The sequence below is a fragment of the Escherichia sp. E4702 genome (genome assembly GCF_963883545.1).
Classification (GTDB): Bacteria; Pseudomonadota; Gammaproteobacteria; order Enterobacterales; family Enterobacteriaceae; genus Escherichia.
The window spans coordinates 1-230,686 of the sequence record NZ_CAWORF010000014.1 but is presented as its reverse complement, the minus strand read 5'-3'; the positions used below and the strand labels follow the sequence as shown (position 1 = coordinate 230,686).

221 protein-coding genes, 8 tRNA genes, 16 pseudogenes, 1 riboswitch and 1 other annotated feature (1 of these 247 cut by a window edge) are annotated in these 230,686 nt (G+C 49.6%); of the genes and pseudogenes, 107 read left to right on the top strand and 138 right to left on the bottom strand.

Annotation, left to right across the window (positions count from 1 at the left end; genetic code table 11):
- Both mepM and znuA read right to left on the bottom strand, forming a co-directional pair.
- Positions 1-836, bottom strand: the 5' portion of a protein-coding gene (gene mepM, locus AACU94_RS07165) for a murein DD-endopeptidase MepM (protein ID WP_130223543.1). The gene continues 487 nt to the left of window position 1, outside the view; only the first 836 of its 1,323 coding nucleotides appear in the window; its start codon is at positions 834-836; the stop codon falls past the left edge of the window.
- Between the two features lie 15 nt (positions 837-851).
- Positions 852-1,784, bottom strand: a complete 933-nt coding sequence (znuA, locus tag AACU94_RS07160; protein ID WP_135489256.1) for a zinc ABC transporter substrate-binding protein ZnuA — start codon at positions 1,782-1,784, stop codon at positions 852-854.
- A 78-nt stretch (positions 1,785-1,862) separates the two neighbouring features.
- Here znuA and znuC point away from each other — a divergent pair, with 78 nt between their 5' ends.
- Together znuC and znuB are read left to right on the top strand one after the other, a co-directional pair.
- Positions 1,863-2,618: a zinc ABC transporter ATP-binding protein ZnuC gene (znuC, locus tag AACU94_RS07155; RefSeq protein WP_130259907.1), complete on the top strand. Its 756-nt coding sequence runs from the start codon at positions 1,863-1,865 to the stop codon at positions 2,616-2,618.
- Positions 2,615-3,400: a zinc ABC transporter permease subunit ZnuB gene (znuB, locus tag AACU94_RS07150; protein WP_130208494.1), complete on the top strand. Its 786-nt coding sequence runs from the start codon at positions 2,615-2,617 to the stop codon at positions 3,398-3,400. The genes znuC and znuB overlap by 4 nt, the downstream gene beginning before the upstream one ends.
- A 188-nt stretch (positions 3,401-3,588) precedes the next feature.
- Here the strand turns inward: znuB and ruvB are convergent, their stop codons facing one another.
- The 4 genes from ruvB to AACU94_RS07130 form a co-directional block, all read right to left on the bottom strand.
- Positions 3,589-4,599: a Holliday junction branch migration DNA helicase RuvB gene (gene ruvB, locus AACU94_RS07145; RefSeq protein WP_000568522.1), complete on the bottom strand. Its 1,011-nt coding sequence runs from the start codon at positions 4,597-4,599 to the stop codon at positions 3,589-3,591.
- An 8-nt stretch (positions 4,600-4,607) separates the two neighbouring features.
- Positions 4,608-5,219: a Holliday junction branch migration protein RuvA gene (ruvA, locus tag AACU94_RS07140; protein ID WP_000580323.1), complete on the bottom strand. Its 612-nt coding sequence runs from the start codon at positions 5,217-5,219 to the stop codon at positions 4,608-4,610.
- A gap of 133 nt (positions 5,220-5,352) precedes the next feature.
- Positions 5,353-6,033: a hypothetical protein gene (locus AACU94_RS07135; RefSeq protein WP_135489174.1), complete on the bottom strand. Its 681-nt coding sequence runs from the start codon at positions 6,031-6,033 to the stop codon at positions 5,353-5,355.
- A gap of 24 nt (positions 6,034-6,057) precedes the next feature.
- Entirely contained in the window at positions 6,058-7,107 is a 1,050-nt protein-coding gene (locus tag AACU94_RS07130; protein WP_240726445.1) for a hypothetical protein, read from the bottom strand.
- Between AACU94_RS07130 and AACU94_RS07125 the strand changes: the two are divergent.
- Positions 7,015-7,576: pseudogene (locus AACU94_RS07125) on the top strand (YebB family permuted papain-like enzyme). The gene AACU94_RS07130 and the pseudogene AACU94_RS07125 sit on opposite strands and share 93 nt — an antisense overlap.
- A gap of 4 nt (positions 7,577-7,580) precedes the next feature.
- Here AACU94_RS07125 and ruvC read toward each other — a convergent pair.
- From ruvC to aspS, 4 genes are all read right to left on the bottom strand, one after another.
- Positions 7,581-8,102, bottom strand: a complete 522-nt coding sequence (ruvC, locus tag AACU94_RS07120) for a crossover junction endodeoxyribonuclease RuvC (protein WP_010350951.1) — start codon at positions 8,100-8,102, stop codon at positions 7,581-7,583.
- Positions 8,103-8,136: 34 nt separating this feature from the next.
- Positions 8,137-8,877, bottom strand: coding sequence for a YebC/PmpR family DNA-binding transcriptional regulator (locus AACU94_RS07115; RefSeq protein ID WP_000907234.1), 741 nt, complete (start codon positions 8,875-8,877; stop codon positions 8,137-8,139).
- A 28-nt stretch (positions 8,878-8,905) separates the two neighbouring features.
- Complete coding sequence (gene nudB / locus AACU94_RS07110; protein WP_135489255.1) at positions 8,906-9,358, bottom strand: dihydroneopterin triphosphate diphosphatase; 453 nt, start codon at positions 9,356-9,358, stop codon at positions 8,906-8,908.
- Between the two features lie 117 nt (positions 9,359-9,475).
- Positions 9,476-11,248: an aspartate--tRNA ligase gene (gene aspS / locus AACU94_RS07105; RefSeq protein ID WP_130208496.1), complete on the bottom strand. Its 1,773-nt coding sequence runs from the start codon at positions 11,246-11,248 to the stop codon at positions 9,476-9,478.
- A 310-nt stretch (positions 11,249-11,558) separates the two neighbouring features.
- Here aspS and AACU94_RS07100 point away from each other — a divergent pair, with 310 nt between their 5' ends.
- Genes AACU94_RS07100 through cmoB form a run of 5 tightly spaced genes read left to right on the top strand, consistent with a single transcriptional unit; the run spans position 11,559 to position 15,140 of the window.
- Positions 11,559-12,125, top strand: a complete 567-nt coding sequence (locus AACU94_RS07100) for a hydrolase (RefSeq protein ID WP_130218698.1) — start codon at positions 11,559-11,561, stop codon at positions 12,123-12,125.
- On the top strand, positions 12,122-12,940 hold the full coding sequence (locus AACU94_RS07095) for a DUF72 domain-containing protein (protein ID WP_135489172.1): 819 nt from the start codon (positions 12,122-12,124) through the stop codon (positions 12,938-12,940). Before AACU94_RS07100 ends, AACU94_RS07095 begins: the two co-directional genes overlap by 4 nt.
- 52 nt (positions 12,941-12,992) lie before the next feature.
- Positions 12,993-13,388: an MAPEG family protein gene (locus tag AACU94_RS07090; RefSeq protein ID WP_130218694.1), complete on the top strand. Its 396-nt coding sequence runs from the start codon at positions 12,993-12,995 to the stop codon at positions 13,386-13,388.
- Between the two features lie 40 nt (positions 13,389-13,428).
- Entirely contained in the window at positions 13,429-14,172 is a 744-nt protein-coding gene (gene cmoA / locus AACU94_RS07085) for a carboxy-S-adenosyl-L-methionine synthase CmoA (RefSeq protein WP_000019588.1), read from the top strand.
- A complete protein-coding gene (gene cmoB / locus AACU94_RS07080) occupies positions 14,169-15,140 on the top strand; it encodes a tRNA 5-methoxyuridine(34)/uridine 5-oxyacetic acid(34) synthase CmoB (RefSeq protein ID WP_119457715.1) in 972 nt (323 codons plus the stop codon). The genes cmoA and cmoB overlap by 4 nt, the downstream gene beginning before the upstream one ends.
- Positions 15,141-15,304: 164 nt before the next feature.
- On the opposite strand, the gene torZ is transcribed toward cmoB, so the two are convergent.
- The 4 genes and pseudogenes from torZ to AACU94_RS07060 all read right to left on the bottom strand — a co-directional run bounded on the left by torZ (position 15,305) and on the right by AACU94_RS07060 (position 20,572).
- Entirely contained in the window at positions 15,305-17,734 is a 2,430-nt protein-coding gene (gene torZ, locus AACU94_RS07075; RefSeq protein WP_135489171.1) for a trimethylamine N-oxide reductase TorZ, read from the bottom strand.
- A 24-nt stretch (positions 17,735-17,758) separates the two neighbouring features.
- Positions 17,759-18,859, bottom strand: coding sequence for a NapC/NirT family cytochrome c (locus AACU94_RS07070; protein ID WP_135489170.1), 1,101 nt, complete (start codon positions 18,857-18,859; stop codon positions 17,759-17,761).
- 387 nt (positions 18,860-19,246) lie between these two features.
- Positions 19,247-19,992, bottom strand: a pseudogene (gene cutC, locus AACU94_RS07065) (copper homeostasis protein CutC).
- A 13-nt stretch (positions 19,993-20,005) separates the two neighbouring features.
- Positions 20,006-20,572, bottom strand: a complete 567-nt coding sequence (locus AACU94_RS07060) for a VOC family protein (RefSeq protein ID WP_130218686.1) — start codon at positions 20,570-20,572, stop codon at positions 20,006-20,008.
- 215 nt (positions 20,573-20,787) lie between these two features.
- Between AACU94_RS07060 and argS the strand changes: the two genes are divergently transcribed.
- A complete protein-coding gene (gene argS, locus AACU94_RS07055) occupies positions 20,788-22,521 on the top strand; it encodes an arginine--tRNA ligase (protein ID WP_130208507.1) in 1,734 nt (577 codons plus the stop codon).
- Positions 22,522-22,573: 52 nt separating this feature from the next.
- Here the strand turns inward: argS and flhE are convergent, their stop codons facing one another.
- From flhE to flhD, 14 genes and pseudogenes are all read right to left on the bottom strand, one after another.
- The gene (gene flhE, locus AACU94_RS07050) at positions 22,574-22,969 is read right to left on the bottom strand and encodes a flagellar protein FlhE (RefSeq protein WP_135489254.1); all 396 of its coding nucleotides are present in this window, start codon (positions 22,967-22,969) and stop codon (positions 22,574-22,576) included.
- The gene (gene flhA / locus AACU94_RS07045) at positions 22,969-25,047 is read right to left on the bottom strand and encodes a flagellar biosynthesis protein FlhA (RefSeq protein ID WP_135489169.1); all 2,079 of its coding nucleotides are present in this window, start codon (positions 25,045-25,047) and stop codon (positions 22,969-22,971) included. Before flhA ends, flhE begins: the two co-directional genes overlap by 1 nt.
- Positions 25,040-26,188 carry a flagellar biosynthesis protein FlhB gene (flhB, locus tag AACU94_RS07040; RefSeq protein WP_135489168.1) on the bottom strand — a complete coding sequence of 383 codons (1,149 nt, stop codon included), beginning with the start codon at positions 26,186-26,188 and terminating at the stop codon, positions 25,040-25,042. Before flhB ends, flhA begins: the two co-directional genes overlap by 8 nt.
- A gap of 208 nt (positions 26,189-26,396) precedes the next feature.
- Positions 26,397-27,041, bottom strand: coding sequence for a protein phosphatase CheZ (gene cheZ / locus AACU94_RS07035; protein WP_064529292.1), 645 nt, complete (start codon positions 27,039-27,041; stop codon positions 26,397-26,399).
- 10 nt (positions 27,042-27,051) lie between these two features.
- Positions 27,052-27,441 (bottom strand): chemotaxis response regulator CheY, encoded by a 390-nt coding sequence (cheY, locus tag AACU94_RS07030; RefSeq protein WP_000763855.1) that lies wholly within the window; start codon positions 27,439-27,441, stop codon positions 27,052-27,054.
- A 14-nt stretch (positions 27,442-27,455) separates the two neighbouring features.
- Complete coding sequence (gene cheB, locus AACU94_RS07025; RefSeq protein WP_135489167.1) at positions 27,456-28,505, bottom strand: protein-glutamate methylesterase/protein glutamine deamidase; 1,050 nt, start codon at positions 28,503-28,505, stop codon at positions 27,456-27,458.
- 2 nt (positions 28,506-28,507) lie between these two features.
- Positions 28,508-29,368: a protein-glutamate O-methyltransferase CheR gene (gene cheR, locus AACU94_RS07020; protein WP_135489166.1), complete on the bottom strand. Its 861-nt coding sequence runs from the start codon at positions 29,366-29,368 to the stop codon at positions 28,508-28,510.
- Between the two features lie 161 nt (positions 29,369-29,529).
- A complete protein-coding gene (gene tar / locus AACU94_RS07015) occupies positions 29,530-31,191 on the bottom strand; it encodes a methyl-accepting chemotaxis protein II (protein ID WP_130257645.1) in 1,662 nt (553 codons plus the stop codon).
- 145 nt (positions 31,192-31,336) lie between these two features.
- Positions 31,337-31,840, bottom strand: a complete 504-nt coding sequence (gene cheW / locus AACU94_RS07010; RefSeq protein WP_130218676.1) for a chemotaxis protein CheW — start codon at positions 31,838-31,840, stop codon at positions 31,337-31,339.
- Positions 31,841-31,861: 21 nt separating this feature from the next.
- Positions 31,862-33,825: pseudogene (gene cheA / locus AACU94_RS07005) on the bottom strand (chemotaxis protein CheA).
- 4 nt (positions 33,826-33,829) lie between these two features.
- On the bottom strand, positions 33,830-34,756 hold the full coding sequence (gene motB, locus AACU94_RS07000; protein ID WP_130208525.1) for a flagellar motor protein MotB: 927 nt from the start codon (positions 34,754-34,756) through the stop codon (positions 33,830-33,832).
- Positions 34,753-35,640: a flagellar motor stator protein MotA gene (motA, locus tag AACU94_RS06995; protein ID WP_130208527.1), complete on the bottom strand. Its 888-nt coding sequence runs from the start codon at positions 35,638-35,640 to the stop codon at positions 34,753-34,755. Before motA ends, motB begins: the two co-directional genes overlap by 4 nt.
- A 125-nt stretch (positions 35,641-35,765) precedes the next feature.
- A complete protein-coding gene (gene flhC, locus AACU94_RS06990; RefSeq protein WP_064529301.1) occupies positions 35,766-36,344 on the bottom strand; it encodes a flagellar transcriptional regulator FlhC in 579 nt (192 codons plus the stop codon).
- Between the two features lie 2 nt (positions 36,345-36,346).
- A complete protein-coding gene (gene flhD / locus AACU94_RS06985; protein ID WP_130218670.1) occupies positions 36,347-36,697 on the bottom strand; it encodes a flagellar transcriptional regulator FlhD in 351 nt (116 codons plus the stop codon).
- A 779-nt stretch (positions 36,698-37,476) separates the two neighbouring features.
- On the opposite strand from flhD, the gene uspC reads away from it, so the two are divergent.
- Entirely contained in the window at positions 37,477-37,905 is a 429-nt protein-coding gene (gene uspC / locus AACU94_RS06980) for a universal stress protein UspC (RefSeq protein WP_135489165.1), read from the top strand.
- A gap of 6 nt (positions 37,906-37,911) precedes the next feature.
- Here uspC and otsA read toward each other — a convergent pair whose 3' ends face one another.
- The 5 genes from otsA to araF all read right to left on the bottom strand — a co-directional run bounded on the left by otsA (position 37,912) and on the right by araF (position 43,852).
- Entirely contained in the window at positions 37,912-39,336 is a 1,425-nt protein-coding gene (gene otsA / locus AACU94_RS06975; protein ID WP_130218668.1) for an alpha,alpha-trehalose-phosphate synthase, read from the bottom strand.
- Complete coding sequence (gene otsB / locus AACU94_RS06970) at positions 39,311-40,114, bottom strand: trehalose-phosphatase (protein ID WP_135489164.1); 804 nt, start codon at positions 40,112-40,114, stop codon at positions 39,311-39,313. The genes otsA and otsB overlap by 26 nt, the downstream gene beginning before the upstream one ends.
- Before the next feature lie 162 nt (positions 40,115-40,276).
- Positions 40,277-41,263: an arabinose ABC transporter permease AraH gene (araH, locus tag AACU94_RS06965; RefSeq protein WP_130208537.1), complete on the bottom strand. Its 987-nt coding sequence runs from the start codon at positions 41,261-41,263 to the stop codon at positions 40,277-40,279.
- A gap of 14 nt (positions 41,264-41,277) precedes the next feature.
- Positions 41,278-42,792, bottom strand: coding sequence for an arabinose ABC transporter ATP-binding protein AraG (gene araG / locus AACU94_RS06960; protein ID WP_130218664.1), 1,515 nt, complete (start codon positions 42,790-42,792; stop codon positions 41,278-41,280).
- A 70-nt stretch (positions 42,793-42,862) separates the two neighbouring features.
- Complete coding sequence (gene araF, locus AACU94_RS06955; RefSeq protein ID WP_130208541.1) at positions 42,863-43,852, bottom strand: arabinose ABC transporter substrate-binding protein AraF; 990 nt, start codon at positions 43,850-43,852, stop codon at positions 42,863-42,865.
- 791 nt (positions 43,853-44,643) lie between these two features.
- On the opposite strand from araF, the gene AACU94_RS06950 reads away from it, so the two are divergent.
- Positions 44,644-45,147 (top strand): non-heme ferritin-like protein, encoded by a 504-nt coding sequence (locus tag AACU94_RS06950; RefSeq protein ID WP_130208543.1) that lies wholly within the window; start codon positions 44,644-44,646, stop codon positions 45,145-45,147.
- Positions 45,148-45,229: 82 nt separating this feature from the next.
- Here AACU94_RS06950 and yecJ read toward each other — a convergent pair whose 3' ends face one another.
- Both yecJ and azuC read right to left on the bottom strand, forming a co-directional pair.
- A complete protein-coding gene (gene yecJ, locus AACU94_RS06945; protein WP_064529310.1) occupies positions 45,230-45,481 on the bottom strand; it encodes a DUF2766 family protein YecJ in 252 nt (83 codons plus the stop codon).
- Positions 45,482-45,596: 115 nt separating this feature from the next.
- Entirely contained in the window at positions 45,597-45,683 is an 87-nt protein-coding gene (azuC, locus tag AACU94_RS06940) for a stress response protein AzuC (RefSeq protein ID WP_010723106.1), read from the bottom strand.
- A 253-nt stretch (positions 45,684-45,936) separates the two neighbouring features.
- Between azuC and yecR the strand changes: the two genes are divergently transcribed.
- Entirely contained in the window at positions 45,937-46,260 is a 324-nt protein-coding gene (gene yecR, locus AACU94_RS06935) for a YecR family lipoprotein (RefSeq protein WP_135489163.1), read from the top strand.
- A 178-nt stretch (positions 46,261-46,438) separates the two neighbouring features.
- Positions 46,439-46,936 carry a non-heme ferritin gene (ftnA, locus tag AACU94_RS06930; RefSeq protein WP_000917207.1) on the top strand — a complete coding sequence of 166 codons (498 nt, stop codon included), beginning with the start codon at positions 46,439-46,441 and terminating at the stop codon, positions 46,934-46,936.
- Positions 46,937-46,973: 37 nt separating this feature from the next.
- On the opposite strand, the gene AACU94_RS06925 is transcribed toward ftnA, so the two are convergent.
- Positions 46,974-47,213 (bottom strand): YecH family metal-binding protein, encoded by a 240-nt coding sequence (locus AACU94_RS06925; protein WP_130208547.1) that lies wholly within the window; start codon positions 47,211-47,213, stop codon positions 46,974-46,976.
- Positions 47,214-47,402: 189 nt separating this feature from the next.
- On the opposite strand from AACU94_RS06925, the gene tyrP reads away from it, so the two are divergent.
- Positions 47,403-48,614: a tyrosine transporter TyrP gene (gene tyrP / locus AACU94_RS06920; RefSeq protein WP_135489162.1), complete on the top strand. Its 1,212-nt coding sequence runs from the start codon at positions 47,403-47,405 to the stop codon at positions 48,612-48,614.
- Between the two features lie 93 nt (positions 48,615-48,707).
- On the opposite strand, the gene yecA is transcribed toward tyrP, so the two are convergent.
- From yecA to uvrY, 7 genes are all read right to left on the bottom strand, one after another.
- Positions 48,708-49,373 carry a UPF0149 family protein YecA gene (gene yecA, locus AACU94_RS06915; RefSeq protein ID WP_130218660.1) on the bottom strand — a complete coding sequence of 222 codons (666 nt, stop codon included), beginning with the start codon at positions 49,371-49,373 and terminating at the stop codon, positions 48,708-48,710.
- A 193-nt stretch (positions 49,374-49,566) separates the two neighbouring features.
- Positions 49,567-49,653 (bottom strand) — tRNA-Leu (locus AACU94_RS06910).
- An 11-nt stretch (positions 49,654-49,664) separates the two neighbouring features.
- Positions 49,665-49,738: transfer RNA gene (locus AACU94_RS06905), tRNA-Cys, on the bottom strand.
- 54 nt (positions 49,739-49,792) lie between these two features.
- A tRNA-Gly gene (locus AACU94_RS06900) sits at positions 49,793-49,868 on the bottom strand.
- A gap of 151 nt (positions 49,869-50,019) precedes the next feature.
- Complete coding sequence (pgsA, locus tag AACU94_RS06895; RefSeq protein ID WP_001160187.1) at positions 50,020-50,568, bottom strand: CDP-diacylglycerol--glycerol-3-phosphate 3-phosphatidyltransferase; 549 nt, start codon at positions 50,566-50,568, stop codon at positions 50,020-50,022.
- Positions 50,569-50,624: 56 nt separating this feature from the next.
- Positions 50,625-52,457 (bottom strand): excinuclease ABC subunit UvrC, encoded by a 1,833-nt coding sequence (gene uvrC / locus AACU94_RS06890; RefSeq protein WP_130208553.1) that lies wholly within the window; start codon positions 52,455-52,457, stop codon positions 50,625-50,627.
- A complete protein-coding gene (uvrY, locus tag AACU94_RS06885; protein ID WP_064529316.1) occupies positions 52,454-53,110 on the bottom strand; it encodes a UvrY/SirA/GacA family response regulator transcription factor in 657 nt (218 codons plus the stop codon). The genes uvrC and uvrY overlap by 4 nt, the downstream gene beginning before the upstream one ends.
- 338 nt (positions 53,111-53,448) lie before the next feature.
- Between uvrY and AACU94_RS06880 the strand changes: the two genes are divergently transcribed.
- Positions 53,449-53,583, top strand: coding sequence for a hypothetical protein (locus tag AACU94_RS06880; RefSeq protein ID WP_240726444.1), 135 nt, complete (start codon positions 53,449-53,451; stop codon positions 53,581-53,583).
- The gene (gene yecF / locus AACU94_RS06875; protein ID WP_000106474.1) at positions 53,570-53,794 is read left to right on the top strand and encodes a DUF2594 family protein YecF; all 225 of its coding nucleotides are present in this window, start codon (positions 53,570-53,572) and stop codon (positions 53,792-53,794) included. The genes AACU94_RS06880 and yecF overlap by 14 nt, the downstream gene beginning before the upstream one ends.
- 66 nt (positions 53,795-53,860) lie before the next feature.
- Here yecF and sdiA read toward each other — a convergent pair whose 3' ends face one another.
- From sdiA to dcyD, 4 genes are all read right to left on the bottom strand, one after another.
- The gene (gene sdiA, locus AACU94_RS06870) at positions 53,861-54,583 is read right to left on the bottom strand and encodes a transcriptional regulator SdiA (RefSeq protein ID WP_130208555.1); all 723 of its coding nucleotides are present in this window, start codon (positions 54,581-54,583) and stop codon (positions 53,861-53,863) included.
- Between the two features lie 229 nt (positions 54,584-54,812).
- Positions 54,813-55,565: an L-cystine ABC transporter ATP-binding protein TcyN gene (gene tcyN / locus AACU94_RS06865; protein ID WP_135489161.1), complete on the bottom strand. Its 753-nt coding sequence runs from the start codon at positions 55,563-55,565 to the stop codon at positions 54,813-54,815.
- Entirely contained in the window at positions 55,562-56,230 is a 669-nt protein-coding gene (gene tcyL / locus AACU94_RS06860) for a cystine ABC transporter permease (protein WP_130223595.1), read from the bottom strand. The genes tcyN and tcyL overlap by 4 nt, the downstream gene beginning before the upstream one ends.
- Before the next feature lie 14 nt (positions 56,231-56,244).
- Positions 56,245-57,231: a D-cysteine desulfhydrase gene (gene dcyD / locus AACU94_RS06855; RefSeq protein WP_135489160.1), complete on the bottom strand. Its 987-nt coding sequence runs from the start codon at positions 57,229-57,231 to the stop codon at positions 56,245-56,247.
- A 241-nt stretch (positions 57,232-57,472) separates the two neighbouring features.
- On the opposite strand from dcyD, the pseudogene AACU94_RS06850 reads away from it, so the two are divergent.
- Positions 57,473-57,607: pseudogene (locus tag AACU94_RS06850) on the top strand (integrase); the annotation flags it as partial.
- A gap of 439 nt (positions 57,608-58,046) precedes the next feature.
- Positions 58,047-58,844 carry a hypothetical protein gene (locus AACU94_RS06845; RefSeq protein WP_240726442.1) on the top strand — a complete coding sequence of 266 codons (798 nt, stop codon included), beginning with the start codon at positions 58,047-58,049 and terminating at the stop codon, positions 58,842-58,844.
- A gap of 244 nt (positions 58,845-59,088) precedes the next feature.
- Here the strand turns inward: AACU94_RS06845 and AACU94_RS06840 are convergent, their stop codons facing one another.
- Complete coding sequence (locus AACU94_RS06840; protein ID WP_276606034.1) at positions 59,089-59,334, bottom strand: hypothetical protein; 246 nt, start codon at positions 59,332-59,334, stop codon at positions 59,089-59,091.
- A 162-nt stretch (positions 59,335-59,496) separates the two neighbouring features.
- Here AACU94_RS06840 and AACU94_RS06835 point away from each other — a divergent pair, with 162 nt between their 5' ends.
- Both AACU94_RS06835 and AACU94_RS06830 read left to right on the top strand, forming a co-directional pair.
- Positions 59,497-62,007: an autotransporter outer membrane beta-barrel domain-containing protein gene (locus AACU94_RS06835; protein WP_240726441.1), complete on the top strand. Its 2,511-nt coding sequence runs from the start codon at positions 59,497-59,499 to the stop codon at positions 62,005-62,007.
- 11 nt (positions 62,008-62,018) lie between these two features.
- Positions 62,019-62,264: pseudogene (locus tag AACU94_RS06830) on the top strand (integrase core domain-containing protein); the annotation flags it as partial.
- A 21-nt stretch (positions 62,265-62,285) separates the two neighbouring features.
- Here the strand turns inward: AACU94_RS06830 and tcyJ are convergent.
- The 4 genes from tcyJ to AACU94_RS06810 all read right to left on the bottom strand — a co-directional run bounded on the left by tcyJ (position 62,286) and on the right by AACU94_RS06810 (position 66,151).
- Positions 62,286-63,086, bottom strand: coding sequence for a cystine ABC transporter substrate-binding protein (gene tcyJ, locus AACU94_RS06825; RefSeq protein WP_130218652.1), 801 nt, complete (start codon positions 63,084-63,086; stop codon positions 62,286-62,288).
- Positions 63,087-63,173: 87 nt separating this feature from the next.
- Positions 63,174-63,725, bottom strand: coding sequence for a flagella biosynthesis regulatory protein FliZ (gene fliZ / locus AACU94_RS06820; RefSeq protein WP_135489253.1), 552 nt, complete (start codon positions 63,723-63,725; stop codon positions 63,174-63,176).
- Between the two features lie 45 nt (positions 63,726-63,770).
- Entirely contained in the window at positions 63,771-64,490 is a 720-nt protein-coding gene (fliA, locus tag AACU94_RS06815) for an RNA polymerase sigma factor FliA (RefSeq protein ID WP_064529323.1), read from the bottom strand.
- A gap of 317 nt (positions 64,491-64,807) precedes the next feature.
- Positions 64,808-66,151: a FliC/FljB family flagellin gene (locus tag AACU94_RS06810; protein ID WP_135489159.1), complete on the bottom strand. Its 1,344-nt coding sequence runs from the start codon at positions 66,149-66,151 to the stop codon at positions 64,808-64,810.
- 245 nt (positions 66,152-66,396) lie between these two features.
- On the opposite strand from AACU94_RS06810, the gene fliD reads away from it, so the two are divergent.
- The 4 genes from fliD (at position 66,397) to amyA (ending at position 70,194) form a co-directional block, all read left to right on the top strand.
- A complete protein-coding gene (gene fliD, locus AACU94_RS06805; protein ID WP_130218648.1) occupies positions 66,397-67,812 on the top strand; it encodes a flagellar filament capping protein FliD in 1,416 nt (471 codons plus the stop codon).
- Between the two features lie 15 nt (positions 67,813-67,827).
- The gene (fliS, locus tag AACU94_RS06800; protein WP_130208571.1) at positions 67,828-68,238 is read left to right on the top strand and encodes a flagellar export chaperone FliS; all 411 of its coding nucleotides are present in this window, start codon (positions 67,828-67,830) and stop codon (positions 68,236-68,238) included.
- Positions 68,238-68,636: a flagella biosynthesis regulatory protein FliT gene (gene fliT, locus AACU94_RS06795; protein WP_130257635.1), complete on the top strand. Its 399-nt coding sequence runs from the start codon at positions 68,238-68,240 to the stop codon at positions 68,634-68,636. The genes fliS and fliT overlap by 1 nt, the downstream gene beginning before the upstream one ends.
- Before the next feature lie 70 nt (positions 68,637-68,706).
- Complete coding sequence (amyA, locus tag AACU94_RS06790) at positions 68,707-70,194, top strand: alpha-amylase (RefSeq protein WP_135489158.1); 1,488 nt, start codon at positions 68,707-68,709, stop codon at positions 70,192-70,194.
- Positions 70,195-70,314: 120 nt separating this feature from the next.
- Here the strand turns inward: amyA and yedD are convergent, their stop codons facing one another.
- The gene (gene yedD, locus AACU94_RS06785) at positions 70,315-70,728 is read right to left on the bottom strand and encodes a lipoprotein YedD (RefSeq protein WP_064529329.1); all 414 of its coding nucleotides are present in this window, start codon (positions 70,726-70,728) and stop codon (positions 70,315-70,317) included.
- A gap of 185 nt (positions 70,729-70,913) precedes the next feature.
- On the opposite strand from yedD, the gene yedE reads away from it, so the two are divergent.
- From yedE to AACU94_RS06765, 4 genes are all read left to right on the top strand, one after another.
- Positions 70,914-72,119: a selenium metabolism membrane protein YedE/FdhT gene (gene yedE / locus AACU94_RS06780; protein ID WP_135489157.1), complete on the top strand. Its 1,206-nt coding sequence runs from the start codon at positions 70,914-70,916 to the stop codon at positions 72,117-72,119.
- On the top strand, positions 72,116-72,349 hold the full coding sequence (yedF, locus tag AACU94_RS06775) for a sulfurtransferase-like selenium metabolism protein YedF (protein WP_000790504.1): 234 nt from the start codon (positions 72,116-72,118) through the stop codon (positions 72,347-72,349). The genes yedE and yedF overlap by 4 nt, the downstream gene beginning before the upstream one ends.
- Before the next feature lie 189 nt (positions 72,350-72,538).
- Positions 72,539-72,943 carry a DUF1398 family protein gene (locus AACU94_RS06770; RefSeq protein WP_130218640.1) on the top strand — a complete coding sequence of 135 codons (405 nt, stop codon included), beginning with the start codon at positions 72,539-72,541 and terminating at the stop codon, positions 72,941-72,943.
- Between the two features lie 403 nt (positions 72,944-73,346).
- Positions 73,347-73,826, top strand: coding sequence for a GNAT family N-acetyltransferase (locus tag AACU94_RS06765; RefSeq protein ID WP_130223609.1), 480 nt, complete (start codon positions 73,347-73,349; stop codon positions 73,824-73,826).
- 48 nt (positions 73,827-73,874) lie between these two features.
- Here the strand turns inward: AACU94_RS06765 and AACU94_RS06760 are convergent, their stop codons facing one another.
- Complete coding sequence (locus AACU94_RS06760; protein ID WP_135489156.1) at positions 73,875-75,068, bottom strand: IS4 family transposase; 1,194 nt, start codon at positions 75,066-75,068, stop codon at positions 73,875-73,877.
- A 274-nt stretch (positions 75,069-75,342) separates the two neighbouring features.
- Between AACU94_RS06760 and AACU94_RS06755 the strand changes: the two genes are divergently transcribed.
- The 11 genes and pseudogenes from AACU94_RS06755 (at position 75,343) to AACU94_RS06710 (ending at position 80,478) form a co-directional block, all read left to right on the top strand.
- Positions 75,343-75,591, top strand: coding sequence for a hypothetical protein (locus tag AACU94_RS06755; RefSeq protein WP_000597940.1), 249 nt, complete (start codon positions 75,343-75,345; stop codon positions 75,589-75,591).
- 83 nt (positions 75,592-75,674) lie between these two features.
- Positions 75,675-75,746: pseudogene (locus AACU94_RS24690) on the top strand (hypothetical protein); the annotation flags it as partial.
- Positions 75,733-75,885, top strand: coding sequence for a DNA polymerase III subunit theta (locus tag AACU94_RS06750; protein ID WP_135489252.1), 153 nt, complete (start codon positions 75,733-75,735; stop codon positions 75,883-75,885). The pseudogene AACU94_RS24690 and the gene AACU94_RS06750, both read left to right, overlap by 14 nt.
- 272 nt (positions 75,886-76,157) lie before the next feature.
- Positions 76,158-76,859: a hypothetical protein gene (locus AACU94_RS06745; RefSeq protein ID WP_135489155.1), complete on the top strand. Its 702-nt coding sequence runs from the start codon at positions 76,158-76,160 to the stop codon at positions 76,857-76,859.
- Between the two features lie 166 nt (positions 76,860-77,025).
- Positions 77,026-77,175 (top strand): annotated as a pseudogene (locus tag AACU94_RS06740) (S24 family peptidase); the annotation flags it as partial.
- A gap of 32 nt (positions 77,176-77,207) precedes the next feature.
- Entirely contained in the window at positions 77,208-77,546 is a 339-nt protein-coding gene (locus AACU94_RS06735) for a hypothetical protein (protein ID WP_135489154.1), read from the top strand.
- Between the two features lie 28 nt (positions 77,547-77,574).
- Positions 77,575-78,003 (top strand): DUF2513 domain-containing protein, encoded by a 429-nt coding sequence (locus tag AACU94_RS06730; protein WP_135489153.1) that lies wholly within the window; start codon positions 77,575-77,577, stop codon positions 78,001-78,003.
- A gap of 82 nt (positions 78,004-78,085) precedes the next feature.
- A complete protein-coding gene (locus AACU94_RS06725; RefSeq protein WP_122986997.1) occupies positions 78,086-78,385 on the top strand; it encodes a hypothetical protein in 300 nt (99 codons plus the stop codon).
- 77 nt (positions 78,386-78,462) lie between these two features.
- Positions 78,463-78,807: a hypothetical protein gene (locus tag AACU94_RS06720; protein WP_032255648.1), complete on the top strand. Its 345-nt coding sequence runs from the start codon at positions 78,463-78,465 to the stop codon at positions 78,805-78,807.
- A gap of 75 nt (positions 78,808-78,882) precedes the next feature.
- Positions 78,883-79,128 (top strand): excisionase family protein, encoded by a 246-nt coding sequence (locus AACU94_RS06715; RefSeq protein ID WP_000005726.1) that lies wholly within the window; start codon positions 78,883-78,885, stop codon positions 79,126-79,128.
- Positions 79,129-79,173: 45 nt separating this feature from the next.
- Positions 79,174-80,478 carry a tyrosine-type recombinase/integrase gene (locus AACU94_RS06710; RefSeq protein WP_135489152.1) on the top strand — a complete coding sequence of 435 codons (1,305 nt, stop codon included), beginning with the start codon at positions 79,174-79,176 and terminating at the stop codon, positions 80,476-80,478.
- Positions 80,479-80,495: 17 nt separating this feature from the next.
- Here AACU94_RS06710 and fliE read toward each other — a convergent pair whose 3' ends face one another.
- A complete protein-coding gene (fliE, locus tag AACU94_RS06705) occupies positions 80,496-80,810 on the bottom strand; it encodes a flagellar hook-basal body complex protein FliE (RefSeq protein ID WP_130216481.1) in 315 nt (104 codons plus the stop codon).
- Between the two features lie 214 nt (positions 80,811-81,024).
- Between fliE and fliF the strand changes: the two genes are divergently transcribed.
- The 14 genes from fliF to rcsA all read left to right on the top strand — a co-directional run bounded on the left by fliF (position 81,025) and on the right by rcsA (position 92,388).
- Positions 81,025-82,683: a flagellar basal-body MS-ring/collar protein FliF gene (gene fliF / locus AACU94_RS06700; protein WP_135489151.1), complete on the top strand. Its 1,659-nt coding sequence runs from the start codon at positions 81,025-81,027 to the stop codon at positions 82,681-82,683.
- Positions 82,676-83,671 carry a flagellar motor switch protein FliG gene (gene fliG, locus AACU94_RS06695; RefSeq protein WP_032184453.1) on the top strand — a complete coding sequence of 332 codons (996 nt, stop codon included), beginning with the start codon at positions 82,676-82,678 and terminating at the stop codon, positions 83,669-83,671. The genes fliF and fliG overlap by 8 nt, the downstream gene beginning before the upstream one ends.
- Positions 83,664-84,350 (top strand): flagellar assembly protein FliH, encoded by a 687-nt coding sequence (gene fliH, locus AACU94_RS06690; RefSeq protein WP_135489150.1) that lies wholly within the window; start codon positions 83,664-83,666, stop codon positions 84,348-84,350. Before fliG ends, fliH begins: the two co-directional genes overlap by 8 nt.
- Positions 84,350-85,720, top strand: a complete 1,371-nt coding sequence (fliI, locus tag AACU94_RS06685) for a flagellar protein export ATPase FliI (RefSeq protein ID WP_135489149.1) — start codon at positions 84,350-84,352, stop codon at positions 85,718-85,720. The genes fliH and fliI overlap by 1 nt, the downstream gene beginning before the upstream one ends.
- A gap of 21 nt (positions 85,721-85,741) precedes the next feature.
- Positions 85,742-86,185, top strand: coding sequence for a flagellar export protein FliJ (fliJ, locus tag AACU94_RS06680; protein ID WP_130223617.1), 444 nt, complete (start codon positions 85,742-85,744; stop codon positions 86,183-86,185).
- Entirely contained in the window at positions 86,182-87,309 is a 1,128-nt protein-coding gene (locus AACU94_RS06675) for a flagellar hook-length control protein FliK (protein WP_135489148.1), read from the top strand. The genes fliJ and AACU94_RS06675 overlap by 4 nt, the downstream gene beginning before the upstream one ends.
- 104 nt (positions 87,310-87,413) lie before the next feature.
- Positions 87,414-87,878: a flagellar basal body-associated protein FliL gene (gene fliL, locus AACU94_RS06670; protein WP_130223621.1), complete on the top strand. Its 465-nt coding sequence runs from the start codon at positions 87,414-87,416 to the stop codon at positions 87,876-87,878.
- A 4-nt stretch (positions 87,879-87,882) separates the two neighbouring features.
- Positions 87,883-88,887 (top strand): flagellar motor switch protein FliM, encoded by a 1,005-nt coding sequence (gene fliM / locus AACU94_RS06665; protein WP_130223623.1) that lies wholly within the window; start codon positions 87,883-87,885, stop codon positions 88,885-88,887.
- On the top strand, positions 88,884-89,297 hold the full coding sequence (gene fliN, locus AACU94_RS06660; RefSeq protein WP_130223625.1) for a flagellar motor switch protein FliN: 414 nt from the start codon (positions 88,884-88,886) through the stop codon (positions 89,295-89,297). The genes fliM and fliN overlap by 4 nt, the downstream gene beginning before the upstream one ends.
- Positions 89,298-89,299: 2 nt before the next feature.
- Positions 89,300-89,665, top strand: a complete 366-nt coding sequence (gene fliO, locus AACU94_RS06655) for a flagellar biosynthetic protein FliO (protein WP_130223702.1) — start codon at positions 89,300-89,302, stop codon at positions 89,663-89,665.
- Entirely contained in the window at positions 89,665-90,402 is a 738-nt protein-coding gene (fliP, locus tag AACU94_RS06650) for a flagellar type III secretion system pore protein FliP (protein WP_130223627.1), read from the top strand. The genes fliO and fliP overlap by 1 nt, the downstream gene beginning before the upstream one ends.
- A gap of 9 nt (positions 90,403-90,411) precedes the next feature.
- Complete coding sequence (gene fliQ, locus AACU94_RS06645) at positions 90,412-90,681, top strand: flagellar biosynthesis protein FliQ (RefSeq protein ID WP_000187358.1); 270 nt, start codon at positions 90,412-90,414, stop codon at positions 90,679-90,681.
- Positions 90,682-90,689: 8 nt separating this feature from the next.
- Entirely contained in the window at positions 90,690-91,475 is a 786-nt protein-coding gene (gene fliR / locus AACU94_RS06640; protein WP_130216463.1) for a flagellar biosynthetic protein FliR, read from the top strand.
- Positions 91,476-91,764: 289 nt separating this feature from the next.
- Positions 91,765-92,388 carry a transcriptional regulator RcsA gene (rcsA, locus tag AACU94_RS06635; protein WP_130216461.1) on the top strand — a complete coding sequence of 208 codons (624 nt, stop codon included), beginning with the start codon at positions 91,765-91,767 and terminating at the stop codon, positions 92,386-92,388.
- 43 nt (positions 92,389-92,431) lie between these two features.
- Here rcsA and dsrB read toward each other — a convergent pair whose 3' ends face one another.
- Positions 92,432-92,620 carry a protein DsrB gene (dsrB, locus tag AACU94_RS06630; RefSeq protein WP_000867217.1) on the bottom strand — a complete coding sequence of 63 codons (189 nt, stop codon included), beginning with the start codon at positions 92,618-92,620 and terminating at the stop codon, positions 92,432-92,434.
- Between the two features lie 163 nt (positions 92,621-92,783).
- Here dsrB and yodD point away from each other — a divergent pair, with 163 nt between their 5' ends.
- Positions 92,784-93,011, top strand: a complete 228-nt coding sequence (gene yodD, locus AACU94_RS06625; RefSeq protein WP_000844800.1) for a peroxide/acid resistance protein YodD — start codon at positions 92,784-92,786, stop codon at positions 93,009-93,011.
- Positions 93,012-93,307: 296 nt separating this feature from the next.
- The gene (locus tag AACU94_RS06620; RefSeq protein ID WP_135489147.1) at positions 93,308-94,123 is read left to right on the top strand and encodes a mannosyl-3-phosphoglycerate phosphatase-related protein; all 816 of its coding nucleotides are present in this window, start codon (positions 93,308-93,310) and stop codon (positions 94,121-94,123) included.
- Here the strand turns inward: AACU94_RS06620 and dgcQ are convergent.
- From dgcQ to AACU94_RS06605, 3 genes are all read right to left on the bottom strand, one after another.
- Positions 94,120-95,814, bottom strand: coding sequence for a cellulose biosynthesis regulator diguanylate cyclase DgcQ (dgcQ, locus tag AACU94_RS06615; RefSeq protein ID WP_135489146.1), 1,695 nt, complete (start codon positions 95,812-95,814; stop codon positions 94,120-94,122). The genes AACU94_RS06620 and dgcQ overlap by 4 nt on opposite strands.
- Before the next feature lie 315 nt (positions 95,815-96,129).
- Positions 96,130-96,312, bottom strand: a complete 183-nt coding sequence (locus AACU94_RS06610; protein WP_130216455.1) for a YodC family protein — start codon at positions 96,310-96,312, stop codon at positions 96,130-96,132.
- Positions 96,313-96,390: 78 nt separating this feature from the next.
- On the bottom strand, positions 96,391-97,308 hold the full coding sequence (locus AACU94_RS06605; RefSeq protein ID WP_130223633.1) for a DUF808 domain-containing protein: 918 nt from the start codon (positions 97,306-97,308) through the stop codon (positions 96,391-96,393).
- Positions 97,309-97,479: 171 nt separating this feature from the next.
- Here AACU94_RS06605 and yedA point away from each other — a divergent pair, with 171 nt between their 5' ends.
- Positions 97,480-98,400: a drug/metabolite exporter YedA gene (gene yedA, locus AACU94_RS06600; protein ID WP_130259947.1), complete on the top strand. Its 921-nt coding sequence runs from the start codon at positions 97,480-97,482 to the stop codon at positions 98,398-98,400.
- Here yedA and AACU94_RS06595 read toward each other — a convergent pair.
- Genes AACU94_RS06595 through drpB form a run of 4 tightly spaced genes read right to left on the bottom strand, consistent with a single transcriptional unit; the run spans position 98,389 to position 101,341 of the window.
- Complete coding sequence (locus tag AACU94_RS06595) at positions 98,389-98,859, bottom strand: very short patch repair endonuclease (RefSeq protein WP_135489145.1); 471 nt, start codon at positions 98,857-98,859, stop codon at positions 98,389-98,391. The two genes, yedA and AACU94_RS06595, sit on opposite strands and share 12 nt — an antisense overlap.
- Entirely contained in the window at positions 98,840-100,258 is a 1,419-nt protein-coding gene (gene dcm, locus AACU94_RS06590; RefSeq protein ID WP_135489144.1) for a DNA-cytosine methyltransferase, read from the bottom strand. The genes AACU94_RS06595 and dcm overlap by 20 nt, the downstream gene beginning before the upstream one ends.
- 42 nt (positions 100,259-100,300) lie before the next feature.
- Positions 100,301-101,020: a phosphohydrolase gene (locus AACU94_RS06585; RefSeq protein ID WP_135489143.1), complete on the bottom strand. Its 720-nt coding sequence runs from the start codon at positions 101,018-101,020 to the stop codon at positions 100,301-100,303.
- A gap of 39 nt (positions 101,021-101,059) precedes the next feature.
- The gene (gene drpB / locus AACU94_RS06580) at positions 101,060-101,341 is read right to left on the bottom strand and encodes a cell division protein DrpB (RefSeq protein ID WP_254446237.1); all 282 of its coding nucleotides are present in this window, start codon (positions 101,339-101,341) and stop codon (positions 101,060-101,062) included.
- Positions 101,342-101,991: 650 nt separating this feature from the next.
- Between drpB and ompC the strand changes: the two genes are divergently transcribed.
- Complete coding sequence (gene ompC, locus AACU94_RS06575) at positions 101,992-103,179, top strand: porin OmpC (RefSeq protein ID WP_135489142.1); 1,188 nt, start codon at positions 101,992-101,994, stop codon at positions 103,177-103,179.
- Positions 103,180-103,268: 89 nt separating this feature from the next.
- On the opposite strand, the gene AACU94_RS06570 is transcribed toward ompC, so the two are convergent.
- Positions 103,269-103,673, bottom strand: coding sequence for a universal stress protein (locus AACU94_RS06570; RefSeq protein ID WP_130216439.1), 405 nt, complete (start codon positions 103,671-103,673; stop codon positions 103,269-103,271).
- 695 nt (positions 103,674-104,368) lie between these two features.
- On the opposite strand from AACU94_RS06570, the gene hchA reads away from it, so the two are divergent.
- Together hchA and AACU94_RS06560 are read left to right on the top strand one after the other, a co-directional pair.
- A complete protein-coding gene (gene hchA / locus AACU94_RS06565) occupies positions 104,369-105,220 on the top strand; it encodes a glyoxalase III HchA (RefSeq protein ID WP_135489141.1) in 852 nt (283 codons plus the stop codon).
- Between the two features lie 291 nt (positions 105,221-105,511).
- Positions 105,512-106,576 (top strand): glycosyltransferase family 9 protein, encoded by a 1,065-nt coding sequence (locus tag AACU94_RS06560; protein ID WP_135489250.1) that lies wholly within the window; start codon positions 105,512-105,514, stop codon positions 106,574-106,576.
- 83 nt (positions 106,577-106,659) lie between these two features.
- Here the strand turns inward: AACU94_RS06560 and AACU94_RS06555 are convergent.
- Together AACU94_RS06555 and mtfA are read right to left on the bottom strand one after the other, a co-directional pair.
- Positions 106,660-106,735 (bottom strand) — tRNA-Asn (locus AACU94_RS06555).
- 100 nt (positions 106,736-106,835) lie between these two features.
- Complete coding sequence (gene mtfA, locus AACU94_RS06550) at positions 106,836-107,633, bottom strand: DgsA anti-repressor MtfA (protein ID WP_135489140.1); 798 nt, start codon at positions 107,631-107,633, stop codon at positions 106,836-106,838.
- Between the two features lie 93 nt (positions 107,634-107,726).
- Between mtfA and AACU94_RS06545 the strand changes: the two genes are divergently transcribed.
- The 3 genes from AACU94_RS06545 (at position 107,727) to amn (ending at position 110,995) form a co-directional block, all read left to right on the top strand.
- Positions 107,727-107,816, top strand: a tRNA-Ser gene (locus AACU94_RS06545).
- 306 nt (positions 107,817-108,122) lie between these two features.
- Positions 108,123-109,439, top strand: coding sequence for a shikimate transporter (shiA, locus tag AACU94_RS06540; RefSeq protein ID WP_130216433.1), 1,317 nt, complete (start codon positions 108,123-108,125; stop codon positions 109,437-109,439).
- 101 nt (positions 109,440-109,540) lie between these two features.
- Complete coding sequence (gene amn, locus AACU94_RS06535; RefSeq protein ID WP_130208633.1) at positions 109,541-110,995, top strand: AMP nucleosidase; 1,455 nt, start codon at positions 109,541-109,543, stop codon at positions 110,993-110,995.
- Positions 110,996-111,089: 94 nt separating this feature from the next.
- Here the strand turns inward: amn and AACU94_RS06530 are convergent.
- Positions 111,090-111,165: transfer RNA gene (locus AACU94_RS06530), tRNA-Asn, on the bottom strand.
- Positions 111,166-111,295: 130 nt separating this feature from the next.
- The gene (gene yeeO / locus AACU94_RS06525; protein ID WP_339379125.1) at positions 111,296-112,753 is read right to left on the bottom strand and encodes a toxic metabolite efflux MATE transporter YeeO; all 1,458 of its coding nucleotides are present in this window, start codon (positions 112,751-112,753) and stop codon (positions 111,296-111,298) included.
- A gap of 160 nt (positions 112,754-112,913) precedes the next feature.
- Between yeeO and AACU94_RS06520 the strand changes: the two genes are divergently transcribed.
- Positions 112,914-112,989: transfer RNA gene (locus AACU94_RS06520), tRNA-Asn, on the top strand.
- A gap of 36 nt (positions 112,990-113,025) precedes the next feature.
- Here the strand turns inward: AACU94_RS06520 and cbl are convergent.
- Complete coding sequence (gene cbl, locus AACU94_RS06515; protein WP_135489138.1) at positions 113,026-113,976, bottom strand: HTH-type transcriptional regulator Cbl; 951 nt, start codon at positions 113,974-113,976, stop codon at positions 113,026-113,028.
- A 101-nt stretch (positions 113,977-114,077) separates the two neighbouring features.
- Positions 114,078-114,995, bottom strand: a complete 918-nt coding sequence (gene nac, locus AACU94_RS06510; RefSeq protein ID WP_135489137.1) for a nitrogen assimilation transcriptional regulator NAC — start codon at positions 114,993-114,995, stop codon at positions 114,078-114,080.
- A 324-nt stretch (positions 114,996-115,319) separates the two neighbouring features.
- Here nac and AACU94_RS06505 point away from each other — a divergent pair.
- Positions 115,320-115,395 (top strand) — tRNA-Asn (locus tag AACU94_RS06505).
- 55 nt (positions 115,396-115,450) lie between these two features.
- Here the strand turns inward: AACU94_RS06505 and ldtA are convergent.
- From ldtA to pduF, 7 genes are all read right to left on the bottom strand, one after another.
- Complete coding sequence (ldtA, locus tag AACU94_RS06500; protein ID WP_135489136.1) at positions 115,451-116,386, bottom strand: L,D-transpeptidase; 936 nt, start codon at positions 116,384-116,386, stop codon at positions 115,451-115,453.
- A 61-nt stretch (positions 116,387-116,447) separates the two neighbouring features.
- Complete coding sequence (cobT, locus tag AACU94_RS06495; RefSeq protein ID WP_135489135.1) at positions 116,448-117,527, bottom strand: nicotinate-nucleotide--dimethylbenzimidazole phosphoribosyltransferase; 1,080 nt, start codon at positions 117,525-117,527, stop codon at positions 116,448-116,450.
- 24 nt (positions 117,528-117,551) lie between these two features.
- Positions 117,552-118,295, bottom strand: a complete 744-nt coding sequence (gene cobS, locus AACU94_RS06490) for an adenosylcobinamide-GDP ribazoletransferase (protein ID WP_135489134.1) — start codon at positions 118,293-118,295, stop codon at positions 117,552-117,554.
- Positions 118,292-118,837 (bottom strand): bifunctional adenosylcobinamide kinase/adenosylcobinamide-phosphate guanylyltransferase, encoded by a 546-nt coding sequence (gene cobU / locus AACU94_RS06485; RefSeq protein ID WP_135487611.1) that lies wholly within the window; start codon positions 118,835-118,837, stop codon positions 118,292-118,294. The genes cobS and cobU overlap by 4 nt, the downstream gene beginning before the upstream one ends.
- Before the next feature lie 134 nt (positions 118,838-118,971).
- A complete protein-coding gene (locus tag AACU94_RS06480) occupies positions 118,972-119,406 on the bottom strand; it encodes a cobalamin biosynthesis protein (RefSeq protein ID WP_135489133.1) in 435 nt (144 codons plus the stop codon).
- Between the two features lie 218 nt (positions 119,407-119,624).
- Positions 119,625-119,799, bottom strand: a riboswitch (cobalamin riboswitch).
- Between the two features lie 83 nt (positions 119,800-119,882).
- A complete protein-coding gene (pocR, locus tag AACU94_RS06475; RefSeq protein ID WP_130216415.1) occupies positions 119,883-120,797 on the bottom strand; it encodes a transcriptional regulator PocR in 915 nt (304 codons plus the stop codon).
- A gap of 203 nt (positions 120,798-121,000) precedes the next feature.
- Positions 121,001-121,810 (bottom strand): propanediol diffusion facilitator PduF, encoded by an 810-nt coding sequence (gene pduF, locus AACU94_RS06470; RefSeq protein ID WP_130216413.1) that lies wholly within the window; start codon positions 121,808-121,810, stop codon positions 121,001-121,003.
- 513 nt (positions 121,811-122,323) lie between these two features.
- Between pduF and pduA the strand changes: the two are divergent.
- The 19 genes and pseudogenes from pduA to AACU94_RS06375 all read left to right on the top strand — a co-directional run bounded on the left by pduA (position 122,324) and on the right by AACU94_RS06375 (position 136,853).
- A pseudogene (gene pduA / locus AACU94_RS06465) lies at positions 122,324-122,607 on the top strand (propanediol utilization microcompartment protein PduA).
- Positions 122,604-123,416, top strand: coding sequence for a propanediol utilization microcompartment protein PduB (gene pduB / locus AACU94_RS06460; protein WP_064529394.1), 813 nt, complete (start codon positions 122,604-122,606; stop codon positions 123,414-123,416). Before pduA ends, pduB begins: the two are co-directional and overlap by 4 nt.
- Positions 123,417-123,434: 18 nt before the next feature.
- A complete protein-coding gene (gene pduC / locus AACU94_RS06455; RefSeq protein ID WP_135385806.1) occupies positions 123,435-125,099 on the top strand; it encodes a propanediol dehydratase large subunit PduC in 1,665 nt (554 codons plus the stop codon).
- 9 nt (positions 125,100-125,108) lie between these two features.
- Positions 125,109-125,777 carry a propanediol dehydratase medium subunit PduD gene (gene pduD, locus AACU94_RS06450; RefSeq protein WP_135385805.1) on the top strand — a complete coding sequence of 223 codons (669 nt, stop codon included), beginning with the start codon at positions 125,109-125,111 and terminating at the stop codon, positions 125,775-125,777.
- 14 nt (positions 125,778-125,791) lie between these two features.
- Positions 125,792-126,310, top strand: coding sequence for a propanediol dehydratase small subunit PduE (gene pduE / locus AACU94_RS06445; RefSeq protein WP_085458842.1), 519 nt, complete (start codon positions 125,792-125,794; stop codon positions 126,308-126,310).
- A 9-nt stretch (positions 126,311-126,319) separates the two neighbouring features.
- Positions 126,320-128,152, top strand: a complete 1,833-nt coding sequence (locus AACU94_RS06440; protein ID WP_130257609.1) for a diol dehydratase reactivase subunit alpha — start codon at positions 126,320-126,322, stop codon at positions 128,150-128,152.
- On the top strand, positions 128,142-128,492 hold the full coding sequence (locus AACU94_RS06435; RefSeq protein ID WP_000444000.1) for a glycerol dehydratase reactivase beta/small subunit family protein: 351 nt from the start codon (positions 128,142-128,144) through the stop codon (positions 128,490-128,492). The genes AACU94_RS06440 and AACU94_RS06435 overlap by 11 nt, the downstream gene beginning before the upstream one ends.
- Before the next feature lie 19 nt (positions 128,493-128,511).
- A complete protein-coding gene (gene pduJ / locus AACU94_RS06430) occupies positions 128,512-128,787 on the top strand; it encodes a propanediol utilization microcompartment protein PduJ (protein WP_135489132.1) in 276 nt (91 codons plus the stop codon).
- Positions 128,784-129,233 carry a BMC domain-containing protein gene (locus tag AACU94_RS06425; protein WP_135489131.1) on the top strand — a complete coding sequence of 150 codons (450 nt, stop codon included), beginning with the start codon at positions 128,784-128,786 and terminating at the stop codon, positions 129,231-129,233. The genes pduJ and AACU94_RS06425 overlap by 4 nt, the downstream gene beginning before the upstream one ends.
- A gap of 2 nt (positions 129,234-129,235) precedes the next feature.
- Positions 129,236-129,868 (top strand): phosphate propanoyltransferase, encoded by a 633-nt coding sequence (locus AACU94_RS06420; protein ID WP_130216403.1) that lies wholly within the window; start codon positions 129,236-129,238, stop codon positions 129,866-129,868.
- Positions 129,865-130,355, top strand: a pseudogene (pduM, locus tag AACU94_RS06415) (microcompartment protein PduM). The gene AACU94_RS06420 and the pseudogene pduM overlap by 4 nt, the downstream one beginning before the upstream one ends.
- A 3-nt stretch (positions 130,356-130,358) precedes the next feature.
- The gene (locus AACU94_RS06410) at positions 130,359-130,634 is read left to right on the top strand and encodes a EutN/CcmL family microcompartment protein (protein WP_130257605.1); all 276 of its coding nucleotides are present in this window, start codon (positions 130,359-130,361) and stop codon (positions 130,632-130,634) included.
- Positions 130,635-130,645: 11 nt separating this feature from the next.
- Positions 130,646-131,653, top strand: coding sequence for a two-domain cob(I)yrinic acid a,c-diamide adenosyltransferase PduO (pduO, locus tag AACU94_RS06405; RefSeq protein ID WP_130222289.1), 1,008 nt, complete (start codon positions 130,646-130,648; stop codon positions 131,651-131,653).
- Positions 131,650-133,035 (top strand): CoA-acylating propionaldehyde dehydrogenase PduP, encoded by a 1,386-nt coding sequence (gene pduP / locus AACU94_RS06400; RefSeq protein ID WP_130257604.1) that lies wholly within the window; start codon positions 131,650-131,652, stop codon positions 133,033-133,035. The genes pduO and pduP overlap by 4 nt, the downstream gene beginning before the upstream one ends.
- A gap of 10 nt (positions 133,036-133,045) precedes the next feature.
- Positions 133,046-134,158 carry a 1-propanol dehydrogenase PduQ gene (locus tag AACU94_RS06395; RefSeq protein WP_135489130.1) on the top strand — a complete coding sequence of 371 codons (1,113 nt, stop codon included), beginning with the start codon at positions 133,046-133,048 and terminating at the stop codon, positions 134,156-134,158.
- The gene (locus tag AACU94_RS06390; RefSeq protein ID WP_135489129.1) at positions 134,155-135,498 is read left to right on the top strand and encodes a 4Fe-4S dicluster domain-containing protein; all 1,344 of its coding nucleotides are present in this window, start codon (positions 134,155-134,157) and stop codon (positions 135,496-135,498) included. The genes AACU94_RS06395 and AACU94_RS06390 overlap by 4 nt, the downstream gene beginning before the upstream one ends.
- Before the next feature lie 2 nt (positions 135,499-135,500).
- Positions 135,501-136,055 carry a propanediol utilization microcompartment protein PduT gene (gene pduT / locus AACU94_RS06385; protein WP_130257601.1) on the top strand — a complete coding sequence of 185 codons (555 nt, stop codon included), beginning with the start codon at positions 135,501-135,503 and terminating at the stop codon, positions 136,053-136,055.
- Entirely contained in the window at positions 136,055-136,405 is a 351-nt protein-coding gene (gene pduU / locus AACU94_RS06380; protein WP_130216389.1) for a propanediol utilization microcompartment protein PduU, read from the top strand. Before pduT ends, pduU begins: the two co-directional genes overlap by 1 nt.
- 4 nt (positions 136,406-136,409) lie before the next feature.
- Entirely contained in the window at positions 136,410-136,853 is a 444-nt protein-coding gene (locus tag AACU94_RS06375; RefSeq protein WP_130216387.1) for a EutP/PduV family microcompartment system protein, read from the top strand.
- A 109-nt stretch (positions 136,854-136,962) separates the two neighbouring features.
- Here the strand turns inward: AACU94_RS06375 and AACU94_RS06370 are convergent, their stop codons facing one another.
- The 4 genes from AACU94_RS06370 to dacD form a co-directional block, all read right to left on the bottom strand.
- On the bottom strand, positions 136,963-137,292 hold the full coding sequence (locus AACU94_RS06370; protein WP_000450409.1) for a DUF496 family protein: 330 nt from the start codon (positions 137,290-137,292) through the stop codon (positions 136,963-136,965).
- Between the two features lie 171 nt (positions 137,293-137,463).
- Positions 137,464-138,522 carry an FUSC family protein gene (locus tag AACU94_RS06365; RefSeq protein ID WP_135405056.1) on the bottom strand — a complete coding sequence of 353 codons (1,059 nt, stop codon included), beginning with the start codon at positions 138,520-138,522 and terminating at the stop codon, positions 137,464-137,466.
- A gap of 202 nt (positions 138,523-138,724) precedes the next feature.
- On the bottom strand, positions 138,725-139,198 hold the full coding sequence (sbmC, locus tag AACU94_RS06360; protein WP_130216383.1) for a DNA gyrase inhibitor SbmC: 474 nt from the start codon (positions 139,196-139,198) through the stop codon (positions 138,725-138,727).
- Positions 139,199-139,315: 117 nt separating this feature from the next.
- Positions 139,316-140,482, bottom strand: coding sequence for a serine-type D-Ala-D-Ala carboxypeptidase DacD (dacD, locus tag AACU94_RS06355; protein ID WP_135489128.1), 1,167 nt, complete (start codon positions 140,480-140,482; stop codon positions 139,316-139,318).
- A gap of 211 nt (positions 140,483-140,693) precedes the next feature.
- On the opposite strand from dacD, the gene sbcB reads away from it, so the two are divergent.
- On the top strand, positions 140,694-142,118 hold the full coding sequence (sbcB, locus tag AACU94_RS06350; protein ID WP_135489127.1) for an exodeoxyribonuclease I: 1,425 nt from the start codon (positions 140,694-140,696) through the stop codon (positions 142,116-142,118).
- Positions 142,119-142,193: 75 nt separating this feature from the next.
- Here sbcB and plaP read toward each other — a convergent pair whose 3' ends face one another.
- The 4 genes from plaP to AACU94_RS06330 all read right to left on the bottom strand — a co-directional run bounded on the left by plaP (position 142,194) and on the right by AACU94_RS06330 (position 145,618).
- Complete coding sequence (gene plaP, locus AACU94_RS06345; RefSeq protein ID WP_000019197.1) at positions 142,194-143,552, bottom strand: putrescine/proton symporter PlaP; 1,359 nt, start codon at positions 143,550-143,552, stop codon at positions 142,194-142,196.
- Complete coding sequence (yoeI, locus tag AACU94_RS06340) at positions 143,542-143,604, bottom strand: membrane protein YoeI (protein ID WP_010723108.1); 63 nt, start codon at positions 143,602-143,604, stop codon at positions 143,542-143,544. The genes plaP and yoeI overlap by 11 nt, the downstream gene beginning before the upstream one ends.
- A 214-nt stretch (positions 143,605-143,818) precedes the next feature.
- Entirely contained in the window at positions 143,819-144,748 is a 930-nt protein-coding gene (locus AACU94_RS06335; protein WP_130216377.1) for a LysR substrate-binding domain-containing protein, read from the bottom strand.
- A 45-nt stretch (positions 144,749-144,793) separates the two neighbouring features.
- Positions 144,794-145,618 carry an SDR family oxidoreductase gene (locus AACU94_RS06330; RefSeq protein ID WP_130216375.1) on the bottom strand — a complete coding sequence of 275 codons (825 nt, stop codon included), beginning with the start codon at positions 145,616-145,618 and terminating at the stop codon, positions 144,794-144,796.
- Positions 145,619-146,052: 434 nt separating this feature from the next.
- Between AACU94_RS06330 and hisL the strand changes: the two genes are divergently transcribed.
- The 9 genes from hisL to hisIE all read left to right on the top strand — a co-directional run bounded on the left by hisL (position 146,053) and on the right by hisIE (position 153,282).
- Entirely contained in the window at positions 146,053-146,103 is a 51-nt protein-coding gene (gene hisL, locus AACU94_RS06325) for a his operon leader peptide (protein WP_001364200.1), read from the top strand.
- Positions 146,079-146,202 (top strand) — a sequence feature (His leader region). Its footprint overlaps the gene before it by 25 nt.
- A 46-nt stretch (positions 146,203-146,248) precedes the next feature.
- Entirely contained in the window at positions 146,249-147,148 is a 900-nt protein-coding gene (gene hisG / locus AACU94_RS06320; RefSeq protein WP_000131780.1) for an ATP phosphoribosyltransferase, read from the top strand.
- 5 nt (positions 147,149-147,153) lie between these two features.
- The gene (gene hisD, locus AACU94_RS06315; protein ID WP_135489126.1) at positions 147,154-148,458 is read left to right on the top strand and encodes a histidinol dehydrogenase; all 1,305 of its coding nucleotides are present in this window, start codon (positions 147,154-147,156) and stop codon (positions 148,456-148,458) included.
- Complete coding sequence (gene hisC, locus AACU94_RS06310; protein WP_135489125.1) at positions 148,455-149,525, top strand: histidinol-phosphate transaminase; 1,071 nt, start codon at positions 148,455-148,457, stop codon at positions 149,523-149,525. The genes hisD and hisC overlap by 4 nt, the downstream gene beginning before the upstream one ends.
- Positions 149,525-150,592 carry a bifunctional histidinol-phosphatase/imidazoleglycerol-phosphate dehydratase HisB gene (gene hisB / locus AACU94_RS06305; RefSeq protein ID WP_000080093.1) on the top strand — a complete coding sequence of 356 codons (1,068 nt, stop codon included), beginning with the start codon at positions 149,525-149,527 and terminating at the stop codon, positions 150,590-150,592. The genes hisC and hisB overlap by 1 nt, the downstream gene beginning before the upstream one ends.
- Entirely contained in the window at positions 150,592-151,182 is a 591-nt protein-coding gene (gene hisH / locus AACU94_RS06300; RefSeq protein WP_001103560.1) for an imidazole glycerol phosphate synthase subunit HisH, read from the top strand. The genes hisB and hisH overlap by 1 nt, the downstream gene beginning before the upstream one ends.
- Positions 151,182-151,919 (top strand): 1-(5-phosphoribosyl)-5-[(5-phosphoribosylamino)methylideneamino]imidazole-4-carboxamide isomerase, encoded by a 738-nt coding sequence (gene hisA / locus AACU94_RS06295; RefSeq protein WP_130216369.1) that lies wholly within the window; start codon positions 151,182-151,184, stop codon positions 151,917-151,919. The genes hisH and hisA overlap by 1 nt, the downstream gene beginning before the upstream one ends.
- Positions 151,901-152,677, top strand: coding sequence for an imidazole glycerol phosphate synthase subunit HisF (gene hisF, locus AACU94_RS06290; protein WP_135489124.1), 777 nt, complete (start codon positions 151,901-151,903; stop codon positions 152,675-152,677). Before hisA ends, hisF begins: the two co-directional genes overlap by 19 nt.
- Complete coding sequence (gene hisIE, locus AACU94_RS06285) at positions 152,671-153,282, top strand: bifunctional phosphoribosyl-AMP cyclohydrolase/phosphoribosyl-ATP diphosphatase HisIE (protein ID WP_135489123.1); 612 nt, start codon at positions 152,671-152,673, stop codon at positions 153,280-153,282. The genes hisF and hisIE overlap by 7 nt, the downstream gene beginning before the upstream one ends.
- 94 nt (positions 153,283-153,376) lie before the next feature.
- Here the strand turns inward: hisIE and wzzB are convergent, their stop codons facing one another.
- The 34 genes and pseudogenes from wzzB to wza form a co-directional block, all read right to left on the bottom strand.
- A complete protein-coding gene (gene wzzB, locus AACU94_RS06280; RefSeq protein ID WP_135489249.1) occupies positions 153,377-154,357 on the bottom strand; it encodes an LPS O-antigen chain length determinant protein WzzB in 981 nt (326 codons plus the stop codon).
- Between the two features lie 144 nt (positions 154,358-154,501).
- Positions 154,502-155,668 carry a UDP-glucose 6-dehydrogenase gene (gene ugd, locus AACU94_RS06275; protein WP_130257591.1) on the bottom strand — a complete coding sequence of 389 codons (1,167 nt, stop codon included), beginning with the start codon at positions 155,666-155,668 and terminating at the stop codon, positions 154,502-154,504.
- Between the two features lie 244 nt (positions 155,669-155,912).
- Positions 155,913-157,319 carry an NADP-dependent phosphogluconate dehydrogenase gene (gndA, locus tag AACU94_RS06270; protein ID WP_000043455.1) on the bottom strand — a complete coding sequence of 469 codons (1,407 nt, stop codon included), beginning with the start codon at positions 157,317-157,319 and terminating at the stop codon, positions 155,913-155,915.
- A 134-nt stretch (positions 157,320-157,453) separates the two neighbouring features.
- Positions 157,454-159,073 carry an LTA synthase family protein gene (locus AACU94_RS06265; protein WP_240725501.1) on the bottom strand — a complete coding sequence of 540 codons (1,620 nt, stop codon included), beginning with the start codon at positions 159,071-159,073 and terminating at the stop codon, positions 157,454-157,456.
- Between the two features lie 77 nt (positions 159,074-159,150).
- A complete protein-coding gene (locus AACU94_RS06260; RefSeq protein ID WP_135489122.1) occupies positions 159,151-160,269 on the bottom strand; it encodes an ISAs1 family transposase in 1,119 nt (372 codons plus the stop codon).
- Between the two features lie 271 nt (positions 160,270-160,540).
- Positions 160,541-161,691: pseudogene (locus AACU94_RS06255) on the bottom strand (O13/O129/O135 family O-antigen polymerase).
- A 19-nt stretch (positions 161,692-161,710) separates the two neighbouring features.
- Positions 161,711-162,617 (bottom strand): annotated as a pseudogene (gene rfbG / locus AACU94_RS06250) (dTDP-rhamnosyl transferase RfbG).
- Positions 162,610-163,500, bottom strand: a complete 891-nt coding sequence (locus tag AACU94_RS06245; protein ID WP_130219615.1) for a rhamnosyltransferase — start codon at positions 163,498-163,500, stop codon at positions 162,610-162,612. Before AACU94_RS06245 ends, rfbG begins: the two are co-directional and overlap by 8 nt.
- Positions 163,501-163,529: 29 nt before the next feature.
- On the bottom strand, positions 163,530-164,786 hold the full coding sequence (gene wzx / locus AACU94_RS06240) for an O13/O129/O135 family O-antigen flippase (protein ID WP_130219613.1): 1,257 nt from the start codon (positions 164,784-164,786) through the stop codon (positions 163,530-163,532).
- A 15-nt stretch (positions 164,787-164,801) separates the two neighbouring features.
- Positions 164,802-165,347, bottom strand: coding sequence for a dTDP-4-dehydrorhamnose 3,5-epimerase (gene rfbC, locus AACU94_RS06235; protein WP_130219611.1), 546 nt, complete (start codon positions 165,345-165,347; stop codon positions 164,802-164,804).
- Positions 165,348-165,351: 4 nt separating this feature from the next.
- Positions 165,352-166,230, bottom strand: coding sequence for a glucose-1-phosphate thymidylyltransferase RfbA (rfbA, locus tag AACU94_RS06230; protein WP_105280193.1), 879 nt, complete (start codon positions 166,228-166,230; stop codon positions 165,352-165,354).
- 58 nt (positions 166,231-166,288) lie between these two features.
- A complete protein-coding gene (rfbD, locus tag AACU94_RS06225) occupies positions 166,289-167,188 on the bottom strand; it encodes a dTDP-4-dehydrorhamnose reductase (RefSeq protein WP_130221813.1) in 900 nt (299 codons plus the stop codon).
- A pseudogene (gene rfbB / locus AACU94_RS06220) lies at positions 167,188-168,274 on the bottom strand (dTDP-glucose 4,6-dehydratase). Before rfbB ends, rfbD begins: the two are co-directional and overlap by 1 nt.
- A 372-nt stretch (positions 168,275-168,646) precedes the next feature.
- Positions 168,647-169,540 (bottom strand): UTP--glucose-1-phosphate uridylyltransferase GalF, encoded by an 894-nt coding sequence (gene galF, locus AACU94_RS06215; protein ID WP_000183029.1) that lies wholly within the window; start codon positions 169,538-169,540, stop codon positions 168,647-168,649.
- Positions 169,541-169,714: 174 nt separating this feature from the next.
- Positions 169,715-171,109 (bottom strand): colanic acid biosynthesis protein WcaM, encoded by a 1,395-nt coding sequence (gene wcaM, locus AACU94_RS06210; RefSeq protein ID WP_135489121.1) that lies wholly within the window; start codon positions 171,107-171,109, stop codon positions 169,715-169,717.
- Positions 171,110-171,119: 10 nt separating this feature from the next.
- Positions 171,120-172,339 (bottom strand): annotated as a pseudogene (wcaL, locus tag AACU94_RS06205) (colanic acid biosynthesis glycosyltransferase WcaL).
- On the bottom strand, positions 172,336-173,616 hold the full coding sequence (wcaK, locus tag AACU94_RS06200) for a colanic acid biosynthesis pyruvyl transferase WcaK (protein WP_024229333.1): 1,281 nt from the start codon (positions 173,614-173,616) through the stop codon (positions 172,336-172,338). Before wcaK ends, wcaL begins: the two are co-directional and overlap by 4 nt.
- A 177-nt stretch (positions 173,617-173,793) precedes the next feature.
- Positions 173,794-175,272: a colanic acid undecaprenyl disphosphate flippase WzxC gene (gene wzxC, locus AACU94_RS06195; RefSeq protein WP_135489120.1), complete on the bottom strand. Its 1,479-nt coding sequence runs from the start codon at positions 175,270-175,272 to the stop codon at positions 173,794-173,796.
- 1 nt (position 175,273) lies between these two features.
- Complete coding sequence (gene wcaJ / locus AACU94_RS06190) at positions 175,274-176,668, bottom strand: undecaprenyl-phosphate glucose phosphotransferase (RefSeq protein ID WP_000183130.1); 1,395 nt, start codon at positions 176,666-176,668, stop codon at positions 175,274-175,276.
- Between the two features lie 54 nt (positions 176,669-176,722).
- Positions 176,723-178,092: pseudogene (cpsG, locus tag AACU94_RS06185) on the bottom strand (colanic acid biosynthesis phosphomannomutase CpsG).
- 192 nt (positions 178,093-178,284) lie between these two features.
- A complete protein-coding gene (cpsB, locus tag AACU94_RS06180; RefSeq protein WP_000079246.1) occupies positions 178,285-179,721 on the bottom strand; it encodes a mannose-1-phosphate guanyltransferase in 1,437 nt (478 codons plus the stop codon).
- 2 nt (positions 179,722-179,723) lie between these two features.
- Positions 179,724-180,947, bottom strand: a complete 1,224-nt coding sequence (wcaI, locus tag AACU94_RS06175; RefSeq protein ID WP_135489119.1) for a colanic acid biosynthesis fucosyltransferase WcaI — start codon at positions 180,945-180,947, stop codon at positions 179,724-179,726.
- Positions 180,944-181,423, bottom strand: coding sequence for a GDP-mannose mannosyl hydrolase (gmm, locus tag AACU94_RS06170; protein ID WP_000479836.1), 480 nt, complete (start codon positions 181,421-181,423; stop codon positions 180,944-180,946). The genes wcaI and gmm overlap by 4 nt, the downstream gene beginning before the upstream one ends.
- Before the next feature lie 2 nt (positions 181,424-181,425).
- On the bottom strand, positions 181,426-182,391 hold the full coding sequence (gene fcl / locus AACU94_RS06165; protein WP_135489118.1) for a GDP-L-fucose synthase: 966 nt from the start codon (positions 182,389-182,391) through the stop codon (positions 181,426-181,428).
- A 2-nt stretch (positions 182,392-182,393) separates the two neighbouring features.
- Positions 182,394-183,515: a GDP-mannose 4,6-dehydratase gene (gene gmd, locus AACU94_RS06160; protein ID WP_000048207.1), complete on the bottom strand. Its 1,122-nt coding sequence runs from the start codon at positions 183,513-183,515 to the stop codon at positions 182,394-182,396.
- Positions 183,516-183,541: 26 nt separating this feature from the next.
- Positions 183,542-184,090, bottom strand: coding sequence for a colanic acid biosynthesis acetyltransferase WcaF (wcaF, locus tag AACU94_RS06155; protein ID WP_135489117.1), 549 nt, complete (start codon positions 184,088-184,090; stop codon positions 183,542-183,544).
- A 15-nt stretch (positions 184,091-184,105) separates the two neighbouring features.
- Positions 184,106-184,852 (bottom strand): colanic acid biosynthesis glycosyltransferase WcaE, encoded by a 747-nt coding sequence (gene wcaE / locus AACU94_RS06150; protein ID WP_001567718.1) that lies wholly within the window; start codon positions 184,850-184,852, stop codon positions 184,106-184,108.
- A gap of 10 nt (positions 184,853-184,862) precedes the next feature.
- Complete coding sequence (wcaD, locus tag AACU94_RS06145; protein ID WP_088475006.1) at positions 184,863-186,080, bottom strand: colanic acid polymerase WcaD; 1,218 nt, start codon at positions 186,078-186,080, stop codon at positions 184,863-184,865.
- Complete coding sequence (wcaC, locus tag AACU94_RS06140; RefSeq protein WP_135489116.1) at positions 186,055-187,272, bottom strand: colanic acid biosynthesis glycosyltransferase WcaC; 1,218 nt, start codon at positions 187,270-187,272, stop codon at positions 186,055-186,057. The genes wcaD and wcaC overlap by 26 nt, the downstream gene beginning before the upstream one ends.
- Complete coding sequence (wcaB, locus tag AACU94_RS06135) at positions 187,269-187,757, bottom strand: colanic acid biosynthesis acetyltransferase WcaB (protein WP_135489115.1); 489 nt, start codon at positions 187,755-187,757, stop codon at positions 187,269-187,271. The genes wcaC and wcaB overlap by 4 nt, the downstream gene beginning before the upstream one ends.
- 2 nt (positions 187,758-187,759) lie before the next feature.
- Positions 187,760-188,599, bottom strand: a complete 840-nt coding sequence (gene wcaA, locus AACU94_RS06130) for a colanic acid biosynthesis glycosyltransferase WcaA (RefSeq protein ID WP_135489114.1) — start codon at positions 188,597-188,599, stop codon at positions 187,760-187,762.
- A gap of 92 nt (positions 188,600-188,691) precedes the next feature.
- On the bottom strand, positions 188,692-190,854 hold the full coding sequence (gene wzc / locus AACU94_RS06125; RefSeq protein WP_135489113.1) for a tyrosine-protein kinase Wzc: 2,163 nt from the start codon (positions 190,852-190,854) through the stop codon (positions 188,692-188,694).
- Positions 190,855-190,856: 2 nt separating this feature from the next.
- Positions 190,857-191,300 (bottom strand): low molecular weight protein-tyrosine-phosphatase Wzb, encoded by a 444-nt coding sequence (gene wzb, locus AACU94_RS06120; protein WP_000482901.1) that lies wholly within the window; start codon positions 191,298-191,300, stop codon positions 190,857-190,859.
- Between the two features lie 5 nt (positions 191,301-191,305).
- Positions 191,306-192,445: a polysaccharide export protein Wza gene (gene wza / locus AACU94_RS06115; protein ID WP_000978094.1), complete on the bottom strand. Its 1,140-nt coding sequence runs from the start codon at positions 192,443-192,445 to the stop codon at positions 191,306-191,308.
- Positions 192,446-193,103: 658 nt separating this feature from the next.
- Between wza and AACU94_RS06110 the strand changes: the two genes are divergently transcribed.
- The 3 genes from AACU94_RS06110 (at position 193,104) to AACU94_RS06100 (ending at position 195,380) form a co-directional block, all read left to right on the top strand.
- Positions 193,104-194,687: a TerC family protein gene (locus tag AACU94_RS06110; protein ID WP_000454701.1), complete on the top strand. Its 1,584-nt coding sequence runs from the start codon at positions 193,104-193,106 to the stop codon at positions 194,685-194,687.
- A 74-nt stretch (positions 194,688-194,761) separates the two neighbouring features.
- Positions 194,762-195,100 carry a type II toxin-antitoxin system RelE/ParE family toxin gene (locus AACU94_RS06105; RefSeq protein WP_130206942.1) on the top strand — a complete coding sequence of 113 codons (339 nt, stop codon included), beginning with the start codon at positions 194,762-194,764 and terminating at the stop codon, positions 195,098-195,100.
- Entirely contained in the window at positions 195,090-195,380 is a 291-nt protein-coding gene (locus tag AACU94_RS06100) for a helix-turn-helix domain-containing protein (protein ID WP_000687872.1), read from the top strand. The genes AACU94_RS06105 and AACU94_RS06100 overlap by 11 nt, the downstream gene beginning before the upstream one ends.
- A gap of 49 nt (positions 195,381-195,429) precedes the next feature.
- Here AACU94_RS06100 and asmA read toward each other — a convergent pair whose 3' ends face one another.
- The 3 genes from asmA to udk all read right to left on the bottom strand — a co-directional run bounded on the left by asmA (position 195,430) and on the right by udk (position 198,619).
- Positions 195,430-197,283, bottom strand: a complete 1,854-nt coding sequence (gene asmA, locus AACU94_RS06095) for an outer membrane assembly protein AsmA (protein ID WP_135489112.1) — start codon at positions 197,281-197,283, stop codon at positions 195,430-195,432.
- Positions 197,284-197,304: 21 nt separating this feature from the next.
- On the bottom strand, positions 197,305-197,886 hold the full coding sequence (dcd, locus tag AACU94_RS06090; protein ID WP_130219374.1) for a dCTP deaminase: 582 nt from the start codon (positions 197,884-197,886) through the stop codon (positions 197,305-197,307).
- A gap of 91 nt (positions 197,887-197,977) precedes the next feature.
- Complete coding sequence (gene udk, locus AACU94_RS06085; protein ID WP_064529458.1) at positions 197,978-198,619, bottom strand: uridine kinase; 642 nt, start codon at positions 198,617-198,619, stop codon at positions 197,978-197,980.
- A 318-nt stretch (positions 198,620-198,937) separates the two neighbouring features.
- Here udk and AACU94_RS06080 point away from each other — a divergent pair, with 318 nt between their 5' ends.
- The gene (locus AACU94_RS06080; RefSeq protein ID WP_135489111.1) at positions 198,938-202,255 is read left to right on the top strand and encodes a diguanylate cyclase; all 3,318 of its coding nucleotides are present in this window, start codon (positions 198,938-198,940) and stop codon (positions 202,253-202,255) included.
- A 109-nt stretch (positions 202,256-202,364) separates the two neighbouring features.
- On the opposite strand, the gene alkA is transcribed toward AACU94_RS06080, so the two are convergent.
- Positions 202,365-203,213 (bottom strand): DNA-3-methyladenine glycosylase 2, encoded by an 849-nt coding sequence (gene alkA, locus AACU94_RS06075; protein ID WP_135489110.1) that lies wholly within the window; start codon positions 203,211-203,213, stop codon positions 202,365-202,367.
- A gap of 133 nt (positions 203,214-203,346) precedes the next feature.
- Here alkA and yegD point away from each other — a divergent pair, with 133 nt between their 5' ends.
- Positions 203,347-204,699, top strand: a complete 1,353-nt coding sequence (gene yegD / locus AACU94_RS06070; RefSeq protein WP_135489109.1) for a molecular chaperone — start codon at positions 203,347-203,349, stop codon at positions 204,697-204,699.
- A 12-nt stretch (positions 204,700-204,711) separates the two neighbouring features.
- Here yegD and yegI read toward each other — a convergent pair whose 3' ends face one another.
- From yegI to AACU94_RS06035, 7 genes are all read right to left on the bottom strand, one after another.
- On the bottom strand, positions 204,712-206,652 hold the full coding sequence (gene yegI, locus AACU94_RS06065) for a protein kinase YegI (protein ID WP_135489108.1): 1,941 nt from the start codon (positions 206,650-206,652) through the stop codon (positions 204,712-204,714).
- Positions 206,649-207,410 (bottom strand): PP2C family serine/threonine-protein phosphatase, encoded by a 762-nt coding sequence (locus tag AACU94_RS06060; protein ID WP_135489107.1) that lies wholly within the window; start codon positions 207,408-207,410, stop codon positions 206,649-206,651. The genes yegI and AACU94_RS06060 overlap by 4 nt, the downstream gene beginning before the upstream one ends.
- Positions 207,407-208,066 carry a vWA domain-containing protein gene (locus AACU94_RS06055; RefSeq protein ID WP_130257562.1) on the bottom strand — a complete coding sequence of 220 codons (660 nt, stop codon included), beginning with the start codon at positions 208,064-208,066 and terminating at the stop codon, positions 207,407-207,409. Before AACU94_RS06055 ends, AACU94_RS06060 begins: the two co-directional genes overlap by 4 nt.
- A 220-nt stretch (positions 208,067-208,286) precedes the next feature.
- A complete protein-coding gene (gene ibsA / locus AACU94_RS06050; protein ID WP_010723109.1) occupies positions 208,287-208,346 on the bottom strand; it encodes a type I toxin-antitoxin system toxin IbsA in 60 nt (19 codons plus the stop codon).
- A gap of 271 nt (positions 208,347-208,617) precedes the next feature.
- Positions 208,618-208,674, bottom strand: coding sequence for a type I toxin-antitoxin system Ibs family toxin (locus AACU94_RS06045; protein ID WP_012767742.1), 57 nt, complete (start codon positions 208,672-208,674; stop codon positions 208,618-208,620).
- 271 nt (positions 208,675-208,945) lie between these two features.
- Positions 208,946-209,002 (bottom strand): type I toxin-antitoxin system Ibs family toxin, encoded by a 57-nt coding sequence (locus AACU94_RS06040; RefSeq protein WP_100249772.1) that lies wholly within the window; start codon positions 209,000-209,002, stop codon positions 208,946-208,948.
- A gap of 271 nt (positions 209,003-209,273) precedes the next feature.
- A complete protein-coding gene (locus AACU94_RS06035) occupies positions 209,274-209,330 on the bottom strand; it encodes a type I toxin-antitoxin system Ibs family toxin (protein WP_106907789.1) in 57 nt (18 codons plus the stop codon).
- A gap of 279 nt (positions 209,331-209,609) precedes the next feature.
- Here AACU94_RS06035 and mdtA point away from each other — a divergent pair, with 279 nt between their 5' ends.
- The 9 genes and pseudogenes from mdtA (at position 209,610) to yegS (ending at position 224,027) form a co-directional block, all read left to right on the top strand.
- On the top strand, positions 209,610-210,857 hold the full coding sequence (mdtA, locus tag AACU94_RS06030; RefSeq protein ID WP_135489106.1) for a multidrug efflux RND transporter subunit MdtA: 1,248 nt from the start codon (positions 209,610-209,612) through the stop codon (positions 210,855-210,857).
- A pseudogene (gene mdtB, locus AACU94_RS06025) lies at positions 210,857-213,978 on the top strand (multidrug efflux RND transporter permease subunit MdtB). The gene mdtA and the pseudogene mdtB overlap by 1 nt, the downstream one beginning before the upstream one ends.
- A pseudogene (gene mdtC, locus AACU94_RS06020) lies at positions 213,979-217,055 on the top strand (multidrug efflux RND transporter permease subunit MdtC).
- Positions 217,056-218,471 carry an MFS transporter gene (locus AACU94_RS06015; protein ID WP_135489105.1) on the top strand — a complete coding sequence of 472 codons (1,416 nt, stop codon included), beginning with the start codon at positions 217,056-217,058 and terminating at the stop codon, positions 218,469-218,471. It abuts the pseudogene before it with no gap.
- Entirely contained in the window at positions 218,468-219,871 is a 1,404-nt protein-coding gene (gene baeS / locus AACU94_RS06010; protein ID WP_130219356.1) for a two-component system sensor histidine kinase BaeS, read from the top strand. Before AACU94_RS06015 ends, baeS begins: the two co-directional genes overlap by 4 nt.
- Positions 219,868-220,590, top strand: a complete 723-nt coding sequence (gene baeR / locus AACU94_RS06005; RefSeq protein ID WP_130219354.1) for a two-component system response regulator BaeR — start codon at positions 219,868-219,870, stop codon at positions 220,588-220,590. Before baeS ends, baeR begins: the two co-directional genes overlap by 4 nt.
- A 243-nt stretch (positions 220,591-220,833) precedes the next feature.
- Positions 220,834-221,166 (top strand): YegP family protein, encoded by a 333-nt coding sequence (locus AACU94_RS06000; protein WP_064526966.1) that lies wholly within the window; start codon positions 220,834-220,836, stop codon positions 221,164-221,166.
- Between the two features lie 343 nt (positions 221,167-221,509).
- Positions 221,510-222,871: a prephenate-dependent tRNA uridine(34) hydroxylase TrhP gene (gene trhP, locus AACU94_RS05995; protein ID WP_135489104.1), complete on the top strand. Its 1,362-nt coding sequence runs from the start codon at positions 221,510-221,512 to the stop codon at positions 222,869-222,871.
- A gap of 256 nt (positions 222,872-223,127) precedes the next feature.
- Entirely contained in the window at positions 223,128-224,027 is a 900-nt protein-coding gene (gene yegS, locus AACU94_RS05990; protein ID WP_135489103.1) for a lipid kinase YegS, read from the top strand.
- Positions 224,028-224,108: 81 nt separating this feature from the next.
- On the opposite strand, the gene AACU94_RS05985 is transcribed toward yegS, so the two are convergent.
- The 8 genes from AACU94_RS05985 to AACU94_RS05950 form a co-directional block, all read right to left on the bottom strand.
- Positions 224,109-224,882 carry a DeoR/GlpR family DNA-binding transcription regulator gene (locus tag AACU94_RS05985; protein ID WP_205712905.1) on the bottom strand — a complete coding sequence of 258 codons (774 nt, stop codon included), beginning with the start codon at positions 224,880-224,882 and terminating at the stop codon, positions 224,109-224,111.
- 105 nt (positions 224,883-224,987) lie between these two features.
- Positions 224,988-226,028, bottom strand: a complete 1,041-nt coding sequence (gatD, locus tag AACU94_RS05980; protein WP_135489102.1) for a galactitol-1-phosphate 5-dehydrogenase — start codon at positions 226,026-226,028, stop codon at positions 224,988-224,990.
- A 48-nt stretch (positions 226,029-226,076) separates the two neighbouring features.
- On the bottom strand, positions 226,077-227,432 hold the full coding sequence (locus AACU94_RS05975) for a PTS galactitol transporter subunit IIC (RefSeq protein WP_130219344.1): 1,356 nt from the start codon (positions 227,430-227,432) through the stop codon (positions 226,077-226,079).
- 3 nt (positions 227,433-227,435) lie between these two features.
- Complete coding sequence (gatB, locus tag AACU94_RS05970; protein ID WP_023154833.1) at positions 227,436-227,720, bottom strand: PTS galactitol transporter subunit IIB; 285 nt, start codon at positions 227,718-227,720, stop codon at positions 227,436-227,438.
- A 30-nt stretch (positions 227,721-227,750) separates the two neighbouring features.
- Positions 227,751-228,203 carry a PTS galactitol transporter subunit IIA gene (gatA, locus tag AACU94_RS05965; RefSeq protein ID WP_130221844.1) on the bottom strand — a complete coding sequence of 151 codons (453 nt, stop codon included), beginning with the start codon at positions 228,201-228,203 and terminating at the stop codon, positions 227,751-227,753.
- A gap of 9 nt (positions 228,204-228,212) precedes the next feature.
- Entirely contained in the window at positions 228,213-229,475 is a 1,263-nt protein-coding gene (gatZ, locus tag AACU94_RS05960; RefSeq protein WP_135489101.1) for a tagatose-bisphosphate aldolase subunit GatZ, read from the bottom strand.
- Positions 229,476-229,503: 28 nt separating this feature from the next.
- Positions 229,504-230,358, bottom strand: coding sequence for a tagatose-bisphosphate aldolase subunit GatY (gene gatY, locus AACU94_RS05955; RefSeq protein ID WP_135489248.1), 855 nt, complete (start codon positions 230,356-230,358; stop codon positions 229,504-229,506).
- A gap of 54 nt (positions 230,359-230,412) precedes the next feature.
- On the bottom strand, positions 230,413-230,686 hold a 274-nt coding region (locus AACU94_RS05950), incomplete at its 5' end, for a hypothetical protein (protein ID WP_205713092.1).

The window sequence follows — 230,686 nt, the reverse complement described above, 5'->3', positions numbered from 1 at the left end:
CCAGTGCCGTTGCGGTCGTAGAATTTGCCATCTTCAGCGCGAATAGCATAGTAATCTTTGCCTTCTGAACGCAAACGCACGCCCAGCAGTTGGCTTTGTTCACGTTTGCCATCAAGCATCTCACGTGACATTAATACCGCAAATTCGTCACCTTTTTTCACTTTGCGGAAGTCCATCTGCCACTGCATTGCTTTAATCACCGCGCTCACTTCAGCACTGGTTAAACCTGCATTTTTGGCGCTGGCAACAAAACTTGTCCCAACGGTTCCTTTCACCAGATTGTTAACCCACTCCCCTTGCTGCATTTCGCTGGTCATTTTAAAACCATTAGCGGCGGTGCGGTCATAGGTACGGGTTTCGCGGCGAGACACTTCCCAGGTCAGACGCTGTAACTCGCCATCAGCGGTTAATGTCCAGGAAAGTTGTTGACCAATTTTCAGGTTACGCAGATCTTTATCAGCAGCAGCAAGTTGGGTGATATCACCCATCTCAATACCATATTGATTAAGGATGCTACTTAACGTGTCGCCCGTAGAAACGACATATTCATGAACGCCGGCTTCACCAGCGATTTTGTCGTCGAGTTCGTCCTGGGGAATGGCTTCATCTTCTTGCGCGGCTTGATCAATCGGCTCACTGGCCTCAGGTAAGAGAGAACGAATTTCGTTCTGTTCAAGCTCAATGGTTTTGACAATAGGCGAGGCGTCTCGGTGGTAAACATAAGGCCGCCAGACAGCGACGGCCAGAGTAAGAACGGTAAGCGACCCCAACATAACGCGGTGTGGTCGCGGTAAATTATTAAACGCCAGGGCGACAGAGCGGGCTATCTGTTGCACGTAATCACTTCCTCATTAATCTCCTTTCAGGCAGCTCGCGTACTGGTTAGCTAATTGATTCAGGAATTCTGAATAGCTTGTTTTGCCCAGTTTGATATTCGTCCCAAGGGGATCCAACGTTCCCATACGAACGGATGTCCCTCGTGCGACGCTTTCAACGACCGCAGGCCTGAACTGTGGCTCAGCAAAAACGCAGGTTGCTTTTTGCTCAACCAACTGTGTTCTTATTTGATGTAAACGCTGCGCGCCAGGTTGAATCTCAGGGTTTACGGTAAAGTGACCAAGCTGTGTCAGTCCGAATTGTTTTTCGAAGTAGCCGTAAGCATCATGAAAAACGAAATAACCTTTTCCCTTGAGCGGCGCGAGCTCGTTACCAACCTGTTTCCTACTTGAAGCTAATTGTGCCTCAAATTCCATCAGGTTGGCGTCAAGTTTGGCTCGACTTTGCGGCATAAGTTCCACTAATTTTCCATGGATTGCAACCGCTGTAGCCCGCGCTATCTCTGGGGAAAGCCAAACGTGCATGTTGAAATCGCCGTGATGGTGATCTTCGTCACTTTTTTCCGCGTGGTCATGATCATCATCAGCGTCGTGAATGCTTTTCATCAGCAGCGGTTTTACACTCTCAAGCTGCGCAATGGTTACCTGCTTCGCTTCGGGTAATTTACTCACGGGCTTTTGCATAAACGCTTCCATTTCCGGTCCAACCCAGACAACTAAGTCCGCGTTCTGTAAGCGTTTTACATCAGATGGACGCAGTGAATAATCATGTTCAGAGGCCCCATCAGGAAGTAACACCTCCGTCTCTGTTACTCCATCAGCAATAGCGGAAGCAATGAATCCAACAGGTTTAAGCGAAGCGACAACGGCAGCTTCTGCTACCTGAGTTGCACTGCCCCAGAGAGCAGCAGATAATGCTGCGAAAAGAAGCGTTTTTTTATGTAACATAATGCGACCAATCATCGTAATGAATATAAGAAGTGTGATATTATAACATTTCATGACTACTGCAAGACTAAAATTAACATGACAAGTCTGGTTTCCCTGGAAAATGTCTCGGTTTCATTTGGCCAACGCCGCGTCCTCTCTGATGTGTCGCTGGAACTCAAGCCTGGTAGAATTTTGACCTTACTTGGGCCGAACGGCGCAGGTAAGTCGACACTGGTTCGGGTTGTTCTCGGGCTGGTTACACCAGATGAAGGTGTTATCAAGCGCCACGGAAAACTGCGCATTGGTTATGTGCCGCAGAAGCTGTATCTCGACACCACGTTGCCACTGACCGTAAACCGTTTTTTACGCTTACGCCCCAGAACACATAAGGAAGATATTCTGCCTGCACTAAAACGCGTTCAGGCTGGGCATCTTATTGACGCGCCAATGCAAAAGCTCTCTGGCGGTGAAACGCAGCGTGTACTACTCGCGCGCGCATTGTTAAATCAGCCCCAGTTATTAGTTCTGGACGAACCCACCCAGGGCGTGGATGTGAATGGTCAGGTGGCGTTATATGACCTTATTGACCAGTTACGTCGCGAACTGGACTGTGGCGTTTTAATGGTATCTCACGATCTGCATCTGGTGATGGCAAAAACCGATGAAGTACTTTGCCTGAACCATCACATCTGTTGTTCTGGCACACCAGAAGTCGTTTCCCTGCATCCGGAATTTATTTCGATGTTCGGGCCTCGCGGAGCTGAACAGCTGGGTATTTATCGCCATCATCATAATCACCGCCACGATTTACAGGGGCGAATTGTTCTGCGTCGGGGAAGTGATCGCTCATGATTGAATTATTATTTCCCGGTTGGTTAGCCGGGATTATGCTGGCCTGTGCCGCAGGTCCTTTGGGTTCTTTTGTTGTCTGGCGTCGTATGTCTTATTTCGGCGATACGCTGGCCCATGCGTCTTTACTTGGCGTGGCGTTTGGTCTGTTGCTGGACGTGAATCCCTTCTATGCAGTGATTGCCGTTACGCTGCTGCTGGCGGGCGGTCTGGTATGGCTGGAGAAGCGTCCACAGCTGGCGATCGACACGTTATTGGGAATTATGGCGCACAGTGCCTTGTCGCTGGGCCTGGTCGTTGTCAGTCTGATGTCTAACATTCGCGTTGACTTGATGGCATACCTGTTCGGTGATTTGCTGGCAGTGACGCCGGAAGATCTCATCTCCATCGCCATTGGCGTGGTCATTGTGGTGGCAATTCTGTTCTGGCAATGGCGTAATTTACTGTCGATGACCATTAGCCCGGACCTGGCATTTGTCGATGGCGTGAAATTACAGCGAGTGAAATTGCTGTTGATGCTGGTAACAGCATTGACGATTGGTGTGGCAATGAAATTTGTCGGGGCGTTGATTATTACCTCGCTGCTGATCATTCCGGCTGCTACCGCACGTCGTTTTGCCCGTACGCCGGAACAGATGGCAGGTGTCGCCGTTTTAGTGGGGATGATTGCTGTAACTGGCGGTTTAACTTTTTCAGCGTTTTACGATACGCCTGCGGGTCCGTCAGTGGTGCTATGTGCTGCGCTGTTGTTTATTTTGAGTATGATGAAAAAACAGGCCAGCTAATTTGTACCTAAACACAATTGTCGGATAAGACGCGAACGACGTCGCATCAAGCACATTGCCAGTGTCGGATGCGGCGCGAGCGCCTTATGACCTACGGTTCGCTATATCTGGTAGGCCTGATAAGACGCGAACAGCGTCGCATCAGGCACACTGCCAATGTCGGATGCGGCACGAGCGACCGAACCGACCTACGGCATTTCTGGCGGTGTGATGCCGAAATGGTTCCATGCCCGCACTGTCGCCATACGCCCGCGTGGTGTACGCTGCAAAAAGCCTTGCTGAATCAGATAAGGCTCCAGCACATCCTCAATGGTTTCACGTTCTTCGCCAATAGCCGCCGCCAGGTTATCCAGACCTACCGGCCCACCAAAGAACTTATCGATTACCGCCAGCAACAATTTGCGGTCCATATAATCAAAACCTTCAGCATCGACATTCAGCATATCCAGCGCCTGGGCGGCGATATCTGCCGAGATGGTGCCATCGTGCTTCACTTCGGCGAAATCACGCACTCGACGCAGCAGACGGTTGGCAATGCGTGGCGTACCGCGAGCGCGACGAGCAACTTCCAGCGCGCCGTCATCACTCATCTCAAGCCCCATAAAGCGTGCACTACGACTGACAATATATTGCAGATCTGGCACCTGATAAAACTCCAGACGTTGCACAATACCAAAACGGTCGCGCAACGGTGATGTCAGCGAACCTGCGCGCGTGGTTGCGCCAATCAGGGTAAACGGGGGCAAATCAATTTTAATGGAGCGTGCCGCCGGACCTTCACCAATCATGATATCTAACTGGTAGTCTTCCATTGCCGGATACAACACCTCTTCCACCACTGGTGAAAGACGGTGGATCTCATCAATAAACAGCACGTCATGTGGTTCAAGGTTAGTGAGCATTGCTGCCAGATCGCCGGCCTTTTCCAGCACCGGACCGGAAGTCGTGCGTAAATTAACGCCCATTTCATTGGCGACAATATTAGCAAGCGTGGTTTTACCTAAACCCGGAGGGCCAAAAATCAACAGATGATCGAGGGCGTCGCCGCGCAGTTTCGCTGCTTTGATGAAAATCTCCATCTGTGAACGAACCTGCGGCTGACCAACATACTCTTCCAGTAATTTGGGGCGAATGGCGCGATCTGCTACATCTTCCGGCAAAGTCGTACCGGCAGAAATCAGACGGTCTGCTTCAATCATCCTTTACCTCATAACGCGGCGCGTAGGGCTTCGCGAATTAATGTTTCACTGCTGGCGTCAGGGCGGGCGATTTTGCTCACCATGCGGCTGGCTTCTTGTGGTTTATAGCCCAGCGCCACCAGCGCAGCAACCGCTTCCTGTTCAGCATCATCGGTTGCCGGGCTGGCAGGCGACGTGAGCACCAGATCGGCGGCCGGGGTAAACAGATCGCCATGCAAACCTTTAAATCGGTCTTTCATTTCGACAATTAAACGCTCGGCGGTTTTTTTGCCAATACCCGGCAGTTTCACCAGTGCCCCCACTTCTTCACGCTCAACGGCATTAACGAACTGCTGCGCTGACATTCCGGAGAGGATCGCCAGCGCCAGCTTCGGGCCGACGCCGTTGGTTTTGATCAACTCTTTGAACAACGTGCGCTCTTGTTTATTGTTAAAACCGTACAGCAGTTGCGCGTCTTCACGCACCACAAAGTGGGTGAAAACGATCGCTTCCTGACCCGCTTCAGGGAGTTCATAAAAACAGGTCATCGGCATATGCACTTCATAGCCTACGCCGCCCACTTCAATTAACACCAGCGGGGGTTGTTTTTCAATGATGATGCCTCTGAGTCTGCCTATCACATGACGCTCCTGCGTTAATGGCTATGATACAAAGGTGTATCATAAAAAAATGCTGGATAGATATCCAGCGAGGGATGAAACAAAAATTGATGTGCAGAGATTCTTTTTGGGTAACCTGCGCACCAGATGAATACTAATTGCACTGTATTCTGCCAATCGGGTTTCTATATTCCAGCGTCACACCACACAAAAAGTAATGCTCTGACTTGCCTTTCATCCCTTCAAAATTCATAACCGGAATCCCTTTTGATGAGCTATACCAGATATTGACGTATTCTTCAGACTCAAATAACGAAGGTATAATAACCTTGTTGGTATCACACTTGCTGGCGGCATAGTACTGAAAACAGCGTCCGCTTGCACCACAACTGCGTCCATCATCAACAATACACACATTTGCGTTATGAAATTGACTTTCGAGCCAGTACTGCCAGGTAACACCCATTGCGCATAAGATGAAAAGCAGCACTGCTACCGAGAGATAACGTTGGCGATGAGCCGTTCTCCTGAGCCCCATACATGTCATAAACAATGTCACTTGCGCTATCAGTACCCATTCCTTATTGCCATCGACCAGATGCCACTGATTGGTGATGCACGTAAGAAGTATCGATATCGCCATACATCCCAATCGATATCCCCAGCAGAAGGTGTTAAAGGGCAATAACAGATAAAGCAGCGATATTGTTCCGGGCATTATGACAAAAGCGGCGGCGTTAGCTTCGACGAGATCGCTAAATAAGGCGTTATAGCTCGCGATAACGAACTGTGTGAATAAAAAGAAGATAATGCCAGTGCTGCGCTTCTCATCCATTAATCCTTCATTGAGTGAATGCTTTCATTCGCCCAACCCCTGCACATTAAATTTTTCTGGGATCATTCCGCTATCAATTCGCCACTGATAAGATTCCGTATGCGCTAACTCGTCACCATTAAGATCAATCGAAACCTGGTTTGAGTAAATCCGATACTCATCCATTCTGTTAGTCCCAGAGTATTCAGGCAGTGCATAAGTCCCAGCCATTAAATCCCACTTTGACACCCTTTCATAACTTTTTAGCGCATCGCCATATCGCCAGTTAATCAAATCAAAAAGAATGCTTTCGGCATCTTCTCTTGCAAAAATATCATCCCCGACTCTGATGATAAAACTTCCGGCATTAATTTTATAATGATGTTTTCCCGGCAAAAATTCAAAAGCCTGAGTGAGTGAAAATGATTCTTTATAATGCTCACCCGCAGGAATAACTTGCCAGCCATCGACCCCATCATAAATTCCACACATCCCATCAAGGACAATGTTGCTTGTTGTGATGTCAAAGGCTTTATTGCAAGGCATCAAACCACCTTCAAATATATAAGCGGGTTGATTCTTGCTATTGTAGAAATCCAGTAAAGCACTCACCTCCTGCCCCTGCTGTATAACACGAAGTCTCACGGTGACACCACTTTGCGCCATTCTCGCATCGTTAAGGCTCGCACCAATTTCACCCACGCCGTAGATATCATCACTTATATGAATAATTTGAGGAACAATATCCCCTTTCTCATTTAAAGAAATTCTGCCATAACGCCAGGGGTAGCGAATGGCATTATCATGAGCAAATACATTCACACATTGAACGATCGCAACTATCATTATCATATTAATTAATAACCGCATAAAACACTCCTTGTCATTATCACGATACAATGCTAATTCTTTACCTGCTCGAAAAAAAGATGCTATTTCATATATAATTAATGGATTGATATAGTGAAAATAAATTACCCTGCCAAATATGAAACCGGTGATATTGTTTTTACCTGCATCGGTGCTCGCCTGTTTGGGCAAATCTCTGCAGCCTCGAAATGCTGGAGCAACCATGTGGGGATAATCATCGGACATGACGGTGATGATTACCTGGTTGCGGAAAGTCGGGTTCCGCTCTCCACAATCACGACATTATCAAGATTTATTGAGCGGTCGACCGATCAACGCTACGGTGTCCGCCAGCCTTGCTGGCGGTTTAACCGCAGAGCAAAAACTTGCTCTTGTCGAAAAGGTCCCTGGACGGTTGAATAAACTCTACCACACCGGTTTTAAATACGAATCTTCACGCCAGTTCTGTTCAAAATTTGTCTTTGATATTTATAAAGAGGCGCTATGTATTCCGGTGGGCGAAATAGAGACGTTTGGAGAACTGTTAAATAGCAATCCGAATGCAAAACTCACTTTCTGGAAATTCTGGTTCTTAGGCGCAATTCCGTGGGATCGTAAAACGGTTACGCCAGCGAGTTTGTGGCATCATCCGAGTCTAATGTTGATTCATGCGGAGGGAGTAGAAACGCCTCAGCCTGAACTGACTGAAGCGTGATAATTTAGCGCAGTCGCCCTCTCGCCAGGTTCAGCCGCGATTCGCTCATTTGCATCGCATTCTGGCTGACATGGCAGTGGGTGATGGCAATCGCCAGCGCATCGGCGGCATCCGCCTGTGGATTAGCAGGTAATTTCAGCAAGGTACGCACCATATGCTGCACCTGGCTTTTTTCGGCGCTACCAATGCCCACCACTGTTTGCTTCACCTGACGCGCAGCATATTCAAACACCGGCAATTCCTGATTCACCGCTGCCACAATCGCCACGCCTCGTGCCTGCCCCAGTTTCAGGGCAGAGTCAGCGTTCTTTGCCATAAAGACTTGTTCGATTGCGAAATAATCGGGCTGGAACTGGGTGATGATTTCCGTCACGCCCGCATAGATCAGTTTCAGACGAGACGGTAAATCATCCACTTTGGTGCGTATGCATCCGCTACCCAGGTAGGACAGTTGCCTGCCCACCTGACGGATAACACCGTAGCCGGTAACGCGCGAACCCGGGTCAATACCGAGAATAATAGACATCACGCGTCTCCGTTTTGTAGTTTAGCCGGCCTCATCAGAGGGTCGCTGCAACCTCATCAGAGATCTCACCGTTATGGTAAACTTCCTGCACGTCGTCACAGTCTTCCAGCATATCGATCAGACGCATCAGTTTCGGTGCAGTTTCTGCATCCATATCGGCTTTGGTTGACGGGATCATGGAAACTTCTGCGCTGTCTGCTTTCAGACCTGCCGCTTCCAGAGCGTCGCGTACTTTACCCATCTCTTCCCATGCAGTGTAGACGTCGATTGCGCCGTCATCATAGGTCACAACGTCTTCAGCACCTGCTTCCAGTGCTGCTTCCATGATGGTGTCTTCGTCGCCTTTCTCGAAGGAGATCACGCCTTTTTTGCTGAACAGATAGGCTACGGAACCGTCAGTGCCGAGGTTACCGCCACATTTGCTGAATGCGTGACGCACTTCAGCAACGGTACGGTTGCGGTTGTCAGACAGACATTCAATCATGATTGCCGTGCCGCCAGGACCGTAACCTTCGTAGATGATGGTTTCCATGTTTGCATCATCATCACCGCCCACACCACGTGCAATTGCGCGGTTCAGGGTGTCACGGGTCATGTTGTTAGACAGTGCTTTATCAATTGCCGCACGCAGACGCGGGTTAGCGTCCGGATCGCCACCGCCCAGCTTAGCCGCGGTTACCAGCTCACGAATGATTTTAGTGAAGATTTTACCGCGCTTAGCATCCTGTGCAGCTTTACGATGTCTGGTGTTGGCCCATTTACTATGACCTGCCATAAAAATATCTCCAGATAGCCCTGCCTGTTCAGGCAGCGTTAATAACAAACTGTTCAATCGCCTGCCGGTTGCTCCAGGACTTAGTGAGCGCCGCCGCAGCAGGCGCATCAAGCCACTTGTAAGCCAGATGTTCAGTGAAAACAATCTGGCGTTCGTGCGGGAGCGCAAGACAGAACCATGATTCTGTATTACGCGTCACGCCCGGCGTATAGCGATGACGTAAATGTGAAAAAATTTCAAACTCTACCGTGCGCTGACAGTCAATTAAGGTCAGTTGTTCAGCGACAACATCGATGGTGACCTCTTCCTTTACTTCGCGCATGGCAGCTTGCGGCGCGGTTTCACCCTCTTCCACACTGCCGGTTACCGACTGCCAGAAATCGGGATCGTCACGTCGCTGCAACATCAGCACCCGTTTCGTATCTTGTGCATAGATGACCACTAAGATCGAAACGGGACGCTTATACACTTTATCCTTCACGCTGCCTCTTCGTTGACTGCCTTCGCTCATCCCATTCACATAGTTATCTATGCTCATGGGAGTTCACTCAGTTGCCGCCTCGATGCAACGCGAATGATTTCGTGTATTTGAGTCATATCAGTTATTCTCAGCCTTCTTCACAACCTGAATGCTCAGCTCAGCCAGTGCAGTCGGGTTAGCAAAGCTCGGTGCTTCAGTCATCAGACACGCTGCCGCCGTGGTTTTCGGGAAGGCGATAACGTCACGGATGTTGTCGGTGCCGGTCAGCAGCATGGTCAGACGGTCAAGACCGAATGCCAGACCTGCGTGCGGCGGAGTACCGTATTTCAGGGCGTCGAGCAGGAAGCCGAATTTCTCGCGCTGTTCCTCTTCGGTGATCCCCAGAATGCCAAACACCGTCTGCTGCATATCACCATTATGGATACGCACTGAACCACCGCCCACTTCGTAACCATTGATGACCATATCGTAAGCGTTCGCCACCGCATTTTCCGGTGCAGCTTTCAGCTCTGCCGCCGTCATGTCTTTCGGCGCGGTGAACGGATGGTGCATTGCCGTCAGGCCGCCTTCACCGTCGTCTTCAAACATCGGGAAGTCGATAACCCACAGCGGTGCCCATTTGCTTTCGTCGGTCAGGCCAAGGTCTTTACCCACTTTCAAACGCAGTGCGCCCATCGCGTCGGCAACAATTTTCTTGTTGTCGGCACCGAAGAAAATCATATCGCCATCTTGCGCGGCAGTACGATCCAGGATGGCTTCGATGATTTCCGCATTAAGGAACTTCGCTACCGGGCTGTTGATACCTTCCAGACCTTTCGCGCGTTCGTTAACTTTGATGTAAGCCAGACCTTTCGCACCGTAGATTTTAACGAAGTTACCGTATTCGTCGATCTGCTTACGGGTCAGCGATGCGCCACCCGGAACACGCAGAGCGGCAACACGGCCTTTCGGATCGTTCGCCGGACCCGCAAATACCGCGAATTCAACGGATTTCAGCAGATCGGCAACGTCGGTCAGTTCCATCGGGTTACGCAGGTCCGGTTTGTCGGAGCCGTAACGGCGTTCAGCTTCCGCAAAGGTCATTACCGGGAAATCGCCCAGATCAATGCCCTTCACTTCCAGCCACAAATGACGCACCAGCGCTTCCATCACTTCACGCACTTGCGGCGCGGTCATGAAAGAGGTTTCCACATCGATCTGAGTAAATTCAGGCTGACGATCAGCGCGCAGGTCTTCGTCACGGAAGCATTTAACGATCTGATAGTAGCGGTCAAAACCGGACATCATCAGCAGCTGTTTGAACAACTGCGGGGATTGCGGCAGCGCGTAGAATTTACCTTTGTGCACACGAGAAGGCACCAGGTAGTCACGCGCGCCTTCCGGCGTGGCTTTAGTCAGCATCGGAGTTTCGATGTCGAGGAAGCCGTGGTCATCCATAAAACGACGTACCAGGCTGGTGATTTTAGCGCGGGTTTTCAGGCGCTGAGCCATTTCCGGGCGACGCAGGTCGAGGTAGCGGTATTTCAGACGTGCTTCTTCGGTGTTGACGTGGTTAGAGTCAAGCGGCAGAACGTCTGCGCGGTTGATGATGGTCAGCGAGGAAGCCAGCACTTCGATTTCGCCAGTCGCCATATCGCGGTTGATATTTTTTTCGTCACGCGCACGTACGGTGCCCGTGACCTGAATGCAGAACTCATTACGCAGTTCAGAGGCCAGCTTTAACGCGTCCGCACGATCCGGATCGAAAAATACCTGCACGATACCTTCGCGGTCGCGCATATCGATAAAGATCAAGCTACCAAGATCACGACGACGGTTGACCCAACCACACAGAGTCACCTGCTGCCCCACGTGGGACAAACGGAGCTGTCCACAATATTCTGTACGCATGAGATATCCCTTAACTTAGCTGCTGGCGGATGTCCCCTGCTGTGCAGGTGACCTGAGTCGCAGCGTTAGCTGTATGTCACAACTGAATGAAAAAAGGCGGCTATTATACTGGAAATTCTGCCGCACCGTAAGAGCCTGGCCCGCGCTGGAACGCCTCGTTACCACTTTATATCGGGCCTGGATTCAGACTCTACGCCAGTTTGCTATAAAGGTGTTGCCCGAACTCATAAAAATTAACAAAATTTGTCGTTCCGCCATCGGCTAATCGCATTAAGGTGAGAGGCACGATTTTGTTTTATCTGGAGTGATCATGCTTGAACTTAATGCCAAATCCACAGCGCTAGTGGTGATTGATTTACAGGAAGGCATCTTGCCTTTTGCCGGTGGTCCGCATACTGCCGAAGACGTGGTAAATCGCGCCGGGAAGCTGGCGGCGAAATTTCGCGCGAGCGGTCAGCCCGTGTTTCTGGTGCGTGTTGGCTGGTCTGCCGATTATGCTGAAGCATTAAAACAGCCGGTTGATGCCCCTTCTCCCGCTAAAGTGTTGCCCGAAAATTGGTGGCAACATCCTGCTGCATTAGGTGCAACCGACAGCGATATCGAAATCATCAAACGTCAATGGGGTGCGTTTTACGGTACGGATCTGGAGTTGCAATTACGCCGCCGAGGTATCGATACAATAGTGTTATGTGGGATCTCGACCAATATCGGCGTTGAGTCCACCGCCCGCAATGCCTGGGAACTCGGTTTTAATCTGGTGATTGCCGAAGATGCCTGTAGCGCCGCCAGTGCCGAGCAGCACAATAACAGCATCAACCATATCTATCCACGCATCGCCCGTGTGCGCAGTGTGGAAGAGATCCTCAACGCGTTATGATTTACATCGGTCTACCGCAATGGTCGCATCCTAAATGGGTGCGGTTGGGGATAACCAGCCTGGAAGAGTATGCCCGCTACTTTAATTGCGTGGAGGGCAACACCACGCTATACGCCCTGCCGAAACCCGAGGTAGTCCTGCGCTGGCGGGAGCAGACCACAGATGACTTCCGCTTCTGTTTTAAGTTTCCGGCGACCATTTCGCATCAGGCAGCGTTGCGTCATTGCGATGATTTAACCAGTGAATTTTTGACCCGTATGTCACCGCTGACTCCGCGCATTGGGCAATACTGGCTGCAACTGCCTGCCACCTTCGGCCCACAGGATTTGCCTGCGCTTTGGCATTTTCTCGATTCTCTTCCCGGCGAATTTAATTATGGTGTGGAAGTGCGTCATCCGCAGTTTTTCGCCAAAGGGAAAGAAGAACAAACGCTTAATCGCGGTTTACATCAGCGCGGCGTTAATCGGGTAATTTTAGACAGCCGCCCGGTTCATGCAGCACGTCCGCATAATGAAGCCATACGCGACGCTCAACGGAAGAAACCGAAGGTTCCGGTACATGCCGTACTAACGGCGATAAATCCGCTGATCCGTTTTATCGGCAGCGATGATATGGCGCAAAACAGGGAATTATTTCAGGTCTGGTTACAAAAATTAGCGCAGTGGCAGCAGAGCACCACGCCTTATCTTTTTCTGCACACGCCAGATATTGCCCAGGCTCCGGAACTGGTACATACACTGTGGGAAGACCTACGTAAAATGCTTCCAGAGATCGGAGCAGTCCCGGCTATTCCACAGCAATCTTCTCTTTTCTGAATTTGCCACCTATCATAGACAAGTGCCATCGGCCATTTTAAAGGGAGTTTGTATGGTAAGCGCGCTGTATGCCGTTTTAAGTGCGTTGTTATTAATGAAGTTCTCTTTTGATGTTGTTCGCCTGCGAATGCAGTATCGCGTTGCCTATGGCGACGGCGGTTTTAGCGAACTACAAAGTGCTATTCGTATTCATGGCAATGCGGTGGAATATATTCCTATCGCGATTGTATTGATGCTATTTATGGAAATGAATGGTGCTGAAACCTGGATGGTGCATATTTGCGGCCTCGTTTTGCTTGCAGGTCGCCTGATGCATTATTACGGTTTCCATCACCGTCTGTTTCGCTGGCGACGTTCTGGTATGAGCGCCACCTGGTGTGCGCTATTGCTGATGGTGCTGGCGAATCTTTGGTATATGCCCTGGGAGTTGGTTTTCTCCCTGCGTTAGCGCACAATACGCCACTTTCTTTTTCCCGGATTTTTACGTTATGTCTCACCGCGACACGCTATTTTCTGCTCCTATCGCCAGACTGGGCGACTGGACCTTTGATGAACGGGTAGCTGAAGTCTTCCCGGATATGATCCAACGTTCCGTTCCCGGCTACTCCAATATTATTTCAATGATTGGTATGTTAGCTGAACGCTTCGTTCAACCGGGTACGCAGGTTTACGATCTGGGCTGTTCTTTGGGCGCGGCGACGCTCTCAGTGCGTCGCAACATTCATCATGATAATTGTAAAATTATCGCCATCGACAACTCCCCGGCAATGATTGAACGCTGCCGTCGTCATATTGACGCCTATAAAGCGCCTACGCCTGTTGACGTTATTGAAGGTGATATTCGCGATATTGCCATTGAAAACGCGTCGATGGTGGTACTGAATTTTACCCTGCAATTCCTGGAACCTTCCGAGCGCCAGGCGTTACTGGATAAAATTTATCAAGGGCTAAACCCGGGCGGCGCGCTGGTGCTTTCGGAAAAATTCAGTTTCGAAGATGCCAAAGTTGGTGAACTGCTGTTCAACATGCACCACGATTTTAAACGTGCCAACGGTTACAGCGAGCTGGAAATCAGCCAGAAGCGCAGCATGCTGGAAAACGTGATGCTGACCGATTCCGTGGAAACCCACAAGGCACGCCTGCATAAAGCCGGTTTTGAGCATAGCGAGCTGTGGTTCCAGTGCTTTAATTTTGGTTCACTGGTGGCATTAAAAGCAGAGGACGCTGCATGATCGACTTTGGTAACTTTTATTCTCTGATTGCCAAAAATCATCTTTCACACTGGCTGGAAACCCTGCCCGCGCAGATTGCCAGCTGGCAGCGCGAACAGCAGCACGGTCTGTTTAAACAGTGGTCCAATGCGGTGGAATTTCTGCCTGAAATTAAACCGTATCGTCTTGATTTACTGCATAGCGTGACGGCGGAAAGCGAAGAGCCACTGAGCGCCGGGCAGATTAAGCGCATTGAGACTCTGATGCGCAACCTGATGCCGTGGCGCAAAGGGCCGTTCTCACTGTATGGCGTCAACATCGATACCGAGTGGCGTTCCGACTGGAAATGGGATCGTGTTCTGCCCCATCTTTCTGATTTAACCGGGCGCACCATTCTTGATGTCGGCTGCGGCAGCGGCTATCACATGTGGCGCATGATTGGCGCAGGCGCACACCTTGCGGTGGGGATCGACCCTACGCAACTATTCCTCTGCCAGTTTGAAGCAGTGCGTAAACTTTTAGGTAACGACCAACGGGCGCATCTGCTGCCGTTAGGGATTGAACAACTTCCGGCACTGAAAGCCTTTGATACCGTCTTTTCGATGGGCGTGCTTTATCATCGTCGTTCACCGCTGGAGCATCTCTGGCAGTTGAAAGATCAACTGGTGAATGAGGGTGAACTGGTGCTTGAAACGCTGGTTATTGATGGCGACGAAAACACGGTGCTGGTACCAGGCGATCGTTACGCTCAAATGCGTAATGTTTATTTCATCCCGTCGGCCCTGGCGTTGAAAAACTGGCTGAAGAAGTGTGGTTTTGTTGATATTCGCATTGCGGATGTGAGCGTCACCACTACAGAAGAGCAGCGTCGTACCGAGTGGATGGTCACCGAATCGCTGGCCGATTTTCTTGATTCACATGATCCGGGTAAAACGGTAGAAGGTTATCCTGCGCCTAAACGCGCGGTGCTGATTGCGCGTAAGCCGTAAAGGTCTGGTATTACTGCCGGATGCGGCGTGAACGCCTTATCCGGCCTACAAAACCTTGTTAATTCAATATATTGCAGGGACTATGTAGGCCTGATAAGCATAGCGCATCAGGCAGCTTTACGTTTGCATAACCTCAGCGCCCGTTTCCGGGCGCTATTCACTTCTTATACCTGAATAGCTGGCTGATCAAACGCCGTTAACTTCGGCGCATTACCCGTATATTTTTCGATATACACCAGCGCAGAGTTACCGGCACAGGCATTCGCCAGCTGCGAGCTGGGGATATCCGCCGTTAACACGTTCGCACTGCCGTTTTTACACAAACCATTTTCCAGATCCGGCCATGCACCTTCATGCACGCATACCACGCCTTTTTTGATCCCGTCAGTCACCACAGCGCCTGTCAGGATCTGACCACGTTTATTCCAGACACGGACCAGATCGCCATTCTCAATACCAAAGCGAGCAGCATCTTCGGTGTGAATTGTGATCGGCTCACGATCGGCAACCGCATATTTTTTACGCAGCTCCGCATAGTTAAGCTGACTGTGTAGACGATGTGCCGGATGCGCGGTCAGAAGCTGCAACTGCTTCTCGTCGGCGGTACCTTTCCATTCATCAGGAGCCAGCCAGGTCGGGTGTGCCGGGCAATCCTTATAGCCAAATTTTTCCAGCGTTTTTGAATAGATTTCAATTTTGCCGCTTGGCGTACCCAGCGCATTTTTCACCGGATCGGCGCGGAAATCACCATAGCGAACATATTGCTCGTTCTTCTCGCTGCGGCGCATTTCAAGCAGTTTATTTTGCTGCCAGAAGGCATTAAACATTGGCATAGTCACGCGTTGCGCACGCGCACCTTTCTGAGCGGCATCATAGAAAAATTTCAGCCACGCCATTTCATCTTTACCTTCGGTATAGATCTCTTTACCGCCAGGTTTCAGTAATTCCGCAAGATCGGCAAACACGTCAAAATCGTTACGCGCTTCAAATTGCGGAGCGACAGCCTGCTTCATCGGCACAATATGCTGGTTGCTGTAATCACCGGTCATCGTCAGGTCATTGCGCTCAAACGATGTGGTGATCGGTAATACGATATCTGCGTGTTTGGCTGCTGCGGTCCAGTAGCATTCAGAAACGACGATCATCTCCGGTTTCTGCCATGCTTTGATCAGACGATTAGTATCCTGGTGATGGGTAAAGTTACCGCCACCCGCCCACCAGATCATTTTGATATTTGGGTACGTTTGCTCTTTACCGTTGTGCTGATATTTCCCGCCAGGATTTTCCAGCGCATCGACAATACGGGCGACCGGAATCGCGGTCATTCCGCCATCATCAGCTTCCTCACTTGCCTGTCCGGCAATCGCCGCAGACATTTCTGGCAGTACGCCGCCAACTCGCGTCGGGTTGCCACCGTTGGAGTAATGATAAGAGAATCCAAAACCGCCGCCCGGTGTACCAATTTGCCCTAACATCGCCGCCAGCGTCACCAGCATCCAGTGTTTCTGTTCACCGTATTGCTGGCGTTGGATCCCCCAACCAGCCATCAGCATCGTGCGATTCGCCGCCATCAGTTCTGCAAGTTTGACAATCTGCGCTTCCGGTACACCAGTAATTTCTGCCGCCCAGGCCGCGCTCTTCGGCGTATTATCATTCTTGCCGGTCAGATACTCTTCAAACTGCGAATAGCCGGTGGTGTATTTCTCAAGGAAGGCTTTATCGTGCTTACCTTGTGTCATCAGGGTATGCGCGATGCCTAACATCAGCGCCACGTCGGTCCCCATATTCGGTGCGATCCAGGTCGCGTTATCGCCAAAGAACTCGATTGTTTCGGAACGGATAGGGTCGATGGCAATCACTGGTTTGCCCGATTTTTTCAGCTGATGGAAGTATTCCAGCCCTTGTTCATCGGTACTGCTCCAGGCAATTTTTAAGGTATTCAGCGGGTTCATGCCCCACAACACCACCACCTGACTGTTTTCCAGAATCAGCGGCCAGGAAGTCTGCTGTTCATAGACCTCCACAGAACCGACAACGTGCGGCATGATCACCTGCGCAGCCCCGGTAGAGTAATCGCCACTATGCCCGGAATATCCCCCCGCCAGATTCATATAACGTTGCAGTAAGGTTTGCGCTTTATGCAACACGCCAGAAGAGCGCCAGCCGTAAGACCCTGCAAAAATGGCCGATGGTCCGTTAGCTTTACGAATGCGATCGTGTTGCTCATGAATCAGTTTTAATGCCTGTTCCCAGCTCACCTGAACGTAGCTGTCATCCCCGCGACCTTTTGCCGGTTGCAGTGGATTGTCGAGATAACTTTTTCTCACCATCGGATGCTGAATACGCGCCGTAGTGTGTACCTGATCCGCCGCCGTAGACTGTAACGAGTTCGGGATAGTCTTCGCCAGCGCGCCTGTCGAAGAAACAATCTTACCGTCCTTCACTTCTACGTTCATCGCTCCCCAACGACCCGCGGTGAGGATTTTTCCGCCCTTCTCTTCTGCCCATGCGGGTAACGGCGTAGCCGATGTCACCACCAGCGCCCCGGCAGCAATACCGCTATGTTTAATAAACTCACGTCTTGTTAATGTCATAACTTCCTCCCTGATCTACGAGGATCACTGTTTTTCGGTAATATCTTTGGCGTTGTACTGGAAGTACCGCGTCAAAATGTCCAGTTCGTTTTCGCTCATGCTGGTTCGCGCCCCCATTCCTTTGGCGATAGAGGGCCAGGCATTGACGGTGTAATGGTCAGCGGCAATAGGCGCATGGCAGCCAGCACAATAGGTGTCATCGAGTTTTTCAGCGTATTGCCATAACGGTTTACGATCCGCTAATACGGGATCGATTAGCGCCCCTTGTAATGACGCCTGACGCCATTGATTACCGTATTCGTCAGCCTGCCATTCCCCGTTTACCGTTAGCGCCTTGATACCTTCATCACTTAATGTGGCTAGCGCCAGACGTTGACCTGCCGCCAGGTAGAGCGTGTTTTCACTGCCCTGCATTTGATAACCCTGCAAAAGAACGATCGGCTGTTTGCCACTGGCATCAACGACGGTGAGATCGGTACCAGGATTCACAGTGGCCAGTTCGCCTATGCGGGAAGGTTTGAAAGGATAAATATGTGCGCCATTGGTCACAGAAGTGGCAGCCTGACTTTCCAGTTCATGCGCCGCGTTGTCATCCATTTTTATTTCTGGCGGGAAATGGGCAATTCCTTTATGACAATCAATACACGTTTCACCGTCCTTTTGCGCTTTGGTATGCATTTTCTGCGCAGATTCACTTTGCGAGGCAATATCCATCGCATCCAAAGAATGGCAACTACGGCACGTTGCAGAATCCGATGCTTTTAATTCTTTCCATACTGTTTCGGCCATTTCCTGACGATGCGCTTCGAACTTATCGTCACTGTCTATTTTGCCGCTAACAAATTCATGATAAATATCTTTAGATGCTTTTAATTTAGCAAATAAATAATCCATCCCTGACTTTGGAATATGGCAATCGACACATTCCGCACGTATCCCTTTCTGGTTCGAAAAGTGGACAGTTCCCTGATATTCCTCAAAAGGTTTACTCATCGAGTGGCAGGAAAGGCAAAATGCTGTATCCGACGTTTTATGTAAGGCTTTTTGCGCCAGCAATAACCCGCCGCCACCAACCACAACCGCTATCAGCAGAAAAAATAACCCAATGCGTTTTTTCCCTCGCATAGATTCCTCTAATTAAATTCCAGGACACCGAAGTCATTATATAAATAAATATACAACGAATTGACTACTTGCTTAATTCGGCACAACACTGCCTGAAATAATCGATAAAGAATATGATTTATTACAATGTAATCATTAATTGCGAAAGAATAACCCAGTCGTTATTTATAATATATATTTGTCAGTTTTAGTAATTTAAATCGCATAATTAATGTGAATATATAAAACATTTTAAGCACCACGCTATGCGCACTGTCACCCGTTCTACACATCACAGCAATCGTTCGTTTTTTATACTAACAGGGAATAAAAAAAGGCCCCTGTTGAAATTGCAGGGGCCTGGTACGAGCAAGCATCATATTGGGCGACATGATGCAACGGTAAAAATCATTTGGCCTGATGGCGTTCAATGATTCCTTTCATTTCAGCAACCGCCGCCCCGTCTACGACATAACGCGAATACTCGTCCGCGTGTGCATCTGATGACATGGACAATCCTTGATTACGATAACGCATCGGTGAGGCTTGCCACGCTCCCGCGGAGCTATGGACTTCCAGCACTCCGGCATCGAGGAAGTGGTGCAGGTTTTCTGCACGGACTCCTGCTCCGGCCATGATGATTGGAGTATCACCATAGGCAATAAGTTCCATAATTTTTGATAAACCTTGCAGAGCGTCTGATTTTTGCCCGGAAGTCAGTACCCGGGCAATGCCCAATTGCGCAAGATTATTCAGTGTATTTAATGGGTTAGCACACATATCGAAGGCACGATGAAAAGTAACGGCCAACGGACCGGCAGCAGACATTATTTTTTCCATTCGTGGCATATCGACATTACCGTCAACATCGAGAACGCCCGTCACCAGTCCCGGAAAGCCTAATTCGCGGACAGTACGAACATCCTCAAGAATGGCGGCAAACTCGCCGTCGCTGTAGCAAAAATCACCACCGCGCGGGCGGATGATCGGATGCACGGGAATCGTTATCTGCTGACGCACGGATTTAAGCACGCCCAGCGACGGCGTTAAGCCCCTTCTTTCGGAGCCGCACACAATTCAATTCTGTCAGCGCCATTTTGCTGCGCCGTTAGTGCGCATTCCATGCTGTAACAGCAAATTTCCAGTAATGCCATTTTTGCTCCTTAATTACGCCGACTGCTCGCTGGCGACGATCTCTTCAATGGACCACGGATGAAATTTAATCGTCGTTTTGCCATCGGTGACCGCCAGCGTCGGATTCGGTAATCGCTCATGCTCACCTTTTGGCGAACTGGTTTTAACTGAGATCCCTGGCAGGCTGAGTCCTTCATCAGAAAGCAACGCCAGCGCACGGGCATTCAGCGTTTCTGGCTCGCCCGGTAGAACGATTTCAATATGTTCCCAACCTTCGTGCGGGTAACGTTTTTCCCCGGGCCACGGTAGCTCAACAATGGAAAACTGCCAGTGCGCAACCTGTACCGGCTCATGCAATTTAAACAGACAAATCGGCCTGCCATTGATCATATTTTCTGACAGGAGTTCACCGCACTGTTCAAACCCGCGACGCCAGCGTTCAGCAGTGGCGTTTTGATGGCAACGCAAAGAAATGTGATCGGCAGTCAGCGGAGTGATATCCAGCCCCAGACGGCGGGAAAGTTCATCTAATGCGTGGGTAAATCGCGGTAAATCCGATGCAATATCCTGCAACTCGTCGATAGATTGCCAGTTCGCCATAATCACTCTTCGTCTTTCAGTAAAAGCGTTAATTTACCCTGTTGCCCTTCCCCAACCAACCGCTGATTTCACGCCGCTTCTGATGCAATAGTGAAAACGGCAATACGCCGCGCGCACGTTGCTGACGAAAACAGCCATTTGCAGTATACTCCCGCCCTAATTTCTTTAACTGGTGCGGGCAATTTTTGCTCGCTTCATCAATGTAAGGTATTCCGGTGAATATTCAGGCTCTTCTCTCAGAAAAAGTCCGTCAGGCCATGATTGCGGCAGGCGCGCCTGCGGATTGCGAACCGCAGGTTCGTCAGTCAGCAAAAGTTCAGTTCGGCGACTATCAGGCTAACGGCATGATGGCAGTTGCTAAAAAACTGGGTATGGCACCGCGACAATTAGCAGAGCAGGTGCTGACTCATCTGGATCTTAACGGTATCGCCAGCAAAGTTGAGATCGCCGGTCCAGGCTTTATCAACATTTTCCTTGATCCGGCATTCCTGGCTGAACATGTTCAGCAGGCGCTGGCGTCAGATCGTCTCGGTGTTGCTACGCCAGAAAAACAGACCATTGTGGTTGACTACTCCGCACCGAACGTGGCGAAAGAGATGCACGTCGGTCATCTGCGCTCTACCATTATTGGTGACGCGGCAGTGCGTACTCTGGAGTTCCTCGGTCACAAAGTGATTCGCGCGAACCACGTCGGCGACTGGGGTACTCAGTTCGGTATGCTGATTGCGTGGCTGGAAAAACAGCAGCAGGAAAACGCCGGTGAAATGGAACTGGCTGACCTTGAAGGTTTCTACCGCGATGCGAAAAAGCATTACGATGAAGATGAAGAGTTCGCCGAGCGCGCACGTAACTACGTGGTAAAACTGCAAAGCGGTGACGAATACTTCCGCGAGATGTGGCGCAAACTGGTCGACATCACCATGACGCAGAACCAGATCACCTACGATCGTCTGAACGTGACGCTGACCCGTGATGACGTGATGGGCGAAAGCCTCTACAACCCGATGCTGCCGGGTATCGTAGCGGACCTGAAAGCCAAAGGTCTGGCAGTAGAAAGCGAAGGCGCAACCGTCGTATTCCTTGATGAGTTCAAAAACAAGGAAGGCGAACCGATGGGCGTGATCATTCAGAAGAAAGATGGCGGCTATCTTTACACCACTACTGATATCGCCTGTGCGAAATATCGTTATGAAACACTGCATGCCGATCGCGTGCTGTATTACATCGACTCCCGTCAGCATCAACACCTGATGCAGGCATGGGCGATCGTCCGCAAAGCAGGCTACGTGCCGGAATCCGTACCGCTGGAACACCACATGTTCGGCATGATGCTGGGCAAAGACGGCAAACCGTTCAAAACCCGCGCGGGCGGTACGGTGAAACTGGCCGATCTGCTGGATGAAGCCCTGGAGCGTGCACGTCGTCTGGTGGCAGAAAAGAACCCGGATATGCCAGCTGACGAGCTGGAAAAACTGGCCAATGCGGTGGGTATCGGCGCGGTGAAATACGCGGATCTCTCTAAAAACCGCACTACCGACTACATCTTCGACTGGGACAACATGCTGGCGTTTGAGGGTAATACCGCGCCATACATGCAGTATGCTTACACGCGTGTTTTGTCTGTGTTCCGTAAAGCAGAAATTAACGAAGAGCAACTGGCTTCAGCTCCGGTAATCATCCGTGAAGATCGTGAAGCGCAACTGGCTGCTCGTCTGCTGCAGTTTGAAGAAACCCTCACCGTGGTTGCCCGTGAAGGCACGCCGCACGTGATGTGTGCTTACCTGTACGATCTGGCTGGTCTGTTCTCTGGCTTCTACGAGCACTGCCCGATCCTCAGCGCAGAAAACGAAGAAGTGCGTAACAGCCGTCTGAAACTGGCACAACTGACGGCGAAGACGCTGAAGCTGGGTCTGGATACGCTGGGTATTGAGACTGTAGAGCGTATGTAATCGCGTTATGTGTCAAAGGCCGATGTCGCAGTTACGGACATCGGCTTTTTTATCACCGCCGATAATTCACAATCACTTCATTACGTTGTACTTTCAGCGGCGGAATTAACCGCCCACCGCCAGGCACGTCCCAGATAAATCGCAACGGTTCTGCCGCCGGTATACCGGAAAAGGCCACGGTGGTTCCGCTCTGCCCCTCTAATTCGACACAACGAGATTGTGAGCATAAACGTACCCGCAGTCCCGCGGGGGTCGGACCGATAAGCTGATAACGCCACGCCACCAGCATCATCAATCCTGAAACGGGTTGTCGCGAAGAAAGGGGCGCAGAAGACATCGACTCACCGCGATGATTTAGCGTAATTCCGACACTACTTGCCTGCCACATCCCCTCCCCGGCGGCTTGCGCCAGCAGCGGAAACAATAATATTGCTAATAAGGTTCTCATCATTTACCGCCAATTGTCGCCGTCATGCGGATATGTCGGTTATCAGATAGTTCAAGATTCGACAGCACCACTAACTGCGGCAAGCTGCGGCGCAGGAAGCGAGACAATAATGGTCGCAGCGCGTGGTTCACCAACAAAACTGGCGGCGCACCCAACATCTCCTGACGGGATAGCGCTTCCTGAGTTTGCGCCAGTAAACGATCCGCCAGCCCCGGCTCCAGTCCGCCCCCGCCCTGCAACGCCTGTAGTAACAAACGTTCCAGCGGTGTATCGAGGCCAATAACATGGACTTCATCTTTGCCAGGAAACCACTGCTGGGTAATCGCCCGTCCCAACGCCACGCGCACGACGGCGGTTAATTCATGTGGATCGCTTTGGATGGGCGCATGCTCCGCCAGCGTTTCGAGAATGGTGCGCATATCGCGAATCGGCACTTTTTCATCGAGCAGATTTTGCAGCACTTTATGTAGCGTGGTGAGCGTGACGACGCCAGGAACGAGATCTTCCGTCAGCTTTGGCATCTCCTGGGCGACGCGATCCAGCAGTTGTTGCGCCTCCTGGCGACCAAACAACTCTGCGGCATGCTGGCTAATGAGATGGTTAAGATGCGTTGCCACCACTGTGCTGGCCTCAACCACGGTGTACCCCTGAATCTGCGCCTGTTCTTTTAGCGCACTTTCGATCCAGATAGCGTTCAGACCAAAAGCCGGATCGACGGTCGCTTCACCAGGTAACGTCCCGGCAGCGGTACCAGGGTTAATTGCCAGCCAGCGCCCCGGATAAGCATCGCCACTGCCAATCTCTACGCCTTTCATCAAAATACGATAACGTGCCGGTTGCAAATCCATATTGTCGCGAATGTGCACCACCGGCGGCAGGAAGCCCATTTCCTGAGCAAATTTCTTACGAATACTACGAATACGGCCCAGCAACTCGCCATCTTGTTGGAAATCAACCATCGGGATCAGTCGATAGCCCACTTCCATTCCCAAAGAATCTTCCAGTTGCACATCGTTCCACGTCGCTTCGACAACGGTATTATTCTCTGCCATTTTTACCGGTTTGGGTTCGGCAGGCGCTTTTTGTTCGCGTCCGCGAATCCACCAGGCCAGCCCGAGCAATCCGGCAGTGAACAGCAAAAATACCAGGTTCGGCATTCCAGGCACCAGGCCGAGTAAACCGAGCACGGCGGCGCTTAACAACATAACGCTTGGGTTACTGAAAAGCTGACTCACCATCTGCTCGCCAACATCCTGATCGGTGCTGACACGCGTAACGATGACCCCGGCGGCGGTAGAAATCACCAGCGCCGGGATTTGTGCCACCAGACCGTCGCCAATGGTCAATAGCGTATAACTTTCCGCCGCGTGTCCCATGCTCATGCCATGTTGCAGCACACCGACCAGCAATCCGCCGACAACGTTAATGACCATGATGAGGATCCCGGCGATGGCATCGCCGCGAACAAACTTACTTGCCCCGTCCATTGAGCCGTAAAAGTCGGCTTCCTGAGTCACTTCGGAGCGGCGTTTTTTCGCCTCATCTTCACCAATCAATCCGGCGTTCAGGTCAGCGTCAATCGCCATCTGCTTACCCGGCATACCATCGAGAACAAAGCGCGCGCCCACTTCCGCGATACGCCCGGCACCTTTGGTGATAACCATAAAGTTGATGATCACGAGAATGACGAACACCACGATACCGATAGCGAAATTGCCACCAACGAGGAAGTGACCGAACGCTTCGACCACCTTCCCTGCCGCCGCCGCGCCGGTATGGCCTTCCATCAAAATGATACGGGTTGAAGCTACGTTAAGAGCCAGACGCAACAGCGTGGTGAACAGCAGGATTGTCGGAAAGGCGGCAAACTCGAGCGTACGCTGGGTAAACATCGCCACCAGCAAGACCATAATCGACAACGCGATATTAAAGGTAAACAGCAGGTCGAGAATGAATGCAGGCAATGGCAGCACCATCATCGACAAAATCAGCAAGATCAAAATCGGTCCGGCAAGGATCTGCCATTGTGTCGATTTCAGATTTGCAGGCAGGCGCAGCATCGCGGCCAGATTACTCATGGGTCGGTTTCTCGTTAATAAAATCCAGGGCTTCCGGCACCGGAAGATGAGTTGGTTGTACAGGGCGCTGTCCACCAGCCAGACGCCAACGTTTCAGTTGCCAGACCCAGGCCAGCACTTCCGCCACAGCGGCATAGAGTTGACCAGGTATTTGTTGACCGATTTCAGCATGTCGATACAGCGCACGCGCCAGCGGAGGCGCTTCGAGGGTCGGGACGTTATTTTCAGCGGCTATTTCACGAATGCGTAATGCCACCAGCCCCGCGCCCTTGGCAACGACCTTTGGCGCACTCATTTTGTTTTCGTCGTACTGCAAAGCCACTGAGTAGTGAGTTGGGTTATTGACGATAACGTCCGCTTTCGGCACATCGGCCATCATCCGCCGCCGCGCCGCAGCTCGCTGCATCTGACGGATTCGCCCTTTGACATGAGGGTCGCCTTCGCTTTGTTTGAACTCATCACGAATATCCTGCCGTGACATACGCAGCTTTTTCAGGTGGCTGAAGATTTGGAAAAAGACGTCAAATCCCACCATCGGAATAACGCCAAGCACCACCAACAACGCGCACAGCCCTACCAGATCCATCGCATTACCCATAGCGGTAATCGGAGACTCGGCCATTAAGCGCATCATCTGCGGCCAGTGGTGCCAGAGATAAAACCCCGTCACACTGCCGACCAGGATGGATTTCAGTATCGCTTTCAGCAACTCCGCGCCAGTCTGTGCCGAGAACATCCGTTTAATGCCCGGTAGCGGGTTGAGTTTGGAAAACTTCGGCTGCAAGGATTTGCCGCTAAATACCAGCCCACCCAGCATCACCGGAGAAATGAGCGCCACCAGCACCACGCCGCTAATCAGCGGCAGCAGCGCCAGCATGGCTTCTCTGATCAGCAGAATAATCTGCCCGAGGATCAGATTCGGGTCATTGATGATGCTGTGATCAAAATACAATCCTGCGGAGAGCATGCCCGACAATCGACGAGCCAGCGACACACCGCCAAACCAGATAACACACACGCCCACTAACAAAATCAGCAGCGACGTTAATTCACGGGAACGCGGGATTTGCCCCTCTTCCCGCGCTTTTTCAAGTCGGTGAGGTGTGGGGGCTTCTGTTTTGTCGTCGCTCTCGTCAGACACGTCGCCAATCCTGGAAAGAGTAATAAGCGTGAATGATGCCAGAGCGCAAAGCGTTCAATGGTTTGAGTAAGGGGTAAAAAAGGCGGGATTTAGGGCTTTTACCACAGCACATCAGGCATGGTGACATGTTTGTCGGGTACGGCGTAAACGCCTTATCCAACCTTGAAGATCTGATGTGACGCGGCCGCGTCACATCAGGCAATACAAATCAGAATCCAAGGCTATCCAACAAATCGTCGACCTGGTCCTGACTGGCTACCACACCGGCTTTGCTGGTATCAACCTGCGGTCCATTCAGCAAACTCTGGCTTTCACGTTTCGGACGTGCATCCTGCTCTGGGATATTTTCCAGTAGCACCATTAGCAACTGGCGTTCAATCTCCTGAATGACATCCATCATTCGTTTAATGACCTGCCCGGTGAGGTCCTGAAAATCCTGCGCCATCATGATTTCCAGCAACTGCGCATTGGTAAAACCGGTATGCGTCGGCACATCCGCCAGAAATTGCCGTGTATCGGTCACCAGTTCGCGAGCGTCGGCAAGGTCAATGGGATCGGCAAACCAGTCATCCCAGCGTTGGGTTAACGCTTTTGCTGATTTCTCCATGTGATCCTGATGCGGTTGTGAGGCCTCAACACTATTCAGCGCCCGCTCCGCAGCCTGGGCAGTCATCTGCACAACGTAGTACAAACGATCGCGGGCATCGGGGATGGCTTCCGCCGCTTCTGCAATGGCCTGGTCCAGCCCCAGCTCCCGCAGACTGTCGCGCAGCATACGCGTCAGGCTGCCGATGCGCGCAATGATATCGCCAGCAGAATTTTCATCAGCAGGTTTAATTGATGGTTGCATCATAGTCGCATCCTCACATGCCCAGTTTCTCAAAGATTTTGTTGAGTTTTTCCTCCAGCGTCGCGGCGGTAAATGGCTTAACCACGTAGCCACTGGCCCCCGCTTGTGCTGCGGCAATAATGTTTTCTTTCTTCGCTTCTGCAGTCACCATTAACACCGGCAAGGCTGACATCGCGCCATCAGCACGAATCGTTTTCAGCAATTCAAGGCCGTCCATGTTTGGCATATTCCAGTCGGAGATAACAAAACCATATCCTCCCGCCTGCAACTTATTGAGAGCATCGGCGCCATCCTCCGCTTCCTCAACATTATTAAATCCAAGCTCTTTCAGCAGGTTACGCACGATGCGTCGCATGGTGGAAAAGTCATCCACAACCAAAAATTTAAGCTCTTTATCCGCCATCTCACACTCCTGATTTAAATACGTATCGCCTGTCCGGCACTGATTTTTGCCAGCATTTGCTGGCTTACCTGGCTAAGATCGACCACTTCGCAGACGCCCCCCATATTGATGGCCTCGCGCGGCATGCCGAACACCACGCTGCTTGCTTCATTTTGCGCAAGAGTCCATGCCCCCGCCTGACGCATTGCTAACATTCCCGTCGCGCCGTCGTTGCCCATGCCCGTCAGGATCACCCCAACCGCATTACGCCCCGCCTGTTTGGCCACAGAATGGAACAACACATCTACCGATGGCCGATGGCGATTAACCGCCGGACCATCGTGAATTTTGATTTGATAATTCGCGCCGCTACGCGCCAGTTCCATATGCCGATCGCCCGGGGCGATATAGGCATGCCCCGGCAAGACGCGTTCTCCGTCCTCGGCTTCTTTCACGCCGATTTGGCACAGCTTATTAAGTCTGTCGGCAAAAGAGCGGGTAAAACCGGGCGGCATATGCTGGGTAATTAACAGTGCCGGGCTGGAAAGCGGCAGCGGTTGCAATACGTGACGAATCGCCTCAGTTCCCCCCGTTGAGGCGCCAATCGCAATCAGCTTTTCTGAACTCAAGAGCGGTCCGGCCTTCAGCGTTGTCGGTGCCGATAACGGTTTATGCGCAGTAAGGCTCGCCCTTGCTGCCGTACGCACCTTTTCGGCAATCATTTCGCTATACGCCAGCATTCCTTCGCGGATCCCCAGTTGCGGTTTGGTGACAAAATCTATCGCCCCCAACTCCAGAGCACGCAGCGTGACTTCGGAACCTTTGCCAGTCAGAGAAGAAACCATCACTACTGGCATCGGTCGCAAACGCATTAATTTTTCGAGGAAATCCAGTCCGTCCATACGCGGCATTTCGACGTCCAGCGTCAGCACATCAGGGTTGAATTTCTTAATCAAATCACGCGCGACCAGCGGATCGGGAGCCGTCGCTACCATTTCCATGTCACTATGACTATTGATGATTTCTGTCATTATCTGGCGCATCAGTGCCGAGTCATCGACCGACAACACCCTGATTTTGCTCATCGTTAATCCTTACTTAGTGCATACACCGTCTGTCCACGCAATGTGAAGCTGCGCTCAAGGTGGCTAAAGTTTTCAGAGTGACCCGCAAACAATATTCCGTCGGGCTTAAGCAGCGGTACAAAGCGGCGCAAAATCTCCTGCTGGGTCGTTTGATCGAAGTAGATCATGACGTTACGACAGAAGATCGCATCGAACGGCCCCGGCGCAGCGTACTGTTTCGCCAGCAAATTCAGCGGGGAAAAATCGATGTAGTTCGCCAGTGCCTGACGCACACGCACCAGCCCTTGATGCGGCCCCGTGCCGCGCATGAAGTAGCGCTGGAGTTGTTGCGGTGTCAGGTTTTTCAGCTCTTCATGGCGATAAATGCCGCTTCTGGCTTTCTCCAGCACTTCGGTGTCGATATCGCTGGCGAACACTTTCCAGCGTCCGGGCGCGGTGCCCAGCGTGTCCGCCAGCGTCATCGCAATGCTGTACGGTTCTTCACCTGTCGATGCCGCCGCACTCCATACGCGATATTCACCAGAGGCGTGGCGGGCGTGCTCCGCGAGCAATGGGAAATGATGCCCCTCGCGGAAAAATGCCGTCAGGTTTGTGGTCAGCGAATTAATAAACGCCTGCCACTCGCCGCTGTGCTGATTAGATTCCAGTAAATTCAGATAATGGCCGAAGTCTGCAAGCCCCAGCGAGCGCAAACGGCGCACCAGGCGGTTGTAAACCATGTCGCGTTTGTGGTCCGCCAGGACTATCCCCGCACGTTGATAGATCAATTGACTTATCCGCCGAAAATGCGCGTCGGAAAGCGCCAGGCGCTCGGTCATCTGTAACAATAAAGACGTTTGCCCACAGGGCAGAGATGATGTCATAGCGCCTTCTCAGTCACTTCAGGATACCCCTGGCGCAGCCTATAACTGCGCCAATTGTGTTGTATAACGACCTATAAATAACGCCACCAAAAACGATAAGCGCGAGGTTCTGTTGCATCATCAGCCTCATCTGGTGGCGATGGTGCTTGAGTAAAAAACAATCAAAATGTTTCCCAGTTTGGATCTTGTTCAGTAATACGCAATCGCGGCTGTGCGGGTGGTTGTTCAGTACCAGGGCGGGATTGTGATTGTGGTTTATTCGTTTGCGAGCGGGCAGTCAGACGGAACGCGGAAACCGCTTGCGTTAAACGACTGGCCTGTTCTTCCAGCGCAGCTGCGGCGGAAGCTGATTCCTGCACCAGCGATGCGTTCTGTTGCGTGACGCGATCCATTTCCGACACTGCCAACGCCACTTGATCGATACCGCGACTCTGTTCATCCGATGCCGAGGCAATCTCGCCCATAATGTCGGTAACACGGGTGACGGCATTGACAATATTAGTCATGGTTTCCCCGGCACTTTCTACCAGCACCGAACCGGTATCAACGCGGGAGGCGGAATCTTCAATCAGCGCTTTGATCTCTTTTGCCGCCTGGGCGCTGCGACTGGCGAGATTACGCACTTCGCCCGCCACCACGGCAAAACCACGCCCCTGTTCCCCTGCTCGGGCGGCTTCAACAGCCGCGTTCAGTGCCAGGATATTGGTCTGGAAAGCAATGCCATCAATAACGCTAATAATGTCGGCAATTTTCTGCGAACTGTCGGCAATTTCGTGCATGGTTTTCACCACACCGTCCACGACTTTGCCACCATGCTGAGCAGTATCGGAGGCACTTTGCGCCAGTTGCGAGGCTTGACGGGCGTTATCGGCGTTCTGTTTCACTGTTGCTGTGAGCTGTTCCATGCTGGCGGCCGTTTCTTCCAGCGCCGATGCCTGCTGTTCAGTACGGGAGGAAAGATCGGTATTCCCCGCAGCAATCTCACGAGTACCAGCATAGATAGCGTCTGAACCTTCTCGCACATGGTTGACCGTGTCAGTCAGAGAACCTTGCATATGTGAAATGCTCTGTGCCAGGTCGCCCATTTCACTGCGCCCGGCAATGCTGAGGGTATTCGCCAGATTGCCACCAGCAATTTCTCGGATGTGAGAAATGATCTTCGCTAACGGGTTAAGTAGCATGCGGCGGATGCCGTACCACGCCACCAGCAGAATCAATACTACCACCAGCACGATAACCGCCAGTTGCCACTGGGCAAATCGGTAATCATCCGCGTTGTCAGTGACGATATCTTGATACCGTTTTTCACTACTGAGGGCGTACTGGGCAAAGGCTTCGCCCATCGCATTTTGCATTCCCTGGGTTGGCTGAGCGAAATAGGCTCCAGTATTGCCATAATCAAGATAATCAATCAGTTCTGTTAATGCTGTGTGATAGTTTTTATATTTTTCGTCGATATTACGACTGGTAGCGACCATTTCAGGTAACGGTGCCATGCTTTTGAATTTTTTATAATGGATTGCAGCCTGGGCCAATGTTTTCCTGGCGCTATCAAGTAATTCAACTTTGGCGTTACTTTGTTGATTGGATGAATCCATCATCATCCGCACCGCTGAACGACTCAGATTAATGCGCGTTTGCAGCATTAAATCCCAGGTTGAGGTCAACTCGCTCTGTTGTTCCCGTAATTGATTGGAAACCACAAAACTTTTCTGGCTATGGTGAAGAGAAGAAAAAAACAGACTTCCGGAAATAAGCTGTAACAGTGCGAATACCCCCAGCACCATTACCAACAGCGTGACTACGCGGATACGGTTAATCATAAGGCACCTTCCTGAAAACAAGTTGATTCCGTTATCGGCAGGAAGGAGGGAAACTTTATTTCTGATGCCAGTCATGGCGAAATTAAAATGAAAAACCCGATCCGCAGGGTATCGGGCTCATTTCATTTGAGTACAGCGGGATAAATTATGCGACTTCTGATGCCGTGCTATCCAACAGCGCCATCTCTTCGCTATTCAGCAGTTTTTCGATATTAACCAGAATTAGCATGCGATCGCCCAGCGCGCCCAGGCCGGTGAGGTATTCTGTGGAAAGCGTCACAGCAAATTCCGGTGCCGGGCGAATTTGTTCCGTCGTCAACGAAAGAACATCTGAAACGCCATCTACCACAATGCCGACCACCCGCTGCCCAAGATTCAGAACGATAACCACCGTGTTATCGTTGTACTCCACATCTACCTGGCTGAACTTAATACGCAAATCGATAATTGGCACAATCACGCCGCGCAGATTAGTGACGCCTTTGATAAACGCGGGTGTATTGGCAATCCGCGTAACCTGATCGTAGCCACGGATCTCCTGCACTTTCAGAATATCGATGCCGTACTCTTCGTCACCGAGGGTAAATACCAGAAACTCCTGGCCTGACGGTTCGCTGGCCAGCTTTGTTACATTTGTCATACCGGTCATATTTATTCCCTTTTTACTCAATCAGGCGGCGGTATTCGCCATACGTTGTTCGCGGTTTATCGCCTGCAAGGCGGAAACATCAACAATCAGTGCCACGCTGCCGTCGCCAAGAATGGTTGCAGCAGAAATGCCAGGGACTTTGCGATAGTTACTTTCAAGGTTTTTAACAACCACCTGATGTTGACCAATTAACTGATCCACCAGCAAGGCGTAGCGGCGACCGCCACTTTGCAGAATGACAACAATCCCCTCTGTAGCATCGGTTTTCGCGCCTGCGACGTTGAATACTTTCCACAGTTCGACGATGGGCAGATATTCACCACGCACTTCCAGTACTCGCTCGCCGCCTGCCAGTGGATGGAGATCGGCTTCACGAGGTTGTAGTGATTCCATGACGGCGTTCAGCGGCAGAATGAAAACTTCGTCAGCAACGCGTACCGACATGCCATCGAGGATCGCCAGCGTTAGTGGCAGTAAAATGCGGATTGTGGTACCAACGCCCTGCTTCGACTGGATTTCAACGTGGCCACCCATCTCCTGGATATTACGTTTAACAACATCCATGCCGACGCCGCGCCCGGAAACATCGGTGACCTGCTCCGCCGTGGAAAACCAGGGGCGAATATCAACATCGCCACTTCGTCGTCAGTCATGTTGTCGCTAACGCTCAGACCTTGCGAGACAGCTTTTGCCAGAATCCGCTCTCGATTAAGCCCCGCGCCATCGTCGGTCACTTCGATGCAGATGTTGCCCCCCTGGTGTTCAGCAGACAGGGTTAAATTTCCAACGCTATCTTTACCCGCAGCGAGTCGTTTTTCTGGCAGTTCAATACCGTGGTCGAGGCTATTGCGTACCAGGTGGGTCAGAGGATCGATAATGCGTTCTATCAGACTCTTGTCGAGTTCGGTGGAACTGCCCACCAGCGTCAGCTCCACCTGTTTGCCAAGTTTACCCGCCAGGTCGCGCACCAGCCGGGGATAGCGGCTAAAGACATATTCCATCGGCATCATGCGAATCGACATCACTGATTCCTGCAAATCGCGGGCGTTACGTTGTAACTGCCCCATGCTGGTAATCAAATCCCCATGATTCACCGGGTCCAGTTCACTGGAGCGCTGGGCCAGCATCGACTGAGTAATCACCAGTTCGCCAACGAGGTTAATCAGCTGATCAACCTTCTCAACCGCCACGCGGATACTGGTAGATTCGCTACCGCGCGTCGGTTTCTCCCGTTCCACACGTCCTGCTGGCGCTTGTTCGGCTGCCAGTTTAAGTACCGGTGGCGGGGATATTTTGGGCGCGGATTCTACTGTTTCAAAGGCAATCTGATCGGCCTCAATCACAAAACAGAGCACAGCTTTAATATCATCTTCCGCGATGTCGCCCAGTAATATTGCCGAAAGAGAATCAGCGGCTTTCACCACATCAGTCAACGTTGTCAAATGACCCAGCTCTTCTTCCAGTAGATCGACTTCTCCCGCTTTCAGACGCGAAAGTAGAATTCGTCGCGGCGACTCACTGTTACCCTGTTCATCTTGCGGTTCACTTTTGGCAACCACACTTAACCGGGCCATAGCGGGTGTCGATTCGCCTTTCGATTCAATTGCCAGTTGACGCAAGGCCTGGCAGATATAGTCAAAACTGGCGGCATCCGGCTCTTGCGACTGTTTATAAGCGTCGAGCTGTTCCTGCATGATGTCCTTCGTTTCCAAAAACAGATTGATAATGTCGGTGTTAAGCAGCATTTCACCGCGTCTGGCTTCGTCGAGCAGGTTTTCCATCAGATGCGTGGTTTCCTGCAATACGCTAAAGCCAAAGGTTCCCGCCCCTCCTTTGATGGAGTGGGCCGCACGAAAGATGGCATTCAATTGTTCGGCATCTGGCGCTTCTGGCTGTAAATTCAGCAGATGCTGCTCCATATCGGCCAACAGTTCGTCCGCTTCATCAAAAAATGTCTGATAAAAATCGCTTATATCCATGCTCACGCTGTCACCTCGGTTCGGCTGATGGCATTGTGGAAACACTGACCTGCGGTGTTACCCCAGGTTTTTCCAGGACGCTTACTGGCTCATTCTGGCTTTCGGCGTTTTCATGCAAAATGGCCTGTTCGGCTTGTTTATTCAGCACCAACAGACTGATTCGACGATTAACGGCATCATCCGGGCCGCGATCGCTTAAGCGCATGGTCGCCGCCATGCCGACAACACGTAAAATTTTGCCATCAGCCAGACTTCCCACCATTAGCTCACGGCGCGACGCATTAGCGCGTTCAGTGGAAAGCTCCCAGTTGCTGTAACCTTTCTCACCATTGGCGTAAGGGAAATCATCGGTATGGCCTGAAAGGCTGATACGGTTAGGAATACCGTTCAGCACCGGCGCAATGGCGCGCAGAATGTCGCGCATATAGGGCTCGACATCAGCACTGCCGGTTTTAAACATCGGGCGATTCTGGCTATCAATTATCTGGATACGTAAACCTTCCTGGACCAGATCGATTTTGAGATGTGGACGCATCGCCCGTAGTTTCGGGTCTGATTCAATAAGCTGGTCGAGATCGCCACGCAATTTCCGCAGCCGACTTTGCTCCATGCGTTTTTTAAGTTCTTCAATGTTCGGCTGCTTATTCACTTCCCCCTGGCTTTGGGTGAAATCATCACCGCCGCCGGGAATTGGGCTTTCGCTATTAGAAATTCGATCGCCGCCCGTTACCGCTGTCGCCAGCGGCGTACGGAAGTATTCCGCAATCTGAATCAGCTCTTTTGGGCTAGAGATGGAGATAAGCCACATCACCAGAAAAAAAGCCATCATCGCGGTCATAAAGTCAGCATAAGCAATCTTCCACGAACCATGTGCTGCGCCGTGGGATTTCGCTTTGCGTCGTTTGACGACAATAATCGGGTGCGCTTGATTCTTCATGCTTCCTCGGTTGTCGTCTGCTGCTGCGGATTTTTCACCGCGCGCACATGCTCTTCCAGTTCAACAAACGACGGACGTTCACTGGAATAGAGCGTTTTGCGACCAAATTCAACGGCGATAGGCGGCGCGTAACCGTTCAGATTAGAAAGCAGTGTGACTTTGACGCACTGCATCATTTTGCTGGTTTCGGCGCTTTTCTGGCGCAAAACACTCGCCAACGGGGAAATAAATCCGTAAGCCAATAAGATACCGAGGAAAGTCCCCACCATCGCATGTGCGATGAGCGCACCCAACTCGGCGGCAGGACGATCGGCTGATCCTAGTGCGTGCACCACCCCCATTACAGCCGCAACAATACCAAACGCAGGAAGAGAGTCTCCGACCAACGCCAGGCTGTTCGCCGGGACTTCCGCTTCGTTTTCGTGCGTTTCTATCTCTTCGTCCATCAGGGCTTCAATTTCGAAGGTATTCATGTGGCCGCTGATAATCAGGCGCAGATAATCGACGATAAAATCCAGCATAACGGCATCCGCGAGGATGCGCGGATAACTGGCGAAGATCTCGCTCTCTCGTGGATTTTCAATATCGCGTTCCAGTGAGAACATGCCCATTTGCCGCGATTTCGCCATCAGGCGGTAAAGCAGCGCCAGCAAATCCATATACATTGCTTTGGTATATTTAGAGCGACGAAACAATAATGGCAGCGCCTTCAGCGTACCTTTGATTGCTTTGCCATTATTACCGACGATAAACGACCCAATGCCTGCACCGGCAATAATCACCAGTTCAGCGGGTTGATAGAGTGCTCCAAGGCTTCCACCGGTCATCAAATAACCGCCGAAAACTGTACCGAGAACAACCAGGTAACCTAATAAGATAAGCACGACATCATCCTTTCACTGTTGACCATGACAGGATGTTCAGTCGGCAGACGTTACCTTACGGCTGGAGAAAAATAAGCAGCGGCAATTAATTACCGCTGCTGGAGTGTTTCGCCACACCGTATGGGTTAAACAGCCTGTATTCTCTGTTCATCCAGCAGTTGAGGGATAATATCGGCAGGGTTCTGAGAAAGTTTACGTCTTTTTACGGCGCGCGATGGCGGTTGACATAAGCTGCAGGCAAAACTGCCGACAGGTTGATGAGCATGGGTGATAAAATTACCGCCGCAGCAGTTGCAGCTGGAAAGTTGTAGTAAATCACTTTCGACAAATCGCACCAGAGTCCAGGCGCGGGTTAGCGCCAGCAGTGGTCCGTTTTCGGCTTGTGGGCACTGTTCAAGGTATAAACGATAGGCTTTGATTACCGCATCAACGCCATTACATAACCCGGTTTTCAGTAAAAACTGCCATGCATTACAGAACATCGACGCATGGACATTTTGTTCCCAGGTCATAAACCAGTCGGTGGAAAACGGCAACATACCTTTCGGCGGCGGGCTTCCGCGCAGCTCTTTATAGAGTTTGATCAGGCGTCCGCGACTTAATTGTGTTTCGCTTTCCAGCATCTGCAAACGAGCACCGAGGGTTATCAACTCCATGGCGAGTTGAATATCACGGGCTTCCTGAACAATGCTTTTTTCACTCATGATCAGGCCCTTTTCTTACGTTGTACTTCTTCGGGCTGATTAACATCATTCAACAAACGCGTGGAGAGCATAATACCGGTATGAATTTGCTGGAGATCGTCAACACGGGAATCCTGCGTCAGTTGGTTAACAGTCTGGTGGCTGTCAAAGCGGAATTGACAAATCAGTTGATTGGTTTCGGCCAGTTTAACCATTTGTGGAAGAGTCAGCGTCGCCAGCGTTGTTGCCATTTCTTCATTAATACCGAGACGAAACATGGCGGACGCTTTGTCCTGAACGATCAGACGCTGTGCAAGAAGTAAATATGACAAATTGATGTCATAAATATGTTTCAGCAACTCGGAGGTATGCATTATTCCCACCCAGAAGAACTAACTTTATTTTTTATGCGGTATCACCGCACCCCGTGATGTCGCCGGGAAATCCCGGTAAAAAGTAAATAAAAATGGAATAGTAGCGATCAACGAAAAAACACACAGACATCATAAGAGGTGAAACACGTCTTACACAGAGTGATGCTTTTTACACTTATCTAAGATTTTTCCTAATTCGACGCAACTGTACTCGTCACCACTCATACATACAACGGAGCGGAGCTGCGATTTTCGACAATGTGTGACACAGATCACACAAAACACTCAATTACTTAACATTAATGTATAAGTCATACTTTTGTTTTGCGTATATTTCATTCTGTTAAAAAGTTTTTCAGCTTATCTGTCAGCAAAAATGATGAGAAGGGATAAAATTGAGATGTTGCGCACTGTTAATATAAATCACCGTGAATAACCATATCCCGGATATGGGATAAATATCGTTGATCTCTGTAAATCATTAAAAAACAGTCAATTAAATAATACGCTTCCATTTAAGAAAAATTAAGGCTGCCAACAACACCAATGTTAACAAGATGTTTTATTAAAATTAACCATTTGTTTAATGAGAGAAATAAATTTATCCACTTCCTCATCATCCCCCGCATGACTACACAGTAACACTACGCAATTGATTAAATATATTTATTAATGACCATGCTAATATTTGCGTTTTTGACCAAGTTGTTATTGCATCTATAGCTCATTCAGGGTAAAGCTGTGATCTCACCTGAAGTTCATAGAATAAGGAGCAGGTTATGAGTTACGCCAATATTCTTGTTGCCGTTGCTGTCTCACCAGAAAGCCAGCAACTGTTAGCAAAAGCGGTATCTATCGCCCGTCCCGTGAATGGGCGTATCAGTTTAATCACCCTCGCGTCCGATCCAGAAATGTACAATCAATTAGCCGCGCCGATGCTTGAGGATTTACGCAGTGTGATGCATGAAGAAACACAAAACTTTCTGGACAAATTAATTCAGGATGCTGGATATCCCGTTGAAGAAAAGTTTATAGCTTACGGAGAGTTGAGCGAACATATTCTGGCGGTATGCCGTAAACATAAATTCGATTTGGTGATTTGTGGTAATCATAATCACAGTTTCTTTTCGCGAGCATCCTGCTCTGCGAAAAGTATGATTGCTTCAAGTGAGGTTGATGTGCTGTTGGTTCCGCTTAAGGGAGATTAAGCGCAATTACGCCAGCTTTGGAAAGGTCGCAACTTTATCGCGCTGCTGGCTTTCCGCGCTGCGCGGAACTATCAGCTTTAGGTCGCTAATAAAGCACTCCTGCCAGTGGTTAATATCGTTTTTCACGATAATTTCCAACATTTCTGCATGACGGGAAATACGTTCTGCCAGCGACATAGTCAATGCCCGATTCAACGCCGCCGCGACTTCATCACGATCGTATGGGTTAACGATTAACGCTGACGTCAGTTCATTCGCCGCCCCCGCAAATTGTGAAAGTACCAGTACACCGGGATTGGCAGGATCCTGGGCGGCGACATATTCTTTCGCCACCAGATTCATCCCGTCACGCAGCGGCGTCACTAATCCGACATCGGAATAGCGGAAGATTTTCATCAGTAATTTACGGTCGAAATGCTGGTTCAGATAATAAAGCGGTGTCCAGCCTAATTGCCCATATTTTCCGTTAATTCTCCCGGCTTCATTTTCCAGCTGATGACGAATATCCTGATACGCCTGCACATCACCACGCGAGGTTGGCGCTATCTGGGTATAACGTATTTTGCCATGATGCTGCGGATATTTTTCCAGCAAGGCTTCATAGGCAAGAAAACGCTCAGGCAGACCTTTGGAATAATCCAGTCGTTCGACAGAAAAGATATTTTGTACGCTTTTCAGCTCCGCTTTTAATTGCGCCAGTTTGGCCGGCAGCGGTCCGGCAGCCTGTTTGGCTATTTCATCCGGTTCAATACCAATAGGGTAAACTTCGGTGCGAAATGCCTTGCCCCAGGCCGTATGATTGCGCGAACTTCGCGTCGTGACGCGCGTCAGGTTGGAAAGGCAATCCAGAAACGCCAGGCGATCGTTTTCTGTCTGAAACCCCAGCAAATCATAATCACAAAGCTGTTCAAGCAACGTGTTATAAGTCGGCAGCGCGTTGAAAATTTCCGGCGTCGGGAAAGGAATATGCAGGAAGAAACCAATACGATTATTCACGCCACGTTTACGGAGTTCATGCGCAAATGGCAACAGGTGATAATCGTGGATCCAAATAATGTCATCGTCTTCCAGCAACGGCAGTAATTTATCTGCCAGCAATGCATTCACGCGTAAATAACCTTCCCAGGCGGAACGCTGAAATTGCACCAGATCGAGTCGATAATGAAATGCGGGCCAGAGAACAGCATTGGAGAATTGGTTGTAGTATTCGTCGAGATCCTTTTCACTGAGGTTAAAAGAGGCCCAGGTGATATTTCCTTTTTTCACCTTTTTTAGCGGCTGATCCTCATTCCCTGTTTCGCCACTCCAGCCAAACCACAGTCCACCTGCGGCTTTCAGCGCCCCCAGTATACCGACAGCAAGACCACCGGCACTGGCGGCGTGCTCGTCTGGTGGTGCAATCCGGTTAGATACTACGACTAAACGGCTCATAGTCATCACTCCTGTTATTGTCTCTTTTTAGTTGTTGTAATGCGTTGGTTATCATTTCAAGCCAGCGCCAGACATCCGGCACGCCCGCCAGCCGCCATGATGCCTGAGTTGCGCCTGTGCCAATTTTCACTGACATTCCGCCCAGCCTGTTAACGACCGAGAAACCAGACTCATCGGTTAAGTCATCGCCTAAAAAAACAGGCTTGCGGCCAATAAAGGGAACTTCCTGCATAAATGCGGCAATCGCGTCCCCTTTGCTGGTACCTCTCGGTTTTATCTCAACGACACACTTTCCCTGTTGTAACGCCATTTGCGGCCAAATCTGGGTAATGCGTTGCGCTAATGTCAACAAGGCGCCCTCATGCTGCGGTGCCTGACGATAATGCAGCGCAAACGCCATCCCTTTAGCCTCAACCTCTACACCGGGAAGCCTGGCGATAGCCGTATGCAGTTGAACGCTAATATCCCGGGCAATCGCTTCCGGCAAATGAACAATATGCGTTTTACCATTGATGTCACGGCGCTCCGCCCCATGCACACCCGCTAACGGGAAGCGATAAGGTTTCGCCAGTGCGTCAAGCTCTACCATTGAGCGCCCTGATATCAATGCCAATGCACCATCACTTGCGGTTGCCAGCAGCTGGAGTCCTTGCAGAATATTTTCAGGTACGACGACCTGATCGGGATGCGGTTTGATTTCCGCCAGCGTTCCATCGAGATCAAAAAACCAGGCATAATTCGCGGATAGTTCAGGGGGTTCGGTTAACGGTTCTGTCACCCGGTACTCCTCCTTATCTTTTTATTGTTCGCGCAGAACGCGCTTTACAGACATGTAAGTATAGACAGTGTGACGAGGCTCGCCATTGGCAAAAAGAACAGCCAACCGTTGTGGCGGTTGGCTGTGGAGGATTTTTGAACTAAATAATGGTCGGATAAAGCATTAAACAGTGCGTTTCGCTTTTTGCTTATAACGGTCGAAGATCACCGCAGCCAGCAGGATTAAGCCACGGACAACATACTGTGCAAACGGAGAAATATTAAGCAGGTTCATGGCGTTTTCCACGGTGCCTAAAATTAAGATACCCGCCACTACATATGAGATTTTTCCGATGCCGCCTTTCAGAGAAACGCCACCTAAAACGCAGGCAGAGATAACAATCAGCTCATAACCAATAGACGTCATTGGCTGGCCGCTGGTCATACGAGAAGCCAGAATGATCCCGGCAATCGCCGATACCAGACCAGAGAGAACGAAGATAATAATTTTGGTACGGACCACCGGTACACCCGCGAGACGTGCCGCCTCTTCGTTACCGCCAATTGCCAATGTATTACGACCAAAAGTGGTTTTGTTCAGCAGCAAACCAAAGACGACCAGGCAAGCCACAGTGAGCCAGATTGGCGCAGGCAGGCCGAACCAGTTGGCATAACCGAGTGCAAAGAAGCTTTCATCTTCGATGCCCACCGCTTTACCGTCAGAGATAATATACGCCAGACCACGGACAATCTGCATCGTCGCCAGCGTGGTAATCAGGGCGTTGATTTTCAATTTAGCGATAACAAAGCCATTCACCAGGCCGCACAGAACGCCCAGCAGTAAACCTGCCGCCACGCCAATCCACAAACTTTCGGTCAGGTTAATAACCACCGCAGTGGTTACGCCTGCGCAGGCAATCACCGAGGCGACAGAAAGGTCAAAGTCACCTGAAGCCAGGCAAAACAACATACCGCAAGCCACCATCCCCGACATGGAGATTGCCAGTCCCAGCCCTTTCATATTAATAAAGGTGGCAAAGTTCGGCACGAAGATGGCACAGGCGATAAAAAGCACTGCGAACACCACCAGCATACCGTACTGATCCCAGATACGCCCGAGGCTGAATGACGACTTAGGTGCGCCAGAACCCGATGTAGAAACAGAAGACATCTTATTCTCCTTACTCAGGCAACTGCCTGACTGACTTTAGGCATAGCAAGGCTTAGTGCCTGACGCTCATCTGCCTGCTCGTGTAGTAATTCACCGGCGATTTCACCTTCCCGCATAACTACGATGCGGTCGGCGACACCAAGGACTTCGGGCAGGTCACTGGAGGCAAACAGTACCGCCACGCCCTGCGCGGCCAGCGCATAAATCACGTTATAAATTTCATGTTTAGCCCCCACATCGATGCCGCGCGTAGGTTCATCAAGCAAAATGACTTTCATCTCTTCGGATAACCAGCGCCCCAAAATGGCTTTTTGCTGATTACCCCCGGAAAGATTCATGATCAATTGCTCTGCACCTGGCGTTTTGATGTTGAGAGAACGAATGTGGTGATCGGCATTATTGGCTTCCCAGCCGTTGTTGATCACACAACCGCCGTGCACATGTTTGCGACGAGCGCTGATGTTGATATTGTCGCGCACCGAATGCACTGGAATAATGCCCTCCGCTTTGCGATCTTCCGGGCAGAGCATCATGCCCGCGGCAATGGCGTGGCCCGGTTTACGGATATCGATCGGCTGTTGGTCGATATAAACCTGACCAGCGGTAATTTGCGTACCGCCAAACATGCCTTTCATTAATTCGCTGCGCCCTGCCCCCACCAGACCAAACAGACCGACGATTTCGCCACTGCGAACAGCCAGGCTTATTGGCGTACGCACGCCTGGTGCCTTTACCGCATCCAGACGCAACCGCTCCTCGCCGTAGCTGCGCGGTTGCCAGCCGTAGATATCGCCGATGTCGCGACCAACCATTGCCTGTACCAGCGAGTCATGATCTACCTGCTGCATGTCGGTAAAGGTTTTGACGTAACGACCATCTTTAAAGACAGTGATGGCATCGCTGAGCGCAAAAATTTCTTCCATACGGTGAGAAACGTATAAGATCACCCGTCCCTCTTTTCGCAGTTCACGAATGACGCGAAACAGATTGTCTATTTCACGCGCGGATAAGGAGCTGGTTGGTTCATCAAAAGCGATAATTTTGGCGTTACGTGCCAAAGCCTTGGCAATTTCAACCATCTGCCATTGCCCAATGGAGAGATATTTCAGCGGCGTATCCGGGTCAATATCCATACCCAGATGTTTGAGCTGTATCCCAGCTTCATAATTCAGCAGTGAACGATTCACGATGCCGCCTTTATGAGGAAGCTGGCCGAGATAGATGTTTTCCGCGACGGTCATTTCCGGCACGAGATGCAGTTCCTGGTAAATAATCGCGACACCCGCATTCAGTGCTGCGGTTGTATCGGAAAAGGACATTTCCTGCCCATTAATCACTACAGAACCCGTGGTTGGCGCATAGTTTCCACTAAGGATTTTTAAAAGTGTTGATTTTCCGGCGCCATTTTCACCCATCAATGCATGAACCTGACCGGCATAACAGTCAAAACTGATATCCGTAAGCGCCTTGACGCCTGGAAAGGTTTTACCAATGCCGCGAAATGAGAGATACGGGGTAGACTGTTGCATAACGTCTCCGTGAATCACTGGTCGTTTTACACCCCCTCTGCATAACGCAGAGGGGAATTTTTCCGGCAGATTACTTACCGCCTAAACCTTTTTTCTCCAGTTCTTCTTTAAAGTTGTCACGCGTGATCAGCACCACGTCGGTAACTTCAGTGAATTTTGGCGGTTCAACGTCTTTTGCTACCCAGTTGTAAAGCATTTCGCTGGATTTATAGCCATGAACGTCCGGGCTTGGCAGCAGTGAACCATAGAAACCCGTAGCCTGTGCCTTTGACAGTTCACTCACCGCATCCACACCGTTAATACCGATACCGATAATATCTGCGGCTTTAAAGCCCTGACCTTCCGTCGCGCGAACGCCACCCAGCACGGTGCTGTCGTTCATACCGACGATCAACCAGTGTTTAACTTCAGGATGCTGAACCAACATTGAGTTGGCGGCGTCAAACGCCCCCGGAATATCGTTAGATTTGGTAGGAACTTGATAAATTTGTTTTTCCGGGAATCCGGCGGCTTTCAGCGCATCCATAGAACCGGTGGTACGACGACGGGCGGTATCCAGTTCGTTGGCAGTAATCGCCATTACGGCGCTTTCTTTCACATCCCAGCCACGTTTCTGCATCTCTTTATACAGTTCCTGGCCCTGACGTTCGCCAATTTTCGTCGCCGCCATCATCACCAATGGAACGGTATCAACCGGCTTACCTTTGGCATTAACAAACTGATCATCCACGGCAATAACTTTCATATCGTAGCCACGCGCTTTCGCCACGATGGCTGCACCCAATTTCGGGTCCGGAGTACAGATAACAAAACCTTTCGCGCCACTGGCTGCCAGGCTATCAATAGCGTTCAGTGTTTTTTCGCCATCAGGTACGGCTATCTTAATAACTTCAAAGCCTAAATCTTTCCCGGCTTTATCGGCAAACTTCCATTCAGTCTGAAACCACGGTTCTTCTGGTTGCTTCACCAGGAAACCGAGTTTCAAATTTTCCGCCATAGCGGATTGTGACATAACGGCAGCCAGACCGATGGCTGCAAGAGCTTTAGTAAATTTGTGCATGGTTATCTCCAGCTTTAGCATCATTTTGTGTAGGGCAAAACCTAAGAACTTTTGTTAATTCAATCGGAAAACAAAGCATTACCTTTGGCGAAAAGATAAGTGACTGTGTTGGCATAGTTTTAGCGAGAAATTAATTCTCCATAGGAGAGCAATATCACACCGCAGAATTACAGTGAGAACGTGCATGAATTTAGCAATAAAAGACATACGGAAGACGTCAATTGTATGACAAATGAGAAATGACTTAGCAGATTAGTCCATAAGATTAGCCTGGAAATCCTTGTGGCATCATTTGATAGCTCTGGCGTGTCTTCTTTTTAATCTAATTTGCTCGGGCAAGAAGCTGCTCATTACAGCTGAATGGTGAATGATGTAAGAAGAATAAAAACTCCAGACAAAATTCCTTTCGCTGTTAATTATCACCACCTTCATTAATGAAGGATAAATCCATAATGCGAGCATCATCGCAAAACTGAAAAAATAACTGAAAATATAAGAACAGCATCATGAAATTGATAAATTCATTTAATATCAATAACATCCAGAAATTCACAACATTGAGAGTTATTGCAAATCAATAACCCTAATCAATGAAATGTAAAAAAATATAAACTTGGTGATTTAAGGATTTTCTTATAATGCTTCAGACGTTATGCTTATTTCAGATCATCGTCAGAATTGACTCCAGGATCACATTTCGGACCCGCAGAAAGGAATTATTCTGCAAACAGTAATTACGGTGTTTTGATTTATCTTGCACCTCTCGTCTTCTGGATATAAGGATATTAGGTATGGCAACCACTGGAATGCTTCTCAAACTCAACACTCAAATGAACCGCGAGTTTTATGCATCCAATCTCTACCTTCACCTGAGCAACTGGTGTTCTGAACAAAGTCTGAATGGCACCGCGACTTTTCTTCGCTCCCAGGCACAAAGTAACGTGACTCAAATGATGCGCATGTTTAACTTCATGAAAAGTGTCGGAGCGACGCCCATCGTTAAAGCCATTGATGTACCTGGAGAAAAACTGAACTCTCTGGAAGAACTCTTCCAAAAAACGTTGGAAGAATATGAGCAGCGTTCAAGCACGCTGGCGCAATTAGCAAATGAAGCTAAAGAATTGAATGATGATTCTACTGTCGATTTTCTGCGCGATCTGGAAAAAGAACAGCAGCACGATGGCCTCTTACTGCAAACCATTCTTGATGAAGTACGCAGTGCGAAACTGGCCGGTATGTGCCCTGTCCAGACCGACCAGCATGTTCTGAATGTCGTGTCGCATCAGATACATTAATAAAATCGGCGCATAAAAAGATGCGCCGAATACAAAAAAGTGGTGAAAACCGCTGCCTCACATTACTGAGGCAGCGGTTTTTTTAATGGGATTCGTTTTGTGGGGTGAACTTTAGCTCAATCAACGCGATGGCTTTTTGAATAGCGCGCATAGTGACTGGGTCAGCAGCAGCCGGATGGTGAGTAAAATCAATATTCTTCAGCTGGCTGGACATTTTTTCACGTACCTCAACAGGCGCGATCACATCGAGCACGTCGAGAATTTGTTTGATCACCAACTGGCAAGCAACAACATCAGAAACCAGTTCCTGATCGGCATTCAGCGGCTGGGACATCCTAAACTCCTGATAGCATTTTAAAAGCCGTTATAGTAGCGGCTTCCCTTCCTCAACGATAGTCACATCAGCCCGCATCAGGGTACAAAAAAACCTGCCGGAGCAGGTTTTTTTGTTATCTGAACATATTGCCAGGCGGTACGTCTTTGAACGTCTTGCAATAATTATTGAACATGCTTTTCAGGATCTTACGCAGTTTCATCGCGCCACTCCGATTATTTGTTATGCAAATGTTATTGTTCTTGCTACTTATAATATGACATCCATCACAAAAATCAATCTTTATGTGATACAAATCACATAAATACCCCTTTAATGTTACATAAATGATAACCACAAGATGTGTGCGTTCTGAAGAAAGCAAGGAATAGCGCTAATCCGTCGTCTTTTCTGTCCATAACCTGGCTGTGTCCACAAGTACAATACCTGTTTCTTCTCCCTCTTCAGGCTGTGACATGAAACATCTGATAATTGTTTTTTCACTTTTAACAGTAGCGGGCTGTACCGTAACTCGTCAGGCTCACCTGAGCGATGTTGACGCCACGAGTGGCATTGTCCGCCTCGTTTACAATCAGGCTTTTTTACAACACGCCTGCACTGACAACTATCTCGATCAGGGAATCGCGAACCGCGCATGTCAGCAGGTTGGATTTACCCGCGCCTTTGCGTTTGGGCAACCTGTAAGTAACTGTAGTTTGTTTGCAGGATCATTATGTCTGAATACGCAATTTACACTGTCGTATCAGTGCCGATACTTAACACCCTCGGCTTATCAATAAAGATTTTAATCAGCGAGGGAGGCTTCGCTGGTTAATTAACATCACAAATGGCGTTAATGCGTTTTATTCACATTCGCATTTTTAATAATTGAATTTAATATTTTACCTTTTGCAAATAATAAAATAACAAATTATAGTGGCGCCACAGCAACAAATATAACCTTTGTGGAGCACTATCATGCTGAAACCAGAAATGATTGAAAAACTTAATGAGCAGATGAACCTGGAACTCTACTCTTCACTGCTTTATCAGCAAATGAGCGCATGGTGCAGCTATCACACCTTCGAAGGTGCTGCCGCGTTTCTGCGTCGCCACGCCCAGGAAGAGATGACGCATATGCAGCGTCTGTTTGATTACCTGACCGATACCGGAAATTTACCGCGAATTAATACCGTTGAATCACCGTTTGCTGAATATTCTTCACTTGATGAATTATTCCAGGAAACCTATAAACACGAACAATTAATTACGCAAAAAATTAACGAACTCGCTCACGCTGCCATGACTAATCAGGACTACCCAACGTTCAATTTCCTGCAATGGTATGTATCTGAACAACACGAAGAAGAGAAATTGTTCAAATCTATTATTGATAAATTGAGCCTGGCGGGGAAAAGCGGCGAAGGACTTTATTTCATCGATAAAGAACTCTCTACCCTAGACGCACAAAACTAATCTTCTCTGGCGGCAGATTTTCTGCCGCCGTTTCAGATCAGTGACGACAAATCTTACTTTTATCGGTTGAGAACCCCTCTTCGCAGGGAATAAATTTGCCTTTTTCCGCCAAAAAAGCCACCAACTCTCCCGCAGTCATCCCTTCAGCCGAGCAAGTATGAAAACGTGTCTGATCACCAAAACGCGCTTTGATCGCCGCTTCCAGGCTGGCGTGCGTATATTGCTCACCTGATTCAATCATCATATTTAACACTTCATGACCGTGAATCGATTCCATCGTTCCTCCTCAAGAAAAGCATAGCGTAACGATCCCCGCGCCTTATGGCTTTGCGCCAGCTCAGTTCTGAATGCATTTATTGTACATTTTTATTTACACTAGATGTAACGTCGATTTGACGAAGTATAGATAATGCCTTAACCTGCGCCGCAGATATCACTCATAAAGATCGTCAGGACAGAAGAAAGCGTGAAAAACAGAACTCTGGGAAGTGTTTTTATCGTGGCGGGAACCACAATTGGCGCAGGTATGCTGGCAATGCCGCTGGCAGCGGCTGGCGTCGGTTTTACCGTCACTCTGACATTGTTAATTGGCCTGTGGGCCTTGATGTGTTACACCGCGCTGTTACTGCTGGAGGTGTATCAGCATGTCCCTGCAGATACCGGCTTAGGCACGCTGGCAAAACGCTATCTGGGCCGCTACGGTCAGTGGCTGACCGGCTTCAGTATGATGTTTTTAATGTATGCCCTGACCGCAGCATATATCAGCGGTGCCGGCGAATTGCTGGCCTCCAGCATCCGCGACTGGACAGGCATTTCAATGACCACAACCGCTGGTGTGCTGTTGTTTACTTTTGTTGCCGGTGGTGTGGTTTGTGTTGGGACGTCGCTGGTCGATTTGTTTAACCGTTTTTTGTTCAGCGCCAAGATTATTTTCCTGGTGCTAATGTTGGTATTGTTGCTACCACATATTCATAAAATCAATCTGCTAACGCTGCCACTGCAACAGGGTCTGGCATTGTCTGCAATTCCGGTGATTTTTACCTCGTTTGGTTTTCACGGTAGCGTACCGAGCATCGTCAGCTATATGGATGGCAACATTCGTAAATTGCGCTGGGTGTTTATTACCGGTAGCGCGATCCCTCTGGTGGCATATATTTTCTGGCAACTGGCGACACTGGGCAGCATTGATTCAACAACCTTTATGGGACTGCTGGCGAATCATGCTGGATTAAATGGGCTGTTACAGGCATTACGCGAAGTGGTGGCCTCGCCGCATGTCGAGTTGGCAGTGCATTTATTCGCTGATTTAGCCCTCGCCACATCTTTTCTGGGCGTAGCGTTAGGCTTATTTGATTATCTGGCGGATTTGTTTCAGCGTTCCAATACCGTTGGTGGAAGACTGCAAACCGGCGCAATTACCTTTCTGCCGCCACTGGCGTTCGCGCTGTTTTATCCACGTGGTTTTGTAATGGCGCTCGGGTATGCTGGCGTGGCGCTGGCAGTACTGGCGTTGATAATTCCTTCATTGCTGACCTGGCAGAGCAGGAAGCATAATCCACAAGCAAGTTATCGGGTGAAAGGTGGACGTCCCGCACTGGTGTTGGTGTTTATCTGTGGCATTGGCGTGATTGGCGTGCAATTTTTGATTGCGGCAGGATTGTTGCCAGAAGTGGGATGAATGCTTTGCCGTGTATATGGGCATAGTCCAGATTTTTGTCCGCATCCTTAAAACATGGGTGCCAGAGTTAATTCTGACACCCAATATAGCCTCTTAATGCAGGCAGCACTGCTTATATTTCTTGCCACTACCACATGGGCAAGGGTCGTTACGACCAGGTTTTTCTTCAGCTTTAATCGGTTGCTGAACAGCTTTTTCCTGAGGATGCGTCATCCAGTAAGCATGCAAATCAAGCGCCGCCAGTCGAATGGCATCCACGCTTTCTTCAAACGCTTCTGGCGACATCTTCTCTACCCGCTCGAAGTTTTCCTCAGTACCGTGCAGCGCAATCGCTTCAAGCGCCGGTTTTAATGAGTCAGGCAATGCTGACCAGTCAGAAAGCGCAACGCCACGCATATAGCCAAAGCACCACTCTTCGACAATCGTCAGCTCCCTACCGTCAACTTCTCGCAGACCAAATAACGGTTCAAACTGTTCAGGAAACTCGTTGAGGCGCTCTGCAGTATCGGCCATATGTTGAAACGCCAGGTTCATAAAGCGCGTCATCTCTTTCTCTGACGCCCAGCGCGGCACATAATCCGCCCCACCCCACACAGCAACCAGCCACTGTTCGGGTTCAATTTCTTGCGGAGAACTCAACACCGCCGTCAACAAACCGTCCAGCTCTGCCACATCAAGGATGGCGTGGTCTGTGTTGTATTTGGTCAAGATATCATCCAGCCATTCCAACTCACTTTCGTTTAACGGTCCAGTTTTCATACGCTTTTCCTTGTGGATCTCGACTCGCCAGCGCCTATCTTACATGTCGGTCTGGCATAGAGATACTTTTCGAGTGGATTACCCGGAGGTTAAAAATCAGAGAGGGTGTAACGACAAGTTGCACATACAAAAAAACCACCCGAAGGTGGTTTCACGACACTGCTTATTGCTTTGATTATTCTTATCTTTCCCATGGTACCCGGAGCGGGACTTGAACCCGCACAGCGCGAACGCCGAGGGATTTTAAATCCCTTGTGTCTACCGATTCCACCATCCGGGCTCGGGAAAAATTGGAGGCGCGTTCCGGAGTCGAACCGGACTAGACGGATTTGCAATCCGCTACATAACCGCTTTGTTAACGCGCCAAATTCTTTAGGCTTTTCAGCCAGACACCCGCTTAATGCCGATGCCTTTTAAACTGGAGCGGGAAACGAGACTCGAACTCGCGACCCCGACCTTGGCAAGGTCGTGCTCTACCAACTGAGCTATTCCCGCAATCATCAAGCAATCAGCTAATCACTTGATTTTATTATCGTCTGGCAATCAGTGCCGCCGTTCGATGCGTTGCATTCTACTTACCTGACGCGTTGAGTCAACGATATTTTTCACCACTTTTGATCGTTTGCTGAAATTTGCGTCGAAACGATCACTGATCAAGCAAATCTGCGCGAGCAGCGCTCAAATATTGCAACATTGACCAGAGTGTCAGCACCGCAGCCACAAAGAAAAGAGCAATACCGGCGTACTCAACCCAAATATTCGGGCGCCACAGCAACCAGGCCAGCGCGACCATCTGGGCAGTCGTTTTGACTTTACCAATCCAGGATACGGCCACACTGCTACGTTTACCGAGTTCAGCCATCCATTCACGCAGAGCAGAAATGATAATTTCACGGGCAATCATCGTTGCCGCCGGTAAGGTCACCCACCAGCTATGATAATGCTCGGTTACCAGCACCATGGCGATGGCGACAAGCACTTTGTCTGCTACTGGATCAAGGAAGGCACCAAAACGAGTACTCTGGTTCCAGCGACGCGCCAGAAAACCATCGAACCAGTCAGTCACCGCCGCGACGCAGAAAATGAGCGCGGCAGCAAACGGCGACCAGGTAACAGGTAGATAAAAAACCAATACAAAGAATGGGATAAGGATGACACGGAACAGTGTGAGCAACGTAGGGATATTAAATTGCATAATGACGGGTAACTATCTGTTGTCAGTAAGATTACCCCTATGTTGCTACAGAGACATCAATGTTTCAACGACCAGAAGATCTTTTCTGCCAGACCTTGCGAAATACCCGGCACTTTTGCAATTTCTTCGACGCTGGCGTTACGTAAACCTTGCAAACCGCCCATATATTTCAACAACATTTGTCGACGTTTTGGCCCGACGCCTTCAATGGTTTCCAGGGTGCTGGTATTTTTGACCTTCGCCCGTTTTTTGCGATGTCCGCCAATCGCATGATCGTGTGATTCATCGCGAATATGCTGGATGACGTGTAACGCAGGCGAATCTGGCGGTAAGCTAAAGCCCTCTCCTTCAGGCTCGAAGAACAATGTTTCCAGCCCAGCCTTACGGTCGGCCCCTTTGGCAACGCCAAGTAACAACGGATGGTTTTTATCCCAAGGGACGTCCAGCTCGGCGAAGACATTTTTCGCCTGCGCAAGTTGTCCTTTGCCACCATCAATCAGGATCACGTCCGGAATCTTACTGTCATCGATGGCTTTACCATAACGCCGACGCAGCACCTGATTCATCGCCGCATAATCATCGCCCGGCGTAATGCCATTGATGTTATAGCGCCGATACTCCGCACGCAGTGGGCCATTAGCATCAAACACCACGCACGAGGCAACGGTTTGTTCGCCCATCGTATGGCTGATATCGAAACATTCCATCCGTTTCACTTCCGGCAATTTCAACACGCTGGCAAGCGCTGTCAGTCGCTGATGAACGGTTGATTGCTGCGAAAGTTTGGTGGTTAACGCTGTTGCTGCATTCGTCCGCGCCAGTTTCAGGTAACGCGCCCTGTCGCCACGCGGTTTGGTCTGAATGTTAATCTTGCGCCCCGCCAGTTCTGATAATGAATCGGCGAGCAGCGTTTTATCGCTAAGATTAAAATCGAGCAGGATCTCTCCCGGGAGAGTGCGCATCTGGCTGCCCTGTAAATAGAACTGACCAACAAAGGTTTCCACGACTTCGCCCAGTTCCGTACCGCCCGGCACCTTCGGGAAATAGCTACGGCTACCGAGCACTTTGCCCTGACGAATAAACAAAACATGGACACATGCCATGCCAGCATCGAACGCCACGCCAATAACATCAAGGTCGTCGCCCGTATTAGAGACAAATTGTTTTTCGGTGACGCGTCGCACCGCCTGAATTTGGTCGCGAATACGTGCCGCTTCTTCAAACTCCAGATTCTGGCTGGCTGTTTCCATGCGGCTAATCAGTTGCTTAAGCACCTGATCGTCTTTACCCGATAAAAACAGGCGCACATATTCAACCTGCTGGGCATACTCTTCTTCGCTAACCAACCCGGCCACGCACGGCCCAAGACAGCGCCCGATCTGGTATTGCAGACATGGACGCGAGCGATTGCGATAAACGCTATTTTCGCACTGGCGAATGGGAAAAATCTTTTGCAACAACGCCAGAGTTTCACGCACCGCATAACCATTCGGGAACGGGCCGAAATACTCTCCCTTGGCGTGCTTCGCACCGCGATGCATCGCCAGACGTGGATGTGTATCGCCACTGAGGAAAATAAAGGGGTAAGATTTGTCGTCGCGTAACAAAACGTTGTAACGCGGCTGATAGAGTTTGATGTAGTTGTGTTCCAGCAATAATGCTTCGGTTTCAGTATGAGTCACCGTGACATCGATTTGCTGGATCTGGGCGACCAACGCTTCCGTTTTGCGCGAAGCGAGATTGCTACGGAAATAGCTTGAAAGCCGTTTTTTCAGGTCTTTCGCTTTACCGACATAAATAACCGTACCACCAGCATCATACATGCGATATACGCCCGGCTGGCTGGTGACGGTTTTTAAAAACGCTTTTGCGTCAAACTGAACACTCACTGACTTGTTAACGTCTCCGCATTACACAAACCATGGCGAATAGCCAGGTGAGTCAGCTCAACATCGCCATGAATGTTTAATTTACTGAACATACGGTAGCGATAGCTGTTCACCGTTTTCGGGCTGAGATTAAGCTGTTCTGAAATCTCATTGACCTTCTGGCCTTTGGTAATCATCAGCATAATCTGTAATTCGCGTTCAGACAAACTGGCAAATGGGCTTTCTGTTTTTTCTGGTTCGATCTGGCTTAACGCCATTTGTTGCGCAATGTCAGAAGCAATATAACGCTGCCCAGAATAGACAGAACGAATCGCGCTCACCACCTCCTGCGGGGCCGCACCTTTGCTTAGATAGCCCGCAGCGCCAGCCTGCATAACTTTTGCTGGTAAAGGGTTTTCGGTGTGAACCGTAAGCATGATGATTTTGACATCTGCGGTTGAACGGGCGATTTTACGCGTCGCCTCAAGGCCGCCAATGCCAGGCATACTCATGTCCATTAGCACCACGTCGACGGAATTTGCCCGGCACCACTTAACGGCATCTTCACCACAGGAAGCCTCACCAACGACTTTAATACCCTTTATATCTTCCAGAATGCGTCGTATCCCTGCGCGCACCAGTTCGTGGTCATCAACAAGTAGAACGTTGATCAAAGGAATATCTCCAGAAATAGGGATAACGCTACTGATAGTTAGTCATCCGTATATTAGCGGGTTTTATTGCAACTTTGAAACGTTAAAAATGGTGGGTATTCGATTTTTCTCTCATTTTTGATAATTCGATTGTCCGCAGTTATGGTCACGTCCGTCACCAAAAAGCTTCCGCAGCGTTGTAACCTGCCGGTTAGACTGAAATGTGACAAAAATTGACTTCATTCAGCACAAATGAAAAATCATCAGCATGAATATGTAACATTAATTAACTCAATAAATACGCACAAAAAACATTCATGATATAAATATTTATTAACCACTATATTAACTAATTTAATATCAATCATGATTCAGTGACCAAAAAACAACCACTGCTATTTTTAGCAAAGCTTATGGTATACTCCGCCGCCTTAACATTTTTTACTGCAAATTTTCATTGCAACATGACGAGGAAAATAAATGAGTACGCCTGATTTTTCTACTGCCGAGAATAATCAAGAACTGGCAAATGAAGTCTCCTGCCTGAAAGCGATGCTGACGCTGATGCTGCAGGCGATGGGACAAGCTGACGCGGGCCGCGTGATGTTAAAGATGGAAAAACAGCTTGCGCTGATCGAAGACGAAACCCAGGCTGCGGTATTTTCCAAAACGGTTAAGCAAATTAAACAGGCCTACCGTCAGTAATATAAAACCGGCTGAAAGCACACCTTTCAGCCGGTTTTACACCTGGCACGCAGAATGTAATAGAGGTCATATTAAGCCAGTTGCGGCGGCGTAACAGGCAACCTGGGTCTTATTCGGCGCGTTGATTTTTTTCTGCATGTTTTTCTGATGAAAATTAACCGTGTTCTCGGAGATTGACAAGATCATCGCAATCTCTGCCGATGTCTTACCTTCCGCTGTCCATTTCAAAATTTCCTTTTCCCGCTTACTGAAATTCATCTCCGGCGTCATCACTATTTGATCATTTAAACGCATCAGCGCCATCAGACTTTCGCGCACCAGTAGCTGCATTTTTAATTGCAGTTCATCACTAAGAACAGGTATTTCGCGCGTACTGCTACGAGAAAATGACAAAAATCCCAACGCCCGGTTCGGTAGCATTAAATACTGAGTAACTCCCCTGCGTAAACCATGTGCACGCGCAGCCTCCCATAATGGCTGGGCTTCACTGAATAAGTCATCATTCCACAATAAATGGCCCTGACTGAAGTTTTCAGGGTTGAGCACGGGATCAATAGCGAGAAAGTTTTTTGCCTGATAATAACTAACCCACGACTCAGGGTAATTGGTGTAGAAAGCCACTTTGGGTCGCGTGAATGGCACCGGGTGGCGAACACATAACGAATAGTAATCGTACTCGAGCTGCTGAGCCTGAAGCTCTATTTCATGGTAGACCTCTTCTGCGGCCTCCATCCTCTGAAAGCGCGACAGCATTGTGCGACGCCAGCTAAAAAAATCCGTATCCTGCATAGTAAACCGCAATGCCCCTGAGAGTGAGTATCATTTATACTGAAAACTCAAGCTATCACATAAATAAGATTTATATATAATTTATATTATTCAGATAATGAATTACTTTTGCAAGACATCGCATTCTCTTATGTTATTAATGAGTTATGCTGATTTATTGACCGTTTATTGAGTCTTCAGAAGAGTGGTTCGCCCCGGTCACTAACTCACCGGGGCTGATTTTTTCTTATTATTGCAGTAGAAACTTCTCGAGAAACTGGCGGGTACGGGGCTGCTGTGGATTGGCAAATAACGCTTTCGCCGCTCCCTGCTCTACTATCCGCCCCTGGTCCATAAAGATCGCGCGGTCAGCAACATCTCGGGCAAAGCTCATTTCGTGTGTCACAATCACCATTGTGCGCTTTTCCTGTGCCAGCTGGCGGATAGTATTCAGGACTTCGCCCACCAACTCTGGGTCCAGAGCCGAGGTTGGCTCATCAAACAAAATCACCTCGGGGCGCATCGCCAGCGCCCGGGCAATCGCAACTCGCTGCTGTTGACCGCCAGATAAACGACGTGGATAGCTGGTTTCTTTGCCTGCAAGGCCAACTTTCGCCAACAACTCACGTGCGCGCGCCGTGGCTTCCTCTTTAGGTTCACCTTTGACAATCACCGGCCCTTCAATAATGTTTTCCAGCACCGTACGATGCGGAAACAAATTAAAGTTCTGGAAAACAAAACCAACGTGCTGGCGCAACTGACGAATCAGGGATTTTTGCTGACTTAACGAACGCGCGGTATCAATGGTGATATCCCCGACGGTAATCGTCCCCGCTTCTGGTTGTTCCAGCAAATTTATGCTGCGTAGCAACGTGGTTTTCCCGGAGCCGCTTGGACCTATAATCGCCACCACTTCGCCGGTTTTAACCTCCAGATCTATGCCATGCAGCACCGTCTGACCGTGGAATTTTTTCACCAGGTTTTTAACGTCAATGGCACTCATTTTGGATCTCTCTCCTGGCGATTAAGTTGATTCTCAAAATGGTTCTGCAACGTCGATAACACCGTCGCCATAATCCAGTAGATGAGCGAAGCCGCCAGATACATGGTGAAAACTTCCAGTGTGCGCGAAGTAATCAACTGCGCCTGACGGAACAGCTCTGGCACCTGAATCGTCGCAGCCAGAGAAGTATCTTTTACCAGGCTGATAAAACTGTTCGACAGCGGCGGCAGTGCTACCCGCGCGGCCTGTGGCAAAATAGCACGACGCATAGTTTGCCACGGCGTCATGCCGATACTGGCAGCCGCCTCCCACTGGCCTTTATCAATGGACGAAATCGCTGCCCGCAGCGTTTCGGCTGCATAGGCGGCGGTGTTCAATGACAGGCCAATCATCGCTGACGGAATCGGGTCTAATTCAATACCAAACTGCGGTAAACCGTAGTAGATCATAAACAGCTGTGCGATGAGTGGCGTACCACGGAAGATGGAGATATAAAAACGCGCCAGCCAGCGCACAGGCCAGACGGGCGACAAGCGCATCAGCGCGAGAATAAATCCCAGCAGTAAGCCAAAAAACATGCCGCCAATGCTGAGTTGCAGCGTATACCCTGCCCCTTTCAACAGGAACGGCAGCGAATCAATAACCAGTTGTATGCTTTCTTGCATGAGCGTTTCCGGAGCTAAACGTGGGGATGATAGGCGAACAGTGCAGGCGCGCCCCCGGTATGAATAAACAGAATCGGTCCTTCATCTTTGAAGCGTTTCTGACCTATACCATCAATCAGCCCCGCCATCGCTTTTCCGGTATACACGGGATCAAGCAGAATGCCTTCCAGACGCGCCAGCAGTTTCACCGCCTCCATGCCTTCGTCATTCGGCACACCGTAGCCAGGCGCAAAATAGTCATCCCAGAGTAAAATTTCCGCTGATGCAGTTAACTCCAGTTCTTTCGCGATCGCCTGTTGTAGGCTAACCACTTTCGGCAACTGGTCAGCAACAGAACGTGAAACAGTCACGCCAATCAGTTCTGTTTCAGGCATCAGTTGTTCCAGCCCTACTGCAAGCCCGGCGTGAGTTCCGGCACTGCCTGATGCCACCACCACCGACGATATGTTAACCGCCCCTTCACACTGCTGGGCGATTTCCAGCGCACTCTCCACATAGCCCAACGCGCCTAAAGCATTGGAACCGCCAACCGGAATGACGTATGGGCGAAAGCCTTGCGCTTCGACGCGAGTCGCTAACTCTTCCAGTTGGGCATCAGGATTGGTCAGCGCATCGCACATTTCAATCTGAGTATTGAACAGATCCAGCAACAAGCGGTTGCCGTTGGTTAAATAGTTTTCTGCGGTAGTGCCAATGGGATTTTCCAACAGCGCCACGCAATGCAGACCAAGTTTTGCGGCCACTGCGGCTGTCTGGCGCACATGGTTAGACTGAATCGCTCCGGCTGTAATCAGTGTGTCGGCACCTTCGCGCAAGGCGTCTGCTGCGAGAAATTCCAGTTTGCGTAACTTATTTCCGCCCATTGCCAACGGGGTGACGTCATCCCGTTTGATGAAAATGTCCCGCCCGAGATAATCAGAAAAACGTGGCAGATATTCGAGCGGTGTCGGTGCGCCGATAAACTCCAGCCGTGGAAAACGAGTTAAATTATGCAGTGGCATAAAAGCCTCCGATGTGTGTTGTTGTGATCTTGTTATTATGCACGCAGGAAACGTATAAATAAAAAATGCGCCGATTAAAGCGCCCTTTTTTGTCATTTTGCCCCGCCCAGAGTAGCGTTGACACGTTCCTGGCTGTGAGTTCAACCGAGGGATGCAACACACTGGTTGAACCGATCTGCGGATGATTCATAGTTTAGCGTTTTTCTCAGTCTTTCGTTGAGCATATGGCAACTGTAGTACCCATGGATACCGGGCGATAGCAGATAGTGTGTTAATAGAATCAGATTTGTGGTCGCGTGATACTGTTGAATGTCCGATGGGTCATCAGGAACGTAACGGTGTAAAGGCTGCTTATGTCCATAAAGCAGAAAATCTGATGTCCCCTGGTTACGGGGATAACTTCTCCTGGCATCTTAGGTTGATCAAGCATGGTTATCCATACCCGTTCATTAATATGGTAATCATTATCTCTGCATTAATTATTATTTATATCCAGGTCTGTTTTTAGGATAAAAATATTATATTCCATGACGATATTTTCAGGCACTTTTCTTATAAAAAAAGCAGAGAAACAGTCACTATCTAAAATTACGCCAATCAATAAACAAACTAACATCCAGAAAACATTTCAATTTCAAATTACTCGTCAAAAAAAATCAACCTGATTGCTTGAGATGGATTTTTTCTGTTTATTTGCAATAATGCTCGCATCGATCATTTGTATGATGATTAGATAATACATATTATTTCCCAATGACATTTACACAGTCAAAACATTTAATCCACCATTCTTAAACAAAAAAATTGGAGCTTTTGTGAAAATCAAAATTAATAAAAAAGAAAGATTTAATGTATATATAAACAACAGAAAAACATTCGGCGTAACGCAAGAGGGAATGAAGACTACATTACTTTGCAGTCTTATATCTGCCACTCTGACCATTCAGCCTGCTTTGGGAGCCAAAATGGAAGTCACTCTTTCTGAAGGAAACCCTGCAGAAATATCTGAAAATATCATTGGTGCTGATGCCTCGCATCACAGGCCAGATAATAATGATGATGGGGAAGCCGGTGAAGATGCTCTCATTGTTAATGTTGTACCAGGTTCATTACAGGATGAAAATATCCTGACAATTAACAGCGGTAGTCGCATTAGTGGCGGTGAAGGCGGATGTGCTGGTGATGATGATAATACGAAGATGGGATCTGCAGGAGGCCAGGGCGGCACAGCTATTACTGGAAATAATTTTACTCTTGTTAATTCTGGTGATATTTCCGGTGGTAAGGGTGGTTGGGGAGGTGATGGTAATGGCGGGGGCGATGGAGGTGAAGCAGGTACCGCTATTTCCGGAGATGATCTTACCATTACGAACAACGGAAGCATTACAGGTGGCGATGGCGGTATGCCTGGAGCCAGTGGTTATGGCGATGAGAGCAGTGGTTTAACTGGGACTCCTGCTGTTGGTGGGACTGCCATATCTGGCAATAATCTTCAAATAAGCAATAACGGAAATATCACTGCCGGGCAAGGTAGTAGTGGTGCCTGGTGGGCGGTATGGGGGTCTTCTGCCGGCAAGCGGAGGGAATGGAGGCACGGCAATATCCGGAAATAATATGGAGATAACAAATAATAATCACATTACAGGTGGCCAGGGGGGGGATGGTGCTCGCGGTGGTGAAGGTAGTGTCGAATTTACTACCGATCAAAATATTAATGGGAGTACCGGTGGTAGTGGTGGTATTGGAGGGTCTGCTATATATGGTAATAATATTAAGATAAATAATACGGGAGATATAACTGGTGGACTGGGGGGCACTGGTGGTAAAGGAGGTAAAGGTGAAAACACTGACACTGGTTCAGCGCCCCTTGGTGCTGGTGGCACTGGTGGTATTGGTGGCACCGGGGGGATTGCCATATCTGGGAATAATATGGAAATAAATAATTATGGAAATATTATTGGCGGCACTGGTGGTCATGGTGGTGGCGGTGGCCACCCCGGTATATATATTCATGCTGGAAATACTGGTAACGGTGGTAATGGTGGCAACGGAGGTAATGGTGGTACTGCTATATCCGGGAGTGATATTACGATAAATAATCATGGCAGGATATTGCCTGGTAGTGGCGGAAATTCAGGTCAAGGTGAATTTCCCGGGGGGATAAATGGTAACAGAGGGCAAGATTGTGATACCGCAATATCTCTGAATGGTGGAACTAACTCGTTGAATCTCTACGCCGGTTCTACCATTCAAGGTGATATTGTTTTGAATAATGTTGAAAATAATGCTGATGGTAATTCTCTGTCCATTACAAATAAAGACTCCGCCAGCTCTGAAATAAAAGGCAATCTGAGAGCGGGTACAGGTACACATGTTTCCGTTTCGGGAGCTGATGTTTCCTTTAGCGGACGTTCGGTATTTGACACAGATTCATCGCTGAATATGAGCACAGGTTCCAGTCATTTAACTGCCAACAGTATTCAGTTCAATAACGGTGCAGTGCTTAATATTGATACTGCCATGACAATATGGAAGCAAAATGAGTACGGCTTGTTGACGACCTCCGACGGCATAACAGGGCTCTCTGAAAATAATATTTATCAGCATAATAATCTACTGAGTGATGGTGCTGAAGACTATGTTTTAACATCACTTAGTGGTAACGGACAGACAGTAAAAGAGGTGAATTCTTCCCTGAAGTGGAATGACCCCTCAGGAAATGGATATGGCACGTTTGATCTGAGGACAGGCGCGGTGTTAGAGCTGAAGGTGCGACTTGCAGATAACAATGCTGTTCAGTTATCTCATGGCTGGGATGGAAAAACGCTGACCAAAGCCGGCGAAGGAACACTGATTCTGTCTTCCAAAAACACTTACACGGGTGTAACAGACATCCGCGGCGGCAATGTTCGCATGAACAGCAACAGTGCTCTGGGGCAGACCAGCGAGATTCGTCTGGCAGACAACACCATGCTGGACATGAACGGTCACAGCCAGACCGCAGGTAAACTGAACAGCGCAGCAGGTTCCATACTGAACATTAATGGCGGTAATCTGACCCTCACAGGTGGAGGCCTGTCTGCAGGTACCCTCATCGGCTCTGGCTCCCTGAACATCAGCGGTGGCGTGTTCGATATTACTGGTGCCAGCCGCGCCCTGAATGCCACCATTACTATCGCAGATAAGGCAATGGTAAAGGTGCTTAATGCTGACGGACTGGGAGCAGGCTCGGTTAACACTGCCGGCACACTGATTCTGGGCAAGGCTGATGCACCTGTCATGCTTGCTAACAGCCAGGTCACCATCGCTCAGCAGGGGACACTCTCCGGCTCTGGTGGTGTCGCCGGGAACGTAACCAACAGCGGTACTCTTGACCTGAGAGCCGATGCTCCGGGTAATGTACTGACGATCGGGGGTAACTATACCGGTAATAATGGCTTACTGCTCATGAACACCGCTCTGGGGAATGACAACTCCGCAACAGACAAACTGGTTATTAAAGGCAATGCTTCCAGTCAGACCCGTGTGGTTGTTATAAATGCAGGTGGTACCGGAGCACAGACACTGAACGGTATTGAGTTGATTCATGTCGACGGAAATGCTGACAGTGCTGAATTTATTCAGGCCGGGCGTATTGCCGCCGGGGCTTATGACTACACGCTGGGACGTGGTCGGGGAAGCAACCGTGATAACTGGTATCTGACCAGTGGTAAAAACACTCCGTTCCTGCTGCGCGCTCTGAAAGCAATGCAACTCCCTGCCCCTGAACCTGCTCCGGATGGTCATGACAACGACCTGCGCCCGGAAGCGGGCTCCTACACGGCGAACATGGCTGCCGCAAACACTCTGTTCGTGACCCGTCTTCATGAACGCCTGGGGCCAATGCATTACACCGATGTGATTACCGGTGAGCAGGAAAAAACCAGCATGTGGATGCACCATGAAGGGGAACACAACCGCTGGCGTGACGGTACAGGTCAACTGAAAACACAGGGTAACCGTTACGTCCTGCAGTTGGGTGGTGACCTGGCTCAGTGGAGCGGGAACAGCGCTGACCGCTGGCATCTGGGAGTTATGGCTGGTTACGGTAATGACCATAACAATACGGATTCTGTACGTACCGGATACAGTTCAAAAGGCAGTGTGAAAGGATACAACACAGGTCTGTATGCCACCTGGTATGCTAATGATGAGACACATAGCGGGGCTTATCTGGATAGCTGGGCACAGTACAGTTGGTTCGATAACGATGTGAAAGGTGACGGGCTGCCGGGGGAATCCTGGAAATCAAAAGGTCTGACAGCCTCACTGGAAACCGGTTATGCCTGGAAAGCCGGTGAGTTTACCGGCAGCCATGGCAGTCTGAACGAATGGTATGTCCAGCCTCAGGCTCAGGTTATCTGGATGGGCGTAAAAGCTGATGAGCACCGCGAACGCAATGGTACCCGTGTTGAAAGCACCGGTGACGGTAACGTCGGTACCCGTCTGGGCGTGAAAACCTGGATTAAGGAACACAGCAGAATGAATGACGGCAAATCCCATGAGTTCCGTCCGTTCGTTGAGGTGAACTGGCTGCACAACACCCGTGATTTTGGCACTCGCATGAACGGTGTGACGGTACATCAGGACGGCGCCAGCAATATCGGAGAAGTAAAAACCGGTGTTGAGGGGCAGATAAATGACCATCTGAACCTGTGGGGCAATGTGGGTGTACAACTCGGTGACGAGGGATACAGCGACGCCTCTGCCATGCTGGGTATGAAGTATACATTCTGAACCGGGTAGCTCTTTATCAGTCAGTGCATGAGAGAAACGGGATAACCTGCTCAATGACCGTTGGTTATGACTGCGACCAGAATGCGCTGGCTGAACGAATAAACGGGCTCCTGAAAAACTCGCGTCCTGCAGGTCTGGAAAATAGTAAAAAATCCGTGGCTATTTATAACCATGAGCGGCCACACCTGGCACTAAAATACAAAACGCCCGATGAAGTTCATCAGGCGTTTTACAGACAAAAAACTGTCAACTTATAGCAGGGCCCGTCAATACGTTGATTACTTGGTCACATCAGCACCAAACCATTTTTCGGAAAGGGCTTGCAAGGTTCCATCTTTTTGCATTTCTGCAATGGCATCGTTGACTGCTTTCAGCAAGTCTTCGTTACCTTTACGCAGCGCGACACCTGACTCCTGGCGGGAGAAGGCTTCGCCAGTTACTGCCAGCGTATCATTGGTTTTCTTCACCAAATCCAGCGCCGCCAGACGGTCAACCAGGATAGCATCAATACGGCCTACGCGCAGATCCTGGTACTTGGTCGGGTCATCATCATAGGTGCGCACATCAACACCCTGAACATTCTGACGCAGCCACTCTTCATAGTTGGTGCCTAAACCAACACCAACTTTTTTACCTTTCAGGTCGTCTGCGGTTTTTATTGTGCCTTCATTACCTTTTTTCACCAGCGCCTGAATACCGGAAATGGTGTAAGGGGTAGAAAAATCGTATTTTTTCTTGCGTTCATCAGAAATGGTGACCTGGTTAATCACCACATCGATGCGTTTAGAATCCAGTGACGCCAGCATCCCGTCCCATTTGGTCGGTTTTAATGCGGCATCAACGCCCAGATGTTTTGCCAGTTGTTGGGCAAATTCCACTTCAAAACCAGTCAACTTGCCGTCATCGCCCTGAAAGCTGAACGGCGGGTAAGTCCCTTCCAGTCCCACCAGCAACGTGCCACGCTCTTTTACTTTATTGAGCAGGCCTTCGTTGGCAAAACTTTTCACGCTCATACCCGCAACCAGCGCCACGGCCATAACGCCCATCAACGCCTGATGTCCCAGATGTGCTAGTTTCATATTCACCCCGAATGTTGTTTTGTTGGTTTGCAGTGTAGAGCTATTGTTTGTAAACACAAAAACAAGTCTGCTACATCTTATTCTTATTTAATATATATCAGAAGCTGACATGCAGTGGGAATTCTGCGCAAGATCACCGCGGGTTTGCGTCTGGTAACACTGATACTTACGTAATGCGATGCGGTAATTATTGGTGCTTGTGGTGGGTAGCCATGGCGCCAGGTTTTCATCAAGAAAACCATCCTGCAGCAGCTCGGTGGAAATATCTTGCTCGCTTAAATAATTACCCAAACGACGCAGACGTACCACATACTCGCGCACAGTACCGGGGCTCATTTCAGTATGGTCAAAGAGAAACTGCTTGAAGCCGATAATATCAAAAAAATCACTCTGCGTTTTGCAGTGTAAATCGCCGCAAAAACGACACAACGCGGACCATGATTTTTGTTCTTCCTGCCAGCCATTTTCATCAAGCAGTGTATCGAGACGGGAAATCTCGATTTTATTCACTATTTTGCCGTCGCGAACCAGCGTAATGCGATCAAGTAGTTTACGGCAAAATGCGCAATGGGTTTGACTGTGTTTAAAGTCTTTAAGATAGCGACTCAATGGCCGCCTTTTCTGGTGCTGCATCATTATTAAGAACTCCTGGTATTCAAAATTAATGTGCGGCATTTACTTAAGTTATAACTTACCCAGTTTGGTGCGTAACCGTTTAATGGCCTGACTGTGTAACTGACTGACCCGCGATTCACCGACTTCCAGCACCGCGCCAATCTCTTTGAGATTAAGCTCTTCCTGGTAATAGAGCGTTAATACTAACTGTTCACGCTCCGGCAACATTTCGATGGCTTCCATCACCCGTTGACGCAGATTACTTTCCAGTAATTTTTGTAACGGGTTTTCGCGCTGATGATCGTCACTTACCAGTTCAATACTATCGCCGTGCTCTTCACGCCACTCATCGTAGGAAAAGAGTTGGCTGTTATTAGTATCAAGCAACATTTGTCGATAATCGGCGATTTCGATCCCTAAACGTTCTGCCACTTCAGTTTCTGTGGCGTTACGGCCAAGTTCCTGCTCCAGTTGCCCCATTGCCTGTGCCACTTCACGCGCATTGCGTCGCACGCTTCGTGGCACCCAGTCACGGCTGCGAAGTTCATCCAGCATAGCACCACGGATTCGCTGCACTGCGTAAGTTGTAAATGCCGTTCCTTGCAGGGCGTCATAACGTTCAACGGCATTAAGTAATCCAATGCCGCCCGCCTGTAGGAGATCATCAAGTTCTACACTCGCGGGCAGTCGGACCTGCAGGCGCAATGCTTCGTGACGCACCAGCGGGATATAACGCTGCCACAGCGAGTATTTATCCATTACACCTTCAGCGGTATAGAGTGATTTCACGATAAACAACCCTGCGTTATATAAGTAATCGGCATAATTATCCGTTTCTGCAGGTTTTTTAATCGGACGAATAATGGGTGAAATAAGCGGTTATTTAGAGTGATCGGTAAATAATGAGCAGAATAACCCCGCCGGACGCGGGGTTAAGAGATCTGACAACGTGCGCTTTATCTTGCCGGAGGCAGCGTAAATGCCTTATCCGACCAGGGCGAATATGCAAATTTAATTAATTGCCATTCACCTTGTAGGCATGATAAGCGTAGCGCATCAGGCAATTTGGCGTTTGTTGTCATTATCGGTTAGTCAGGTTTTGGCGATTAACCTTGCAGCAGAGACAGAACTTGCTGCGGCACCTGGTTAGCTTTAGACAGCACAGAGTTACCCGCCTGCTGGATGATCTGCGCTTTCGACATGTTGGACACTTCGGTCGCATAGTCGGCGTCCTGAATACGGGACTGCGCTTCAGACAGGTTGGTGGTGGTGTTGTTCAGGTTGGTGACCGCAGAATCCAGACGGTTTTGTACGGCACCGAGGGAGGAGCGGAAAGTATCAACTTGTGAGATAGCTTTGTCTAAAAGTGCCAGTGGATCGTTGGTTGCAGTACCAGAAAATGTTGCTGTTGCCGGTGTTTTTACCGAGCCATCAGCATTGAGTTCATCGGTAAGCTGGATTGTTGTGGCTTCATTTGTTGCAGCGGCACCACCGTTTTCAATTGCATCCTTACCGTCTGCACCAGCAAGGTAATCTTTGCCTTGAATAGTAACATAGCCAACAGCCGCGCCAGCACTATTCGTCGTGACCTTGATAGGCTGACCTGTCTGTGTTGCTGTGGTAACACCGTTCGCAGGATCAGTGAAAGTAACATCGGTGGTATTAAGTGTAACAACGCCACCAGCATTAACGGAAGCCGAATAGAAGTCATTACCAGATTGAACAACATAGGTTCCTGTTGCTTTACCATCCGCGCTTTGTACGTTATGTAGGGACAAGCCTGATGTATCACTTATTCCCAATGTTTTAGCCATTGCGGCAGCAGCGGTATCGTTCGCACCAAATTTAACCGTAACCGGGGCATCGCCAGCAGCAGCGCCAGGAACTGTAGTTATCGCGTCGCTAACTTTTAATGCGTTCCCTGATACCGAGAAACCTTTCAGCCCCAGCGTTGAAGAATCAATTTTCTGCAAATCGATAGAGATGGTCTGCCCATCATTCGCGCCAACCTGAATCTTCATCGAACCGTCTTTCGCCAGCACATTCACGCCGTTGAACTGGGTCTGACCGGAAACACGGTCAATTTCATCCAGACGGGATTTGATTTCGTCCTGAATAGAAGACAAGTCAGAATCAGAGTTAGTCCCGGTCGTCGCCTGAACGGTCAACTCACGCACACGCTGCAAGTTGTTGTTGATTTCAGACAGTGCGCCTTCTGCGGTCTGCGCCAGAGAAATACCGTCATTGGCGTTACGCGCGGCCTGAGTCAGCCCTTTAATGTTAGAGGTGAAACGGTTAGCAATCGCCTGACCAGCGGCGTCGTCTTTCGCACTGTTGATACGCAGACCAGAAGAGAGGCGCTCGATAGAAGTCGACAGCGCAGACTGGTTTTTGTTGATGTTGTTCTGAGTGATCAGCGAGAGGCTGTTGGTGTTAATGACTTGTGCCATAATTTTTATTCCTGTTTTTAGCTCTACGGTTTAAGTATTGGGCTTCCACCCTTCGGCTTCGTCGCCGTCAACCCTGTTATCGTCTGGTCACTCACAACCTTTAGAATTTTTTTCTAGCCGTCGAAATACTCCCCTTCCTCGTTGCTGTTCGTGTCATTAAGCCCAAAAATAAATCGTAAACTTTGCCCCGCTTGCGCCGATAACCCCGGTATTCGTTCTACATGTCGCATGATTAAGGAATATATATGGCTAGTATTTCAACGCTCGGGGTTGGGTCGGGGCTGGATCTCAGCAGCATCCTCGACAGTCTTGAGGCGGCAGAAAAATCTACCCTGACGCCGATATCAAAACAGCAAAGCTCGTACACCGCGAAACTGAGCGCCTACGGGACGCTGAAAAGCGCGCTGGAGAGTTTTCAGACCGCCAACACGGCACTGAATAAAGCCGACTTATTTACTGCTACCTCAACCACCAGCAGTTCCTCGGCTTTTAGCGCCACCACCACGGGCAGCGCGATTGCCGGAAAATACACCATTAGTGTCAGCCAACTGGCACAGGCACAGACGCTCACGACCCAAAACAGCCAAAAAGACAACAAAGCCGCCATCGCCACCAGCGATAGCGTACTGACCATCCAGCAAGGCGGAGGAAAAGATCCCGTCACGATTGATATCAGCGCGGCTAACTCGTCACTCTCTGGCATCCGCGATGCAATTAACAACGCCAAAGCCGGCGTCAGCGCCAGTATCATCAATGTGGGTAACGGCGAGTATCGTTTGTCTATCACCGCCAATGATACCGGTAGCGATAACGCCATGAAACTGAGCGTCAGCGGCGACAGCGCCCTGCAAAGTTTTATGGGTTACAACGGAACGTCGGGTGATAGCAGTAATGGCATGATTGAAAGCGTCACCGCGCAGAACGCCAAACTGACGGTTAATAACGTTGAGATTGAAAACAGCAGCAACACTATCAGTGACGCGCTGGAAGATATCACTCTCAACCTGAATGACGTCACCACCGGTAATCAGACCCTCACCATCAGCAAAGACACCTCCAAAGCTGAAAATGCGGTTAAAGCGTGGGTGGATGCCTATAACACGTTACAGGATACGTTCAGCAGCTTAACAAAATACACCGCAGTCGATGCCGGGGCAGAAAGTCAGGACTCCAGCAACGGCGCGTTACTCGGTGACTCCACGCTGCGCACCATCCAGACCCAGTTAAAAACGCTGCTTGCCAATACGCATAGCAGTTCGGCCTATAAAACATTGGCACAGATCGGTATTACCACCGACGCCAGTAGCGGAAAACTGGAAATAGCGACCGACAAGCTGCAAACAGCCCTGAAGAAAGATGCCGCTGGCGTAGGTGAAATGTTTATTGGTGACGGTAAAAGCACTGGCGTAACCACCAGCATTAGCAGCAACCTGACCAGTTGGCTCTCCTCCACCGGGATAATCCAGGCTGCAAAAGATGGCGTAAGCAAAACACTGAACAATTTGACGGATCAGTACAACGCTGCCAGTGAACGTATCGATACATTAATGGCGCGCTACAAAGCCCAGTTCACCCAACTGGATGTGCTAATGAACTCGCTTAACTCCACCAGTAGCTATCTGACACAGCAATTCGACACCTCAAATAGCAGCTCGAAATAATCTTCAGGAGAGACTATGTACAGCGCAAAAGGCACGCAGGCCTATGCACAAATTGGCGTTGAGAGCGCCGTGATGAGCGCCAGTCCACAGCAACTGGTTACCATGCTATTTGACGGCGTGTTGAGTGCGCTGGTAAGAGCGCGTCTGTTTATGCAGGACAACAACCTGGAAGGTAAAGGCGTGTCTTTATCGAAAGCTATCAACATCATTGAGAATGGGCTGAAGGTGAGCCTCGAAGAAGAAAGCCAGGATGAATTAACCCAGAATTTAATTGCGCTCTATAGCTATATGGTCAGGCGTTTGCTGCAAGCGAATTTGCGTAACGATGTCTCCGCAGTAGAAGAAGTGGAAACGTTGATGCGCAATATTGCCGATGCCTGGAAAGAGACTTTACTCTCCCCTTCTTTGATTCAGGACCCTGTCTGATGAACCATGCACCGCACTTGTATTTTGCCTGGCAGCAACTTGTCGAAAAAAGCCAGCTCATGTTACGCCTGGCGACAGAAGGACGATGGGATGAACTCATCGCCAGCGAAATGGATTATGTGAATGCGGTGCAACAAATCGCGCACCTGACGGAAGAGATGGAACCCTCTGCAATGATGCAGGAACAACTCAAACCGATGCTACGCCTCGTCCTGGACAACGAAAGCAACGTTAAGCAGTTATTACAGGTGCGAATGGATGAGCTGGCGAAGCTGGTTGGTCAGTCATCGATGCAAAAATCCGTATTAAGTGCTTACGGCGACCAGGGCGGCTACGTACTGGCGCCGCAGGAGAATATCGTCAATTTTTCTCCCCATCTGAATTTTGGCAAAGCATAAAAGTTGGATTACTCGCGAATAACCTGATTACGGCTACGCTTCTAATGTTCCCCTCATGTGGAGTCGAAGAATGCGTAATCCCACGCTGTTGCAATGCTTTCACTGGTATTACCCTGAAGGCGGCAAGCTCTGGCCCGAGCTTGCCGAGCGCGCCGACGGTTTAAATGATATTGGTATCAATATGGTCTGGCTGCCGCCTGCCTATAAAGGCGCATCGGGCGGATATTCTGTCGGCTACGATTCCTATGATTTATTTGATTTAGGCGAGTTTGATCAAAAAGGCACTGTCGCGACGAAATATGGTGATAAAGCGCAATTGCTGGCGGCCATCGACGCGCTTAAACGCAACGACATCGCCGTACTGCTGGATGTGGTGGTGAACCACAAAATGGGTGCCGACGAAAAAGAAGCGATTCGCGTTCAGCGAGTTAACGAAGAGTGTCGCACGCAAATTGATGATGAAATCATCGAATGCGAAGGCTGGACCCGTTACACCTTCCCTGCACGAGCCGGAAAATATTCACAATTTATATGGGACTTCAAATGTTTTAGCGGTATCGACCATATCGAAAACCCGCATGAAGATGGCATCTTTAAAATCGTCAACGATTACACTGGTGAAGGCTGGAATGATCAGGTCGATGATGAATTAGGCAATTTCGATTATCTGATGGGCGAAAATATCGATTTTCGTAACCATGCCGTCACCGAAGAGCTCAAATACTGGGCGCGCTGGGTAATGGAACAAACTCAGTGCGATGGTTTTCGTCTCGACGCGGTAAAACATATTCCGGCGTGGTTCTATAAAGAGTGGATCGAGCATGTGCAAGAAGTTGCGCCGAAACCACTCTTTATTGTGGCGGAATACTGGTCGCGCGAGGTCGAGAAACTGCAAACGTATATTGATCAGGTGGAAGGTAAAACCATGCTGTTCGATGCACCACTACAGATGAAATTCCACGAAGCGTCTCGTATGGGGCGTGATTATGATATGACTGAGATTTTTAGCGGCACATTGGTTGAAGTCGATCCTTTCCACGCTGTGACGCTGGTCGCCAACCACGATACCCAGCCGTTACAAGCCCTTGAAGCTCCGGTGGAGCCGTGGTTTAAGCCGCTGGCTTATGCCCTTATTTTGCTACGGGAAAATGGCGTGCCTTCGGTGTTTTATCCTGATCTGTACGGGGCTCATTACGAAGATGTCGGCGGTGACGGTCAAACCTATCCAATCGATATGCCAATAATCGAACAACTTGATGAGCTAATCCTCGCCCGACAGCGTTTTGCCCACGGTGTACAGACGCTATTTTTCGATCATCCGAACTGTATTGCCTTTAGTCGCAGTGGCACCGATGAATATCCTGGCTGCGTTGTGGTTATGTCGAATGGCGACGATGGCGAAAAGACGATTAATCTGGGGGAGAACTATGGCAATAAAACCTGGCGCGATTTCCTCGGTAATCGACAAGAGAGCATAGTTACCGATGAAAATGGCGAAGCGACTTTTTTTTGCAACGGCGGCAGCATCAGCGTTTGGGTTATCGAAGAGGTGATTTAAAACCGATCGCTGACAATACACGCATCGTTATTGCGGCGCCGTTACAGTTCCAGGCCCGATAAGCTTGCGTATCGGGCACTTTTTTTGACATGAAAATCCCCCTGGGCCAGGGGAATTTCATTACGGCAGCGGCGTCGGTAACGGCGCTTTTTCCAGCGCGGCGGCACACTCTGCCGTCGGACGAGCCACGCGTTCCATCGTCATGCCATCATACTCAATAGTGTTACCGTCACGCTCAATCTCGTACAGCTCACGTTTCACAGTAACGTTAGTGAGAGAATCAGACATCAGCGTCAGCTTACCCGGTAACGCAATCACTCGCTGCCATTGACGGCAATCCAGGGTATCACCCTCTTTAGTGACAATCAGGCTACCAATCGCTTCCGGGCTGACCAGCGCACGTTGCGGCCCTTTGGTCTGCCAGTACCCTGCCAGCCAGTCTGGTGCGGGGGTTTTTACAACATTATTATAGTTTTCGACTTCGGCACAGCCCGCCAACAACATGAGTGCGCCTGCAATTGCGAGTTTTTTCATCATTCGTCCTGCATGAGAAGAAAAGTGGATTGTGGCATTAAAGCCCTGACGCTGCCACCCTTTCCAGGCCCAAAGAGAAATTTGATCTAATTATTATTTTTGTGAATTATTGCCGCGCAAATAAATTCTCCTGATGTATGATTCGCGACTCTTGTTTAAACCTTCTGAGTTCAGAGGCTACATACATGTCATGGCAGCAATTCAAACAAGCCTGGTTGATTAAATTCTGGGCGCCAATCCCTGCGGTCATCGCGGCGGGCATTCTCTCCACTTACTATTTTGGCATTACCGGCACTTTTTGGGCAGTTACGGGTGAATTTACCCGCTGGGGCGGTCAGCTCCTGCAACTGTTTGGCGTCCATGCTGAAGAGTGGGGCTATTTTAAAATTATCCATCTGGAAGGATCGCCATTAACCCGCATTGACGGAATGATGATTCTCGGTATGTTCGGCGGCTGTTTTGCCGCGGCATTATGGGCCAACAACGTCAAACTGCGCATGCCGCGTAGCCGTATCCGCATTATGCAGGCCATTATTGGCGGGATTATTGCTGGTTTTGGTGCACGTCTGGCGATGGGCTGTAACCTGGCGGCGTTCTTTACCGGCATTCCTCAGTTCTCGCTGCACGCCTGGTTCTTTGCCATCGCCACCGCCATCGGCTCATGGTTTGGCGCGCGCTTTACCCTGCTGCCTGTTTTTCGCATCCCCGTGAAAATGCAGAAAGTCTCTGCCGCCTCACCGCTGACGCAGAAACCGGATCAGGCGCGGCGCCGTTTTCGTCTCGGGATGCTGGTCTTTTTCGGCATGCTTGGCTGGGCGCTGCTGACGGCGATGAACCAACCAAAGCTGGGGCTGGCGATGCTGTTTGGTGTCAGCTTTGGCTTACTGATAGAACGTGCACAAATCTGCTTTACTTCGGCGTTCCGCGACATGTGGATCACCGGACGAACCCACATGGCGAAAGCGATCATTTTCGGTATGGCGGTAAGTGCCATCGGGATTTTCAGTTATGTACAGTTAGGCGTAGAACCTAAAATCATGTGGGCGGGTCCGAACGCGGTAATTGGTGGATTACTGTTTGGTTTTGGTATTGTGCTGGCGGGCGGCTGCGAAACGGGATGGATGTACCGCGCGGTGGAAGGCCAGGTGCATTACTGGTGGGTCGGTCTGGGCAACGTTATTGGCTCCACGATTCTGGCGTATTACTGGGATGATTTCGCCCCGGCACTGGCAACCGACTGGGACAAAATCAACCTGCTAAAAACCTTTGGTCCAATGGGCGGCCTGCTGGTGACATATTTACTATTGTTCGCTGCGCTGATGCTGATTATCGGCTGGGAAAAACGCTTCTTCCGCCGTGCGGCGCCGCAGACAGCTAAGGAGATCGCATGAAAAATATCGTTCCTGATTACCGTCTTGATATGGTGGGTGAGCCCTGCCCTTACCCGGCGGTTGCAACCCTTGAGGCTATGCCGCAGTTAAAAAAAGGCGAGATCCTCGAAGTGGTCAGCGATTGTCCACAGTCGATTAACAATATTCCGCTGGATGCGCGTAATCACGGCTATACGGTACTGGATATTCAGCAAGACGGGCCGACCATTCGTTATTTAATTCAGAAGTAATCTTTTCTCCCGCTGTTTCAGGCAGCGGGAGCCACTTGCTACGAATACTCCGTTGTCTATTTTCCGTACCACAGTTGAATTATTATTCATTCACACAGACACAGCATTAAGTGATCGGACCAGATTGAAGGAATAACACCGATCATGCAAACTACTCTCCCTCACAACTGACGAGAGATTATTTCCCTGATGGATCAGGTTGCTAATTTTCAAAAGATGTTTGAGCAAGTGAGAACGGAGCTAAATTTTTCCTGGTTTTATGCTGAGTTAAAACGTCATCATATTGCACATTATATTTACTATCTTGCCACAGATAACATCAGGATCGTCACGCACGATGACAATGTTTTGTTAATCAGAGGGAGCAGAAGTCTATTAAAAGTCAGTGCCATCAAGGATCCTGAGCAAGTCAAAAAAGCAGCCCGAACTCACATTTCAAGACGGTCAACATTTCGGGAATATTGTATAACGCTTGCAAAGGCTGGTGTTTTTCGGTGGGTTACTGACGTCGGTGATAATAAGCGGCGTTACTATTCTATCGATAATACACTTTTATATATTGAAGATATCGAGAACAACAAACCACTTATTTAGCTGTTCTCGCCAGCTCAGGTCTGACAGTGGCTGGTTATTAATAAAATTTTCAATGATCGGTTCTGAAATAGCGATTAACTAACGCCTTCATGTTCATGCCTGTGACCATGTATTTTTCGTTGATGACAAAGAAAGCCCTGGAGCGCACCAGATAACAGGCGGAGTGAATCATCAAGCATCATCGTTCACTGTAGATCTCCCGGTGTGTCATACCCTATACACGCCCATCACTCGATGGGCATTCTGAAAGCAAGTTACTGAGAAGCGTTCTTCCAGCGATGGCTCCATACAATGGTGAGCGGTCATTTTTTACAAACAGAACCGTGTCATAAGAAACATCTATTAGACAACGATGTTTTCGCCTGTTGGTATGTTGTAATTAGACAACCAACAAGAAACAATCATGTTCACTGTCAAAACAGATGATCTCTCCCATCCCGCAGTACAAGAATTAGTGAATTACCATATTTCCGGTATGCAGGAACAATCTCCACCAGAAAGCATCCATGCTTTAGACGTACAAAAACTACGTGATCCGGCAGTGACATTCTGGTCAGCATGGGAAGGAGATCGACTCGCCGGAATTGGCGCGCTGAAGTTACTGGATGATGAACATGGCGAGTTGAAATCAATGCGTACTGCGCCAGACTTTTTACGTCGTGGCGTTGCAAATCTGATTCTACGGCATATTTTGCGGGTTGCACATGACAGACGCCTTCATCGCCTGAGTTTAGAAACAGGAACACATGCTGGGTTTACGGCCTGCCATCAACTTTATCTCAAACATGGCTTCACCGCCTGCGAGCCCTTCGCTGATTATAAACCGGATCCAAATAGCCGTTTTATGACCTTGAACTTATGTGAAAATCATCAATTATCATGACTGGTAGCCCCACCAACTGCGGCGCTGAGGGATCCCCATAAATCAGCGCTAATAAACCAACACCATATTCTGGTAGGTTTTGGCGAGATGATTAAGAACCGTGCTCAGCACTGTTCGCCTTAAAATTAGCGGGGAGTGTCGTAAGACATTCTCCGCTAATGTCAGATACGAGATTACCCGCCGTGTTTTAATGCTGTTGGCCTGATATCTCAGATGTAATCCTTTGTTTTCAGCATGATAGCCAATAAGCCACAGTACAATTGTACTCAGCGTCGCCAGTAGGCTCAGTACCAGCATTCTTCCCACGGAACGACTGTAACTGGCACGCAGAGCGAACCCGAAGCGCTCGCTTTTTTCATCCCGGAAGTTCTGCTCGATTTGCATGCGACGGCTGTACAATCTCATGATTTCCCGGGGTTTAAAGTCATTTGTACTGCTAAAGATAAGCCACGGTTCTTTTGCCGAAGAACGGCCATCCTTTATTTGGGATTTACGCTCTATGCGGCAACGTGAACGGCGATTCTTCCGGCCTTTCAGCTCTTTTTTATGCAAATAAAAATGGCCATCACACCGGGCATATTCCGAACGGGCAAATGTACCCGTCCCCAGATATTCTGGTTTGCTTCTGGCCTGTAACTCCTGACGCCTGAACCAGCACTCACCTTTGCTGTCCAGCCGCATCTGGATATTTCCCCTGACGCGACCGATAAAATCCCATCCGAGTGACCTTATATGCCGGAACCATGCACTCTGGAAACCCGCATCGGTAACTATTATGACTCTGGCCACAGGGTTTACAGCCTCGGCAAGAGCATCCAGGAAGTTTTTTTGTATCTGCGAGTTCTGCTGTTTTTCTGACGGGACTATCAAGCTTAACAGGGGAAGCGAGCGTCCATCGCAGAGCAGGCTGGCGCGGAGCACATGATGCTCCTGAGATGGATATCCACTCCAGTCAACGGCGATGACACAAAGAGATAGCTGGTTAGTCAGCATGGCAATAATATTACTGAAAATCAGTGGGATATCGCGGTGAAGAGATTCATTACCGAGCAGTCGGTCAACGCGTTTGATTTTATTTTTGACCTGAGCCGGGCCGGGTAAATAACGCCCGATGCTGGTCAGCGTCAGTGATGCGCCATTGATGAGAGCGATGGTGGCATCCAGCAAAGCATTTTGTCGGTATTTGTGAAACGGTGCTAACGCATCGTGGAAAAAATTCTGGCATACTTGTCGAGCAGGCATAGAAGTGATCTCATTGAATTGGTTGCACAAATCAGTAGATCACAAAACTCTATGCCTGTCTTTTTTTACCCGCCCATTACTGGGGATTCCTCAGCGCTTTAGCGGGTTTCATTTTCACGCAAACAACAGAATAAACACTGCACTGTGTATTCATTCCAACGAGTGCATACACGGAGCAATGTCGCTCGTAACTAAACAGGAGCCGACTTGTTCTGATTATTGGAAATCTTCTTTGCCCTCCAATGTGAGGGCAATTTTTTTGACGGAGTGAACGATGATAAAAACTGATTATCCTGCAGAGCTTAAACAAAAAGTAATAACAGCAATTAAATGCTCTTTTATCTCATGTCGTACAGATGAAGAACGATATGTCGTTGAGTGTGCAATTGTCGAGTTTCTCACAGCGATGGAATTTACCGCAGCAGAATCAATAGACGTATTAAAGCAATCGGACGGAAATGATATTGAAACAGATGATGTTATTGACCGACTAATAAAATCATTCGAAGAAGAAATAGAGTAGCCGCCTGAGCGCGGCTTTACCGCATACCAATAATGCTTCACGAGAGGCATTTTCGTTATGCAATCAAATATAAGGAGTTACCCATGATGCACTTTCAGCTCGCGGGTAGCGGCGTCATGTCCGCTTTCTACCCGCACGAATCTGAATTATCACGCTGACCTGGCCGCCAGCGGCGTTGCCTACAAAGAGCGGATGAATATACCGGTAATTGCAGAACAGGTAGCCCGTGAGCAACCGGAGAACTTGCACACCTATTTCATGGAACGGCTACGATACTGGCCGGCGTTGAATTAATCCACATGATGCGCAAGGGGCAATATCAGCATCCTCAGGGTGATGGATTGTCACCCACGGAACAATTTTATCTGCTGACTTTCCACCGTTAACGCGACACAACCTTAATATGCCACAAAGGTTTTTGTTAACGAGCTGCATCTTTTTCTTTTCTGGGTGATGATTGTTTTATAATAAACAAATAACAACATTTATTCTTGTAAAAGTAATAATATCTCTCTGGCGATCGAATTTATTGATCGCATTTCAATTAAACAAATAAGGAGTTTTTTATGCCAAAAATTACCGGTGTTCTAGTGAGCCACCATGTTTTCGATATAAAAGAAGACATGGCTAATGGTTCATTCCCGAAAACATTATTTCCAGGTGCGACATTTCAGATGGTGGTTGACAATGATGTTGTCAATAATAATACGTTGGACTGGAGTGTTGCCACCAATGCGGGAGACAATTCGCTGACTGTAAATCAGGACGGCGTGGTGTCATTTTCAAAAGATATTGATGAAAGCTGCATTGGTAAAACATTTGTTATTTTTGCGAAGGATAAAGCCACAGGGAAATTTGTGTCATCTTATTTAATTAAACCTCATCGCTTCTTTAAACCTCGTACCGCAACGTCGGACAGATTTGACAATGCATGGTTTTGGATTGAGGATAAAAAAGGGACTGTCCCGGCACGACGCGATATCAATAATGTCCATTTCGATGAACTGACGGGAGAAATGTTTCATGATGTAAAACGTGAAGTGAATTCCGGGCTTTTTCAGGAATGGGGATTTTTACTATTTAGTGGGTGGACTAATCCTGTACATAGTGATATTGGTAGTCTCAAATCAGAAATTTTCACTTTAGAAAATGACAGGATATTTATATCGACAGTCAACTCCCTCCCATACTCCAGAGATCTCCATGATGATATGGACTCCCAGCCTGCACAGGCTGTAGCGTTTTACGGGGAATCTGTTGTTTCCTGATGTTTTAATGAGTTTTTAATAGTCTCCGTCTTTTTAATTTAAAGAGACGGAGATTACCGGCTCTGCAACGCGAAGCTCAGGAACAAAGGTTGTGTCGCGTTAACGGTGGAAAGTCAGCAAAAGTTGTATTGCTGGCTTTTCATACAGCCAGCAGATAAATTGTTCCGCGGGTGACAGCCATTACCGCGAAGGCATATTGCAAGGGGCGTTGCTTGTGGTCGATTCCTCACTCACTCCAGTTGATGGTTCGCTGCTTGTATGTGCTATAGAGGAGGAATATCGCATAAAGAGATACCGGAAGCATCCGCGCCGCCATGATTGTCTTTCTCCTGATGCAGGAAAAGCAGAATGGCTAAATCAGCAGCAGAGCGCAAAGCCGATCAGAGAGCCAAGCAAGCATCATCCGGTATGCGTAAGCTGGAGCTTGTACTTGATGCTCAGGAAATTGAAATGCTGGAGCGTGACTGTGCCACGCGTCGCTTCAGGCGTGCGCCTTACGAGTTTGGTGAGTACATCGCGTTACTGAGCCGCCAGGATGATGCACGTGTGCGCTGGCGTATAAAATCGATCAGCAGAAAACGTTGCGGTAAGTGCGGCGAGAGAGTTCCTGTTAATTCATGCCCGTGTAATGGTGACTCACAATGCTGGGTGACCAAAGGCTGGCACGAAACAACATTAATGATATAAATCTCTGTGACATGTCACGGAGGCGGCAATGAAATTAGACCAGCAATATCTAAAAGATCTACTTATCGCATTCGAAAAAACTCATGGCCCTGACACGATGCTTAGTGAACTAGAGGATAATGGCTTTAATAGATATGACCAAAATTTTATTTTCCATATGCGATTATTATGTGACTACGAATTAATAGTCAGGGTTGATGGAAAACCTGGGTTCGGTCATATAATGTCCAAAGCGTTAGGGGAAGGTGTTGGATATAGTTGGATCGAAGTACCACTAAGGTTGACAGCAAGAGGGCATGATTTTATTGCTGACTTACGTCAAAAGGATGTCTGGCAAGCTATAAAAACAAACTTTAAGGATGAGGGAATTAGTACACTTATGAGTGTTTCAAAATCACTAGCAAAAGGCTTGGCAAGGAAAAAGATAAAAGATATTACAGGAATAGATATTAAATAATTCTTAGCATCAAGCAACTACTGCCTTTGGTGGAAATTATATCTGAACTCGCTACGGCGAGTTTTGTTTTATGGAGATGATTATGGTCTGTTCAACATTCAACCATCTAACGTTACAGAAATACCAGCCGGACCCTGAAGATTTATGCTCACTGTGTGGCGGAAATCATGGTAAAGCCGCCATGATCGAATGTAAGGACAAAATCCACATTTGCCTTAATTGCGTTGATGTCCTCGTTGATATCAAAAATGAGAGAGAAGATAAAAAGCGTAGCGAGGCTGTTCGCGCCTTGGATTCATGGATGCGAGATGGGTATAGTGCCGCGCAAATTTATGACTTAGCAATATCAAAAGGCGAAATACCAGGAGTACGCATCGAATAAGACGTAATCAATATTCGAATTGAAGAACCGAAAGAACACCAAGCCGCCTGATGGCGGTTTTTTATTGGAGACAAGAAATGTCAGATTTGGCTATGAAGATTTTGAAATGGCAATCAACTGGCGATGTCGGCATCAGTAGCGCAACTCTTGCCTCAATCGCATGTGGACTGAAAAAGAATATCTATGGTCATCACTTCGGCGCTCCACATGACGCAGCCGATTTCCGACGATGCGTTGCACTTGTTGAGCAGATTCCAGAAATCAGAGATTCATTCGACAAGGTTGCAAAGCGCGTTCCGGCATTCAAAGGCATCCTCAACGAATGGGATTCCCTCGTTGCTCTGTTGAAGTCTGAAATGAAGATACACGGAAACAAAGCACCAGAGACTTACAGAAGAATCAGCGAGCTACGCAAGGACTAACCATGGAATCACACAGCCTCAAACCCAATGAGGCATGTTAACCCCCCCCCTTTCATTCCAGCACCGGAGAAAACAATGAGCGAAGTTAACTTAATTGTGCCCAACGACTGGGTGACAGAGCAAAAACTGATCGAAATTACAGGTTTACGCCCAGGAACCATTGAGAGAGCACGTAAACAATCCTGGCTTGTCGGTCGTGAATATCTCCATGTTGCACCGGACGGTATTCCAAAAGAAAACAGCGAATGCATGTATAACCGCAAGGCTATCGACCAGTGGGTTGAAAGTATGTCAAAAAAACAGCCTGGTGCGCGTCGATGAAGAACCGTTTATGCTTAATGCGCTCTTGGGCGTCAGGAGGGAACAATGGCTAAGACAGCATACCCAACAGGCGTTGAGAACCATGGCGGATCACTCCGCATATGGTTCATGTATAAAGGCACACGAGTACGGGAAAGTCTCGGTGTGCCGGATACACCAAAAAACAGGAAAATAGCTGGCGAGCTACGAGCGTCTGTTTGTTTTTCCATTAAGACGGGTAATTTCGACTATGCCGCTCAGTTTCCGGACTCTCCCAACCTGAGAAAATTTGGTGCGGAAAGTAAGGAAATTACCGTCGCAGACCTGGCTGAGAAATGGCTGGATCTGAAAAAGCTGGAAATCAGTACCAATGCGATGGGGCGTTACAGCTCCATTGTAAGAAATATGGTTCCCCGAATCGGAGGCAACAGACTTGCATCTGCTGTGACTCAGGAAGAACTGCTGTTCATACGAAAGGATTTGCTGACCGGATATCATGTTCTGAAACGTGGGCAAAAAACACCCATTAAGGGACGTTCCGTGCCAACTGTTAATAACTACATGAACACCATGGCGGGGATGTTTCAATTCGCAGCCGACAGCGGATACATCAAAGAAAATCCGTTCGCAGCCATTTCGCAACTGAAGAGATCACGAACGGAACCTGATCCGTTAACCCGTGATGAGTTTGTCAGGTTGATTAACGCATTTAAGCATCAGCAATTAAAAAATATGTGGTCACTGGCTGTTTATACAGGAGTTCGCCACGGGGAGTTGGTTTCTCTGGCATGGGAAGATATAGACCTGAAGGCAGGGACAATGACGATCAGAAGAAACCACACATTAACGAAAGAGTTCACTCTTCCTAAAACCGAAGCGGGAACAAACCGTGTTATCAACCTAATTCAACCAGCAATAGACGTGCTTAAGAATCAGGCTGAAATGACACGGCTTGGTAAGCAGTATCAGGTTGAAGTGAAACTTCGTGAGTATGGTCGAACTGAAATGCATCCGTGCACTTTTGTTTTCAATCCGCAAATCGTTACGCGTAATGGCCTTGCCGGGTACCATTATGCAGTTGGGTCGATTAATCAGTCATGGGAAACTGCAATGCGACGCGCCGGGATTCGCTACCGCAAAGCATATCAGTCCAGGCACACTTATGCATGTTGGTCTTTGACCGCTGGAGCTAACCCTAACTTCATCGCGAAGCAAATGGGACACTCTGATGCTCAGATGGTTTATCGCTTTTACGGATCGTGGATGGCAGAAAACAATCAGGATCAGGTATCCATTTTAAACCAGAAATTGAGTGAGTTTGCCCCATCCATGCCCCACGCTGTGGGATCGGATGTAATTAAACAAGCATAGTCAACAGGTTACAAAACCTACACCTGCATGGACATCATTTCCTGGTACGCCGCCACCAGCTTATTACGCACCTGAATCCCCATTTGCATCGAAACCGACGCTTTTTGCATATCGGTCATCACATCGTTTAGCGCCACGCCGGGTTCGCCGAGGGTGAATTTTTCTGCCTGGGTGCGGGCGGCGGTTTGCGTATCACTTATGCGATTGAGCGCGGCATGAAGTTGTCCGGCAAAACTGATGCCAGGTTGTGGTAGTGATTCCTGCGCACGGGCACTCATCGCCGTAGCCTGTAACTGGCTGATAACCCCTTCAATCCCCTGTATGGCTGACATATTCATCTCCTGGACCATTTCTGGTAGCAGAGATTAACAGTAAGTCAATAAGATAAAGGCGTTAAATAACGATAAAAAACCGGGTTAATTGGCGCATAGAAAAAAATAAAACCACAAATAATGAGGCCGTCAATTTTTCGAGTTTGCTGACCCGGGAGTGCGTCTTGTTCCACTTTGCCAATAACGCCGTCTTTCATCTGCCGCGAGGTGCGCGATGAATACGACTGCAGCCCAGACAAAATCTCTTGAGTGGCTTAATCGCCTACGCGCGAATCCGAGAATCCCTTTGATTGTTGCTGGTTCCGCTGCTGTGGCAGTGATAGTCGCGTTAGTTCTATGGGCAAAAGCCCCTGATTACCGCACGTTATTCAGCAACCTTTCCGATCAGGATGGTGGCGCGATCGTCAGCCAACTGACGCAGATGAACATCCCCTACCGCTTTAGTGAAGCCAGTGGTGCAATTGAAGTTCCGGCGGATAAGGTTCACGAATTGCGTCTGCGTCTGGCGCAGCAAGGCTTACCTAAAGGCGGGGCGGTCGGCTTTGAGCTGCTCGATCAGGAAAAGTTTGGTATCAGCCAGTTCAGCGAACAGGTGAATTATCAGCGAGCGCTGGAAGGCGAGCTTTCTCGTACCATCGAAACTATCGGCCCGGTAAAAGGGGCGCGCGTGCATCTGGCGATGCCGAAACCGTCTTTATTTGTCCGTGAACAAAAATCCCCTTCCGCATCGGTGACTGTGAATTTATTGCCAGGACGTGCGCTGGATGAAGGGCAAATTAGCGCCGTTGTGCATCTGGTTTCCAGTGCAGTAGCTGGGCTGCCACCGGGTAACGTTACGCTGGTGGATCAAGGTGGGCATCTGTTAACCCAGTCCAACACCAGCGGGCGCGATCTCAATGACGTTCAGTTGAAATATACCAGCGATGTCGAAGGCCGCATTCAGCGTCGTATTGAAGCAATTCTGTCGCCTATTGTCGGCAACGGCAATATTCATGCGCAAGTCACAGCGCAGCTGGATTTCGCCAGTAAAGAGCAAACAGAAGAGCAGTATCGCCCTAATGGCAATGAGTCACAGGCAGCACTTCGTTCCCGTCAACTGAATGAAAGCGAGCAAAGCGGTTCCGGTTATCCGGGCGGCGTGCCGGGGGCATTATCTAATCAACCCGCGCCCGCAAATAACGCGCCGATCAGTACGCCTCCGGCAAATCAAAACAATCGCCAGCAACAGACGAGCACCACCAGCAATAGTGGGCCGCGCAGCACACAGCGTAATGAAACCAGCAACTACGAAGTCGATCGCACCATTCGTCATACCAAAATGAACGTCGGCGACGTGCAACGTCTGTCTGTCGCGGTAGTGGTGAATTACAAAACGCTGCCGGATGGCAAACCGTTGCCACTGAGCGCCGAACAGATGAAACAAATTGATGATCTGACCCGCGAGGCAATGGGCTTTTCGGAAAAACGCGGTGATTCGCTCAATGTCGTCAACTCGCCGTTTACCAGTAGTGATGAAAGTGGTGGTGAGTTGCCGTTCTGGCAACAACAAGCGTTTATCGATCAGTTGCTGGCTGCCGGTCGCTGGTTGCTGGTACTGCTGGTGGCGTGGCTGCTGTGGCGTAAAGCGGTACGTCCGCAATTAATCCGCCGCGCTGAGGTGGTGAAAGCCGTTCAGCAACAGACACAAACTCGCCAGGAGACGGAAGATGCAGTGGAAGTACGCCTGAGCAAAGACGAACAACTGCAACAACGCCGCGCTAACCAACGTCTGGGGGCTGAGGTAATGAGCCAGCGCATCCGCGACATGTCTGATAACGATCCGCGCGTAGTGGCGCTGGTCATTCGCCAGTGGATAAATAACGATCATGAGTAACCTGACAGGCACCGATAAAAGCGTCATTCTGCTGATGACCATTGGCGAAGACCGGGCGGCAGAGGTATTCAAGCACCTGTCCCAACGAGAAGTGCAGACCCTGAGCGCGGCAATGGCGAACGTCTCGCAGATCTCCAACAAACAGTTAACTGAAGTACTGGCAGAGTTTGAACAAGAAGCCGAACAGTTTGCCGCACTGAATATTAACGCCAATGATTATCTGCGTTCAGTGCTGGTCAAAGCGCTGGGCGAAGAGCGTGCCGCCAGCCTGCTGGAAGATATTCTCGAAACCCGCGACACTGCCAGCGGTATTGAAACGCTCAACTTTATGGAGCCGCAGAGCGCCGCCGATCTGATTCGCGATGAACATCCGCAGATTATCGCCACCATTCTGGTGCATCTGAAACGCGCTCAAGCCGCCGATATTCTGGCGTTGTTCGATGAACGTCTGCGCCACGACGTGATGCTACGTATCGCTACCTTTGGCGGCGTACAACCTGCCGCGCTGGCTGAACTGACAGAAGTGCTGAATGGCCTGCTCGATGGCCAGAATCTCAAACGCAGCAAAATGGGCGGCGTGAGAACAGCAGCGGAAATTATCAACCTGATGAAAACTCAGCAGGAAGAAGCGGTTATTACCGCCGTGCGTGAATTTGACGGCGAACTGGCGCAGAAAATCATCGACGAGATGTTCCTGTTCGAAAATCTGGTGGATGTCGACGATCGCAGCATCCAGCGTCTGTTGCAGGAAGTGGATTCCGAATCGCTGCTGATCGCGCTGAAAGGGGCCGAGCAGCCACTGCGCGAGAAATTCCTGCGCAATATGTCGCAGCGTGCCGCCGATATTCTGCGCGACGATCTTGCCAACCGTGGTCCGGTGCGTCTGTCGCAGGTGGAAAACGAACAGAAAGCGATTCTGCTGATTGTGCGCCGCCTTGCCGAAACCGGCGAGATGGTGATTGGCAGCGGCGAGGATACCTATGTCTGATAATCTGCCGTGGAAAACCTGGACACCGGACGATCTCGCGCCACCCCTGGCGGAGTTTGTGCCACTGATGGAGCCAGAAGAAACCGTCACTGAAGAGGCCGAACCCAGCCTTGAGCAACAACTGGCGCAACTGCAAATGCAGGCCCACGAGCAAGGTTATCAGGCGGGGATTGCCGAAGGTCGCCAGCAAGGCCATGAACAAGGCTATCAGGAAGGTCTGGCTCAGGGGCTGGAACAAGGACTGGCAGAGGCGAAGTCTCAACAAGCGCCAATTCATGCCCGGATGCAGCAACTGGTCAGCGAGTTTCAGACCACCCTTGATGCGCTTGATAGTGTGATTGCTTCGCGCCTGATGCAGATGGCGCTGGAGGCAGCGCGTCAGGTGATCGGCCAGACGCCAACGGTGGACAACTCGGCACTGATCAAACAGATCCAACAGTTGTTGCAGCAAGAACCGTTATTCAGTGGCAAACCGCAGCTACGCGTGCATCCGGATGATCTGCAACGTGTTGATGAGATGCTCGGCGCAACCTTAAGTTTGCATGGCTGGCGCTTGCGCGGCGACCCGACCCTCCATCCTGGCGGTTGTAAAGTCTCCGCTGATGAAGGCGATCTCGACGCCAGTGTCGCCACCCGCTGGCAAGAACTCTGCCGTCTGGCAGCGCCAGGAGTGGTGTAATGACCACGCGGCTGACTCGCTGGCTAACCTCGCTGGATAACTTCGAAGCCAAAATGGCGCAGTTGCCTGCGGTGCGTCGCTACGGGCGATTAACCCGCGCCACCGGGCTGGTGCTGGAAGCCACCGGATTGCAACTGCCGCTCGGCGCAACCTGTGTCATTGAACGACAGAACGGCACTGAAACGCACGAAGTAGAAAGCGAAGTGGTTGGCTTTAACGGTCAACGGCTGTTTTTAATGCCGCTGGAGGAAGTGGAAGGCGTGCTGCCCGGCGCACGCGTTTACGCCAAAAATATCTCCGGCGATGGGCTGCAAAGCGGCAAGCAGCTTCCACTTGGTCCGGCGTTATTAGGTCGCGTTCTGGACGGCAGCGGTAAACCGCTCGATGGTCTGCCCTCCCCCGATACGACGGAAACTGGCGCCCTGATTACCCCGCCGTTTAACCCGTTGCAACGTACACCGATTGAGCATGTGCTGGATACGGGCGTGCGCCCGATTAATGCCCTGCTTACCGTTGGGCGCGGGCAGCGTATGGGGCTGTTTGCCGGTTCCGGCGTCGGTAAAAGTGTGCTGCTGGGAATGATGGCGCGCTACACCCGTGCCGATGTGATCGTCGTTGGTTTGATTGGTGAACGTGGGCGAGAAGTAAAAGATTTTATTGAAAATATTCTCGGTGCCGAAGGGCGTGCGCGCTCCGTGGTGATTGCCGCTCCGGCGGATGTTTCTCCGCTCCTGCGAATGCAGGGTGCCGCCTATGCCACGCGCATTGCCGAAGATTTTCGCGATCGTGGTCAGCATGTGTTGCTGATTATGGACTCCCTCACCCGCTACGCGATGGCCCAGCGTGAGATTGCGCTGGCGATTGGCGAACCACCCGCCACCAAAGGTTATCCGCCGTCGGTATTCGCCAAATTACCGGCGCTGGTCGAACGTGCCGGAAACGGAATCAGTGGCGGCGGCTCGATTACCGCGTTTTATACCGTGCTCACCGAAGGTGATGACCAGCAGGATCCGATTGCCGACTCCGCGCGGGCGATCCTCGACGGTCACATCGTGCTGTCTCGCCGTCTGGCAGAAGCCGGACACTATCCGGCGATTGATATTGAAGCCTCAATCAGCCGTGCAATGACGGCGTTGATCAGCGAGCAGCATTACGCGCGAGTGCGCACATTCAAGCAGCTGTTGTCGAGTTTTCAACGTAACCGCGATCTGGTTAGCGTCGGCGCGTATGCCAAAGGCAGCGATCCAATGCTCGATAAAGCTATCGCCTTGTGGCCGCAGCTGGAGGGCTATTTGCAACAAGGCATTTTTGAACGCGCGGACTGGGAAGACTCTCTCCAGGGGCTGGAACGTATTTTTCCGACGGTGTGATTACGCAGGAGATAGCAACAGATGGCAGAACATGGCGCCCTGGCGACCCTGAAAGATCTGGCAGAAAAAGAGGTGGATAATGCGGCCCGCCTGCTGGGTGAAATGCGTCGCGGATGTCAGCAAGCGGAAGAACAACTCAAAATGCTGATCGATTATCAAAACGAATATCGCAGCAACCTGAACAACGACATGAGTGCAGGAATGACCAGTAATCGCTGGATCAACTACCAGCAGTTCATTCAGACGCTGGAAAAGGCCATTACCCAGCACCGCCAGCAGCTTAATCAGTGGACGCAGAAAGTTGACATTGCTCTGAACAGCTGGCGAGAAAAGAAACAACGCTTGCAGGCCTGGCAGACCCTCCAGGAACGGCAATCCACGGCGGCCCTGTTAGCAGAAAACCGCCTCGTTCAGAAAAAGATGGACGAGTTCGCCCAGCGCGCCGCCATGAGGAAAACTGAATGATTCGTTTAGCGCCCTTGATTACCGCTGACGTTGACACATCCACATTGCCCGGTGCTAGCGCCACTGACACGGCACAGGATTTTCTTGCGTTGTTGAGCGGGGCATTAGCAGGAGATGCAGCACCAGGCAAAGCTTCGCCATTGCTTCAGGTTGCAGTGGATACCCCACACGCGCAAGGTAAAGAACGCGCCAACGAAATTCTGGCCGGGGTATTGCCGTCTGATTTACACATCGCTACTGACGAAACGCTGGCTGAAATAACCGCAGCACGACCCGATACAACGCCGCTGACGACGGCTCTGGTTAATACGCTGGCAGCCATGCCAGAAAAGGAAACGGTCGCCGACGATAAAACGGATGACCTTAATGAAGATGCTGTCGCCAGCCTGAGCGCCCTTTTTGCTATGCTGCCCGGTTTTGACAATCCCCCCAAAGTGACTGATGCGCCTGTAACAACGTTACCGACGCAGAAGCAAGCACTCTCAGCAAAACTGACTACCGCGCAACTCGCAACAGCTCAACCTGACGACGCCCCTGGCGCGCCAGATCAGCCATTAACACCGCTGGTCGCTGAAGCCCAGAGTAAAGCGGAGATCATCAGCACGCCTTCACCTGTTACTACTGTCACCAGTCCGCTAATTACTCCGCACCAGACGCAGCCACTGCCCACCGTCGCAGCGCCTGTTTTGAGCGCACCGCTGGGTTCCCACGAATGGCAACAATCCTTAAGCCAGCATATTTCGCTGTTTACCCGCCAGGGGCAACAAAGTGCCGAACTGCGTTTGCATCCGCAAGATTTAGGCGAAGTGCAAATCTCCCTTAAGGTGGATGACAACCAGGCGCAAATTCAGATGGTTTCACCGCATCAGCACGTGCGCGCCGCTCTGGAAGCGGCTTTGCCGGTACTGCGCACACAACTGGCAGAAAGCGGAATTCAGTTGGGGCAGAGCAATATCAGCGGAGAGAGTTTTAGCGGTCAGCAGCAGGCAGCTTCCGAGCAACAACAACGTCCACGCACATCAGGCCATGAACGCCTGACAACCGAGGATGACGATGCATTGCCAGTTCCCACAACTCTCCAGAGAGTTTCATCGGGCAATAGTGGCGTCGATATTTTCGCCTAACGCCAGAGGTAACACCTTAATCCGCGTCTTTTCCCCGCTTTGCCACACTTAAGACGCAGGATAATTAGCCGATAAGCAGTAGCGACACAGGAAGACCGCAACACATGACTGATTACGCGATAAGCAAGAAAAGCAGGCGATCGCTTTGGCTCCCGATCCTGGTATTCATCACTCTCGCGGCCTGTGCCAGCGCGGGTTACAGCTACTGGCATTCGCAACAAGTGACCGCTGGCGACAAAGCACAGCAACGCGTCGTACTCTCACCTGTCTTCTATGCGCTGGACACTTTTACGGTCAATCTTGGCGATGCAGATCGCGTACTTTATATCGGCATAACGCTGCGGCTGAAAGATGAAGCCACCCGTTCGCGGCTGAGCGAGTATTTGCCGGAAGTCCGCAGTCGCTTGCTGTTACTGTTTTCGCGCCAGGATGCCGCCGTGCTGGCAACGGAAGAAGGCAAGCAAAAACTGATTGCCGCAATTAAAGCCACACTCTCCCCCCCGCTTGTTGCCGGGCAACCGAAACAGGATGTCACCGACGTGCTGTATACCGCTTTTATTCTGCGATAACGACATGGGCGATAGTATTCTTTCTCAAGCTGAAATTGATGCGCTGTTGAATGGCGACAGCGAGGTCAAAGACGAACCGACAACCAGTGTTAGCGGCGAAAGTGACATTCGTCCGTACGATCCCAACACGCAACGCCGGGTTGTTCGCGAACGGTTACAGGCGCTGGAAATCATCAATGAACGTTTTGCCCGCCATTTTCGTATGGGGCTGTTCAACCTGCTGCGCCGTAGCCCGGACATTACCGTCGGGGCCATCCGCATACAGCCGTACCATGAATTTGCCCGCAACCTGCCGGTGCCGACCAACCTGAACCTTATCCATCTGAAACCGCTGCGCGGAACAGGGCTGGTGGTGTTTTCGCCGAGTCTGGTGTTTATCGCCGTGGATAACCTGTTTGGCGGCGATGGACGCTTCCCTACCAAAGTAGAAGGTCGCGAGTTTACTCATACCGAACAGCGCGTCATTAATCGCATGTTGAAGCTGGCACTTGAAGGCTATAGCGACGCGTGGAAGGCGATTAATCCGCTGGAAGTCGAGTACGTGCGTTCCGAAATGCAGGTGAAATTTACCAATATCACCACCTCACCGAACGACATTGTGGTTAACACGCCGTTCCATGTGGAGATTGGCAACCTGACCGGCGAATTTAATATCTGCCTGCCATTCAGCATGATCGAGCCACTGAGGGAATTGTTGGTTAACCCGCCGCTGGAAAACTCGCGTAATGAAGATCAGAACTGGCGCGATAACCTGGTGCGCCAGGTGCAACATTCACAGCTGGAGCTGGTTGCCAACTTTGCCGATATTTCACTGCGCCTGTCGCAGATTTTAAAGCTGAAGCCCGGCGATGTCCTGCCGATTGAAAAACCCGATCGCATTATCGCCCATGTTGACGACGTTCCGGTACTAACCAGCCAGTACGGCACCATCAACGGTCAGTACGCGTTACGGATAGAACATTTGATTAACCCGATTTTGAATTCTCTGAACGAGGAACAGCCCAAATGAGTGACTTGAATAATCCGGCCGATGACAACAGCGGCGCAATGGACGATCTGTGGGCGGAAGCGTTGAGCGAACAAAAATCAACAAGCGGCAAAAGCGCGGCTGAAGCGGTGTTCCAGCAGCTTGGCGGCGGCGACGTCAGTGGAACATTGCAGGATATCGACCTGATTATGGATATTCCGGTTAAGCTGACCGTCGAACTGGGCCGCACACGAATGACCATCAAAGAGTTGTTGCGTCTGACGCAAGGGTCAGTAGTAGCGCTGGACGGTCTGGCGGGCGAACCACTGGATATTCTGATCAACGGTTATTTAATTGCTCAGGGCGAAGTTGTCGTAGTCGCTGATAAATATGGCGTGCGGATCACCGATATCATTACCCCGTCCGAGCGGATGCGCCGCCTGAGCCGTTAGTGATGAATAACCACGCTACTGTACAACCTTCCGCGCCGGTTTCTGCTGCTCCGCTCCTTCAGGTGAGCGGCGCGCTAATTGCCATTATTGTCCTGATCCTCGCGGCGGCCTGGCTGGTAAAAAGGCTGGGATTTGCTCCCAAACGTAATGGCACGAACGGGCTGAAAGTCAGCGCTAGTGCCTCGTTGGGGGCGCGTGAACGGGTCGTGGTGGTCGATGTGGAAGATGCGCGACTGGTGCTCGGCGTTACTGCCGGGCAAATCAATCTGCTGCATAAACTTCCCCCTTCTGCGCCAACGGAAGAGTTACCTCAAGCCGATTTTCAGTCGGTCATGAAAAATTTACTTAAGCGTGGCGGGAGAGCCTGATGCGTCGTCTCTTGTCTGCCGCACCGGCCCTTCTCTGGCTGTTTACTCCCCTCGCCTTTGCTCAACTGCCTGGCATCACCAGCCAGCCGCTGCCTGGCGGTGGACAAAGCTGGTCACTCCCGGTGCAGACGCTGGTGTTCATCACCTCGCTGACTTTTATTCCGGCAATTTTACTGATGATGACCAGCTTCACCCGCATCATCATTGTTTTTGGTTTATTGCGTAACGCTCTGGGAACGCCCTCCGCGCCGCCCAACCAGGTATTGCTGGGGCTGGCGCTGTTTTTGACCTTTTTTATTATGTCTCCAGTAATCGACAAAATTTATGTCGATGCGTATCAGCCGTTCAGCGAAGAGAAAATATCAATGCAGGAGGCGCTGGAAAAAGGGGCGCAGCCACTGCGTGAGTTTATGCTGCGTCAGACCCGCGAGGCGGATTTAGGGTTGTTTGCCAGGCTGGCGAATACCGGCCCGTTGCAGGGACCTGAAGCAGTACCGATGCGCATTTTGCTCCCGGCCTACGTGACCAGCGAGTTGAAAACCGCCTTCCAGATAGGCTTCACGATTTTCATTCCGTTTTTGATTATCGACCTGGTTATTGCAAGCGTGTTGATGGCATTGGGGATGATGATGGTTCCCCCCGCGACCATTGCTCTGCCGTTTAAACTGATGCTGTTTGTACTAGTGGATGGCTGGCAATTGCTGGTCGGTTCACTGGCGCAGAGCTTTTACAGCTAGAGAGGCCAAATGACACCCGAATCGGTCATGATGATGGGGACAGAAGCGATGAAAGTCGCGCTGGCACTGGCTGCCCCGCTGTTGCTGGTGGCGTTGGTCACCGGTCTTATCATCAGTATTTTGCAGGCCGCCACGCAGATTAACGAAATGACGCTGTCGTTTATTCCGAAAATTATCGCCGTATTTATCGCCATTATTATTGCCGGACCGTGGATGCTCAACCTGTTGCTGGATTACGTTCGTACCTTATTCACTAACCTGCCGTATATCATCGGGTAATCGATGTAATGTTGCAGGTAACAAGCGATCAATGGCTTTCCTGGTTAAGCCTGTATTTCTGGCCATTACTGCGTGTGCTGGCGCTGATCTCCACCGCGCCCATTTTGAGCGAACGCAGCGTGCCAAAACGGGTAAAACTAGGCCTCGCAATGATGATCACGTTCGCCATTGCTCCGGCAATCCCCGCCAACGATGTTGCCGTTTTTTCGTTCTATGCCCTATGGCTGGCGGTGCAGCAAATCCTGATTGGCATTGCACTTGGCTTTACCATGCAATTTGCCTTTGCCGCTGTTCGAACCGCTGGCGAAATTATCGGTCTGCAAATGGGGCTGTCATTTGCGACGTTCGTCGATCCTGGCAGCCATCTCAATATGCCCGTCTTAGCGCGCATTATGGATATGCTGGCGTTACTGCTGTTCCTGACATTTAACGGTCATTTATGGTTGATTTCACTGCTGGTCGATACGTTTCACACTCTACCCATTGGTGGCGAACCGCTGAACAGCAATGCATTTCTGGCACTCACCAAAGCAGGGAGTCTGATTTTCCTTAACGGGTTGATGCTGGCGTTACCGCTGATTACCCTGTTGCTGACCCTGAATCTGGCATTAGGTTTACTGAATCGCATGGCCCCGCAATTATCAATTTTTGTTATTGGTTTTCCATTAACGTTGACTGTCGGCATCTCATTAATGGCGGCATTAATGCCGTTAATTGCTCCTTTTTGCGAACATTTATTTAGTGAAATTTTTAATTTGCTGGCGGATATTATCAGCGAATTGCCTGTAATATGATTCCCTAATGTTTCTCTTGTTATCCTAAGGATTATCCGAAAAATAATACCAGCGAACATCTTCCAGGATACTCCTGTGGCGAAATATTTGTTTTAACCTCACTCACATATCGCAACATTTACTTTACTTTAAGACAATTCCAGGCAAATTATACAACGCTTTACGGGATAGTAAGTCCGCCTGAAAATTCGCGAGAGTGGCGCATTAGGTGACCCATGTCGTTCCGTTTAGTCATGATGAAATATTCAGGTAAGGGGAATTATCGTTACGCATTGAGTGAGGGTATGCCATGTCAACGATTATTATGGATTTATGTAGTTACACCCGGCTGGGTTTGACCGGGTATCTGTTGAGTAGAGGGGTGAAAAAAAGAGAAATCAACGACATTGAAACCGTTGATGACCTTGCCATCGCTTGTGATTCACAGCACCCTTCAGTGGTGTTTATTAATGAGGACTGTTTTATCCACGATGCTTCTAACAGTCAACGTATCAAGTACATCATTAATCAACATCCCAATACGTTATTTATCGTTTTTATGGCAATTGCCAATGTTCATTTTGATGAATATCTATTGGTCAGAAAAAATTTATTGATCAGTTCCAAATCGATTAAACCGGAATCTCTTGATGATATCCTTGGCGATATTCTGAAAAAAGAGACAACGATGGCCAGCATTTTAAATATGCCAACGCTATCATTAAGCCGGACCGAATCGAGTATGTTGCGAATGTGGATGGCTGGCCAGGGAACGATTCAAATATCCGACCAAATGAATATTAAAGCCAAGACCGTTTCATCGCATAAAGGCAATATTAAACGTAAGATCAAAACGCATAATAAACAGGTTATCTACCATGTCGTCCGACTGACGGATAATGTGACAAATGGTATTTTTGTCAACATGCGCTAGGGCATACTGACTGGTGGTATTCCACCAGTCAGGCTGACAGAAATTACTCTGCTTTCTCCACAAAGATACCATCCTGATGCCCTGCTTCATTAAAGAACCAGATGCCGAGCGGGTAGTCTTCCAGCGAAACCAGGTACATTGTGCCTTCACTAAACTCCTCAACTGCCAGTACCACGCCAGGACGACGCGGACCGCCATCCGTTTTGACTGTTACCCGATCATTCACCTTCATCGTTTTCCTCCTGTGGCTTTGTGCCAGTTTAGAACAATTTCGTTTTTCTGACAGCGCCAGGCGCGTGCGAGTGCTGATTTTCTCAACGGTCTATACTTAAGAAATGCCTGGCTGACATGACGTGTCGGCAGCAACATATAAGCAACGGTTGCGAGGATAGATGATGAAAACCGCAAAAGAGTACAGCGATACCGCAAAACGTGAGGTCAGCGTCGATGTCGATGCCCTGCTGGCGGCGATCAATGAAATTAGCGAAAGCGAAGTTCATCGCAGCCAGAACGATTCAGAACACGTCAGCGTCGATGGCCGTGAATATCATACATGGCGTGAATTAGCCGATGCCTTTGAACTTGATATTCATGACTTTAGCGTCTCTGAAGTGAATCGCTAAATGCGTGATAAAAAAATCCCGACCCTTGTTGGGGTCGGGATCAAACTTGCTTAAGCAAGAAGCACTTAAAAAATTCGTTACACCAGGAAATCTGATGCGTTCATCACCTTATCCGCAATTTTTTAGGCTGACAAGAAAATATTCTTGATATGAATGATTAACGTCACTAATGAATGGAAGTGTGATCCGCGTCACCCCCTGGAGGCTCTGGCGTTCACGTGATCGCTCCCAAAAAACGATTTTTTATAATTCGTGCTGTTTTAAGAAATATCCGGCAAAGGGAGTACTGCGCGATCATGCTTTCAATTCATCAACCGCTGCTGATTTTCACCGATCTTGATGGCACCCTGTTGGACAGTCATAGCTATGACTGGCAACCTGCCGCCTCCTGGTTAATCCGCCTGCGGGAAGCGGATATCCCCGTGATCCTGTGTAGTAGTAAAACCTCGGCTGAGATGCTGTACCTGCAAAAGATGTTAGGTCTGCAAGGATTGTCACTCATTGCAGAGAACGGCGCGGTGATCCAACTGGATCAACACTGGCAGGATTTGGACGGCTTTCCACGCATCATCTCGGGGATTGCTCATAGTGAAATCAGCCTGGTATTAAATACGCTGCGTGAGAAAGAACACTTCAAATTCACCACCTTTGATGACGTCGATGATACAACCATCGCTGAATGGACGGGATTAAGCCACAGCCAGGCCGCACTGACGCAGTTGCATGAGGCTTCTGTCACGCTTATCTGGCGCGACAGTGACGAGCGGATGGCGCAATTTACCGCTCGCCTGAATGAACTGGGCTTGCAGTTTGTGCAAGGTGCGCGTTTCTGGCATGTGCTGGATGTCTCAGCCGGGAAAGATCAGGCAGCCAACTGGATCATTGCGGCATATCAGCAATCGAGTGGAAAACGTCCGACCACGCTTGGCTTAGGCGATGGCCCAAATGACGCACCATTACTGGAAGTGATGGATTATGCGGTAATCGTAAAAGGGCTAAACCGGGAAGGCGTGCATTTGCAAAATGAGGATCCGGCCCGTGTCTTGCGGACACAGCGAGAAGGACCGGAAGGCTGGCGCGAAGGACTGGATCACTTTTTCACGGCCAGTTAAGGGCTATCGCTGGCGCAAACCTGATTGCGCCCCGCTTGTTTTGCAAGATACAACCGTCGGTCGGCCAGAGACTGTAATTGTTCAAAATCATAATCGCCGGTTTCCTCACTGCTACTCACCCCCAGCGAAGCACTGATGCGTAGGGTCGTGCTCTTGGCGATCAACATCTCTTTTTCATTCAGCTTCAGGCGAATACGTTCGGCCACTTCCGTTGCCTGCGCCAGGTTAGCGCCAGGCAGAATCACACAAAACTCCTCGCCGCCCACGCGGCCGGCAACGTCCTGTGAACGCAATGAATGACTGATTAATCCGGCAGCATGCGACAGCACACGATCGCCTGCCTGATGACCAAAGCGGTCATTAATCGCTTTAAAATGGTCAAGGTCGACCTGGATGACAGAAAACGGATGTTTGTGTATCTGACACAATTCGGCAAGCGGACGCGCTTTTTCGAACAATGCGCCACGGTTATACAAGCGCGTTAAGGTGTCATGCCACGCCTGCCACTGCAACGAGCTTTGCAGGACAAACATATTGCTGACCATCTGGCGAATCACATACCAGGAGATAAGTAACATCGTCGTAAAGAGCGCCCACAGAAGGGTTAACGCAATGCTGATGCTGCCGAAATCACCACGCACACCTTCACTGAGCGAATGAATGCGCACCAATGCGCCGTCAAAATGGTCCAGTCGCTCCCAGCTAACATAGCGACTGCTCATCCTGATGCCACCGCGCGTATCGTGTTCCATAGCCTGCGCCAGAGATGCCAGCTCTCGAGGATCAAAGAGATCCTCCGCCGAGTGTTCCGGGTTAGAGGAAGTTAATAATTTCAGTTTACTGTCGTAGAGCTGATATTCGCCATCCAGGTTTTTATCAATAGCGTTTTTTAGAAATTGCTGCATTGAGCGCACAGGGATACTCATCCCCAACACGCCATACCAGTAATTATTACTGTCGACCGGCACGCTTACGGTGACCTGCGGTTCAGTAACATTGTTATGGTCATGCTGAGAGGTAAACCAACGTACGCCACGTTGACGATTTTCTCGTTCTGATTGGCCGATAAACCAGGGTTGTGTGACAAATTCGTAGTAACGCGTAGGGATATTTCGGGTAAACAACGTCGGCTGCGTCGAAACGTAGAATCCGGCGCGTGAGACATACATTGCCTGTTCAACCATCGAAGTAGAGTTGTGCGCCAGTCGTAGTAAGTAGCCGACTTCCAGTGCGGCAGTAATTTCATTGTCGAGTAATTCATTTTCGCGAGAAAGCTGATTTCCCTCGCTCACTAACGCATCCGAGACACCGTTTACTGACAGAGTGCGTCGTCTGTTGAGTTCGATTTGCCAGGCGTGCTCGTCGCGATGTTGTTCAAACTCGACAACAGCGTTTCGCATAGAGGTGAAATCCAGCGGCGCAACAAGGGCTTCACGCATTCCATTACGCAAAAAAATCAGTTTATCGACGTTATATTGCAATTGCTTATCGAGCGTGTTGGCAACGTTTTCCAGATGATTACGCTGGCTTGAGATATAGGCGTCTTCCAGCACCACGACTTCACGCCAGGTGAGCAAAGTGGAGAAGATCAACACCACGATAAAACACAGATTAACGACATGACCTGGCCCCAGGCGGCGCGCGAGTTTTTTTAGCCAGCTCTGGTTTTCCATTTTTGTCTCGTGCTGCACCCTGACGACTCCCAACCTGCTTTTTAATGATTCTGGCATAACCTGGCGATAGCGTACCGCCAAACAACGATAATTTTATAATGTTGGCATGATACGAGGCATCAGGCCTTCGATATTGACGCTGGCAGGACTGCCGGATGCGGCGTGAACGCCTTATCCGGCCTACTTTTGATTCTATCGCCAGATATCGATTATTTGTATAACCCTGGCATGATAAGACGCGACAGCGTCGCATCAGGCACTCCATGCAGACGCTGGCACAACTGCCGGATACGGCGTGAACGCCTTATCCGGCCTGGTGTTAATTGCACACTTTCAAACTTCTTCCGACGAACAACTCCTCTCCCCCGGAACAAGCTCGGTTTCATGAAAAGCTTCCCGCTTGACCCCATAACCGTCATACCACCGGCACTCAACCATACCGCTGGAATACCCGGTGACAATCATCCGCGGGCCGCCCTCTTTTACCGTGACTTCCTCACTAACCATAAAGCTCATACTCGCCTCCTTTTTTCGAGTGAAACTTGTTCACCTTAGTCGAGGATGGCGAATTTTGCATAACAGCCAATGTGAATTTTAATGTGCCTGGCCGCGCATTTTCGCTACCACTTTCACTCCCAGCACCACGATGCCACCGATGATAAATCCAAGAATCAGATTTAAAACAGTCGGTAATATCATCGCCACCAGCGCGTTCTGCTGTTCGGCAAAATGTTCAATGGCATGATGCAGCGGCGCGATGCCATGCACCACAATGCCGCCACCCACCAGGAACATCGCCAGCGTGCCGACAACCGATAATGCTTTCATCAGCCAGGGCGCGATAATCAACAGCCCCTTACCCAATGCCTGCATCAACGTACTGGACTTTTCTGCCAGCCAGTAGCCCAGGTCATCAATCTTAACGATAATCCCCACCAGGCCATACACGCCAATCGTTACCACCAGAGCTATCCCTGAGAGCACCAGCACCTGATTAATCAGCGGCGCTTCCGCCACAATGCCCAGCGTTATGGCGACAATTTCCGCAGACAAAATAAAATCGGTGCGAATGGCCCCTTTTATTTTGTCCTTTTCAAACTTGAGCGGGTCTTGCTCCGCCAGTTTTTCCAGACGCTGCTGACTCTGCGCCGGATCCTCTTTGTGTTTACGCGCCTCCAGCATATGTAGCACTTTCTCTACCCCTTCAAAGCAGAGAAACGCACCACCAATCATCAACAGTGGCGTAATTGCCCACGGGATAAATGCACTGATGATCAGCGCCAGCGGCACCAGAATCACTTTGTTGATTAGCGATCCCTTCGCCACGCCCCAGACCACAGGAAGTTCCCGGTTGGCACGCACACCTGAAACTTGTTGCGCATTAAGCGACAAGTCATCCCCTAATACACCGGCGGTTTTCTTCGCCGCCAGCTTGCCCATCACGGAGATATCGTCCAGCAAAGTGGCGATATCATCGAGCAACGTCAATAAACTACTCCCGGCCAAAAGCATTCCCTCTCATTTTTATCGTTGACGCGCTAAGTATGAAGCAAAATCGGCTTGCCTGATACTTGCTTCACAGGTCAACATTTTTTTAACAATCAAGCTCAATTATATCTCTCGCCAGCAGAATGATTTTCACGTTTACTATGAACCACCTTTTTATTTCCACCGTGAGGGATTATGCGTTTCCGCCAGTTGTTACCGCTTTTTGGCGCGCTGTTTGCGTTGTATATCATTTGGGGCTCGACCTATTTTGTCATTCGGATTGGCGTTGAAAGCTGGCCACCGTTAATGATGGCGGGGGTGCGATTTTTGGCAGCAGGTCTTTTATTGATGGCGTTTTTACTGCTGCGTGGGCACAAATTGCCGCCGCTACGTCCCCTGCTCAACGCCGCGCTTATTGGCCTGTTACTGCTGGCTGTCGGTAACGGTATGGTGACGGTTGCCGAACATCAAAACGTCCCTTCCGGCATTGCCGCCGTGGTGGTGGCAACGGTGCCACTCTTTACTCTTTGCTTCAGCCGCCTGTTTGGCATTAAAACGCGCAAACTGGAATGGGTGGGTATCGCCATTGGGCTTGCCGGGATCATCATGCTCAATAGTGGCGGTAATTTAAGCGGTAACCCGTGGGGTGCAATGCTGATTTTAATCGGCTCAATTAGCTGGGCGTTTGGGTCGGTTTATGGCTCGCGCATTACCTTACCGGTAGGGATGATGGCAGGTGCCATTGAGATGCTGGCGGCAGGCGTAGTGTTAATGATTGCGTCGATGATTGCGGGTGAAAAACTGACAGCAGTCCCTTCGCTTTCTGGTTTCCTTGCAGTCGGCTATCTGACGCTGTTTGGCTCGATTATCGCCATCAACGCTTATATGTATTTAATCCGCAATGTCAGTCCGGCTCTGGCCACCAGCTACGCCTATGTTAATCCCGTGGTCGCGGTATTGCTGGGTACGGGTCTGGGCGGCGAAACGCTGTCGAAGATTGAATGGCTGGCGCTAGGAGTGATTGTTTTCGCCGTGGTGCTGGTCACGTTGGGGAAATATCTCTTTCCGGCTAAACCCGTTGTCGCTCCCGTCATTCAGGATGCATCAAGCGAGTAAATGAATCCCCAGAGTGTCGATCTGCGCGCTGGCGCCCTCGCCGCAGATCCACTCTTCCAGACGCTCGGTAAGTGCCGCGTCCGTTAATTTCTCCCGCCCGCGTAACGCACATTCCCAGACAATCAACACGCGCCAGCCGAGTTCCTGCAAACGACTGATATCGCGCCGATCGCGCTCGACATTTTTACCAATCTTCCCCAGCCAAAAATCTGTTCGCGTGGCGGGGACTTTAAACAGGTAGCAATGGTGATGGTGCCAGAAGCAACCGTGGGCAAATATCACACAGCGAAATTCATCAAGGACAAAATCCGGACGTCCGGGAAGATTGGCCTCCTGAACACGAAACGCCAGCCCCTGCTCAGTTAACAGGCTGGCGAGACGTTTCTCGATTGCCGTATCGTGCGTGGCAATCGCGCGCATATTTTTGCTACGCGTGGCCTTATCGTGAACATCGGCCATGTTGTGTTTCTCGCTGACGCAACGCCACCGCTTGTCTAATTTTTGGCTCGAGCAGTTTTGCCACCGCGGCAAAGACCGGTACTACCACCGAATTACCGAACTGACGATAGGCTTGCGTATCAGAAACCGGTATACGGAATTTCGCTTCTCCCGGCGCTTCAAAGCCCATCAGACGCGCGCATTCGCGAGGCGTTAATCTTCGTGGGCGATGTTGCTGATTCTGCGGATCGTCGAAGTCTTTCTCACCTGTCGCCATATCCCAGCCGCGATCGATTAAGATTTCCGCGCCGTCTTTATAATAACGGGCAGAAAGCGTGCGCGTGACACTTTGCGGATTGTTCGGATAAACCATCCCATAACCGAAGCCGTTACCGCGCGCCTGATGCTTTTTCGCATAGCGATAGAGATACTTCCATAGCACCGGCGTCAGGATATATTTCGCTTCGACCATCGGGTCCAGCAACTGCGCCAGCGTCACTCGCTGCACCGGGAAACAATCGCTAATGTCACGCAGAGTGAAATCTTCTTTCAGATTAAGGTCGCGACGGAAGCCCACCAGCACGATGCGCTCACGATGCTGTGGTAGAAAATGTTTGCCATCGATGATTTTCGGATCGTCCGGGCCGTTATCTTCTGCATCGGCAACGTCATAGCCCAGTTCGTCCAGCGTCTGCATGATGATGCGGAACGTTTTACCCTGGTCGTGGCTTTTCAGGTTCTTAACGTTTTCGAGCACAAAAATCGCCGGACGACGAGCGTCGATGATGCGCACCACATCAAAGAACAACGTCCCCTGGGTATCGCAGGCAAAACCGTGCGCCCGCCCAAGCGAGTTCTTTTTCGATACGCCAGCCAGTGAAAACGGCTGGCAAGGAAAACCGGCCAGTAAAACATCGTGTTCAGGAATGTGCTGACGGATATGTTCCGCCGCCGCGTCATCACTTACACCCTCTTTATGACTCAGGGTGATGTCACGGATATCTTCATTAAAATGATGAGTTGCCGGATCGCAATAATGGTTGGCTTTATAGGTGCGCACCGCATGTTTATTCCATTCACTGGTAAATACGCACTGACCGCCAATTGACTCAAAACCGCGACGGATACCACCAATCCCGGCAAAGAGATCGATAAAGCGAAACGCATAATGTGGATGATGTGCTGGCGGTTTGGGTAGCAACGTTTGCAGGTGGGTGAACTCATTTTCACTTAAACGGTGCCATACCGAGTCATTCGCCAGCGCACGTTTTAAAATCGCCGCGCTCCAGTGGTTCTCACCGACGTCATTAAGTTGCGCCACCAGCGTTTTAACATCATAAATTTGCAGCAGTTTCTCCAGCATTGCCTGTGCGGCATTCCCGGTGCTGTATGAATCGGTTACTGAAATATTTTCCTGCATAGATTTAACCGGCCATATGAGATGGCCGACAGGTTAACATAATTACATCGGTTTAGGGCCACGCGCGCAGTCAGCTGGCGAAAACGCATTAATCACGTTGTGATCGATACCTTCATTCTCCCCCGCCAGTTCCGCACTAAGTTTGGCCATAAACTCCACCAGAAAACGGGCGTTGTGTTGCGCCAGTTGTTTACCTTTCGCGGTTTGCATCGTTTGGGGTAGTTTTAGCAGCTTGGTCTGGAAGTGGTCCAGCGCGTAACGTTTATCATCGAGCGGGCGATGCTGCGCGAACGGATCTTCGCCATCAAACAGCGCCACACCCAACGCGCCTGAAACCGCAAACACACGCGCCAGGCCAATCGCGCCTAAGGCTTCCAGCCGGTCCGCATCCTGCACGATTTTAGCTTCCGCCGTTAAGGGCGTAATTTGCGCACTGAAACTGTGTGCGGCAATGGCATGACAAACGGGCTCTATTTTCTCCGCTGGAAATTGCGCAAACTCTTCACATAGCAGGCGACGCGTCTCTTCTGCTGCCAGCATTGAAGATTGCTGTCGTTGCGGATGATTTTTCGCCAGACTCACGATATCGTGAAAATAACAGGCGGTTAAAATCACCAGCATGTCCACGTCTTCATCTACCGCCAGTTTTTGTGCCGTCGCCCAGACGCGGCGAAAATGACACAGGTCATGGGCCGCGTCCTGATACTGATGATGGCTCTTCAACCAGTTCTCGAATTGTGCCTGCCAGTGTTGTAAGTCCATATGCGCTCCGCTGCCAAAGAGTCGCAACCTTAGCAGTTTTTACTCATAGCGTCTGTTACGTACGGGTCGAGGTCGCGTGTACCAGGCAATGCCGCCCAACAACGCACCGACCATGGCCATAAACAAAAATCCCACTAACGCACCTAACCACTTACCCGCAGTTGAACCTAAATCACTTTCAAATCCAGACACGGGGGCATCGGGGATGCGGCTCATTACCCAGATGTAACGCGCCATTACCCAGACAAAATAACCACACCAGGTATAGAAAGCCCATAAAGCCAGTTTGCCGCCAGGGCTGCGAGAGAGTCTTTCTTCCATTGCTGTCGAACCATACTCCATTTTGAGATAACCCGGAAAATTCAGACTTATACTGTTATGTGATAAAAGTCACATTTTTCCACATCGGTCGAGCCAGTCAAGTCTCACTCATTTTTTGAACAAATATATGAATCTTAACCACTGACATTATGTGCAGAAAAAACAAGTCGGAAGGCATTTGTTTTTTGTTTGGGCATAATTGATTAATTCATATTTTGAATATATTGGCATTGAATACAATTATACCTTTTTTGTTTTCTGTGTCATGATGACTACGTTATTAGCCTTTTATCGTCTTGTTTATATTTTTTTGGGCCGGCATGATGCCGGCTTTTTTTTATGCGTTCATTAATGTGCAGTAGATCACACTCAGTCTTTAGTTCAACAATCATTGATGTAATCCATCCTTCCAAAAGAACAATAACCAATTGATATACAAATATAAATATGATGAATGCTTATGTCTGAAATTCATAATTATGAATTATATTAAATAGAATAGAAACATTTTGAAATCTTTTAAATACATTTGTTACATGTAATCTTTAAAATAAAATGAACTTCATAGAATAGTATCCAAATGTGCTTTTTTTTGGATAACGGCACTTATTGATATATTCATGAAGATTATAATCACAAGGGAATACATAATGAAAAGAAAAGTTCTGGCAATGCTGGTCCCGGCGTTATTAGTTGCTGGCGCAGCAAATGCGGCTGAAGTCTATAATAAAGATGGTAATAAACTGGATTTATACGGAAAAGTAGCGGGTCTGCACTACTTCTCTGATGACTCTGGCAGTGATGGCGACATGTCATATGCCCGTATCGGTTTCAAAGGTGAAACCCAGATCGCTGACCAGTTCACTGGCTATGGTCAGTGGGAATTTAACATTGGTGCAAACGGCCCGGAAAGTGACAAGGGTAATACCGCAACGCGTCTGGCATTTGCAGGCTTTGGTTTCGGTCAGAACGGCACTTTCGACTATGGTCGTAACTACGGTGTCGTATATGACGTAGAAGCATGGACCGATATGCTGCCAGAATTTGGTGGAGATACCTATGCTGGCGCCGACAACTTCATGAACGGTCGTGCTAACAGCGTTGCAACCTACCGTAACAATGGCTTCTTTGGCCAGGTTGATGGTCTGAACTTTGCTCTGCAATACCAGGGTAATAACGAAAAAAGCGGATTATTTGATCAAGAAGGTTCCGGTAACGGTAATGGCCGTAAATTGGCCAAAGAGAACGGCGACGGTTACGGTATGTCAACTTCCTATGACTTTGACTTCGGTTTAAGTCTGGGTGCTGCATATTCTAACTCTGACCGTACCGATAACCAGGTTCACAAAGGTACTCATAACACTCGTTATGGAGATCGCTTCGATGCAACTGCTGGCGGTCAAACAGCAGAAGCATGGACCGTTGGCGCTAAATACGACGCTAATAACGTTTACTTAGCAGCCATGTATGCTGAAACCCGTAACATGACTGGTTACGGTGATGCTGATGCTATCGCTAACAAAACCCAAAACTTCGAAGTTGTTGCTCAGTATCAGTTCGACTTCGGTCTGCGTCCGTCCATCGCTTACCTGCAATCAAAAGGTAAGGATTTAGGCGGTGTAAATAGTGATAACTTTGACAGCCAGGGTAATCATCATTACACCAACAAAGACCTGGTTAAATATGTTGATATCGGTATGACCTACTATTTCAACAAAAACATGTCCACCTATGTTGATTATAAAATCAACCTGCTGGACAACGGCGACGACTTCTACAAAGAAAACGGCATCGCGACCGACGATATCGTTGCTGTGGGCTTAGTCTACCAGTTCTAATCAGCCAACGCGCCGCGGCACGTAACTGTAAAACATAATATCGGCCTGAGTTCGTCCCTCATCGAATTCAGGCTTTTTTATATCCCACATCAAATCACCAACAGCGGCACGCTAAACTGCCGTAGCATGTCGATAAACCCTAATTCCTGCGTAGCTCCCAGCACAATAACATCAGCCAGTTGTTGTTCAGCAAGTTCCTTTATACCTTCCGGAAGAGTGCCGAAATGAACATATGTATGAATAAATCCTTCAGGCAAAACCAGTTGTTCTGCTATATGAGCTAAACGGCACACAGCCTGCCCACGTAGAGCTTCTTTAAAACGATGCATATCAGAAATATACCCACGCTCGAGAACTCTTAAATATTCCGGTATAAAGCCAAGTAAGTGAACATGCCCAGAAGAAACATTGGCGAAAAATTGCGCATGAAAAAACGCTTGCTCTCTATCATCCCGAGAAAAAACATTCACCGGAATAACAATATTTCGGTACATAGGTATTCCCTGAAAAAATTCAATATTAATCAACTGCGCTTGAATGATTAGTGCATATTTTTAATGCTATATTTATGTCATTATCTTTAGAAAAGTTATCGTTGCTGCCCCACTTTAGTCTCCAGCCCATCCCCTCTGGCAAATTGCGCAAAGAGTACATCTGATGACAAGTAATTAATCATATCTGTCATCAGTTAAACCTTAATCTGGATCATCATTCTTTCGCGATAATCTTTCGTGCCAGACAGTTTTACGATTATTTTTTTGCTAATAATCTCATTTTCTTAACTTACACTCTCATCGCATGTTCCGGGGAGATTCTTTGCTCCAGCATTTACCTATCTTAAGCAGGCCTCAGGCAAATCACTCGGTTGTCAGCCCCCCCCCGTGCCGCTCTAAGCATCACGTGAGCACAAAAAATCTCCACAATTAAAAATTGTGCTACCAGTGAGTCAATATCCTGATTTCTGAAAAATAGACTAAAATAAATTAACACCAATTCTAACCACTTTACGCAATAAGGAGAAAATTGGCATGACTAATATCCTACACAAGTGCAGCATAGTCATCGCACACTCCCCCTTGCATACCGCTTTCGATATATTGACTCCAATTTCCTATCTGGTTAAAAATAGCAACCAGCTCAGTCGCGAATATAGTGACTAACCTACATAAGTAACAACAAGGAATACACTATGACTGTTCAACAAAGTAAGAATCCGCAAATCGATATGGCTGAAGATAATGCTTTCTTCCCGTCAGAATATTCGTTAGGCCAATATACCAGCCCGATTTCTGATCTTGATGGGGTAGACTATCCAAAACCGTATAGCGGAAAGCAAAAAATCCTGGTAATCGCCGCCGATGAACGCTATTTGCCAACCGATAATGGTAAGCTCTTCTCAACAGGAAACCATCCGATTGAAACGTTGCTGCCGTTATATCATCTGCATGCTGCTGGTTTCGAGTTCGAGGTTGCGACGCTTTCTGGCCTGATGACAAAATTTGAATATTGGGCTATGCCGCGGAAAGATGAAAAAATTATGCCATTCTTTGAGCAGCACAAATCTCTGTTCCGCAATCCGAAAAAATTGGCAGATGTTGTTGCCAGCCTCAACGCAGACAGCGAATACGCAGCAATCTTTGTTCCTGGCGGTCACGGTGCACTCATTGGTTTACCAGAAAGCAAAGACGTGGCTGCTGCTCTGCGGTGGGCAATTGAAAATGACCGTTTTGTTATCTCCCTTTGCCACGGTCCGGCAGCCTTTCTGGCGCTTCGCCACGGCGATAACCCATTAAATGGTTATTCAATTTGCGCATTCCCTGACGCTGCAGACAAACAAACGCCAGAGATTGGCTACATGCCGGGTCATCTGACCTGGTACTTTGGTGAAGAACTGAAGAAAATGGGCATGAACATCGTCAATGATGATATTACCGGCCGGGTACACAAAGATCGTAAACTTTTAACCGGTGACAGTCCTTTCGCAGCAAATGCGTTAGGCAAACTGGCAGCACAGGAGATGCTGGCCGCATACGTAGGTTAATCGGCTGACACTTACTGTGGAATAAAAGTGGGGGTCACTCTCCCCCACTTAACAAACATGAAAACGACCACCTCCAATTGCTGACGTTTTAACGCTTCCCTTCACTTTACGCCCCTCAGACTGAAGAATGCGACACAAGCTGTTTTTAAACAGAATGATAATTCTCGAAAATGATTAACACATAAACAATAAATATATAGTATATTCCACGTTATTATTTATCGATTTTAGAAACCAATCATTTCTGATAAACTTCACCACGTTTTAACCAGAATGGAAGCGAGGTTGGAAATGTCATTTGTATCATTTTTCAGACGTATTGCATTTGCGTATTATGATTATCGCTGCAAAGATACTGATATTGCAAAAAGTGAATTCGTAGTTATTCACATTCCCGATCAAATTGGGGATGCAATGGCTATTTATCCAATAATCCGATCGCTTGAAATGCATAAAATAAAACACTTATTGATTGTCACATCAACAATTAATAAATCTGTTTTTGATGCACTTCATCTGGAACAAACAAAATTAACATTGGTCAGTATGACAATGCAGGATAATGCCAGTATTAAAGAAATAAAAAAATTAGCAAAAAACATCAATGAACAATATGGAACTCCTGATCTTTGTATTGAAGCAATGCGCAAGAAAAACCTGAAGACGATGCTATTTATTAGTCACTTACGAGCCAATGCAAATTTACAGGTTGTGGGTTTAACGATGAAATGTTATTCACCGATATGTAAGTCAGCGTCGAAAATGGATCAGTCACTACGCGCCCCAGTACCGCTGACCTGGGCCTTCATGATGCGAGAAGTAGGATTTCCGGCGCCCCCGCCCATATTTGAATTGCCCCTCAGCGAAATAGTGCTAAAAGAAGTACGTTGTGAGATGCATTCATTAGGTTCATATATTGCTCTTAATTTAGAAGGTAGCGTGCAAGAGAGAACATTTTCACTAACAATGGCACAAAAAATCATCGAGATGATTAAAATACAATCAGACATACCAATTGTCATTGTTCATGGTCCGAAAGGTTCGGAATCAGCCCTGGAACTAACCCGGCATTTTGATAACGTTTATCATTTGTCGTTATCACCATCAATAATGCGGTCTGCCGCAATCATTAGAGACGCCTTCCTCGCGATAACGCCAGACACATCTATTTTACACATGACAAGTGCTTATAATGTTCCTGTCATCGCCGTGTATGCTGATTATAAGACTCGCTGGCCTGCCATGGCAGATATTTCAGAGACGATTGTGGTAGGAAAGGCTATTGATCATCTAAATGTGGATGAATTCAGCAATACGCTGAAAAGGATTATCGCGAAAATTTCAATCACAGCGTAATGAAAGCCCTAACAAAAATTCAAACAATAAAGCACGTTTGCAGAAAAGCAAAAAGCCCGCTCGAAAGCAGGCTTTTTTGAATTTGGCTCCTCTGACTGGACTCGAACCAGTGACATACGGATTAACAGTCCGCCGTTCTACCGACTGAACTACAGAGGAATCGTGAGAACGAGGCGAATATTACTTAGCAGCGCAGCGAGTGTCAACACTAAAATTCGCAAGCCATTTCAATCGGTTAATTAAGCAACAAAATTTATATTTAATGAACATTTGGTACTGAACAGGAGTCTGGCCCATTGGCATTTCGTAACCGTTGTAATGGTTCCTGTTTATAAAATTGGCAGAAACGTTGCCACAGCGAAGGGAAGCGTGGCGCAAAAAGCTCGGGGGCACTAAAAAAGTATTCGGAAAGCACGGCAAAACATTCCGCAGGGTCACTGGCAGCATAAGCATCGATGCTGGAGGCATTTTCGCCCACTAACTCAATTTCTTCCTGAATGTTATCCATCGCAGCATGAAGATCGTGTTCCCATCCAGCGACCTCACGTAAAGAAATAAAGGGAACCCCACTGGCGCGATCGCCATTTCGCGTATCCAGTTTATGTGCAACTTCGTGGATAATCAGATTAAAGCCCGAGGCATCGAAAGAATCTTGTATATCGAGCCAGTTCAGCACGATTGGGCCTTGCTGCCAGCTTTGTCCTGATTGAACGATACGTTGATTATGTACCAGTCCTATATCGTCTTCCCATTCATCGTCCACCACAAATGGCGCAGGGTAAATTAGCACTTCATGAAAACCATCCAGCCATTCCAGTCCAAGCTCCAGAACAGGCAAGCAGAAAAGTAAGGCGATGCGACTACTTTTCAATGCATCAAGTTCAAATCCTTGTAGCGGGACCAGTCTTTTTTGCTGTAAAAAACGTTCGGCAAGAGTGACTAGTTTGCTTTGCTCCTGCTCTGTCAGACATGTCAAAAGAGGTATCGCCAGAGCTTCCTTCCATGGCAGCGTATCTTCATGATCTGTTTCTTGTACTTTCCAGGGCCACTTAATCATCGTTTTGCTCGCAAACTCGTCACTTGAACAAAATTGCACGGACAGGGACTGTTAAAATGCCAAATTTCCTGGCATCATGGCAACCATCTGAACGGAGAGATGCCGGAGCGGCTGAACGGACCGGTCTCGAAAACCGGAGTAGGGGCAACTCTACCGGGGGTTCAAATCCCCCTCTCTCCGCCAATCATTCAAGCAATTAGCTTGCCTGGTGTCAGTGACACAAATCCCATTAGGAAAATTCAAAAAACCCCATCAGAGAAAAATAGCATCAGCCGAGCATGCGTTGCGGCTTTAGCATTCACATTTTTCTGTTCAACGCGGTTGTGACATGTAACTGCCCCTCCCGGCCCTTCATCCTCAGTTCCTGGCATAAAAACATTTGCAGATGCTTTCTGTCGCGGTAGTCTCATAAGGTTCGTTTATAGATCGACGGCAATGTGAGTTACCTTTCCATACTAATTATAAAAAGACAGTACAAACAGGATCACTATGGACTCCACGCTCATCTCCACGCGTCCCGATGAAGGAACGCTTTCGTTAAGTCGCGCCCGACGCGCTGCGTTAGGCAGTTTCGCGGGTGCCGTCGTCGACTGGTATGATTTTTTACTCTATGGCATTACTGCCGCATTGGTGTTTAATCGCGAGTTTTTCCCGCAGGTAAGCCCGGCAATGGGAACGCTCGCTGCATTTGCTACCTTTGGTGTCGGTTTCCTTTTTCGTCCGCTCGGTGGCGTCATTTTCGGCCATTTCGGCGACCGACTGGGGCGTAAGCGCATGTTGATGCTTACCGTCTGGATGATGGGCATCGCCACAGCATTGATCGGCATTCTCCCTTCGTTCTCAACTATTGGCTGGTGGGCACCAATTTTACTGGTGATGCTGCGAGCTATTCAGGGATTTGCTGTTGGCGGCGAATGGGGAGGCGCTGCGTTGCTGTCCGTTGAGAGCGCGCCCAAAAACAAAAAAGCCTTTTACAGTAGCGGCGTACAAGTTGGTTACGGTGTAGGGTTACTCCTTTCAACCGGACTGGTGTCACTGATCAGTATGATGACAACTGACGAGCAATTTTTGAGCTGGGGTTGGCGCATTCCTTTCCTGTTTAGCATCGTATTGGTGCTGGGTGCATTGTGGGTGCGCAATGGCATGGAGGAGTCCGCTGAATTTGAACAACAGCAGCATAATCAAGCGGTAGTGCAAAAACGCATCCCGGTTATCGAAGCTCTGTTACGACATCCCGGTGCTTTCCTTAAGATTATTGCGCTGCGACTGTGCGAGTTGCTAACAATGTATATCGTTACCGCCTTTGCACTTAACTATTCGACCCAGAATATGGGGCTGCCGCGCGAATTGTTCCTCAATATTGGTTTGCTGGTGGGTGGATTAAGCTGCCTGACAATTCCCTGTTTTGCCTGGCTTGCCGATCGTTTTGGTCGCCGTAGGGTTTATATCACCGGCGCAATAATCGGTACGTTAAGCGCATTTCCTTTTTTTATAGCGCTTGAGGCACAGTCCATTTTCTGGATCGTTTTCTTCTCCATTATGCTGGCGAACATTGCGCATGACATGGTGGTTTGCGTGCAACAGCCGATGTTCACCGAGATGTTTGGTGCCAGTTATCGCTACAGCGGCGCTGGCGTCGGATATCAGGTTGCCAGCGTGGTAGGCGGTGGATTTACACCTTTTATTGCTGCTGCTCTGATTACTTATTTTGCTGGAGACTGGCATAGCGTCGCCATTTATTTGCTGGCAGGCTGCCTGATTTCCGCAATAACTGCGTTGTTAATGAAAGACAATCAACGCGCCTGAGGTTGTGGTGAAGATCGTCCGATCTTCGCCTTACACTTTTGTTTCACATTCCTGTGACATACTATCGGAAATGCGGTAATTGCATGGAACAGGAGACACACATGAATAATAAGGGCTCCGGTCTGACCCCAGCTCAGGCACTGGATAAACTTGACGCGCTGTATGAAAAATCTGTAGTCGCTTTACGCAACGCCATTGGCAAATATATTAAAAGTGGCGAACTGCCTGATGAAAACGCCCGAAAACACGGTCTTTTTGTCTATCCATCGCTGACCGTGACCTGGGACGGTAGCGCAACAAACCCTCCCAAAACACGCGCGTTTGGTCGTTTTACTCACGCTGGCAGCTACACGACCACCATCACCCGCCCTGCTCTCTTTCGTTCATATCTTAATGAACAATTAACTCTGCTGTACCAGGATTATGGTGCACATATTTCCGTGCAACCGTCAGAGCATGAAATTCCTTATCCCTATGTCATCGACGGCTCAGAGCTGACGCTTGATCGCTCAATGAGCGCCGGATTAACTCGTTATTTCCCGACAACCGAACTGGCACAAATTGGCGATGAAACGGCAGACGGCATTTATCATCCAACGGAATTCTCCCCGCTATCGCATTTTGATGCACGCCGGGTAGATTTTTCCCTAGCACGGTTACGCCATTATACGGGTACGCCAGTCGAACATTTTCAGCCGTTCGTCTTGTTTACCAACTACACACGTTATGTGGATGAATTCGTACGTTGGGGGTGCAGCCAGATCCTTGATCCTCATAGCCCCTACATTGCCCTTTCTTGTGCTGGCGGGAACTGGATCACCGCTGAAACCGAAGCACCGGAAGAAGCAATTTCCGACCTCGCATGGAAAAAACACCAGATGCCCGCATGGCATTTAATCACTACCGATGGTCAGGGTATTACTCTGGTTAATATTGGCGTGGGGCCGTCAAATGCCAAAACTATCTGCGATCATCTGGCGGTGCTGCGCCCGGATGTCTGGTTGATGATTGGTCACTGCGGAGGATTACGTGAAAGCCAGGCTATTGGAGATTACGTACTTGCGCATGCTTATTTACGCGATGACCATGTTCTTGATGCGGTCCTGCCTCCCGATATTCCTATTCCGAGCATTGCTGAAGTACAACGTGCACTTTATGACGCCACCAAACTCGTCAGCGGCAGGCCGGGTGAGGAAGTTAAACAGCGGCTACGCACTGGAACTGTAGTAACCACTGATGACAGGAACTGGGAGCTACGCTACTCGGCTTCTGCACTTCGTTTTAATTTAAGTCGGGCCGTGGCGATTGATATGGAAAGTGCCACCATTGCAGCACAAGGATATCGTTTCCGCGTACCATACGGGACGCTACTGTGTGTTTCAGATAAACCGTTGCATGGTGAGATTAAACTTCCCGGTCAGGCTAACCGTTTTTATGAAGGCGCAATTTCCGAGCACCTGCAAATTGGCATTCGGGCGATAGACTTGCTGCGCGCAGAAGGCGACCGACTGCATTCGCGTAAACTGCGGACCTTTAATGAACCACCGTTCCGATAATGAGTTCAGATCCTTTGCGTCAGGAAAAGATGTGAAGGATTTGATTAAGTAACAAAGCAAAAAGCCCGCTATAAAAGCGGGCTTTTCAGAAATCTGGCTCCTCTGACTGGACTCGAACCAGTGACATACGGATTAACAGTCCGCCGTTCTACCGACTGAACTACAGAGGAATCGCGAGAACGGGGCGAATATTAACGATGCCCATCCACAATGTCAAAGCCTGTTTTTTAATTTTGAATTCGTTTGCTGAAATAATCTGCGCTTTGTCGTTTATTCCGACACACCTGGCTTTTTTTCATACTATTTATGCTCAGAACGAGGGTATTTCCATAGCCATCGCCCTGTCACCATTCGCCAGTAAAACAGCACAGCCCGCACGGCCCAGTCGGCAAACATCCCCATCCAGACGCCAACCACACCCCAGCCAAGCATGATTCCCAACATATAACCGACTACTACCCGGCATCCCCACATGCTCAGCATAGAAACCCACATGGCGTAGCGTGCATCTCGGGCACCTTTAAAACCAGCAGGTAGTACCCAGGAGGCAGACCAAATCGGCATAAATAAAGCATTCAACCAAATCAGAATCACAACGACATGTTTAACCTGCTGATCCTGGGTATAAAACGACGCCATAATCCCGGCAAAGGGGGCTGTTAACCAGGCTATTGCCGTTAACCCAATAGTGGACAACCAGAACACATGCCTCAATTGAATTTCTGCTTGCGCTCTTTGCCCTACCCCCAACCTTCGACCCGTAATGATTGTAGAAGCTGAACCAAGTGCACTTCCTGGTAAATTGATAAGAGCCGCAATCGAAAAAGCGATAAAATTCCCGGCGATAACACTCGTCCCCATCCCGGCAACGAACATTTGTGTTAATAACCGGCCACTGGTAAATAATACGGATTCCACACTTGCCGGAATACCAATCCCCATTACTTCCCAGATAATGCTGAAATTCAATGGTTTAAAATAGCTCTTTAACGAGATCCGTAACGCAGGATTAAAACCAATCGCCAGAACCCACAAAATGGCGACTGCGCCAATATAACGGGAAATAGTTAATCCCAGCCCTGCCCCGACAAACCCTAATCCCTGCCAGGAGAAAAGACCGTAAATCAATATGCCGCTAATGATGATATTAAGGATATTCAAACTACCATTTATAAGAAGCGGTATTTTCGTATTCCCTGCGCCGCGAAGTGCTCCGCTGCCAATCAAGGTGATTGCCGCCGCAGGATAACTGATGACAGTCAGTTCCAGATAAGTCAGCGCCAGTGCTTTTACCTCCGGCGTGGCCTCACCTGCAACAAAATCGATAATTTGTTCACCAAAATGATGAATAAGCGCTGCCAACAGTACGGCAAACAATGTCATGATCACTAATGACTGCCGTGTCGCTACCCTCGCTCGCCGTCGATCACGCTTACCGAGACTAAATGCCACAACGACTGTAGTACCAAGGTCGATAGCTGCAAAAAAAGCCATAATGACCATATTGAAACTGTCCGCCAGCCCAACGCCTGCCATTGCATCTTTTCCCAGCCAACTGACCAGAAACGTGCTCAGTACGCCCATCAACAGGACACAGGCATTCTCCATAAAGATAGGAACAGCAAGCGGGGTTATCTCACGCCAGAACAACACCTTGTAGCTCTTACGTTTTGCGTGCCAGCGAGTGCCATGAACAATCTGGCGTAAAGCTGAGGAGATATTCAAAACTGACCTTAATTGCAGAAAGTGAAACCACATTTCAAATAATGAGGGAGAATCAGCAAAGCTGCAAAGATTTTCGCCAGCAAATTGTCTGCAAATGCAACAAACTGTTGATAGAAACGGCAAACGGTTGAGAAATTTAAAAATCAGGTTTGACAAAAGATTTTTCGCCGTTAAGATGTGCCTCAACAGCGATTCCTCTGTAGTTCAGTCGGTAGAACGGCGGACTGTTAATCCGTATGTCACTGGTTCGAGTCCAGTCAGAGGAGCCAAATTTCTGAAAAGCCCGCTTTATAGCGGGCTTTTTGCTATATCTGATAATCAATTTCCTCTTCACTATTTTCCATCACCTGTCGCTTAATATCCTCAACCGACAGTCCTGCATTGCACAGTTCCAGAAAACGCCAGACATAGTTACGCTGTAATTGTCCTCGTTTTAGTCCCAACCAGACGGTATTAGCATCGAAAAGATGGCGCGTTTCCAGACGAATTAAATTCTCTTCCTCTTGTTCGCCACTGGATTGTTCTGCTACTAATCCAATCCCCAGGCCAAGGGCTACGTAGGTTTTGATAACATCAGAATCCTGTGCACTCAATACAATATCTGCCAACAAACCTTTGCGGGCAAATGCGTCATCAATCCGCGAGCGACCAGTAATCCCCTGTCGGTAAGTGATCAACGGCCACTTCGCTATTGATTCCAGCGTCAATGGCGTAATTTTTGTTAAGGGATGATTATCTGGAACGAGCAAACTATGATGCCAACGAAACCATGGGAAGGCGACGAGTTGCGGATCATTGCTCAGACGCTCACTGGCGATGCCAATATCGGCCCCGCCATTTTGCAGCAACGTCGCAATTTCCTGTGGTGTTCCCTGGATAAGCTCAAGCCGCACTTCCGGGAAAAGTTCGCGAAAGGCTTTAATGACCTTTGGCAAGCTGTAGCGTGCCTGAGTATGCGTCGTTGCGATAGTGAGAACGCCAGATGTATCGTTGGTAAAGAGATCGGCAAGTCGACGAACATTACTGGCTTCATTCAGAATGCGTTCTGCAATTACCAGCAATGCTTTGCCCGGTTCAGTCATACCAAGCAGTCGTTTGCCCCGACGAACGAATATTTCTATACCAAGCTCATCCTCCAGCTCTCGAATATGACGGCTTACACCTGACTGTGAGGTAAAAAGCATATTCGCAACCTCTGTCAGGTTGTAATCCTGACGTGCAGCCTCGCGGATTATCTTTAGTTGTTGGAAATTCACGGTAAACTCCGGGCAGATCAGACATTCCGCTATTGTTAAAGTCTAACGCCCGGCATAACAAATAATAAAAACCCGCATCTTATTCCATCCAGATATAACGTTTAGCTAACCAATTGCCATTGTCTTTTTTCCATGACTGGAGGACTGATCACTGACAATAACAGCTCTTTCACTGCTTGTGCCTGTGGCGACAGTTTTGCTCTGGCAGGTAAATTTAATGACAAGGAGAGACTCATTGACGGTGTGGTAATACGTGACATCCATCCGTTAACTGCGTCACATAACGAGCGCGCGGCTGATTCGGGTAACACTGCAACCCCCATGCCGCTGGCAATCGCTGCGGTAAGCGTGGCGATAGACTCAATTTCACCGATGACTTTTGCCGTGAGTCGCCGTAAAGAAAAAGCCTCATCAACGCGGAGTCTTACGGCACTGTAATCACTGGGAAGAAAGAGATTCATTTGTGCTATAGCATTAACATCAACGCTTTGCCCTGGAAAATCCTGAGTTCCGACAAGAAAAAGATCTTCTTTAAACAAAGCCTGGCTGGATACGCCTGCCACAGGGGAATGCTCGTAAATTACCGCCATATCAAGCTGGCTATTTATAAGTTTATCGTTAAGAACAGCGCCGCTGTTTTCATGTAGATAGATAATCACTTCCGGAAATTCGGCACGTACCGCCTGTAATAAGGGCATGGTGATAGACGACGCGGCGGTTCCTGGCGCAAAGCCAATTGAGACTTGACCCGATAATGTCTGACCTACGTTATGAACTGCCAGTTGGGCCTGTTCACACTGACGTAAAATTGCCCGCGCATGGGCATAGAGTATTTTTCCGGCATCTGTTGGGGTAACGCCACGTTTAGTGCGAATCAAAAGTTGTTGGTCCAGCTCGCCTTCCAGTGTGGCGACCTGCTGACTGAGCGCAGGCTGCGCGATATGCAACACTTCAGCAGCCTGGGTCAGGCTACCAATATCTACAATTTTTACGAAGTATTTCAGGCGTCTGAAGTTCATGTTGCCTCCGGTTTTTAAGAATCGGCCCAAGTGCCGCCATTACTTACAACCAGATTGCAAAATGCTTGCCAGTTTTATTTTGTCGTTGATGCGCAAGCTAACCGCCTGTCAAATAAGAGATTATGATAGTTTCGTCATTTGCTCTTGTTATCAGAAAAAGCGTTCCCTGCCCCATGACAGAAGGGTATGCACCACGATGGTTCATTACCCAAAAGATTGAAAGCTCACCACTTTGTTGAAATTGGCAGCAAACAAACTAAAAAATGCATTTCCCCCTTTGACATCACCATGCACTGCCATTAATATGCGCCCCGTTCACACGATTCCTCTGTAGTTCAGTCGGTAGAACGGCGGACTGTTAATCCGTATGTCACTGGTTCGAGTCCAGTCAGAGGAGCCAGATTCAAAAAAGCCTGCTTTCGAGCAGGCTTTTTGCTTTCTACGTAACAACTATTTTAAAACATCTGCCTGGAACCAGAATTAACTTGCACAGGCATTCCCGATCGACGTTGCAACGCAGCATTTGCCCGATTTACATCAACCTCTTGTCCATTGATAAATGCCTGCAATGAAGGCGTTACCGGCAATGGCACTTTTCTGTCAGACTCATATTCCGCCCGATTGCGCGATAACGGTTCATGAACTTCCAGCCACTTTGAGCCATCCATTTCCGTTGTGTATTTCACCGGCTGATCGATAATTTGCACGCGCGTCCCGACTGGAACATTATCGAACAAATACTTTATGTCATCATTGCGCAGACGAATACAGCCCTGACTCACCCGTAAGCCAATGCCAAAATTGGCATTAGTTCCGTGGATGGCATAAAGCCGACCAATATAGATGGCATAAAGCCCCATAGGATTATCGGGACCCGCAGGGACAAATGCGGGCAAACTCTCCCCTCGTTTCGCATATTCGCGCCGAGTGTTCGGCGTTGGTGTCCAGGTTGGTGCTTCTTGTTTACGTTCAACGGCAGTCACCCAATTGCGCGGCGTTTCACGCCCGGCCTGACCAATGCCGATAGGAAACACTTCCACAGTATTACTGTCCGGCGGGTAGTAATAAAGACGCATCTCAGCGACGTTAACCACAATCCCTTTACGAACAGTGGCGGGCAAAATCAGTTGCTGCGGAATGGTGAGTTGCGAGCCAGACTTCGGCAAGAAAACATCAGCACCCGGATTCGCTTCCAGCATATTACTCAGACCTTGCCCGTACTGTGCAGCAAAGGTTTCCAGCGGCTGGGTATTGTGATCAGGAACCGTTATTGTCAGTGGTTGCCCGACTAAACGGCTACCCTCCGGAGGGAGTGGGTAAGTTACCGCCAGACTATTATGGCTGGCAAAAAGCAGAACAAATGAACAAAGAATATTTACACGACGCATCATGTCCCTTTCCTAAGTCGCGAAAGCTATCCGATAAGTATAGCTTTTATCTGACTTTTCGTTTTTAACTGTTCAATTCAGAAGTCGTCTTTCCCGGTAGAACAATATTACTGGCGGCAAGCTCACCCATGTTGCTGTATATCGCGCAGGCGGCTTCGATGATGGGCATCGCCAGCGCTGCGCCACTCCCCTCACCTAAACGCATTTCCATATTGAGATAAGGCTCCAGCCCCAAATGTGACAGCGCTATACGCGCCCCTTTTTCTGCCGACAGGTGAGAAGGAATGAGATACGGTTTGATTGCAGGACACATCTGGCAGGCGGCAAGTGCAGCGGCGTAAGAAAGAAATCCATCCAGCAACACGGGTAAACCGCAGGAAGCGGCACCTAACATTACGCCAGCCATTCCGACCAAATCAAACCCACCGACTTTGGCCAGCACATCAATACCATCCAGTGGATTCGGTTGATTCAATGTTATTGCCCGACGAACAACATCAACTTTATGAGCCAGTTTATCTGTCGGCAGGTTTGCGCCAATACCGACCACTTCTTCAGGATCGCGTCCAGTAATCGCACTGACTATCGCCGCTGCCGGTGTGGTATTTGCCATCCCCAGTTCACCCACACCAAACAGCGTGACGCCATTTCTCGCTAACTCGCGCGTATATTGTATGACGTCCAAAAGCAACTCTTCAGCCTGACAGGGGCTCATTGCCGGACCCGAGGCAATATTACCGCTACCTCGTGCGACACGCATGTTAATAAGCCCAGGGATAGGCTCAACGGTATCAATCCCAACATCAATCACGTGAACTTTAGCGCCCGCTTGTGCTGCCAGCACACACACACCAGTTGTTCCACGTGTCATATTTTCAGCCTGGATGGCTGTCACTGCTTTCGGAGAAATAGCGACACCTTCATCCCAGACGCCGTGATCGGCACACATAACCAGCACTGCTTTTTGGCCCACATGAGGCACACCATTCAGTCCCGGCATTCCTGCCAGTTGTACGGCAAGCGCCTCCAGTCTTCCCAGACTACCGACAGGTTTGAGTAACCCATCAATATACCGTTGGGTACGCGACATAGCGGCAGGATCGATGGCAGGGATCGTATTCAATAATTCGGCGAGTGTTTGCATGTAGCGTCTCTTCGGTAATCAGTCTTATAGCAGTGCCAGCAGGAAGACCAGTTCACCAAGTTCTATGGTTGCTCCTAGCGTATCGCCGGTTTGCCCGCCCAGAGTCCGTTTGAGAAGCTGGCCGAGGATGAAAATCGCCACCATCGTCACCACCATAGCAGCCACACCATGCATACCCGGCAATAATACGGCAGCAAAAATAGCGGCTAAACCGAGTGTGACGCAGGTTTGTCGCCCGTCAATTTTGCCAATGAACACATTACCAAGCCCTTCTTCCCGGGCATAACAATGACGATACATCAACAATGCGGCAGTCCCACGGCTAACCGCACATGCTGCCGCCAGCGATGCAAGGATCGGTTCGCCACGCAGTGCCAACTCGCTTAGCACCAGAATCTTTGCCAGAACCACAAAAATCAGCGCCAGACCACCGTGAGTACCCAAACGGCTATCACGCATGATTTCCAACATGCGATCGCGGCTACGTGCAGAAAATACGCCATCACAGGTATCTGCGAGGCCGTCCAGGTGGAATCCCCCTGTCATCAGCGCCAGCACCAGCACGCTAAACAGTGCCGCCAGTGGTATACCACACCATGCCTGCAACGCCATGAAGACCAGTCCACTAATGGCGCCAAGCAATAAACCAATTAAGGGAAAAGTAATGATACCGCGAGAATAATGCTCGAAATCCAGCCCCTGGGACCAACGACGCGGTACAGGCAGACGCGTAATAAAAGAGAGCATCGCCCAAAATAATTTACTCATTTGATTTTTACTCCAATACCCGAAACCACCAGCCATACTTCATCTGCCGCAGCGGCCAGCTGCTGATTTACCCGCCCGGCAATATCACGAAAATGTCGCGCCAGACGATTCTCCGGCACAATCCCCATGCCCACTTCATTGGTCACTAATACGACCTTTGCAGTACAACGTTGACAGGCGGCAATCAACGACTGAATCTCACCATTAATCGCCTGCTCCATCGCGTCATAATCCCATTTTTCAGGATCTTTATTGCCGCCATATTCAAACAAAAGATTAGTCACCATTGTTGTAATGCATTCCAGCAACACGGCAGCCTGCGGATTAATGTCTGCGTTAATTAACTCATCAAGATTGTGCCAGCGTTCCACCGTGTGCCAGTGCGCCGGGCGGCCTTGCCGATGGTGTTCAATCCGTGCGGCCATCTCATCATCAAAAATTTGCGAAGTAGCGATATACAGGACCTGTGGAGTGTCCCCAATAAGCGCCTCGGCGTGCCGGCTCTTCCCGCTCCGTGCGCCCCCCGTCACCAAAATCATCATACGGACTCCCGGTTCAATTGTATGATGGTATTCATTGACCAGAGCAATGGATGTTCCACTGTTACTGACCGTAATAACATTTCTTCGATTAATACTGCGCGTATTAAAAATAAAAATCCAGCATTCTCAATCCATTACGAATGAGGGAGGCATTGTGAAATAGCCCGATTTCCCTGCGTTAACGACCGACGAAATGTGTCATTAGCAACGGTTTCTCTGAATTGACACATTTCATTCAGATAATGGATTAACGCTACAGCCCCACCAGCCGTGCCATTCAGCAAACGAGCATTGTGCTCTGCTATTAAGATTACCGTCACGCCATCAGGCAGAGGGAGCCTTTCTGGTATGAGTGTCCCGCTTTCAGCAATCAATAACAGCACTGAATAATCACTATACGCATCTGATAATGATTGTTCTGGCCCACCGTTAAAAGGCAGGAAACCTTGCTGCCAATCCTCACCGACAAAACAGGTAATAGGCAACATTTCAGCCAGATATTTAGCGAGTTCAATATCGCCAGATGAGAGGCAAAAAAGAGCTATCGATTCAGGTTTTATCGTTTTCATGACCACCACCCTCCGCTTAGTTTCCTGTAATAACGGTCAGGTTGATATGCCACAAAAAAAGATTGCCACACCATAAGTGCAGCCCTGGTGCCTGTCGACACGACGATGAATGAAATAAATGCTGCCGCCATCCCCTGATCCTTTCAGGGTGGTAGGGGTATAAAGACGCGCCAGTGCTCAACCGGGCGCTTCCAGACAACCCACTTCCCACCGAAGTTGTTGGTATTAACTGACAGGCTGGTCTTCTGGCTTAGCGTCATCCTCCCCCGACCTTCCCGATCTCACGATCAGTGGCATTTTCGGGGTTGTCAGCATTACAGCAGCGGGGGCTGCGAGGGATTTCCACCCTCTTCCCAGGCACAAATGTGCCAAACATGTCAGCGTATGTTATGAGCCGATTTCAATTTTCCCATAACACGTAAATGAATTATTACTGCCAGAGTATATTTAACCATCCCTCATTTTTTACATTGAATTTATGCCGTTTCCGCAGCCGTATTTTCGCTAATTTGCTGACGGTAAACCTGCGGCGTTACCTGATAGGTCTGTCGAAAAACTTTGCAAAAATAACTGGTTTGAGAGAAGCCTAAATTACGCGCAATGCTGGCGATGCTCCAGTCACTATGGCACAGCAACTCTCGGGCGCTGGCCATGCGTTGTTGGTTTACCCATGCATTAAAACCAATTCCATGATATTTCTTAAACAATTTACTGAAATAATAAGGGCTTAGATAAACATGCGAGGCAACATCTTCCAGGCGTAAATCGTCTGATAAATGCGCATCAATATAGCGCAATGCTTTTTTCATTTTATTATCGTGGGGATTAGACGCACGGGTCTGACGAACTGAATCCGAATGAGGTTTATTCTCTTTAATAACGACAAAATTGAGTTGCTTTTTGAGGCAATTTTCCACAATCAATTTCAACAAATCAGCAGAGGCCATAACTCGCGAGTAATCCATCTCCGGGACTTTGCGAAATTCATTAAGTAATTCGGGATCTGCTTGCCAACGATCATCGACATTCAGAATATCGATCAAGTCGACATCACCATTACGCAGGCGGACTTGTCCACACAACACAAAGCCGACTAAATGCCCGGCAATCACCAAAGGAATAGAGAAATCAGTTAATCCTGCATGGCAACGGTAAATACAAGGTTGATCGGATTTAGAAGCTTCCAGGCCTCCACAACGATCGCTCATGCGGCAGCGAGTGCTAAGCTGTGGATGTTGCCGCATCATCTGACAAAACGGGGTGAAGTTAAAAAGTTCGGAAATTTCATCACCGTGGATATTGACCACGACAACCGCAAGGCTGGTCGCCTGCGCAAAATCCTGCGCGATTTTATTAATGAGTTCTGAATTAAGTGTCGCCGCAGAAATCATGATAAAACCTCCCAGTTAATTTATTGTTATTGTAAAAACAATTGTTTTACATTTAATCTTCACATCATCCCTGATGATTTACTGACGAGAAGCACAAAGGACAATAACAAAAGCCTCCATGAAGCGGGAGACTTTTTAATAAGTTCGGAAAGCAGATCACAAACAGTAAAAAAATAAACGTTTATAACCGCCAGGTTATTTCGCTATTCGCGGATATCTTTAGGCGTAACACTATTGACAGGTAAATTTTGTGCAATGAGAAAGCGATAAATCGCCGCGCCAACGCAGGCACCAATGACCGGGGCAATAATGGGTACAATGAAATAAGGAATATTGCGTCCGCCAGTCATCGCTATTTCTCCCCAACCCGCAAGCCAGGTGAACATTTTTGGCCCAAAATCACGCGCTGGATTCATGGCAAAACCGGTTAATGGTCCAGTAGAAGCACCAATAACAGCAACCAGAATACCAATCAGTAAAGGTGCAAGAGGCCCCTTCGGTACACCGTTGCCGTCATCGGTCAACGCCATAATCAATCCCATCAACATAGACGTGATGACTATTTCAACCAGCGCCGCCTGCCATACATTTATTGCCGCTGCCGGGTAAGTACTGAAGATACTGGCGAGTTGTAAACTTTCTGCACTTCCACGAACCATATTGTGGGCAGATTCAAAATCGGTAAACAAATTGCTATATAAAAAATACGCCAGAACCGCACCACCAAAGGCACCCGCTAATTGTGCCATACAAAATGGCAGCACTTTACGGCCAGGAAAAGCGGCGAACAACCATAGAGCAATCGTAACCGCTGGGTTGAGATGAGCGCCGGAAATTCCTGCCGTAAGATAAACAGCAAGTGAAATACCTAACCCCCAAATAATACAAATTTCCCACAGCCCCAGACTTGCCCCAGCAAGTTTGAGGGCACACAAACAACCAATGCCAAAAAAGAGGAACAGTCCGGTGCCCAAAAACTCGGCAACGCATTGCGCCTTGAGTGAATCATTCATAGTGACACCTTCTTTGCGGAGTTTGTTTCTTCATCAGCCAACAGAATTGCTGATTGTTGTGTATATCGAGGGCAACTATAAAAATTGCTCTGCAAAAAATATTGCCAACATTCATGACAGACTCGTGGAAAAATCGTGCTGACATAGCAAATTATTGTCATTGCAGAAGCATCCAACACAGCGTTAATCAGTGTTGAAAGTAATAATTACTGCCAAACTTTCACAATAAAAAATTGTCATCATGATATAATAAAATTTAAACAAATATCACAATTCCCTTCCGCGAACCAAACCCAACGAAATTTTATCCGCAATTACCCCCCTCAGCCAACGCAATTAATTCACATTGAAACATCCACAAAACAACCAATAAATTAATAACATATAGTTTATAAAAGCAATTTTATAATATTTGCCCTCTATTTATTTTTCTCATTGGCCGATTAAGTCAGCCATTCTTTTTCCTCGCTTTTTTTTATAGTCATATCGTCAAAAAATCCAGGCGAGGTCTTTATGCAACAAGAAGCGTTAGGAATGGTAGAAACCAAAGGCTTAACTGCCGCCATAGAGGCCGCAGACGCATGGTGAAGTCGGCAAATGTATTGCTGGTTGGCTACGAAAAAATAGGTTCCGGGCTGGTGACCGTCATCGTTCGTGGTGATGTCGGGGCTGTAAAAGCGGCAACAGACGCAGGTGCCGCCGCCGCGCGTAACGTCGGTGAAGTAAAAGCCGTACACGTTATTCCCCGCCCACATACCGATGTCGAAAAAATCTTACCAAAGGGAATTAACCCATGAGCAGCAATGAACTGGTCGAACAGATCATGGCGCAGGTCATCGCTCGCGTAGCGACGCCAGAGCATGAGGTTCTCCCGGAAACCACTCATCAAACACGAGAGACGGCTATGGCAGAAAAAAGCTGCACGTTAACGGAATTTGTTGGCACCGCTATTGGCGACACTGTAGGTCTGGTCATTGCGAACGTTGATAGCGCCCTGTTGGACGCGATGAAACTTGAAAAACGCTATCGCTCCATTGGCATTCTGGGTGCACGTATTGGCGCAGGTCCACACATTATGGCCGCTGATGAAGCGGTAAAAGCTACGAACACTGAAGTTATTAGCATTGAACTTCCTCGCGATACCAAAGGCGGTGCAGGACACGGCTCATTAATCCTCTTAGGTGGCAACGATGTTTCCGACGTGAAACGCGGTATTGAAGTTGCCCTGAAAGAACTCGATCGGACCTTTGGTGATGTCTATGCCAACGAAGCCGGACATCTTGAACTGCAATACACCGCCCGCGCCAGCTATGCACTGGAAAAAGCGTTTGGCGCACCTCTGGGTCGCGCTTGCGGCGTTATTGTCGGCGCTCCGGCCGCTGTGGGTGTTCTGATGGCCGATACCGCGCTGAAGTCCGCCAATGTGGACGTGGTGGCATACAGCTCGCCTGCTCATGGCACCAGCTACAGCAATGAAGTCATTCTGATTATCTCAGGTGACTCCGGCGCAGTCCGTCAGGCGGTCATCTCCGCACGCGAAATCGGTAAAACCGTACTTTCGACTCTCGGCGATACACCGAAAAACGATCGCCCTTCCTACATCTGAATTCCCTGAGGCAGATTCATGAGATCGAAAAGATTTGAAGCACTGGCAAAACGCCCGGTCAACCAGGACGGTTTCGTTAAAGAGTGGATTGAAGAAGGCTTCATTGCGATGGAAAGCCCGAACGATCCAAAACCGTCAATCAAAATTGTTAACGGCGTTGTCACCGAGCTGGATGGAAAACCCGCCAGCCAGTTTGACCTGATCGACCACTTTATCGCCCGTTACGGCATCAATCTCGCGCGCGCCGAAGAAGTCATCGCGATGGATTCGGTCAAACTTGCCAATATGCTGTGCGATCCGAATGTCAAACGTAGCGATATCGTTCCCCTTACCACAGCAATGACGCCCGCCAAAATCGTCGAAGTGGTTTCGCAGATGAACGTGGTAGAGATGATGATGGCGATGCAGAAAATGCGCGCCCGTCGAACACCATCACAACAGGCTCACGTCACCAACGTCAAAGATAACCCGGTACAAATTGCCGCCGACGCAGCTGAAGGCGCATGGCGCGGATTTGATGAACAGGAAACCACCGTTGCCGTTGCTCGCTATGCGCCGTTCAACGCCATCGCTCTGCTGGTAGGTTCACAGGTAGGGCGCCCGGGCGTTTTGACCCAGTGTTCACTGGAAGAAGCCACCGAACTGAAACTCGGTATGTTAGGCCACACCTGTTACGCCGAAACAATTTCTGTCTATGGTACAGAACCTGTTTTCACCGATGGCGATGACACCCCGTGGTCAAAAGGATTTCTCGCGTCATCTTATGCTTCTCGCGGCTTAAAAATGCGCTTTACTTCCGGCTCCGGCTCTGAAGTACAGATGGGTTACGCGGAAGGCAAATCAATGCTTTATCTCGAGGCTCGTTGCATTTACATCACCAAAGCCGCAGGCGTACAGGGGCTGCAGAATGGTTCCGTAAGCTGCATCGGTGTTCCATCAGCTGTGCCGTCAGGCATCCGCGCAGTGCTGGCGGAAAACTTAATTTGCTCATCGCTGGATCTGGAATGTGCCTCCAGTAATGACCAGACCTTTACCCACTCAGATATGCGCCGTACCGCGCGTTTCCTGATGCAGTTTCTGCCGGGTACTGACTTTATCTCTTCCGGTTTTTCCGCTGTGCCTAACTACGACAATATGTTTGCCGGTTCAAACGAAGACGCCGAAGACTTCGATGATTACAACGTCATTCAGCGTGACCTGAAGGTTGATGGCGGTCTGCGACCAGTGCGCGAAGAAGATGTTGTCGCCATCCGCAATAAAGCCGCACGCGCTTTACAGGCTGTCTTTGCCGGTATGGGATTACCCCTTATTACCGATGAAGAGGTCGAAGCGGCGACCTATGCCCACGGTTCGAAAGATATGCCAGAGCGCAACATCGTAGAAGACATTAAGTTCGCCCAGGAAATTATCAATAAAAACCGTAACAGCCTGGAAGTGGTGAAAGCCCTGGCGCAAGGCGGTTTTACCGATGTCGCTCAGGACATGCTCAACATGCAAAAAGCGAAACTGACCGGCGATTATCTCCATACCTCAGCCATTATCGTCGATAACGGACAAGTGCTGTCTGCGGTCAATGATGTCAATGATTACGCCGGACCGGCTACAGGTTACCGCCTGCAAGGGGAACGCTGGGAAGAGATCAAAAATATTCCCGGTGCACTTGATCCCAACGAAATTGACTAAGGGTGAGAAATGGAAATTAACGAAAAATTACTGCGTCAGATTATCGAAGACGTGCTGGCAGAAATGCAAACCAGCGACAAGTCCGTTTCATTTCGCGCGCCTGTCGCCTCCACTGCCCCTTCCGCACCGGATGCAGGGAGTTTTTTGACCGAAATTGGCGAAGCCCAACAAGGCACTCAGCAAGATGAAGTCATTATTGCTGTAGGCCCGGCATTTGGCCTGGCGCAGACCGTCAATATTATTGGCATTCCGCATAAAAACATCTTGCGCGAAGTAATCGCCGGTATCGAAGAAGAAGGTATTAAAGCCCGTGTGATTCGCTGCTTTAAATCGTCTGATGTCGCATTCGTGGCGGTCGAAGGCGATCGCCTTAGTGGTTCCGGCATTGCTATTGGTATTCAGTCAAAAGGCACCACGGTTATCCACCAGCAGGGGCTTCCCCCTTTGTCTAACCTGGAACTTTTCCCGCAAGCGCCTTTGTTGACGCTGGAAACTTATCGCCAGATTGGTAAAAACGCCGCGCGTTATGCGAAGCGTGAGTCTCCACAACCAGTTCCGACCCTCAACGATCAAATGGCGCGGCCTAAATACCAGGCCAAATCAGCCATTTTACATATCAAAGAGACGAAGTACGTGGTCACAGGCAAAAAACCGCAAGAACTGCGCGTGACGTTTTAACAAAGGAAACCTTCATGAATACCGATGCAATTGAGTCGATGGTCAGGGACGTGTTGAACCGCATGAACAGTCTACAGGATGCAGCTCCTGTTTCTGCGGCACCCAACGCGTCAATACAGAGCGCCAAAGTGACGGATTATCCACTGGCAAATAAACATCCAGAATGGGTTAAAACGGCGACCAATAAAACGCTCGACGATTTCACTCTGGAGAATGTCCTCAGCGATAAAGTCACCGCCCAGGATATGCGTATAACCCCTGAAACATTGCGTATTCAGGCCGCGATTGCCAGAGATGCGGGTCGTGATCGCCTGGCGATGAATTTTGAACGCGCTGCCGAGCTTACCTCAGTGCCGGACGATCGCATCCTCGAAATCTACAATGCGTTACGCCCTTATCGTTCGACAAAGCAAGAACTCATTGCCATTGCTGACGATCTTGAACGTCGTTATCAGGCCAAAATTTGCGCTGCATTTGTCCGCGAAGCTGCAGAACTCTATGTCGAGCGTAAAAAACTGAAAGGCGACGATTAAGGACGAACTATGCGATATATAGCAGGCATTGATATCGGCAATTCATCCACAGAAGTTGCACTGGCGACGCTCAGTACGTCTGGAGAATTGTCGTTCGTGAGCAGCGCCCTTGCGGAAACCACCGGAATCAAAGGTACGTTGCGTAACGTCCATGGTATTCAGGAGGCGCTCGCACAGGCAACGAAAAAAGTCGGCATCAATGTCAGCGATATTTCGCTTATTCGTATCAACGAAGCAACTCCTGTCATTGGCGATGTGGCGATGGAAACCATTACGGAAACCATCATCACCGAATCAACCATGATTGGTCACAACCCAAAAACTCCGGGCGGAGTGGGACTGGGCGTGGGGCTCACCATCACGCCACAAGAGTTGTTAACACGTCCGGCGGATACACCGTACATTCTGGTCGTGTCATCGGCATTTGATTTTGCCGATATCGCGACCATGATAAACGCCTCCGTGCGTGCCGGATATCAACTGACTGGCGTTATTCTGCAACGTGATGATGGCGTGCTGGTCAGTAACCGCCTGGAAATCCCTTTACCCATTGTTGATGAAGTCCTCTACATCGATCGTATTCCGCTCGGCATGCTAGCCGCGATTGAAGTCGCCGTTCCCGGGAAGGTTATCGAAACCCTGTCTAATCCGTATGGGATTGCCACTGTTTTCGCCCTCAATGCTGAGGAGACTAAAAATATCGTTCCTGTTGCACGAGCACTCATAGGCAACCGTTCTGCAGTAGTGGTGAAAACACCTTCTGGCGACGTTAAAGCCCGTTCGATACCCGCCGGAAACATCGAGCTGCTTTCTGCCGGACGTACAATACGAGTTGATGTTGCTGCTGGTGCCGATGCCATTATGAAAGCGGTCGGCGAGTGCTCAAAACTGGAAAACGTAACGGGAGAACCGGGCACCAACATCGGCGGTATGCTGGAACATGTTCGCCAGACTATGGCGGAACTGACCAATAAACCCAGCCACGAAATTTTTATTCAGGATTTACTGGCGATAGATACCTCTGTTCCCGTCAGCGTAACCGGTGGGCTGGCTGGTGAATTTTCACTGGAACAGGCTGTGGGTATCGCTTCAATGGTGAAATCCGACCGACTGCAAATGGCGATGATCGCCAGTGAAATTAAGCAAAAACTGCATGTTGATGTTCAGGTCGGAGGCGCTGAAGCAGAAGCTGCAATTCAGGGAGCCTTGACTACCCCTGGAACCACACGCCCTCTGGCAATTCTGGACTTAGGCGCAGGTTCTACCGATGCCTCCATCATCAATCAGAAAGGGGAAATGATAGCTACTCACCTTGCGGGAGCGGGCGACATGGTGACGATGATTATTGCCAGGGAACTGGGCTTAAATGATCGTTATCTGGCAGAAGAAATCAAAAAATACCCGTTGGCAAAAGTAGAAAGTCTGTTCCATTTACGCCATGAAGACGGCAGCGTTCAGTTCTTCCCTACTCCGCTGTCCCCTCATGTATTTGCCCGCGTTTGTGTGGTGAAACCTGACGAACTGGTGCCTATTCCCGGCGATTTAACACTGGAAAAAGTACGTGCTGTTCGCCGCAGTGCGAAAGAGCGCGTCTTCGTAACCAATGCCCTGCGCGCGCTACGTCAGGTAAGTCCAGGCGGAAATATTCGCGATATTCCGTTCGTCGTTCTGGTGGGCGGTTCTTCCCTGGATTTCGAAGTACCGCAGTTAGTCACCGATGCATTGGCGCATTATCGATTGGTCGCCGGACGGGGGAATATCCGTGGTAGTGAAGGCCCGCGCAATGCGGTAGCTACCGGGCTACTGATTTCCTGGCACAGGGAGTTGGCTCATGGAAAGTAAAGAACATACGCCCGCTATTGTCGTTACGGAAATAGGTGACTGTATCAGTACATGGAATGAGGTGCTTCTTGGCATTGAAGAGGAAGGTATCCCCTTTCGCATTCAACATATCCCGTCAGGTGAAGTCATCGATAGCGCCTGGCAGGCTGCTCGTCAGTCCCCCCTGTTGGTTGGCATAGCCTGCGACCGGGAAAAGCTGATTGTGCATTACAAAAACTTACCGGCATCAGCGCCACTGTTTACGCTGATGTATCAACAAGATAACCATGCCCGGCGCAGCATCGGCAATAACGCTGCCCGCCTGGTAAAAGGCATTCCCTTCAGGGAATGCCACTCATAATCCACAGGAGAAACGCTGTATGAACAACGCACTAGGACTGGTTGAAACAAAAGGGTTAGTTGGCGCAATTGAAGCCGCAGATGCCATGGTTAAATCCGCCAACGTGCAACTGGTTGGCTATGAAAAGATTGGTTCGGGTCTGATTACGGTGATGGTCCGTGGCGATGTTGGCGCAGTAAAAGCCGCCGTTGATGCAGGAAGCACCGCCGCAAGCGCCGTTGGCGAAGTGAAATCCTGCCATGTCATCCCGCGGCCACACAGCGATGTTGAGGCCATTTTACCTAAATCTGCATAACCCCATTCGCTAAGGAGCACAGCGTGAAGCAATCACTGGGATTACTTGAAATCAGTGGTCTGGCACTCGCCATCAGTTGCGCAGATGCTATGGCAAAAGCCGCGTCCATCACGCTGGTTGGCCTTGAGAAGACCAATGGCTCAGGCTGGACGCTCATTAAAATCACCGGTGACGTCGCCTCGGTTAATGCGGCGATCGCGACGGGTGCCAGTTTCGCCGAACAGCGAAATGGCCTCGTCGCACACAAAGTGATTGCCCGCCCGGGTGAGGGAATACTGCCCCGCCCAACAGAAGCAATGAATATGACGGTGGCAGTAAGCGAAACGCCAGCAACAGTCGCCCCCCCAGAGATTATCAGCTGTAATTTGTGTCTTGATCCCGCGTGTCAACGGCAAAAAGGTGAGCCACGTTCACTTTGTCTGCACTCTGATAAGCGAGGGGAGTAGCAATGGATAAACAAACCTTGCAGGAAACTGTCAGCCAGGTTCTGGATGAAATGCGCGAGCGCCCTATCCCACTGGGCGTTTCCAGTCGCCATATTCATCTTTCAACGGCGGATTATGTGCGCCTTTTTCCTGAACAACCGATCAGCGAGAAAAAGTCATTACTGCAACCTGGTCAATTCGCTGCTGAACAGGTTGTTACGCTGGTGGGACCAAAAGGCAAATTACACAACGTTCGCTTGTTAGGGCCACTACGTAACTCAAGCCAGGTGGAGATTTCCCGGACTGACGCCAGAACATTAGGGATCACCGCCCCGCTACGTATGTCTGGCGATCTCAGCGGCACACCGGGGATTCGTCTGATAAGCCCGTTTGCAGAGCTGGAAATCGCTTCTGGCGTTATTGTCGCACAACGGCACATTCATATGTCTTCGCTTGATGCCCTGATTTATGGCGTTACACATGGCGATAAAGTGGCGGTCGCCATTGAAGGTGATGAACGACGACTGATATTCGATAACGTTGCTGTTCGCGTCTCACCAGATATGCGCCTTGAAATGCATATTGATACCGACGAGGCCAACGCCGCAGGCGCTGATAATCCTGACGTTTTTGCCACGCTGGTGTCGGTGCCATGAATAACAAACTGATGCAACACATTGTTGAAGAAGTGATTTTTCGCCTGAAACAACGTGCGGGGAAAACACTCGCGCTGACGGTTTCGCAACTGCGAGAAGCCAGCGTTCACGAGATAGTTCATCAGTATGCTTCGTTACAAATTCGATTCGTCGATTTACCGTTGCTGCGACAACTTGCGGAGAACGAAACGTCAGATCGAGCGGTAATCCACATTCACGAGGCGTTAGCTGGGGAATACACATTCAATTGTCGTTGCAGAGTCATTTCCTGAACGCCATCAAATTGAAGCATCTCGCCCATCTACCGCTAACCTGGTGCGACGAACAAGGACAACCAATCCACCTTCATCGTGGTCAACTTTTAAGTTATGCCGACGTAGTGCAGTTATGCGCAGGGATAGTGGTGTTGCAACGGAAATGCTGTGTGACCGCACTTGCGCGTGAAGCGGCAATGACCCGAAACATTCAGTTAATCAGGCAGGAGTAACCCATGCATCTGGCTCGAGTCACTGGCGCGGTGGTATCCACGCAAAAATCACCTACCCTGGTCGGGAAAAAACTGCTGCTGGTTCGCCGGGTCAGTGCTGACGGCGAATTGCCTCTCACGCCATTAACTGGCGACGAAGTTGCTGTTGATTCAGTTGGCGCTGGCGTCGGTGAGCTGGTACTCCTCAGCAGTGGATCCAGCGCCAGACATGTTTTTAGCGGCCCCAACGAAGCCATCGACCTGGCAGTGGTCGGCATTGTAGATACGATTTCGCGCTAAGGAGTTGAAAGATGGCGATTTATACCCGCACAGGTGATTCAGGAAGTACGTCTCTATTTACCGGACAACGCGTGAGTAAAACTCATCTACGCGTCGAAGCCTACGGCACACTGGATGAACTGAACGCGACACTCAGTCTGTGTTATTGCGCCACCGCCATCGAAAGCCATCGCATATTACTGGAAGCCATTCAGCAACAGATATTTTGGTTTAGCGCCGAACTCGCCAGTGAAAGCGAGCAGCCATCAGCGCAGCAGCGTTACATCAGTACGGAAGAAATTGCCGCACTTGAAAAAGCGATCGATAGCGCAATGAGCGCTGTTCCTCCAGTTCACTGCTTCATTCTGCCTGGACGTTGTGAAGCCGCGAGCCGCATGCATTTCGCGCGCACGGTAGCCCGGCGGGCTGAAAGACGCCTGGTTGAACTGACAACGGAATCCAGCGTCCGCCATGTTTTATTGCACTATATCAACCGACTTTCCGATTGCCTGTATGCCCTCGCCCGCGTGGAAGACAACGTTGCTCATCAGAACCTGATGATTCAGGAAATCACAAAACGTTATCACGAAGCCAACCACACTTCAGCATTGAAGGAACGCACGATGTCGCTCACTTTTCAGGATCTTCATCAGCTCATTCGTAGCGCGGCAATGCGTGCGGATGAACTGCATATTCCCGTTGTTATCAGCATTGTCGATGCCAACGGAACAGAAAGTGTTACCTGGCGGATGCCTGATGCACTGCTGGTTAGCAGTGAACTGGCACCGAAAAAAGCCTGGACCGCCGTGGCGATGAAAACGGCAACACACAAGCTTACGGATACCGTGCAACCGGGGGCGCCACTTTACGGGCTAGAAAGCCATATGCAAGGCAAAGTCGTCACTTTTGGTGGCGGCTTCCCCCTCTGGCGTGACGGAATATTGCTTGGAGGGCTTGGGATTAGTGGTGGTAGCGTTGAACAAGACATGGATATTGCCCAAAGCGCAATGACGGCAATTAACGTGGGAGAAAACCAATGAATAACTCTGAATTAGAAACACTGATCCGCAATATTCTGCGCGAGCAGCTAGTCCCCACGACATCACAAACGCAAAAAAACGGTATTTTCCAGACTGTCGATGAAGCTATCGGCGCTGCACACCAGGCCTTTTTGCGTTTTCAACAGTGTCCTCTTAAGACTCGCAGCGCCATTATCAGCGCCATTCGCGAAGAATTAACGCCCCGTCTTACAGAACTGGCGGAAGAGAGCGCTAACGAAACGGGAATGGGAAATAAAGAAGATAAGTACTTAAAAAACAAAGCGGCACTCGATAACACACCAGGAATTGAAGATTTAACCACCACCGCACTGACCGGTGATGGTGGCATGGTTTTGTTTGAATACTCCCCGTTTGGAGTTATTGGCTCGGTCACGCCAAGTACCAATCCCACGGAAACCATCATTAACAACAGCATCAGCATGCTGGCAGCTGGTAATAGCGTCTACTTCAGTCCACACCCGGGAGCCCAAAACGTCTCGCTGAAATTGATCGCCATAATCGAAGACATCGCGTTTCGCTGTAGTGGCATTCATAACCTGATCGTTACTGTATCTGAACCGACCTTTGCCGCAACCGAACAGATGATGGTGCACCCTAAAATCAGCGTTCTGGCGATTACCGGCGGTCCGGGTATCGTCGCCATGGGAATGAAAAGTGGCAAGAAAGTGATTGGTGCCGGTGCGGGTAATCCCCCCTGCATCGTCGATGAAACGGCAGATATTGTGAAAGCTGCCGAAGACATCATTAACGGAGCCTCGTTTGATTACAACCTGCCGTGTATCGCTGAAAAAAGCCTAATCGTCGTGACCTCAGTGGCAGATTATTTGATTCAGCAGATGCAAAGTTTTGGCGCCCTTCTTCTTAACCATGAACAAACTGAAAAATTGCGTGCTGTTTGCCTGCCAGACGGCGTGGCCAACAAAAAACTGGTCGGCAAAAGTCCATCAGCCTTGCTGGAAGCCGCAGGCCTCCCTTTGCCAGCAAAAGCGCCCCGCTTGCTGATTGCCGTTGTTGACGCCGATGATAGCTGGGTTACCAGCGAACAACTCATGCCAATGCTACCCATTGTGAAGGTCAACGATTTTGATAGCGCCCTCACACTTGCGCTGAATGTAGAAGACAGTTTGCATCACACCGCAATCATGCACTCGCAGAACATCTCACGGCTCAACCTTGCCGCGCGCGTTATGCAAACTTCAATCTTTGTCAAAAACGGTCCTTCCTGGGCGGGTATTGGCGTCGGCGGCGAAGGCTTTACGACCTTCACCATTGCTACACCGACCGGAGAAGGGACAACGTCAGCCCGGACTTTTGCCCGCTCACGACGCTGTGTGTTAACCAGCGGCTTTTCCATTCGCTAGAGAAACGGAAATGAATACTTTTTCACTGCAGACGCGTTTATACAGCGGACCGGGAAGTCTCAAAGTACTTAACCGTTTCACGAATAAGCACATCTGGATTATTTGCGACACCTTTCTGGCGCGATCGCCGTTGATTGATACCTTGCGCCTGGCGCTACCCGACAGCAATCGCCTCAGTATTTTTAGCGAAATAACGCCCGATCCAACTATCCAGACAGTGGTAAAAGGCATCACTCAGATGCAAACTTTACGCCCGGATGTGGTTATCGGTTTTGGCGGCGGCTCTGCACTGGATGCCGCAAAAGCGATTGTCTGGTTTAGTCGCCAGTGTGCTATCGAAATTGAAACCTGCGTAGCCATCCCCACCACCAGCGGCACTGGTTCAGAAGTGACCAGCGCCTGTGTCATCAGCGATCCTGAGAAGGGAATTAAATATCCCCTTTTCGATGATGCACTTTATCCGGATATCGCAGTCCTCGACCCCTCGCTGGTCGTCAGTGTGCCACCCGCGATAACGGCCAATACCGGAATGGATGTTTTAACCCATGCGCTTGAAGCCTATGTTTCTCCCCGCGCCAGTGACTTCACAGATGCAATGGTCGAAAAATCCATGCAAATTGTTTTTCGTTACCTGCCCACTGCAGTGAAGAAAGGCGATTGTCTTGCCACCCGCGGTAAAATGCATAATGCCTCTACACTTGCAGGAATTGCCTTTAGTCAGGCCGGACTGGGATTAAATCATGCGATTGCCCATCAACTCGGTGGGCAGTTTCATTTGCCCCACGGTCTGGCGAATGCGCTCCTGCTGACGTCAGTTATTCGTTTTAATGCTGGCGATCCTCGCGCCGTCAAACGCTACGCCCGGCTGGCTAAAACGTGTCATTTATGCCCGGGCAATGCCAATGACACCGCAAGCCTGAATGCACTCATTCAACATATTGAACAGCTCAAAAAAGCGTGTTCAATACCGACTCTCGCCAATGCTCTGAAAGAAAAAAGAGCAGAATGGTCATCACGTATTCCCGATATGGTTCAGGCGGCGCTGGCGGATGCAACATTGCGTACCAATCCACGTGTGGCTGATGCCAATGCTATTGCAGAACTGCTTGAGGAGTTGTTATGAACGTCGAGTTAACCTCCTGCGACGGTCAGACGATCCGCGAGCGAGTACAAGCAGCAGGCGTCGTAGGTGCTGGTGGGGCTGGCTTTCCGACACATATCAAGCTACAAGCACGTGTTGATACGTTCCTGGTGAATGCGGCGGAATGCGAACCGATGCTGAAAGTGGACCAGCAGTTAATGGCGCAGCAAGCCAGTCGCCTGCTTCGCGGCGTTCACTACGCGATGAAAGCCACCGGGGCCAGTAGCGGAATCATCGCGCTGAAAGAAAAGTATCAACTGGCAATAAACGCCCTCACACCATTACTACCGCCTGATATCCGCCTGCATATTTTGCCCGACGTTTACCCCGCAGGAGACGAAGTGCTGACCATCTGGATGGCAACAGGTCGCCGCGTTCCACCAGCCGCGTTGCCCGTTAGCGTCGGCGTAGTCGTCAATAACGTCCAGACTGTGCTGAATATTGCCAGAGCTGTTGAGCAGCAGTATCCGGTAACGCGCCGCACGCTAACCGTTAATGGTGCAGTTGCTAAACCCGTAACGGTGACCGTTCCCATCGGGATCTCTTTACGCGAGGTACTGGCGCTGGCGGGAGGCGCAACGGTAGATAATCCTGGTTTTATCAATGGCGGTCCGATGATGGGGAGTTTGATCACATCGCTCGATACGCCAGTCAGCAAAACCACTGGCGGCCTGCTGGTTTTACCCAACTCTCATTCACTGCTCCAACGTCGAATGCAGGATGACCGCAGCGTACTTGCCGTCGCGAAAACCGTTTGTGAACAATGCCGCTTATGCACCGATCTCTGCCCACGTCATTTAATCGGTCACGAACTGTCACCGCATTTGTTAGTACGTGCGGTTAACTACCAACAGCTCGCTACGCCGCAACTGTTACTGACAGCGCTCACCTGTTCGGAGTGCAACGTCTGCGCCAGCGTTGCCTGCCCGGTAGGTATTTCACCCATGCGCATAAACCGCCTGCTTAAGCAGGAATTACGCGCCAAAAATCTCCGCTACGAAGGTGCCTTAAATCCTGAGGATGCCATGGCAAATTATCGGCTGATTCCAGTAAAACGGCTGGTAACCAGATTGGGCTTAACCCCGTGGTATCAGGACGCGCCATTGTCTGAACAGGTGCCACAACCCGAAAAAGTGACGTTATTGTTACGCCAGCACATCGGTGCCAGCGCAATTGCGTGTGTACAAAAAGGCGATCGCGTCGTTCATGGGCAATGTGTAGGTCAAATTCCACACGGCGCATTAGGCGCCCCTGTTCATGCCAGTATTGATGGCATGGTCAGCGATGTGACAGAAAACGCGATTACGCTTGTGAGAGGTTAACCATGTCAAAAGCGGTAGGTATTTTAGAACTTAGTAGTATCGCGAAAGGGATGGAAACCGGCGATGCCATGCTGAAAAGCGCCAACGTTGAATTACTGGTCAGCAAAACGCTTTGCCCCGGTAAATTTCTGCTGATGCTCGGCGGCGATGTCGGTGCAGTACAGCAGGCCATCAACAGCGGCGCTTCCCTTGCAGGTGAAATGCTGGTCGACAGTCTGGTCCTTCCTAATATTCATCCCACTATCCTGCCCGCAATCAGCGGTCTGAACCATGTTGACCAGCGACGGGCTGTCGGTGTAGTCGAAACCTGGAGTGTAGCGGCCTGCATTGACGCTGCCGATTGTGCAGTGAAAGCGGCAAACGTCACGCTCGTACGGGTACATATGGCCTTTGGTATTGGCGGTAAATGCTACATGGTAGTGGCAGGCGATATTTCTGATGTTAATAACGCGGTATCTGTCGCCAGCGAGCGAGCGGGGGAAAAAGGTTTGTTGGTCTATCGCTCAGTAATTGCCCGTCCGCATGAAGCCATGTGGCGTCAGATGGTGGAGGGATAATGTCACCTCAGCACACGACTGAACGAATGATTCAGGAATATGTCCCCGGTAAACAGGTCACGCTGGCACATGTTATTGCAAATCCTGGAAAGGATCTGTTTAAAAAATTAGGCTTACCGGACACCGTTTCCGCTATTGGCATTCTGACGATTACCCCCAGCGAAGCATCTATCATCGCGTGCGATATCGCCACAAAGTCAGGCGCTGTAGAGATTGGTTTTCTTGATCGTTTTACCGGCGCGGTAGTTCTGACTGGCGATGTTTCTGCTATCGAATATGCACTTAGCCAGGTTACCCGAACGCTGGGCGAAATGATGCGCTTTACCGCCTGCCCCATTACCCGGACCTGACTCGATGCAACGTATGATGCTCATCGGACCCAGCCAGTGCGGAAAAACGTCACTCACGCAATGCCTGCGCGGGGAAGACATTCAGTATCAGAAAACGCAGGCTATCGTCTGGTCACCGGCCACCATTGACACTCCCGGGGAATACCTCGAAAACCGCAGTCTTTACAGTGCGCTGCTGGTCAGCGCCTGTGAAGCAGACATTATAGCGCTGGTGCTTAATGCGGACGCACCGTGGTCACCTTTTTCGCCAGGCTTTACCACGTCAATGAATCGCCCGGTCATTGGGGTAGTCACCAAAGTGGATTTAGCCAGTGAAGAACAGATATCTTTGGTGAAATGCTGGCTACGGGAAGCTGGAGCACGAAAGGTGTTAGTGACCAGTGCGGTAAATAACATCGGGGTTGCAGAACTTCTTGCCTTGTTGCATACAGAAGAAGGCAGTCGTTAAGCCAGAAATTTCAATATGTTATGAGATGGGAATGATGACTTACGACACGGAGAAAAGAATCAATGAACAATGAGGATTGCCCGGCAATCCTCATTGAATAAAGTAGAAATTACTTCGCTTCGCCGTTTTTCATTTCGCCCATAGCTTTCAGCTTTTTGGAGATATCGCGGCGTTCTTTGGAGAGCTCAGCATTTTTGATGATGTAATCATCAACACGATCTTCATAGTCGCCTTTCATGCTGGCGATGATGCCCTGAATTGCTTCAACGCTCATACCAGGTTTGATGTAGTCGCTCAGGTTGTCGAGCAGCAGGACACGTTTCTGGTTGTCACGGATCTTTTTCTCAACGTCCTGGATTTCACGTTGCAGTTTGTTCTTACGGCGGAACAGACGAACAAATTCCAGCACGTCCTGGAATGAAGGCTTGGTAGTTTCCATTTTTATACCCCTGATAATGTGAGAGTCGGATTCGTTTAAGCAACCGCTATTCGTTAGGGCCAACATTACTCATAGCTGCCGCAGATGACAATGCTTTTATCCCTATTCACTATCATACCCTTTATCCTTGCTGAATCGAAGCAGCAACAATTTGATTCTGAAGGTCGGAATTTATTTGCGCAAAGCCCGACAAATCAGATTTGACAGCAACTCCAGTTGATGCGCCGTTTCCATGTTTAGCCATACATAGCCATAAATCGGCGTCTCAACGACTTTCAGATCATGATGATTAGCGAGCAACTGGCGCAACTCTTCCACAGCATCGTTCAGTTTTTCTGTATTAGCAAAAACCGGCTGTGGATTACCTTCGTACAGGGCATGAACAAGAGTCAGCACTATTTGCTGCATCATTTGCTGTGTGTCGCGCAGTTTTTGCGCATTCAGTAGCACGAAATGACTAGGCCTCGTGGCCCAGTAAGCATTGATTTGCAGCTCCAGCATACAAACCAGATTACGGTTAATCGTCTGGATACCTTCATATATCGATTTTGGAATACGGGTTTCTTTGCTGGCGGGTGCAATCAGCCCACGCATTTTCACGGCATCAGCCAGGAGTTTTTGCAGATGGCTTTCCAGATGCGGACGTTCCAGTAGGTTCGGTGAAAATGCTGATTGGTAGACACGGTTATATTCGGTAAGGCTTTTCGCCAGTTGAATACGCCAGTGGATGAAAGCTCGCTGCGGCCAGATGCCAGTAAAAACCATTGCCAGTAGGGAGCCGAGGATCACATCGCCGCTTCGCCATAATGCCGTATCAATTTCACCTGTCGGGGAACCAACAACAATCGCCAGCGTCACACCAATCAATAAGCCTTGATAAGGTTTCTTGCCCAGCGCCAACCAACCGCAAAGGAACATCGCCGCCGCGCACCAGACCAACATCAGAGGTAACGAAATTAACTCCAGTTGCAGGGCTATAAGACCTAAAATCGAGCCGAACACCGTACCGCCAATACGTTCGAATGCTCGAGGGACGACGTTACCCCAAAACGAGATAGGCCCCATGATCACCACCATAGTGACCAGTGGCCATGTGCTTTCCGGGATAGTAAACAGGCGAATAATGAGAAAAGTCAGCAGGAATGCTAGCGCGACGCGAGTACCATGCACGATACGGTAATGACGGTACACACGAATTTCAAACGGACTAAGGCACTTATCAGCTCGCACGCTGGAACTCCGTTAAATAAGGATGAAGTTAACTCAGAACGATTACCGCGGCCAGACACTAAACCAGGTGTCCAGCCGACTTACAAAAAGTAATCAGGAACATTCCCGAAGGGATTATCAGAAGTCTGAAGGTCAATTTTACCCTTTTACATGACGAAAAACAGCGAAGCAATCAGGTTAACACCCTGTTGTTACACCAGCATTAACCCATTTTCGGCTGCACTGCGACATACATTTCAATATCCCAATAGCCGTCTTCCGCTCCGTTATTAAGATAAACTTCGAAACAGGGCTTAGGTGACATCTGATAAGCACTGTCTTGCAAGAGAGTATTAAAAAACTGATACCATGGCGTAGAAAAATCATCGCCTTCTACGCGAGCAACGGCGACCGCATATTGCCCACCGGAGATTTCCGTCAGGATCACGCCTTCACTGTTTTCCGGTAGAGTGAAGTTGTTCTCCAGGGAAACCACCGTGTCACAACGTAACTTTTCGGCAGGTGTTTCATCTGGGTTATCGTAATAGACGGCGATCCATTCCTTAGGCACAACTTTTTTGTTGTCTACCCACATCATCAACTGCTCAAAACCTTTCTTCACCGTTTGTTCCCACGGGCCAACGAGATGGAAACCTGCAACGGTACGTTTATCTTCCTGCTTAATCTCGTAGTTCATGACGCCTCCACATGCACTGTTTTTTTGTACAGTGTATTTGCAATGTAAATACCACAAGGAATGAGTGTTGATTATGCGAGCAGACTCGCACTCCTGCCAGTCGGCGCTAAATAAAGGTCAGGATTTATGGTGGAAATAATCGCTCAATCTGGAAAACATACCGCCTTCACCGACAGACTCCAGGGTAACCAATGGCCAATGCGCAACCAATTTATCGCGGTCGTACAGCTCAATTTCCCCTACCCGCTTGTGAGCAGCAACTGGCGCAGTTAGTTCTTTACCATCAAGGGTATAATTTGCTTTGATATTAGAGATTTCCGCTTTCGGCAGCACCATCCAGAACTCTTGTTCCGTTCCCAGTGCGATGTTTTCTTTATCACCATACCAGATGCGTTCCGTACCGACCTTTTTCCCACGGTGCAAAATTTGCACCGTAGTAAAGTTTTGCTGCCCCCAACGCAGTAATTTTCTAGCCTCTTCTTCGCGAGCTTTTGCGCTGTCGGCCCCCATTACCACTGCAATGAGACGGCGTTGCCCATCCACCGCCGAAGCAATGAGATTAAACCCGGCCCCGGATGTATGCCCGGTTTTCAGGCCGTCAACGTTCATGGTTTTATCCCACAATAGCCCGTTTCGGTTTTGCTGGGTGATGCCGTTCCAGGTAAGGCTTTTTTCGCTGTACATATGGTAAAACTCAGGTTCGCCGTGGATGATGGCGCGAGAAAGCACGGCTAAATCATAGGCTGAGCTATGCTGGCCCAGCGCATCCAGACCGTGAACCGTTTCAAAATGGGTATCCTGTAAATGCAACTTTTCAGCGTAATTGTTCATCATTGTGACGAACTGCCGTTGCCCCCCGGCAATATAATCTGCAAGCGCCACACAGGCGTCATTGCCGGAATCCACAATTAATCCACGGCTTAAATCACGTACCGATACACGATCGCCCTCTTTCAAAAACATCAGTGAAGAGCCGACAAAAACAGGATTATCTTTCGCCCACGCATCGCGTCCCACAGTGACAATATCGTCTGGTGTTATGCGATGGCTATCGATAGCGCGATCGACGACATAGCCCGTCATTAGCTTAGTCAGGCTGGCAGGATTACGTTGTTGGTGCTCATTACCCGCCGTGAGGATCTGTCCGGTTGTGTAATCCATCAAAACCCATGATCCCGCATGAATCTCCGGTGGTTGGGGTGAAAAGGGAATATTTTCCGCCGCAAAACCAGACGATAAATTAAAAACGAACAAAGAAGCAGCAATAATAAGACGGCGTTTCAACAGTAAATCCTCAGGTGTTTCCAATAGCTGTTCTTTTTACGGAAATCCTGATGAACTGGCTGGAATAAAGTGCAAGAAAATGTGACAGTTATCTCATTTTAATCCGACATTATCTGTTTCCACACGCAGCCAAAATATCGCTCTAAAGCTGATTAGCACGGTGATATTTGATACTCTGGCATACAACAGAAATAACGGATTTAACCTAACGATGAATGACGGTAAGCAACAATCTACCTTTTTGTTTCATGATTACGAAACCTTTGGCACGCACCCCGCGTTAGATCGCCCTGCGCAGTTTGCCGCCATTCGCACTGATAGCGAATTCAATATTATCGGCGAACCTGAAGTCTTTTACTGTAAGCCTGCGGACGATTATTTACCCCAGCCAGGGGCGGTGTTAATCACCGGAATCACGCCACAGGAAGCGCGTGCAAAAGGGGAAAACGAAGCTGCCTTTGCCGCCCGTATTCACTCGCTTTTTACCGTACCGAAGACCTGTATTCTTGGTTACAACAATGTGCGTTTTGACGACGAAGTTACGCGCAATATCTTTTATCGTAATTTTTACGATCCCTATGCCTGGAGTTGGCAGCATGATAACTCTCGCTGGGATCTGCTCGACGTGATGCGTGCCTGTTATGCCCTGCGCCCGGAGGGGATTAACTGGCCTGAAAATGAAGATGGTTTACCGAGCTTTCGACTTGAACATTTAACCAAAGCTAATGGTATTGAACATAGCAACGCCCACGATGCGATGGCCGATGTGTACGCCACTATTGCGATGGCGAAGTTGGTAAAAACACGTCAACCACGCCTGTTTGATTATCTCTTTACCCATCGTAATAAGCACAAACTGACGGCGTTGATTGATGTGCCTCAGATGAAACCGCTGGTACATGTTTCCGGTATGTTTGGCGCATGGCGCGGCAATACCAGCTGGGTGGCACCACTGGCGTGGCATCCTGAAAATCGCAATGCCGTGATTATGGTGGATTTAGCTGGAGATATTTCACCATTACTGGAGCTGGACAGCGACACGCTGCGCGAGCGTCTGTACACAGCAAAGGCCGATCTGGGCGATAACGCCGCAGTCCCGGTTAAGCTGGTGCATATCAATAAATGCCCGGTGCTGGCACAGGCGAATACGCTACGCCCGGAAGATGCCGACCGACTGGGAATTAATCGTCAGCATTGTCTCGATAACCTGAAAATTCTGCGTGAAAACCCGCAAGTCCGCGAAAAAGTGGTTGCGATATTTGCTGAAGCCGAACCATTTACACCTTCAGATAACGTCGATGCACAGCTCTATAATGGCTTTTTCAGTGACGCCGATCGCGCAGCAATGAAAATTGTCCTGGAAACCGAGCCGCGTAATTTACCGGCACTGGATATCACCTTTGTCGATAAACGTATTGAGAAACTGTTGTTCAATTATCGGGCGCGTAACTTCCCGGGGACGCTGGATTACGCCGAGCAGCAACGCTGGCTGGAGCACCGCCGTCAGGTCTTCACAGCAGAATTTTTGCAAGGTTATGCTGATGAATTGCAGATGCTGGCACAACAATATGCCGATGACAAAGAGAAAGTAGCGCTGTTAAAAGCGCTTTGGCAGTACGCGGAAGAGATCGTCTGAAACAAAAAAGCCGGAGTTTATATCTCTCCGGCTTTTTTAGATTTACCGGATGATTATGTCATCCGGCTTGTAAGATTATGCAACGTCTTCGTACTGCGGAACCGGGTTGCGGAAGCTCTTAGTCACGCAAGCCAGGTAAATCAGACCGATAGCCGCCCAGATCAGCCCCAGAACCATTGAGCTTTCTTCCAGGTTAACCCACAGCGCACCTACAGTCAGCGCACCACACATCGGCAGGAACAGATACTGGAAGTGATCTTTCAGCGTCTTGTTACGCTTCTCACGGATCCAGAACTGCGAGATAACCGACAGGTTAACGAAGGTGAACGCCACCAGCGCACCAAAGTTAATCAGCGCCGTTGCCATTACCAGGTCAAAGTTGATTGCCAGCAGAGCAATCGCGCCAACCAGGATAATATTCATCGCCGGAGTACGCCATTTCGGGTGTACATAACCGAAGAAGCTTTTCGGGAACACGCCGTCACGACCCATTACGTACATCAGACGCGCTACGCCTGCGTGCGCCGCCATACCGGACGCCAGTACGGTAATGGTGGAGAAGATCAGCGCGCCAACCTGGAACGCTTTGCCCGCAACGTACAGCATGATTTCAGGCTGTGACGCATCCGGATCTTTAAAGCGAGAGATATCCGGGAAGTACAGTTGCAGGAAGTAAGTTGCAAAGATGAAGATCATGCCGCCAATCAGCGCGGTCAGGAAAATCGCACGCGGGATCACGCGCTCTGCATCTTTGGTTTCTTCCGACAAGTTGCTGATGCCGTCAAAGCCGGTAAAGGAGAAGCACAGGATTGTCGCACCGGTAATCATCGGGATGACATGCGCATCACCGGACCAGAACGGACGCGTGCTCGCCAGCGTACCAGCGCCTTCACCTTCAAATACGCCATAAACAACCATGCCCAGAATCACCGCGATCAGCACTACCTGCAACACCACGATTACGGTGTTGAAGTTCGCTACGGATTTCAGACTACGCAGGTTAAAGGCGGTCATAAAGGCCACCAGCGCCACCACAAACATCCACGATGGGATAGAAGGCACCAGAGCTTCAAAATAGATTTTCGCCAGCAGAATGTTGATCATCGGCGCGAACAGATAGTCGAGCAGAGAAGACCAACCCACCATAAATCCAACCGTCGGGCTAATGGATTTCTGGGCGTAAGTGTATGCAGAGCCAGCAGAAGGATAGCGGCGAACCAGCTTCCCGTAGCTCAGAGCCGTAAACAGGATCGCAATCAATGCGAATGCATAGGCTGTCGGCACATGACCATCCGTGAGGCCTGAAACGATACCAAATGTATCAAACAGCGTCATCGGCTGCATATAGGCAAGACCCATCATTACAACCGGAACTAACGTAAGCGTTTTACGCAATTCCACGCGAGAGGTGTTTGGAGTAACGTTATGCGACATGGTCATTCTCCTTTACGGTGATAACCGTCGCGTAAGCAAAAAATTGCCCCATTTTTTTGGATTCCTCAGCGACAACAACTGTCGATTTTTAGTAAATATCTATCCGGTACGAAGCCCGGCCTCTTGGTATGAATGATTGGTTTGAAGCAAAAAATAACCGACGCGGATGAAACGTCGGTTTTTAGTCATTTTTTGACAGCGGCGCATTGTGCCTAAATGGGGGGTAAATGACAAGAGAATGAGAGGCTTGTCATATAATTTTTTATTTAAATGGCTGATTTTCCGTCATCATATTTTGCATAAACACCAGCAATAGCACTATTTGCTAAAATCTCATCACGCCACCACGCACTGGCAAGCCCTGCGGTTTGTTCATTCCATCCAATCCATACGGGTTCAAAGAGGGATTGCGCAACCACTTTCTTCTCAATTAACGCACCACTATCGAGAAAACGTTGCGCCAGATAGCGCGGTAAATAACCGCAACCAAGACCGCTGATTTGTAATTCCAGTTTGGTTTTAAAATCAAATACGGTAATGGCCTCTTGTTCGTCGAGAAGTTGTGATGCCGTAGATGCACCTGCCTGCGCAGTATCACCCACGATAATCGCCCGATAGCGTTTAATGATACGGCGATTTAACGGTTCCTCTTCAAGAGCTAACGGATGATGAGGCGCAATCGCGAAAACTTGCTCCAGATCGCCCAACCGCGAGAAACCATATTCGCTGGAAGAGGGTGGTTCATGCATCGCGCCAACAATAATATCGGCCCTGCCCTGGGTCAGGGCCTCCCAGGAACCGCCGAGAACGCCATTGATAAACTTCAGACGCGTGACGTTGTGATGTTGATAAAAGGCTTCAATAAGTGGCGCAAGCAGTGAAAAGGGAAAGGTATCATCAACACCAATCACCAGTTCATTTTCCCAGCCTTCATGGAGTTTGATCGCTTGTTTTTCCAGCTCATGGACAGTGTGGAGAACTTCTCGCCCTTTCTCTAATAACATTTTTCCGGTGCGGGTGAATTTAGCGCGGTGACCGCTACGATCAAGCAATTGAATATTAAGGTCGCTTTCCAGCTTGTGAACGGTGTAACTCAGAGCGGACGGCGTCTTATAGAGTTTGGCCGACGCCGCCGCAAAACTGCCCTCTTTTTCTAAGGCATCGAGGATCATCAACACATCCAGCAGTGGTTTCATACACGCCCCCTTGCAGTGTATGCGGCGTCCTGCTGGCGTGATGGTTTACTCCAGCGGCATTACCAGCGGATCGGGATACTGGTATTCAAATCCCAGTTCATTACAGATCCGACTCCCATCAATAATTTTACCTTTGCCGCTGTCCAGGCTATTTCTGAACTGCGGAGGCTCCAGCCCCAGTAAACGGGCCATCTGCGGATAGAAAACATTGCGCGCAGGGTGAGCTGGCGCACATATATTATAGATGTGTCCGCCTTTAGGTGCCTGTAACAACAGAGTGATAGCGCCAATAACATCTTCTAAATGGACTAAATTCACACCATGTTCACCGTCCGGCGCGGTTTTTCCAGCAAAGAAGCGTCCTGGATGACGCCCTGGCCCGACCAGCCCCGCAAGACGCAAAATATCAACCGAAGTACCGGGTAAATTGTGCAGCCAATCTTCCAGCTCTTTTAACACTCGTCCACTATGGGTCAGTGGATTACGCGGAGTGTTTTCTTTCACCGTGCCTTGTGCGTCGCCATAGACAGACGTTGAGCTGGTAAAAATAATGCGGGGAATACGATGAGCCAGCGCGCTATCCACCAGCTCCTGCACTGCTTGTAAATAGAACTCATCGCCGGGGCCGCTGCGGCGTGCCGGAAGCGTAATCACCAGCGCATCGGCATCCATCAGGGCATCCAGATCGTCAGAGTCGCAAACTAAATCGGGCTCCATGCGAAGCAGATAGCTATCAATGCCACTCATTTGGGCCGCTTCTACACCATCTTGTGTAGTTTTACTCCCGGTGACTTGCCAGCCTCTCGCTGAAAGTGACATCGCCAGCGGCATGCCTAACCACCCTAACCCGACAATTGCGACCTTTTTCATCCGTTTTCTCCTGATACACCTTAGATCTATAAGGCTACGCCAGCGTATCAAAACTGACAATTCATTCTATGAATGAATCGAAACTGTTAGCAAATATAGAATTATACAATTGTCTGATGCGCTCCGCTTATCAGGCCTACAAAAACATCAATATATTGAATTTACGCAACATTTGTTGGCCGGATAAGGCGTTCACGCCGCATCCGGCATGAACAAAGCCCGCTTTAGTTACAGAACACAATGTTCTTGAGGGTTTTAAAGACATGTTTTCACGATTACTTTTTTAAAGTACTCACTCTTAGCCCTCCTCCTTTCCCCGCTCATTCATTAAACAAATCCCTCGCCACAAAATATATAAAAAAGCCCTTGCTTTCTAACGTGAAAGTGGTTTAGGTTAAAAGACATCAGTTGAATAAACATTCACAGAGACTTTTATGACACGCGTTCAATTTAAACACCACCATCATCACCATCACCCTGACTAGTCTTTCAGGCGATGTGTGCTGGAAGACATTCAGATCTTCCAGTGGTGCATGAACGCATGAGAAAGCCCCCGGAAGATCACCTTCCGGGGGCTTTTTTATTGCGCGGTTGATAACGGTTCAGACAGGTTTAAAGAGGAATAACAAAATGACAGACAACACTCGTTTACGCATAGCTATGCAGAAATCCGGCCGTTTAAGCGATGACTCACGCGAATTACTGGCGCGCTGTGGCATTAAAATTAATCTTCACACCCAGCGCCTGATCGCGATGGCAGAAAACATGCCGATTGATATTCTGCGCGTGCGTGACGACGACATTCCCGGTCTGGTAATGGACGGCGTGGTAGATCTTGGGATTATCGGCGAAAACGTGCTGGAAGAAGAACTGCTTAACCGCCGCGCCCAGGGTGAAGATCCGCGCTACTTTACCCTGCGTCGACTGGATTTCGGCGGCTGCCGCCTTTCGCTGGCAACGCCGGTTGATGAAGCCTGGGATGGCCCGCTCTCCTTAAACGGTAAACGTATCGCCACCTCTTATCCTCACCTGCTCAAGCGTTATCTCGACCAGAAAGGCATCTCTTTTAAATCCTGCTTACTGAACGGTTCTGTTGAAGTCGCCCCGCGTGCCGGACTGGCGGATGCGATTTGCGATCTGGTTTCCACCGGTGCCACGCTGGAAGCTAACGGCCTGCGCGAAGTCGAAGTTATCTATCGCTCGAAAGCCTGCCTGATCCAGCGCGATGGCGAAATGGAAGAATCCAAACAGCAACTGATCGACAAACTGCTGACCCGTATTCAGGGAGTGATCCAGGCGCGCGAATCAAAATACATCATGATGCACGCACCGACCGAACGTCTGGATGACGTCATCGCCCTGCTGCCAGGTGCCGAACGCCCAACTATTCTACCGCTGGCGGGTGATCAACAGCGCGTAGCGATGCACATGGTCAGCAGCGAAACCCTGTTCTGGGAAACGATGGAAAAACTGAAAGCGCTGGGTGCCAGTTCAATCCTGGTCCTGCCGATTGAGAAGATGATGGAGTGATCGCCATGAGCTTTAACACAATCATTGACTGGAATAGCTGTACTGCGGAGCAACAACGCCAGCTGTTAATGCGCCCGGCGATCTCCGCTTCTGAAAGCATTACCCGCACTGTTAACGATATTCTCGATAACGTGAAAGCACGCGGCGATGAGGCCCTGCGGGAATACAGCGCGAAGTTTGATAAAACCACGGTTACCGCGCTGAAGGTGTCTGCTGAGGCGATCGCCGCCGCCAGCGAACGCCTGAGCGACGAGCTAAAACAGGCGATGGCGGTGGCAGTAAAGAACATTGAAACCTTCCACACTGCGCAAAAACTGCCGCCGGTAGATGTAGAAACGCAGCCAGGCGTGCGTTGCCAGCAGGTCACGCGCCCGGTGGCTTCGGTTGGTTTGTATATTCCTGGCGGCTCCGCCCCGCTCTTCTCAACGGTATTAATGCTGGCGACTCCGGCGCGTATTGCGGGCTGTAAAAAAGTGGTGCTGTGCTCACCGCCGCCGATTGCCGATGAGATCCTTTACGCGGCGCAGCTGTGCGGTGTACAGGACGTGTTTAACGTCGGCGGCGCACAGGCCATTGCCGCACTGGCGTTTGGTACGGAATCTGTGCCGAAAGTGGACAAAATCTTCGGGCCGGGTAACGCCTTTGTCACCGAGGCAAAACGCCAGGTAAGCCAGCGTCTGGACGGTGCGGCGATCGATATGCCCGCAGGCCCGTCGGAAGTGCTGGTGATTGCTGACAGCGGCGCTACGCCGGATTTCGTGGCTTCTGATTTGCTTTCTCAGGCTGAACACGGCCCGGACTCTCAGGTGATTTTACTGACGCCCGATGCTGATATGGCGCGTCGCGTTGCCGAGGCTGTCGAACGCCAATTGGCAGAACTGCCGCGTGCCGAAACCGCCCGTCAGGCACTGAGCGCCAGCCGCCTGATCGTGACCAACGATTTAGCACAGTGCGTAGAGATCTCCAACCAGTACGGCCCGGAGCACCTGATCATTCAGACCCGCAACGCCCGCGAACTGGTCGATAGCATCACCAGCGCCGGTTCGGTATTTCTTGGTGACTGGTCACCGGAATCGGCAGGCGACTATGCCTCCGGCACTAACCACGTTCTGCCGACTTACGGTTACACCGCCACCTGTTCCAGCCTCGGACTGGCAGATTTCCAGAAGCGCATGACCGTGCAGGAACTCTCGAAAGAAGGTTTCTCCGCTCTGGCGTCGACCATTGAAACACTGGCCGCCGCCGAGCGCCTGACCGCCCACAAAAATGCCGTTACTTTGCGTGTTAACGCCCTTAAGGAGCAAGCATGAGCACCGTGACTATTACCGATTTAGCGCGTGAAAACGTCCGCAACCTGACGCCGTATCAGTCAGCGCGTCGTCTGGGCGGTAACGGCGATGTCTGGCTGAACGCCAACGAATATCCCACAGCCGTGGAGTTTCAGCTCACTCAGCAAACGCTCAACCGCTATCCGGAATGTCAGCCGAAAGCGGTGATTGAAAATTACGCGCAATATGCAGGCGTAAAGCCGGAGCAGGTGCTGGTCAGCCGTGGCGCGGACGAAGGTATTGAACTACTGATTCGCGCTTTTTGCGAACCAGGTAGAGACGCCATCCTCTACTGCCCGCCAACGTACGGCATGTACAGCGTCAGCGCCGAAACCATTGGCGTCGAGTGCCGCACAGTGCCAACGCTGGACAACTGGCAACTGGACTTGCAGGGCATTTCCGACAAGCTAGACGGCGTAAAAGTGGTTTATGTTTGCAGCCCCAACAACCCGACCGGGCAACTGATCAATCCGCAGGATTTTCGCACCCTGCTGGAGCTAACGCGCGGTAAAGCCATTGTGGTTGCCGATGAAGCCTATATCGAGTTTTGCCCGCAGGCATCGCTTTCTGGCTGGCTGGCGGAATATCCGCACCTGGCTATTTTGCGCACACTGTCGAAAGCTTTTGCTCTAGCGGGGCTTCGTTGCGGATTTACGCTGGCAAACGAAGAAGTCATCAACCTGCTGATGAAAGTGATCGCCCCCTACCCGCTCTCGACGCCGGTTGCCGACATTGCCACACAGGCGTTAAGCCCGCAGGGAATCGTCGCCATGCGCGAACGGGTGGCGCAAATTATTGCAGAACGCGAATATCTGATTGCCGCACTGAAAGAGATCCCCTGCGTGGAGCAGGTTTTCGACTCTGAAACCAACTACATTCTGGCGCGCTTTAAAGCCTCCAGTGCAGTATTTAAATCTTTGTGGGATCAGGGCATTATCTTACGTGATCAGAATAAACAACCCTCTTTAAGCGGCTGCCTGCGAATTACCGTCGGAACCCGTGAAGAAAGCCAGCGCGTCATTGACGCCTTACGTGCGGAGCAAGTTTGATGAGTCAGAAGTATCTTTTTATCGATCGCGATGGAACCCTGATTAGCGAACCGCCGAGTGATTTTCAGGTGGACCGTTTTGACAAACTCGCCTTTGAACCGGGCGTGATCCCGGAGCTGCTGAAGCTGCAAAAAGCGGGCTATAAGCTGGTGATGATCACCAATCAGGATGGTCTTGGAACACAAAGTTTCCCGCAGGCGGATTTCGATGGCCCGCACAATTTAATGATGCAGATCTTCACCTCGCAAGGCGTGCAGTTTGATGAAGTGCTGATTTGCCCGCACCTGCCCGCAGATGAGTGCGACTGCCGTAAGCCGAAAGTAAAACTGGTGGAGCGTTATCTGGCTGAGCAAGCGATGGATCGCGCTAACAGTTATGTGATTGGTGATCGCGCGACCGATATTCAACTGGCGGAAAACATGGGCATTAATGGTTTACGCTACGACCGCGAAACCCTGAACTGGCCGATGATTGGCGAGCAGCTCACTAAACGCGACCGTTACGCTCACGTAGTACGTAACACCAAAGAGACGCAGATTGACGTTCAGGTGTGGCTGGATCGCGAAGGTGGCAGCAAGATTAACACCGGCGTTGGCTTCTTTGATCACATGCTGGACCAGATTGCCACCCACGGCGGTTTCCGCATGGAAATCAACGTCAAAGGCGATCTCTATATCGACGATCACCACACCGTCGAAGATACCGGTCTGGCGCTGGGCGAAGCGTTAAAAATTGCTCTTGGCGACAAACGCGGTATTTGCCGCTTTGGTTTTGTGCTGCCGATGGACGAATGCCTTGCCCGCTGCGCGCTGGATATCTCTGGTCGCCCGCACCTGGAATATAAAGCTGAATTTACCTACCAGCGCGTGGGCGATCTCAGCACCGAAATGATCGAACACTTCTTCCGTTCGCTCTCATACACGATGGGCGTGACCCTGCACCTGAAAACCAAAGGTAAAAACGATCACCACCGTGTAGAGAGCCTGTTCAAAGCCTTTGGTCGCACCCTGCGCCAGGCCATCCGCGTGGAAGGCGACACCCTGCCCTCGTCGAAAGGAGTGCTGTAATGAACGTGGTGATCCTGGATACCGGCTGCGCCAACCTGAACTCGGTGAAGTCGGCCATTGCACGTCACGGTTATGAACCAAAAGTCAGCCGTGACCCGGACGTGGTGTTGCTGGCCGATAAACTGTTTTTGCCCGGCGTTGGCACTGCGCAAGCAGCGATGGATCAGGTGCGTGAACGCGAGCTGTTTGACCTCATCAAAGCCTGTACCCAACCGGTGCTGGGCATCTGCTTAGGGATGCAACTGCTGGGGCGGCGCAGCGAAGAGAGCAACGGCGTCGACTTGCTGGGCATCATCGACGAAGACGTGCCGAAAATGACCGACTTTGGTCTGCCACTGCCGCATATGGGCTGGAACCGCGTTTACCCGCAGGCAGGCAACCGCCTGTTTCAGGGGATTGAAGACGGCGCGTACTTTTACTTTGTTCACAGTTACGCAATGCCGGTCAATCCGTGGACCATTGCCCAGTGTAATTACGGCGAACCATTCACCGCGGCGGTACAAAAAGATAACTTCTACGGCGTGCAGTTCCACCCGGAGCGTTCTGGTGCCGCTGGCGCTAAGCTGCTGAAAAACTTCCTGGAGATGTGATGATTATTCCGGCATTAGATTTAATCGACGGCACCGTGGTGCGTCTCCATCAGGGCGATTACGGCAAACAGCGCGATTACGGTAACGACCCGCTGCCGCGTTTACAGGATTACGCTGCACAAGGTGCCGAAGTGCTGCATCTGGTGGATCTGACTGGGGCAAAAGATCCGGCTAAACGACAAATTTCTCTGATTAAAACGCTGGTCGCAGGCGTTAACGTCCCTGTGCAGGTTGGTGGCGGCGTGCGTAGCAAAGAAGATGTGGCGACGTTACTGGAAGCAGGCGTTGCGCGCGTGGTGGTCGGCTCCACCGCAGTGAAATCACCAGAAATGGTGAAAGGCTGGTTTGAACGCTTCGGTGCGGATGCGTTAGTGCTGGCGCTGGATGTACGCATTGACGAGCAAGGCAACAAGCAGGTGGCGGTTAGCGGCTGGCAAGAGAACTCGGGCGTTTCGCTGGAACAACTGGTGGAAACCTATCTGCCCGTCGGCCTGAAACATGTGCTGTGTACCGATATCTCGCGCGACGGCACGCTGGCAGGTTCTAACGTCTCTTTATATGAGGAAGTCTGCGCCAGATATCCGCAGGTGGCATTTCAATCCTCCGGCGGCATTGGCGACATTGATGATGTCGCTGCCCTGCGTGGTACTGGCGTACGCGGCGTAATAGTTGGTCGGGCATTACTGGAAGGTAAATTCACCGTGAAGGAGGCCATCGCATGCTGGCAAAACGCATAATCCCATGTCTCGACGTTCGTGATGGTCAGGTGGTGAAAGGCGTACAGTTTCGTAACCATGAAATCATTGGCGATATCGTGCCGCTGGCAAAACGCTACGCCGAAGAAGGTGCAGACGAACTGGTGTTCTACGATATCACCGCTTCCAGCGATGGCCGTGTAGTAGATAAAAGCTGGGTATCTCGCGTGGCGGAAGTAATCGACATTCCGTTCTGCGTGGCGGGTGGGATTAAGTCTCTGGAAGATGCCGCGAAAATTCTTTCCTTTGGCGCGGATAAAATTTCCATCAACTCCCCTGCGCTGGCAGACCCAACATTAATTACTCGCCTGGCGGATCGCTTTGGCGTGCAGTGTATTGTGGTCGGCATTGATACCTGGTACGACGCCGAAACCGGTAAATATCATGTGAATCAATATACCGGCGATGAAAGCCGCACCCGCGTCACTCAGTGGGAAACACTCGACTGGGTAGAGGAAGTGCAAAAACGCGGTGCCGGAGAAATCGTCCTCAACATGATGAATCAGGACGGCGTGCGTAACGGTTACGACCTCGAACAACTGAGAAAAGTGCGTGAAGTCTGCCACGTTCCGCTGATTGCCTCCGGCGGCGCGGGCACTATGGAGCACTTCCTTGAAGCCTTCCGCGATGCCGACGTTGACGGCGCGCTGGCAGCTTCGGTATTCCACAAACAAATAATCAATATTGGTGAATTAAAAGCGTACCTGGCAACACAGGGCGTGGAGATCAGGATATGTTAACAGAACAACAACGCCGCGAACTGGACTGGGAAAAAACCGACGGACTGATGCCGGTGATTGTGCAACACGCGGTATCCGGCGAAGTGTTAATGCTGGGCTACATGAACCCGGAAGCCTTAGACAAAACCATCGAAAGCGGCAAAGTCACCTTCTTCTCGCGCACTAAACAGCGACTGTGGACCAAAGGCGAAACGTCGGGCAATGTTCTCAATGTGGTGAGTATTGCCCCGGACTGCGACAACGACACGTTACTGGTGCTGGCGAATCCCATCGGCCCGACCTGCCACAAAGGCACCAGCAGCTGCTTCGGCGACACCGCTCACCAGTGGCTGTTCCTTTATCAACTGGAACAACTGCTCGCCGAACGCAAATCTGCCGACCCGGAAACCTCCTATACCGCCAAACTGTATGCCAGCGGCACCAAACGAATTGCGCAAAAAGTGGGCGAGGAAGGCGTGGAAACTGCACTGGCAGCAACGGTACATGATCGCTTTGAGCTGACCAACGAGGCGTCTGACTTGATGTATCACCTGCTGGTGTTGTTGCAGGATCAGGAGCTGGACTTAACGACGGTAATTGAGAACCTGCGTAAACGGCATCAGTGAGTTGCAGGCTGACCGGATGTGATGTTGTTGTCGCATCCGGCAAAAAACGGGCAAGGTGTCACCACCCTGCCCATTTTCTTTAAAACCGAAAAGATTACTTCGCGTTGTAATTACGCAGAGCATTACGCCCCAGCACAATTCCCGCGCCAACCATGCCGCCCAGCAGTACAGCCAGAATCAGTGTGATGGCCTTTTTCGGGCTATCGCGACGAATTGGCAGTGTGGGTTTCATAACGTAACGGTAAGCATGAATATCAAGATCATCTACCTTTAAGCTTTCGATATCCAGCAGGTTTTGACGAGTCTGATAATAGTTTGGCGAGAACACAAGCGGACGAGTCGCTTCGTGCTTAATCATCGACTCCAGTGCTTCGCTACCTAACAAAAGCAACGTATCCTGAGTAATATTTTCACCAGTCTGCTGAATCTGCGGCTTTGTTACCTGCGCCTGATTCGCATACTGCAACGCTTCCTGAATCTGGCGGATACGCAGCGTTTTTTGCTCTTGAGCCACCACTTCCTGAGTTTTCAGGGAGTCCTGCAAGGTTTTCATACCCAAAGCGATATTATCCTTCAGGTCTTTCTCCAGCTCTTCATTCACTCGGTCATCAACTTGTTGAATGTATTCAGCCAGCTTTTTCTGTGCATCCTCCGCAGTGTGCCCGACATAAGAAACAGCTAACGGTAACGGCTGGTTTTTAACAGCAGGCTCGATAGTCAGTTTTTCGCGTTCTTCCTGATTATCCAGCGTTTCCGCTAATGCAGAAAAAGCAGAACTGAAGCGCCCAATCAACGCCTCCTGTAAATCAGCTACTTTTGGCGCAGCCTGGCCATAAATTACATTCATGGCGTTGTTATAGCCGGCAATTTGCCCCACATCAGGCTGAGTGACAATGGCTGTTGATGTCCATTGCTCTTTCGCTACTGCCAGGTATCCAATAGCCAACACGATAGCCACAATGACTGTGGCGATAATGGTCATCTTCCCGCGCCACAGTTGTACCAGTAAATCAATTAAATCAATCTGTTCCGGGTCATTGTTGTGCCCAGAAATATTATTATTTTCAACTTTCATCATTACCCTAACAGACGGAAAATTTCAGGTCGCCATAGTTTAGCGATAATCCGTATGAATGCCATAGGATAAACAATAAATATAATGAATTGTTACATGAACATAGATACCAACTACCGCCAAAAATCATCTGATTACAGATAGTTAGTCGCTACCGAAAAGATCGCGGGTGTAGACCTTGTCTGCTGCATCTTTAAGCTCTTCTGACATTCGATTAGAGATAATGACATCAGCCTGTTGCTTAAAAGTCGCGAGATCACGTTCCAGACGTGAATTGAAAAACATTTCTTCCTTCATTACCGGTTCATAGATAATCACTTCTACCCCCTTAGCTTTGATACGCTTCATGATCCCCTGAATGGAAGACGCACGAAAGTTATCTGAACCGCTCTTCATAATTAGGCGATATATCCCTACGACTTTTGGTTTACGCGACAAGATAGCATCGGCAATAAAGTCTTTGCGGGTACGGTTAGCTTCAACGATGGCAGAAATGATGTTATTTGGCACAGACTGGTAATTTGCCAGAAGCTGCTTGGTATCTTTCGGCAAACAGTAACCACCGTAACCAAATGATGGATTGTTGTAATGATTGCCGATACGAGGATCAAGACAAACACCTTCAATGATTTGACGGGTGTTCAATCCCAGGCTTTCTGCATAACTGTCCAGCTCGTTAAAGTACGCCACGCGCATTGCAAGGTAAGTATTGGCAAAAAGTTTAATAGCCTCTGCTTCTGTTGAATCAGTAAACAGAGTCGGGATATTTTGTTTAACTGCCCCTTGCTGTAATAACGCGGCAAAACGCTGTGCACGTTCAGAACGTTCGCCTATCACAATACGGGAAGGATGAAGGTTATCGTAAAGGGCTTTGCCTTCTCGGAGGAATTCAGGGGAGAAGATGATGTTCTCTGTCTTGAACTTTTTTTGCATCGCGGCCGTAAAACCTACCGGAACCGTGGACTTAATAATCATTACTGCATGAGGGTTTATTTCTGTAACATCTTTAATTACTGATTCTACACTGGATGTATTGAAATAATTGGTTTTAGGATCATAGTCGGTCGGGGTTGCGATGATTACATAATCAGCATTCCGGTAGGCTTCTTTTTTATCTAACGTGGCATTAAAACGTATTTTGTCTGATTGCAAAAATTGCTGAATTTCTTTATCAACAATAGGAGATATCCGATCATTTAGCATTGCAACGCGAGATGGTAAAATATCTAATGCTACAACGTTATGATTTTGTGCGATTAATAGCCCATTAGACAGGCCAACATAACCGGTTCCGGAAATGGTGATTTTCATTTCATGCTCTCAGAATTAACTTAACTATGAATCATGATGTTTTAGCACCCTGATAAGAGTTAAAAGTTTTAACGCCACGATGATGTCTGGTCAACGAAACGAAAAACATTTCAGATTTTCTTTATAAGAATAGCTGCTATTTATTAAGTTAGTATTAAGCAATGAATTTAAATCAATAAGATTGATAGCAAAAAAAAGCCCGGCGATAAATGCCGGGCCTTAGTTTAATACTGATTAAATCAGATTAATCCAGCCATTCCGTGTGGAATACACCTTCTTTATCAATGCGCTTATAGGTATGCGCACCGAAATAGTCACGCTGTGCCTGGATCAAGTTTGCAGGCAGTACTGCGGCACGATAGCTGTCATAATAAGCAACCGCTGCAGAGAAGGTAGGTACTGGAATACCGTTCTGCACCGCATAAGCAACAACATCACGCAGAGCTTGCTGGTAATCGTCGGCAATTTTCTTAAAGTACGGGGCTAACAGCAGGTTAGCAATCTTCGGATTTTCGGCGTAAGCATCCGTGATTTTCTGCAGGAACTGAGCGCGAATGATACAACCGGCACGGAAGATCTTCGCAATTTCACCATAATTCAGATCCCAGTTGTACTCTTCAGACGCCGCACGTAACTGCGAGAAGCCCTGCGCGTAAGAAACAATCTTACCCAGATAAAGCGCACGGCGAACTTTTTCGATGAACTCTGCTTTGTCGCCTGCTGGCTGCGCTTGTGGACCCGACAGTACTTTAGACGCGGCTACGCGCTGATCTTTCAGGGAAGAGATATAACGAGCAAACACAGACTCAGTAATCAACGACAGTGGTTCGCCTAGATCCAGCGCGCTCTGACTGGTCCATTTACCCGTACCTTTGTTTGCTGCTTCATCCAGGATCACATCAACCAGGTAATTACCGTCTTCATCTTTCTTGGTGAAGATGTCTTTAGTGATGTCGATCAGGTAGCTGCTCAGTTCACCGTTATTCCACTCGGTAAAGGTTTGTGCCAGTTCTTCGTTAGAGAGATTCAGACCACCTTTCAGCAGAGAATAGGCTTCAGCAATCAGTTGCATATCACCGTATTCAATACCGTTGTGAACCATCTTCACATAGTGACCTGCGCCATCGGCACCAATATAGGTAACGCACGGTTCACCATCTTCAGCCACGGCGGCGATTTTGGTCAGGATAGGTGCAACCAGTTCATAGGCTTCTTTCTGCCCACCAGGCATGATAGAAGGTCCTTTCAGCGCGCCCTCTTCACCACCGGAAACCCCCGTACCGATGAAGTTAAAGCCTTCTGCAGAAAGCTCGCGGTTACGACGAATGGTGTCCTGGAAGAAGGTATTACCACCATCAATGATGATATCGCCTTTATCGAGATATGGTTTCAGGGAATCAATAGCAGCATCCGTGCCTGCACCTGCTTTCACCATTAACAGGATGCGACGAGGCGTTTCAAGAGATTCAACGAACTCTTTCACCGTATAGTAAGGAACCAGTTTCTTGCCTGGATTTTCGGCAATAACTTCTTCCGTCTTTTCACGGGAGCGGTTGAAAATAGAGACGGTATAACCACGGCTTTCGATGTTGAGCGCGAGGTTGCGTCCCATCACTGCCATACCGACGACGCCGATCTGTTGCTTTGACATTGTTTACTCCTGTCAGGGGTGGTCACCGCGGGGTTGCGGCTTATTTAAGATAAAGAATAGCTTAATTTATATCTTATTTTACACTCATATTTTTCATAATTAGGGGATCGATTACTTCTTACCCAATCATCTACTTATCCACTGATATTATAAAAACGTTCAGCAAGTTTTATTAATTCACTATCACTATTATTTGGTATTAGTTCAACATGATTTTCTTTGCTTGTAATGAAATAGTCACTACCAATAGCAGAAAGATGTGAAAATGGCGATGTGCATTCCTTATCAAAAAGAGAACATCCCAAAAAATAGTTCATTGAATACTGAATCCCTAACATGTGCAATATTGTTGGCGCAAAGCTTAATGAATTTTTACCGTCTGCATCCAAAGTTTCAGGAGTGATATCTCCTCCAATAACCAGAAATGGTATTTCGCCTACAAAGTAACGAGAATCGCTATTAAATGCTTTTTTATATTCTGTCGAAGGAAATGTTGAATGATCTGACGTTATTATTAACAATGTATTATTATAAAATGAACTACGCCTAAAGAAGTCAACAAATTTCCCTAACTGAAAATCATAGTTATAGAATTTATTGTAGAGCGGGTTCTTACCATCAAAATATTTTTCATTTGGACTATCTTGACCATGATGAGTACCAGATGGATAGACACCAATAAAGAAGTGTTCTTTTTTATTTTCCTGAGAACGTAAAAAATATTGCAGTGCATTAAATGTTTGCTTATCCGTCATTCTGTCTCGTTGATAACCAATAAAATCCCCCATACCAAGAACTTTATCAAAATTAAGTGTTTTCAACATTGTGTTGAGTGGGTTGTTTTTTTCGGTGGATGCTATAAAATAACTTTTATAACCATACTCTTTCAATATATCCGGTAATGAGGTTTGACGGTGAAGATAAATATTATTAATTTCTGAGTTAGATAATTGTCCAATACCAGTACCAGTATCAGTAAAACCATCCCGAAATTGATAGCCAGAAGTTAACTGACCTCTTAACCCGCGAAAGGTTGCAGCTGTATGGTTATAATAGTTTTTAAAGCTTAGTGCTTCAGTAGATAACTTATTTAAATTAGGCGTAACTGAAAATGCTCCAGGTTTTGAGCTGCCCATAATTTCAGATGAAACCCCCTCAGTAAATATTACAATAACATTACGACCTTTGAAATTGTAGTTATTTCCTATAGGGTTAATAAAAACACTTCTTTTTAAAAAAGATTTCCCTGCATCTCCGATCTTCTTACTAGGCTCAAAAGTTTGCTGTAAATAGAACAATTTTGCCGTTTCATAAAAAGCATATACTGGCCCCGCACTTATGAAAGAACACACAAGCAATAATACTATACAGAGAAGATTAAATTTATAATATTTAATACGCTCGATTAGAGCACCTGAAGGCATCGTAAGGAATGAAACTATAACAAATAAAATAAAAACAAAAAAAACTTTAATTACCTCACCAATACCTAGGGATTCAATTTCTGCAGCATTCGACAAAGCAAGAGGCATCAAATATTGTCCTGAACTAAATAGCGACGCTGCCTGCACACCTAAAATGGAGAGATAAATCCCCCACAAAGCATTGCTTACAAACTTTCTCTTTATTAGAAAGATTGCCACACTTGTAAGTGTGTATTCAATAGTAAATAAAAAAACACAATCCGCCCTTCCAGAGTAAAGTAAAATACTCAAAAAGATACAGAAAGGTAAAATTATTCTAATAATACTCATAAAGTTCATATTGGGTTAAACCATTTTATTTGAAATTTTTAATGTTATTTATTCAGCATTGTATCACCAGAGCAAGATTACGAACTCCGGCTCCCCGCAAGGACTGACGCGAGATAGTTTCTGTCCATGGCTGCTTTTCGCATCTTACGTCTTAACCCTGCCTTGAATACCTTATCATTCGTCAAAATATTAATAGCAATGTGCCGTATCCCTGAAAATAATTCTGCTGCATTTCCTCTTCTTATTTTGCAGTCGTCTTCATTCATTACCACGTCCAGACGCCAGTGCAGCTTATTCTCCACGTGCCAGTGATTTCGGATCGCTGTGGCGAACTTCTCAGCGGTTAAATCAGCAGAACTGATATAATATCTGACCGTCATTTCTGGCTCTTTCTTTTGTTCTGCTATTATGGACCGAAAGGAGACTGCCACGCATAATTTCTTCAGCCCTTTCCATTCAAACGTGAAATCAATAAGTTCATCAGGGACATCGCAAACAATATGAAGACGGATCTCTTCTCTGCCGTGACTCTTTTCACTAATTGCGTAACTGTCATGCTCTGGATTATTTAATTCTTTCAGTGGAAATTTTTCCTCAAAGGCTTTATTTAGCCGCCCCTGGTTTCCTTTTACAGCGAATAAATAATCACCTCCCTGTTTTTGTATCTTCTCTGCAATATCTTTCTGGCAACCCATCGCATCAGTTGTGATAATTTTTCCTTTAATATCCAACATGTTAAGAAGTTCAGGGATAGCTGTGATCTCATTAGATTTCTCATCTGTCTTGATCTGTCCGATGACCAGACTGTGCATTGTTGAGAACACACTAATGACATGAATCGCTCCCTTGCGGCGACTCTTATCATAAGAATGCCGGAGCGTTTTTCCATCAATTGCAATGACGTCTTTATCATTTGATGAATGGCAGTCACGCATCCAGTTAATAAAGCACTCGTGAAATTTTGCAGGACTGATACAGGATACAACTCTGGCAATGGTATCGTGAACAGGAATACCATTTTCAAAATCACCATATTGCTTCAAAAAATCGAGGTGAGTCTCACCGAAATCCGCCATATCTTCCCATCCTTCAGCCACGGAAATGACGGCGAAAATAGTCAGCACCAGGATACCTGATAATTCATGTTCTACTTTACAGACTTGTCTATAATCAAGAATAATAGAAATATGTTCCATTTTATTCTCCTTATTTATATAAGGAGTACTTGATCATATATAAGCTATGAAAAATAGTTTTTGCTACTGAGCAATATCACAATTACTGAACATAAAATGCTAATTGCCTAGTGCAAAAAAATTTACTTCTGATTATCTTCCCTGTATATAAATGCAGTTGGGATATGTATTTTGAAATGCATTTAAAAATTTAGATATTGCCTCCTGCTCATTATAACAAGGAATAATTACAATAATATTAAAAGAGTGATAAAAAATCCCCTTATATAAACTATTTAGCTCCAGAAGGGAGGCTGTTACTAATTTTGACATTTTCTATAGAAAATATCCATAAAACTACAACTCCTATAATAAAAATCCCCATGGGTGTAAAAAGAAATGGATTAGTTATAGAAACGGTAATACTGAAAAAAAGTATTAACGACATCATTAAGGATGTTTTTGTTGTATTTAAAAAATAACCTTTCACAAAGATAAGCAACATAGGAATTATTGATGTAAATACACCAATAACACCTGTTTTCTGAAGAATCTCAAGAGGTACTATTTCTATCCTTAATCGATCTAATATAAATGAACCGAATCCTCCTCCAAACAAGAACGTCGCTAAATCAACATTTTTATAATAAAAATATAAATCATTAAATCTAACAGAGTCAGAATCTTCACTGCGTGATCCGACCATGTAAAGCATTATTATAAATAGAACACAGCCCAATATTATTATAATCGTATTTAAATATAGTTTATGTAATTTAAAACTGGCCAATAGCAGTGATAATGTCGTAAAAAGTAATACACCTCTTGATTCCGTCAATAATATCGCCAGCACTATTATGAAACATTTTAAATATTTTTTGTCGACAAAACTGATAATCGCACCGACACCAAAAAAGTAGAAGGATTTGGAAAAAAAAAGCCCCATCTGGACGAAAAAAGAACTCGCTAGTCAATGATAAGTGTTTATAAATTAAATTGAAATTTAACAAGCCCAAATTCAGCAAAATTATGTATGAAATGTATAACAGTGATCCATATAATGCAAATACATTAACTGTTTTAATGAAAGTTTTACATAAAAACACTTTTAAAGTATATCTTAGTGTAAATAAATATATAAGTGACAACATAAAAAGGTATGGTTGCACGTCAAACAGTATATCATTTACTTTATTACCAGTTAATAAGCCAACAAAGAAGCCATATAGTGGGAATAAAAGCAACCATATAAAAAGACTAACACATTTTTGGGAAATTGAAAAATTCAATGTAACTAAATTTAAAGTTAAGAGTATAAAACTACATACAAATAATAAATATCGCAAAGGGAATATCCCCAATGGATCCAGTAATCTTCCACCACCACCAACAATTAGTTCAATACATAAAAAATGTTATAAAAATTTTATTTATATTATTCATATTCGCAAGGTGATATTATTTAAAAAATATTTAAAATCAACATTAATAAAATATAAATTTTATCAGCCTTTTTCCGCCTTAACTTCCAAAAACTTAAAGCCAAGATCAAATTGCCTATATAACCTTTATCCAATTGATTTTTCACAAAGCTATTATCAGCTAATATATTAGCTATTTTAGTTACTTCTTTTCGATACCACTTGTTTCTTACCAAACCAAGCCGCTTGTATTTTGCTTTAAAATTAGTATTTGCTCCAACTTGGTTGTTTTCATGCTGTCTGTATAACATTGTTGGTTTTCTATCAATATGCCACGAATAATTTCTCGTCCGCGCAAATGAATATAAAAACCAATCATGCAGACAGATATCTTGTGCAGCATTTTTTATTATTTATGATGAACTTCTTAAATTCAATAAGCGTTTCTTTTTTTATAACATATGTACACCCTGGACCTGCTGCTTCAAAAAAATAATCGAATTGAGTTTGCGACTGAGCTTTATCAACTAAATTTTTTTCCCCTGATGGATAGTATGCAATTACATTGCTAGAATAACAATCCGCATTATTTAATGCCAAGCAGTCAATTGCATTTTTTATTTTGTCTTTATACCAAATATCATCCTGATCACTAAAACAGATATAATCATAATTTTCAAAATCGACATCTTTAATTAATCTATAAAAATTCTTACCTGCCCCCCCAAACTTATCGGCGCTAGGAAGTATATTTATAATTGACGGATATGATGCTTTAAATTCTTCACAAATGTTTAATGTATTATCAGTTGATAAATCATCTGATATAAATATTGAGAGGTCTACACCCTTTTGTCCTATAATACTTTTTAATTGTTCCTCAATCCAGCATTCGCCATTATACGTAGCCATGAGTACAGCAACTCTTTTTTGATCATAACTATGCATTGTAACGACCGCCTCCAGTAATTCCTTTTATTCCATCCAGCGTAGCCAGAATATGTTTTTTGAAATATTCAATTTTATTTTTTTGAGTTGCAATAATTAAAGTCGTATGAATTAAAGAAAAAACAACTTCCCTAATAGAGAGTAAAAGAGGCACATGATTTTTTCTAAGCAAAAGAAATGCATTTCTTACTCGATAATAACGACGTACTGGCGAGTGAATTGGTATGTTAATCCCACCGATTTTTACTGACTTATCCCCAATAGCATGAACCATTTCTATATCAGGAATGATATGAACTAATATGCCATAGTTTAAGCATCTAAGACACCATTCTGTATCGACATAATCAATAAAAAGTTCCTCATCCATCATTCCAACAATCTCAAAAACTTCTTTTGAAACCATGGTTCCGGATGAGATTGTTACTGAACTTTTAAACGGTGTCTGTCCTTCAGTGACATGAATTTTCTCTCGAAGACCATTTTTTTTGATATTACAAATAGGATAATAATGTGACTTATCTCTATCAATAAAAACTGGGCCAGCTATTTTTGCATTTTCATTATCCATATAGCAGGAAAGTTTTTTGATAAACTCATTGCGAATACGGCTATCTTGATCAAAAAAAATTATCTTCTCTGCCCCTTTTTCAAGAGAATGTCGAATCCCAATGTTTTGTGCTTTTGCTATACCTTCATTCCTACCAAGACAAATTAAATGAACTTTTTCGATGTCTGCTAATTTATCTTTCAAGGTGAAATTAGTACTATTATCGACTACTACAACGTAACAATTTTGCTCCTTTAGCTCAGTGATCAATGCATTTAGATTTTTAAGTTCGGGATTATATGTCACAATGACAGCGTAAATATTACTATTCATTATCCAAGTGACTCAGTAATTGGTTAATTTTAGTCTTCATATACAGAACACATCCTAGTATAAAGCCATTGTAATAACAGAGCATCTAAAATTACACGTATGCTCCAAGATATTGCGGCACCCAGTAACCCATATTTTTCGACCATAAAATACAAAAGGACTAAATAAGGAACCAATTCAGCACAATGAATCAAAGCAGTAATTTTAGATTTTCCTAATGCCTGGATTGCAGAGAATGGTATCATTGCCAACGCATTGAAGAAAAAACCGATCAATAACACATTTAATATATTAAAGGAATTAATTTGGTAATTCTCACCAAACCATATTTTCAATATAAGCCCTGAATACAACAAGCCGATGATTATCACCGGCAAACAGATTATAAACATTAACAGCAATGATTTATTTACATTACGTTTAAATTCTTTAAAGTCTTTGATGTTACTTAACCTTGGAAACACTGCTCTTCCGATTGCTGCAGGTATTATTCCTAATTTCAGAATAACCTCCGCTGGTGCAGAATAAAATGCAACTTTATCTGCCCCCATAATATTTGACACTATAAATCGGTCAAAATACACCATGACCGGACTTATGATATTACTTACTGTCATCCAACCGCCAAAGAAAAAAAGTCGTTTAAAGGTTTTATAACAAAAATGAACCCCCGAAATTTTAATGTCATTCCTGACATAATAGGCAGAGACTAAAATCGAAATAACTCTTGCAAATATTAAACCAGTAACCGCAGCTGACAATGTAGCACTATAAAAAACAAATATGGCCGGAATTCCCGCGATGCAGGAGCTTGATATAGATTTTTGAATATTTACAATGCCAAATTTTTCATCCCCCTCAAGAATGGCTGACCATAATTGATTTAGAATAAATAATGGAATGCAAATAGCCAACAGTTTAAATGCTAGTTGTATATCATTATGTTCAACACCAGAAATTTTTAGATAATTAACTATTCCATCAGAGAAAATCAATAATAAAAAAGCACCAAAGCACGAAAATAGCACCAAAAAAGATGTACTTGTTGAAATTACCTTGGTTCTTTCATGATGATTATCACGATGAATTGCAATTTCTCTAATAACAGAGCGGGTCAGGCCTACATCAAAAATTCCAGCATACCCAACAAGTGCAATTGCAATTGTATAAACACCGAAACCTTCAGGCCCCAAACCTCGAGCGAGAAACCCTAGCGAGGGGATAGCAATTAAAGTTGGTATTGCATAGCCAAAAAGGTTCCAGACACTATTTTTTATTATACTCATTATTACATTTCTTTATCATATAAAATAATCAGCATCTACAAATTTTTGACCATTAATATCTTTATCAGAAAGCAATGGATTTTGTACCGGCCATTCTATATTTATAGTTTTGTCGTTCCATATAATCCCACGTTCTTGCATTTTTGAATAGAAATTATTTGTTTTGTAGACAAATTCTGCTTCATCACTAAGAACGCAAAACCCATGAGCAAATCCTTCCGGTATCCATAACTGGCGCTTATTCTCCGCCGACAAATTTACACCAACCCACTTGCCAAATGTTGGTGATGATTTCCGAATATCAACCGCAACATCAAAAACTTCACCGACAACACAGCGTACCAATTTTCCTTGTGCATAGGGTTCTAACTGGTAATGAAGCCCACGTAATACGCCTTTGCTGGATTTCGAATGGTTATCCTGAACAAACTCAACCTTACGCCCCACTGCCTCTTCGAATACTTTCTGATTAAAGCTTTCCATAAAGAAGCCACGTTCATCCCCAAAGACTTTTGGTTCAAAAATCAGCACATCAGGAATTTCAGTTTTAATTACATTCATTTTATTAATACCCTTTAATCATTTTGAGCAGATACTGACCATAAGCATTTTTCTTCAACGGTTCGGCTAATACTTTCACCTGCTCAGCATCAATAAATCCTTTACGATAAGCAATCTCTTCCGGGCAAGATACTTTTAATCCCTGACGCTCTTCAATTGTTGCAATGAAGTTACTTGCTTCAATAAGGCTTTGATGCGTCCCTGTATCCAGCCATGCATAGCCACGCCCCATCATAGCGACAGACAAACGTCCTTGTTCCATATAAATACGGTTAATATCGGTAATTTCCAGTTCGCCACGGGCAGAAGGCTTAAGGTTTTTCGCCATTTCCACGACGTCATTGTCATAGAAATAAAGCCCAGTAACCGCATAGTTACTTTTTGGTTCCAGCGGTTTTTCTTCCAGGCTAATTGCCGTACCGTTATTATCAAACTCCACGACACCATAGCGTTCAGGATCATTAACGTGATAAGCAAATACCGTTGCACCGCTTTCTTTGTTAACCGCAGCGTCCATTAATTTTGGTAAGTCGTGTCCATAGAAGATATTATCGCCAAGCACGAGTGCACAATCATCGCCACCAATAAAGTCTTCACCAATGATAAACGCTTGCGCCAGGCCATCCGGACTCGGTTGTACTTTATACTGTAGATTTAGCCCCCACTGGCTCCCGTCCCCCAACAATTGTTGGAAACGCGGTGTATCCTGTGGCGTACTGATAATAAGAATATCGCGAATACCCGCTAACATAAGCGTTGAAAGCGGATAATAAATCATCGGTTTATCATAAATCGGCAGCAGTTGTTTACTTACTGCCATCGTCACAGGATAAAGACGAGTGCCGGAACCACCAGCCAGAATAATACCTTTACGCGTTTTCATTTCACCATTCCTTTTAATTCATCCCGCTCTGGCATCATGAGCGAGATGCAAAAATTTGTTAAATTGCCGTAGTCGTAAATAATTCGTTGAGCATTCGTTTCACGCCCACCTGCCAGTCAGGCAAGACAAGCGCAAAGTTCTGCTGAAACTTTTCTGTATTGAGGCGAGAGTTATGGGGTCGACGGGCTGGTGTGGGATAGGCCGTTGTTGGCACGGCGTTAAGTTTGTTAAGAGCAAGGTTAATCCCTGCTTTGCGCGCTTCTTCAAATACCAGAGCGGCATAATCGTGCCAGGTTGTTGTGCCGCCAGCAACCAGATGGTACAAACCAGCAACTTCTGGTTTGTCTACTGCTACGCGAATGGCATGAGCGGTGCAATCAGCCAGCAATTCGGCACCTGTTGGTGCGCCAAACTGATCGTTTATCACAGCCAGTTCTTCGCGCTCTTTTGCCAGACGCAACATTGTTTTGGCGAAGTTATTTCCTTTACCTGCATATACCCAGCTGGTACGGAAAATAATATGCTTCGCGCAATATTTCTGTAACGCTTTTTCTCCGGCTAGTTTAGTTTCACCATAAACATTCAATGGTGCTGTTGCATCTGTCTCCTGCCACGGTATTTCACCGGTCCCCGGAAATACGTAGTCAGTAGAGTAGTGAATAACCCAGGCGCCGACTTCATTGGCTGCTTTTGCAATCGCTTCGACGCTTGTCGCGTTAAGTAATTGTGCAAATTCCGGTTCTGATTCCGCTTTGTCTACTGCGGTGTGAGCGGCTGCGTTGACTATAACATCAGGCCGAATGCTTCTTACGGTTTCAGCTACACCTTCGGGATTACTAAAATCACCACAATAATCAGTGGAGTGAACATCAAGAGCAATCAGATTACCCAGCGGTGCCAGAGCACGCTGTAGTTCCCAACCTACCTGCCCTGTTTTGCCAAATAGGAGGATATTCATTACTGGCGGCCCTCATAGTTCTGTTCAATCCACGATTGATAGGCGCCACTTTTCACATTATCAACCCATTTTGTATTGGACAGGTACCATTCCACTGTCTTCCGAATCCCGCTCTCAAACGTTTCTTGCGGTTTCCAGCCCAATTCACGGCTAATTTTATCGGCATCGATTGCATAACGGCGATCATGCCCTGGGCGATCAGCAACATAAGTAATTTGCTCACGATAAGATTTCTCTTTCGGGACTATCTCATCCAACAAATCACAAATAGTCAGCACAACATCGATGTTTTTCTTTTCGTTGTGTCCGCCAATGTTATAGGTTTCACCCGCTTGACCTTCAGTAACTACGGTATACAACGCTCGAGCATGATCCTCTACATACAACCAGTCGCGAATTTGATCCCCTTTGCCATAAATAGGTAATGCCTTACCTTCCAGTGCATTAAGAATAACCAATGGAATAAGCTTTTCCGGGAAATGATAAGGACCATAGTTGTTCGAGCAATTAGTCACAATTGTCGGTAAACCATAAGTACGTTTCCATGCGCGAACCAAATGATCGCTTGACGCTTTAGAAGCAGAATATGGGCTACTTGGCGCATATGCTGTCGTTTCCGTAAATAACGGCAACGTTTCATTGCTATTTACTTCATCCGGATGGGGTAAGTCACCATACACTTCATCAGTAGAAATATGATGAAAGCGGAAGTTTTTTTTTCTTTTCATCATCCAGGCCAGACCAATAATTGCGCGCTGCTTCTAAAAGTACGTAAGTACCGACAATATTAGTTTCAATGAATGCCGCCGGGCCAGTTATTGAGCGGTCAACGTGGCTCTCAGCCGCCAGGTGCATCACCGCATCTGGCTGGTGTTGTGAAAAAATACGAGCCATCACTGCGGCATCACAGATATCTGCATGCTCAAATGAATAACGTTCAGAATCAGAAATTTCAGCGAGCGATTCCAGATTTCCGGCGTAGGTTAATTTATCGACATTAACAACACTATCTTGCGTATTATTTATTATGTGACGAACAACAGCAGAACCAATAAATCCTGCGCCACCAGTAACAAGTATCTTCACTTTTTTATTCCATATAGCCAGAGAGCATGCTGTGAAATAGACTGCTCCAGATTTGATTAATAGATGCATTAATGCACGCTACCGCCCCTGGCTTAACAGCTACCAGAGCACTGCGTACATTTCCACGATGTGACGAGCGTAACCCACTCGTGCCAAATCCGAAAAATTCAAACGCTAATTGTCTTACCAAACAGCTGTAGAAACAAGGAAAATCCTGGAAAAATTTGAACTATAATTGCAAGCTAACATGCTGTTTTTATTATATTTATAAAAACGACAACGGCAGTGAGATTCAATGAGCAAAACTTATGCTATGAATCTTCACTGCCGTTTTTAATTTCTTACTGACCGACACTTCCAGTCAGGAATTTGTTACTCGCTTAACAACTTCTCAATGCCTTTGCGGAACTTAGCGCCTTCCTTCAGGTTACGCAGTCCATACTTCACAAACGCTTGCATATAACCCATTTTCTTACCACAGTCGTAACTGTCCCCAGTCATCAGCATTGCGTCAACTGCTTGTTTTTTTGCCAACTCAGCAATGGCATCAGTCAACTGAATACGTCCCCATGCTCCAGGTTGAGTACGCTCCAGTTCAGGCCAAATATCGGCAGAAAGCACATAGCGACCAACGGCCATGATGTCTGAGTCCAGGGTCTGCGGCTGATCCGGTTTTTCGATAAATTCAACAATGCGGCTGACTTTGCCTTCGCGATCAAGCGGATCTTTGGTCTGGATGACGGAGTATTCAGAGAGATCGCCCGGCATGCGTTTTGCCAGAACCTGGCTGCGGCCAGTTTCATTGAAGCGCGCAATCATTGCGGCCAGATTGTAACGCAGCGGATCGGCACTGGCGTCGTCGATAACAACATCCGGCAGCACCACGACAAACGGGTTATCGCCAATGGCTGGTCGAGCACACAAAATCGAGTGGCCCAGACCTAAAGGTTCCCCCTGACGCACGTTCATAATGGTCACACCTGGCGGGCAGATAGATTGTACTTCCGCCAGAAGCTGGCGCTTCACGCGCAGTTCAAGGAGAGATTCTAATTCATAAGAGGTATCGAAGTGATTTTCGACTGCGTTCTTGGACGCATGAGTTACCAGGAGGATTTCTTTGATCCCTGCAGCCACAATCTCGTCAACAATGTACTGAATCATTGGCTTGTCGACGATCGGTAGCATCTCTTTAGGAATCGCCTTAGTTGCAGGCAACATATGCATCCCAAGACCCGCTACAGGAATAACTGCTTTTAAATTCGTCATTATTTCATCCACCTGTAAAATGGTTGCTGAATTATAGCTTGTTCGATTTTTTTCGCCAGCATCAATTCCCCTGAATTGATTACTGATTTACTTCCGATGTTACGCCGCTTCGCTCAAGATTGCAGTAGCGTTATTCCTAAGTATGGCTCTATTTTTCCAGGAATGGTCGCAAATCTACCTGCCCCGTTCCGGCAGCTTAAAGTTAATATTTTCCACATTAACGACATGGTGATTAATCCTGTCGATATCGACTGAACTTTGTCCTTTTTCATTCACCGCATGAACATTTACCAGCGACAGTAGCGTCTCGTTCTTTGCCATAAAGACACCACGAACGTCCTTTCGCAGGTCGAAATTCATGGTCAATGCCGGCCCCTCAGTGGATTCTTGCATTACGTTGATATTACGCATAAAAATGTGTTGCGGCTTGTTGTGAAGCTCCAGCGAAGCACGCTTCATTTTAATGTTGGTCAACGCCACGAATGAAACGGCATTCCCTGCGGAAATTTGGATTCCGCGCAATTTCCAGGCAAGGTTAGTGTTATCAAGATGAATATTATTCAATCTGAAGTTTTGTGGTATTGAGAGATACTTACCTTTAATGACTCCGTAACCGATTAACATTCCGGCACTATTGGTCATTTCTATATTGTCAATAACAAAGTTATCACATCCATATATCGCTACCGTGGCGTTATCAATACCCGCTTTCTTGCTGAAAGCTGGCGTAATATTATGAGCCTTGATATTACGAATGATGAAGTGTTTGCCGTTCTCAACATGAATCAGTTGCCGACAATCCGATCCCGTGATATTCGCCACGACAAAGTTTTTAACCGACTGGTCTTCCGGGTAGTTATTATCGTAAGTACTTCCTGCCAGTCCTATGCCAATACCCCAGTTGATTTTGCCATTAGTACAGTTGATGCGCTCGATGACATGGTCGGATATCAAAATATCACTGTCGTTAATCGCCACGTTCCATTCGATGGCGTCGCCCTGTAAGTCGCTGAACTTACAATTGGTGATGTTGGCACCGATAATCTGGTTATGAAATCCCTGGCGTAAGATGGCGTAATTAGCGTGGCTAACAGTCAGGTTATCGATAGTCAGGTTGCGCATGACACGTTTATTTTTGCCGCCGATATAAATCTGCGTTACCGGGCCAAAGCCGCTCATCGCCAACCCTTTGATGATGCAGTCAGAACCGCGCACATCCAGGGTGATGTTATGTATACTGCCACCCTCCTCCCCTGTCACCTGGCTGCCGTCCTGTAAGACAAATCGCCCTCTGCCATTGCCGCGCAGGCTTCCAAGGATGCGTAACGTTTTACCGGGAGGGATGAAGATGCCGGTGTTGATATTGTCACAAACCAATCCGGCAGGGACGACGACCGTTTGCCCTTCGCTGAAGGCTTGTTTAAATGAGGCGATCCAGTCGTGTGGGTTGTAGTCGTTAATGTTAACGCTTTGTCGGGCGGGAAGTGCGCGGGCGAAGGGGGTATGGAGGAAGGCAAGCGCCGAGCTTGCCGTCAGGAAGGTGCGTCGGGAGAGTTTTTTAAATGACATGCGTTCTCCTCTATAAAGCTTGCAGCAAGCTGGCGAGTTCTCGGTTAATCACCTGCTGGTTAAAATCGTGTTCGACTTTTTCGCGCGCACGTTTGACGACCGGAGCCAGTTCGTCTGTATCCAGTTGCTAAACGCCGCAAGCCGTTGCGCCAGTGCGCGAGCATCGTTCTCAGGCACCAGCCAGCCGGATTTATCGGCCTCTACCAGTTCCGGAATTCCGCTATGCAGAGTAGAAACCACCGGAATGCCGACCGCCATCGCCTCCATCAGCGCCACCGGAATGCCTTCCATATCGCCATCCGCACCCGTTACCGATGGCAACAGGAAGACATCCGCGTCGTCGAGCATCGCTTTCACTTCGTGGCTCGGTTTAAAGCCCGGCATCTCTACCACATCTTCCAGTTGATATTGTTCGATGAGCGTGCGCAGGCGTCGTTCCCACGGGCCAATGCCGAGGATGCGATAGCGAAATGCCACGCCCTGCTCTTTCAACTGACGGCAGGCTTCAATCGCCACATGCAGGCCTTTTTTCTCGGTTAAGCGTGCGACGGAAATAATCTCCAGCGGTGTTGCGGGCGCTTTCACGGGACGCGGGCTAAAGCGCGTCATGTCCACCCCCATGCGCGATACGGCAATTTTCTCCCTCGGGCAGCCCATTTTTTGCAGCCTTCCGGCCCACAAATCGCTTATTGGTAGCATCAGATCGCCGCGGCGGAACAGTTGCTGATATTCGGGAGTGTAATGGTTGAGCACCTCCCGACTAGAGATATCAATGCCGTGGAAGATAGTGGCAATTTTGCCGCGAATGACACCCAGTTCGCGGAGTTTTGCTGCGGTTACCCCCGCCGGGCCAAAATGAGCGATGAACACATCGGCGCGAAACGGTGTTGCGACCTGACCACAAATGGCAGACAAAATCAGGTTCCGCGACTCGGCACCATAGCGTTTGAGGTTGAGCGCCTGCCAGGTATTTTTACGATGAATGCCGCGTAAGGTCTGGCTGGCGCGGTGGCGCAGTTTCGCCACTTTGCCTTGTGGTTCGTCCTGTAACCAGCGGGTTCTGGCGGCAAGGTTGTATTTCGTCCATGCCGCGTGGGTATTCTGGGTGTCGCCTTTTTGCAGCGCGACAATCTCCACCTCAAAGCCCATATCAATAAACGCGGTAATTTGGTTGAGGACGAAGGTTTCCGACGACAGCGGAAATTTCAGCAAAAAGAAGCCGACCTTCATTTCGCCTCCCCGATGCGCTCAAGCACAGATTGCACCATCTGCATTCCCGTCTGACGTTCGCGACTGACGGCTTCGTTAAGTCGCGCGTTCAGCGCCGGAAGTTGGCCTAAGGTATCCGCAACCATCGCTTGCAGGCTGCCGTCCAGTAAATGACGGATATCAATTGCCATCTCTGGCAGCCCCAGCTGCTGCATAATCCCGGCGGATTTATGTTCATAGTTGATGGCAATCGCCGGAGTGGCAAAGTTCATTGAGATAATGGCGGAGTGCAGGCGCGTACCGACGGTGAGCTCACAGGCACCGAGGATTTTGCCCATTTCCAGATCGTTGAGTTCATCCATCACTACGTGATAACGGGCAGGATCGCTGATGTGCTGGCGCAGGTTGAGCGCCACCATGCGGTCGTCTTTGTTATAGCTGTCGATACCCGTACAGGTGGAGAGCGCAATCACTTGATACCCTTCATCGAGAATGCGATTGACCACCCCGGCAAAGGCTTTTTCATACGCTTGTTGAGTGGTGCCGAGACGTTTGTCGAACGGTGCCAGTTCGCGCAGGGTAATTGCCACCGTTTTCTGTTGTGCGGCAACGTCCAGCCAGTGTTGAACGGCATAGCTGGCGGTAAAGTCTTCTGTGTGGTGATCGACCAGCCACGCGGTATCAACGCCATGTTCCACTTTTGCGGTAGTGATATTGCTGCGTTTCATCAGATCGAGACTGACCGATTCGCGCAGGATCAGCGCGTCGCAATGACCAAAGACATAGTTCGCCAGTTGGTTAAATTGCTCATCCTGGAAGGGACCAACACTGTGACCAATCATAAACAGCGGCTTTTTCGCCATGAACGTGCAAAGTGCATGTTCAAACTGCGGCACGCCATAGAGATCGACAAAAAACGATCCGCCGACCTGAATAATGGCGTCGTAACCTGACAGCAGGCGCACGAAGTCGGTGAATCCTTGGGCGATGGCGATATTACGCAGCTTGCCAGTGTCGGTGACGCGTGAGAGCAATACCTGATGCTGGTAGCGGCGACGGAGGACTTTTTTAACGCGCCCGACAACGCCCGCCGCGCTATTGTGTTGTTTCATTTGCAGGAACAGCGGATCACCCATTACCGGGCGGTTGAGCAGCCAGGAAGAACTGACCGGATAGCGGCTCATCACGTCCACTTCGGCGTGTGGATTGAGGATGTTGATGGCATCAAGTAAGCCGCGCAAGATGGCGCTGTCACCGCGATTGCCGCAAGTGTGGTTGCCCAGAATAAGTAATTTCATTTTTTCCTCATAAATTTGATGCCAGGTGAGGCTGTGTTTGTTGTGTTCGTTGCCGCTTTTGCCTGATGCGACGCTGACGCGTCTTATCAGGCCTACAAGTCCCGAGCCCAGAACCGTAGGACGGATAAGGCGTTCACGCCGCATCCGGCAACCGTTGCCGGAACCGAAAACAACCATTCACCCCGCCCGTAAGAGCATTTTCATTTTTTCGCTGCGACAAAACTGACGCTTCACTTCCACCACCAGCGGATGGCGCGACAGCACAATCATCACTACAAACGCCAGCACGCCCGCGGCTATTTGCACCGCCAGCAGCATTCCCAGCGCCAGTTGCCCTTTCAGCACAATGCCCAGCGCATAACTGACCACCAGCGTCGGCAGCGAGAGATAAAACGGCAGCCACAAACTGAGGATGTACTGGCGATAACTGGAACCGAGCATCGGTTTAATCATCACGAAGTAACTCAGAATGGTGTTGATAATCTGCACCAGCAGGAAACCGAGCGTGACGCCGATTGCGCCCGCCATCTGTCCACCAATAACAATCGCCGGAATAAACAGAAAGGTTTTGAATACGTTGAATTTAAAGCTGATATCGACCCGCGCTTTCGCCATCAGCAGCGAACCAATCGGGTTACCCACTGAGCGCAGCAGACCCACAATACACAGCAATTGCAGCACCGGAATAATGCTGTTCCACTTTTCACCAAAGACCAGCGGTACAAAGTTATTCGACACCACCATCAGCCCCAGCAGCGCCGGAAAGTTGATAATCCCCACCACCGACAGCAACTTATAGAAGTTGACGCGCAGCTTTTCGGTGTCGTCCTGAATTTTGGCAAACGCTGGAAACAACACGCGGGTGATGATGGGGTTCAGCTTCATCGGTGGCACAACAGCCACGTTGTACGCCAGGTTGTATCCCCCTGCCACGCCCGCGCCGAGAATACGCGCCAGCACCAGCGTTGAAAGGTTGGTGTTGAGATAGTTGATGATGCTGTCCGCCGTCAGCCAGGCACCAAAGCGTAAGTTCGGTGCCACCGACGCCAGCGAGAAATGCAGACCGGGGCGATAAATTTTGCGGCCAAAGTAGCCAAACAGCAGCGTTCTCACCGCACTATTGACCAGATAACCGAGGATCGCGGTCATCGCCAGCGGCCAGAAATGGGCGCTAACCACCGTAAAAGTAAAGCCCGCCAGCACCGCGCTGGTTTCGATCATGCCGATTTTGTTGAACTCCAACTCCTTCTGCATCAACGCGCGGAACTGCTGCCCGTGGGGGATCACCACAAACGCCAGCGACAATGTTTTAATCAACGGCGCCAGATCCGAGTTATTCAGCACGTCGCCGATGACATCACTCAACAGAAACACCGCCACGCACACCACGATCCCCAGCCCGACGTTCAGCCAGTACAGCGTGGTGAGTTCCAGGTGACTGATTTCTTTTCGCTGAATAATCGAGTTAGCGATACCGAAGTCAGAAAGCGTATCTGCCAGCGCAATAATCACCAGCGACACAGTCAGTAGGCCGAACTGGTGGTTGTCGATAATCCGCGCCAGCACGGTCATCTGCACCAGCCCGAGGCCGATGATGATCACCGTGGCAATCGCCGACCACTTCGCGCCGCTGATGGTTTTTTCACGTAAGCTCATATCAATATGCCGCTTTGTTAACGAAACCTTTGAATACCGTCAGGAAAACGATTTTGATATCGAACCAGACGCTCCATTCGCGGATGTACTCAAGATCGAACTCGACGCGTTTTTCCATTTTCTCCAGTGTGTCGGTTTCGCCGCGCCAGCCATTAATCTGCGCCCAGCCAGTAATGCCCGGTTTCACTTTATGACGCAGCATGTAGCCTTCAATGAGCTGGCGATACTGTTCGTTATGCGCCACCGCGTGTGGACGTGGACCGACAATCGACATCCCCCCGGTCAGCACATTGATAAACTGCGGCAATTCATCCAGCGAGGTGCGGCGCAGAAAGTTCCCCACTTTGGTGACGCGCGGATCGTTCTGCGTCGCCTGAGTCACCACTTTGTCGTTCTCCATCACTTTCATGGAACGGAACTTCCACACTTTGATCGGCTTGCCATCCATGCCATAGCGAGTCTGGCGGAAAATAACCGGCCCAGGTGAACTGAGTTTCACCGCCAGCGCAATACAGCACAGCACCGGGGAGATCAGCAGCAGAATAAGCGTCGCCAGCACAATGTCTTCCGCACGTTTGAGCAGGCGGTTAACCCCGGAAAGCGGCGTGTCGTAAAGCGGCACCACCGGAACGCCGTTCATCTCTTCAAGACGTGAATGGAGAATGTTGAAGGTAAAGACATCGGGGATCAGCAGCACCGAACAGGTGGTGTCCGCCAATTGATGGACCAGTTTTTTCACTCGCGCGCCGTCGCACATTTGCATCGCGATATAGACGTTATGAATCTTGCCTGCTTTAGCATCCTCGACCAGCTGTTGCAGGTTACCCGCCCAGTCGTTAGAAACGCCGCCCGGTTTCGGGTCGTGGTAAACCCCCACCACTTCAAACCCTAACCACGGCTGATTACGGAAGCTCTCCATCAGCATTTGTCCGGCGGCTAAATCCCCCGCTACGGCGACCATGCGCTTGTTATAGCCATGATTACGCAGCCAGCCCGCCCCAATACGAATACATGAACGGCAAACCACCAGTCCGATACTGGTCAGCCCATACCACGCCAGCCAGATTTTCAGTTGCGTGTCGAAATCATTGTTGAACGCCACCAGTCCGGCGCTGAAAATCACGCTTAAGGTCCAGTTTTGTAGCAGCAGGGCAAATTCTGTCGCTGCCCGAACACCGCGCCATGAGCGATAAAAATCGGTGATGCCGCCCAGCATCTGGAACACCACCAGCGTAATCAGCGCCACCAACAGGTGCATGTAGAGGAATGACAGTCCGCTGACTTCGCAAACCAGCCATAGTCCGGCAAACATGATGGTGATATCTGAAAAGCGTTGCACCATAGAGATTAACGATGCATTGGTTTTCGCTCGCTCGCGCTTTTTTAGATTTGTCATCGTTGTTCCTGTTATTAGCCCCTTACCCGCAATGGGGTAAGGGAAGATCCGACATTACTCGTTCAGCAACGTCAGCAGAGTTCGCGTTCGCGCTTCCATCAGCGGCACATCACCGCGCGATTCCACATTCAGGCGCACCACCGGTTCGGTGTTGGAGGAGCGCAGGTTAAAGCGCCAGTCGGCAAAGGTCATGCTGATGCCATCGGTGCGATCCACCGCCAGCGCCTCGCGGCTAAAGTGCTGTTCGACGCGGTTAATCGCCTCAACGGGTTGCACCAGTTTGCTGTTGATCTCACCGCTTGCCGGGAACGCCGCCATCCGGTCGCGCACCAGTTCGCCCAGCGTTTTTCCTTTCAGGCACACCAGTTCAGCGACCAGCAGCCACGGGATCATGCCGCTGTCGCAGTAAGCGAAATCACGGAAGTAGTGGTGGGCGCTCATTTCACCACCGTAGATGGCGTCTTCCTTGCGCATACGTTCTTTAATAAAGGCGTGTCCGGTTTTCGACATTACCGGGGTGCCGCCTGCGGCAGTCACCACATCAACGGTGTTCCAGGAAAGACGCGGATCGTGGATGATCTTCGCGCCGGGATTTTTTTCGAGGAACGCTTCTGCCAGCAGGCCGACAATGTAGTAGCCCTCGATAAACTGCCCTTTTTCGTCAAACAGGAAGCAGCGGTCAAAATCGCCATCAAAAGCAATGCCCATATCTGCGCCGTGTTTAATGACTGCATTGCGAGTGTCGTCGCGGCATTCCGGCAGCAGCGGGTTAGGAATACCGTTGGGGAAATTGCCGTCCGGCGTGTTGTGCACTTTGATTAATTCCACAGGCGCGCCGAGGGCCTTAAAGCGGGCTTCGATGGCGTCCACCACCGGACCCGCAGCGCCGTTCCCGGAGTTGATCACCAGCTTGAGCGGCGTGAGGTTTTGACGTTGATATAACCGAACAGGTGATCAACGTAAGCGTCACGCAGATTGATTTGCTGATAGCGACCGCGTTTTGTTTCATCGACGGGAGGGAAGTCGTTGGCTTCTGCCAGGCGCTGGACATCGCGCAGTCCGGTATCGCCGCTGATCGGGCGAGCCCCTTCGCGCACCAGTTTCATGCCGTTGTAATCCATCGGATTATGGCTGGCAGTAACTTCGATGCCGCCATCCACACCGAGATGGAACGTGGCGAAATAGATCTCTTCGGTGCCGGACATGCCAATATCCAGCACATCGACGCCCGCATCCTGTAAACCTTTTGCCAGCGCCAGTTTTAAGGTTTCGCTGGTGAGGCGGATATCACCGCCTAACACAATGGTTTTCGGTTTAAGAAATTCGCCATAGGCGCGACCAATGCGCCAGGCAATATCTTCATTCAGTTCTTCGCCTAATTTTCCACGAATATCATAGGCTTTAAAGCAGGTTAATTTTTTCATGTCGTTACCCTTTTTCAGGCAATAGTTGGCCCTGACCGAAGCGGCCAATTTTGTTTTTGTCGTTATTTACATCGCGGTTTCGCATTCATTGCCTGATGCGACGCTGCCGCGTCTTATCAGGCCTACAAACCCGAACCGTAGGTCGGATAAGGCGTTCACGCCGCATCCGACAAACAGCGCCTGATGCGACGTTTACACCCGTCCGTAGCGATCCGCGAAGCGCACCACATCATCCTCTTCGAGATAAGAGCCGGAGCGCACTTCAATTAAATCGAGCGGAATTTTCCCCGGGTTTTCCAGGCAGTGCGTCGCCCCCAGCGGAATATAAATGGACTCGTTTTCACCAAGCAGTTTGATATCACCGTCAATGGTGACTTTTGCCGTTCCCGCGACAACCACCCAGTGTTCCGCGCGGTGATGGTGCATCTGTACTGACAAGCCTTCGCCCGGTTTCACGGTGATGCGTTTCACCTGATAGCGGTCGCCCGCGTCGATAGAGTCATATTTGCCCCACGGGCGATACACTTCGCGATGCACCCGATGCTCATGGCGACCATCGGCCTTGATCTGCTCGACTACTTTTTTCACATCCTGCACCGCGTTACGGTCGGCAATCAGCACCGCATCTTTGGTCTGCACCACCACCAGATCTTTCACCCCGACGGTGGTGACCAGGCCAGATTCGGCGTACACATAGCTGTTTTCAGTTTTGTGATTAATCACATCGCCATGGCAAACGTTGCCCTCGGCGGTGTGGGCGCTGATCTCCCATAATGAAGACCAGGAACCGACATCGCTCCAGCCCGCATCCATCGGCACCACAACAGCATCTGCCGTGCGTTCCATGACTGCGTAATCCACCGACTCTTCCGGGCAGGCGAGAAACGCTTCTTCATCCACACGAATAAAATCAAGATCCGGATCGACGGCGCTCATCGCTTTTTCACAGGCATCGAGAATATCCGGGCGATATTTTTTCAGTTCTTCGAGATAGCGTCCGGCGCGGAACAGGAACATGCCGCTGTTCCAGTAATATTCGCCGCTTGCCACATAGGCCTGCGCGGTTTCCAGATTTGGTTTTTCGACAAACTGCGCCACTTCAAAGGCCACCGTATCCTGCTCGCCCGCAGATACTTCACCGCGACGAATATAGCCATAACCGGTTTCAGGTAGATCCGGCACAATGCCGAAGGTCACCAGCTTGCCCGCTTCGGCATACGGCATGGCATTACGCACGGCGGCGCGGAACGCGTCTTCATCAGCAATCACATGATCCGCCGCCAGCACCAGCATTAACGGGTCGCTCTCCGGGCTATGACGTGTTGCCGCCAGCGCCGCCAGCGCAATGGCAGGTGCAGTGTTACGCCCTGCCGGTTCGAGAATAATGTTCTCGGTGAGTTTGTTCAGTTGGCGCAGCTGTTCCGCGACAATAAAGCGGTGCTGCTCATTGCAAATCACCACCGGGCTTTCGCACTCCACGCCTTTCAGGCGGCAGATGGTGGTTTGCAGCATGGTGAGATCGCCTTTCAGGCATAAAAACTGCTTGGGGTAAAGTACGCGGGAAAGCGGCCATAAGCGGCTACCGGAGCCACCTGCCATCACAACTGGATAGAGTTTCGACTGCGCCATAATTATCCCCGAATATCATTTATAAATTGACGTAACACGTTCTCTTTATCGAGCGTGCGTTCGGCATATTCACGTGCCACCGTGTTGTGTTTGGGTAGCAGAAGCGCCTGACGGATCCCCGCCACCAGCGCCTCGACCGATTCCGGTTCTACGCAAACCGCAATGCCCGGAAAGGTTTCGCAAAGCTGCCCCAGTTCTGTGTGGGCTTCTGCGGTAATCACCGCGTTACCGCCTACCGCCAGAATATTGGTCAGTTTCGACGGCAATACGGCATCTGCCGCGCCACGTTTTTGCACCACCAGATGGCAATCGCCCATCTTCAGCAGTGCAGGTAAAGCGTCATACGATTGCAGCGGGAAAAATTGCATGTTGCGCAGTCCACGCTGCTGCGCCATTTTTTCCAGCCGCGCTTTGCCGCCGCCCTGCCCAACAATGGCAAAAATCAGCGGTTCATCACGCAGGCGATCGGCTGCTTCAATAACGTTTTCCAGCCCCTGCTTTTCACCAATATTGCCGGAGTAAAGAATGATTTTTTTGTTATCCGGCAGGCCAAGCTGGTTACGAAGGGCGTCAACATCGGCGTCTGCAACATGTTGAAAACGGGCAATTTCCGACCAGTTGGGGAAGAAGATGACATTTTCCGCCGCCACGCCTTTTTCGATGGCTTTATTCATCATCGAACGCGAAATCGTGGAGACGTTATCGACGTTATGCAGTCCGCTATGTTCGAACGCCGTTGCCAGCTGTGCCACTTTGCCGCCTTTGCCTTTTCCGGCAAGGCCCAGCCCCAGCATGGCGTCCACTTCGTAATCCTGAATATGCAGCACGGTACGCGCACCAGAGAGTTTCGCCAGCAGGCGCATTCCCGGCGTGCAAAACAGCGTTGGCACCACGCCAATAATGCGATCCGGCTTCCAGCGACGTTGCGCCATCAGCGGAAAGAAACTGCTGACGGCAAAACTGCCGAGATGCAACAGGCGTTTCAGGGTGCTCGGCTGTTTTGGCACGTACAGCGGGCAGCGCCACACCGTAGCGGCTCCCTCTTCTCGTTTGTACCGCCAGGCGGAATAGTTCTCGCCCACCTGCCACTGCGGGTAGTAAGGCGGTGCGGTAATGACCCGCACCTCATGACCTTGTGCCGCCAGCCATTCCACCATCTCGCCGGTGTATTTGCCGATGCCGGTTAACTCCGGCGAGTAGTTAATGCCGTAGACCAGTATTTTCATAATCCGGGTACTCCGGCACGCTTCTCAGCGAGAAAATAGGCGCGGCTGTTAGCGTGAACATTGTCACTGGCGAGCAGCGCGTCCGGCGTCAGCCAGCGGTAATCGTCATGCTGCTCATCCGGCAGTAACAGTTCTTCTTCCGCTACTCTGAAGCGAAAACCGAGCACCACATAGTGCGTGGTGAAATCCGTGCCGGAGAAGTTATCGTCATAAAAGTGCTGCCAGACACCGTAAAACTGGCCTGCTGTTATCGGCAGACGCAGCCCCAGTTCCGCCATCGTTAGCCGCTCAAATGCGGCCTCCAGCGTTTCGTCTTTCTGCACGCGCCCTCCCGGCACAAACCAGTAACCCTGCGCCGGGCGGTTGGTTCTTTTGCCAAGCAGAAACTCGCCGCGACTGTTCTCGACAATAAAGTCGAGAGAGACAAGCGGTGTGGAGCGCACTACCGTGGCAAAGTCTTCCTGACGTAAAAACATCATTACCCCCGAAAGCGGTCTTGATTCTCAAGGAACCACTGGTAAGTGCTGGCAAGCCCCGCTTCCAGTGAGATTTCGTGATACCAGCCAAGCTGATGCAGGCGCGTCACATCCAGCAGTTTGCGCGGCGTGCCATCCGGTTTGCTGGCATCAAAAACCACCCGACCTTTGTAACCCACCACTTTGGCGATGGTTTGCGCCAGCTCGCGGATAGTGCAGTCAACGCCCGTGCCGACGTTAATGTGCGACAGCATCGGCTGGGTATTTTCCAGCCAGACTTCGTGCGCCAGCTCCATCACGTGAATGCTCGCCGCCGCCATATCATCGACATGCAGAAATTCACGCATCGGCGTACCGCTGCCCCATACCACCACGTCCGGCGCATTCTGTTGCGTCGCCTCGTGGAAGCGACGCAACAATGCTGGGATCACATGCGAATTACTCGGGTGGAAGTTGTCATGCGGGCCATACAGGTTGGTCGGCATGACTGAGCGGTAATCACGTCCATACTGGCGGTTGTAAGATTCGCACAGTTTGATCCCGGCGATTTTGGCAATGGCATAAGGCTCGTTGGTCGGCTCCAGCGTACCCTGCAACAGCTCGCTTTCTGCCATCGGCTGTTTTGCCAGTTTCGGGTAGATACAGGACGAACCGAGAAACAGCAGTTTGTTCACGTCGTTCTGATGCGCGGCGTGAATGATGTTGCTCTCAATCATCATGTTCTGGTAGATGAAATCCGCCGGATACGTGTTGTTGGCAACAATGCCGCCCACTTTCGCCGCCGCCAGATAGACCTGGTCAATGCGTTCGCTGGCAAAGAAATCATGCACCGCGCGGTTGTCCAGCAGATCCAGCTCGTCGCGGGTGCGTAATACCAGCTCCACATCACCGCGCTGTTCGAGCTGACGCCTGATGGCGGAACCAACCATCCCACGATGGCCAGCGATAAAGATTCGTTGTTTACGCATGTTTATGACTCCAGCGCGATCGCCACGTCGTAGCCGTGAGATTTCAGCAGAGAGTGTTTTTTCGCCGCTTCGAGGTCATTAGCCACCATTTCAGACACCATCTCTCTGAGGGTGATTTCCGGTTTCCAGCCCAGTTTTTCGTGCGCTTTGGTCGGGTCGCCGAGCAGCGTTTCAACTTCAGCCGGACGGAAGTAGCGCGGGTCAACGGCGATAATTACATCGCCCGGTTTAACGCCCGGCGCGTCATGCCCGGTGACGGAAACCACAATGCCCTTCTCTTCAACGCCCGTGCCTTCAAAGCGCAGTTTGATGCCCAGCTGTGCTGCCGCCATTTCCACGAACTGACGCACGGAGTACTGAACGCCGGTGGCAATAACGAAATCTTCCGGTTGTTCCTGTTGCAGCATCATCCACTGCATTTTTACGTAGTCTTTGGCATGGCCCCAGTCACGCAGGGAATCCATATTGCCGAGGTACAGGCACGACTCCAGCCCCTGGGCGATGTTGGCGATTGCGCGGGTGATTTTGCGGGTAACGAAGGTTTCGCCGCGGCGCGGGGATTCATGGTTAAAGAGAATACCGTTACAGGCGTACATGCCGTAGGATTCGCGGTAGTTAACGGTGATCCAGTAGGCATACAGTTTGGCGACCGCATACGGAGATCGCGGGTAGAACGGCGTGGTTTCTTTCTGCGGAATTTCCTGCACCAGACCGTACAGTTCAGAGGTGGAAGCCTGATAAAAACGGGTTTTCTTTTCCAGACCGAGGAAACGGATCGCCTCCAGCAGGCGCAGCGTACCCATCGCATCAACGTCTGCGGTATATTCCGGTGACTCAAAAGAAACCGCAACGTGGCTCATTGCGCCCAAGTTGTACACTTCATCCGGCTGCACTTCACGCAAAATGCGCGTCAGGTTGGAGGTATCACTCAGGTCGCCATAATGCAGATGGAATTTCGGGTTGCAGGTGTGCGGATCCTGATAAATGTGATCCACGCGCTCGGTGTTGAATGACGATGCGCGACGCTTAATACCATGCACCTCGTAACCTTTTTCCAGCAGCAGTTCTGCCAGGTAAGAACCGTCTTGTCCGGTTACACCGGTGATGAGAGCGACTTTTGACATGTCTTATTCCTCTGTATTTTTTGAATTTATTCAGTTTCAACGCGTTCGCGTATCACCACTGCGGGATTCCCCCGGCAAACCACATTTGCCGGAAGCGATTTAAAAACACTGCTTCGCGCACCCACGACGGTGCCGTCGCCGATCGTGACGCCAGGGGCAACAAAAACATCTGTCGCCAACCAGCATTTCTCGCCAATCACAATAGGCGTGGCGTTAATGGTGAAATGTTGACTTGCATGGTCGTGGCTACCGGTGCATAAATAACTTTTTTGCGATATCACCGAATGTGCGCCAATGGTTATTTCACCGAGGGTATATAAATTGACCTCATCGCCGACCCACGCGTAATCACCTAAGGTTAATTTCCACGGATAGGTAATTTTTACTGACGGACGAATAACTACGTTTTTTCCTATTTTTGCGCCGAATAAACGTAATAAAAATGCCCGCCAGCGATACAATACTTGTGGCGACCAGGCAAATAATGTTGCCTGTACTGCCCACCACAATTGCACTTTAATAGCGTTGCTGCCCCGGAACCCTTTCGGCACCGAGAAACCGCTTAAATCTTGCATTGGTATTCCTTATATTCAGACTTTGTTATATAAGGCTTTAGTCTTACCTGTCGTACGTTGGCGTAAATGCCAGGATAATTCTGCCCAGAAGCCAGGCACATGTAATATCTGCCGTTGGACTTTTTTCGCGTCTGCACACAATTCCATATTATTGGTGGTAGATACTCCACCCATAGAAAATTCAGACACCAGGCCATTGAGTTTTTTAAATGCATAACCGGCTTTATACATTTTGGCTGCCAGCGCGTAATCGGAAGAAACTTTATATTCCAGGTCATAACGCCATTTTTTCAAGCCGGATACCGGGAAAAATATCGCCTGATGGCTGGCGGGCAGGCTGTGATAAATATACCAACCCGGTTTGGCGCTACGTTTAATTTTATGCCCGTCGCCAAAATCCAGCAGCGCATCGCCGGTGATCATCACGTTATCTTTTTGCATTTTTAACTTACGGACAAAATTTGCGGCATCCTGATGAAAAATATCGCCCGAGTTGAGAAACAACGCGAACTTGCCTTGTGCCATCGCAATGCCTTTGTTCATGGCGTCGTAGATACCGTTATCTGGCTCGCTGACAAAGCGTAGGTTATAGATACCATTGAGATTTTCCAGATACTCACGGGTGCCGTCGTTGGAACCGCCATCGACAACAATCCATTCGAAGCTGATATCGTCCGCCTGCGCCAGATGCGCCAGCGAGGCATGTGTTTTGACTATCCCTTCGAGGTTACGAAACGCGACAGTGATTATGCTAAGCAACATGTTCTTATTCTTACCTCGTAATATTTAACGCTTTTCGCAAAATAAACGGACAGACGATTAAAAATGCATATTCCGGGCTAAATATCGAACCGGTAAAAAACAGCGACACCGGAGTAAAAAGATATAATTGCACGCGAAAATTGCGGTTATCACCAAAAGCGTTGATCATCATTTTTATCACTTTCCCCATGTACCACAGCGATAAAAACACTGCGAACCAGGAAAAATAAATAATCAGCAGATACAAACCATTGTCTATGGTTTTTCCGACATCCGCACCGTTAAATATTCCGAATGATGCGACATATTCATAAAGTGAGCCAAATCTGACTACACCGTCAATATGGGTCAAAGAATAACCGACCATCACCAGCGGACCGACAATACGATAATATGATGACGTTCCTTCCGTACCTAAATCGCCCAAGCGGGTGGAAATATAAGGAAACGCGATTACCACACCAACCAGGAATACAGCCAGAGAAATCAATGCTAACGGTAATTTTTTCTTAATCGCCTCTTTATTCAGATATTGGAACGCCCACTCCAGCAAATAAAACAGGATAAAGGTCATAACCCCTGAAAACGATCCGGATAATATTATTCCTGCGAGAATCATAGCATCTGTTTTAGGCGTTTTGATACCAAACTGTTTGATGCTGAGCCAAATTGAGATTAATGCCAGAGCGAAAAATGCCGGTTCAAAATAAAGTGCTGTCGTACGCTTACCGCCGAATTTAATGAAATTCAGTACATAGCTGTTGCTGTAAATCAGATATTTCGAAATCGACTCCATAATACTGCTGCCACCGGTGAGGATAATTTGCGCCATCTCCACCGCCGCCAGCGCCACCACCAGTCCGACCACCAGATAAAAGAAACGTAATATCTTGCGATGGTTGTGTGGCGAAATCGTTTTAAAGCGAATACTCCACACCATGCCAATAATGATCACAATATAGACAAACAGCATAGTTGAAGTGACGTATTTACTGGCATCCAACGACTGACCAAACAGATAGTTGAACGCCGTGAGCCCCGCGCCAATCCCCAAGGCAATCATCAATTTTTTAACGCTGATGCGCTCTAAAAACAGCAGTAACAAGACAGGTAAAAAAGTGACGATGGTGATGGGGAAACTTTCGCCAAGCTGGGCGATTTTGACGTTAACCAGCAGGTAGATCAGCGGCAGCAGCAGGTAGCTACAGATTCTGATAGAAGTTGACATACTCCTCCAGCATCTGTTGTCCACTGTAGGCGGCGCGGCTGCGTTGGCTGAACCCGGCCAGCGTGGTACCAAATATCGCCTGCGCGATTTCCGGTTTACTTAACTGCACCAGTTGCAGCACGTCTTCTTCGCTGACGGTTTTACCGCCGGATTTTTGCAGCACTTCCCGCGCCGCATCGCTATGGGTGGCAATCACCGGCACGCCAATCGATAGCGCCTCACACAAAATCAGTGGGTAGTTATCGACGCGAGAACTGAATACCAGCGCATCCATCTGATTGAGCGCGCTCATTAACTTACGTTTGTCGGTTTCAAAGCCGTGATTAACCACGTTGCCAGCGGTGAACGGCGAGAACTTACCGAAGGTATGCAGTTCGATTTTGTCGCCCAGCGCCATCATCTCGCGCACCAGTTGCTGGTTAGTTTTGCCGTCGTAACGCAGGTCATGCGCCACCACCGCGATTTTCGGCTTGCCCTGGGTTTCGCGCACCGGAGGCAGATCCGCCAGAATCGCTTCGGTTGCCATATCAATGCCATTATTGATAATCCGGCAACGCCCTGGCCCGTACAGGCTATTGAAAGCGTCAGCCACATGCTGGCTGGGGGAAATAAACTGACAGCCCAGTGCCAGCATCTCGCGGAATAACTGGCGTTTGCCCGCCACCAACTGGTGTGCGCGATCAATCTTCACCGGCGGATAGTTATTTAAGGTCGGGCATTTCTGGCAGCCCGTTTTCCAGCCTTCGCAACCGTCGGTAAAAGCGCAGCGTCCGGTAATGCTCCAGTGGTCGTGCAGAGTCCAGACCAGAGTGACGTCCGGTTTGTGGTTTTTCACCTTTTCGCAAAAGCGCACCACGCTGTTAAGATTCAACCAGTAGCTGTGCAGCACATGAAAATGCAACACCACCGGACCCGCTGTGCGAGTAATGGTGCGATATAACTCATTGAAATTGCCAAACAGATCGCGATTAAACAGACGAAACAGGGCAATGTTCGCCATCGCGGTCATCCGCGGCGTATGTTTGATGACCTGCGGATAGTTTTGATGGCTGACGCTCTCTTTGCCGCCTTTGCCGTAGCCGTAGACAAAATGTGACGCCAGCCCCTGTTGCAGCGCACGCTGGTGGAGATCTAACGCCACACCTGCCGCCCCGCCTTCCGCCAGTCGCACATTAAATTGCAGAATATTCATTTAATTACCTTCACTCGCGCTTTTTCTCCCACCACCAGCGCGTTATCCGGGACAGAGTCGAGCACCACGCTGCCCGCGCCCACGGTGACGTTGTTACCAAGCGTGATATCACCAAGAATTATGACGTTGGCACCGAGTTCGACGCCGTTGCCAATGTGTGGACATGCCATGTTATCGGCACCACGATTGCCGATAGTGACGCCGTGGCGAATGGTGAAATCATCCCCCGCTACCACGTTTTTATTGATCACTACGGCGTAACCGTGATGGATAGTGAAACGGCGACCAATAGTTGCGGCGGCCTGGATTTCATAACCGAAAATGCATTCGGTGATAATGCGATACAGCACCAGCAGCGGGGCCGCCCACAGATTGTTGAGGACGTTCTTTTTGCGCCACACTGAACAAAAATGAGCGACGCGATAGGCAAGAACCATGCAGCACGGGCGTAAACTCCAGCTGTTGGCGCGCAGATCTTCCAGCATCTTTAGCGCCCCCGAATACCATCAGCCAGACGTTTGCCGTTACGCACCGACAGCAGCGTCAGCAAAGTGCGCCAGGTCATACGTTTATTGCGGATCTGGTAGAGGGTAAACAGCTGATATTTTTTGCTGGCACGGTCGAATTTGTCTTTGTGCTTGCGGTAAAAGTGGAAGTATCCGGAGAATTTTTTCGGTGACGAGGTGATCTGCATTTCGCCGTGATTGATATGCAGGATCTGCGTCGCCTCTTCCACTTTCCACGGTTCGCCGTACTCCACCACCATCCGCAGGAAGATGTCGTAATCCTGTGCCGCTTTCAGTTCGGTATCGAACAAACACTCTTTGAAACGCCATGCCCAAGTAAAGACCTGATTGCCAATGATATTGCGTTTATAGAACAGGCGGCGTGAATACGGCGATTTGGGATACAGTGGCAAACTTGCCGGTTGGGAATAGACTTCGCCCTGGCAAACGTAGTCGTTAGCGTACAAAAAGGCGTGAGTGACCAGTTGCTGTTTATGGGCGAGGAAGACGCTCAGACGGTTGGGTGTCCATTCATCATCATCATCGATCCCGGTGATGTATTCCCCTTGCGCCAGCGTAATCGCCTGGTTACGTACCGCGCACGCCCCGCTGTTAATGTCGTTGTGAATGTAAGTGATACGCGGATCGTTGAGGGCGGTGACGTATTGTTGCAGCTGTTCCCAGGAGGTGGAGCAATCATCGACGATGATCATCTCCCAGTTGTTGTAGTCCTGGCGCAGGACCGATTTTATCGCCCGAATCGCCAGTTGTTGGCGGTTCCAGGTTGGCATATAGATTGAGATCAGCGGATTATCTTTCATAGGTTGTTCTCCCGGCTTATGAGCTGGTTTGCTTGCCGGATGCGGCGTGAACGCCTTATCCGGCCTACGGGGCGGTGCGAATGCAGGCGTCGTTATTTCGCATCCGACGTATATTCGTATTCGTAATAGCCATAATCCTGATACGCGCTGGCGCGGCGGAAGATGGAGTTCAGAATCACCCCTTTCACCGGAATACCGTTTTGCTCAAAGCGGCTCAGACTGGTTTCCACTTCTTTCAATGTGTTGACCGCATAACGCGCCACCATTAACGTGGTTCCAGCGTGACGCCCGACAATTGCTGCATCGGTCACTGCCAGAATCGGCGGCGTATCAATCAACACCAGGTCGTAGTTTTTACTCGCCCAGTTCACCAATTCGGCAAAGCGTTCACTCATCAACAGTTCAGAAGGATTTGGCGGCACCTGACCGCGCGGGATCAGGTCAAATTTGGCAATAGAGGTCGGTTTAGCAGCGGTAGTAATATCGCCCTGACCAATCAGAATTTCCGACAGGCCATTAACGTTATTGGTGCCCAACAGCTCGTGGGTATAACCTTTGCGCATATCGCAGTCGATCAACAACACGCGTTTATTGGTCTGGCTGATCACCGCCGCCAGGTTGGCGCAGACAAAGGTTTTACCGATTGACGGGCTAACCCCGGTCATCATCAACACATTGTTCTGCGCCTGCATCATCGCGAAGTGCAAACTGGTACGAAGACTGCGGATGGCTTCAATCGCCAGGTCGGTTGGATTCCCCACCGCCAGTAGCTGGCTCTGTTTATAGCGTTTAATCCCTTTGATGGTTTTGACGCTATCGCGCGCTTTCTGCCATTCCGATAGCGGGATACTGGCATAAACGCTGATACCGTGTTCTTCCAGCACCTGCGGGCTTTCGATGCCGCGATTAAACAGCGAGCGCAGCAGCACACCCACGATAGAGAGCATCAGGCCGAGGATAATCGCGCCGAGGATAATCAGTCCTTTCTTCGGTTTCAGTACACCTGGCTGGGTGATTGCCGGGTCAACAATGCGCACATCGCCGACGGTGCTGGCTTCGGTGATTTTCAGCTCCTGCTCTTTATTCAGCAGTTGCATATAGACCTGCTGACCAGACTCGACATCGCGGGTCAGGCGCACAATCTCCTGCTGAGTTTTCGGCATCGCCGTTACGCGACCATTAAGTTTGGCTTTTTCGTCTTCCAGTGCCTGACGTTTCTCCAGCAGCGTGCGGTACGCCGGATGAACTTTGGTGAACAGCTTGGAGATTTCCGCCTCTTTAAAGGTCAGTTCGTTCAGCTGCGCGTCGATGTTCACCATTGAATCAAGCACCGCTTTTGCTTCCAGCGGCAGATCAACAGAATCTTTATCCTGACGGAAGGCATTCAGTTTGTTTTCGGCGACATCAAGGCGGCTGCGTACTTCTGGTAACTGTTGCGCGAGGAAGGCGAGGCTTTTCGACGCTTCCGCCGATTTGCGCTCAATATTTTGTTCCTGATAGTTACGGGCGATGCTGTTAAGAATGTCGCGGATCTGTTCGCGATCTTCACCGGTATAAGTCAGGCTCAGTACGCCTGCGTCTTTGCCGTTCTCCGTTACCGTCAGGCTGTTTTGCAGTTGATTGATCATCCCCAGCGTGGAGTATTTGGTGACGGTAAACTCACTGCCCGGGCTGGCGTGAATGGCTTCAACCATCAGCGTGACGCCTTCTTTTTTCAGCATCTGGCCCGCTTGCCCACGGGCGCTAAAGCCGCCGTCGCTGCTCAGGGTGTAGTTTTTGTTGTCCAGCACATTAAGCGTAAACACCTGATCCGCCATTTCTTTCGGGCGGTTAAAGGTAGTCACTTTCACTGTCTCGTTCTGACGTCCCATCAGGCGATCCCAGCCCGCACCGAAAATCGGGAACGTGTTTTTGCTCACCGCAATATCGAGGTCGAGATCGTCCACCGTTTTACCAAGCACCAGACGCGAACGAATCAACTGGATCTCGGCATCCGATGCTGGCGGTTTATTGGCTAATGCCGATCCGATATCCTGCACTAACGAATTGCCGCTGCTTTGTTCGATTTGTACCAGTGCGTCGGCGCTATATATCGGCGTGGCGAAGAAGGTGTAAACCACGGCACAGAGGGCAAATACGGCGGTGATGCCAATCACCCACCAGCGCGCTTCAATGACGGTGCCGACCAGGCGACCAATATCGATTTCATCACTGCCCGTTACCGGAGCGGCATGTTGTTTTACTTTTTCTGTCATTCTTATACCTGCTCTGCGTTCAATGCCTGCGCCCACTGGCGGGCAGACCGTTCAAGTAATGTGTACACCGCTGCAAACGTTTCCCGGCTTTTGCGATACGGATCGGGGATTTCACATTCGTTATCCCAGTGACCAAACAGCATCACTTTGCCGCGCATCTCAGGTGCCATCTCGCATAAGCGTTCGATATGGCGCTTTTCCATGGTCAAAATCAGGTCATAGTTGCGACACAGGCGGCGGCTGATTTGCCGTGCACAGTGACCTTCCAGAGACAGTTGATGTTCTGCGGCGACGCTGATAGCGGTAGGATCAGCGCCCTTACCGACCAGCGCGCCGAGTCCAGCGGACTCCACTTTTAGCTCCGGGTGATAACGTTGCAGTAAGCGTTCCGCCGTCGGGGAACGGCAAATATTGCCGACACAGACAACTAAGATGTTGTTAAACATGACGATTACCAGTTATGAATGTCGCTGGCTGTATCCGTCATGTAACGGACACCGCTAATAGTTGGCAGCAACTGATTGATCAGACGGTTCCAGCGGGAAACCGGGGCGGTGGTGACATACACCACGTCATAAGGTTGCAGGCGGAATTCTGTCGCCATCACCAGCGACGTGGCATCGGACATATCCAGCTGGTAGATATTGGCAATCTTGCCGTTACGCCCGCCCTCGCCTTTCAGCGGACGAATGACAAAGATGCCGCTGGCGTTGGAGGTGGTCATGTCGATGCCTTCAGCATTGCCCAGGGCTTCAGTCAGGGTCATGCCGCTAAAGTCCATTTTCAGGGTGCTCTGTTTCTTCACTTCACCCATCACAAACACTTTCAGATCATCATTACGCGGCACGTAGAGAATATCGCCGGGGTAAAGCAGTCGGTTCTGGTTGAGGTCGCCGTTTTGCATCAGCGCCTGCAAAGAAATACGTTCTTCACGACCATTATGTGTTAGCACCACGTTGCGCCAGTCAGCGGTATCTGTCAGGCCACCTGCGGCGTTGATGGCGTCGAGAATGGTCAGTGGTACGTTAGTGATCGCCTGTTGACCGGATTTATTCACCTGACCGGAGATATAGGCCTTTTGCGAGCGGAAGGCGGCGATATTAACGTCCACCTGCGGGTCAGCGATGTACGTCGCTAAGCGCCCGGTAATATCACTGCGGATTTCAGCGAGCGTTTTCCCCACGACGTGAACCTTGCCGATATACGGGTAGAACATAGTGCCGTCAGGCTGTACCCAGTTGCCGGTGTCGCTGGAGCTGCGATACTGACCGGCGGGAGTGGTGAGTTCCGGGTGATCCCAGACGGTGACATTAAGAACGTCGCCCGGCCCGACGCGATACTGGTAATTCGCGATCTCACTTTCCAGCGTCATATTGGGGCGCGCTACGTTGGGTCGTGGGCGTAATTGATCAATCAGGCGCGGGGTCAACGGATAAACATTCACCATTTTGTCGAGATCGAAATCAGCGTCCTGCTGTTTGATGACGTCTTTACCCATCGTCGACATATTGCTGCCCGGAAGTACTGTGCAACCGCTTATCAAGGTTACTGACACCAATAATGGCATCAATTTCATTTTGGATTTCATCATTGTTTATTTGTCACTTTGGCAGAGTAATTATCCTGTGCACTATTAATAGCAATGTCGCCATGCACATTTACCTTGCAGTTAATTGAATAAAAATTTAACTGGCATCAGTCCTAAAAAAATTGATTTCATCCGCAGGCTATTGACAGAATAATTCAGACTGGTCTTTCAGGCATCCAGACACGCTACCGCCCCTGGCTTTTAGCTACCAATACACTGATTTAGTTTAGATTTTCTAACTCTTTCATCATACGGTCGTTTATGAAAAAGCGTTATTGCGTGAATTAATTTTCCAGATATAAGGCGGCATTATGGTATTTGAATATTGGCGTTCCAATAATGCAGGAGGAAGTGTTACAGCTAACGGAATAGCAGGCAAGGTAACAATTCGGCAATTGGCTATTTTTAAGAATTATATTAAGTGTCATTCAATATGGTTTTTAGGAGTTTCTTTAGGTTGACAATATTTAATACAGTGTCTCCACATGCGATATTTCTTAAATAATGTTTTATTATTACCACTTTTAATTCAGGGATAATGTGAGATTATTACCCTCAAATAATATGAGATAAATAGTGCCGCAACATTGCATTTTTGCCCTGATTTATCCATGATCGAATTGTGACATTTGTCATACAACGAATAGGTTTTGTACTTACTATGGAATGGATTGCCGATCCGTCTATCTGGGCCGGGTTAATCACGCTGATTGTGATCGAACTGGTCCTCGGCATTGATAACCTGGTCTTTATTGCCATCCTCGCCGAAAAACTACCGCCGAAGCAGCGTGACCGCGCACGGGTTACCGGGCTGCTGCTGGCGATGTTAATGCGCCTGTTACTGCTGGCGTCAATCTCCTGGCTGGTCACCCTGACTCAACCGCTGTTCAGCTTCCGCTCGTTTACCTTTAGCGCCCGCGACTTAATCATGCTGTTTGGTGGTTTCTTCCTGTTGTTCAAAGCCACGATGGAGCTGAACGAACGGCTGGAAGGGAAAGACAGCAATAATCCCACACAACGCAAAGGTGCGAAGTTCTGGGGGGTGGTGACACAAATTGTGGTGCTGGACGCCATCTTCTCACTCGACTCGGTGATTACCGCCGTCGGGATGGTCGACCATTTACTGGTCATGATGGCCGCCGTCGTTATCGCTATCAGCCTGATGCTGATGGCCAGCAAACCGTTAACGCAATTTGTTAACAGTCACCCGACGATCGTTATTCTCTGCTTAAGCTTCCTGTTGATGATTGGCTTTAGCCTGGTGGCAGAAGGTTTCGGCTTCGTCATTCCGAAAGGCTACCTGTACGCTGCCATTGGTTTCTCGGTGATGATCGAGGCGCTCAATCAGTTGGCTATCTTTAACCGGCGACGTTTTCTTTCCGCTAACCAGACGCTACGCCAGCGGACTACCGAAGCGGTAATGCGCCTGCTTAGCGGGCAAAAAGAAGATGCGGAACTGGACGCCGAAACCGCGTCCATGCTGGTGGATCATGGTAACCAGCAGATCTTTAATCCGCAGGAACGGCGGATGATTGAGCGGGTACTTAATCTTAACCAGCGTACCGTCAGCAGCATTATGACGTCGCGCCACGATATTGAGCATATCGATCTCAACGCGCCGGAAGAAGAAATCCGCCAGTTGCTGGAGCGAAATCAGCATACGCGGCTGGTGGTTACTGATGGTGATGACGCAGAAGATTTGCTCGGTGTTGTTCACGTTATCGACCTGCTACAACAGTCACTGCGCGGCGAACCGCTCAACCTGCGGGTGTTGATTCGCCAGCCGCTGGTGTTCCCGGAAACCTTGCCGTTGTTACCTGCCCTGGAGCAGTTCCGTAATGCCCGCACGCACTTTGCTTTTGTGGTGGATGAGTTTGGTTCAGTGGAAGGGATTGTGACATTAAGTGACGTCACTGAAACCATTGCCGGTAACTTACCGAACGAAGTGGAAGAGATCGACGCCCGCCATGATATTCAGAAGAATGCGGACGGTTCCTGGACGGCGAATGGTCATATGCCGCTGGAGGATCTGGTGCAATATGTGCCGCTGCCGCTGGATGAAAAACGTGAATATCACACCATTGCCGGGCTATTGATGGAATATTTGCAGCGTATTCCAAAACCTGGCGAAGAAGTTCAGGTGGGGGATTATTTGCTTAAAACGTTGCAGGTGGAAAGCCATCGCGTGCAGAAGGTGCAGATTATTCCGCTACGTAAGGATGGCGAGATGGAGTACGAGGTGTGATAAAACATCAAATGCGCAGGTTCAAACTGCGCATTTGATTTATACAAAATTTAGTATAATCTAAGGATGGAGTAATGAGAAAAAAGCTGGCTTTTCTTGATACCAGTCTTGACGATTTACGCGCATTTCCAGAATCGTCTCGACAGGAAATTGGCTATCAACTCGACAGGATCCAACAAGGGTTAAACCCATACGACTGGAAACCTTTTTCAACTATCGGCCCTGGTGTGCGAGAGATTCGTACTCGCGATGCTGATGGGATCTATCGCGTCATATATGTCGCAAAATTTGAAGAAGCGGTTTACGTATTGCATTGTTTTCAAAAGAAAACACAGACTACCAGTCAATCGGATATTGATTTAGCCAAACGACGCTATAAAGAACTTGCTCAGGAGCGCAAAAATGAAAATTGAAACCTTTGATAGTGTGTGGGATGCGGTGAGTGACACCCCTGAACAAGCGGAAAATATGCGGATCCGTGCCGAGCTTGTAACGATCATTAATAACTGGATTGAACAACAAGGGTTTAGCCAGGCTCAGGCAGCGTCTGCCTTAGGGGTCACTCAACCTCGCATATCTGAACTTGCCAGAGGTAAAATCCAGATCTTTAGTATCGATAAATTGATCACCATGATGGCTCATGCAGGATTGCATATTCAACGTATTGAAGTTCAATATCCACATGCTGCTTAGTGCTATAAATGCAGATGGCGACAAATTGACGCCATCTGCATAACTTGTCTTACATCTTCTCCAGCAACTTCTTCACATCTTTGCCATTGCGGGAATCTTTATTCCGCTCGGCCCAGTCATTCAGGCGACGTTTCGCTTCGTCCTGTAAGTGTTTGCGCAGCAGCTGGTCCACTTGCAGGCTGTAATTGAGTTGCTGCCAGTTGCCATAAACCCGCAGAGGAACCGGCGTTTCTTTGAGGAAATCAATCAGTTTGCTTTCCCCGTTCCAACCGCCAATCACACGAATGTCAAACTGGGTGTCGCAGGTTTGATCTGCCAGATTCAACGTGCCAGCCCCTGAAAGCGCCAGCACTGGCGATTGACCTTGCATGTCGTTTAACGTCACGACACCATCCTTCAACGTCAGATCGGTGGTAAAGCTATCAAGCCGCGTCACGTTATCGAAGTTTTCAGCGGCCTTCACATCACCACCATTACGTTCTACCGCTTGTTGGATCATCTGCTGGAAGTTCATGCCTTCCATGCGCGTATCGGCCATTTCGACATGCGCCGTCCCCAGCCAGGTGTGGCGGAATGCGTTGGCATCAATATCAGCACCAGAGAAATCCCCCGCCAGCGACATTTTCCCCGTTAGTGAGATGGGGTAGTTGAAGGCATTCAGGATGGTGCCAATCTCGACATTTTCCAGCCGGGGATGGAAAACTATACGCGGATGTGAGGCTGTTGCATCCAGCGTACCCGGTAACGACACGACACCGTCGTTAAGTTTGCCCTGCAACTGGATAATCTCCAGCAGCCCCTCCTTGTTGGTCATTTGCGCAGTGACATCGGCAAAATCCATTCCACGCCAGCGCACGTTATTGGCCTGCAACAAAATATCTGCCGCAAAGCCTTTCAGCCCCTGATACGCAGGTTCATCAACGCGTGAGGAAATTACCGGACGTGGCAGCGTCGGTTGGCTTTGCCCCTGTTGAGCAACGCCATTTTGCTTAGTCATCACCTCATTCATCGGCAGCAAATTATCCAGATTTAACTGGGCAAATTGCAGTCTGAGCAGCCATTCTGGCTTCTCAAGCAGCGCTACCTGCGCCTGACCGGTCAGATTACTGTCGTTAGCGGTTAAATTGATTTGTTCAAAGGAGAGACGTTTTTGCGCTTCCTGCCACTGAGTCCTGAACTGACCATGGCCCTGAATCCCCTGCTTCGGGAGATCAGCGCCCTGCAGTTGCCAGTCAATCTGTCGAATATCTGCCGTTAAATCATGCGGGTAATCAGATGCATCAACAGTCCCCTTGAGCGCTAACGTGAGATCGCGTTGGTCGCGATTTACCCGACCAGAGAATTCAAACGAACCGCGATGTTGTGGGTCCTGCTCCATTTGCAGGCGGATATCACGTACCGTAACCTGTTCGTCATTTTCATGCTGGAACACCAACACGCTGTCACTGACCCGCAGACTGGCGATATCGAACGACCAGCCACGATCTTCCGCATCATCAGGTAACGTATTGTCTTTCGGGGCTATTGGGGCGTCTTCACTGCGCACTGCTTCTGTTTCCGGCGTCAGTTGAATGACTGCCCCTTTGAGCATGACTTGCTTAACGCTGAGTTGATGACTCAATAAAGGCCACAAGGCCACATCAAGGCGCATATTATCGGCACGTACCAGCGGTTGGCTGGCCCCGTTGGCCGTTAATATCATGCGACCAGAGAGGATACTAAGCTGCGGCCAGACGTGCCAACGCAGTGGCCCGTCGAGCTGCAATTGATAACCGCTACGTGCAGCAACCTGCTTGACCATATAGTCACGGAAATCATTCGGATTCACCAGCAACACTAACGCAGATAACCCAGCCACCAGCACGACCAGGAGTATCATCAGCGTCGTCAGAAATCGTCTCATGGTATCCTCAATGGGCCTGAATTAGTCTTTATCGATTCGGCTAGCGACTGCGCCCTGCTGGTTGCGATATTTCGCATCTTCACGGCGGTTATACGGACGCGCTGCCGGACCTGAAAGCGGCTCAAAGCTCAGCGCGCCAATCAGCATACCCGGACGCAGGGCCAGCGGCAGCTTACCGGAATTGTAGAACTCCAGCACAATACAGCCAGACCAGCCCGGATCGATACGGTGCGCAGTGACGTGCACCATCAGTCCCAGACGCGCCAGTGAGGAGCGCCCATCCAGCCAGCCCACCAGATCGGCTGGCAGCGTCACTGACTCCAGCGTTACCGCCAGTGCCAATTCTCCCGGATGAAGAAAGAAAGCTTCGCTTTCATCAAGCACAATTTCATCGCTCATCACCCGGTCAAGCGCGGCGCTCACTTCGTCTTTAGGACCGCTCAGATCGATAAACGCTGCCGTGTGGCCACGGAAGGTACGAAATTTATTGCCCAGGCGTACATCCACCGTCGCACCATTAATACGCTCCACGGGTGGACGTGGGTTGATCGACAAACGGCCTTCATCAAGCCAGGCTTCAATATCTCGGTCACACAGACGCATGGCATTTTCTCCTTTCGCGCATCACTCCCTTAACGCCAGTTACGTCAAGGGCATACCAGGTTATCACTGAACGGTACACAATTTACCAAGCTTATTCAAAGAACTGACTTATTTTCGCTTTCAATATATCGATCGCGATGCGGTTTTTACCGCCGCGCGGCACGATGATATCTGCATACTGTTTAGACGGTTCAATGAATTGCAGGAACATCGGGCGCACGGTTTTTTGATATTGCGCCATTACAGAATCCATCGAGCGACCACGCTCATTAACATCGCGCTTAATGCGACGCATCAGGCAGATATCCAGTGGGGTATCCACAAAAATCGAGAAGTTCAGCTCGTCGCGCAGACGCGCATCCGTCAGCAGCAAAATGCCTTCGAGAATAATGACTTTCTTCGGTTCAACCTTCACCGTTTCTTTCATACGCGTATGTTCAACGTAGCTGTAAACCGGCAGGTCGATAGCCGAGCCGCGTTTCAGCGCCTGCAAATGCTGCAGCAGCAGGCTGTGATCCATCGCGCTGGGATGGTCATAATTAGTTTTAACCCGTTCTTCCATCGACAGATGGCTTTGATCTTTGTAGTAACAGTCTTCCGGAATAACGCCGATGTGTTCATCACCGACTTGTTCACGTAATTCACGATAAAGGGTACTGGCAATGAGACTCTTGCCGGAAGCCGATGCGCCTGCGATACCGATAATGACGCACTGATGAGACTGATCAGTCATAAATTTAGCGACCTGAATAACCTGGATGTTAGGAAGGGGGCGCCGAAGCGCCAAACGCGGCAATTATAGGGATTTCATCCGCGTGATACCAGTCGAATAGCGTTGCCTTGCTCTCAGAGTTAATTGTTGACGATCAATTCCCTGATGCAAATTTAATTGCTCAGTTATGACGCAAAGTGAAAAATGTTATGCATAGTTGCGCAAATTATCCGCCATTACGTCACTTTATGAGCAATTTGCATATAAAATGTAAAACTTTTGTACTAGCATAAACACAGATACCAATACTGACGGCCTGGCCATGCGGATAGAGCGGTAATGAGTAAACCATCACAGCGTGTTTTAATTACCTTGCCTCATCCTCTGCTTCACCTCGTCAGTTTAGGTTTAGTCTCGTTTATCTTTACCCTTTTCTCGCTTGAGCTTTCGCAATTTGGCACTCAGCTTGCGCCGCTATGGTTCCCCACTTCCATTATGATGGTGGCGTTTTACCGCCATGCCGGACGCATGTGGCCTGGTATTGCGTTAGCCTGCTCACTGGGAAACATAGCCGCATCCGTGCTGCTCTTTTCCACCAGTTCGCTCAATATGACCTGGACGGCTATCAACATTATTGAAGCCGTCGTGGGCGCAATGCTGCTGCGAAAATTATTACCGTGGTATAACCCGCTACAAAATCTGGCTGACTGGCTTCGTCTTGCATTTGGCAGCGCCATCGTTCCACCTCTGTTGGGAGGGGGGCTGGTTGTCCTGCTGACGCCCGGAGACGATCCTCTCAGGGCTTTTTTGATATGGGTACTTTCAGAATCCATCGGCGCCCTGGCGCTGGTACCGCTGGGCCTGTTGTTTAAACCGCATTATCTATTACGCCATCGTAACCCACGACTGTTGTTTGAAACGCTGCTGACGTTAGCGATCACATTGACATTAAGCTGGCTTTCGATGCTGTACCTGCCGTGGCCTTTTACTTTCATTATTGTGCTGCTGATGTGGAGTGCCGTGCGCCTGCCACGAATGGAAGCCTTTTTGATCTTCCTCACGACAGTGATGATGGTTTCGTTAATGATGGCTGCCGACCCTACTCTGCTTGCCACGCCGCGAGCGTACCTGATGAGCCATATGCCGTGGCTGCCATTTTTGCTGATTCTGCTTCCCGCCAACATCATGACCATGGTGATGTACGCCTTCCGCGCGGAACGTAAGCATATTTCCGAAAGCGAAACACGCTTTCGGAACGCCATGGAATATTCTGCTATCGGCATGGCGTTGGTGGGTACTGAGGGACAATGGCTGCAAAGCAACAAAGCCCTGTGCCAGTTTCTCGGCTACAGCCAGGAAGAACTGCGTGCTCTCACCTTTCAACAGCTGACCTGGCCGGAAGACCTCAATAAAGATCTGCAACACGTTGAGAAGTTGATTAGCGGTGAAATCAATACCTACTCAATGGAGAAACGCTACTACAACCGCCACGGCGACGTAGTTTGGGCGCTGCTTGCCGTCTCACTGGTGCGCCACACCGATGGCACGCCACTCTACTTCATTGCGCAGATAGAAGACATTAACGAGCTAAAACGCACCGAGCAGGTGAATAAGCAACTGATGGAACGCATCACGCTGGCTAACGAAGCGGGCGGGATTGGTATCTGGGAATGGGAGTTGAAGCCGGATATTTTCAGTTGGGATAAGCGGATGTTTGAACTTTACGAAATTTCCCCGCATATCAAACCAAACTGGCAGGTTTGGTATGACTGCGTGCTGCCGGAAGATCGAGAACACACCGAGAAAGTCATCCGCGATTCGCTGCAGGCTCGTTTGCCTTTTAAACTGGAATTTCGCATTACGGTAAAAGACGGTATTCGTCATATCCGCGCACTCGCCAATCGGGTTCTGAATAAAGAAGGTGAAGTCGAACGCCTGCTTGGCATCAATATGGATATGACTGAAGTAAAACAACTCAACGAGGCGCTGTTCCAGGAAAAAGAACGTCTGCATATCACCCTGGACTCTATCGGTGAAGCCGTGGTCTGTATTGATATGGCGATGAAAATCACCTTTATGAATCCAGTCGCGGAGAAAATGAGCGGCTGGAAGCAAGAAGAGGCGTTGGGCGTTCCGCTGCTAACGGTATTGCATCTTACAACTGGTGACACCGGGCCGTTAATTGAGAACATTTACAGTGCCGACACCTCACGTTCTGCTATTGAACAGGACGTGGTTCTCCACTGTCGTAGCGGTGGCAGCTATGACGTTCATTACAGTATTACGCCGTTAAGCACCCTGGATGGTAGTAGCATTGGTTCGGTGCTGGTGATTCAGGACGTCACCGAAGCACGCAAAATGCTACGTCAGCTTAGCTATAGCGCCTCCCACGATGCCCTGACGCATCTGGCGAACCGTGCAAGTTTTGAGAAACAACTGCGAATACTGCTGCAAACCGTTCACAGTACGCATCAGCAACATGCACTGGTATTTATCGATCTTGATCGCTTTAAAGCGGTAAATGACAGCGCCGGGCATGCGGCCGGCGATGCTTTGCTGCGCGAACTGTCTTCGTTGATGCTGAGTATGCTGCGCTCCAGCGATCTACTGGCACGACTCGGTGGTGATGAATTTGGTCTGTTACTGCCAGACTGTAATGTCGAAAGTGCCCGTTTTATCGCGACGCGCATTATCAATGCGATTAATGATTATCACTTTATGTGGGAAGGTCGGTTACATCGGGTAGGAGCAAGCGCCGGGATGACGTTAATAAACGACAGTAATCACCAGGCAGCAGAAGTTATGTCCCAGGCCGATATCGCCTGTTATGCTTCGAAAAATGGTGGTCGTGGTCAGGTCACAGTTTATGAACCACAGCAGGCAACTGCACATAATGAACGGACAGTGATGTCGCTCGATGAACAGTGGCGGATGACTAAAGAGAATCCGCTTATGATGATTGCCCACGGCATCGCTTCGCCGCGAATAACGGAAACGCGGAATTTGTGGTTGATTTCGCTTAAGCTCTGGAGCAGCAAAGGCGAGTTGATTGATGAACAGGCATTCCGCCGTAGCTTCAGTGATCCGGCACTCAGCCACGCGCTTGACCGCCGGGTATTACGTGAATTTTTCCAACAAACAGCAAAAGCGGTTGCCAATAAAGGTTTAAGCATCGCCCTCCCCCTTTCCGTTGCAGGGCTAGGCAGCGTCACTCTGGTAGACGAATTGCTTGAGCAACTGGAACAAAGTTCATTACCACCACGGTTGTTCCATTTGGTAATTCCGGCAGAAGCGATTTTCGACCACGGGCTGGCTGTGCAAAAACTGCGGCTGGCCGGCTGCCGGATCGTACTCAGCCAGGTAGGGCGCGACCTAAAAATATTCAATATGCTCAAAGCAAATATGACGGATTATCTACTGCTTGACGCCGAGTTATGCGCCAGCGTACAGGGCAATTTAATGGATGAGATGCTGATTTCGATTATTCAGGGGCATGCCCAGCGGTTGGGTGTGAAAACCATCGCTGGGCCAGTAGCGTTGCCATTGGTATTGGATACGCTTTCTGACATTGGTGTTGATCTGATTTATGGCGATGTGATCGCCGAGGGCCAGCCTCTGGATTTGCTGGTTAATAGCAGTTATTTCGCGATTAATTGAGGGAGCGTTTGCCCATTGCCTGATGCGACGCTAACGCGTCTTATCAGGCCTACAAATCGCTCATTCCCCAGGACAGATAAGGCGCTCGCGCCGCATCCGGCGACCAGCGTCATACTTCGTCTGGTTGCCAGCCTTCCGTATACCAGATATGCAACAACGCATAAGAACGCCAGGGCTTCCAGCGCTCGGCATAACGGCGGATTTGTGCTGGCGTCATTCCTGGAAATCGCTGTTTAATCAAATAATCATCCGGCAGGAAAACATCTTTCGCTTGCCAGCCACGTAAGGCGAAATAATTCGCCGTCCAGCGCCCGATACCCGGAAAAGTTTGCAGCGTTTTCATCGCCTGCTCCACATCGCCCGGTATTGTCATTGGTAAGGTACTCTCCAGCGCCGCATTTGCCAGATGAATCAGCGCCTCTGCCCGTTTCAACGGCATGCCTAACGCTTTTAATGCCTGCGGGTCGGCGGCTGCCAGCCGCTGAGGCGTGGGGAAGCAGATATACTCCGGAAAATCATCCAGCCGTTCGCCATAAAGCTGTACCACTTTGGCAGTCAATTTTGCCGCCATCGCCACGCTCACCAGTTGGCCTAAAATCGCCCGCACGCCCTGCTCAAAAGCATCAACACAGCCGGGTAAACGCATTCCGGGACGCGCCGCGCCTAACTTGCCCAACGCACCGTTAATAATTTGTGGGCTACATTGCAGATCAAACAGGCGGCTCATTTTCGCCAGGCACTCAGCGGCAACGGGTTCTAAACCTGCACTTAAATTTATGTGCAGAGTATGGCGGGCTATATCCGGAATAGCAGTCACCACACCGCGATATTCGCCCACCGCCAGACTACGGGCATAATAATCGTCAGCGACCGTTTCCACACCGCTCACCGCACGGGCGGCGAGAAATCCCAACATCCACGACCAGTCATACGGCGGCTGCCAGTTCAGGGTATACATCGCATCTCCTTATTCATCCGCTTTCAGCATAAACGTTATTCAGACGCTGCGCTTTGCTTTCATATTCCGGTTGTCGCGACGGCAACATTTCGCTAAAGTCACGCCCCTTCTTCACCGGCATGGGGATTATTTCGTGTTTATTGGTTTTGATTACGGTACAGCAAACTGTTCAGTGGCGGTCATGCGCGACGGTAAAACGCAATTACTGAAAATGGAAAACGACAGCACGTTGCTGCCTTCAATGCTTTGCGCGCCAACGCGTGAAGCGGTAAGCGAATGGCTGTACCGCCATCATGATGTTCCGGCAGACGACGATGAAACGCAGGCGCTGTTGCGTCGGGCGATTCGTTATAACCGCGAAGAAGATATCGATGTTACGGCGAAAAGCGTGCAGTTCGGTCTTTCCTCACTGGCACAGTACATTGATGATCCGGAAGAAGTGTGGTTTGTGAAATCACCAAAATCGTTCCTCGGTGCCAGCGGCTTAAAACCGCAGCAGGTAGCGCTGTTTGAGGATCTGGTCTGCGCAATGATGTTGCACATTCGCCAGCAGGCGCAGGCGCAGCTGCCAGAAACGATTACTCAGGCGGTTATTGGTCGTCCGATCAACTTCCAGGGGCTGGGCGGCGATGAAGCAAACGCCCAGGCGCAGGGGATTCTGGAACGCGCGGCAAAGCGTGCCGGGTTTAAGGATGTGGTATTCCAGTACGAGCCGGTAGCAGCTGGGCTGGATTACGAAGCCACCTTACAGGAAGAAAAACGGGTGCTGGTGGTGGATATCGGCGGTGGTACGACTGACTGTTCATTGCTGCTGATGGGACCGCAGTGGCGTTCGCGTCTCGATCGTGAAGCCAGCCTGCTGGGTCACAGTGGTTGCCGTATTGGCGGTAACGATCTGGATATCGCACTGGCGTTTAAAAACCTGATGCCGTTACTGGGCATGGGAGGCGAAACCGAAAAAGGCATCGCCCTGCCGATTCTGCCGTGGTGGAATGCGGTTGCCATCAACGACGTACCTGCGCAAAGTGATTTCTACAGTAGTGCCAACGGTCGCCTGCTTAACGATCTGGTACGCGATGCCCGCGAACCGGAAAAAGTGGCCCTGTTACAGAAAGTCTGGCGTCAGCGTTTAAGCTATCGACTGGTGCGCAGCGCAGAAGAGAGCAAAATTGCGCTTTCCAGCGCAGCGGAAACCCTCGCATCGCTGCCGTTTATCAGCGATGAGCTGGCTACGATGATTAGCCAGCAGGGTCTGGAAAGCGCCCTCAGCCAACCGCTGGCGCGGATTCTGGAACAGGTGCAACTGGCGCTGGATAACGCCCAGGAAAAACCGGATGTCATCTATCTGACTGGCGGTAGCGCCCGTTCGCCGCTGATTAAAAAGGCTCTGGCAGAACAGTTGCCGGGCATTCCAATTGCAGGCGGCGATGACTTTGGCTCCGTCACCGCCGGGCTGGCACGCTGGGCGGAAGTGGTGTTTCGTTAATTGAAAACTGGCTCAGCAACGGCTTAAATCTGCCTGCGCCTGAGCCAATTTTTCTGCCGCCTGACGTAACGGTTCCATCAACGGCATGGTCCGCGCTGGAGCATGAAGGCGGAATCGCTGCAACTCTGTCGCTCCGACAGTCAACGCCGATTCCAGCCGATGTCGTTTGGCGGCCATTTTCGCCATTACCGCTTGTCTGTCTGCTGGCGTTACCGCTTCATTCGGCCTGAACACAAAACGGCGTTCGCAACTCGCTTTCCAGTCGATAACTGCCTGGGTCAGATGGTCGCCAAACCCTTTCACTTGCTTAACGCCACGACGGGTAACATCTGCCGCTGTTTCAATACCAAATGACCGTAACGCCGCTTTACGCGCAGGGCCAACGCCGGGAATAGAGGCAACATCAATAAAAAATCCCTCCAGAAACTTCTGCTTCTGCCGTTCCCTTGCGGTGTCATGAAGTGCTGCCAGAGCGCGTTTCTTTTCTTCCGGTAAACCGAGAATTTCGTCCTTCATTTTTTCTAGCATCGCCCGTTTGGCGATAAAACCTTCCAGCCCGCCCAACTGTTGGATCTGGCTGACTAAATGGTCATAGTCCATTTTCGCGCGATTAAATGCCTCACGGCGTTGCTGGATTTCTGCTTTGTACGCTTTGCTTGTCAGACTGCCAATAATCCAGATAGCCGCCAACACAGGAACCAAAATAATATAACGCGGTTCTGCCTGAAGGCCGCAAAGCAACAGCGATAACGCTGACAGTGCGATCTCAATCAGAATGATGTATTCGCACCGTAACAGGCCTAAAGGAAGCGGCCTACCCCCAGGTTGGAAATGATCGGGTAATGGCAGTTGCAATGCTGGCGGTGCTACTGACGACGTTACCATCGCCCAGACTTTCGCCAGCACAAAATCACCGCCGGGGGTAATGACCTCTTCGCCGAGATCAATAAAATAGATAACGCCTTGATTATCCAGCGCACACCACGGGCAGTCAGTCAAATGAGCGGGATAAACATGCATTGCCGAAACGGTACATTTCTTTAACTGTTGGCGTAGAGAATCCAGTGCTGCTACCCACGCTTTAGCCGTCGGACGCGCGGTTGCCACGCCACTTTCCGTGAACGCCTGCTGAAACATTGCTTCAACATCACCCGGTAACATCGATAGCGGAATAGATCGTGGCGGCGGTTTTAAGCCACGTCGCTGATTGTCTGACGCGTAGGCATAACGGAAATGGGCAATATCCGTCTCCAGCGCATTACCCGCTTCAGAGATAAGCGGCACACCGGAATAAGGATGACGCCCACCAAACAAGACGTGAAAAATCAGCAACGCAAGGCCAAAATTATCGTGATTCTCTGTGCGTTCAAAGCCAACAAATGACGGTAAGGTTTGCAGCTCTGGCGGCGTAAAATGCGACACGCCGACTTCGCATAAATGCAGTGTGCCATTGGCGTTAATCTGAAAGGAGTCGCTATCAATCAACACCACTTTGCTGTCACGACCTACCATGAAGCTGTTCTGGTTTACGTCACCTACGACGTGCCCGTGCTCGTGAACCGTAGCAAAAGATGAAGCAATATTGCGCGCAACATAGAGTAGAAAATCCCACGCACAATGAGGGTAACTCTGGCGACGATGTGCCGGGCTATAGATCATATGAATCGGTTCCTTACCAGAAACTTTTGGCATCATAAAACCGATAACTTTTCCGCCTCGTCCGCCGTGAAGCGTTGCCTGCGGCCAGGCGACATAATTCAGCAACTGTGCATCGGCTGTCGCAGCCATAAAGGCAAGTTTGTCCTGTTTTAAGGCGGGTGGCGGTGTGTGATAAATTTTGGCGACGCTATCGACAAACTCCTCGATATCATAAACCGCGCCTTCGCCACCTTTGCCCAGTTCACGGCCTGGCGTAACGCACTCACCAGTAGCAGTATATAAAGTGGTTTTCATGGTAACCACATAGCCAGTGCCAACGTTTTATCATCATCGGTACGCTCATTTACCGCCGGGCTGGACAAAAACTGCTTTAACAACTCAGGTAATAAATTGAGTTGTTCCTGCGTTGCTGACGCCAGTCCATTGAAAAACGGGGTAAAGAAAGGCACGTGCGGAGAATTATCCAGCATATTTAACGCCAGTCGCTGAATGCCATCCGTAAATGCTGCAACTTTGTGCGCACGCTCAGTGCTGGTGAAAGTTTCAAGTCTGGAAACGGCATCTTCATCGGTAATGAAGTGCGTCATATTGGCATATTCACCTGCCATCGGCGTAAGCGGCAATTGCAGACCATGACCAAAATCTACCACCACGCCGCCATCGCCAATCTGCATAATCAAGGTGCCATTAGCCGATGAAATCAATCCCAAAAACGTGCAGGCAAAATCGCGAACTGCTAATTCTTTGGCTTCCGCCTCGGCAAAAAGTCGCTGACGAACGGCCAGCACAATATCCGTAGCGAGGACATCATTGAGCCCCAATTCCCCACCCTGCACTTTTTGCGACATATAAGCCATCGCTTCATTGACGGCGAGCATCGCGCCTTCGCCCCCCTGCGAGACGCTTCCCGCACCATCAGCAAGAAACATCACCAGTAATGGTTGCTGGTCGTTTAACCAGGCAACCTGCATCTGGCAGGCATCCTGGCAAGGCAAATCAACGCTGATGTGCGACGTTCCGACGGCTGATGCATAGACCAGACGCCAGGTCACACTGACGTCCAGCCTTTTGGTGCTTCCAGTACAACTTCCGTTCCCGGCGTGGAGCGGGAAACCGAACGTAACGAACTGGATAACCAGCTAAACAGTTCACGGAATTGTAATCCCTGCAATGGCAAAGGCTGACGGACGCTGATTTGGGCCAGCGTCTTCATATCCGCCCCCTGAACACCGATGGTAAAGAAGGCAAACTTTTTATCTTCTTCCCCCTGAAACACTTTGTTGGCGGCACTCTGCCACTCATCAGTTGGTGCACCATCGGTGATCAGGAAAATCCACGGACGATAATACGAAATGCCATTTGCGCGGTACTCACGTTTCCGCTCTTCAACCATATCCAGGGCTTTGGTAATGGCGGCGCCCATTGGCGTATCGCCCTGAGCAAACAGGATAGGTGGGAAAAAATTAGCGGCGCTGGTAAAGGGTTGTTCCACATGCACCGGGCCGAACGTCACAATGCCGAGTTCCACTCTTTTTAAAGCCAGCGGATCGGCAAGCAGCTCATCGCGAAAGGTAACCAATCCGGCGTTAAGTTCATTAATGGGTCTGCCGCTCATCGAGCCAGAAACATCCAGCAGCAAAATGCAGGGGCAACGTGGTTCCGGGTTACTGGCAAAATCGCTGGTGGCAAACGTGATTTGTTCGCTCATAAGAAATCCTTTCTTAGAGAATTATTGAGGTCCGGTATCATACCGACTGCAATAATGAAATAAGAGCAAACGAAGACATTTTCAGAATTAGGCCCGGCGGCGTAGATAATTTTGCTATTCGCCTCGCAAGAACGGAGAGCCGTCGATTGACACTAAGGGCGGAGTGACATAATTTCAGGAGTGAGGGTTAGGGAGAGGTTTCCCCCTCCCCCTGGTGTTCTTAGTAAGCCTGGAAGCTAATCACTAAGAGTATCACCAGTATGATGACGTGCTTCATCATAACCCTTTCCTTTTTTAACCCCTCTTCTCCGGGAGAGGGTATCCCGTTTCAGCATCCCGCTGAAATCGTCGGCTTACCTCCTTTCGCCATGCACGTAGTCTATCGCTAACGCGTGAACAAAATAGTTTCCCATGTGATTATTGCGTAACGTCTCGCAAAGAATATTTGCTGGCAGGATCGCAGACTGCAAAGTCTGCGGATTGACAATCTGACCGTGAAGGCATACTTTCAGGAGTGAGGGTAGAGCGGGGTTTCCCCCGCCCTGGTAGTCTTAGTATGCTGGGTAGCTAATCACTAAGAGCACCACGATGATGAGTATCTTCATCATGACCCTTTCCTTATTTAAGGCCCCTTCCTCGGGAGGGGCTTTCCCGTTTCAGCATCCCGCTGAAATCGTCGGCTTACCTCCTTTCGCCATGCATGCAGTCTATCGCTGACTTGCGGATAAAATAGTTTCCAGTGTGATTATTGCGTAACGTCTCGCAAAGAATATTTGCTGGCAGGATCGCAGAGGGCAAAGCCTGCAGATTGACAATCTAACCGTGAAGGCATACTTTCAGGAATGAGGGTAGAGCGGGGTTTCCCCCGCCCTGGTAGTCTTAGTAAGCTGGCCAGCTAATGACTAAGAGCACCACGATGATGAGTAGCTTCATCATGACCCTTTCCTTATTTAAGGCCCCTTCCTCGGGAGGGGCTTTCCCGTTTCAGCATCCCGCTGAAATCGTCGTTTTATCTCCTTTCGCCATGCATGCAGTCTATCGCTGACTCGCGGATAAAATAGTTTCACCAGTGATTATTGCGTAACGTCTCGCAAAGAATATTTGCTGGCAGGATCGCAGACTGCAAAGTCTGCGGATTGACAATCTGACAGTGAAGGCATACTTTCAGGAGTGAGGGTAGAGCGGGGTTTCCCCCGCCCTGGTAGTCTTAGTAAGCCGGTAAGCTAATCACTAAGAGCACCACGATGATGATCCACTTCATCATGACCCTTTCCTTATTTAAGGCCCCTTCCTCGGGAGGGGCTTTCCCGTTTCAGCGTCCCGCTGAAATCGTCGGGTTACCTCCTTATTGCCATGTACGCAGTCTATCGCTAACCTGCGAATAAAATAGTTTCCTGTGTCATTACTGGATGCATGCTCGCAAAGCGCACCGTCATTCAGACGATTCCCGAAACTGTTTCATAATTCCTCCATTTTTCGCCCTTATTGGCTGGCTACACTAGTATCATTCCGCGAAACGTTTCAGGAAGAGAAACTCTTAACGATGAAAGGCAGTTATAAATCCCGTTGGGTAATCGTAATCGTGGTGGTTATCGCCGCCATCGCCGCATTCTGGTTCTGGCAAGGCCGCAATGAATCCCAGAGCGCAGCCCCAGGTGCGACGAAACAAGCACAGCAATCGCCAGCGGGTGGTCGCCGTGGTATGCGTTCCGGCCCATTAGCCCCGGTTCAGGCGGCGACCGCCGTAGAACAGGCAGTTCCGCGTTACCTCACCGGGCTTGGCACCATTACCGCCGCTAATACCGTTACGGTGCGTAGCCGCGTGGACGGTCAACTGATGGCGTTACATCTCCAGGAAGGCCAGCAGGTCAAAGCAGGCGATTTACTGGCAGAAATTGACCCCAGCCAGTTCAAAGTTGCATTAGCACAAGCCCAGGGCCAACTGGCAAAAGATAAAGCCACGCTTGCCAACGCCCGCCGTGATCTGGCGCGTTATCAGCAACTGGCAAAAACCAATCTCGTCTCCCGTCAGGAGCTGGATGCCCAACAGGCGCTGGTCAGTGAAACCGAAGGCACCATTAAGGCTGATGAAGCAAGCGTCGCCAGCGCACAGCTGCAACTCGACTGGAGCCGTATTACCGCACCAGTCGATGGCCGCGTTGGTCTCAAGCAGGTTGATGTTGGTAACCAAATCTCCAGTGGCGACACCACCGGGATTGTGGTGATCACCCAGACGCATCCTATCGATTTAGTCTTTACCCTGCCGGAAAGCGATATCGCTACCGTTGTGCAGGCGCAAAAAGCCGGAAAACCGCTGGTGGTAGAAGCCTGGGATCGCACTAACTCGAAGAAATTAAGTGAAGGCACGCTGTTAAGTCTCGATAACCAAATCGATGCCACTACCGGTACGATTAAAGTGAAAGCACGCTTTAATAATCAGGATGATGCGCTGTTTCCCAATCAGTTTGTTAACGCGCGCATGTTAGTCGACACCGAACAAAACGCCGTGGTGATCCCCACCGCCGCCCTGCAAATGGGCAATGAAGGCCATTTTGTCTGGGTGCTGAATAGCGAAAACAAGGTCAGCAAACATCTGGTGACGCCGGGCATTCAGGACAGTCAGAAAGTGGTGATCCGCGCAGGTATTTCTGCGGGCGACCGCGTAGTGACGGATGGCATTGATCGTCTGACCGAAGGAGCGAAAGTGGAAGTGGTGGAAGCCCAGAGCGCCACCGCACCGGAAGAGAAAGCCACCAGCCGCGAATACGCGAAAAAAGGAGCGCGCTCCTGATGCAGGTGTTACCTCCGAGCAGCACAGGCGGCCCGTCGCGCCTGTTTATTATGCGTCCTGTCGCCACCACGCTGCTGATGGTGGCGATCTTACTCGCCGGGATTATCGGTTATCGCGCCCTGCCCGTTTCGGCGTTGCCGGAAGTGGACTATCCGACTATTCAGGTGGTTACACTCTACCCTGGCGCCAGCCGGATGTGATGACCTCTGCCGTTACCGCGCCGCTCGAACGCCAGTTCGGGCAGATGTCCGGCCTGAAACAAATGTCATCGCAAAGTTCCGGCGGTGCGTCGGTTATCACTTTGCAGTTCCAGCTAACATTGCCGCTGGATGTCGCCGAGCAGGAAGTGCAGGCCGCGATTAACGCTGCGACCAACTTGTTGCCGAGCGATCTGCCTAACCCGCCGGTTTACAGCAAAGTGAACCCGGCAGATCCGCCGATCATGACGCTCGCCGTCACCTCAACCGCCATGCCGATGACGCAAGTGGAAGATATGGTGGAAACCCGCGTCGCGCAGAAAATCTCGCAGATTTCCGGTGTCGGCCTGGTGACGCTTTCCGGCGGGCAGCGTCCGGCTGTTCGCGTCAAACTTAACGCTCAGGCGATTGCCGCCCTCGGCCTGACCAGCGAAACCGTGCGAACCGCCATTACCGGTGCTAACGTTAACTCGGCAAAAGGTAGCCTCGACGGCCCTTCCCGTGCGGTCACGCTTTCCGCTAACGACCAGATGCAATCCGCCGAAGAGTATCGCCAGCTAATCATCGCCTACCAGAACGGCGCGCCGATTCGTCTGGGCGATGTCGCAACTGTAGAGCAAGGTGCAGAAAACAGCTGGCTCGGCGCGTGGGCGAACAAAGAACAGGCCATTGTGATGAATGTTCAGCGCCAGCCCGGTGCTAACATTATCTCCACCGCCGACAGCATCCGGCAGATGCTGCCACAGCTCACCGAGAGTCTGCCGAAATCGGTGAAGGTGACGGTACTTTCTGACCGTACCACCAATATCCGCGCATCCGTCGATGATACTCAGTTTGAATTGATGATGGCTATCGCGCTGGTAGTAATGATTATCTACCTGTTTTTGCGCAATATTCCGGCGACCATCATTCCCGGCGTCGCGGTGCCGCTGTCGTTAATCGGCACCTTCGCGGTCATGGTGTTTCTCGATTTTTCAATCAATAACCTGACGCTGATGGCGTTAACTATCGCCACCGGATTCGTGGTCGATGACGCCATCGTGGTGATCGAAAATATTTCCCGCTATATCGAAAAAGGCGAAAAACCGTTGGCGGCGGCGCTCAAGGGCGCGGGTGAAATCGGCTTTACCATTATCTCGCTGACCTTCTCACTGATTGCGGTGTTGATCCCCCTGCTGTTTATGGGCGATATCGTCGGGCGACTGTTCCGCGAATTTGCCATTACTCTGGCAGTCGCGATTTTGATCTCAGCCGTGGTGTCGCTGACCCTGACACCGATGATGTGCGCGCGGATGCTCAGCCAGGAGTCGCTGCGTAAACAGAACCGCTTCTCCCGTGCCTCGGAGAAAATGTTCGACGGGATAATCGCCGCCTATGGTCGTGGACTGGCGAAAGTGCTGAATCATCCGTGGCTGACCTTAAGCGTGGCGCTCAGCACGCTGCTGCTTAGCGTACTGCTGTGGGTGTTCATTCCGAAAGGCTTCTTCCCGGTACAGGACAACGGCATTATTCAGGGCACTTTGCAGGCGCCGCAATCCAGCTCCTTTGCCAATATGGCCCAGCGGCAACGCCAGGTCGCGGATGTGATTTTGCAGGATCCGGCGGTGCAAAGCCTGACCTCGTTTGTTGGCGTTGATGGCACTAACCCGTCGCTGAACAGTGCGCGTTTACAGATCAACCTCAAACCGTTGGATGAACGTGATGATCGGGTGCAAAAAGTCATCGCCCGTCTGCAAACGGCGGTAGATAAAGTGCCGGGCGTCGATCTCTTCCTGCAACCAACGCAGGACCTGACTATTGATACTCAGGTCAGCCGCACCCAGTACCAGTTTACCTTGCAGGCCACGTCACTGGATGCGCTCAGTACCTGGGTGCCGCAGCTCATGGAAAAACTCCAGCAGCTGCCACAGCTTTCTGATGTCTCCAGCGACTGGCAGGACAAAGGGCTGGTGGCGTATGTCAATGTTGATCGCGACAGCGCCAGCCGTCTGGGGATCAGCATGGCGGACGTCGATAACGCCCTGTACAACGCGTTTGGTCAGCGGCTGATTTCCACTATTTATACTCAGGCTAACCAGTATCGCGTAGTGCTGGAGCACAACACCGAAAATACTCCTGGGCTTGCGGCGCTGGATACTATTCGCCTGACCAGCAGCGACGGCGGCGTGGTGCCGCTAAGCTCAATTGCCAAAATTGAGCAGCGTTTTGCGCCGCTTTCCATCAACCATCTGGATCAGTTCCCGGTAACGACTATCTCCTTTAACGTGCCGGATAACTATTCGCTGGGCGATGCGGTGCAGGCGATTATGGACACCGAGAAGACGCTGAATCTGCCGGTGGATATCACCACACAGTTCCAGGGCAGCACCCTCGCCTTCCAGTCGGCGCTGGGCAGCACTGTCTGGCTGATTGTCGCGGCGGTGGTGGCGATGTATATCGTGCTCGGCATTCTGTACGAGAGCTTTATTCACCCCATCACCATTCTCTCGACGCTACCCACCGCAGGGGTCGGCGCACTGCTGGCATTAATGATTGCCGGAAGTGAGCTGGATGTGATTGCGATTATCGGCATTATTTTGCTGATCGGTATTGTGAAGAAGAACGCCATCATGATGATCGACTTCGCGCTGGCTGCTGAGCGCGAGCAAGGCATGTCGCCGCGCGATGCAATCTACCGGGCTTGTCTGTTGCGTTTTCGTCCGATCCTGATGACCACTCTGGCGGCACTGCTTGGCGCGCTGCCGCTGATGTTGAGTACCGGGGTCGGCGCGGAACTACGTCGTCCGTTAGGTATCGGCATGGTCGGCGGTCTGGTTGTCAGCCAGGTGCTGACGCTGTTTACCACGCCGGTGATTTATCTACTGTTCGACCGCCTGGCATTGTGGACCAAAAGCCGCTTTGCTCGTCATGAAGAGGAGGCGTAAGTGAAGTTTTTTGCCCTCTTCATTTACCGCCCGGTGGCGACGATTTTACTGTCGGTTGCCATTACCCTGTGCGGCATACTGGGCTTCCGTATGCTGCCGGTCGCCCCGCTGCCGCAGGTCGATTTTCCGGTGATTATGGTCAGCGCCTCGCTGCCCGGTGCATCGCCAGAGACAATGGCGTCTTCCGTTGCCACGCCGCTGGAACGTTCGCTTGGGCGCATTGCCGGAGTCAGCGAAATGACCTCCAGCAGTTCGCTCGGCAGCACGCGCATTATTTTGCAGTTTGATTTTGACCGGGATATCAACGGCGCGGCGCGCGATGTGCAAGCGGCGATCAACGCCGCGCAAAGTTTGCTGCCCAGCGGGATGCCAAGCCGTCCGACCTATCGCAAAGCGAACCCGTCGGATGCGCCAATTATGATCCTGACGCTAACCTCCGATACTTATTCGCAAGGTGAACTGTACGATTTCGCCTCAACACAGCTTGCCCCGACGATTGCGCAAATCGACGGTGTCGGTGATGTCGATGTCGGCGGCAGCTCACTGCCCGCCGTGCGCGTCGGACTGAATCCGCAGGCGCTGTTTAATCAGGGAGTCTCGCTGGACGATGTTCGCACCGCCATCAGCAATGCCAACGTGCGTAAACCGCAGGGGGCGCTGGAAGATGGCACTCACCGCTGGCAGATCCAGACCAATGATGAGCTAAAAACCGCCGCTGAATATCAGCCGTTGATTATTCATTACAACAACGGCGGCGCGGTTCGTCTGGGTGATGTGGCGACGGTGACAGACTCGGTGCAGGATGTGCGCAACGCCGGGATGACCAACGCCAAACCGGCTATTTTGCTGATGATCCGCAAGCTGCCGGAAGCCAATATTATCCAGACGGTTGACAGCATCCGGGCAAAATTACCGGAGTTGCAGGAGACCATTCCGGCGGCGATTGATCTGCAAATTGCCCAGGATCGCTCCCCCACCATTCGCGCCTCGCTGGAAGAAGTCGAGCAAACGCTGATTATCTCGGTGGCGCTGGTGATTCTGGTGGTGTTTTTATTCCTGCGCTCGGGTCGCGCCACTATTATTCCCGCCGTTGCGGTGCCGGTTTCGCTGATTGGTACGTTTGCGGCGATGTACCTGTGCGGATTCAGTCTCAATAACCTGTCGTTAATGGCGCTCACCATTGCTACTGGTTTCGTGGTGGATGACGCCATCGTGGTGCTGGAGAACATTGCCCGTCATCTGGAAGCGGGGATGAAACCGCTACAGGCCGCGCTACAAGGTACTCGCGAAGTCGGCTTTACGGTGCTGTCGATGAGTCTGTCACTGGTGGCGGTGTTCCTGCCGCTGCTGTTGATGGGCGGATTGCCGGGTCGCCTGTTACGCGAGTTTGCCGTGACGCTTTCTGTCGCCATTGGTATTTCGTTGCTGGTTTCCCTGACGCTAACGCCGATGATGTGCGGCTGGATGCTGAAAGCCAGCAAGCCGCGCGAGCAAAAGCGACTGCGTGGTTTTGGTCGCATGTTGGTTGCTCTGCAACAAGGCTACGGCAAGTCGCTGAAATGGGTGCTCAATCATACCCGTCTGGTGGGCGTGGTGCTGCTTGGTACTATCGCGCTCAATATCTGGCTGTATATCTCGATCCCGAAAACCTTCTTCCCGGAGCAGGACACCGGCGTGTTGATGGGCGGGATACAGGCGGATCAGAGTATTTCGTTTCAGGCAATGCGCGGTAAGTTGCAGGATTTCATGAAAATTATCCGTGACAATCCGGCAGTGGATAATGTCACCGGCTTTACCGGCGGTTCGCGGGTGAACAGCGGGATGATGTTTATCACTCTCAAGCCACGCGATGAACGCAGCGAAACGGCGCAGCAAATTATCGACCGTCTGCGCGTGAAGCTCGCAAAAGAGCCAGGAGCGAATCTGTTCCTGATGGCGGTACAGGATATTCGCGTTGGCGGGCGTCAATCGAACGCCAGCTATCAGTACACGTTGCTGTCCGATGACCTGGCGGCATTGCGCGAATGGGAGCCGAAAATTCGCAAAAACTGGCAACGTTGCCGGAACTGGCGGACGTGAACTCCGATCAGCAGGATAACGGCGCGGAGATGAATCTGGTTTACGACCGCGACACCATGGCACGGCTCGGAATCGACGTGCAAGCCGCCAACAGTCTGTTAAATAACGCCTTCGGTCAGCGGCAAATCTCGACCATTTACCAGCCGATGAACCAATACAAAGTGGTGATGGAAGTGGATCCGCGCTATACCCAGGACATCAGCGCGCTGGAAAAAATGTTCGTTATCAATAACGAAGGCAAAGCGATCCCGCTGTCGTATTTCGCTAAATGGCAACCGGCGAACGCTCCGCTGTCGGTGAATCATCAGGGATTATCGGCAGCGTCGACCATCTCGTTCAACCTGCCGACCGGAAAATCGCTCTCGGACGCCAGTGCGGCGATCGATCGCGCAATGACCCAGCTTGGTGTGCCTTCGACCGTGCGCGGCAGTTTTGCCGGAACAGCGCAGGTGTTCCAGGAGACGATGAACTCACAGGTGATCCTGATTATCGCCGCCATCGCCACGGTGTATATCGTGCTGGGAATGTTGTACGAGAGCTACGTGCACCCGCTGACGATTCTCTCCACCCTGCCCTCGGCGGGCGTCGGGGCGTTGCTGGCGCTGGAGCTGTTCAATGCCCCGTTCAGCCTAATCGCCCTGATAGGGATCATGCTATTAATCGGCATCGTGAAGAAAAACGCCATTATGATGGTCGATTTTGCGCTTGAAGCCCAACGGCACGGTAACCTGACGCCGCAGGAAGCTATTTTCCAGGCCTGCCTGCTGCGTTTTCGCCCGATTATGATGACTACCCTGGCGGCGCTGTTTGGCGCGCTGCCGCTGGTATTGTCGGGCGGTGACGGCTCGGAGCTGCGGCAACCCCTAGGGATCACCATTGTCGGCGGTCTGGTAATGAGCCAGCTTCTGACGCTGTATACCACGCCGGTGGTGTATCTCTTTTTCGACCGTCTGCGGCTGCGTTTTTCGCGTAAACCTAAACAAACGGTAACCGAGTAAATGACAGATCTTCCCAACAGCACCCGCTGGCAATTGTGGATTGTGGCTTTCGGCTTCTTTATGCAGTCGCTGGACACCACCATCGTAAACACCGCCCTTCCCTCAATGGCGCAAAGCCTCGGGGAAAGTCCGCTACATATGCACATGGTCATTGTCTCTTATGTGCTGACCGTGGCGGTGATGTTGCCTGCCAGCGGCTGGCTGGCGGACAAAGTCGGCGTGCGCAATATTTTCTTTACCGCCATCGTGCTGTTTACTCTCGGTTCACTGTTTTGCGCGCTTTCCGGCACGCTGAACGAACTGTTGCTGGCACGCGCGTTACAGGGCGTTGGCGGTGCGATGATGGTGCCGGTCGGCAGATTGACGGTGATGAAAATCGTACCGCGCGAGCAATATATGGCGGCGATGACCTTTGTCACTCTGCCCGGTCAGGTCGGCCCACTATTGGGTCCGGCGCTCGGCGGCCTGCTGGTGGAGTACGCGTCGTGGCACTGGATCTTTTTGATCAACATTCCAGTGGGAATTATCGGTGCGATCGCCACACTGATGTTAATGCCGAACTACACCATGCAGACGCGGCGCTTCGATCTCTCCGGCTTTTTATTGCTGGCGGTTGGCATGGCGGTATTAACGCTGGCGCTGGACGGCAGTAAAGGTACAGGACTGTCGCCGCTAACCATCGCCGTGCTGGTAGCGGTTGGCGTGGTGGCACTGGTGCTTTATCTGCTGCACGCCAGAAATAACCATCGCGCTCTTTTCAGTCTGAAACTGTTCCGCACTCGTACCTTTTCGCTGGGCCTGGCGGGGAGCTTTGCCGGACGTATCGGTAGCGGCATGTTGCCCTTTATGACGCCGGTTTTCCTGCAAATTGGCCTTGGTTTCTCACCGTTTCATGCCGGATTGATGATGATCCCGATGGTACTTGGCAGCATGGGGATGAAGCGAATTGTGGTGCAGGTGGTGAATCGCTTTGGTTATCGTCGGGTACTGGTGGCGACCACGCTGGGTCTGTCGCTGGTCACCCTGTTGTTTATGACTACCGCGCTGCTGGGCTGGTACTACGTTTTGCCGTTCGTTCTGTTTTTACAAGGAATGGTCAACTCGACGCGTTTCTCCTCCATGAACACCCTGACGCTGAAAGATCTCCCGGACAATCTGGCGAGCAGCGGCAACAGTCTGCTGTCGATGATTATGCAATTGTCGATGAGTATCGGGGTCACCATCGCCGGGCTGTTGCTGGGACTTTTTGGTTCGCAGCATGTCAGCGTCGACAGCGGCACCACACAAACTGTCTTTATGTACACCTGGCTTAGTATGGCGTTTCTTATCGCCCTTCCGGCGTTCATCTTTGCCAGAGTGCCGAACGATACGCATCAAAATGTAGCTATTTCGCGGCGCAAAAGGAGCACTGAATGAAGTTCTGGCGGCCCGGTATTACCGGCAAACTTTTTCTGGCAATCTTCGCCACCTGCATCGTCTTGCTGATCACAATGCACTGGGCGGTACGTATTAGTTTTGAGCGTGGTTTTATTGATTACATCAAGCATGGTAATGAGCAACGGCTGCAAATGCTTGGCGACGCGCTTGGCGAGCAATACGCCCAGCACGGTAACTGGCGCTTTCTGCGTAATAACGATCGCTTCGTATTTCAGATCCTGCGTTCGCTTGAACACGATAGCAACGACGATAAGCCCGGCCCCGGTATGCCACCACACGGCTGGCGTACCCAGTTCTGGGTGGTCGATCAAAATAACAAAGTGCTGGTTGGCCCACGCGCACCCATTCCACCGGACGGCACACGGCGGCCCATTCTGGTCAATGGTGTGGAAGTCGGCGCGGTGATCGCTTCCCCCGTTGAACGCCTGACGCGCAACACCGATATCAATTTTGATAAGCAACAGCGGCAAACCAGCTGGCTGATTGTGGCGTTATCTACTTTATTAGCGGCGCTGGCGACATTTCCACTGGCACGCGGTTTGCTGGCACCGGTAAAACGGTTAGTTGACGGCACGCACAAACTGGCGGCGGGCGATTTCACCACTCGCGTGACGCCCACCAGCGAAGATGAACTGGGGAAACTGGCACAAGACTTCAACCAGCTCGCCAGCACGCTGGAGAAAAACCAGCAAATGCGCCGCGATTTTATGGCCGATATTTCTCACGAACTGCGTACGCCATTAGCGGTGCTGCGCGGTGAACTGGAAGCCATTCAGGATGGCGTGCGTAAATTCACGCCGGAGACGGTGGCGTCTTTACAGGCGGAGGTCGGCACACTGACCAAACTGGTTGACGATCTCCATCAGTTGTCGATGTCTGATGAAGGCGCTCTCGCCTATCAAAAAGCACCGGTAGATTTGATCCCACTGCTGGAAGTGGCGGGCGGCGCATTTCGCGAACGATTCGCCAGCCGTGGCCTGAAACTGCAATTTTCCCTGCCAGACAGCATTACCGTATTTGGCGATCGCGACCGTTTAATGCAGTTATTCAATAACTTACTGGAAAACAGCCTGCGCTACACCGACAGCGGCGGCAGCCTGAAAATCTCTGCCGAGCAGCACGATAAAACGGTGCGCCTGACCTTTGCCGACAGCGCGCCGGGCGTCAGTGATGATCAGCTGCAAAAACTGTTTGAGCGTTTTTATCGCACCGAAGGTTCCCGCAACCGTGCCAGCGGCGGTTCCGGGCTGGGGCTGGCGATTTGCGTTAACATCGTTGAAGCGCATAATGGCCGCATTCTTGCCGCCCATTCGCCTTTTGGCGGGCTAAGCATTACAGTAGAATTACCGCTGGAACGAGATTTACAGGGAGAAGCATGACCGAGTTACCCATTGACGAAAACACGCCACGCATTTTAATCGTGGAAGATGAACCCAAGCTGGGGCAGTTGCTCATTGATTATCTGCGTGCCGCGAGCTACGCGCCAATACTTATCAGCCACGGCGATCAGGTACTGCCGTACGTGCGCCAGACGCCGCCGGATCTGATCCTGTTGGATCTGATGTTGCCAGGCACCGATGGTCTGACGCTGTGCCGGGAAATTCGTCGTTTTTCCGATGTCCCAATTGTGATGGTGACGGCGAAAATCGAAGAGATCGACCGCCTGCTGGGGCTGGAAATTGGTGCTGATGACTATATCTGCAAGCCGTACAGCCCGCGTGAAGTAGTGGCGCGCGTCAAAACCATTTTGCGCCGCTGCAAACCGCAGCGCGAGTTGCAGCAACAGGATGCCGAAAGTCCGTTGATTATCGACGAAGGTCGTTTTCAGGCTTCATGGCGTGGCAAAATGCTTGACCTGACGCCTGCGGAATTTCGTCTGCTGAAAACGCTCTCCCATGAACCGGGTAAAGTATTCTCCCGCGAGCAATTGCTCAATCATCTTTACGACGACTACCGCGTGGTAACCGACCGAACTATCGACAGCCACATTAAAAACCTGCGTCGCAAGCTGGAATCTCTCGATGCCGAGCAGTCATTTATCCGTGCCGTTTACGGTGTCGGTTACCGTTGGGAAGCTGACGCCTGCCGTATTGTTTAGCCTGTTCCTTTTAATGGCAGTCTCAAACTACAACGCGAACCGTTCCGTCGCCCACTGAGTATTATTACCCTCTCTGAAAAAGAGAGGGATAAAGCCGTGCTCGTATTCAGATTTCAGCATATTTATCAGTAATCTCCCCCATGCATTAGAGGGTATTCCCCTGATTGGCAACCACCTGAATATCACCCATACTTAAATCGTTACATACTGTTTTCGATACGCAATTTCAAGCAAGGAGTCAATATGGCTGGTTGGTTTGAACTTAATAAGAGCAGTGATAATCAGTTCCGTTTTGTGTTAAAAGCGGGGAACGGAGAAACCATTCTCACAAGCGAATTGTATGCCTCAAAAGCCTCTGCGGAAAAGGGCATCGCCTCGGTACAAAGCAACAGTCCGCAGGATGAACGCTATGAGAAAAAGACGGCGAGCAACGGCAAGTTTTATTTCAATCTGAAAGCGGCCAATCATCAGATAATTGGCTCCAGCCAGATGTATGCTACCGCTCAATCACGCGAAGTCGGAATTGCCTCTGTAAAAACCAATGGCGTAAGCCAGACGGTGAAAGATAAGACTTAATCATTGTGCCGGGCGCAGATGACGCGCCCGGCTTTATTTCTAATAAACACTGGCTTATTGATGCTAAGGATCAATCCTCGCCATTAAAATAATGGGAGGATAAGTTTCATATTCGGCGAAAGAATTTTTATTCTTCTTTTTGAACGCCACGTTATTTATTTCCTGCAAGTGCCGAAGAAATTATCGTTATTCGCATCCTTACCAAAACCAGGAGACGACCAGACATTTGCACTGGAGCCAACCCCACCGATTGCGCTACAATGCCCGCCCTTAAAGTGGGGACACGCCCCTAACCGCTTCATCAGGTGAAGCGGATCTGACCTGTCATCAGAACGAGAGAATTATGTTTAAACCGGAACTCCTTTCCCCGGCGGGAACGCTGAAAAATATGCGTTACGCTTTCGCTTATGGCGCAGATGCTGTTTATGCGGGCCAGCCGCGTTACTCCCTGCGTGTGCGCAACAACGAATTCAACCACGAAAATCTTCAGCTCGGCATCAATGAAGCCCATGCGCTGGGGAAAAAGTTTTATGTCGTGGTCAACATTGCGCCGCACAACGCTAAGCTGAAAACCTTTATCCGTGACCTGAAACCGGTAGTGGAAATGGGGCCGGATGCGCTGATTATGTCCGATCCTGGGCTGATTATGCTGGTGCGTGAGCACTTCCCTGAAATGCCGATCCACCTTTCCGTGCAGGCTAACGCCGTAAACTGGGCGACGGTAAAATTCTGGCAGCAAATGGGCCTGACCCGCGTGATCCTCTCCCGTGAACTATCACTGGAAGAGATTGAAGAGATCCGCAATCAGGTGCCGGATATGGAGCTCGAAATCTTCGTTCACGGCGCACTGTGCATGGCCTACTCCGGTCGCTGCCTGCTCTCTGGTTATATCAACAAACGCGACCCGAACCAGGGCACCTGCACCAACGCCTGCCGCTGGGAGTACAACGTCCAGGAAGGTAAAGAAGATGACGTCGGCAACATCGTACACAAATACGAGCCGATTCCGGTGCAAAACGTTGAACCGACGCTGGGTATCGGCGCGCCAACCGACAAAGTGTTTATGATCGAAGAGGCCCAGCGTCCGGGTGAGTATATGACCGCGTTTGAAGACGAACACGGCACTTACATCATGAACTCGAAAGATCTGCGCGCTATCGCCCACGTTGAACGCCTGACCAAAATGGGCGTGCATTCGCTGAAAATCGAAGGCCGCACCAAATCTTTCTACTATTGTGCACGCACCGCGCAGGTTTATCGTAAAGCTATCGATGATGCCGCTGCGGGCAAACCGTTCGACACCAGCCTGCTGGAGACGCTGGAAGGTCTGGCGCATCGCGGCTATACCGAAGGTTTCCTGCGTCGCCATACGCATGATGATTATCAGAACTACGAATACGGTTATTCCGTTTCTGACCGCCAGCAGTTTGTTGGTGAGTTTACCGGTGAGCGTAAAGGCGACCTCGCGGCGGTAGCGGTTAAAAACAAATTCTCCGTTGGCGACAGCCTTGAGCTGATGACTCCACAGGGCAATATCAACTTTACCCTTGAGCATATGGAAAACGCCAAAGGCGAAGCGATGCCGGTTGCGCCGGGCGATGGTTATACTGTGTGGATCCCGGTCCCGCAGGATCTCGCACTGAACTACGCGCTGCTGATGCGTAATTTCTCTGGGGAAACCACGCGTAACCCGCACGGCAAGTGATTAATTTCAAGTATTTTTCCCAGATAGAAAATTCTTAGAAACCGATCACATACAGCTGCATTTATTAAGGTTATCATCCGTTTCGCTGAAAAACATAACCCATAAAATGCTAGCTGTACCAGGAACCACCTCCTTAGCCTGTGTAATCTCCCTTACGCAGGCTTATTTTTTGCACTACGACTTTCATCCTGTTCTGACTCCACCTTCTCTTTTCTGCTCTACACTTTCTAAAGATCAATAATAAAGGCATACGACGATGGCTGATTTTCCCGCCAGTTTGCTGATTCTTAACGGCAAAAGTGCTGACAATGAAACATTGCGCGAGGCGATTATGCTGTTGCGTGAGGAAGGAATAACGATCCATGTACGGGTCACCTGGGAGAAAGGTGATGCCGCGCGTTTTGTGACTGAAGCGTGCCAACTTGGCGTCGCGACGGTGATAGCAGGCGGTGGTGATGGCACCATTAATGAAGTCTCCACGGCGTTGATTCAGTGTGAAGGCGATGACATTCCTGCTTTGGGGATTTTGCCGCTAGGTACAGCGAATGATTTCGCCACCAGCGTGGGGATCCCTGAGGCGCTGGATAAGGCGTTGAAACTGGCGATTGCCGGTAACGCTATTGCGATTGATATGGCGCAGGTCAACAAACAAACCTGTTTTATCAACATGGCGACGGGCGGATTTGGTACGCGCATCACCACGGAAACGCCAGAGAAATTAAAAGCCGCGCTGGGTGGCGTCTCTTACATCATTCACGGCTTAATGCGCATGGATACACTGCAACCGGATCGCTGCGAAATCCGTGGTGAAAATTTTCACTGGCAAGGCGATGCGCTGGTTATTGGTATTGGCAACGGGCGTCAGGCCGGTGGCGGTCAGCAACTATGCCCAAATGCGCTGATCAATGATGGTTTGTTACAACTGCGTATTTTCACTGGCGATGAAATTCTTCCAGCTCTCTTCTCAACCTTAAAACCTGACGAAGAAAACCCGAATATTATTGATGGCGCTTCAGCATGGTTCGAGATACAAGCACCGCATGAAATCACCTTTAATCTGGATGGCGAACCGTTGAGTGGACAAAACTTTCATATTGAAATACTTCCGGCGGCGCTGCGTTGTCGATTACCACCGGATTGTCCGTTATTGCGTTAATCAAATTATTCTCTCTTGAATTAGGGAAAATCAGTTATGCCGGATGCGGTGTAAACACCTTATCCGGCCTACAGAACAATACTACACCGTAATTAATTTCACCCGTGTCTTCTGCAATGCCAGTTTATCGACCTCTGATACGGCATCATCGGTAATAATAATATCGATTTTTTCGATTGGCAGTACCTGATTAAATCCACGACGGTTAAATTTTGTTGAGTCGAGAACTGCGATAACTTTATTCGCCGCTGTCACCATAGCACCGCTAACGGAATAACCTTCATTAAAGGTCGTAATACCATTAACCGCATCAATCCCATCAGCACCCACAAACATTAAATCGGCATTAATATCCTGCAGGGAACGTTCAGCAATAGATCCATGCATAGATCGCGTTTTATGGCGCACCGTACCACCACAAACCACCAAAGTGATGTCTTTATTTTCAGAAAGGGCAAATGCAGCAGGAAGGCTATTGGTGATCACCGTGATATTTTTAGCAGTCATTAACCCTTCAGCGATAAGCATTGTCGTACTTCCGCTATCGAGGATAACCGTCATGCCTTCGTGGATCATTTTTACTGCCGCCTGCGCAATTCTGTTTTTCGGTGCGCTGGCTAACTGAAATCGCTCTTTAAACCCGACTTCCTGCGCCTCGGTTTCACTATTACCGGACATTATTTTTGCCGCACCGCCATGAAAGCGCGTGACCACGCCTTTTTGTTCGAGAAAGCGCAAATCGGCTCGAATTGTCGCTTCCGATGCAGCAAATATTCCCGCCAGATCCTGAACAAGCACGGTTCCCTGTTCATTCACTAATTGGATGATCTTATTCCTTCGCTCGAATGAATTCATCGTCATTTACCCATATTCAATTGTGACTAGTGTAAACGAAGGGGGACCATTGGTGAATGATCTGTTTTGCACAATACCGGGCCAGCATCACGCTGGCCCACGGTTTCAGGGAATGAGCAACACTTTACCCGGCATGGTATTGCGAGCGATGTCACGCACCGACTGGGCGAAGCTTTCAAAGCTTCCACGGTGAGCGATTAATGGCTCCAGGCTCAACTTACGTTCTGTCAGCAACCGGCTCGCCGTTTCCCACTCCTGCCCAGGCCACGGGCTGGAGTAGTTCATCCAACTGCCGATAACCGTCAGCTCTTTACGCAATATTTTGCCAAATGTCGCGGATGTTAAATGCAGATCCTGATGTAACGTTCCCACCAGTGCCAGTTGTGCGTGAGGCCCGGCGATTTCCACCCCCAGTTCGACGGTTTGCGGTACGCCTGCTGTCTCGAGGATAAGCTGGTTGAAGCGCAGTTCGCGTAAAACGCTCTGCATTTGCGCCGCGCTCATTTCGCTACTGTTAAATGTTTGCATAGCGCCGAAGGATTTTGCCAGTGCCAGTTTTTCTGGGCTAATGTCGATAGCCGTCACACTCTTTGCCCCCAACGCAACAGCGCACTGAATGGCCAGCAGGCCAATGGTTCCGGCACCAATAATAATAACGTTTTTATTCTCACAACCTTGCGCTAAATGGAAAGCATGCAGGCCAACGGTAATCGGTTCAATAAAAGCCCCATCCTCAATAGGCATATCCGCGGGTAGTGCAAAGACATTTTTTCGCTTAACGACAATATATTCGGCAAATCCACCATCACGTCGCGAACCAATAAAATCATATTTCGCACACTGGGAATAAAACCCTTTCAGACACTCCGGGCAATTAAAACAGGGTAATAACGGCACACAGGCAACTGCATCGCCAGGTTGTAAATCATCAACACCGGTTCCCACCGCATCAATATAGCCACTAAATTCATGGCCTAACGTTATTGGATAATAATGTGCACCATTTTTAAAAATTCTGGGCAAATCGGAACCACATACCCCCGAGCTGGCAATTTTTACCCGCACCTCATCCTGATGATTAATTTCAGGAATAACTCTTTCTGCAACGCGCACGATACCATCAGTATCATTCACCACTGATTTCATAAAAACTCCTGATTTGTTAAGGGGGATATTCTCCCCCTCAGGTAAAAATTATTCTGCGATAGCGGCTTTCTCTTGTTTGGTAAAGCCGCGCGCTCTACGCCAGGTCATGAAAATACCGGTGAGATAAATGGCGCCGATAATAATGAAACCGGGAATATTTTGCGGGGAGAAAACCTGAATCAATAACCAGGTAATGGGAGAACCGCCCTGATCCATCGAAGCCACCATACCTCCGGCTTTTAATGCGCCCGCATTGGCAGCCAGTTGAGTGTGCAGACCAATAGTTTGCGTCGCAATCCACAGGGTGATGCTCATAATGATGACGCCCGAGATTAAGGTGCGGAACAGGTTTCCACGATGCACGGCGACTGCCATCGCCACAAAGAAGCCGATAGTTGCAAGATCGCCAAACGGCAGCACCTGATTACCCGGAACACAAACAGCAATCAAAATGGTGAGCGGGATAAAAATCAGGCTTGCCGATACTACCGCCGTATGCCCCAGCAGCAATGCCGGATCAAGGCCAATCAGGAACTCCTGACCGCCGAACTTCGCCTGCAAACGGCTGCGAGCCTGCTTCGCAATAGGTGTTAAGCCATCCATGATGGGTTTAATCACCCGTGGCATCAGCAGCATGACTGCCGCCGTTTTTACCGCCAGTTGCAATACACCTTTGACATCGTAACCCGCGAGGATGCCGATAATCAGCCCCATCACAAAACCCACGGTGACAGGTTCGCCAAAAGGACCAAATTTGCGCTGAATATCGTCGGCGCTAAATTTAATTCGGTTAACGCCAGGGATTTTCTCGATAATGGCATCCACCAGTACCGCGATGGGTCCCAGATACGCCGACGTACCGTGCGGAATAGCAATGCCTTCCAGCTCAAAGAAATCACGGGTATCGCGAGCAAACCAGTCGCCGAGCTTATAAACAAACGCCGCGTGAATTACCACACCCGCCATCCCAATCATCCATGAACCGGTTGCCAGATGCAGCAACGCGCCGGTGAAGGTCATATGCCAGATGTTCCAGATATCAACATTTACCACCCGCGTCATACGGGTCAGTAGCATTGCCACGTTAACCAGAATCGCAATCGGAATCGCCACCAGCGCGATTTGCGACGCCCAGGTCATTGGAGATGATCCCGGCCAGCCGACATCGACCACATGCAGATTCAGGTCGAAATTTTCCGCCATCGCTTTCGCCGCCGGGCCAATGGAATCCAGCATTAAGCCAATCACCAGGCCAATGCCCACAAAGCCAATCCCGATATGCAGACCCGCTTTAAAGCAATCGCCTGCCTTCATGCCTAATATTTTAGAAAAAATAATGATGACAATCGGCAGCATCACCGTAGGGCCGAGGTCGAGAATATAACGCATGACTTCTGAAAACATAGGTCACCCCTGTAAGATAGTCAGAATTTTATTTTGTAATGCTTCGATACCGACACCAGAAATAAAAGGCATGCCGTGAACTAACGGAATATCGCCAAAACTACGGTCCACCCTGGCAGTGGTGCATATCAAATGCACACCATCCATATAGGTTTCTATTTCATTAACCCGACACTGGATTAATTCAACAGGAATATTATGATTCTGACACAACTCTTTAATTTCTTCCGCCGCCATCGTAGAGGTCGCAACCGCGCCTCCGCAAGCGACAATAATCTTGCGTTTCATAAATAGTCCTTTTTATTGTTACAGAGGGATTTATTCGTCTGAATCTAAAACATACTTTGTGAAGTATTCCTTTAACTGGGTTTCAGGAAGAGTAATTAGTGTCTCGACAATATCGGGCTGTTGTAACTTGCCAAATAAACAGCGTAAAAGTTTCAATTGCTGCTGCGGATTTTCCACAATCAACGCAATAACCAACGATACCGCCACGTCGTTATCATCATCCGCTTGCTGAAAATGAACTTTATTTGTTGGCCTTAACAGATAAATGGCTGACGACTTAGCATGAATCGCCTCACAATGCGGTATTGCAATGGCGTGCTGCTCAAGCATTATCCCGGTGGGAAATTCCGCCTCTCTGGCAATTAATGCCTGCGGCCAGGAGTCATGAACTACACCTTGCGCGACCATTTCATTGCCGATATGGGTCAGTGCTTCACTGCGATCGGCAAAAGAAATCCCGCTACGAACAAAGAGCTTTGTCATATGCCGTCCTTATTCCGCACAGCCGTAGCAATAGGCACGCAAAACATCATAAATTTTATCCATAATCAGCTGATGCGGTATTGCTGATAATTCCCCGGACTGAATGCGTTCAAATTGCTTAGGAAGATACTGACTAATCATGCCCAATGGGATGTCCACACCTTCCAGATTCGCCATCATCGTTTCGACGCTATTTTTAATCCGGTTATGCGGCCAGTAATAACGAATACGATCCGAAAGACTATAACGAATATCCAATAATGAATCGTTAAAACCCGTACGATAATATTTTTTCCAGTATTGCGGTTCGTCGAGCATCACTTCTTCGATTACCGCCAGGCAACCGCTGCGATTTTCGGGGGCAATAAGTTCCTTTTCAATTTGCGCCAGCGAAAATATCGCCTCGCGTAAAGCAAAGGTTAATGCCGGGCCGACTTTCAATATGGCAAAGTGATCGCGCACTAATTCCCGATAAGCCGTCCGGGTCTGGTAATCGGTAGAATGTGCTTCATAAACCATTTTGGTGTTGATTATCCATTCGGCCAGCGCCTGCGCTTCTTGCGGCTGATAATGGATAATATTGCTGTGATCAAATTCCACGCCTGGCTGCACCACAATGGCAATCACGCGTGTTAACGCCTCTGCCAGACCACGGGCAATAAAGGCCTTTTGATGCGTACGTAAAGTATTGGCGGCATCTTCAACCTGGGTGATGTGTACTGACTGAATGGCGCTGGCCTCACCGCCCGGAACCGGAACTTCGGTGCCTATGACATAGCTCAGTTGCTCACGCTGGCAATCTGTCGCCACACTTTCCGCAGCAAAGCAAAGCACAGCAGCTCGTTCCGCAACCGTTTCTGGCGCTAACGGTATGGGATCCCCCGCGCAGGACATTGACGCATCAAGGTGAATTTTACTGAATCCCGCACGAACATATGCTTTTACCAGCTCAATGGATTTTTCCATCGCCACATCTGACTTTTCCTGCTGCCAGCAGTTCGGCCCCAGATGGTCGCCGCCGAGAATAATACGCTCACGTGCAAATCCGACTTTATCGGCAATCGCGAAAACAAATTCGCGAAAGTCCGCCGGTGTCATTCCGGTATAACCGCCAAATTGATTGACCTGGTTTGACGTTGCTTCAATCAGCACTTTGCGCGTGCTGTTGCGATCAAATGCCAGCGCCGCTTCGATAACCAACGGATGTGCAGAACAGACTGAACATATGCCGATATGTTCACCAGCTTTATGCCGGGCAATTAACGTTTTCATGTTTTTTCCTTGTTAAATGGCAGGTGCGTTATGCCCTGCCCTCGCAGCCACAATCGGCAATCACTTTGCTCACCACATCGCGCATTGCAGATTTAGCCGACTGCAAATAATCCCGGGGATCGGTCGCTTCGGGGTGCTCGGTCAGGTAATTTTTTAACGCCTGCGAGAAGGCATTTTTCAGCTCCGTTGCAACGTTGATTTTGCATATCCCCAGTTTGATGGTTTGCCGAATATCCTTAGTCGATAATCCTGACGCGCCATGCAGCACCAGCGGTAAGTTCACCCACTGGCGAATGTTCTCCAGTCGAGAAAAATCCAGCGCCGGTGCGCTGGCGTACATACCGTGAGCCGTGCCGATGGCAACCGCCAGGGAATCAATCCCGGTTGCCTCGGCAAATTCCCGTGCCTGAACGGGGTTGGTGTACAACGCATCAGCTTCATTGACTTGCACATCATCTTCCTGGCCGCCCAGTTGCCCCAGCTCCGCTTCGACGCTGACATCAAAGCGATGGCAAAAATCCACCACTTCTTTAACCCGTGAAATATTTTGCGCATAAGGCAGATGCGAGGCGTCAATCATTACTGAGCGCACGCCGGAGCGGACTTTCTGAGCTATATCTTCAAAATTAGTGTGATGGTCGAGGTGAATCGCCAATGGATGGTGATATTGCTTCGCCATCGCACTGACCAGCGCCAACAGATTTTCTGTACCAGCATGAGTAAATGTACCGGGCGTTCCAGCGATAATGACCGGTGCCTGCAGGTTGGCAGCGGTTTCCACCACTACTTGCATCGTTTCGAGATTGTGAATATTGAATGCAGGAACCGCGTAACCGCCGCGCTGCGCGTTGTTCAGCATCTGCTTTGTCGATACCACGTACACTTTCATATCCTGTCGTTTGTTTTCGATTTCAAAACATAATGAAATTATTTGTTTTTAAATGTCGAGATAACGATCACAAAAACGACAATATGAAAACCAATACAGGAATGAAGGCAAAAAAACGGCCTCCCGATAGGGAAGCCGTAACAAAGTGCGCGTGTTTTTATGCCGGATGCGGCGTAAACGCCTTATCCGGCCTACGGGGCAGTGCTGTGTAGGCATGATAAGACGCTTCAGCGTCGCATCAGGCATGGGGGGCAGGATGCGGCGAGAACGCCTTTTCCGGCCCACGAGGTATTGCTGTGTAGGCATGATAAGACGCTTCAGC

Excerpts from the sequence above, each read along its gene's own strand:
- znuA (WP_135489256.1), bottom strand. The coding sequence starts at position 1,784 with ATGTTACATAAAAAAACGCTTCTTTTCGCAGCATTATCTGCTGCTCTC.
- znuC (WP_130259907.1), top strand. The coding sequence starts at position 1,863 with ATGACAAGTCTGGTTTCCCTGGAAAATGTCTCGGTTTCATTTGGCCAA.
- znuB (WP_130208494.1), top strand. The coding sequence starts at position 2,615 with ATGATTGAATTATTATTTCCCGGTTGGTTAGCCGGGATTATGCTGGCC.
- ruvB (WP_000568522.1), bottom strand. The coding sequence starts at position 4,599 with ATGATTGAAGCAGACCGTCTGATTTCTGCCGGTACGACTTTGCCGGAA.
- AACU94_RS07135 (WP_135489174.1), bottom strand. The coding sequence starts at position 6,033 with ATGGATGAGAAGCGCAGCACTGGCATTATCTTCTTTTTATTCACACAG.
- AACU94_RS07130 (WP_240726445.1), bottom strand. The coding sequence starts at position 7,107 with ATGTCCGATGATTATCCCCACATGGTTGCTCCAGCATTTCGAGGCTGC.
- ruvC (WP_010350951.1), bottom strand. The coding sequence starts at position 8,102 with ATGTCTATTATTCTCGGTATTGACCCGGGTTCGCGCGTTACCGGCTAC.
- AACU94_RS07115 (WP_000907234.1), bottom strand. The coding sequence starts at position 8,877 with ATGGCAGGTCATAGTAAATGGGCCAACACCAGACATCGTAAAGCTGCA.
- aspS (WP_130208496.1), bottom strand. The coding sequence starts at position 11,248 with ATGCGTACAGAATATTGTGGACAGCTCCGTTTGTCCCACGTGGGGCAG.
- AACU94_RS07100 (WP_130218698.1), top strand. The coding sequence starts at position 11,559 with ATGCTTGAACTTAATGCCAAATCCACAGCGCTAGTGGTGATTGATTTA.
- AACU94_RS07095 (WP_135489172.1), top strand. The coding sequence starts at position 12,122 with ATGATTTACATCGGTCTACCGCAATGGTCGCATCCTAAATGGGTGCGG.
- AACU94_RS07090 (WP_130218694.1), top strand. The coding sequence starts at position 12,993 with ATGGTAAGCGCGCTGTATGCCGTTTTAAGTGCGTTGTTATTAATGAAG.
- cmoA (WP_000019588.1), top strand. The coding sequence starts at position 13,429 with ATGTCTCACCGCGACACGCTATTTTCTGCTCCTATCGCCAGACTGGGC.
- cmoB (WP_119457715.1), top strand. The coding sequence starts at position 14,169 with ATGATCGACTTTGGTAACTTTTATTCTCTGATTGCCAAAAATCATCTT.
- torZ (WP_135489171.1), bottom strand. The coding sequence starts at position 17,734 with ATGACATTAACAAGACGTGAGTTTATTAAACATAGCGGTATTGCTGCC.
- AACU94_RS07070 (WP_135489170.1), bottom strand. The coding sequence starts at position 18,859 with ATGCGAGGGAAAAAACGCATTGGGTTATTTTTTCTGCTGATAGCGGTT.
- AACU94_RS07060 (WP_130218686.1), bottom strand. The coding sequence starts at position 20,572 with ATGGCGAACTGGCAATCTATCGACGAGTTGCAGGATATTGCATCGGAT.
- flhE (WP_135489254.1), bottom strand. The coding sequence starts at position 22,969 with ATGAGAACCTTATTAGCAATATTATTGTTTCCGCTGCTGGCGCAAGCC.
- flhA (WP_135489169.1), bottom strand. The coding sequence starts at position 25,047 with ATGAGTAATCTGGCCGCGATGCTGCGCCTGCCTGCAAATCTGAAATCG.
- cheZ (WP_064529292.1), bottom strand. The coding sequence starts at position 27,041 with ATGATGCAACCATCAATTAAACCTGCTGATGAAAATTCTGCTGGCGAT.
- cheY (WP_000763855.1), bottom strand. The coding sequence starts at position 27,441 with ATGGCGGATAAAGAGCTTAAATTTTTGGTTGTGGATGACTTTTCCACC.
- cheB (WP_135489167.1), bottom strand. The coding sequence starts at position 28,505 with ATGAGCAAAATCAGGGTGTTGTCGGTCGATGACTCGGCACTGATGCGC.
- cheR (WP_135489166.1), bottom strand. The coding sequence starts at position 29,368 with ATGACATCATCTCTGCCCTGTGGGCAAACGTCTTTATTGTTACAGATG.
- tar (WP_130257645.1), bottom strand. The coding sequence starts at position 31,191 with ATGATTAACCGTATCCGCGTAGTCACGCTGTTGGTAATGGTGCTGGGG.
- cheW (WP_130218676.1), bottom strand. The coding sequence starts at position 31,840 with ATGACCGGTATGACAAATGTAACAAAGCTGGCCAGCGAACCGTCAGGC.
- motB (WP_130208525.1), bottom strand. The coding sequence starts at position 34,756 with ATGAAGAATCAAGCGCACCCGATTATTGTCGTCAAACGACGCAAAGCG.
- flhC (WP_064529301.1), bottom strand. The coding sequence starts at position 36,344 with ATGAGTGAAAAAAGCATTGTTCAGGAAGCCCGTGATATTCAACTCGCC.
- flhD (WP_130218670.1), bottom strand. The coding sequence starts at position 36,697 with ATGCATACCTCCGAGTTGCTGAAACATATTTATGACATCAATTTGTCA.
- uspC (WP_135489165.1), top strand. The coding sequence starts at position 37,477 with ATGAGTTACGCCAATATTCTTGTTGCCGTTGCTGTCTCACCAGAAAGC.
- otsA (WP_130218668.1), bottom strand. The coding sequence starts at position 39,336 with ATGAGCCGTTTAGTCGTAGTATCTAACCGGATTGCACCACCAGACGAG.
- araH (WP_130208537.1), bottom strand. The coding sequence starts at position 41,263 with ATGTCTTCTGTTTCTACATCGGGTTCTGGCGCACCTAAGTCGTCATTC.
- araG (WP_130218664.1), bottom strand. The coding sequence starts at position 42,792 with ATGCAACAGTCTACCCCGTATCTCTCATTTCGCGGCATTGGTAAAACC.
- araF (WP_130208541.1), bottom strand. The coding sequence starts at position 43,852 with ATGCACAAATTTACTAAAGCTCTTGCAGCCATCGGTCTGGCTGCCGTT.
- AACU94_RS06950 (WP_130208543.1), top strand. The coding sequence starts at position 44,644 with ATGGCAACCACTGGAATGCTTCTCAAACTCAACACTCAAATGAACCGC.
- yecJ (WP_064529310.1), bottom strand. The coding sequence starts at position 45,481 with ATGTCCCAGCCGCTGAATGCCGATCAGGAACTGGTTTCTGATGTTGTT.
- azuC (WP_010723106.1), bottom strand. The coding sequence starts at position 45,683 with ATGAAACTGCGTAAGATCCTGAAAAGCATGTTCAATAATTATTGCAAG.
- yecR (WP_135489163.1), top strand. The coding sequence starts at position 45,937 with ATGAAACATCTGATAATTGTTTTTTCACTTTTAACAGTAGCGGGCTGT.
- ftnA (WP_000917207.1), top strand. The coding sequence starts at position 46,439 with ATGCTGAAACCAGAAATGATTGAAAAACTTAATGAGCAGATGAACCTG.
- AACU94_RS06925 (WP_130208547.1), bottom strand. The coding sequence starts at position 47,213 with ATGGAATCGATTCACGGTCATGAAGTGTTAAATATGATGATTGAATCA.
- yecA (WP_130218660.1), bottom strand. The coding sequence starts at position 49,373 with ATGAAAACTGGACCGTTAAACGAAAGTGAGTTGGAATGGCTGGATGAT.
- pgsA (WP_001160187.1), bottom strand. The coding sequence starts at position 50,568 with ATGCAATTTAATATCCCTACGTTGCTCACACTGTTCCGTGTCATCCTT.
- yecF (WP_000106474.1), top strand. The coding sequence starts at position 53,570 with ATGAGTACGCCTGATTTTTCTACTGCCGAGAATAATCAAGAACTGGCA.
- sdiA (WP_130208555.1), bottom strand. The coding sequence starts at position 54,583 with ATGCAGGATACGGATTTTTTTAGCTGGCGTCGCACAATGCTGTCGCGC.
- tcyN (WP_135489161.1), bottom strand. The coding sequence starts at position 55,565 with ATGAGTGCCATTGACGTTAAAAACCTGGTGAAAAAATTCCACGGTCAG.
- tcyL (WP_130223595.1), bottom strand. The coding sequence starts at position 56,230 with ATGCAAGAAAGCATACAACTGGTTATTGATTCGCTGCCGTTCCTGTTG.
- dcyD (WP_135489160.1), bottom strand. The coding sequence starts at position 57,231 with ATGCCACTGCATAATTTAACTCGTTTTCCACGGCTGGAGTTTATCGGC.
- AACU94_RS06840 (WP_276606034.1), bottom strand. The coding sequence starts at position 59,334 with ATGATTATTTATCGTAATATCACTCCCGGATATAGCAGTACCACCATT.
- tcyJ (WP_130218652.1), bottom strand. The coding sequence starts at position 63,086 with ATGAAACTAGCACATCTGGGACATCAGGCGTTGATGGGCGTTATGGCC.
- AACU94_RS06810 (WP_135489159.1), bottom strand. The coding sequence starts at position 66,151 with ATGGCACAAGTCATTAACACCAACAGCCTCTCGCTGATCACTCAGAAC.
- fliD (WP_130218648.1), top strand. The coding sequence starts at position 66,397 with ATGGCTAGTATTTCAACGCTCGGGGTTGGGTCGGGGCTGGATCTCAGC.
- fliS (WP_130208571.1), top strand. The coding sequence starts at position 67,828 with ATGTACAGCGCAAAAGGCACGCAGGCCTATGCACAAATTGGCGTTGAG.
- fliT (WP_130257635.1), top strand. The coding sequence starts at position 68,238 with ATGAACCATGCACCGCACTTGTATTTTGCCTGGCAGCAACTTGTCGAA.
- amyA (WP_135489158.1), top strand. The coding sequence starts at position 68,707 with ATGCGTAATCCCACGCTGTTGCAATGCTTTCACTGGTATTACCCTGAA.
- yedD (WP_064529329.1), bottom strand. The coding sequence starts at position 70,728 with ATGAAAAAACTCGCAATTGCAGGCGCACTCATGTTGTTGGCGGGCTGT.
- yedE (WP_135489157.1), top strand. The coding sequence starts at position 70,914 with ATGTCATGGCAGCAATTCAAACAAGCCTGGTTGATTAAATTCTGGGCG.
- yedF (WP_000790504.1), top strand. The coding sequence starts at position 72,116 with ATGAAAAATATCGTTCCTGATTACCGTCTTGATATGGTGGGTGAGCCC.
- AACU94_RS06770 (WP_130218640.1), top strand. The coding sequence starts at position 72,539 with ATGGATCAGGTTGCTAATTTTCAAAAGATGTTTGAGCAAGTGAGAACG.
- AACU94_RS06765 (WP_130223609.1), top strand. The coding sequence starts at position 73,347 with ATGTTCACTGTCAAAACAGATGATCTCTCCCATCCCGCAGTACAAGAA.
- AACU94_RS06760 (WP_135489156.1), bottom strand. The coding sequence starts at position 75,068 with ATGCCTGCTCGACAAGTATGCCAGAATTTTTTCCACGATGCGTTAGCA.
- AACU94_RS06755 (WP_000597940.1), top strand. The coding sequence starts at position 75,343 with ATGATAAAAACTGATTATCCTGCAGAGCTTAAACAAAAAGTAATAACA.
- AACU94_RS06745 (WP_135489155.1), top strand. The coding sequence starts at position 76,158 with ATGCCAAAAATTACCGGTGTTCTAGTGAGCCACCATGTTTTCGATATA.
- AACU94_RS06735 (WP_135489154.1), top strand. The coding sequence starts at position 77,208 with ATGGCTAAATCAGCAGCAGAGCGCAAAGCCGATCAGAGAGCCAAGCAA.
- AACU94_RS06730 (WP_135489153.1), top strand. The coding sequence starts at position 77,575 with ATGAAATTAGACCAGCAATATCTAAAAGATCTACTTATCGCATTCGAA.
- AACU94_RS06725 (WP_122986997.1), top strand. The coding sequence starts at position 78,086 with ATGGTCTGTTCAACATTCAACCATCTAACGTTACAGAAATACCAGCCG.
- AACU94_RS06720 (WP_032255648.1), top strand. The coding sequence starts at position 78,463 with ATGTCAGATTTGGCTATGAAGATTTTGAAATGGCAATCAACTGGCGAT.
- AACU94_RS06715 (WP_000005726.1), top strand. The coding sequence starts at position 78,883 with ATGAGCGAAGTTAACTTAATTGTGCCCAACGACTGGGTGACAGAGCAA.
- AACU94_RS06710 (WP_135489152.1), top strand. The coding sequence starts at position 79,174 with ATGGCTAAGACAGCATACCCAACAGGCGTTGAGAACCATGGCGGATCA.
- fliE (WP_130216481.1), bottom strand. The coding sequence starts at position 80,810 with ATGTCAGCCATACAGGGGATTGAAGGGGTTATCAGCCAGTTACAGGCT.
- fliF (WP_135489151.1), top strand. The coding sequence starts at position 81,025 with ATGAATACGACTGCAGCCCAGACAAAATCTCTTGAGTGGCTTAATCGC.
- fliG (WP_032184453.1), top strand. The coding sequence starts at position 82,676 with ATGAGTAACCTGACAGGCACCGATAAAAGCGTCATTCTGCTGATGACC.
- fliH (WP_135489150.1), top strand. The coding sequence starts at position 83,664 with ATGTCTGATAATCTGCCGTGGAAAACCTGGACACCGGACGATCTCGCG.
- fliI (WP_135489149.1), top strand. The coding sequence starts at position 84,350 with ATGACCACGCGGCTGACTCGCTGGCTAACCTCGCTGGATAACTTCGAA.
- fliJ (WP_130223617.1), top strand. The coding sequence starts at position 85,742 with ATGGCAGAACATGGCGCCCTGGCGACCCTGAAAGATCTGGCAGAAAAA.
- AACU94_RS06675 (WP_135489148.1), top strand. The coding sequence starts at position 86,182 with ATGATTCGTTTAGCGCCCTTGATTACCGCTGACGTTGACACATCCACA.
- fliL (WP_130223621.1), top strand. The coding sequence starts at position 87,414 with ATGACTGATTACGCGATAAGCAAGAAAAGCAGGCGATCGCTTTGGCTC.
- fliM (WP_130223623.1), top strand. The coding sequence starts at position 87,883 with ATGGGCGATAGTATTCTTTCTCAAGCTGAAATTGATGCGCTGTTGAAT.
- fliN (WP_130223625.1), top strand. The coding sequence starts at position 88,884 with ATGAGTGACTTGAATAATCCGGCCGATGACAACAGCGGCGCAATGGAC.
- fliO (WP_130223702.1), top strand. The coding sequence starts at position 89,300 with ATGAATAACCACGCTACTGTACAACCTTCCGCGCCGGTTTCTGCTGCT.
- fliP (WP_130223627.1), top strand. The coding sequence starts at position 89,665 with ATGCGTCGTCTCTTGTCTGCCGCACCGGCCCTTCTCTGGCTGTTTACT.
- fliQ (WP_000187358.1), top strand. The coding sequence starts at position 90,412 with ATGACACCCGAATCGGTCATGATGATGGGGACAGAAGCGATGAAAGTC.
- fliR (WP_130216463.1), top strand. The coding sequence starts at position 90,690 with ATGTTGCAGGTAACAAGCGATCAATGGCTTTCCTGGTTAAGCCTGTAT.
- rcsA (WP_130216461.1), top strand. The coding sequence starts at position 91,765 with ATGTCAACGATTATTATGGATTTATGTAGTTACACCCGGCTGGGTTTG.
- dsrB (WP_000867217.1), bottom strand. The coding sequence starts at position 92,620 with ATGAAGGTGAATGATCGGGTAACAGTCAAAACGGATGGCGGTCCGCGT.
- yodD (WP_000844800.1), top strand. The coding sequence starts at position 92,784 with ATGAAAACCGCAAAAGAGTACAGCGATACCGCAAAACGTGAGGTCAGC.
- AACU94_RS06620 (WP_135489147.1), top strand. The coding sequence starts at position 93,308 with ATGCTTTCAATTCATCAACCGCTGCTGATTTTCACCGATCTTGATGGC.
- AACU94_RS06610 (WP_130216455.1), bottom strand. The coding sequence starts at position 96,312 with ATGAGCTTTATGGTTAGTGAGGAAGTCACGGTAAAAGAGGGCGGCCCG.
- AACU94_RS06605 (WP_130223633.1), bottom strand. The coding sequence starts at position 97,308 with ATGCTTTTGGCCGGGAGTAGTTTATTGACGTTGCTCGATGATATCGCC.
- yedA (WP_130259947.1), top strand. The coding sequence starts at position 97,480 with ATGCGTTTCCGCCAGTTGTTACCGCTTTTTGGCGCGCTGTTTGCGTTG.
- AACU94_RS06595 (WP_135489145.1), bottom strand. The coding sequence starts at position 98,859 with ATGGCCGATGTTCACGATAAGGCCACGCGTAGCAAAAATATGCGCGCG.
- dcm (WP_135489144.1), bottom strand. The coding sequence starts at position 100,258 with ATGCAGGAAAATATTTCAGTAACCGATTCATACAGCACCGGGAATGCC.
- AACU94_RS06585 (WP_135489143.1), bottom strand. The coding sequence starts at position 101,020 with ATGGACTTACAACACTGGCAGGCACAATTCGAGAACTGGTTGAAGAGC.
- drpB (WP_254446237.1), bottom strand. The coding sequence starts at position 101,341 with ATGGAAGAAAGACTCTCTCGCAGCCCTGGCGGCAAACTGGCTTTATGG.
- ompC (WP_135489142.1), top strand. The coding sequence starts at position 101,992 with ATGAAAAGAAAAGTTCTGGCAATGCTGGTCCCGGCGTTATTAGTTGCT.
- AACU94_RS06570 (WP_130216439.1), bottom strand. The coding sequence starts at position 103,673 with ATGTACCGAAATATTGTTATTCCGGTGAATGTTTTTTCTCGGGATGAT.
- hchA (WP_135489141.1), top strand. The coding sequence starts at position 104,369 with ATGACTGTTCAACAAAGTAAGAATCCGCAAATCGATATGGCTGAAGAT.
- AACU94_RS06560 (WP_135489250.1), top strand. The coding sequence starts at position 105,512 with ATGTCATTTGTATCATTTTTCAGACGTATTGCATTTGCGTATTATGAT.
- mtfA (WP_135489140.1), bottom strand. The coding sequence starts at position 107,633 with ATGATTAAGTGGCCCTGGAAAGTACAAGAAACAGATCATGAAGATACG.
- shiA (WP_130216433.1), top strand. The coding sequence starts at position 108,123 with ATGGACTCCACGCTCATCTCCACGCGTCCCGATGAAGGAACGCTTTCG.
- amn (WP_130208633.1), top strand. The coding sequence starts at position 109,541 with ATGAATAATAAGGGCTCCGGTCTGACCCCAGCTCAGGCACTGGATAAA.
- yeeO (WP_339379125.1), bottom strand. The coding sequence starts at position 112,753 with ATGTGGTTTCACTTTCTGCAATTAAGGTCAGTTTTGAATATCTCCTCA.
- nac (WP_135489137.1), bottom strand. The coding sequence starts at position 114,995 with ATGAACTTCAGACGCCTGAAATACTTCGTAAAAATTGTAGATATTGGT.
- ldtA (WP_135489136.1), bottom strand. The coding sequence starts at position 116,386 with ATGATGCGTCGTGTAAATATTCTTTGTTCATTTGTTCTGCTTTTTGCC.
- cobT (WP_135489135.1), bottom strand. The coding sequence starts at position 117,527 with ATGCAAACACTCGCCGAATTATTGAATACGATCCCTGCCATCGATCCT.
- cobS (WP_135489134.1), bottom strand. The coding sequence starts at position 118,295 with ATGAGTAAATTATTTTGGGCGATGCTCTCTTTTATTACGCGTCTGCCT.
- cobU (WP_135487611.1), bottom strand. The coding sequence starts at position 118,837 with ATGATGATTTTGGTGACGGGGGGCGCACGGAGCGGGAAGAGCCGGCAC.
- AACU94_RS06480 (WP_135489133.1), bottom strand. The coding sequence starts at position 119,406 with ATGAAAACGATAAAACCTGAATCGATAGCTCTTTTTTGCCTCTCATCT.
- pocR (WP_130216415.1), bottom strand. The coding sequence starts at position 120,797 with ATGATTTCTGCGGCGACACTTAATTCAGAACTCATTAATAAAATCGCG.
- pduF (WP_130216413.1), bottom strand. The coding sequence starts at position 121,810 with ATGAATGATTCACTCAAGGCGCAATGCGTTGCCGAGTTTTTGGGCACC.
- pduB (WP_064529394.1), top strand. The coding sequence starts at position 122,604 with ATGAGCAGCAATGAACTGGTCGAACAGATCATGGCGCAGGTCATCGCT.
- pduC (WP_135385806.1), top strand. The coding sequence starts at position 123,435 with ATGAGATCGAAAAGATTTGAAGCACTGGCAAAACGCCCGGTCAACCAG.
- pduD (WP_135385805.1), top strand. The coding sequence starts at position 125,109 with ATGGAAATTAACGAAAAATTACTGCGTCAGATTATCGAAGACGTGCTG.
- pduE (WP_085458842.1), top strand. The coding sequence starts at position 125,792 with ATGAATACCGATGCAATTGAGTCGATGGTCAGGGACGTGTTGAACCGC.
- AACU94_RS06440 (WP_130257609.1), top strand. The coding sequence starts at position 126,320 with ATGCGATATATAGCAGGCATTGATATCGGCAATTCATCCACAGAAGTT.
- AACU94_RS06435 (WP_000444000.1), top strand. The coding sequence starts at position 128,142 with ATGGAAAGTAAAGAACATACGCCCGCTATTGTCGTTACGGAAATAGGT.
- pduJ (WP_135489132.1), top strand. The coding sequence starts at position 128,512 with ATGAACAACGCACTAGGACTGGTTGAAACAAAAGGGTTAGTTGGCGCA.
- AACU94_RS06420 (WP_130216403.1), top strand. The coding sequence starts at position 129,236 with ATGGATAAACAAACCTTGCAGGAAACTGTCAGCCAGGTTCTGGATGAA.
- AACU94_RS06410 (WP_130257605.1), top strand. The coding sequence starts at position 130,359 with ATGCATCTGGCTCGAGTCACTGGCGCGGTGGTATCCACGCAAAAATCA.
- pduO (WP_130222289.1), top strand. The coding sequence starts at position 130,646 with ATGGCGATTTATACCCGCACAGGTGATTCAGGAAGTACGTCTCTATTT.
- pduP (WP_130257604.1), top strand. The coding sequence starts at position 131,650 with ATGAATAACTCTGAATTAGAAACACTGATCCGCAATATTCTGCGCGAG.
- AACU94_RS06395 (WP_135489130.1), top strand. The coding sequence starts at position 133,046 with ATGAATACTTTTTCACTGCAGACGCGTTTATACAGCGGACCGGGAAGT.
- AACU94_RS06390 (WP_135489129.1), top strand. The coding sequence starts at position 134,155 with ATGAACGTCGAGTTAACCTCCTGCGACGGTCAGACGATCCGCGAGCGA.
- pduT (WP_130257601.1), top strand. The coding sequence starts at position 135,501 with ATGTCAAAAGCGGTAGGTATTTTAGAACTTAGTAGTATCGCGAAAGGG.
- pduU (WP_130216389.1), top strand. The coding sequence starts at position 136,055 with ATGTCACCTCAGCACACGACTGAACGAATGATTCAGGAATATGTCCCC.
- AACU94_RS06375 (WP_130216387.1), top strand. The coding sequence starts at position 136,410 with ATGCAACGTATGATGCTCATCGGACCCAGCCAGTGCGGAAAAACGTCA.
- AACU94_RS06370 (WP_000450409.1), bottom strand. The coding sequence starts at position 137,292 with ATGGAAACTACCAAGCCTTCATTCCAGGACGTGCTGGAATTTGTTCGT.
- sbmC (WP_130216383.1), bottom strand. The coding sequence starts at position 139,198 with ATGAACTACGAGATTAAGCAGGAAGATAAACGTACCGTTGCAGGTTTC.
- sbcB (WP_135489127.1), top strand. The coding sequence starts at position 140,694 with ATGAATGACGGTAAGCAACAATCTACCTTTTTGTTTCATGATTACGAA.
- plaP (WP_000019197.1), bottom strand. The coding sequence starts at position 143,552 with ATGTCGCATAACGTTACTCCAAACACCTCTCGCGTGGAATTGCGTAAA.
- AACU94_RS06335 (WP_130216377.1), bottom strand. The coding sequence starts at position 144,748 with ATGAAACCACTGCTGGATGTGTTGATGATCCTCGATGCCTTAGAAAAA.
- AACU94_RS06330 (WP_130216375.1), bottom strand. The coding sequence starts at position 145,618 with ATGAAAAAGGTCGCAATTGTCGGGTTAGGGTGGTTAGGCATGCCGCTG.
- hisG (WP_000131780.1), top strand. The coding sequence starts at position 146,249 with ATGACAGACAACACTCGTTTACGCATAGCTATGCAGAAATCCGGCCGT.
- hisD (WP_135489126.1), top strand. The coding sequence starts at position 147,154 with ATGAGCTTTAACACAATCATTGACTGGAATAGCTGTACTGCGGAGCAA.
- hisC (WP_135489125.1), top strand. The coding sequence starts at position 148,455 with ATGAGCACCGTGACTATTACCGATTTAGCGCGTGAAAACGTCCGCAAC.
- hisB (WP_000080093.1), top strand. The coding sequence starts at position 149,525 with ATGAGTCAGAAGTATCTTTTTATCGATCGCGATGGAACCCTGATTAGC.
- hisH (WP_001103560.1), top strand. The coding sequence starts at position 150,592 with ATGAACGTGGTGATCCTGGATACCGGCTGCGCCAACCTGAACTCGGTG.
- hisA (WP_130216369.1), top strand. The coding sequence starts at position 151,182 with ATGATTATTCCGGCATTAGATTTAATCGACGGCACCGTGGTGCGTCTC.
- hisF (WP_135489124.1), top strand. The coding sequence starts at position 151,901 with ATGCTGGCAAAACGCATAATCCCATGTCTCGACGTTCGTGATGGTCAG.
- hisIE (WP_135489123.1), top strand. The coding sequence starts at position 152,671 with ATGTTAACAGAACAACAACGCCGCGAACTGGACTGGGAAAAAACCGAC.
- wzzB (WP_135489249.1), bottom strand. The coding sequence starts at position 154,357 with ATGAAAGTTGAAAATAATAATATTTCTGGGCACAACAATGACCCGGAA.
- ugd (WP_130257591.1), bottom strand. The coding sequence starts at position 155,668 with ATGAAAATCACCATTTCCGGAACCGGTTATGTTGGCCTGTCTAATGGG.
- gndA (WP_000043455.1), bottom strand. The coding sequence starts at position 157,319 with ATGTCAAAGCAACAGATCGGCGTCGTCGGTATGGCAGTGATGGGACGC.
- AACU94_RS06265 (WP_240725501.1), bottom strand. The coding sequence starts at position 159,073 with ATGAGTATTATTAGAATAATTTTACCTTTCTGTATCTTTTTGAGTATT.
- AACU94_RS06260 (WP_135489122.1), bottom strand. The coding sequence starts at position 160,269 with ATGGAACATATTTCTATTATTCTTGATTATAGACAAGTCTGTAAAGTA.
- AACU94_RS06245 (WP_130219615.1), bottom strand. The coding sequence starts at position 163,500 with ATGAATAGTAATATTTACGCTGTCATTGTGACATATAATCCCGAACTT.
- wzx (WP_130219613.1), bottom strand. The coding sequence starts at position 164,786 with ATGAGTATAATAAAAAATAGTGTCTGGAACCTTTTTGGCTATGCAATA.
- rfbC (WP_130219611.1), bottom strand. The coding sequence starts at position 165,347 with ATGAATGTAATTAAAACTGAAATTCCTGATGTGCTGATTTTTGAACCA.
- rfbA (WP_105280193.1), bottom strand. The coding sequence starts at position 166,230 with ATGAAAACGCGTAAAGGTATTATTCTGGCTGGTGGTTCCGGCACTCGT.
- rfbD (WP_130221813.1), bottom strand. The coding sequence starts at position 167,188 with ATGAATATCCTCCTATTTGGCAAAACAGGGCAGGTAGGTTGGGAACTA.
- galF (WP_000183029.1), bottom strand. The coding sequence starts at position 169,540 with ATGACGAATTTAAAAGCAGTTATTCCTGTAGCGGGTCTTGGGATGCAT.
- wcaM (WP_135489121.1), bottom strand. The coding sequence starts at position 171,109 with ATGTCATTTAAAAAACTCTCCCGACGCACCTTCCTGACGGCAAGCTCG.
- wcaK (WP_024229333.1), bottom strand. The coding sequence starts at position 173,616 with ATGAAATTACTTATTCTGGGCAACCACACTTGCGGCAATCGCGGTGAC.
- wzxC (WP_135489120.1), bottom strand. The coding sequence starts at position 175,272 with ATGAGCTTACGTGAAAAAACCATCAGCGGCGCGAAGTGGTCGGCGATT.
- wcaJ (WP_000183130.1), bottom strand. The coding sequence starts at position 176,668 with ATGACAAATCTAAAAAAGCGCGAGCGAGCGAAAACCAATGCATCGTTA.
- cpsB (WP_000079246.1), bottom strand. The coding sequence starts at position 179,721 with ATGGCGCAGTCGAAACTCTATCCAGTTGTGATGGCAGGTGGCTCCGGT.
- wcaI (WP_135489119.1), bottom strand. The coding sequence starts at position 180,947 with ATGAAAATACTGGTCTACGGCATTAACTACTCGCCGGAGTTAACCGGC.
- gmm (WP_000479836.1), bottom strand. The coding sequence starts at position 181,423 with ATGTTTTTACGTCAGGAAGACTTTGCCACGGTAGTGCGCTCCACACCG.
- fcl (WP_135489118.1), bottom strand. The coding sequence starts at position 182,391 with ATGCGTAAACAACGAATCTTTATCGCTGGCCATCGTGGGATGGTTGGT.
- gmd (WP_000048207.1), bottom strand. The coding sequence starts at position 183,515 with ATGTCAAAAGTCGCTCTCATCACCGGTGTAACCGGACAAGACGGTTCT.
- wcaF (WP_135489117.1), bottom strand. The coding sequence starts at position 184,090 with ATGCAAGATTTAAGCGGTTTCTCGGTGCCGAAAGGGTTCCGGGGCAGC.
- wcaE (WP_001567718.1), bottom strand. The coding sequence starts at position 184,852 with ATGTTGCTTAGCATAATCACTGTCGCGTTTCGTAACCTCGAAGGGATA.
- wcaD (WP_088475006.1), bottom strand. The coding sequence starts at position 186,080 with ATGTCAACTTCTATCAGAATCTGTAGCTACCTGCTGCTGCCGCTGATC.
- wcaC (WP_135489116.1), bottom strand. The coding sequence starts at position 187,272 with ATGAATATTCTGCAATTTAATGTGCGACTGGCGGAAGGCGGGGCGGCA.
- wcaB (WP_135489115.1), bottom strand. The coding sequence starts at position 187,757 with ATGCTGGAAGATCTGCGCGCCAACAGCTGGAGTTTACGCCCGTGCTGC.
- wcaA (WP_135489114.1), bottom strand. The coding sequence starts at position 188,599 with ATGAAAGATAATCCGCTGATCTCAATCTATATGCCAACCTGGAACCGC.
- wzc (WP_135489113.1), bottom strand. The coding sequence starts at position 190,854 with ATGACAGAAAAAGTAAAACAACATGCCGCTCCGGTAACGGGCAGTGAT.
- wzb (WP_000482901.1), bottom strand. The coding sequence starts at position 191,300 with ATGTTTAACAACATCTTAGTTGTCTGTGTCGGCAATATTTGCCGTTCC.
- wza (WP_000978094.1), bottom strand. The coding sequence starts at position 192,445 with ATGATGAAATCCAAAATGAAATTGATGCCATTATTGGTGTCAGTAACC.
- AACU94_RS06110 (WP_000454701.1), top strand. The coding sequence starts at position 193,104 with ATGGAATGGATTGCCGATCCGTCTATCTGGGCCGGGTTAATCACGCTG.
- AACU94_RS06105 (WP_130206942.1), top strand. The coding sequence starts at position 194,762 with ATGAGAAAAAAGCTGGCTTTTCTTGATACCAGTCTTGACGATTTACGC.
- AACU94_RS06100 (WP_000687872.1), top strand. The coding sequence starts at position 195,090 with ATGAAAATTGAAACCTTTGATAGTGTGTGGGATGCGGTGAGTGACACC.
- asmA (WP_135489112.1), bottom strand. The coding sequence starts at position 197,283 with ATGAGACGATTTCTGACGACGCTGATGATACTCCTGGTCGTGCTGGTG.
- dcd (WP_130219374.1), bottom strand. The coding sequence starts at position 197,886 with ATGCGTCTGTGTGACCGAGATATTGAAGCCTGGCTTGATGAAGGCCGT.
- udk (WP_064529458.1), bottom strand. The coding sequence starts at position 198,619 with ATGACTGATCAGTCTCATCAGTGCGTCATTATCGGTATCGCAGGCGCA.
- AACU94_RS06080 (WP_135489111.1), top strand. The coding sequence starts at position 198,938 with ATGAGTAAACCATCACAGCGTGTTTTAATTACCTTGCCTCATCCTCTG.
- alkA (WP_135489110.1), bottom strand. The coding sequence starts at position 203,213 with ATGTATACCCTGAACTGGCAGCCGCCGTATGACTGGTCGTGGATGTTG.
- yegI (WP_135489108.1), bottom strand. The coding sequence starts at position 206,652 with ATGAAAACCACTTTATATACTGCTACTGGTGAGTGCGTTACGCCAGGC.
- AACU94_RS06055 (WP_130257562.1), bottom strand. The coding sequence starts at position 208,066 with ATGAGCGAACAAATCACGTTTGCCACCAGCGATTTTGCCAGTAACCCG.
- mdtA (WP_135489106.1), top strand. The coding sequence starts at position 209,610 with ATGAAAGGCAGTTATAAATCCCGTTGGGTAATCGTAATCGTGGTGGTT.
- AACU94_RS06015 (WP_135489105.1), top strand. The coding sequence starts at position 217,056 with ATGACAGATCTTCCCAACAGCACCCGCTGGCAATTGTGGATTGTGGCT.
- baeS (WP_130219356.1), top strand. The coding sequence starts at position 218,468 with ATGAAGTTCTGGCGGCCCGGTATTACCGGCAAACTTTTTCTGGCAATC.
- baeR (WP_130219354.1), top strand. The coding sequence starts at position 219,868 with ATGACCGAGTTACCCATTGACGAAAACACGCCACGCATTTTAATCGTG.
- AACU94_RS06000 (WP_064526966.1), top strand. The coding sequence starts at position 220,834 with ATGGCTGGTTGGTTTGAACTTAATAAGAGCAGTGATAATCAGTTCCGT.
- trhP (WP_135489104.1), top strand. The coding sequence starts at position 221,510 with ATGTTTAAACCGGAACTCCTTTCCCCGGCGGGAACGCTGAAAAATATG.
- yegS (WP_135489103.1), top strand. The coding sequence starts at position 223,128 with ATGGCTGATTTTCCCGCCAGTTTGCTGATTCTTAACGGCAAAAGTGCT.
- AACU94_RS05985 (WP_205712905.1), bottom strand. The coding sequence starts at position 224,882 with ATGAATTCATTCGAGCGAAGGAATAAGATCATCCAATTAGTGAATGAA.
- gatD (WP_135489102.1), bottom strand. The coding sequence starts at position 226,028 with ATGAAATCAGTGGTGAATGATACTGATGGTATCGTGCGCGTTGCAGAA.
- AACU94_RS05975 (WP_130219344.1), bottom strand. The coding sequence starts at position 227,432 with ATGTTTTCAGAAGTCATGCGTTATATTCTCGACCTCGGCCCTACGGTG.
- gatB (WP_023154833.1), bottom strand. The coding sequence starts at position 227,720 with ATGAAACGCAAGATTATTGTCGCTTGCGGAGGCGCGGTTGCGACCTCT.
- gatA (WP_130221844.1), bottom strand. The coding sequence starts at position 228,203 with ATGACAAAGCTCTTTGTTCGTAGCGGGATTTCTTTTGCCGATCGCAGT.
- gatZ (WP_135489101.1), bottom strand. The coding sequence starts at position 229,475 with ATGAAAACGTTAATTGCCCGGCATAAAGCTGGTGAACATATCGGCATA.